Raw genomic sequence first — 230,686 nt, 5'->3', positions numbered from 1 at the left:
GCCCAGCCCAGTTGCTCGCACCAGCGGATGATCCGGGCCGAGGAGTCCAGCTGGCCGCGCTCCACCCCGTGCCGGGCCGAAGTCGGGTCGGCGTGGTGCAGGTTGTGCCAGGACTCGCCGCAGGACAGCACGGCAAGCCACCACACGTTGCCCGAGCGGTCACGCGACTTGAACGGGCGCTTGCCCACCGCGTGGCAGATCGAGTTGATCGACCAGGTCACGTGGTGCAGCAGGGCCACCCGGACGAGTGAGCCCCAGAAGAAGCCGGTGAACGCGCCCCACCAGGACATCGTCGCCAGGCCGCCGATCAGGGGCGGCAGCGCGAGCGAGAGCAGGGTCCAGTAGATGAACTGGCGCGAGATCGCACGGATCGCCGGGTCCTTGATCAGGTCGGGGGCGTACTTCTCCTGCGAGGTCCGCTCCTCATCGAACATCCAGCCGATGTGCGCCCACCACAGGCCCTTCATCAGCGCCGGAACCGTCTCGCCGTACCGCCATGGCGAATGCGGGTCACCCTCCGCGTCGGAGAACTTGTGGTGCTTGCGGTGGTCGGCGACCCATCGGACCACCGGGCCCTCGACCGCCATCGACCCCGCGATCGCGACCGCGATCCGCAGCGGGCGTTTCGCCTTGAAGGACCCGTGCGTGAAGTAGCGGTGGTAGCCGATCGTCACGCCGTGACAGCCCAGGTAGTAGAAGAAGACCAGCAGGCCGAGATCCAGCCAGCTCACTCCCCAGCCCCAGACCAGCGGTACCGCCGCGAGCAGCGCGAGGAACGGGACGATGATGAAGAGGAGGAGCGTGAGCTGTTCGAGTGACCCCTTCTTCTCTCCGCCCAGCGTGGCAGGAGGGATCGAGGGGTCGTCGTTCGCCCCCGGGGCATCGTCGATCACATCGGAGCTCGTGCTCATGGGCGTCCCCTGTGGGATTCGAGGGTGGGGAAGAGAGTGGCCGGGTACGGCTCCCAGGGTTCTCCCGTTGTCTGACGGGAATCCCTACGCTTCCGTAACCTACGGCATCGTAAGTATGGCAGCGCGCTGCCGAGCGGCAACAGCCCGAGACCCTGCGCGTCCACCTGGACACCTATCCTTGGAGTCGGTCGGACAGCGCGGTCCGTTCTGTTTATTCCCGGATGCCACGTCCCTAAGCGGCAGCCGCCGCGCGGTCGTCACCCGGGTTCCCTCCCAGACGAGCTTCAGACGAGCTTCCACACTCTTCAGCCGAGCTTCCACACTGCAAGGAGCCGCACCTGTGAGCAGTGCCGACGACCAGACCACGACGACCAGCAGCGAGCTGCGCGCCGACATCCGGCGCCTGGGTGACCTGCTGGGGGAGACCCTCGTCCGCCAGGAGGGCCCCGAGCTCCTGGAACTGGTCGAGAAGGTCCGCCGCCTGACCCGCGAGGACGGCGAGGCCGCCGCCGAGCTGCTGCGCGGCACCGAGCTGGAGACCGCGGTCAAGCTGGTCCGCGCGTTCTCGACCTACTTCCACCTGGCGAACGTCACCGAGCAGGTGCACCGCGGCCGCGAGCTGCGCGCCAAGCGGGCCGCCGAGGGCGGACTGCTCTCCCGGACCGCCGACCGGCTCAAGGACGCCGACCCGGAGCACCTGCGCCAGACGGTCAAGAACCTCAACGTCCGCCCCGTCTTCACCGCCCACCCGACGGAGGCGGCCCGCCGTTCGGTCCTCAACAAGCTGCGCCGTATCGCCGCCCTGCTCGAAACCCCCGTCATCGAGGCCGACCGCCGCCGCTACGACACCCGGCTGGCGGAGAACATCGACCTGGTGTGGCAGACCGACGAGCTGCGCGTGGTCCGCCCCGAGCCCACCGACGAGGCCCGCAACGCCATCTACTACCTGGACGAGCTGCACGCCGGCGCCGTCGGCGACGTACTGGAGGACCTCACCGCCGAACTGGAGCGCGTCGGCGTGAAGGTGCCCGACGAGACCCGGCCGCTGACCTTCGGCACCTGGATCGGCGGCGACCGCGACGGCAACCCGAACGTCACCCCCGACGTCACCTGGGACGTCCTGATCCTCCAGCACGAGCACGGCATCAACGACGCGCTGGAGATGATCGACGAACTGCGCGGCTTCCTGTCGAACTCGATCCGGTACACCGGCGCCACCGAGGAACTGCTGGTCTCCCTCCAGGCCGACCTGGAGCGACTGCCGGAGATCAGCCCGCGCTACAAGCGGCTGAACGCCGAGGAGCCCTACCGGCTCAAGGCCACCTGCATCCGCCAGAAGCTGGAGAACACCAAGCAGCGCCTCGCCAGGGGTATCCCGCACGAGGCCGGCCGCGACTACCTCGGCACCGCCGAGCTGCTGCGCGACCTCACCCTCATCCAGAGCTCGCTGCGCGAGCACCGGGGCGCGCTGTTCGCCGACGGCCGTATGAACCGCACCATCCGCACGCTGGCCGCCTTCGGTCTCCAGCTCGCCACCATGGACGTACGCGAACACGCGGACGCCCACCACCACGCCCTCGGCCAGCTCTTCGACCGGCTCGGCGAGGAGTCCTGGCGCTACGCCGACATGCCCCGTGAGTACCGCGCCAAGCTCCTCGCCAAGGAACTGCGCTCCCGGCGCCCGCTGGCCCCGACCCCGGCACCGGTCGACGCCGCCGGCGAGAAGACCATCGGCGTCTTCCAGACGGTGAAGCGGGCCCTGGAGGTCTTCGGGCCCGAGGTCATCGAGTCGTACATCATCTCGATGTGCCAGGGCGCCGACGACGTGTTCGCCGCCGCCGTCCTCGCCCGCGAGGCGGGTCTGCTCGACCTGCACGGTGGCTGGGCGAAGATCGGCATCGTGCCGCTCCTGGAGACCACCGACGAGCTGCGCGCGGCCGACGTGATCCTGGACGACATGCTCGCCGACCCCTCCTACCGGCGCCTGGTGGCGCTGCGCGGAGACGTCCAGGAGGTCATGCTCGGATACTCCGACTCGTCGAAGTTCGGCGGCATCACGACCTCCCAGTGGGAGATCCACCGCGCCCAGCGGCGGCTGCGCGACGTCGCCCACCGGTACGGCGTGCGTCTGCGCCTCTTCCACGGCCGCGGCGGCACCGTCGGCCGCGGCGGCGGCCCCTCCCACGACGCGATCCTCGCGCAGCCCTGGGGCACCCTGGAGGGCGAGATCAAGGTGACCGAGCAGGGCGAGGTCATCTCCGACAAGTACCTCGTGCCCTCGCTGGCCCGGGAGAACCTGGAACTGACGGTCGCCGCCACCCTCCAGGCCTCCGCCCTGCACACCGCTCCGCGCCAGTCCGACGAGGCACTGGCCCGCTGGGACGCGGCCATGGACGTCGTCTCCGAGGCCGCCCACTCCGCCTACCGGCGGCTCGTCGAGGACCCGGACCTGCCGACGTACTTCCTCGCCTCCACGCCGGTCGACCAGCTCGCCGACCTGCACCTGGGCTCGCGGCCCTCCCGCCGCCCCGGCTCGGGCGTCTCGCTCGACGGACTGCGGGCCATCCCGTGGGTCTTCGGGTGGACCCAGTCGCGGCAGATCGTGCCGGGCTGGTTCGGCGTCGGCTCCGGCCTGAAGGCCCTGCGCGAAGCCGGTCTGGACACCGTGCTCGACGAGATGCACGAGCAGTGGCACTTCTTCCGCAACTTCCTCTCCAACGTCGAGATGACGCTCGCGAAGACGGACCTGCGGATCGCCCGGCACTACGTCGACACCCTCGTCCCCGACGAGCTGAAGCACGTGTTCGCCACCATCGAGGCCGAGCACCGGCTCACCGTCAGCGAAGTGCTGCGCGTGACGGGCGGCGAGCGGCTCCTGGACACCAACCCCGTGCTCCAGCAGACCTTCTCGATCCGCGACGCCTACCTGGACCCGATCTCCTACCTCCAGGTCGCCCTGCTCAAGCGCCAGCGCGACGAGGCCGCGGCGGGCGCGGAACCCGACCCGCTGCTGTCGCGGGCCCTGCTGCTGACCGTCAACGGTGTGGCGGCCGGCCTGCGCAACACCGGCTGATCCCCGGACGACCGACGGCGGTACCCCCGGTCCGGGGGTACCGCCGTCGGCTTCACACGGCCAGGAACGTCGCCGTCAGCAGCGCGAGCCCGGCGCCCGCCATCACCCAGGCCGACCGGGTGAGCCGCAGACCGCCCGCGACCACCACCGAGGCCAGCAGCAGCGCGCCGCCGAACGGAACCCACGCGTAGAGCAGTCCGGCCGGGCCGCTGCGGACCACGTCATCGCTGCCGGGCTTCACCGTGACCGCGTACGTGCGCCCCTCGCGCACCGCGGCCGACTCCTCGATCGTGACGCGGGTCCGCGCCCGGGAACCCGCCGACACCGGCCGGTACGGACCGGTGCAGCGTTCCTCCGAGCAGGCCGTCACGGTCATCGTCCCCTGCTCCCGGCCCTTGCCCAGCATCACGTGCTGAGCCGCGCCCCAGGAGCCCCGGACACCCGCGATCAGGATCAGCGCGGTGACCGTCCCCATCGCCGCGAGCCGCCCGAACCGCAGCGCCGTGTGCGCGTTCTTGCGGGGGCGCTTGCGCGAGGCGGCGGACATGGCGGCGATCCTTGGCCATGGCCGTGCGTCCGGTCAACTCGGCCGGGGGACAAGTCGGCAGTTGTACGAGTACGTCGATCATCCCCGGCCGCCGCTCGGGAGCCGGCCGTCCCCGGCACCGCCGCTCAGGAGTTGTACGTGCCCTGCGCCCGCTCCAGCCCGTCGATGACGAGGCACTCCACCGCGTCCGAGGCCCGGTCCACGAAGTAGCCCAGCTCCTTGCGCTCGGCCGAAGCGAAGTCCTTGAGCACGAAGTCGGCGACCTGCATCCGGCCCGGGGGCCGCCCGATACCGAAGCGCACCCGGTGGTAGTCGGGGCCCATCGCCTTCGTCATGGACTTCAGCCCGTTGTGCCCGTTGTCGCCGCCGCCCAGCTTCAGCCGCAGCACGCCGTAGTCGATGTCCAGCTCGTCATGGATCGCGACGACGTGGGCGAGCGGCACCTTGTAGAAGTCGCGCAGCGCGTTCACGGGGCCGCCGGACAGGTTCATGTACGACATCGGCTTGGCCAGGATCACCCGGCGGTTCGCCGGTCCGGGCGGGCCGATACGGCCCTCGATCACCTGCGCCTGGGCCTTCCCCGCGCGCTTGAAGCTGCCGCCGATCCGCTCCGCCAGCAGGTCGGCGACCATGAAGCCCACGTTGTGCCGGTTCATGGCGTACTCGGGGCCGGGATTGCCGAGGCCCACGATCAGCCAGGGGGCGTTGGGGTCCGTCGTCACGTCGGTGTCTCCCATGGGTCCTTGATGCGCCTGCGTCCTTGACAACGCACCGACCGCCGCCCCGGAAGGGAGCGGCGGCCGGCGAATGAGATTCCGGGAGGAATCAGGCCTCGGTGGTCTCGGCCTCGGCGTCCGCCGGGGCCTCCTCCGCCTGGGCGGCGAGGACCTGGAGGACGACCGCGTCCTCGTCGATCGCCAGCGTGGTGCCCTTGGGGAGCGGGATGTCCTTGGCGAGGATGGCCGCGCCGGCCTCCAGGCCCTGGATGGAGACGGTGACCGACTCGGGGATGTGGGTGGCCTCGGCCTCGACCGTCAGCGTGCTCAGCACGTGCTCGAGCAGGTAGGCACCCGGGGCCAGCTCGCCCTCGGTGTGGACGTAGACCTCGACGTTGACCTTCTCGCCGCGCTTCACGAGGAGCAGGTCGACGTGCTCGAGGTTGCCCTTGATGGCGTCGCGCTGGACGGCCTTCGGGATCGCGAGCTCGGTCTTGCCCTCGATGTCCAGGGTGAGCAGGACGTTCGGGGTGCGCAGGGCGAGCTGCAGCTCGTGGCCCGGCAGCGCGATGTGGACGGGGTCGGTGCCGTGGCCGTAGACGACCGCGGGAACCTTGCTCTCGCGGCGGATGCGGCGGGCGGCGCCCTTGCCGAACTCGGTGCGGGTCTCGGCGGCGAGCTTGACCTCGGACATGTTCACTCCTCGTAGTAAGGGACCCGAAGGGCCTGGGGATGAGTCACCCGGCCGAACAACGGCCTGCTACGAAGAGCGCGTCGATAACGGACCGCCACACAGAAGTGTGGCCTCCCTCGCCGAGCAACTCGCGCAGTCTACTCGGCGGGAAGGCCACACCCAAAAGGATCTCTACTGCTCCTCGAACAGGCTCGTCACCGAGCCGTCCTCGAAGACCTCGCGCACCGCGTTGGCGATCGTCGGCGCGATGGAGAGCACCGTGATCTTGTCCAGTTCCAGCTCGCCCGGGGTCGGCAGGGTGTCCGTGAAGATGAACTCGCTCACCTTGGAGTTCTTCAGACGGTCGGCGGCCGGACCGGAGAGCACACCGTGCGTCGCCGTGACGATGACGTCCTCGGCGCCGTGCGCGAAGAGGGCGTCGGCGGCGGCGCAGATCGTGCCCCCCGTGTCGATCATGTCGTCGACGAGGACACAGACACGGCCCTTCACGTCACCGACGACCTCGTGGACGGTGACCTGGTTGGCGACGTCCTTGTCGCGGCGCTTGTGCACGATCGCCAGCGGGGCGTCCAGGCGGTCGCACCAGCGGTCGGCGACGCGCACCCGGCCCGCGTCCGGGGAGACGACGGTGAGCTTCGACCTGTCGACCTTGGCACCCACGTAGTCCGCCAGGATCGGCAGCGCGAAGAGGTGGTCGACCGGGCCGTCGAAGAAGCCCTGGATCTGGTCGGTGTGCAGGTCGACGGTGAGGATGCGGTCGGCGCCCGCCGTCTTCATCAGGTCCGCGATCAGACGTGCCGAGATCGGTTCACGTCCGCGGTGCTTCTTGTCCTGCCGGGCGTAACCGTAGAACGGCACGATGACCGTGATGCTCCGCGCGGACGCCCGCTTCAGGGCGTCGATCATGATCAACTGCTCCATGATCCACTTGTTGATGGGAGCCGTGTGGCTCTGCATCAGGAAGCAGTCGGCGCCGCGGGCGGACTCCTGGTAGCGGATGTAGATCTCGCCGTTGGCGAAGTCGAAGGCCTTCGTCGGGACTACCCCGACACCCAGCTTGTGGGCGACCTCCTCAGCAAGCTCGGGGTGGGCGCGGCCGGAGAAGAACATCATCTTCTTCTTGCCGGTCGTCTTGATCCCGGTCACAGCACTGTCTCCTCAGAGGTGTCTCAGCTGGATGGTGAGAGGACAACTCCACTGGGCGCGGAAGTCCGTCTCAGCTGGGGGTGCGGGTGCACGGTGCGGGTGTGCACTTATCACGGTACGCCGTGTCAGACGCACCTGTTTCCGGTCAGGCTTCGCCTTCCGGCTCACGGGAGGCCGCCTCGGCGGCCTTCGCGGCCGCGCTCCCGGGACGCTTGCGGGCCACCCAACCCTCGATATTCCGTTGCTGGCCACGGGCCACGGCGAGCGAACCGGGCGGTACGTCCTTGGTGATGACGGAGCCCGCCGCGGTGTACGCGCCGTCCCCCACCGTGACGGGAGCCACAAACATGTTGTCCGAACCGGTACGGCAGTGGGAGCCCACGGTGGTGTGGTGCTTGTCCTGCCCGTCGTAGTTCACGAAGACGCTGGCGGCACCGATGTTCGAGTGGTCGCCGATCGTGGCGTCGCCCACATAGGAGAGGTGCGGGACCTTGGTGCCCTCGCCGATCGTGGCGTTCTTCGTCTCGACGTACGTGCCGACCTTGGCCTTGAGGCCGAGGCGGGTGCCGGGGCGCAGGTACGCGAACGGGCCGACGGTGGCTTCGGGGCCGACCTCGGCGCTGTCCGCGACCGTGGTGTCGACCCGCGCTCCCGCTCCCACTCCGGTGTCCTTCAGGCGGCAGTTGGGCCCGACCTCGGCGCCCTCGGCGAGATGCGTGGCGCCCAGCAGCTGGGTGCCGGGGTGCACGATCGCGTCCTGCTCGAAGGTGACGGTGACGTCGACCCAGGTCGAGGCCGGGTCGATGACGGTGACGCCGGCGAGCATGGCCCGCTCCAGCAGCCGGTCGTTGAGGGTGCGGCGGGCCGCGGCCAGCTGGACGCGGTTGTTGATCCCGGCGATCTCCCGGTGGTCGGCGGCGACGGAGGCGCCGACCCGGTGCCCGGCCTCGCGCAGGATGCCCAGCACGTCGGTGAGGTACTCCTCGCCCTGGCTGTTGTCGGTGCGCACCTTGCCGAGCGCGTCCGCCAGCAGTTGCCCGTCGAAGGCGAACACCCCGGAGTTGATCTCCCGGATCGCCCGCTGCGACTCGGTGGCGTCCTTGTGCTCGACGATCGCGGTGACGGCACCGCTGGCCCCGTCCCGGACGATACGGCCGTATCCGGTGGCGTCGGGGACCTCGGCGGTGAGCACGGTGACGGCGTTGCCGTCGGTGTCGTGGGCCGCGGCGAGCCGGCGCAGGGTCTCGCCGCTGAGCAGCGGGGTGTCGCCGCAGACCACGACGACGGTTCCGTCGATGCCGCCGCCGAGCTCTTCGAGCGCCATGCGGACGGCGTGCCCGGTGCCGTTCTGCTCGGCCTGTACGGCGGTGCGGACCGAGGGGTCGGACTCGGCGAGGTGCGCGGTGACCTGCTCGCGGGCGTGGCCCACGACGACGACCAGGTTCTCCGGCTCCAACGCGCGGGCGGCCGCGAGGACATGGCCCACCAGGGAACGGCCGCACAGTTCGTGCAGGACCTTCGGTGTGGCCGACTTCATACGGGTGCCCTCACCCGCTGCGAGAACGACGACGGCTGCCGGGCGATTGGCGCTCACGGGAATGCCCTTCGGCTACGGATGACTGGGGTGTGGACAACCGCAGGATACCGGGGCGTATCAGGAGTGACATGAGAGCGGGCCCCGACGGAACTGTCAGGGCCCGAATCGGTCATGGCTCCCCCGCCAGGACTCGAACCCGGACAGATGGCACCAAAAGCCACAGTGCTGCCAATTACACCACGGGGGATCAAACCCGACTGAGCCGGACATTTAGTCAGGCCGCCGAGTGGGCACCCAACACTATGCCGTACCGGGCACCTTCGCCGCGACGGTACTGATGCGCACCGGCTTCCAAGGTCGAACAGTGAGCGATTCGGCAGTTCGAGGGATACCCACGGGTTTCGCGTCCGATCGGCGGCGGGGCGCGGCGCCGGAGAGGAGGCGAAACTCACCGGAAAAGGGGCGGGGAGCAAACGTAGGCTGGAGGCATGACCACGACGGGGGAAGAGCACACCGAGGCCGGGACAGGGCCGTGGTGGTGGGTCAGGTGGCGCGGCGCCGCGCTCGACGCGGGCCTCGCGGCGATGTCGGCGGCCGAGTGCGCGACAGAGGGAATTCCGTTCGCACACGACGCGGGCCTGCCGGCGGCGGTGGGCGCGGTGTTCGGTCTGCTCGCCGGGTCCGTGCTGCTGCTGCGGCGGAAGTGGCCGATCGCCGTCGTGCTGGTGTCGATCGCGATCACGCCCGCGCAGATGGGCTTCGCGATGGGACTCGTCGGGCTGTACACGCTCGCCGCGTCCGAGCTGCCGCGCCGGATCATCGCGGCGCTCGCCGGAATGTCCTTCGCCGGCATGCTGATCGTCACGTTCGTCCGGGCCCATCAGGGCATGGTGCGCGGGGACGTGACCATGGGGGACTGGTTCGTCCCCTTCGTCTCCATCACGACCGCCATCGGCATGACCGCCCCGCCCGTCCTGCTCGGACTGTACGTGGGGGCGCGGCGCCGGCTGATGGAGAGCCTGCGGGAGCGGGCCGACTCGCTGGAGCGGGAGTTGCAGCTGCTGGCCGAGCGGGCCGAGGAGCGGGCGCAGTGGGCGCGCAACGAGGAGCGGACGCGGATCGCGCGCGAGATGCACGACGTGGTCGCGCACCGGGTGTCCTTGATGGTGGTGCACGCGGCGGCCCTTCAGGCCGTGGCCCGCAAGGACCCCGAGAAGGCCGTACGCAACGCGGCGCTGGTCGGCGACATGGGACGGCAGGCGCTGACCGAGCTGCGCGAGATGCTGGGCGTGCTGCGCACGGGGGACGGGCTGGCCTCGCGGCCCCAGCCGGTGCCGCTGGCGGCGGTGGGCATGGCGGCGGCCGCGGCGGCGTCGCGCGCGGCCGACGATCCGGGTGACGGTCCCAGCCTCGCGGAACTGGACGAGCTGGTCGGGCAGTCGGCGGCGGCCGGGATGGTGGTCGCCCTTTCGGTCGAGGGCGATACGCGGCCGTACGCGCCGGAGATCGAACAGACCGCCTACCGGGTCGTCCAGGAGGCGCTGACCAACGTCCACAAGCACGCGGCCGGTGCGAAGACGTATGTGCGGCTCGCCCATCGGGTGTCCGAGATCGCCATGCAGGTCGAGAACGAGTGCCCGCCCGAGCCGGGGGCGGAGTCCGCGGTGCGGCTTCCCAGCGGGGGCAACGGGTTGCTGGGGATGAAGGAACGTGTTGCCGCGCTCGGGGGTGTGTTCGTCTCCGGTCCCACGGACGCGGGTGGTTTCCGGGTGTCGGCGGTGCTTCCTGCGGAGGGCTGAGCGGCTCCTTTCGTGACCCCGGGTTCTCTCGCCGACGCCATCCCCTGAGGGCTCCGCCCCCAGACCCCCGGCCGGCCTTGAGGGCCTTGTCCTCAAGCGCCGGACGGGCTGGGTATGTCAGCCCGTCCGGCGTTTGAGGACGAGGCCTTCGGGCGATGCGGGGGTCCAGGGGGCGGCAGCCCCTTGGCGGAGCCCCAGGCAGAGGATGGGACGGGTAGGGGCGGCGAAGGCGTCCGGCGTCAGCCGGCGGTCAGCCGAGCCGGCTCGATGCCGGAGACGAGGGTCGTCAGGGCCGTGTCGATGTCCGGCCCGAGATACCAGTCCCCGGTGTGATCGAGCGCGTAGACCCGCCCCTCACTGTCGATGGCGAGCAGCGCCCGCGAGTCGGACTCCTCCCCCAGCGGACACACCTCGGCATCCAGCGCCCGCCCGAGGTCACCAAGGGTGCGCGCCATGTGCAGCCCGTGCAACGGGTCGAGGTGGAGCGCGGTCGGCGCGAGCTGCCGACCGGGCCCGGACGGCACGACCCGCAGACCGCCGAACTCCGCCCACGCCTCCACCGCGGCCGGGAACACGGCGTGCCGGTGCCCGGCGGGCGACTCGTGCTCCCGCAGCGCGTCGGCCCAGTACTCGGCCTGCTTTATGTCCCAGCGTCCGGGCTGCCACCCCGCGGAGCGGAGCGCGGCGTCCACGGGGACGGAGAAGCGTGTGGTGGAGGTGCGGTCGGCGTGCATCTGCCCTTCGTTCGTCGAGCGACATGGGATCGGGGGACAAGGAAGTCGGGGGACGGGAGTCCGGCGGCGCGGCGAGGCGGGAGGACAGGGGAAGAGGGGCGCCGTCCTAGGTACGGGTACGGGTACGGGTACGGATGGGTTCAGGCGTCGGCTGACGCCGTCGGATCGACGACGCGGACACCGAAGTGCTCGCTGAGCGCCGTACAGGCACGACAGGGCGCCGCGAAACTCCCGTGCAGCGGGTCGCCGTCCTCGCGGATGCGACGCGCGGTGAGCTTGGCCTGCTTGAGGGCCCTGCGCGCCTCGCCGTTGGTCATCGGCTTGCGCGCGGCCCGCTTGCTGCGTGCCGCGTCCAGGCCGGTGATGTGCCGGGAGATCAGGATCGCCTCGGCGCAGCGGCCGGTGAAGCGGTCGCGCTGCGTGCTGGTGAGGGTGTCGAGGAAGTCCTGGACCAACGGGTGCAGGGCGGGCGGCTGGTCGCCGCGGGCCGCGGTGCCCGTGAGGGTCGCGCCACGCACCGAGAGGGCGGCGGCGACGGTCGGAAGTATGCCGTCCCGGCGGTGCAGGAGGGTGGGGGTGTGCGGTGCCTCGGAGCTGCTCCAGCCGACGCGCGGGTCCCCGGACGTGCCTGTATGCGTCGCGTTCATGATCGCTCTTCCCTCCCGTGCATCCCCCGATGCGGCTACAGACTGCCAAACGGCGTGGCGGGTGGGGAAGCTGGGGCGCGCGACACGCCCGGTCTTCGTCGCACCGTCACGGCGAGGTGACGACAGGTCACGGAACCAGAGGCCCGGTGACCGGTGTCCTTCAACCGCATAGGCTGTCGACATCCGCGATCCATACAGCTATTGAGAACGCCGCAGGGGGCAACAGCCATGACGACAGGTCGGCTCGGGCAGCAAGCCGCGCCGCCGAACGCGGCCTACGCCGGGCAGGTCGTGCACTTCCCGGATCCCGTCCGGGCCGCTCGACACCCCAGAGGTGTACGGGTCGACGCGCACGGCTACCCCGACTTCTCGGCGTACGCGCGTGCCGCCGCGGAGATCGCCGAACCCCCGGAGGGCTTCGGCGTCGACGAACTGCGCCTGACGGACTACGTGTCCGCGAACGCGGCGCTCGCCGCGACCGGACACGAACTGTGGGACACGATCCCGCCCGTGGCCACGCCGCACGGCTGGACGTGGCATCACGTGGCCGGTACCAGGCGGCTGGAGCTCGTCCCCGTCGAGGTGAAGGCGCTGCTGCGGCACCACGGTGGCATCGCGACCACGAACGTCGACCACAGCAAGCGCGGGACGCGGCCGTTGCAGGAGACGCGGCCCGCGCACTTCGGACTGCCGAAGTCCTCGGTGGCGGTGACGGAGCAGCAGGTGCTGGCGGTCGAGGAGGATCTCGGGTACCGGCTGCCGGGCGCCTACCGCTCCTTCCTGAAGGCGGCGGGCGGCTGCGCGCCGATGGGTGCCGTGCTCGACGCGGAACTCGGACTCCTGCTCGACCAGCCCTTCTTCACGGTGCGCGAAGAGGCCGCGGTCAACGACCTCGTCTACATCAACAAGTGCCTGCGCGACCATCTGACCAAGGACTACCTGTGCGTCGGGTTCGTGCAGGGCGGCCTGCTCGCCGTCAAGGTGAAGGGCGACGCGATCGGGTCGGTGTGGTTCTGCGCCTACGACGACGCCCGCGACCAGGACGCGTGGCCGCCGCCCGAGCGGGTGCAGCGGCTGCTGCTGTCCTGCGGCGCCGACTTCGACCAGTTCCTGTCCCGGCTCGCGGGCAATCCGCCGGAGCTGGAGACGGTGGCGAACCTGATGGTGGACGGCGGCTTCGCGCACGCCGTTCCCGTCTCTTCCGTGTCTTCGGTGGGGGAGTGAACGTCCGATGGTGACCTTCGCGCAGGCGCAGGAGCGCGCGGAAGAGTGGATCAACGGCGATGTGCCCGGCTACCAGCACCGTGAGGTGCGGGTCCGGGAGTTCGAACTCGGCTTCGTCGTCTGGGCGGAGGACCGGGCCGACGGTCCGCGCTCGGACGGCGGCGCGCAGCGGCTCGTCATCGCGCGGGACAGCGGCGAGGCGACACTGTGGCCCGGACTCCCGGTCGGTGAGGTGATCCGCCGCTACGAGGAGGAGTACGGGGCACCGGACGGGACCCCGGAACCCGCGCCGGCGCCTTCGGCCCGGGTCGACCTCAACCAGACGTCGTTCCTGCTGAGTCCCCCGGAGTGGCTGCAGGAGGCCGCGGACAAGCTGGGGATCCCGGACCGGCGTCCGGGGGCGTCCGGCGCTTCCGGCTCCGACGGGGCGGGATCGCGTCCGGCCGCGGCCGCCGCGGCATCGGGCCCGGGGCAGGGTCCGGCTTCCACGGGCGGTGGTCCGGTGGCTCCGGCGCCGGGTGAGCCGGAGGACGCGGTGCCGCACGGAGGGCCCTTCGGAGCCGGACCGCGCACCGCACCCGGTCTCCCCGGTACCTCTGGTGTCTCCGGTGTCTCCGGTGTCTCCGGCGGAGCCACGCCGTGGCCCGCCGCCGCGGCGGGTGACGAGCCCGACGCGGGTCCGCGGGACGCCGTGGGACCGCCGCGGGTGCCCGCGTCGGCGACACCGTGGGCGGGGACGGACACCAACGCCGACGCGGGTGAGGACCGTTCCGTACCGCTGCCGGCGACGGTGTTCGCACCGCCCCTGATCGATGTCGACGACACCGGCACACCGCTGCCCGGGGCGATCGCGGACGCCAAGACGGCCCTGATCTCCGGCGGCAGCCAGCTTCCGCGCACGGCGGTCGCCCCCGCGCTCGACGACCCCGCGCCGGCCCCGCCGCCGTACGGCTACCCCCAGGGTCCGCCGGTGCCCGGCACACCTCCTCCGGGTGCGCCGCCCGCCTACGGGTTCCCGCAGGGGCCCGGTGGTGCCCCAGGTACCCCGCCGCCTCCGCCGCCCGGTGCCTCCGCTCCCGGCGGTCCGCAGGGCACGCCTCCCGCGGGCGCGCCCGGGTACGGCTACCCGCAGGGGCCCGGCGGCGCGCCGAACTCCCCCCAGCCGCCCGCCCGTCCGGGTGCCCCCGTGGCGCCTCCCCGGCCGCTGCCCCCGAACGCCGGTGACATCGCCGACGCCGCGACCAGCAAGGCACAGCCGCCGCGCGGGGCGCCGCCTCCGCCGAGCGCCCCGGGCGCGCCGGGCGCACGGCCGGGCAGCGCGCCCGCGCCGTCCGGGCCCGGTGCCCCGGGCACCCCGGCGGGCGGGTACGTGCCCACCAACTCGTCTCCCAGCTGGGCCCGGACGGCCCTGGGGGCCCGGCGGCACCGGGAGTCCCGGGCCCGCCCGGAGCGCCTGCCGCGCCCGGCACTCCCGGTGCGCCCCAGCCCTCTGGTGCGCCCGGCACTCCGCAGCCTCCGGGCGGTACCCCTCCCGGCGGGGTCCACCATGTCGCGACGATGCTGGCGGGTCCGCCCGTCGGTGTCCCCGGCGCGCCCCAGCCCCCTGGTGTCCCGGGTGCTCCCGCGGCCCCGGGCAGTCAGCCCCCCGGCGTCCACCACGCCGCGACGATGCTGGCGGGCCCGCAGTCCGGCGGCCCCGGCGCACCGCCGCCCCCGCAGGCGCCCGGAGTGCCGCAGGGCGCACCGCAGCCGATGCCCGGTCAGCCCATGCAGGGTCAGCCCATGCCGGGCCGGCCGATGGGCGGCCCGGTCCCGGGCCAGCCGATGCCTCCTGGCCAACCCATGCCTCCCGGCCAGCAGCCCCCGGCGTACGGGTACCCGCCGACCGGTCAGCCGACCGTCGGCCCCGGTTACCAGGCCGTGCTGCGCTACCGCGCGCAGGACGGCTCGGAGCAGCAGCTGATCCGGCGTTCGGCTCCGGGCACCCCGCACCCGGAGTGGCAGATGCTGCACGAACTGCGGGCGATGAACGTGCCGCCGCAGCAAGTGCTGGAGCTGCACACAGAGTTGGAGTCCTGCGAGCTGCCTGGCGCGTACTGCGCGCGGATGATCCGGGAGACCTGGCCGCAGGCACGGATCACGAGCATCGCCCCGTACGGTACGGACCACGCGAGCCGTCAGCAGGGCATGCACGAACTGCTCGCGCACCAGGGCGAGTTGCATCAGGTGGCGGACGGCCCGGCGCGCCCCGCGCCGGTGCGGGCGCCGATCCCGCCGGTGCAGCCCGCGGCGCCGGTTCCGCCGGAGGCGATCGGGCACGAGCTGGCGGCGGCGTTCGGACCGGGCGTGTTCCGGTTCGACCAGGTCGCGGTCTCCCGTCAGGGCGTGCCGAACGTCGTGGCGCACACCCTGGTGGTGGCCGGACTCCCGGTCGACATGGGCCCGTTCTTCTGGGCGCAGGCTCAGCCCGGCCGTCCGGTGCCGACGCTCGCCGAGCTGGCGCAGGAGCGGGGGGTGCATCCGGCGCCGGACGCGGGTTCGTACCTGGTCATGGGCAGCGACTTCGGCAAGGCGATCTGTGTCCAGTACGGCACGGCGAACATCGTGGCCGTGCCGGTGGAGGCGGGTCCGGGCGGTGCCCCGGTGCCGCCCCAGTTCGTGAACACGGGTCTGCCCGAGTTCGCGCGCTGCCTGGCGCTGCTCGGCCGGATGTGGCGGCTGCGGTTCGGGCTCAACCAGGAGCAGGCGGGCCGCTGGACCGTCGACTTCCAGGCCCAGCTCGCCTCTCTCGACCCGGCTGCGCTCGGCTCGCCGGAGAGCTGGTGGTCGGTCCTGCTGGAACAGATGTGGGACGGCCTGCTGTGACCTCCCGCTGAGCGTCGCGGCTTCCGCGCGGAACGCCACGCATGGGTTGAACCCGGTGCACATGACCGGGTTCAACCCATTTTTTTACTTCCCTCGACCGGAACGGATGGGCGGAGTGTCGCGTTATGAACACTTACACCTCATCCATCAGGATATGCGCCACATGATGTCGACGAATCATGTCGCAGGGCGCACATTCGGAGAGGGGTTCAGGGATGAGCAGCGCATCGGTGTCGCCGCACGGCTTCCCGGCTGTACGGGGGCGCGGTTACCGTCCCGAGCAGGTCGACACGTACACCACCGCCCTCTCACGGGACCGCGACGCCGCCTGGGAGCGGGCCGCCCGGCTGACCGTCCTGGCCAAGGAGATGGACGGGGACGCGCGGCGGCTGCGCGAGGCCGTGACACGGCTCGCCCCGCAGACGTACGACACGCTCGGCGAACGCGCCCGCCGGCTCTTCGAACTCGGCGAGGAGGAGGCCACGGCCGTGCGTGAGGGCGCGCGCGGCGAGGCCCGGCACGCCGTCGACGAGGCCGAGGCGGCGGGGCGGCGGGTCCGCGACGCCGCCCAGGAGTACGCCGACGGGGTGCGCGCCGAGGCCGAGGAGCATGCCCGGCAGCGGCTGCTCGCCGCCCGCGCCGAGGCCGACGACGCACGGATCGCCGCCCGCCGGGAGATCAAGGAGAACCGCGGGGAGGCACTGGCCGCGCTGCGCGAGGTGCGCCGGCGCACGGAGGCGCTCCTCGTCGAGCACGAGAAGGAGCACGCCGGCCGCCGGGAGGAGGCCGAGCGCGTGGCCGCCGAGCGGGTGGCCGCGTTCGAGGCGCACCACGCACAGCGGGTGGCCCGTGCCGAGGCCGCCCTCGCCGAGGCCCGGAGCGCCTACGCCCAGGCCGAGGAGACGGCGCGGCACGGACAGGAGGACGCGGCGGCGCGGGCCGCCGAACTGATCGCCGAGGCGCGGGTGCGGGAGGAACGGATCGTCCGGGAGACCGAGCGGGTGCTGCGCGAGCACGGCGAGCGGTGGGACGACGTACGGGCGCACATGGACCACGTACGGTCGAGCCTCATGACCCTGACGGGCCGGGCCCCGGTGGAGTAACCACGACGGCCCCCCGCCCGTCGCCCCACGGTCCGCCGATGACCGACGGAACGGGAGGACCGAGCGGAGGACTGACGGGAGGACCGGCGGGAGAACCGTCGGAGGCCCCGGCTCAGCGCCCGCCGCGAGAACCCGTACGGCCCGGTGACCGCACCGCTCCCGCCAGGATCCAGCCCTCCACGGCCTCGTACTGCCGGCGCTGCTCCTCCGACTTCCGGCGGCCCGAGACCACGGTCCCCAGCCATCCGTACGCGAAGCCCAGGGGGATCGACACCAGCCCGGTCGTGGTGAACGGGAACCAGTTGAAGTCGGCCTCGGGGAACGCGGAGGTGGGCGAGCCGGAGACCAGGTTGGTGCCGGTCATCAGGACGAGGACCGTCAGCGAACCCCCGATGAGGGTGCACAGCAGGCCCGTTCGGGTGTAGCGGCGCCAGAACAGTCCGTAGACCAGCGCGGGTGCCAGCGCCGAGGCGCCCAGGCAGAACGAGAGCGTGATCAGCGGCTGCAGGCTGCGGTGCTGGACGAGGGTGGCCAGCAGGATCGCCGGCGCGCCGACCGCGAAGGCCGACAGCCGGGCGAGGAGCATCTCGCGGCGGGGGGACAGCTCGTCGTCGAGGCGCCGTCCCCGGAAGAGCCGGGCGTGCGCGAACACGTCGTGCGCCAGGGAGTTGGCGCAGGCCAGGATCATTCCGGCGACGGAGGCGAGCACGGTCAGGAAGATCGCCGTGGTGACGGTGGTGAACAGGAGCGTCTCGGCCGTCGAGACGTCCGGCCCGAACGCGGCGCGCGAGCCCAGCAGATACGCCGTGTTGCCCTGCGGATCGGCCTGCGCGATCACCCCGCGTCCGATCAGCGCCGTGGCCCCGAAGCCGACGACCGTGATGACCAGGACGAAGAGGGCCACGCACGGTACCGCCCAGGACAGCGAGCGGCGTACCTGACGGGCGCTGCCGGCGGTGTACATGCGCATGGTGACGTGCGGGAGGCAGGCGCCGCCGAGGACGACCGTCAGCTCCGAACTGATCATGTCGAGGCGGGGGCTGGGGCCGCCGGCGAACTGCAGACCGGAGTGGAGGAACGCGGTGCCGACACCGCTGTGGTCGGCGGCCGCCCGGGAGAGCGCCCCCGGGTCCCAGTCGAAGCGGTTCAGGATGAGGAGGGCGACCACGGTGCCCGAGCCGAGCAGCATCACGATCTTCAGGATCTGGATGAGGGCCGTGCCCTTCATGCCCCCGATCGCCGCGTAGCCGATCATCAGCGTGCCGAGTCCGACGATGCAGCCGGTCTTCAGCGAATCGCCGGAGAATCCGAGGATGAACGCCAGCAGGTCGCCGGTGCCCGCCAGTTGGACCAGCATCAGCGGCAGCAGGGCGACGATGGTCGCGGCGCACGCGGTGATACGTACGGCACGGCCCGGCATCCGCCGCGCGAGCGCGTCGCCCATGGTGAACCGGCCCGCGTTGCGCAGCGGTTCGGCCAGCAGGAACATCAGCAGCATCAGGGAGAGAGCCGTGCTCAGCGCGAGCACGACCCCGTCGTACCCGGTGAGCGCGATGACCCCGCCGGTGCCGAGCACGGTCGCCGCCGAGATGTAGTCCCCGGCGATGGCGAGGCCGTTGCGCATCGGCGACAGCGACCCGTACCCCGTGTAGAACTCGTCGAGGTCGTCACGGTCCGGCCCGGTCATCACGCACAGCAGCAGCGTGACCGTGGTGACCGCGGTGAACGCCACCAGCGACATGGCCTGCGCGGAACTGCTGAACCCGATCCCGCCCCTCTCGATCGCCCCGGTCATCGGGCCGCCTCCCGCTTCGCGTCCAGCTCGCTCTGCTTGCGGATCCGGTCCGCCACCGGGTCGACCCCCCGGCGCGCCGTGTACTCGTACACGCCGATCGCCAGGCAGGTCACGGGCACCTGCAGCAGCCCGAGCAGCAGCCCGGTCGGCAGTCCGCCGGACACCGTGCTCGTCATCAGGCCCGGCGCGAACGCCGACAGGAGGAGGAAGAGGGTGAAGTACCCGAGCGCCGTGAGCGTCGCCACCCGCCGCTGCCGGCGATAGGCGCCGCGCAGCAGCCGGATGTCGCTGTGCTGCCCCAGCGCGTGATGCCGCGGCCGCCGCCTCCTCGGAGGCTCGGGAGGCTGCGGCTGCCAGGGGTAGGTGGCGTACGCGGGGGAGTGCGGGACGGGTTCGTCCTGGAACTCCGGATAGTCCTGGAACTCCGGGTACGGGCGCGGGGACTGCTGCGGATACGGAGGCGGGGACTGCTGCGGATACGAGGGCGGATTCGGGGGCTGTCGGTGTGATCGGTGCGGCGTCTGGTGCTCGGGGGACGAGAACGCGTCTGGCATCCCGGTTCTCCTTGCGTGGCTCGGGTCCGGTGCGGACCGCAGGGAGCAGGGGGGTGGGCGAGGCACGCTACTCGCAGGTAGCCCTCGTGGGCGCGGGTTTCGCCGAACTGATCGGTCGGTATGCGCTTACTTCGCTGACCTGGAGTGTTGCCCAGGCATACCCCTGTGACGGAAGTGTGAAGAGGTAGGGGAGTGGTGTCTGAGGTGGGGGGTGTTCGCAACCGTGTGCCTCCCCCGCGTACCCCGCTGACAGACTCCATTCCCACCGGAACCCACACCCGGCGGGAGCGGCGACGTCCTCAGTCCGCGGGGTTGTCGAGGACCGGGAAGCGCCTCGGTGCCACGAACAGCAGCACCAGGAAGGCGAGCACGGCGGCGCACGCGGCGCCGAGGTACACGGCGTGGACCGCGTCGGCGACCGCGTGCCGCAACCGCTCGTCCGGCGCGCCCGAGGCCAGCGCCCGCGTCACCGCGTCCAGGTCCCCGGCCCCGCCGAGCCGCGCGGCCAGCACCCCGTTGGCGATCGCCCCGAACAGGGTCGCGCCGACGGTCTGGCCGGTCTGACGGCAGAAGAGGACGGACGCGGTGGTCGTGCCGCGTTCGGCCCAGCCGACGGTGGACTGGACCCCGATGATCAGAGGGAGCTGGAAGAGGCCGAGGGCGCCTCCCAGCAGCAGCATCAGCAGGGTCGGCTGCCAGGGCGCGCCCGGATAGGGGAGGAACGGGAAGGCCAGCAGGATCAGGGCCGCCGCGCCGATGCCGGCCATCGCGGTGTTGCGGAAACCGATCCGCCGGTACATGTGCTGGCTGAGCGCCGCGGACACCGGCCAGCTCAACGTCCATACGGACAGCACGAATCCGGCGGTGACCGGGGCCAGCCCGAGGACCGCCTGCGCGTACGTGGGCAGGAACACCGAGGGGGCGACCATGAGCAGCCCCAGCGCGCCCAGCGCCAGATTCACCGCGGCGATCGTGCGGCGCCGCCACACCCACCCGGGGATGATCGGCTCGGCCGCCCGGCGCTCGATCACCACGACGGCCCCGATCAGCGCGAATCCCGTACCGAACAGGGAGAGCGAGGGGACCGACAGCCAGTCCCAGGCCACCCCGCCCTGCACCAGCGCCGTCAGCAGGACGCCGCCGCAGGCGAAGACGGCGAGCGCGCCCGCCCAGTCGATGCGCGCACGCCCGGAGGACTCCCGGGCCGGCTCGTGCAGATGACGGACGACCAGCCACAGGGCGAGCGCGCCGATCGGCAGGTTGATGAGGAAGATCCAGCGCCAGTCCGCGTACGCGGCGAGCACACCGCCTAGCCCCGGGCCCGCGACCGCCGAAGTCGCCCACACCGTGGACAGCCTGGCCTGGATCTTCGGGCGCTCCTTGAGCGGGTAGAGGTCGGCGGCGAGCGTCTGCACCGTGCCCTGGAGCGCGCCGCCGCCCAGGCCCTGGACGACGCGGAAGACGATGAGCGCGGCCATGTTCCAGGCGGTGGCGCAGAGCAGGGAGCCGAGGAGGAAGACGACGGCTCCCGTGATCAGCACCGGCTTGCGGCCGAAGGTGTCCGACAGCTTGCCGTACACCGGCAGCGTGACCGTCACCGCGAGCAGATAGCCGGAGAACAGCCAGGAGAAGGCCGAGAAGCCGCCGAGGTCGCCGACGATCTGCGGTACGGCGGTCGACACGATGGTGGAGTCCAGCGCGGCGAGCGCCATGGAGAGCATGAGCGCCGCGACGACCGCGCCCCTGCGTCCGGGGGGAGCCCCCGGACGTACGGCCCCCGCGGCGCGTGTCTCGGTGTCCCCCTGGTCCACGGGATTCCTTTCCCCCTGCATCCATCCGCCTCGGGCCACCCTCTCACTTGACCCTCACGTCGCGGCAGGGTGGAAGCTGACGGCGCCCGGGGGTGGAGCCGACCCCGAGAAGGACTCCACCGGAGGGTGGACAGCCCCTAGGGGTACCTCCGTACTACGGCTCGGGGAGGGTTCGTACCGCCGGAGGAGGAGAAGAGGCGGTGCCCGTCCTTAACCTGGCTTTACGCCGCTGACGAGCGGCCGGGACGCGGTCGGGACGTACGGGGGTCGTACGGACCGCACTCCCGGGGGTGGGGTTTTCCCCAGCAAAAGACTGCGCTGGGCACCAGCGCGCCGCAGCACCCCCCGCCGCCAGACTTACCGACGTAGCCAAGAGCACCGCATCCGCCCAGGAACACCGCATCCGCGGACCGACCGGCTCATCCGCCGACCGATATAGGAGACTTACCGTGACATCGGCTGTAACCATTCCCAGGCACGGGGGCACTGGAGGGCGTACGGCCGTTGCCGCGCGAGCGCGGCAGGTCGTGAAGGCGTACGGGTCCGGAGAGACCCGTGTCGTCGCCCTGGACCACATCGACGTGGACATAGCGCGGGGGCGGTTCACCGCGATCATGGGCCCCTCGGGTTCCGGCAAGTCCACGCTGATGCACTGCCTCGCCGGGCTCGACACCGTGACGAGCGGACAGATCCACCTCGACGAGACCGAGATCACCGGCCTCAAGGACAAGAAGCTCACGCAGCTGCGCCGGGACCGGATCGGCTTCATCTTCCAGGCGTTCAACCTGCTGCCGACGCTGAACGCGCTGGAGAACATCACGCTCCCGATGGACATCGCGGGCCGCAAGCCGGACAAGGCCTGGCTGAGCCAGGTCGTCGAGACCGTCGGGCTCTCCGACCGCCTCAAGCACCGGCCGACGCAGCTCTCCGGCGGCCAGCAGCAGCGCGTCGCGGTGGCACGGGCGCTCGCCGCCCGGCCCGAGATCATCTTCGGCGACGAGCCGACCGGAAACCTCGACTCCCGGGCCGGCGCCGAGGTACTGGGCTTCCTGCGCCGCTCCGTCGACTCGCTCGGCCAGACCATCGTGATGGTCACGCACGACCCGGTGGCCGCGTCGTACGCGGACCGCGTCCTGTACCTCGCGGACGGCAGGATCGTCGACGAGATGCACCAGCCGACGGCCGACCAGGTGCTCGACCGCATGAAGGACTTCGACGCCCGGGGGCGTACGTCATGACCGTCCTGAAGACCTCGATGCGCAACTTCTTCGCGCACAAGGGGCGGATGGCCCTCTCCGCCGTCGCGGTCCTGCTGTCCGTCGCCTTCGTCTGCGGCACGCTGGTGTTCACCGACACCATGAACGCGACGTTCGACAAGCTGTTCGCCGCGACCTCGTCCGACGTGACGGTGTCGCCGAAGGCCGCCAAGACCGACGACACTCCGCAGAACGGCAGGCCGGAGTCGCTGCCCGCCTCCGTGCTGACCCGGGCCGAGAAGGCCGACGGCGTCAAGTACGCCGAAGGCGCGGTCAGTTCGATGAACGTGACCGTCGTCAACAGCGCCGACAAGAACATGGGCTCCAGCAACGGCGCCCCGACCATCGCGGGCAACTGGACGCGCAACGACCTGCGTTCGATGGAGATCACCACCGGTCACGCCCCGCGCGGGCCGACCGAGGCGATGGTCGACGCCGACACCGTCAAGAAGCACCACCTCAAGCTCGGCGACGAACTGCGCACCATCGCCGTCACCGGTGACTTCAAGGCCCGGATCGTCGGCATCGCCACCTTCAAGGTGACCAACCCCGGTGCCGCCATCGTCTACTTCGACACCGCCACCGCCCAGCGCGAACTGCTCGGCGCCACTGGCCGGTTCACCCAGATCAACGTCTCCGCCGCGAACGGTGTCACCGACGCGCAGCTCAAGCGCAACGTCACCACCACGCTCGGCGCCGACGCCACCGCGAAGACGTCCTACAAGGTGCAGACGCAGAAGGAGACCGCGGACGAGAACCGCTCCGGTGTCGGCTCCTTCATGAACGTCATCAAGTACGCCATGCTCGGCTTCGCCGGCATCGCCTTCCTGGTCGGCATCTTCCTGATCATCAACACCTTCTCGATGCTGGTCGCCCAGCGCACCCGCGAGATCGGCCTGATGCGGGCGATCGGCTCCTCCCGCAAGCAGGTCAACCGGTCCGTGCTCATCGAGGCGACCCTGCTCGGCGTCTTCGGCTCCGTCCTCGGCGTCGGCGCCGGCGTCGGCCTCGCGGTCGGCCTGATGAAACTCATGTCGGCGGCGGGCATGGACCTGTCGACCCGCGATCTGACCGTGAAGGCGACCACGCCGGCCATCGGGCTCCTCCTCGGTGTCGTCGTCACCGTCCTCGCCGCCTATCTGCCCGCCCGCCGGGCCGGCAAGGTCTCCCCGATGGCCGCGCTCCGCGACGCCGGGACCCCCGCGGACGGCAGGGCCGGTCTCGTCCGCGGCATCATCGGCCTGGTCCTCACCGGCGCAGGAGCCTTCGCGCTCTACACGGCGGCCGGCGCGGACAAGGCGAGCGACGGATCGCTGGTGCTGGGCGCCGGTGTCGTCCTGACCCTGATCGGGTTCGTCATCATCGGCCCGCTGCTCGCCGGCGGTGTGGTCCGGGTCATCAGCGCGGTGCTGCTGCGCTTCTTCGGCCCGGTCGGCCGGATGGCGGAGCGCAACGCCCTGCGCAACCCGCGCCGTACCGGCGCCACCGGCGCGGCCCTCATGATCGGCCTCGCGCTGGTCGCCTGCCTCTCCGTGGTCGGCTCCTCCATGGTCGCCTCCGCGACCGACGAACTCGACAAGACCGTCGGGACCGACTTCATCATTCAGGGCAACCAGCGGATCGTGCCGCAGGCGGCGAAGGCCATCGAGTCCACGCCCGGTCTGTCGCACGTCACGCACTACCGGGACATCGAGGCGAAACTCGTCGCCCCCGACGGTTCCTCCGACGGCGACGGCGTCACGGCCGCCGACCCCACCTACGCGCAGGACCTGCACCGCAAGACGACGGCCGGTGACCTGACCGCCGCCTACGGCAAGGACTCCATGTCCGTCGGTTCCGACTTCGCCACCGAGCACCACGTCAAGCTCGGGGACACCGTGACCGTCGCCTTCAAGGGCGGCAGCACCGCGAAGCTCAAGGTCGCCGCGATCACCGACGACGACGTGGCCATCGACCAGGGCGCGCGCTACCTCAGCACCGAGACCATGCGGAAGTACCTCCCGGCCGACCGGATCCCGCCGGACCAGATCATGTTCGCCACCGCCAAGGACGGCCAGGAGAAGACCGCCTACGCGGCCCTCAAGAAGTCGCTGGCCGGCTACCCGCAGTACGAGGTCCGTGACCAGACCGACTACAAGCAGGAACTGAAGGACCAGATCGGCCAGCTCCTGAACATGGTCTACGGCCTGCTCGCCCTCGCGATCGTCGTGGCGGTCCTCGGCGTGGTCAACACGCTGGCCCTGTCGGTGGTGGAGCGGACGCGCGAGATCGGCCTGATGCGGGCCATCGGTCTCTCCCGCCGCCAGCTGCGCCGCATGATCCGCCTGGAGTCGGTCGTCATCGCCCTCTTCGGAGCCCTGCTGGGCCTCGGCCTGGGCATGGCCTGGGGAGCGACGGCCCAGAAGCTGCTGGCCCTGGAGGGCCTGAAGGTCCTGGAGATCCCCTGGGGCACCATCATCGCGGTCTTCATCGGCTCGGCGTTCGTGGGCCTGTTCGCCGCCCTGATCCCGGCGTTCCGGGCAGGCCGGATGAACGTACTGAACGCGATCGCGACCGACTGACGACCGACCTCATGGCCGCCGCGCACGGGGGTCGCGGGGGAAGGGGCCCGGCCGGGGAGGTGATCACCTCCCCGGCCGGGCCCCTTTGCGCTGCCGGGTGCCCGGCGTGGGCGTTGTCCACAGGTCCGGCGTGAGGGAGCGCGCCGTCGTAGGCTGGAGATCCCCGGCCCGTAGCGACGTGTCGGGCGGTTCGCGTTGCCCACTCTCCGGATGGAAGCCCTTCATGAGCCTGCACGGTCTGCTCGACGCCGTCGTCAAGGACGCCGCTCTCGCGGAAGCGGTGAAGGCCGCGACCGGCGAGGTCCGCAGGCATGTCGACCTGGTGGGCCCGCCCGCCGCCCGCCCCTTCGCGGTGGCCGCGCTCGCCCGCGAGGCAGGCCGCACCGTACTGGCGGTCACGGCCACCGGACGGGAGGCCGAGGACCTGGCCGCGGCGCTGAGGTCGCTCCTGCCCGCCGACACGGTCGCGGAGTACCCCTCGTGGGAGACGCTTCCCCACGAGCGGCTCTCCCCCGCTCCGACACCGTCGGCCGCCGCCTCGCCGTCCTGCGGCGCCTCGCCCACCCGCGCCCCGACGACCCCGAGACAGGCCCGGTCTCCGTCGTCGTCGCCCCCATCCGTTCCGTGCTCCAGCCACAGGTCAAGGGCCTCGGCGACCTGGAGCCGGTGGCCCTGCGCACCGGCCAGAGCGCCGACCTCGGCGGCATCGTCGAAGCGCTCGCGGCAGCCGCGTACGCCCGGGTCGAACTGGTCGAGAAGCGTGGCGAGTTCGCGGTCCGCGGTGGCATCCTCGACGTCTTCCCGCCCACCGAGGAACACCCGCTCCGGGTGGAGTTCTGGGGCGACGACGTCGAGGAGATCCGCTACTTCAAGGTCGCCGACCAGCGCTCCCTGGAGGTCGCCGGGCACGGGCTGTGGGCACCCCCCTGCCGCGAGCTGCTGCTCACCGACGACGTACGGCAGCGGGCCGCCCGGCTGGCCGAGGCCCACCCCGAGCTGGGCGAGCTGCTCGGCAAGATCGCCGAGGGCATCGCCGTGGAGGGCATGGAGTCACTGGCTCCGGTCCTGGTCGACGACATGGAGCTGCTGCTCGACGTGCTGCCCAAGGGCTCCATGGCCGTCGTGTGCGACCCGGAGCGGGTACGGACCAGGGCCGCGGACCTGGTGGCGACCTCGCAGGAGTTCCTGCAGGCGTCCTGGGCGGCGACCGCCGGCGGTGGCGAGGCCCCCATCGACGTGGACGCGGCCTCCCTGTGGTCCATCGCGGACGTCCGGGACCGGGCGCGCGAGCTGGACATGATGTGGTGGTCGGTGTCGCCGTTCGCGGCCGACGAGTCGTTCACCGAGGGCTCCGGCGCGGGCGACGCGGACACCCTCAAACTCGGCATGCACGCCCCCGAGACCTACCGCGGCGACACCGCCCGCGCGCTCGCCGACACCAAGGGCTGGCTCGCCGAGGGCTGGCGCACGGTGTACGTCACCGAGGCGCACGGCCCCGCCGCCCGTACCGTCGAGGTGCTCGGCGGCGAGGGCATCGCGGCCCGCCTCGAAACCGACCTGGCGGGCATCGCGCCGTCCGTCGTGCACGTCTCCTGCGGCTCGATCGACTACGGCTTCGTGGACCCCACGCTCAAGCTCGCCGTCCTCACCGAGACCGATCTCTCCGGCCAGAAGGCGGCCGGCAAGGACGGCGCGCGCATGCCCGCCCGTCGCCGCAAGACCATCGACCCGCTGACCCTCGAAGCCGGCGACTACATCGTGCACGAGCAGCACGGTGTCGGCCGCTACATCGAGATGGTCCAGCGGACCGTGCAGGGCGCGACCCGTGAGTACCTGGTCGTGGAGTACGCGCCGGCCAAGCGCGGCCAGCCCGGCGACCGCCTCTACATCCCGACCGACCAGCTGGAGCAGATCACCAAGTACGTCGGCGGCGAGGCACCGACCATGCACCGCCTCGGCGGCGCCGACTGGACGAAGACCAAGGCCCGCGCCAAGAAGGCGGTCAAGGAGATCGCCGCGGACCTGATCAAGCTGTACAGCGCGCGCATGGCGGCCCCGGGACACGCCTTCGGCGCCGACACGCCCTGGCAGCGCGAGCTGGAGGACGCCTTCCCGTACGCGGAGACCCCCGACCAGCTCACGACCATCGCCGAGGTCAAGGAGGACATGGAGAAGACGGTCCCGATGGACCGCCTGGTCTGCGGCGACGTGGGATACGGCAAGACGGAGATCGCCGTCCGCGCGGCGTTCAAGGCGGTGCAGGACGGCAAACAGGTCGCGGTGCTCGTACCGACGACGCTTCTCGTGCAGCAGCACTTCGGCACGTTCGGCGAGCGCTACTCCCAGTTCCCCGTGAACGTCCGGGCGCTGTCGCGCTTCCAGACGGACACGGAGGCGAAGGCGGTCCTGGAGGGGCTGCGCGAGGGCTCGGTGGACGTCGTCATCGGCACCCACCGCCTGTTCTCCGCGGAGACGAGGTTCAAGGACCTGGGCCTGGTCATCGTCGACGAGGAGCAGCGCTTCGGCGTCGAGCACAAGGAGCAGCTGAAGAAGCTGCGCGCCAACGTCGACGTCCTGACGATGTCCGCGACCCCGATCCCGCGCACCCTGGAGATGGCGGTCACGGGCATCCGCGAGATGTCCACGATCACCACCCCGCCGGAGGAGCGGCACCCGGTGCTGACCTTCGTCGGCCCCTACGAGGAGAAGCAGATCGGCGCCGCCATCCGGCGCGAACTGCTCCGCGAGGGCCAGGTCTTCTACATCCACAACCGTGTCGAGTCCATCGACCGCGCGGCCGCCCGGCTGCGGGAGATCGTGCCCGAGGCGCGCATCGCGACGGCGCACGGTCAGATGTCGGAGCAGTCGCTGGAGCAGGTCGTCGTCGACTTCTGGGAGAACAGGTTCGATGTGCTCGTCTCGACGACGATCGTCGAGTCCGGCATCGACATCTCCAACGCCAACACGCTGATCGTGGAGCGCGGCGACAACTTCGGCCTCTCGCAGCTGCACCAGCTGCGCGGCCGGGTCGGGCGCGGCCGGGAGCGCGGCTACGCGTACTTCCTCTACCCGCCGGAGAAGCCCCTCACCGAGACGGCGCACGAGCGGCTCGCGACCATCGCCCAGCACACCGAGATGGGCGCGGGCATGTACGTGGCGATGAAGGACCTGGAGATCCGCGGCGCCGGAAACCTGCTCGGCGGCGAGCAGTCCGGCCACATCGCGGGCGTGGGCTTCGACCTGTACGTACGCATGGTCGGCGAGGCGGTCGCCGACTACCGCGCCCAGCTGGAGGGCGGTGTGGAGGAGGAGCCGCCGCTGGAGGTCAAGATCGAGCTGCCGGTCGACGCGCACGTGCCGCACGACTACGCGCCGGGCGAGCGGCTGCGTCTGCAGGCCTACCGTGCCATCGCCTCCGCCAACTCGGAGGAGGACGTGAAGTCCGTACGGGAGGAACTCGTCGACCGTTACGGCAAGTTGCCCGAGCCGGTGGAGAACCTGCTGCTGGTCGCCGGGCTGCGGATGCTCGCGCGGGCGTGCGGGGTCGGCGAGGTCGTGCTCCAGGGCAGCAACATCCGTTTCGCGCCGGCGGAGTTGCGGGAGTCGCAGGAGCTGCGCCTGAAGCGGCTGTACCCGGGCACGGTCATCAAGCCGGCCGCCCACCAGCTGCTGGTCCCGCGCCCGAAGACCGCGAAGGTGGGCGGGAAGCCGCTGGTCGGGCGGGAGTTGCTGGGGTGGACCGGCGAATTCCTGGCGACGATCCTGGGGTCGTAGAGGCGGGTCCCGGGTGGTGGAAAGAGGTGTCGGTGCCGCGTGGGGGGGCCGGTGGCGGCTTACCCCTGTCGTGGGGCCGGTGCCCCGGGGTCACGCTTAAAGCACGGGGCGGGGCGGGGCGACGCGGGGCAAAGAAGAAGCCGTCCGCGGGAGTTGCCCGTCGCGGACGGCCTCGGTGTCACGGTCGATCGATGGACGACGCGGCGCGTACGGGCGAGTCGCGCTTCCGCGCGTCCGAGGGGTAACGGCCCGGCGAGGGCCTAGCGCTGGTCGGGTCGGTCAGGACGGCCGGGGCGGTCACCCTCCAGACCCGTCGTGCCCTCGATCCGCTGCTGGGCGTCGTCCACCTGGCCGGTGTACTTGTTGCCCGTCTTCTCGTTGACGTCCCGTTCCGCGGTGTCGGACATGTCCTTGCCCTTGGACTTCGCGTGGTCCTTGAATCTGTCGAAGATGCCCATCCAGGAACTCCCTCCGGAGGTGGGTCACCTCCGACGATACGCCCGGCGTGCGCCTATTGCCCGTTGAAGGTTGGTATGACCATGGCATACCGGCCGCTACCGTGGGCACCAGGGGAGATGCGCCCGCACGGGGCGGATCCGGGGAGGCAAGGGGAGGGGCGTCGTGGTGCGTCTGAGGGGTGGAGCGGCCATGGCCGCGCCCGCGTGTGTTCACCGTGGGTGCCGGGGCCGGCGGCTGCGAGCAGGGCACGGGTGGCGCCGCGCAACCGAAGGGGACCGAGGCCGGGGACGCCGCGCACGGCGCGGAGTTCTCCGGGCTCACCCGGGGGGCGGTGCGTCATGCCTGCTGAGAGGCACATGAGGTACAGCGGCGGAGGACGGCGCGTCCTCCTGGCGTCCGCCGCGGTGGTGGCCGCCGGGATCGTGGTCGCCGGCTGCAAGGACATCGCTCCACCGCCCGCGGACGGCGGACCCTCCGGCTCCGCCGTCCCGACCGCCGGCAACAGCCGGGCCGTGAACCCGCTGGACAATCCGGACGGCACGAAGCCGGGGATGGCGGTGATCACTGCCACCGCGGACAAGGCGAAGGCACGGTCGCTGATCGGGAAAGTGGCGACGAAGGGGCGCGGGCCGAAGACGGGATACAAGAGGGACGAGTTCGGCTACGCCTGGATGGACTCGGCTCCAGGCGGCATCCCCTTCGCCCACAACGGCTGCGACTCGCGAAACGATCTCCTGAAACGCGATGGTGAGAAGGCCCGCTTCCGGGCCGGCTCCGACTGCATCGTCACCTCCATGACGCTGCACGACCCGTACACCGGGAAGACGATCGAGTGGGCCAAGTCCCGTGCGACGACGGTCCAGATCGACCACGTCATGCCGTTGTCCTACGACTGGCAGATGGGCGCCTCGCACTGGACGAAGGGCAAGCGGGAGGACATCGCCAATGACCCGCTCAACCTGATCCCGGTGGACGGACCGACCAACGGCGCGAAGAGCGACTCGGGGCCCGCGACCTGGCTGCCCCCGAACAAGCAGATCCGCTGCTCCTACGTGGTGCGCTTCGCCCAGGTGTCACTGAAGTACGACCTTCCGGTGACGGCCGCGGACAAGCGGATGATGCTGCAGCAGTGCGGCGGCTGAGCAGGACGGATGCGGCCGTCGGCACCAGCCGCCGACGCTCGATCGGTTCGACGGCCGCCCCTCGTCGGAACGGGAGCCCGGGTGTCAGCGCGTGACGGGGAGAAGTGACACGAACTGGTGGCCGTCCGCGCGGTGCTGGACGGGGAAGGTCACCTTGAGGGCCTGTTCCTGTTCCACGACGGACAGTTGGGTTATCAGGGTGAGGCCGAAGAGGCCCTTCTTCGTCGCGCCGACGGAGACATAGGGGCGGGGGAGGTTCATCAGGAGTTTGCCGGGCTTTCCGCCGTTGTTCCCGTCGAAGAACAACAGACGCTGATCGGTCAGGGCGATGTACAGCGGGCGCGGTCTGACCGTGGCGATCACCGTTCCGGCGCTGAGTACGCCGACCACCGCCGCGGTGAGCGCCTGCCTGCGCACGGACACCGTGCCGACCGCCGCCAGCGTGGCGAGTTCGACCTGTTCCCCCTGGAGCAGCAAGGGGCCGGTGGCCTCCAGCAGTTGACGCCGGCGGCGGGAGTTGAGGGACACGGGGGGCTCCTTGGCATTCGGAAGAGAAAGGCAACGGGAAAGGCTGCGCAAAGAGAGCGCAATGGCAGAGCAAAAGAACGCACGGCTGTGCCGACGGGCGAGTGAGCGAGTGCGTGGGGGCGCGCTGTCGAACGGGGATGCATTCGAGCGCGGCACGGCAGATTTGCCAGGCGGAGTATATAGCCGCTCTGGGAAATGCGCAGCCCTCGGATACCCCCTCAGATACCCCCGGAACCGGTGGGACAAGGGCAGTTACGCGTCGCGAACCCTTACCCGCCGAAGTCCCGTACGTGCCGCGGAATTACCGCTCCGGGTATCCACTTGCCCTGTTGTCGCAGGGCTCGCTTAAGATCCGCGCCATGTCACCCGATGCACCGCCCCTTCCACCCCCCGACTTCGAGCTGGCCTCGGCCTTTCCCGAGGCGGGCTGGTTGCGGCAGGCCGTCGCCGCGCGGGACTGGGCCGGGATCAGGCAGTACGTGGACGGGCTCCCGCGGGGAACCAACCGGTCGTTCCTCGTCGGCGTGGTCGCCGACATCCCCGGGGTGGAGCACCCGCTGCGCGAAATGGTCGCCGCCGCCCCCGGCGACGTACTGGCCCTGACGCTGCTCGGGACGCGTGAAGTGAGGCTGGGCTGGGAGGTCCGGACCAGCGCGCGGGCCAAGGACGTCAGCCGCGAGCAGTTCGCGGGGCTCCACGCGCACCTGCGGCAGGCCGAGCAACTGCTCATCCGGGCCACCGCCCTGGACCCGACCCACGACGCGGCCTGGGCCTCGCGGCTGACCACGGCCAGGGGGCTCCAGCTCGGGCAGAACGAGGCGCGGCGCCGCTACGACCGGCTGGCCGCCCATCATCCGCACCACTACAGCGGACAGGCCGGGCTGCTCCAGCAGTTGTGCCCCAAGTGGAGCGGAAGCTGGGAGGCGGCGCACGGCTTCGCCCGCGAATGCCTGCTGAACGCGCCCGAAGGGACGCTCAGCGGCGGTCTGGTGGCGGAGGTGCATCTGGAGCGCTGGCTCGACCTGCCCGCCGGGCAGGAGCGGACGGCGTATCTGCGCCGGCCCCACGTCCACTCCGAACTCGTGGAGGCCGCCGAACGGTCGGTGCTGCACCCGCACTACCGGCCGGTGTACGGCTGGGTCACCGTGCACGGCAACTTCGCGGCACTCTTCTCGCTGATCGGGGACCACGCCCGCGCCGCCGCGCACTTCCGCGCGCTGGGCAACCTGGCCTCCGAGTACCCCTGGAGCTACCTCGGCAAGCCCGCGGAAGCGTACGTCCGACACCGTTCTGCCGCGCTCGCGAAAGGCTGAGCAGATGAGCCAGGCCATCCATCCCACCGAGGTCGACGGCATACCGACCCTCTTCGCGTACGCCACCGGGCCGATGCGTGCCGGGCTGGTCTTCCGGGTCGGCGTCGCCGACGAGACGCTCGCCCGGTCCGGTGTCACCCACCTCCTGGAGCACCTCGCCCTGCACCGCCAGGGCCTGGCCGACTACCACTTCAACGGCGCGACCAAGGGCGCGTTCACCCACTTCCACGCGGAGGGCGCCGAGCACGAGATCGTCGCCTACCTGGAGGGTGTGTGCGCCTCCCTGACGGACCTGCCCATGGAGCGGCTGGAGACCGAGAAGGAGATCCTGCGCACCGAGGAGGCGCGCCGGGAGCCCGGTCAACTGCCGTTGTGGCGCTACGGAGCGCAGGGGTACGGGCTGGTCAGCTACCCGGAGTGGGGCGTACGGGATCTGCGGCCGGAAGACCTGCGGCACTGGGCGCAGACCTGGTTCACCCGGGACAACGCCGTGCTGTGGATCGCGGGGGAACGTCTGCCGGCCGGGCTCTCGCTCAAGCTGCCCGCCGGTCACCGCCGCCCGATGCCCGCCGTCACGTCGGCCCTGCCCACCGCCCCCGCCTACTTCTCCGACGGCAAGGGCGGTGTCCTGCTGGACAGCGTGGTCGGCGACAGCACCGCCGCCCGGCTGTACGCGGGCGTACTGGAAAGGGAGTTGTCCCGGGCCCTGCGGCAGGAGGGCGGCTACTCCTACACGGCCGCCACCGACTACACGCCACGACGGGACGGCTTCGCGGTCGTCACCGCCTTCGCGGACGCGCTGCCCGCGAAGCAGGACGCGGTGCTCGGCGGCTTCGTGGACGTCCTCGCGGCACTCCAGGCGGGCCGGATCGCGCAGGGCGACCTGGACGCCGTACGGGCCCGCGCGGACGCGACGCTGACCGCGCACGACGCGGCGCTACGGCGGCTGCCCGGCGCGGCGGAGGACCTCCTCGCCCACCGGGCGCCGCGCGGGTTCGACGAGCTGCGGTCCGAGTTGTGGGCGATCACCCCGCAGCACCTGTACGGGGTCGCGCTGGAGGCCGCCGGGACCGCCCTGTTGCAGGCGCCCGCGGGCCACAGCGCCGACTGGGCCGGGTACGCGCAGGCGCCGACCGGCTCGTCGTACGCCGTCACGGGGACCACGTTCGCCCCTCAGCGGAGAGGCGGTCCTTCGCTGATCGTCGGGAGCGAGGGCGTCAGCGTGACGGCGGGGGAGCAGACGGCCACCGTGCTCTACCGCGCGTGCGCGGCGGTACTGAACTGGCCCGACGGCGGGCGCAGACTCATCGGCCACGACGGTCTGTGCGTGGACGTGGAGCCGGGCCTCAACGGCATCGACGCGCACACGATGGCGACCATCGACGCCGCCGTGCACCCCAGCGCGGTGGTCCGGCTGCCGCCCCGGCAGCGGCAGCCGCGGCCGGAGGCGGGCGGGGGCGAGGGGACCGGTTCGTCGGCGAAGGCGGCGCCGGCACGGCGTACCGGCGGCCAGACCGCGCTGCTCGTCGTCTTCGGTCTCCTCGCGGGACTGTGGTCCCTGCCGGCGCTCGCCTACACCGTCTTCGGCTTCTCGGACCCGGAGACCGGCATCGGCGAATGGGCGGCGGTCGCCGTCTTCCTCTGGGGCGTCGGCGCACTGCTGGCCTGGCCCGCCGTACGGGTCCTGCGGGGCACCCGGCGCGGCTGAGACAAGGGGCCGATGGGCGGGCCGACGGCCGACCGGGCGGGCAGCGGGGCTCGACCGCCGCTGCCCGCCCGGTCGTCTAGCGCAGGTACGGGTTGCCCTGCACCGGGCCGCCCTGGCCCTGCGCCGGGCCCTGTACGGGTCCTCGCATCTGATCCGGCACCGGACCCCGGCCGGCCCCCCGGTACTTCGGCTGCCGTCTGTCGAACACCGCGAACAGCAGCATGCCCACGGCCATGCCGATGCTGACCAGCGCGACCACGCCGAGGATGGGATCCCCCGAGTCGCTCTGGTCGGTGGTCGCCCACGGCAGCGTCACCAGCTCGTACAGCAGGAACGCGGCGAACGCGCCCCAGTCCGAGCCCCGGCCGCGGCGGATCGCCACGTACAGGAACGGCACCCAGACCAGCAGACCCACCGACCCCACGGCCAGCACCGACCACGCGATCCGCTGGAGCCAGCCGGCCTCCAGGCGTTTGTCCATGCTCACCGTCAAGCCCCCCGAGACTCCCCGGAGCCGCCCCAAGACACTCCGGGGACACCCTCCGAGCCGTCATGTTCCCATTCGGGGGGTCATGCGCGCTGGTGTTCGGCCCGCAGAGACGTGACGATCCGCGCGGCGAGCTTCCCGGCCGTGGCCGCCCCGTTGTCGTGCCCGTCGGTGGACAGGACGCTGACGACGTCGGTTCCGGAGCGCACGGCGAGCAGGGTCGTGCCGTTCTGCCAGGCGCTGTCGGTCAGGGTGAGGGTGTACGCGGTGTCGCCCAGACCTGGGGTGGCCGCACCGGTGACCTTCACCTGGCTGTGGGTCTGCGTGTCGGTGAAGGTCGTGCAGGCGGTGGCGGTCTTCTCCAGGCCCTTCAGCACCTCGGCCGCGGTCGCGCCGCGGAAGGTGTCGATCTCCTGGGCGATGTCCTCGGACGTGTCCTTGCTGACGTAGTCGTTCTGCGCGAAGGACACCCCGGAGACGCCGGTGACGGCTATCCAGCTGGTGCCGCCGAGCAGGGAGCAGTCCGGCTTCGCCGCGGCGGACGCGGACGGCGCGGTGTACGTCGCCCCGGAGTCCCGTGCGCCGTCGGGGTCGACCGCGAAACCGGAGGCGAAGAAGGACGCGGGCGCCAGCGCCTTCTTGAGCCGGGCGCCCGTCAGCAGACCGGCGTCGGGGTCCTTGGCCGCCTTCGTCGGGGCGGCGGAGGGGTGGTCGGAGGTTCCGGAGGAACAGGCCGCCAGGGCCAGCGGGAGCACCGCGACGGCGAGCAGCGTTCTGGCGGGACGGTACGGGGACGGGTGATGCATAGGGATCTCTGAGTCCTCTGTGAAGTGGGGCGATGCAGCCGAGCGGACTGTAGGGGCGGGCCGGCCACGGGCAAGTCATGCATAGGTCAGGTACAGGTCATGCACAGGTATGCGTGTGCCAAAGATCCGCGGTGGGAGGGGGCGGCGGGCCCGGAGCGTCGTCGACTCGGCGCACTTTGCTGTGACTTGAGGGAATCTTGTGGCGATCGAGATCAGGGGTTTCCCAGTTGAGGGGGTGGCGTCGGTTAGGGTGCGATCCGCCCCGCGCGCCGGGGGCCGGACACCGTTCGCCGGTGTGCCGGGGATGGGCGCCGTCTCAGGGGCTTTCTTCGCTGTTCTCAACTGTTCGCAGATCGCGCGCGTTCACGCGTGGCGCGATCCGCGCGTGTCACGAATTGGGGTGGGGATGTCCAGCCATCGGATGTCCAAGAAGGGCCGTTACATCGCCTGGGCGACGGCGGGTGCCGCCGTGGTCGCGGGAGCCGGGATCGCGGCGCAGACGTCGATGGCGGCGACCACCTGGCCCGCCCAGAAGACCTTCACAGGCCGCGCGTTCGACACCTGCGCCGCGCCCTCCCTGACCGCGATGAAGGCCTGGCACACCGGCTTCTACGGAGCGGCCGCCGTGTACATCGGCGGCAAGAACCGCGGCTGCGGCCAGCCCAACCTCACCGCGTCCTGGGTGAAGTCGGTCAGCACGCTGGGCTGGAAGCTCATCCCGCTGTACGTCGGCGCGCAGCCCTCCTGCCAGACGGGCTCCAACCCGGAGAAGCTCACCTCCACCAACGCCGCCTCGCTCGGCGCCACCGACGGCGCGGACGCGGTGGCCAAGGCGTCCGCGCTGGGGATGAAGGCGGGCAGCCCGATCTACCTGGACATGGAGTCGTACGACATCACGAACAAGTCGTGCAACACCGCCACGCTGACGTACATACGGGCCTTCGACAAGACGCTCAACGCCAAGACGTACCGCGCGGGCTTCTACGGCTTCCGCAGCTCCAGCGCGAAGGCCATCGCCGACGCCACCGACCGTACGAACCTGCCGGGCAACCTCTGGTACGCCCTGTGGGACAAGCAGAACACCACGACGGCCGACTGGCCGTTCGCCGCCGACCGGTGGACCAACCACAGCCGCGCCCACCAGTACATGGTCAACAGCAAGGAAACGATCGGCGGTTACACCATCACGGTGGACCGGGACGCGTGGGACGCGCCGGTGGCCATCACCGGCTGAGGTCGCCGATGAGGACGAAGGAGCGGGGCATGAGGATCGCGCCGGTACGGGTACCACGGCCGATGGCCGTGCGGGCCGGGGCCGCGGCGGCTCCCGTCGTGAGTCCGGGACCGCCCTGCCCCGTTCCTTCCCTCGTGATCGCGCCGCGCCGGGGCAGCCGCGCGGACCGAGGCGTCTTCGGCGCCTTCGGTCCGGTCCTCGCGGCAGGGCTCGTGGAGCTCGCGCCGACGCACGGGGGCACGCACGGGGGCGCGTTCGCGGCCGACGTGCCGCTGACCCGGCTGCCCCCTTTGCCTCCGTTGTCCCCGTTGCCTCCGTTGTCACCGTTGCCCCCGTTGTTTACGGGCGCCGCCTCGGTACATGCCCGGAAGGTCTGGCCGCGCCGGCCGCGCCGGCCGCGCCGGCCGGTCCGTCCGTAGACACGCCACGACAGGCGACGGACGGCAGCGGGCGGCAGGCAGCGGCAGGCACGACAGAGAGCACGAGACAACCAGTGGTCAAGCGGGTCAGGCAGGTACCGCAGGCGCGGCGCGCGAAGGCGGTGCGCGGCGCGACACCCTGGTCATGGCTCACCAGGGCCGCCCGGTCCGCGCGGCTGTGGCTGCAGGAGCTGGGCGGGCGCACCATCGCCCTGCTCGCGGGCGCCATGGTCGTGGTGGCCGCCGTCGCCGTCACCGGGTACTTCCTCTCCCGTACCGAGACCGCGCGGCGGCTCCCCGACACCACGCCCCGGTCCTCCAAGGACGTCGACGCCTGTCTGCTCACCGGCAAGGGCGGGATCACGGCCGGGACCGCGGCGGCCCAGGTCTGGGAGGGCATGCAGGACGCGTCCCTCGAAACCCACGTGCGCGTCAGCCAAGTACCGGTGACCGGAGAGCAGTCCGCGGCCAACGCGCGGTCCTACCTCAGCGGCCTGCTCCAGCGTTCCTGCGACCTGGTGCTCGCGGCCGGCGGCCCCCAGACCGAGGCCGCCGAGCGAGCCGCACCCCTGCACCGCACGGTGGACTTCGTCCTCGTCGGCGACAGCGGGAGCGGCTCGGAGGACACCGGGAGCGCCCAGGACGCCGACAGCGGCAAGGGCTCCGGCAACATCACCTTCGCGCGCCCCGGCGACGGACTGCGCGCCGAGGTCGCGGACGCCGTCGAGCGACAGGTCGCTGCGCGCGGTTGACGGCGCGACGGGCCCGGGGCGGGTGGCGGGTACCGCACGCGTGCGCGGTGGTACCCGAACTCTCCGCGAATCGTTGGTCGAATGGCTGGCCGAGAGCCGGGTCACTGCCTAACATCGATCATCGCAAGACTTTGTGCACCGTCGCACAATCTCCTCGGGAGGTTTCCTTGCACCGCCGCCGTCGCACCGCGTTCGTCCTCTCCGCAGCGATCGTCGCCGCGGCCCCCCTGCTCACCGCGTGCGGCAGCGAGGCGCATCCAGGCGCCGCGGCCGTCGTCGGCGGCCAGCGGATCACCGTCGCCCAACTGGAGGGCCGGGTGAACGAGGTGCGGTCGGCCCAGCGGGCCGTCACCAAGGACGAGGCCCAGTACGAGCAGGCCATCGCCAAGAGCGGCAGCCTCACCCGCGACACCCTGCACAGCATGGTCCTCGACCACGTCCTCGACCGGGCGGCGAAGGACGCGCACGTCAGCGTCACCCGCAAGGACGTCCAGCAGCTGCGGGGGTCCCTGGAACAGCAGGCGGGCGGCGCGCACGGACTGGAGACGGTCTGGCTGCAGCAGTACGGCGTGGCGCCCTCGCGCCTCGACGAGAACCTCCGTACGGAGATCGAGGCCCAGAAGGTCGCGGCCTCGCTCGGGGCCGACATGAACACCGCCGAGGGCAAGGCCACGTTCTGGAAGGCCATGTCCCAGGCCTCCAAGGAACTGCGCATCGACCTGAACCCGCGCTACGGAGCCTGGGACGTCGAGAAGAGCGGCCGCGTCGACGCGAAGACGCCGTGGCTGCGGGAGGTCACGCCGGCGGAAACCCCGCAGTCGGCGTAAGGGCGGGAACCGGCAGTCGCTGCAAGACGGCCGAGAACGGCCGTCGGCGGCACCGGGGTCACGACGCGCGAGGGGCGGGCGCGGAGCGACAAGACGCGCGGAGAAGACGGTTCGGCACCCGGTCCCGCAGATCCTGTGGACAACTCCGGGGGTGTCGGCGGAGTGGGTTACGTTCGAGGGGTGAACGCAACCAGCTCCGACGCGGCCGCCCAGGCCGGCCCCGCCGCCTCCGGCCGTATCGTCCTGCTCACCACCAGCCACCGCGTCGCACCCGGACTGCTGTCCTGGCCCGCCTGGCAGGCGCTGCGCGGCGCCGACCAGGTGCTGTGCGCGGACGGCGCGCATCCCCAGCTGCCCTATCTGCGGGAGGCCGGCATCGCCGTGGACGAGACCTCGCCCGGCGCGCAGGAGCTGGTGGACGCCTGTGCCGGCGGCCGCACGGTGGTGGTCGTGGCCACCGGCGAGGGCGAGCCGCGCCTCACCGACGGACTGGCCCGGCTGGCCGGCTCCGGCCGCGTCCACATGCCGGAGCTGGAGCTGCTCCCCGCCTCGTACGACCTGCCGGGCGCCCGTCTCCTCGACCTCGTCCAGGTCATGGACCGCATCCGTGTCGAGTGCCCCTGGTCGTCCCGCCAGACCCACGAGGGCCTGGCGAAGTACGGGATCGAGGAGGCGTACGAACTGGTCGAGGCGATCGAGGAGGGGGACCGGGACGAGCTCAGGGAGGAGCTCGGCGACGTCCTGCTCCAGGTGGTCTTCCACTCCAGGATCGCCGAGGAGGGCCGCCCGCAGGACGGTGCCGAGCCCTTCTCGATCGACGACGTGGCGGCCGGCATTGTCACCAAGCTGATCCACCGCCACCCGCACGTCTTCGGTGACGAGACGGCCACGACCCCCGAAGAGGTCAAGGAGCACTGGCTGCGCACGAAGGCCGAGGAGAAGCGCCGGACGTCCGTCACGGAGGGGATACCACTGGGCCAGCCCGGCCTGGCACTCGCGGCCAAGCTCGCCTCACGGGCGCGCACGGCCGGACTCGAGGTCGAACTGCCGCGCGGCGAGGGCGTCGGGTACGAACTGCTGGCCGTGGCCGCGCGGGCCGAGGCCGAGGGCGTGGACCCGGAGGCGGCACTGCGCGCGGCGGCGCGGGCGTACCGGGACGCGATCCGCGCGCGGGAGGGTTCACCGGCGCTCGACGGCTGAGGCCGCGGCGGCGCGCGGCCCTGGGATCACGCGTCCGGTGCGCGAGCCGACGGGCTGTGCCAGTTCGGCCGGGGCCGGTCGAGCAGCCACTCCGCCGCGCCCAACGGCCGGCCGCGCGCCTCCGCGGTGGGCGGCAGGAGGTCGCGGAAGAGCCGGTCGGGCGGGGTGCCGAGCGCCGGAAGGGCCTCGCCGACCTCCTCGACGAGCTGGGGCGGACCGGTCAGATAGACGTCGTGCCGGGCCCAGCCGGCACGGTTGCCCAGCGCGGTCAGCAGCCGCTCGGTCGCCTGGGTCCTGGGGCGGCCGGGCGCCGGGGTGATGAAGGTGACGCCCAGCCGGGGCAGCCGGGCCTGCAGATGTTCCACGGCGGACCGGTCGTAGAGGTACGAGGTGTCACGGGCGACGACGAACAGCCGGGCCTCGTGCGTGGCGTCGAGCTGCTGCAGCAGTGCCTTGACCGGCGCCCACCCGGTGCCGGCCGCGATGAAGGTCAGCGGGCGTTCCACCGGAGTCCGCAGGACCAGCCCGCCGCCGGGCGAGCCGAGCCGCAGGACGTCGCCCTCCCGGGTCTGCCGCACGAGGGCGGTGGAGAGCACCCCGCTCTCCACCCGGCTGACGTGCAGATCGAGGGTGAGGTCCGCCCGGGGCGCGTTGCCGATGGAGTACGGCCGCCAGATGCCCGGCAGATGCGGGACGTTGACGCTGACGTACTGGCCGGGAAAGTACCGGAGCCGCTGGTGCGGCCGCAGGGTCAGGACGACGAGGTCGTCGCCGTGCCGCGCCCGGGACACGACCTCGGCGTCCCACCAGGGCGGTTCATCCGCGTGCTGCGACTCCCAGGCGCCCTGCAGCATGACGTTCGTGATCGCCCCGTAGGCCTCGCCCCAGGCCTTCTCCGCCTCCGCGTTCCACGCCGACCCCGCGACGAGGGCGAACGCCGCGACGAGACTCGCCCCCACGGCCGCGTAGTGCTCCGGCTCGGCCAGGTACTTCCGGTGATCACGCCCCAGTTCCCGTAAGTACCCAGGCAGCGCCGGGTCCTCCAGCCGCTCCAGTACATACGTGAGAGCCGCGAACAACCGGTCCCGCTGCCGCTCCATGTCCTCCGGGTGGTCCAGCGGGAAGAGCCCGCGCAGGTCCGGGTTGTGCCGGAAGAGATGCGAGTAGAAGTACTTGACCGCGAACTCGGCCCGTCTCTCGACGACCGCGAAGCTGGATCTGAGTATTTCGGGGTCCACGGCGTGAATGTAGAGAGTCGTCGAGCCGCGGAGTCAAACGGCAGGTGATTTACGGACAGTCCGGGGTGAAGTCCGCGCGGCGGCCGCGCCGAGGCCGGGGCCGGGCCCGCGCGCCCTGCGGACACCGGTGATCCGCCCGCCGGATACCGTCGGGGAGTGACCGACCAGCCCCCGCCGCTCAGCCCCGCCCCCGAACTCTTCACCTGGGAGTTCGCCACCGATCCCTACCCGGCGTACGCCTGGCTGCGGGAGCACGCGCCCGTGCACCGGACGCGACTGCCCAGCGGGGTGGAGGCCTGGCTGGTCACCCGGTACGCGGACGCGAAGCAGGCGCTCGCGGACGGACGGCTCAGCAAGAACCCGGCCCACCACGACGAACCCGCGCACGCGAAGGGCAAGACGGGCATCCCGGGCGAGCGCAAGGCCGAGCTGATGACCCATCTGCTCAACATCGACCCGCCCGACCACACCCGGCTGCGACGGCTCGTCAGCAAGGCGTTCACCCCGCGGCGGGTCGCCGAGTTCGCGCCGCGTGTGCGGGAGCTCACCGACCACCTCATCGACCAGTTCCAGGAGAGGGGCTCCGCCGACCTGATCCACGAGTTCGCGTTCCCGCTCCCCATCTACGCCATCTGCGACCTGCTCGGCGTGCCCCGCGAGGACCAGGACGACTTCCGGGACTGGGCGGGGATGATGATCCGGCACGGCGGCGGGCCGAGGGGCGGGGTCGGGCGGTCCGTCAAGAAGATGCGCGGGTATCTGGGCGAGCTCATCCACAAGAAGCGTGAGGCCCTTCCCGACGTGGCCGCGCCCGGCGAGGACCTCATCTCGGGTCTCATCCGCGCCTCCGACCACGGCGAGCACCTCACCGAGAACGAGGCCGCCGCCATGGCCTTCATCCTGCTCTTTGCCGGGTTCGAGACGACGGTGAACCTGATCGGCAACGGCATGTACGCGCTCCTCACCCACCCCGGGCAGCGGGAGCGGCTGCAGACCTCCCTCGCCGCCGGGGAGAGGGCGCTGCTGGAGACGGGCGTCGAGGAACTCCTGCGCTACGACGGCCCGGTGGAACTGGCCACGTGGCGGTTCGCGACCGAGTCGGTCCACATCGGCGGACAGGACATCGCGCCCGGCGACCCCGTGCTCGTCGTCCTCGCGGCCGCGGACCGTGACCCCGCCCGGTTCGCACAGCCCGACACGCTCGATCTCTCCCGCCGTGACAACCAGCACCTCGGCTACGGCCATGGCATCCACTACTGCCTCGGCGCGCCACTCGCCCGGCTGGAGGGACAGACCGCGCTGGCCACCCTCCTCACCCGGCTGCCGGACCTCCAACTAGCGGGCGATTCGGCTGATTTGCGATGGCGTGGCGGACTCATTATGCGCGGATTGCGGACGCTTCCGGTGGAGTTCACCCCCGGTCGGCAGTGATGCGGCAGTCGTACGGTGTCGGCGGTGCGGCCGTCGCGGGGTGCCGGAGCGGTGGCCGCAGAGTATGAAGGTCCGGCCGCGAAAAGGTGATGGTCCCTCAACTCTGTGATCTTCACGTGATCTGCGCTGCATCTACTTGTGACAAGTGATCGGGTGCGGCTACGTTCACCCAACAACGCGGCTCATCAGCCGCGTAGTCACCTGCTGTCACGTGAAAGGCTCTCGCATGCTCTCCGGGAACGGCCGCCATCGTCGCCCCCGTCAGGCTCCGGCCCTCATCGTCGCGGCAGGGGTGACCGGATCGGCGATCGCCATCCCGCTGCTCGGTGCCGCCAGCGCGAACGCGGCCGACGGCACCACATGGGACCGGGTCGCCGAATGCGAGAGCGGCGGTCAGTGGAGCGCCGACGACGGCAACGGGTACTACGGCGGACTGCAGTTGACCCAGGAGAACTGGCACAGGTACGGCGGCCGCATGTACGCGCCGAGCGCCGACGAGGCCAGCCGGTCCCAGCAGATAGCCGTCGCCGAGAAGGTCCTGGCCGACCAGGGCCTCGCCGCCTGGCCGACCTGCGGCCCGCTCTCCGGGCTCAGTGAGAACTCCGGCGAGGTCTCGGTCGACACGGGCGTGGCCGGAGATTCGTCCAGTTCATCTGGTTCATCCGATTCATCCACTTCGTCCGGCGGGTCCGGCTCCCTGTCGGACTCACTGGGGATCGGCGTCTCCCCGTCCGACTCCCGGTCCGATTCGTCCTCGGGCGAGACCGGGAACAGAGCGAAGTCGGACACCTCCTCGGACGAGGAGTCCGGCAGCGCCCGGGAGACGGACAGCGAGGGCGCGCGGACGGCGAAGGGTGGCGAATCGGGCAACTCGGGCCAGGACGGCGACGCTTCGGCGGCGCCCGAGGGTGCGACCACCGGCGCCGGGCGCCACCGCGGCGGCACCGCCGCCGAGAACTCCACCGACGACGCGGTGGACGGCCGCGGCGACGACTCCTCCGGCCGGCACGCCTCGCGCGACTCCGGCGCCTCCCGCGTCGTCGTCGACGGCTCGTACGTCGTCCGCACCGGAGACAGCCTCTCGGCGATCGCCGACGCCCTTGACCTCGAAGGCGGATGGGCCGGGCTCTACGCCGGGAACGAGAAGACGGTCGGCGTCGACCCGGACCTCATTCTCCCCGGTCAGAGCCTTGCAGTTGATGCCGAATCGGGCGAAAAGTAGCGGGAGTTCACGTCACGGTTCGCTGTGTAATGTCCGGTTTGGCGCAAGTGAGAGATGGATCTCAAAGGCCCTGATCGTCTTTGAAATTCGGTCGATCGACTGCTTACGGTCATCACCGCTCGCCACAGCGGGCCCCGACGGTCGCAACGCCGAATCCTGCCAGCGGCCGTACGGGAACAGTCGACGCGTCAAGCGCCGTAGGCAGGAGCGGGGGACCCAAGGTAAGCGCCGCGCCCGGTAGTTGACCGGGAGCGGCTTGGGGTGAAGACGTGCGCCGACGGCGCACGGCCGGGCACTCACCCGCCCGAACCCGACAGCTCACCTCGCAGGCGTCGGTGAGGGGATCACTCGATGCTGTTTTCCAGCAAGGGCAAGCACCGCCGTCCGTCCAAGGCCACTCGTGTCGCCACGCTCGCCGGTGTCACCGGCGTCGCCATCGCCGCTCCGCTGATGGCGACCGGCAGCGCCTCCGCCGCCACCGCCTCCGAGTGGGACTCCGTCGCCCAGTGCGAGTCCGGCGGCAACTGGTCGATCAACACCGGCAACGGCTACTACGGCGGCCTGCAGTTCTCGGCCTCCACCTGGGCCGCGTACGGCGGCACCGCCTACGCCTCCACCGCCGACAAGGCCTCCAAGTCCCAGCAGATCACCATCGGCGAGAAGGTCCTCGCCGCGCAGGGCAAGGGTGCCTGGCCGACCTGCGGCACGGGCCTGTCCGGCGCCGCCTACACCGGTGGTACGGCCACCCCCGCGAAGCCGTCCACCTCCAGCGGCACGCAGAGCACCGCCACCCGGTCCACGGACACCGCCGCCTCCCGTTCGTCCGAGCGCCCGGCGGCCAAGAAGACCGTCTCCACCCCGACCGGCAAGAAGGTCAAGAAGGGCGACGGCGAGTACAAGGTCGTCAAGGGTGACAGCCTCAGCTCGATCGCCGAGAAGAAGAAGGTCAAGGGCGGCTGGCAGCACCTGTTCAAGCTGAACAAGGACATCATCGACGACGCGGACTTCATCTACCCGGGTCAGCAGCTCCACCTCAGCTGAGACGACGGTCCTCTCGGATGACGGGCCGTTCGGCCGACGGTCCTCTCGGATGACGGGCCTCTCGTAGGAAGGGTCTCCACGCGGAGGCCCGATGAGGGTCCACCCCCGTCCCCACGGGCTCCCCGCTCCGGTGCGTCTTCCCCCGTACGCACCGGAGCGGGGCTTTTTGTTTCGAAGGGGAACAATATGTACCCTCAGTTCTGCTCAAGGCGTGGGCGAACGGCTGGCCGATCGTCCCGAGCCGGTTAGGCTCATCCCGCGGAGCCGAACGCGGCACCGTGCAGTGCGGGCCCCGCGGGCCCGCGTACCCGCGTCACATCCCAGAAGGAGATGCTCGTGCCGTCCATCGACGTCGTCGTAGCCCGGGAAATCCTGGACTCCCGAGGCAACCCCACGGTCGAGGTCGAGGTCGGCCTCGACGACGGCAGCACGGGTCGTGCCGCCGTCCCGTCCGGCGCCTCCACGGGTGCCTTCGAGGCCATCGAGCTCCGTGACGGTGACCCCAACCGCTACCACGGCAAGGGTGTCGAGAAGGCCGTCCTCGCCGTCATCGAGCAGATCGGCCCGGAGCTCGTCGGCTACGACGCCACCGAGCAGCGCCTGATCGACCAGGCCATGTTCGACCTGGACGCCACCGACAACAAGGGCTCGCTGGGCGCCAACGCCATCCTCGGCGTCTCGCTGGCCGTCGCGCACGCCGCCTCCGAGGCGTCCGACCTCCCGCTCTTCCGCTACCTGGGCGGCCCGAACGCGCACCTGCTGCCCGTTCCGATGATGAACATCCTGAACGGCGGCTCGCACGCCGACTCGAACGTGGACATCCAGGAGTTCATGATCGCCCCCATCGGCGCGGAGTCCTTCTCCGAGGCGCTGCGCTGGGGCGCCGAGGTCTACCACACCCTCAAGTCCGTCCTGAAGTCCAAGGGCCTGTCCACCGGCCTCGGCGACGAGGGCGGCTTCGCCCCGAACCTGGAGTCGAACCGCGCCGCGCTCGACCTCATCCTCGAGGCCATCAAGCAGGCCGGTTACGTCCCCGGTGAGCAGATCGCGCTCGCCCTCGACGTCGCCGCGTCCGAGTTCTACAAGGACGGCAAGTACGAGTTCGAGGGCAAGTCCCGCTCGGCCGCCGAGATGACGGAGTACTACGAGGAGCTCGTGGCGGCGTACCCGCTCGTCTCCATCGAGGACCCGCTGTACGAGGACGACTGGGCCGGCTGGAACGTCATCACCCAGAAGCTGGGCGACAAGGTCCAGATCGTCGGCGACGACCTCTTCGTCACCAACCCCGAGCGCCTCGCCCGCGGCATCGAGGAGGGCTCCGCGAACGCCCTGCTCGTCAAGGTGAACCAGATCGGCTCGCTGACCGAGACCCTGGACGCCGTCGAGATGGCCCAGCGCAACGGCTTCAAGTGCATGATGTCCCACCGCTCCGGCGAGACCGAGGACGTCACCATCGCCGACCTGGCCGTCGCGGTGAACTGCGGCCAGATCAAGACCGGCGCCCCGGCCCGCTCGGACCGTGTCGCCAAGTACAACCAGCTGCTGCGCATCGAGGAGATCCTCGACGACGCCGCGGTGTACGCGGGCCGCTCGGCCTTCCCGCGCTTCAAGGGCTGACCCCGGCAGGGTTAAGGCTTAGCCAGTCGCACGTACGTCCCCGTACCCGGTCCCGTACCGTGTGCGGGGACGTCCGCACGTGTGAAGGGGAGGCGGGGACATGGCCGTGAAGGACCGGGACCGGTTCTCCACCGCGACCCGGCTGCGGCTGCTCGGCGAGCAGACGGCGGCCCGGGTCTACCGCTCCCAGACCAAGCGTCAGGCCCGGCGCTCGCGGTTGACGGGCCGGGCCGCGCTGCTGGCGCTCGTCGTCTGCTCCCTGATCGTGGCCCTCGCGTACCCCATAAGGCAGTACGTGTCCCAGCGCGCCGAGATCGCCGATCTGCAGCGGCAGCAGGAGCGGGCCCGCGCCCGGGTCGAACAGCTCCGCGACCTGAAGGCGCGCTGGCAGGACGACGCGTACGCGGAGCAGCGGATCCGCGAACGGCTGCACTATGTGATGCCGGGTGAAACCGGATACGTCGTGATCGACCCGGACGCTGTGAAGCAGTCGCGGACGAACCGGGGGGCGGACGCCCGCCCCTGGTACGCCAACGTCTGGGACGGCGTCGACAAGTCCGACCGCTCCGACCGGTGAGCTGACACGGACCGGTGAAACGACAGAGAAAGTGACTTGAGCACAGGCATGGAAACGCCCCCGCCGCCCACCCCGCGGACCGAGCCGACCGACGCGGACGTCGAGGCCTTCAAGCAGCAGCTCGGCCGCCCGCCGCGCGGGCTGCGCGCGATCGCGCACCGCTGCCCCTGCGGTGCGCCGGACGTGGTGGAGACGGCGCCCCGGCTTCCCGACGGGACGCCGTTCCCGACGACGTACTACCTGACGTGTCCGCGCGCGGCCTCCGCGATCGGCACGCTTGAGGCCAACGGTGTCATGAAGGAGATGACGGACCGTCTCGCCACCGACCCCGAGCTGGCCGCCGCGTACCGGGCCGCCCACGAGGACTACATCGCGCGCCGCGACGCCATCGAGGTGCTCGCCGGGTTCCCGAGCGCGGGGGGCATGCCGGACCGGGTGAAGTGCCTGCACGTCCTGGTGGCGCACTCCCTGGCGGCGGGCCCCGGGGTGAACCCGCTGGGGGACGAGGCGATCGCGATGCTGCCGGAGTGGTGGCGCAAGGGGCCGTGTGTGGACCTTTCCGTGGCCGAGGGGGCCGGCACGGAGGGGTGAGGTTCGGTTCGGCCTGAAGGGCCTTGTCCTCAAACGCCGACGGGCTGGGTATGTCAGCCCGTCCGGCGTTTGAGGACGAGCCCTTCGGGCGATGCGGGGGTCCAGGGGCGGCAGCCCCTTGGCGGGGTCTGGGGCGGAGCCCCAGGTGCGGGATGGGTCGGGTAGGGGCGGCGGGGGCGAAATAGGCTTGGGACGGCTGCACGCCGGAATCGGAAACCACCACAGGAGACCACAGCTCATGACCAGGGTCGCCGCCATCGACTGCGGTACGAACTCCATCCGTCTCCTCGTCGCCGACGCGAACCCGGCGACAGGCGAACTCGTCGACCTGGACCGCCGTATGACGATCGTCCGGCTCGGCCAGGGAGTCGACCGCACCGGCCGCCTCGCCCCCGAAGCCCTGGACCGCACCTTCGCGGCCTGCCGCGAGTACGCGGCGGTCATCAAGGAGCACGGCGCGGAGCACCTCCGCTTCGTCGCGACCTCCGCCTCCCGCGACGCGGAGAACAGGGACGAGTTCGTACGCGGTGTCCTCGACATCCTGGGCGTCGAGCCCGAGGTGATCACCGGCGACCAGGAGGCCGAGTTCTCCTTCACCGGAGCGACCAGGGAACTCACGGGCCGGGACGACCTCGCCAAGCCGTACCTGGTCGTGGACATCGGCGGCGGCTCCACCGAGTTCGTCGTCGGCGACGACCACGTACAGGCCGCCCGCTCCGTGGACATCGGCTGTGTACGGATGACGGAGCGCCACCTGGTGCACGCCGGGGTGGTGAGCGATCCCCCGGAGCCCGCGGAGACCGACGCGATCCGCGCCGACATCGAAGCCGCGCTGGACCTCGCGGCCCGGACGGTCCCGCTGGGCGAGGCCCGCACCCTGGTCGGCCTCGCCGGTTCGGTCACCACGGTCGCGGCCATCGCGCTGGGCCTCCCCGCGTACGACTCGGCCGCCATCCACCACTCCCGCATCCCCCGGGAGAAGGTCCGTGAGATCACCGAGCGGCTCCTGCACTCCACCCACGCCGAACGGGCCGCGATCCCCTCCATGCACCCCGGGCGCGTCGACGTCATCGCCGCCGGCGCCCTCGTCCTGCTGGCCGTCATGGAGCGGGTCGGCGCGGAGGAGGTCGTCGTCAGCGAGCACGACATCCTCGACGGCATCGCGTGGTCCGTCGCCTGAGCCCCGGCCAGGGGCCCCGGAGCGCTTGCTACCCGCTGGTAGCCTCCACTGAGCAGGTCGGATAACGTATGAGCGCGTACAGGGGGCCATCCGGGCCCTCTCTGCGACACGCCGCCGGAAAACTTCGTGAAGTTCTTCACAAGGAATTCGGCCCTGATGGGCGAGGACTGAGCCACTCGGGTGCCGCGGGGGTGCTCGCCGGTCTCGGGGCGATGCTCACCGGAGCGTTCCGGGAGTGTTTCCGGGGGGTGAAGTCGAAGAGTGGTTCGATGTACTCGAACGCCCGGAGTGGCAGCTCACGGGCTCTTGACAACGGTCCGGCCCGAACACTGGTTCCCTTGCGCCGACATGACCTGGGTCACGTGAGCCGCGCAGTGTAGCAGAGGGGCCACCTAAGCTTGTGAAGGGGCGCACGAGCGACCCCCAAGGGGCGGGTGGATACTCGATGGCATGAGCACCACGGAGCGTCCCAGGATCCTCGTAGTAGGCGGTGGGTACGTAGGCCTGTACGCAGCTCGGCGCATTCTCAAGAAGATGCGCTACGGAGAGGCGACCGTCACGGTCGTCGACCCCCGGTCGTACATGACCTACCAGCCCTTCCTCCCCGAAGCCGCCGCCGGCAGCATCTCGCCGCGGCATGTCGTCGTCCCACTGCGACGCGTGCTGCCCAAGGCGGAGGTTCTGACCGGTCGGGTCACCACCATCGACCAGGACCGCAAGGTAGCCACGATCGCCCCCCTCGTGGGTGAGGCGTACGAGCTGCCTTTCGACTACCTCGTCATCGCGATGGGCGCGGTCTCCCGCACCTTCCCGATTCCCGGCCTTGCCGAACAGGGCATCGGCATGAAGGGCATCGAGGAGGCCATCGGCCTGCGCAACCACGTTCTCGAGCAGTTGGACAAGGCCGACTCGACCACGGACGAGGAGGTCCGCCGCAAGGCGCTGACCTTCGTCTTCGTCGGCGGTGGCTTCGCGGGTGCGGAGACCATCGGCGAGGTCGAGGACATGGCCCGCGACGCGTCGAAGTACTACGGCAACGTGTCCCGTGAGGACATGCGCTTCGTCCTCGTCGACGCCGCGGACAAGATCCTCCCCGAGGTCGGCCCCAAGCTCGGCCAGTACGGCAAGGAGCACCTGGAGTCGCGCGGGGTCGAGATCTACCTCTCCACCTCCATGGACTCCTGCGTCGACGGCCACGTCGTGCTGAAGAACGGCCTCGAGGTCGACTCCGACACGATCGTGTGGACGGCGGGCGTCAAGCCCAACCCGGTCCTCACCCGGTTCGGTCTGCCGCTCGGCCCGCGTGGCCACGTGGACACCGGGACGACGCTGCAGGTGCAGGGCACGGACTACATCTGGGCCGCGGGCGACAACGCCCAGGTGCCGGACCTCGCCGCCCGCAAGGCCGGCGTGGAGAACGCCTGGTGCCCGCCGAACGCGCAGCACGCGCTGCGGCAGGCCAAGCTGCTCGGCGACAACGTGATCTCCGGTATGCGGGGCTTCCCGCAGAAGGACTACAGCCACTCCAACAAGGGTGCTGTCGCGGGTCTCGGCCTCCACAAGGGCGTCGCGATGATCGTCATGGGCAAGACGAAGATCAAGCTCAAGGGTCGCCTGGCGTGGTACATGCACCGTGGCTACCACGGTCTCGCCATGCCGACGTGGAACCGGAAGATCCGTGTCTTCGCGGACTGGACGCTCGCGATGTTCCTGAAGCGTGAGGTCGTCTCGCTCGGGGCCATGGAGACTCCGCGTGAGGAGTTCTACGAGGCGGCGAAGCCGGCGCCGGCCGCTGCGGCGGCGGCTCCCGCGGCCGCCAAGACCGAGGAGCGGGCCAAGGCCTCCTGACCCTCCGTCGGTCACTGTTGCAGACTGTTCAGCCCGAAGGGGCCTCCCGCCATCCGTGGTGCGGGAGGCCCCTTCGGCGTGCGCCGTAGGGGCCGGGGGTTCTCGGGACCCCGGCCCGGTCCGGAGAGCCCTGACCTCGAGCGAGGGGCGGTGTCCGGCGCGTCACCGGGGGCTGCCGCCCCCGGACCCCCGCTTCGGCCTGGACGGCCTCGTCCTCAATCGCCGGACGGGCTGAAAGGCATGCCCCCGGCCGGAACCATGAGCCCATATCCCCAGCCGGGCCGGAACGATCCGGCGCGGGCCCGCATATTCAGCCCGTCCGGCGTTTGAGGACGAGCCCTTCGGGCGATGCGGGGGTCCAGGGGGCGCAGCCCCTTGGCGGGGTCTGGGACGGAGCCCCGGGGACGGGTGTGCCTGGGACGCCGGGGGCAAAGAGCGTGGCGGCTACAGCTATTTTGCTCAGCTGTAACGCGGAAGGGGGACTGCGCAGGAGGCCGGTTGGTGTTTACGTGGTGTTGGAGCGTTCGGGAGTGTCGTCTCGGAGGTGTACGCCATGCAGGACGCCGCGCCGCGGCTGAAGAGCCTTGTCGAGCAGTTGCTGGGGTCCCCGTTGCCGGTGCGTATTCGCGCCTGGGACGGTTCGGAGGCGGGCCCGCCCGGCGCCCCCGCTCTCGTGGTGCGCAACCGGCGCGCCCTGCGCCGGCTGCTGTGGAAACCGGGCGAGGTGGGGCTCGCCCGCGCCTGGGTCTCCGGTGACCTCGCCGTGGAGGGCGACCTCTACGCCGCCCTGGACCTGGTGTCGGGGCTGATCTGGGACCGGGGCGAGGACGCACGGAGCCTCGCGGAGTCCCTGCGCGACCCCGAGGTCCGTGCCGCCGTGCGGGGACTGGTGAGGATGGCCGGGTCCCCGCTGCCGCCCGCCCCGCCCCGCGAGGAGGTGCGCAGACGCCGTCACCTGCACACCAAACGCAGCGACCGGCGCGCGATCAGCCACCACTACGACGTGGGGAACGACTTCTACGAGATCGTCCTCGGCCCCTCCATGGTCTACTCGTGCGCCTACTGGGAGGACGACGGCACCCTGGAGGGCGCGCAGCGCGACAAGCTCGAACTCATCGCGCGCAAGCTCGCCCTGAGGCCGGGTCAGCGGCTCCTCGACGTCGGCTGCGGCTGGGGCTCGATGGCCATTCACGCCGCGCGCGAGCACGGGGTGAGTGTCGTCGGGGTGACGCTCTCGCAGGAGCAGGCCGCGTACGCCCGTAAGCGGGTCGCGGACGAGGGCCTGACCGACCGGGTGGAGATCCGGGTGCAGGACTACCGGGACGTCGCCGACGGACCGTACGACGCGATCTCCTCCATCGGTATGGCCGAACACGTGGGCGCCGAGCGTTACTTGGAGTACGCGGAGGTGCTGTACCGGCTTCTCGCGCCGGGCGGGCGGCTGCTCAACCACCAGATCGGGCGGCGGCCGCAGCGCGACGAATCGACCTACTCGGTCGACGAGTTCATCGACGCGTACGTCTTCCCGGACGGCGAACTGGCCCCGGTGGGTACGACCGTGACACAGCTGGAACGGGCCGGTTTCGAGGTCCGTGACGTCGAGTCGATCCGCGAGCACTACGCCCTCACGCTGCGCCACTGGGTCGCCAACCTGGAGGCGCAGTGGCCCCGGGCGGTGCAGCTCACCAGCCCCGGCCGGGCCCGTGTCTGGCGCCTCTACATGGCGGCCTCCGCGCTCGCTTTCGAGCGCAACCGCATCGGCGTCAACCAGGTGCTGGCGGTCAGGACACCGGAGCCCTCCGGCGCTTCCGGACTGCCGCTGCGGGCGAGAACCTGGCACCCCGTCGTCCCGTAGGCCCGCGGCGGGTTCCGTGGCCGGCTCCTCGGCACCGACGGCGGAAGGGCCCCGTTCCTGCCCGGAACGGGGCCCTTCCGCGTACCGCCGCCGTGGCTACTCGGACTTGATCGCCGTCAGCATGTTCAGGCGGGCCGCCCGGCGGGCCGGCCACAGCGAGGCCAGGACGCCGACCGTGCCCGCGAGCAGCAGGAAGAGGGCCATCCTGGCCCAGGGCAGGACCAGCTCGTACGTCGCCATCCTGCTGCCGACGAGCTCGCCGGCCGCCCAGCCGAAGAACACACCCAGACCGATGCCGAGCACACCGCCGAAGAGCGAGATGACCAGGGACTCCAGGCGGACCATCCGCTTGATTCCCTTGCGGTCGAGGCCGATCGCGCGGAGCATCCCGATCTCCTGCGAGCGCTCGAAGACCGACATGGCGAGGGTGTTGATGACCCCGAGGACGGCGACGATGACCGCCATCGCGAGCAGGCCGTAGAGCATGTTCAGGAGCAGGGTGAACATCTGCGCGATGCCGTTGGAGATGTCCTTCTTGTCCTGCACCTGGATGGCCGGGTTGTCGCCGAGGGCCTTCTCCAGCCTGGTCTTGGCGGCGTCCGACGTGCCGCTCGACGTCTTGAGCATGACCTGCATGTCGGAGGCGTCGCTCTGGTGCGGCGCGAGCGTGGTGTTGTCGAGGATGATGCCGCTGATCATCTGGTTGCCCTCGTACACACCGGATACCGTGAGCCGCTTCTTCGCGCCGTCCTCGTAGGCGACCGTGAAGCCGGAACCGGCCTTCCAGTGGTGGGACTCGGCGGTGTCCTTGTCGACGACTACGCGGCTGCCACCGACCTTGAAGGCACCCTCGTCGACCTTGAGGTCGGTGAGCCGGGCGATGGACGCGCCGTTGACGCCCGTCAGGTACTCGGTCCTGCCGTCGATCCGCGAGGGCGCGTTGCGCAGGGGGCTGGTGGCGGTGACCCCGTCGAGCCCGGACAGCGTCTTGGCGACGTCGGGGGAGAGGGAGTTGCCGTTCGCCATCGAGACGACGTAGTCCGCCTTGATCGCGGAGCTGGCCATCTTGTCGATCGACTTCTGCAGGCTGCCCGCCATCACCGTCATCCCGGTGATCAGCGTGAGGCCGATCATCAGGGCGGAGGCGGTCGCGGCGGTCCGGCGCGGGTTGCGGACCGAGTTCTGGCGGGCCAGCTTGCCGGACACCCCGAAGACCCGCAGGACCGGCGCGGCCGCCGCGATCAGCGGACGGGACAGCAGCGGGGTGAGGACGAAGACGCCGATGATGAGCAGGACCGCGCCCAGGCCCATGGGCGCCTGCCCGTCCGAGCCGTTCATGGTCGTCGCGTACAGGACCACGGCGACGCCCGCGCCGGCGAACAGGGCGCCGAGCGTGTTGCGTACGACGAGGGACTTGGTGGTCGCCTGCGCGTGCACGCTGCTCATCGCGGCGACCGGCGGGATCTTCGCGGCGCGGCGGCCGGGCAGCCAGGCGGCGAGCATCGTGATGAGAACGCCGACGAGCAGGGCCGTGGCGATCGTGCCGGGCGAGATCACCAGCGGGCCGTCCGGGACGGTGGCGCCGAGGGTGCCCATGAGCGAGCGCATCCCCGCGCCGATGCCGATACCCGCGACCAGGCCCGCCACCGCCGCGACCGCGCCGACGAAGAACGCCTCGACGAGGACGGACCGGGTGACCTGCCTGCGGGAGGCGCCGACGGCGCGCAGCAGCGCCAGTTCCTTGGTGCGCTGGGCGACCAGCATGGTGAAGGTGTTGGCGATGATGAACGTACCGACGAACAGCGCGATGCCGGCGAAGACCAGCAGGCCCGTCTTCATACCGCTCATCGCCGAGGCGATCTCGGTGGCCTGGTCGTCGGCGAGCTGCCTGCCCGTGGTGGTGGAGGCGACGTCCTTGGGGACGACCTGGCCGAGGGCGCTGCGCAGGGCGGTCTGGCTGGTGCCCGGCGCGGCCTTCACGTCGATCTCGTCGAACTCGCCGGCCCGGTGGAAGAGCCGCTGGGCGGTCGCGGTGTCGAAGAGGGCGAGGCTGCCGCCGGCCGCGACGTTGCCGTCGTCGGTGGTGAAGACGCCGGCGACGGTGGGGGTGAGGACCGGGCCGTCGACCGAGAGCCGTACGGTGTCGCCGACCTTGTAGCCCGCCCGTGCGGCGGTCCTGGAGTCGAGGGCGACCTCGTTCCCGCCCCGGGGCGCGTGGCCGCTCGTCAGCGGGTACCGGGGGTCCTTGGTGCCCCAGTAGTTCCCGCCCTGCGACTGGAAGCCGTTGCCGACGAGCTTGCCGTTCTTGCCGGCGACGGCGGTGAAGCCGTTCACGACGCCGATCGTGGAACCGGCGCCGGGGACCTTGGCCGCCTTGTCGAGCAGGGCCTGGGTGAGCTTCGGGTCCTTGCCGATCGTGTCGCCGGTGTCCTTGCGGCTCTCCGGCTGGATGGCCACGTCGACCTGGCCGAAGCCCTTGGCGGAGCTCTTCTGGTACGCGTCCGAGATGGTGTTGGTGAAGACGAGGGTCCCGGACACGAACGCCACGCCGAGCATCACGGCGAGCACGGTCATCAGGAGCCTGGCCTTGTGCGCGAGCACGTTGCGCAGGGCGGTACGGAACATGGGGTTTCTCAGTCCAGGAGGGTGAGGCTGTTCAGGACGGTGCGGGGGCCCGGGGGGCGAGTTGACGGCGGGTCAGGTGGTGCGGCCCTTGGCGTCGAACTGCTTCATGCGGTCCAGGACGGAGTCCGCGGTCGGTCCGTGCACCTCGTCGACGATGCGGCCGTCGGCGAGGAAGACCACGCGGTCGGCGTAGGCGGCGGCGACCGGGTCGTGGGTGACCATGACGACGGTCTGCCCCAGTTCCCGTACCGAGTTGCGCAGGAAGCCCAGCACCTCCGCGCCCGAACGCGAGTCGAGGTTTCCGGTCGGCTCGTCGCCGAAGATGATGTCGGGCCGGGAGGCCAGCGCGCGGGCGACGGCGACGCGCTGCTGCTGACCGCCGGAGAGCTGGGAGGGGCGGTGGCCCAGGCGGTCGGCGAGGCCGATCATGGCGATGACCTTGTCCAGCCACTCCCGGTCCGGCTTGCGGCCGGCGATGTCCATCGGGAGGGTGATGTTCTCCAGGGCCGTCAGCGTGGGCAGCAGGTTGAACGCCTGGAAGATGAAGCCGATCTTGTCCCGGCGCAACTTCGTGAGCTGCTTGTCCTTGAGGGAACCCAGCTCGGTCTCCCCGATGCGCACGGAGCCGGAGGAGAAGGAGTCGAGGCCCGCCACGCAGTGCATCAGCGTGGACTTGCCCGAGCCCGAGGGACCCATGATCGCGGTGAACTCGGCCTGGCGGAAGTCGACGGAGACCCGGTCGAGGGCGACCACCTGGGTCTCGCCCTGTCCGTAGACCTTCGACAGTTCCGTGGCGCGGGCGGCCACCGTGGTGGTCCGGTCGGCAAGGGGCGTGGTGGTCACGGGAGGGTGCTCCTGTCGGGACGACGGCGTTATTGGGGGACGTGTCCCATCGTCCCGGCCGTTCGGCGCCATGGAGTCAGCCGCTGTTCCGGTTCCTGGGGCAGCCTCCGGTCGGACCGCGAGCGCCGGAGTCATACCTGGGGATGAGGGTGTTCCCTGACCCCCGTCCGGGTACGGCCGCGTGAGGTGCGTCCGTTCGGACGGTGAAATTCCGTCATTCCGTATACGCGTCTCCGCACCGCCCGGAAGGCTATTGGCAAGTGCTGATGGCCCGTACCGGGGGCTGATGCACCCTCAGACGTCAATAAAATAAGACAACATCGGTTCGCCCGGCCGCTGTTCGAGGAGCGAGCCCCGATAGGCTCGGAATCTCGACGCGGAGCCCATGGCCTGCCCGGATGGTGGAATGCAGACACGGCGAGCTTAAACCTCGCTGCCCCTCGCGGGCGTACCGGTTCAAGTCCGGTTCCGGGCACCTCCGACCTCTCGCGTTCCCTCCCGACCCGTCCTCCCCGGGCGCATCCCGCCGGCGGAGTTCGCCGCGATCCGTTGACAGCCGGCGCGTGCCGCCGGAGACTCACGTGCGATAGGGGTGAACGAAGTTTCACCAGGCGAACGGACGTCACGTGAGCGGGTGTCGGGCGAACCGACGCCAGGTGAACCGACGCCAGGCGAACGGACGAACAGGCGCAGGGACCGCGAAGGGGCGTGCCGGATGCGTACCACCGTCGGGATCATCGGAGCCGGGCCGGCCGGACTGCTGCTGGCGCGGCTGCTGCGCAACGCGGGGATCGACTCCGTGGTACTGGAGAGCCGCGACCGGGCGTACGTGGAGCGGCGGCAGCGCGCCGGGATCCTGGAGCAGGGGACCGCCGACGTCCTGCGGGCCGCCGGGGCCGGGGAACGGATGGACCGGGAGGGGCTGCGGCACGACGGGATCGAGCTGCGCTTCGAGCGGGAGCGGCACCGGGTCGACTTCCCGGCCCGCACCGGAGGCAGCTCCGTGCTGGTGTACGCCCAGACGGAGGTCTGCAAGGACCTGATCGCGCTCCAGCTCAAGGAGGGGGGCCCGCTGCTCTTCGGGGCCGAGGCGCTGGCGGTCGAGGGGGCGCTGACCGACCGGCCGCGGATCCGCTTCCGGCACGAGGGCCATGAGGACGTGCTCGACTGCGACTACGTCGTCGGCTGCGACGGGTTCCGGGGCGTGGCCCGCAAGGCGGTGCCCGCCGGGCTCTCCCACGTGTTCGAACGGACGTACCCCTTCGGCTGGCTCGGGATACTCGCCGATGTGGCGCCCTCCCACGACGAACTGGTCTACGCCCGCCACGACCGCGGCTTCGCCCTGCTCAGCATGCGCTCACCGGCCGTCTCCCGGCTCTACCTCCAGGTACCGGAGGGCACCGAGGCGGGGGAGTGGGCGGACGAGGAGATCTGGGACGAGCTGGAGCGGCGCTTCGAGACCGGTGACGCCTGGCGGCTGGAGCGCGGGCCGGTCACCTCGAAGTCCGTCACCCCCATGCGCAGCTACGTCCACGAGCCCATGCGGTACGGGCGGCTCTTCCTCGCCGGGGACGCCGCCCACATCGTCCCGCCGACCGGAGCCAAGGGACTCAACCTCGCCGTCGGCGACGTCGTGACGTTCGCCCGCGCCCTGACGCACCTCGGTGACACCGGTTCGGCCGAGCGCCTGGACGCCTATTCCGAGACCTGTCTGCGCCGTGTCTGGCAGGCCGAGCGGTTCTCGTACGACATGACGACCCTGCTTCACCGCGCCCCCGGCGCGACCGCCTTCGACGACCGGATCCAGCTCGCCCGGCTGCGCCGGGTGGCCACCTCACGGGCTGCGGAGGCGGATCTGGCGGAGGGATACACCGGGTTTCCGCTGGAGTGAGAGGACCGGAGCCGAGGGGCCGGCCGGGGCGCCGCGACCGGGAGCTGTCACGGCTTGGTACCAGTGCTCGCAGGCCAGGGAACACACGCGTACCTTGGCAGCACGAGGGAAAGATCCTCCCCAAGCAGTAGGGTCGATCCTTTGCCTACCTATTACCCTTGAGGCCAAGGCCGCGCAGGGTGGCCATGGAGGAGTGAAATGAGGAGCAGCAACCCGGTCTTCTCGCGACGGGGGTTCAGCCGCGACAACGGCTACGCGGGATTCAACGCGGCGCCGCAGGCCGGGGGACCCGCTGTCGGCACGCAGGCCAACCCGTACGCCCAACAGGGCGGCAACCCCTACGCGCAGAACCCCTACGCACAGCAGGGCCAGCAGTACGGCGCCCCGCCGCAGGCCCCGGCCACCACCGGCCGGATGACGATGGACGACGTCGTCATGCGCTCCGCCATGACGCTCGGCACGGTCACCGTCGGCGCCATCCTGGCGTGGGCACTCCTGCCCGTCTCGTCCACCAGCTACGGCCTCGCCATCGGCTCCGCCCTCGTGGCGTTCGTCCTGGCGATGGTGCAGTCCTTCAAGCGCAAGGCCACGCCCGCGCTGATCCTCGGTTACGCCGCCTTCGAGGGCGTCTTCCTCGGGGTCATCAGCGAGATGTACAACGAGCGGTGGAGCGGCGCCCCCTTCCAGGCGGTCCTGGGCACCATGGCGGTGGCCGGCGCGACCCTGCTCGTCTACAAGGCGGGCTGGATCCGCGTGACCGCGCGGTACGCACGCATCGGTATGGCCATCGCCATCGCCTTCGTGGTCGTCATGGCGGTCAACCTGCTGCTCGTCGCCTTCGGTGTGGCGGGGGACGGCGGACTGCGCAGCATGGGTCCGCTGGGCGCGATCGTCGGCATCCTGGCGATCCTGATCGGCGCGTTCTTCCTGACCCTCGACTTCAAGCAGATCGAGGACGGCATCGCGTACGGCGCGCCGCGCGAGGAGGCCTGGCTGGCCGCGTTCGGCCTGACCATGACCCTCGTGTGGATCTACGTCGAGATGCTGCGGCTGGTCGCCATCTTCAGCAGCAACGACTAGCGACACGGACCGTATCGTCGGCGACGGCCGGCGGCAGGCGTCCGAAGGGCCCGCGAACCACCGGTTCGCGGGCCCTTCGCTGTGCGCGGATGCCTGTCGGGACGTCTGTGGGACACCTGGTGGTGCCGGTGGTGCGCGCTCAGAGCAGTTTGCGCGCGGCCCTCCTCAGGTCGTACTCGTGAATGATCGCCTTGGCGTGGCCGTACGCGAGGTCGTGCTCGGCGCGGAGCCAGCTGACCTTCTCCTCGAAGCGGAAGAGAGCGGGGCCTTCGTCGACGGCGCGCAGCCAGTCGGAGATCTCACGACCGGTGCAGTGGGGGATGCGGGCGAGCAGATTGCGGTGGGTCTCTTGCGAGAACACTTGGGACATCGGCGCCTCCGGACGCAAAGGGGATGTAAGCCGGTCCTTCACGCCACGGTGCCTGAGGGTTGGGTTGTTGGCAACAGTCCCGTCGCGGCGCGTAGTCTCGCGGCGTGCTTGATACGACGTCGCTGACCCGAGCCGTGGACCACTTCGCCGACCGGTTGCGGGCAGCCCCGCAGAGCCGGCTGCAGCGGGGGGCGGCTGCCGAGGCACTGGGTCTGGCCAGGGAGTTGGCACTGCGTGCCCAGCGTGTGGAGGACCCGTCGGGGGAGCCCCGGGAGATGCCCGAGGCGGGGATGTTCGCCGCCGCCGACCAAATCACGGTCGCGGCGCACGATTTGGCGCTCGTACTGAGGGACGAGGCGGAAGTCGCGGAGGCGGTGGCGCTGGTGGAGGAGGCCCAGAAGCGGGCCGGGGTCTGACCCGCCCGGGGCTGCCACGGGTCTGAAGGTGAGGGCGGCGGCTGTCGCGGCGCTGACCTGTACGGGCGGCTGCCGCGGGTCCGACCCCAGCGGGGAGAGAGTCCGACCTGTGCGGGCGGGACGTGGGTGTTGCGGTGGTGGGCGGCGCGTCGCCCGGTGCGCATGCGGTGCTGGTGCGCGGGCGCGCGCCCCTTTTTCCGGGGCGCTCGCCGCGAGACGGGGGCGCGCTACAGCGACGCTATGACGCGGTCCGCCAGGATGTAGACGTTCTCCTCGCCGCACGCGAACGTCAGGGCGTACGCGCCGGAGACGCCCGAGCCGCCCAGCAGGACCGGGGTCTCGCCCGCGCGCAGCGCCGCGGCCAGCCGCTCCGCGGTCTCGCGGTGGCCCGGGGTCATGCACAGCGTCGTCCCGTCCGCGAAGACGTAGACGTCGAGGGTGCCGAGCGGGCCGGGGCGGACGTCCGCCAGCTCGGTACGGGACTCGGCGAGCTCCTCCAGGCAGGCCACCGTGCGTTCGTGGTCGTTCGCGACGGGCGACTGGACCGGCACGAAGTCCGGGTGGGAGGGGTGACGGCGGCGGGCGGCGGCCAGTTCGGGGGAGTCCCCGACGGTGCCTCCCTGCACGAAGTCCTTGGGTGAGAACTCCTCGGCGTCCAGGTCGGGCTCGGTGACCGTCTCCAGGTACTCCAGCCCCGCGAAGTCCGAAGGGCGCGCCGTGAACAGTTCGCTGTCGGTCAGGCCGAGCAGCGAGGGCGCGTCCGAGGCGTCACGCGCCTCCTGGGCGGCCCAGAAGGCACGGGCCTCGGCGAGTTCCCGCTCCCGCTCCTCGGCGAGCGCCTCGGTCACCGCGGCGCGTATCTCGTCGGTGTCCGCGGCCGAGCGGGCTGCGGGCACGAGACCGCGCGCGGCGCCGGCGCGGTTCTCGGCGAGTTCGTTGCGCAGAGCTGCGACCTGCCCGCGCAGACCCAGCAGGGTGCGCAGAACGGCGACGCCCACGGCCGCGGTCGCGGCGGTGGTGAGCAGCAAAGCAATCGGCATGGCGCTCACTGACGTACTCCCGGTTCAAAGTCGACCCCCGACTTCCTACATCAGCTTGAAGGGCGGACCATCGAGCTGTCAGTGCGTAACGTCACGAATAGGACAAGGCTTTGGGCCTCGGGTTTGCCTGCGTAGCGGCGCTGACCTGCGTAAATCCCTCTCCAGGGGGAGATAGGTCACATCTTGGGGGGGATTGGATCACAAATCGGCCCGGAGTCCCGGTGGCAACCGGGATCCGGGCCGATTCGTCACGCTGGGTCCAGCCGCGGTCACCCGTAAGGAGGGTGCGCGATCCCGTCGTGGATGATCGTGGATCAGCTTGATCAGCTTGATCAGCTTGATCAGCTGAGGCGCTCTATGACCATCGCCATGCCCTGGCCGCCGCCGACGCACATCGTCTCCAGGCCGAACTGCTTGTCGTGGAACTGGAGGGAGTTGATGAGCGTGCCGGTGATGCGGGCGCCGGTCATGCCGAAGGGGTGGCCGACGGCGATGGCGCCACCGTTCACGTTCAGCTTGTCCAGCGGGATGTCCAGGTCGCGGTAGGAGGGGATCACCTGGGCGGCGAAGGCCTCGTTGATCTCGAACAGGTCGATGTCGTCGACGGTGAGGCCGGCGCGCTGGAGCGCCTGCTTGCTCGCCTCGACCGGGCCGAGGCCCATGATCTCGGGTGAGAGGCCGGTGACGCCGGTGGACACGATCCGGGCGAGCGGGGTGAGGCCGAGCTCGCGGGCCTTCGTGTCGGACATGATCACGAGGGCGGCGGCACCGTCGTTGAGGGGGCAGCAGTTTCCGGCGGTGACGAGTCCGTCCGGGCGGAAGACGGGCTTGAGGCCCTGCACGCCCTCCAGGGTGACGCCGGCGCGCGGGCCGTCGTCCTTGCTGACGACCGTGCCGTCGGGGGTCGTGATCGGGGTGATCTCGCGCTCCCAGAAGCCGTTCTTGATGGCTTCCTCGGCGAGGTTCTGCGAGCGGACGCCGAACTCGTCCATGTCCTGGCGGGTGACGCCCTTGATCCGGGCCAGGTTCTCGGCGGTCTGGCCCATCGCGATGTACGCGTCCGGGACGAGGCCGTCCTCGCGCGGGTCGTGCCAGGTCGAGCCCTCGGACTTGGCGACGGCGTCGGTGCGGGCCTCGGCCTCCGCGAAGAAGGGGTTGCGCGTGTCGGGCAGGGAGTCGGAGTTGCCCTTGGTGAAGCGGGAGACCAGCTCCACGCCCGCCGAGATGAAGACGTCGCCCTCGCCGGCCTTGATGGCGTGCAGGGCCATGCGGCTGGTCTGGAGGGACGAGGAGCAGTAACGGGTGATCGTGCAGCCCGGGAGGTGGTCCATGCCCATCTGTACGGCGACGATGCGGCCGAGGTTGTTGCCCTGCTCGCCGCCGGGGAGGCCGCAGCCGAGCATCAGGTCCTCGATGTCCCTGGGGTCCAGCTCGGGGACCTTGGCGAGGGCGGCCTGGATGATCGTGGCGGTCAGGTCGTCGGGGCGGACGTCCTTCAGGGAGCCCTTGAAGGCGCGGCCGATCGGGGAGCGGGCGGCTGAGACGATCACGGCTTCGGGCATCACGGCTCCATGGGCACGAGGGGTGGACGGGCGGGACTGCTTGGGAAGTTACCCGTCCGTACCGTCCAGGTCACCGCTCAGGTCGTGTGACTCCGGACGCACTTTTCTAAGCGCTTGCTTTTTTTGGCCTCCGTATCGCCCGAAGGGCTCGTCCTCAAACGCCGGACGGGCTGGAGGTGCGGGCCCGCGCCTCCAGGGGCGCGGGGAACTGCGCGACCAGCCCCCGCCGGCCCGCACCCGAAGAACCCTAGGGGGACGCTGTCGGCGTGGGCGCAGGGTCCGTGGCGGGGACGCGCCGGCGCCGGCGGCGTTTGAGGAGAGCCCAGGGCCCGCGCGGCCCCGTCGGCATGGCCGCCGTGACCTCCGTACCGGCCTCGGACGCCGCCTCCGCGGCCGCCCGTGCCACCGGCAGGAACCCCTCGCGGCGGGAGACGTCGGGCCGCTCCTCCTCGGCCGGCCACAGACCGAGCGCCGCGCACACCGTGGGCAGCACCGCCATCGCCGCCGTCGCGTACCCCTCGGCGGAGGGGTGGTAGTTGTCGGGACCGAAGAGCTCGCGCGGGTTCGCCTCGAACTCGGGGCCCAGCAGGTCACCCAGTGACACCGTCCGCCCGCCCTGCTCTACCGTCCCGATGGTCTGCGCGGCGGCGAGCTGTCGGGAGGCCCGCCGTGCCAGCCACCGCAGCGGCTGCTGGACCTGCTCGACCGTGCCCAGGTCGGGACAGGTGCCGACCACGACCTCGGCACCGGCGGTGCGCAGCCGGCGTACCGCCGCGGACAGGTGACGGACCGATCGCGTCGGCGGCATCCGGTGGGTGACGTCGTTCGCGCCGATCATGATCACGCAGATGTCGGGCACCCGCGCGGTGTCCGCGAGGGCGAGCGCCACCTGCCGGTCGAGGTCGTCGGACTGGGCGCCCGGGAGCGCGACATTGCAGAGTTCGACCGGGCGTTCGGCGACCGCCGCGAGCCCGGAGGCCAGCAGCGCGCCGGGTGTCTGGCGGGGCCGGTGCACCCCCTGCCCCGCCGCGGTGGAGTCACCGAGCATCGCGAGCCGCAGCGGCGGCCCGTCCTGCGTCGCGTACGCGTACCCGTACAGACCGTTCGCGCGGGGTGCCTGACCGTGTCCGTTGCCCACATGGCGCTTCGCCAGCTGCACCTCGGCCAGTACGACACCGATCGCGGCGGCGCCCACCAGACCGATCCCGCCGCCGCCGTACGCCGCGCCCGCCGCGATCCGCCGTGCCACCCTCGCCCTCGACAAACTCGTCATGCGTCGCCGCCACCTCCTCGTAGCCGTACAACCACTGCTTGCCCCGTGGAACGGGTCGGCCAATCTCAACGACACGTGAACGCCCACGTGGGGCCTTAGGCTGACGGGACCATCCCTTTAGAACGCAGCTCCGGAGACAACGGTGCAATTCCACGACTCGATGATCAGTCTCGTCGGCAACACCCCGCTGGTGAGGCTCAACAACGTGACCGCGGGCATCCAGGCGACCGTCCTGGCGAAGGTTGAGTACTTCAACCCGGGCGGGTCCGTCAAGGACCGCATCGCCCTGCGCATGATCGAGGCCGCGGAGGAGAGCGGCGCCCTCAAGCCCGGCGGCACCATCGTCGAGCCGACCAGCGGAAACACCGGGGTCGGCCTGGCGATCGTGGCCCAGCAGAAGGGCTACAAGTGCATCTTCGTCTGCCCGGACAAGGTCTCCACCGACAAGATCAACGTGCTGCGGGCGTACGGCGCGGAGGTCGTCGTCTGCCCGACGGCCGTCGACCCGGAGCACCCGGATTCGTACTACAACGTGTCCGACCGGCTCGTCCGTGAGACACCCGGCGCCTGGAAGCCGGACCAGTACTCCAACCCGCACAACCCCCTCTCGCACTATCACTCCACCGGCCCCGAGCTGTGGGAGCAGACGGAGGGGCGGATCACCCATTTCGTCACCGGCGTGGGCACCGGTGGGACGATCTCCGGGACCGGGCGGTACCTGAAGGACGCGAGCGACGGCAAGGTGCAGGTCGTCGGCGCCGACCCCGAGGGTTCCGTGTACTCCGGCGGGTCCGGGCGGCCGTACCTGGTCGAGGGCGTCGGTGAGGACTTCTGGCCGACGGCGTACGACCGGACGGTCGCGGACGAGATCGTCGCCGTGTCCGACAAGGACTCCTTCCAGATGACGCGGCGGCTCGCGAAGGAGGAAGGTCTCCTCGTGGGCGGGTCCTGCGGCATGGCCGTGGTGGCGGCGCTGCGCGTGGCCGAGCGGCTCGGACCCGACGACGTCGTGGTCGTCCTGCTGCCCGACAGCGGGCGCGGCTACCTCAGCAAGATCTTCAACGACGAGTGGATGGCGGACTACGGGTTCCTGGAGGACACGGGCCCGAGCGCGCGGGTCTGCGACGTCCTGAGCGACAAGGCGGGCGGCTCCATCCCCTCGCTCGTCCACATGCACCCGGACGAGACGGTCGGCGAGGCCATCGAGGTGCTGCGCGAGTACGGCGTCTCGCAGATGCCGATCGTCAAGCCCGGCGCCGGTCACCCGGACGTGATGGCCGCCGAGGTCGTCGGGTCCGTGGTCGAACGCGAACTGCTCGACGCGCTGTTCACCCAGCGGGCCTCGCTGCAGGACCCCTTGGAGAAGCACATGTCGGCGCCTCTGCCGCAGGTCGGCTCCGGGGAGCCGGTCGGTGACCTGATGTCCGTGCTCGGCACCGCCGACGCCGCCATCGTGCTGGTCGAGGGCAAGCCCACCGGCGTCGTCAGCCGCCAGGACCTGCTGTCCTTCCTCGCCAAGGGCGGCACCCGACAGTAGATATCCGCAGGTGGGTGGGCGGAAATCTCCGGAAGTTCCCCTCCTGGGCGGATCTTCCGGTCGCCCGGCGAGGAACTTCGCGGAAGTGGTACGAGCGTGTCACGTCCGCGCAGCACCCGCTTAACACACGTCCGGCACATTGGTGGATGTCGGCAGGGCGGGAGCGGCTCCCCGCCCCGGCCGGCACCAAAACGGCGCCAAGGACCTCCGGAGCGGCTCCCGGACCTCCATGGACGCCAAGGACGCGCAAGCCCGGCCCTGACCCGGCCCGCGTCCCTCGCGGGGACCGCCGTCGTCCCGCCCCCCGGCAACGGGGGTGCGGCGGTCCCCGCGCAACACGTCGGAAGGGCCCGGCACCCCCGAGGGTGCCGGGCCCTTCCGTTTCCTCTTCCTCGCCGTTCCCCGTGGCGCCGTGGCCCCGTTCCCCGTGACCGTCGTCCCGCGTCCGGTCAGTCCTCCCAGTCCGACTTCTCCCGGTGACGGCGGCCGAAGAGGCCCGGGGAGACACGCGCGGCCTGTACCGCGTTCACCCCCACGATGCCGACCCAGGCGACGAGCAGTCCGGGCAGGTGCGCGATCCCGCCGCCGATCGCGGACAGCGGGACCGCCAGGACCAGCGAGACGATGCCGAAGCCGAAGCGTTCCCCCCATGAATCGGTTCCCTGGGGTGAGCGCGCGCCCCGGGCCACCACCATCTGCTGCTCGGCGAGCTGTCGCCGCACCCTTCGGTCGACCGCCCCGTCGAGTCGCTGCTCGACCTTCTCCAGGAAGGAGTCGACGAGCGCGGATTCGTACTCGTCGCCCAACTCCCTGCGCGCGTGCAGAGTGGCGTCGAGTTCCTTCTTCAGTTCGGCGTCGCCGCCCGCTTCCCTACCGGTCATGGTGTCCACGGTAGGGAGCGGAAGCCCCTGAGACACTGGGGTTAGCCCCCCTCTTGAGGAGGGGCCCCACCCCCGTGGGCGAGAACCCCGGGGGCTCCGGCGATGCCGGTGGGAGGCGTTCAGGGCGGGAGGCCGACCAGACCCGTGTCGAGGCCCGGACGGTGTGGTCGGCCCGGTCGCCGGTCGGTACCGGCTCTTGATCGGTGAACCGGTTCGCGGTGAACCGGTTCCGGGTTCACGCGGCCGGAAGGTCCAGTGGGCGCAGCTCGTCCGCGTACGAGACGGAGATCCGGCGCATCAGGCCGTCCTCGGTGATGTCGTACTGGCCCAGCCGCCACAGCGGCGGCGAGTACGCGTGCAGCGAGACCGCGTCGTCGGTGGCGCCGGTGAGACGGTGGATGTGCTCGGGGCCGAAGCAGAAGGACTCGCCGGCGCCGACGGTGACGGACAGATGGCTGCCGCCTATGCGCGGGTTGGACTCGTTCAGCGCGCCCTGGACGACGGCGACGGCGCCGGAGGAGAGATCGTGGTCGTGCCAGCCGGTGTCGTTCTGCCGGGTCCAGCACAGCAGCCAGACGTCGACGTACTCGTCGCGGTACAGCGAGGCGTAGTGCCGCTCCTCGTCGGAGAACGCGACCTCTTCGCGCCAGCGGTCGGGGCGGGCGGCGAGATCGTCGACGAGGGCCTGGAGTTCGCGCTTGTCGAGCGTGCGGTCCGGCAGGGCCTGGTACGTCATGGGGTGGCTCCCTTCAGCAGTCGGTCGGGGTTGGCGGTGCGCAGGGCGTGGACGGCGGCGTCCGCGCCGAGGTCGGGGACGACGGGGGTCGCGTAGGGGCGGTCGCTGCCGCTGACGACCACGTCGATGCCGACGGCCCGGACGAGCGCGTCCACCGCACGGGTTCCGTAGGAGGAGGTCTCGTAGAAGACGTCGAAGTCGATCTCGCCGCGCCCTCCGCCGCGGGCCGCGAGCCGCTCACCGTGCAGTGGGGCCAGCCCGGCCAGGGCGGCGAAGCAGACGCGCAGCCGAGGGTGGCGGGCACGGCCGAAGGCGCGGAAGGCGAACCAGGACGCGTGCATCTGGTGGAGGTAGGGCACCAGCGCCGGCCACCAGGGCGGGGCGTGCGGGGTCGGTGGCGCCGCGCCCGGGTGCACGAACAGCGGTTTGTCCTCGTGGACCAGGACGTCGAGGAGCGGTGCGTGGCGCTCCCAGCCGGCCGCGTCCAGCAGTGCGGTGGCGGGGAGTTGGAGGCCCGCGCAGCCGCGACGGAGCTCCCGTTCGACCGCCTCGGGCTCCGGTGCGGACAGGCAGGGGGAGGCCCAGACACCGAAGGGCGCGGGCAGGGCGAGCGCGCCGTCGTGGAAGGCGGCGAGCAGGGGTGCGGCGTCCGCGGGCGGCAGGAACTCGATGCCGAGGGGGCTGGACAGCGAGACCAGGGCCAGACCGAGGCCGTCGGCGTGGGCGAGCGCGGTGCGGGCGGCGAGGTCGTGGTCGGCCGGGTCGACCTCGTACGGCGGCTCGCCCGTCAGATGCAGGGTCCAGCCGTCGAGGCGCGGTGGCGCGGTACGGGCGCGCAGCAGCTCGATGAACGCGGGCGGCCATAGGTGCTGGTGGACGTCGGTGGGCACGCGGCGGTCCTTGGAAGGAGTCCTCGGGGAGGGGCGGGGTGTCAGGAGGGGTCCGGGAGGGTGGGTCCGGATCAGGTTAACCGCTTCACTTATGCGCTTAACTTAAGCGGTTAACCAGGTGTCGTGTCAAGCATGCGCCCGTAGTCCGGACCCCTCCCGGTAGGCTTCCGGGCATGGCCAGGCCCAATAAGCGCACCACCCTCCGGGAGGTGGCCGAGGCCACGGGTCTCTCCACCGCCGCCGTCTCCTACGCCCTGCGGGGCAAGCACGTCTCGAAGGAGACCGAGGAGCGGGTGCGCAAGGCCGCGGCCGAGCTCGGTTACGAGGCGGATCCCATCGCCCGCGCGCTGGCCAGCGGCCGTACCAGCATGGTCGGCGTCCTCGCGGGGGACCTCCAGGACCTGTGGCAGCAGCAGTTGATGGCGGCCATCGGCCGGGAGCTGCTGGCCGGTGACCGTTACGCGCTGATCCTGGACGCCGGAGGCGATCCCGACCGTGAGCTGGTGCTCGCCAAGCAGTTGCGCGACCAGCGGGTGGACGCGCTCCTCGTGTCGCCGGTGAACCCCTCGGCCGAGGGGTGGGCGGCGATCGCCGACGCGCTGCCGGTGGTGGCCGTCGGGGACTCGCTCAGTGCGGCCCGTACGGCGGGGCAGGTCATCTTCGACAACCGGGCCGGTATCGACGCCGTGCTGGAGTATCTGCACGGTCTCGGCCACCGCCGGGTGACGGTACTGACCCCGACCCGGCCGAGCACGCCGGACCGGCCCGCCGACGTGTATGTGCGCGAGGCGGCCGAGCGGCTCGGGTTGCGGGCCGAACTGGTGCCGTGTCCGCAGGAGTTGGGGGAGGCGACGGTGGTGGCGCGCCGGCTGCTGGACGGGCCCCGCCCCGCGACGGCCGTGTTCTGCTTCTCCGACTCGCTCGCGTACGGGGTGTACGCGGCGGCGGCCGAGGCGTCGCTCGTGGTCGGGCGGGACGTGTCCGTGGTCGGGTTCGACGACCATCCCGTCTCGCGGGTGCTTGCTCCGCCGTTGACCACGGTGGACTGGGGGTTGTCCGAGATCGCCGCGGAGGCTGCGCGGTTGACTGTTGCGGCGATCGAGGGGAAGCGGGTGCGGAGGAAGAGGATTCTGTGTGCGCCTCGGATGAGTGAACGGGGTTCGGCTGTACGGGTGTAGTCCCACCGCCCCTTCCTCGCCCCCGCCGCCCCTACCCTCCCCCAAGCTCTCGGCTTCGCTCGAGCAGGGGGACCCCCACCATCCCGTACCTGGGGGCTCCGCCCCAGACTCCGCCAGGGGCGCTGCGCCCCCTGGACCCTCGCATCGCCCGAAGGGCTCGTCCTCAAACGCCGGACGGGCTGATGGTGCTTAAGCCTGGGCTGCGGATTTTCAGCCCGTCCGGCGATTGAGGACAAGGCCCTCAAGGCCGACCGGGGGTCTGGGGGCGGAGCCCCAGGAACGGACGGGTCTGGTAGGGGCGGCGGGGGCGAAAAAAGGGCCGGTCACGTCAGTTTCTTGGATTTCAGCCACGCGTCCGCGACCTCGTCCGGATCCTTCCTCTCCTTGTCCACCAGCCGGTTGAGCCGGGTCAGCTCCTCGGACGAGAGCACGTTGCCGAGGGACGCCAGGGCCTTGCGGACCTTGGCGTCGGCCTTGCGGGAGGCGATGAGCGGGACGATGTGCTGGGACGGGATCAGGTTCAGCGGGTCGGTGAGGACGACCCAGCCGTTCTCGATGACGTCCACGTCAGTGGTGAAGACGTTGGCGACGTCGACGTCGCCCTTCTTCAGGGCGCCCTTGACCAGCGGCCCGGAGGAGTCGAGGGACTTGAACTCCTTGAACTCCACGCCGTAGCGCTCCTTGAGGCCCACCGCCCCGACGACCCGCTTCTTCATCTCGGCCGCCGCGCCCAGGACCAGCTTCCCGTTGGCCTTGCGCAGGTCGGCGAGGCTCTTGAGGCCGTACTTGTCGGCGGTCTCCCGGGTGACCGCGAAGCTGTCGCGGTCCTCGGCCGCCGCGTACGGCAGGACTTCCAGACCGGCGGGCAGCACGGTCGTCAGCGTGTTCTGCATGGCGCCGGCCTCGGTGTCCGTGGCCTTCGCGTCCAGGTAGAGGAGCAGACTGCCCTGGTACTCGGGCAGGAGGTCGATGTCGCCGCCCTCCAGCGCGGGCACGACGATCTCGCGCGAGCCCAGGTTGGGGCGCACCTTCGTCCTGATGCCCGCGGCCGAGAGGACACCCGCGTACAGGTACCCGAGGATCTGGTTCTCGGTGAAGTTGGCGGTGCCGATGGTCAGACCGCCGGCGCTGGATCCGGAGCCGCCGCTGCCGCCGCCGGAGTTGTCGAGCGAGGTGATGCCGCCGCCGCAGGCGGCCAGGGCGGGGACGGAGGCCGCGGCGAACAGGCCCCCGAGCAGAGTCCTACGGTTCATGGTTCTTCGGCTCCTCAGTGGGCGGCGGCGGAACGGAGATGACGGAAGAGGTAGCGCTGGAGTCCGGCCAGCGCGAGGTCGAGCACGACGGCGACGACCGCCACCAGGACCGCGCCGCCGAGGACCTGGACGAGGTCGCGCTGCGCCAGGCCGTCGAAGACGTACCGGCCCAGGCCGCCGAAGCTGACGTACGCGGCGATCGTGGCGGTGGACACGACCTGGATGAGGGAGAGCCGCAGGCCCGTCATGATCAGGGGGAGGGCCAGCGGGATCTCCACCTGGAACAGGACCTGGTGAGCGCGCATGCCCTGGCCGCGGGCCGCGTCCTTGACCTCCGGGTCGACGGCGCTCATGCCCGCGTAGGTGTTGGTGACGATGGCCGGCACGGCGAGGACGACCAGGGCCACGTACACCGACCACAGCGACAGGCCGCTGATCAGGAAGACCAGGACGACCAGGCCCACGGTGGGCAGCGCGCGGCCGAAGGAGGACAGGTTGATGGCGAGGAACGCGCCCCTGCCGGTGTGACCGATCAGCAGGCCGAGGGGCAGCGCGATCGCGGCGGCGATGAGCGTGGCGAACAGCGAGTACTCCAGGTGCTCGGCGATCCGGTGCGCGATGCCGTCGTTGCCGGCCCACTGGTCGCCGCTGACCAGCCACTTGGCGAGGTTCTGGAAGAGTTCGTACATGTCAGGCTCGCCGCCTCGTCCAGGGGGTGAGTACGTACTGGATCGCGACCAGCAGGGCGTCCGCGACCAGGGCCAGCAGCAGGGTCAGCACGACGCCCACGATCACCGGCGTCGGGAAGTCGCGCTGGAATCCGTCCGTGAAGAGCTGGCCGAGTCCGCCGTCGCCGATGTACGTGGCGACGGAGACCAGGGAGATCGACATCACCGTCGCGATGCGGACCCCCGCCATGATCACCGGGAGGGCGAGCGGGAGTTCGACGGTGAGGAGGGTGCGCAGCGGGCGGGTGCCCATGGCCTTCGCGGCCTCCTTGGTCTTCACGGGGACCGAGTCGAGGCCCTCGACGGTGTTCCGCAACAGGACGACGAGGGAGTAGACCGTCAGGCCGATGACCGTGGTGGTGCGGGTCAGGCCGCTCACCGGGAGCAGGAGGACGAAGATCGCGATCGAGGGGATCGTGAAGAGGACGTTCGAGAGGCCGAGGAGCACTCCGCGCAGGGGGCGGACGCGGTGTGCGAGCACGGCCAGCGGGAGGGAGATCAGCAGGCCGAGGAGGACCGCCGAGAGCGCGGCCTGCAGATGCGAGAGGGTGAGGCTGGTCAGGTCGTCGGTGTGGTCGCCCAGCCAGGACCAGTCGATGGTCATATGGCGACGCTCGCGGTGCCGTGGGCCCTGGCGGCGTGCTCGTGGATGTCGTCCCGGGACGTGACACCGGTCAGCGCGCCCTGTGCGTCGACCCGCGCCACCAGACCGGCCGGCGAGGCGATCGACTCGTTCAGGGCGGCGAGCAGGGAGTCGCCGTCCCGCAGCGGCCGTACGGGGAAGGTGGTGTCCCCGGACGTGGAGCGCCAGCTCCGTGGCCGGCGGTCCTCGTCGAGGACGAGGGTCCAGGCGCCGCCCTCGGGGGCGGGGCCCTGCGGCACCTCGGCGAGGTTCTCCAGCGAGAGGAGCTTCAGGCCCCGCTCGGCGCCGAGGAAGTCGGCGACGAAGTCGTCCGCCGGGCGGCCGAGCAGTTCGGCGGGGCTCGCGCACTGCACCAGGTGGCCGCCGGTCCGGAAGATCGCGATCTGGTCGCCGAGCCGGACCGCCTCGTCGACGTCGTGCGTGACGAAGACGATGGTCTTGCTCAACTCCTTCTGCAATCGCAGCAGTTCGTCCTGGAGCTGGGTGCGCACCACCGGGTCGACCGCGCCGAAGGGTTCGTCCATGAGTAGGACGGGCGGGTCGGCGGCGAGGGCGCGGGCCACGCCGACGCGCTGCTGCTGGCCGCCGGAGAGCTGGTGCGGGTAGCGCTTGCCGGCGTCGGCGGCCAGACCGACCGTCTCCAGCAGTTCGGCCGCCCGGGCGCGGGCCTTCCTGCGGCCCCAGCCCAGCAGCAGCGGCACGGTGGCGATGTTGTCGAGCACCGTGCGGTGCGGGAAGAGGCCGGACTGCTGGATGACGTAGCCGATGGAGCGGCGCAGTTCGGCGGCGTCCCGCTCCAGGACGTCCTTGCCGCCGACGCGGATGGTGCCGGAGGTCGGATCGACCATCCGGTTGATCATCCTCAGGGTGGTGGTCTTACCGCAACCGGAAGATCCGACGAGGACCGTCACGCCGCCTTCCGGCATCTCCAGGGAGAGGTCGTGGACTGCGGTGGTGCCGTTGGGGAAGCGCTTGTGGACCGTGTCGAACTGGATCATGAGGTGTCCCTTGCCCGGTCTGCATATCGTCATGCAGAGTTCTCTGTACCTGAATAGGTTGTCAACGGTCCGGCGTTAATCGCTGGTTACTCATGGCCGCCAGGCAAGATTCAATGTCGGGATCGAGGGGAGTTCGGGCCTTATGTCGTCTCGGAATGTGGACACGTTCGACGCGGTGGACGCACCGGTCACGGCCGGGCTCGTGGTCCTGGACGGGTGCGGCACCGGTGTCGAGGACATCGTCCGGCTCGCCGACGGCACCTCGCGCCCGGTCCCCGGCACCGAGGCGATGAAGCGCGTCGAGGTGTCCTGGGACGCCGCCCGGCAGATCGCCGCGACCGGCCGGGTCTACGGCCGCTCCACCGGCGTCGGCGCCAACCGGAACGAGGACGTGCCGACCGAGGCGGCCGCCGAGCACGGTCTGCGGCTGCTGCGCAGCCACGCCGGGGCGATCGGCGAGGAGCTCCCCGCCCGGCAGGTACGGGCCATGCTCGCCGTCCGCGCCAACCAGCTGCTGGCCGGCGGAGCGGGTCTGCGGCCCACCGTCGTCACCGCCCTGTGCGAGGCGCTGGAGGCCGGGGCGTACCCCGTCGTGAACGAGTTCGGATCGGTCGGCACCGGGGACATCGCGGCGCTGGCCCAGCTCGGACTGGCGCTGGTGGGGGAGCACCGGTGGAGGGGAACGGGCGCTCCGGAGCCCCAGCCCCTCGACAACAACGACGCTCTCGCGCTGATCAGCAGCAACGCGCTCACCCTCGGACAGTCCGCCCTCGCCCTGCACGAGCTGCGCGGGCTGATCGCGGCCACCCAGGTCGTCGCCGCGCTGTCGCTGCTGGCCGTCGACGGTTCGCACGAGGCGTACGCCGCCCCCGTCCACGCCGCGCGGCCGCACCGGGGGTCGGGCGAAGTGGCCAGGCGGATGCGGGAGCTGATCGGCGCCGCCGACCGGCCCACCCCGCCGCTCGGGCGGATCCAGGACCCGTACGGCTTCCGGTGCGTTCCGCAGATCCACGGGCCCGCGCACGACGCCGCGGACTCGCTCGACGAGGTCCTCTCCGTCGAGATCAACGCGGCCGCCGAGAACCCCCTGATCTCCGCCGAGGACATGGCCGCCTACCACCACGGTGGCTTCTACCAGGCCCAACTCGCCCTCGCCCTGGACCACTTCAGGCTGGCGGTCACTCAGGTGGCCCGGCTGTCCACCTCCCGGCTCTCCACCCTCAACGAACCCGCCTACACCCGGCTGCGGCCCTTCCTCGCCGACCACGAGCCCGCGTCCTCCGGAGTGATGATCCTGGAATACGCCGCCGGGGCCGCCCTCGGTGACCTGCGGGCCTTCTCCGCGCCCGCCTCGCTCGGCCACGCTGTACTCTCCCGGGGCGTCGAGGAACAGGCGAGCTTCGCCTCGCTCGCCGCACGGCAGACACTGCGGGCGTGCGGTGCCTACCGTCTCGTCGTCGGCTGTGAACTGGTCGCCGCCGTACGGGCGCTGCGCCAGCGCGACCTGCGGCCCGACCCGGAGCTGCCGGTCGGACGGGCGCTGGAACTGGCCGAGTCGGTGCTCGGCCTCGACCAGGCCGACCGGCCGCTCACCGACGACGTGACGGCGGCGGCCGCGCTGCTCGACCGGTTCGCGGACATCTGGAGGGGGAGCGGATCATGAGCGTGGACAGGGAATCGAACGTGACGGACAGCCCGGCCGGGCGCCTTCAGGCGCTCTTCGAGGGGCACCGGCTGACACCGACCCAGCGGCGCATCGCGCACAGCATGGTGCGGCGCGCCGCCGACGTGCCGTTCCTGTCGAGCGTCGAACTCGCCGAACTCGCCGGCGTCAGCCAGCCGTCCGTGACCCGCTTCGCGGTCGCGCTCGGCTTCGACGGCTACCCGGCGCTGCGCCGGCACCTGCGCGAGGTCGCCCCCACCGAACAGGCGGCGGCCCCGGGCTCGTACAACGAGTACCAGCAGGCCGTCGAGGCGGAGATCGAGAACCTGAAGCACCTCGCCGCGGTGCTCGCCGACCCGCGCCCGGTGCAGCGTGCGGGCCGCCTGCTGGCCGCCTCCCGCCCGCTCCCGGTGCTCGGGCTGCGGGCCGCGGCCTCCCAGGCGTACGGCTTCGCGTACTTCGCCGCCAAGGTCCACCCCGACGTACGGCTGCTGCACGAGGGCGGCACCATGCTGCACGACCGCGTCGACGCCGCGGTGCGCGCCGGAGCGAGTGCCCTGCTCTGCTTCGCGCTGCCCCGCCACCCGCGCGAGGTCGTGGACGCCCTCGGTTATGCGAAGGAGGCGGGCCTGACGGTCGTCACGGTCGCGGACTCCGCCTTCGCGCCGGTGGCGAAGGTGTCGGACCTGCTGCTGCCGGCCGCGGTCGGCACCGGGCTCGCCTTCGACACGGCCTGCGCCCCCATGCTCCTCGGGCGGGTCCTGCTGGAGGCGATGTGCGACGACCTGCCGGACGCCCAGGCGCGGCTGGAGGAGTTCGACACCCGGGCCTCGGCCCGGGGACTGTTCGTGGAATAGGTCCCGCGGTCACGCTTCGGTGGAGCGGCCGCGCTTCTCAGACTCATCTCACCTTCGCTCGTTAGCCTGCCCGCCCGAAGACGCTGACGGCGGACGAAAGGGAGGCGGAAGGTGGCGCACGGAGGGCAGGGACTGGCCCGGGTGGCCGTCGTGGTGAGGGCCGGGGCCGCGCCGCTGTGGTGGTGCGGAGTGTTCGCGGCCGGTGTCGGAGTGCTGGTGCCGGGCCTGACCGGGCGGCGTATCGGCGTCCTGTCCGGCGCCGCGCTGTTCGTCCTGGCCGCCGCCGTGACGGCGTACACCCGCAGGAAGCGGTATGCCGCCCTGGTCCGCTCCGCGGCCCGGGCGGGCAAGCACGACGTGCTGCAGGACCGGGCCGTGACGATACGCAACTGGCGCCGCGGCCACCGCTGGTGGCTGCTGCTCGCCTTCGTGGCCGCGCTGGGCGGCTCCTTCGCCCTGCCCGCCGCGGGCGGCATGCTGCTGGCCGGCGCGGGCGTCGGCCTGTGGCTGAAGGCCGGCTGGCTCGGGCGCCGCGAACGCGCCGAGCAGGCGCTGATCTGGGTACGGGTCGACTGGCTCGGCCGGGGCTCCGGTGCCCCCGCGGGCAAGCCGGTCAAGGCCTGCCGGGCCACCGGTGTGGCGGCCGGCGACGCCGCGCCCGGAGGAGCGCGACGTCGCTGACCGGATACCGGCCCGGCCGTTACACCTCGAGGTCCGCCTCGATCCTCTTCAGCTGGTGCCTGGCCATCGCCAGGTTGGAACGCTTCGCGTCGAGCACCAGGTACAGGAAGAGCCCGTTGCCGCCGCGCCCCTTCATCAGCCGGATCAGGTGGTACTGGTCGGACAGCGTGATCAGGATGTCCTCGATCTCGCCCTTCAGCCCGAGGTGCTCCATGGTGCGCAGCTTGGCGCGGACGACGTCGGTGTTGCCGGCCGCCGCGACGGTGAGGTCGAAGCCCTTGCTGCCGCCGATCGTGCCCAGCGCCATGCCGCTGGTGTAGTCGACGAGAGCGGCTCCGGTCGCGCCCTCGATGGACGCCAGCGCCTCTTTCAGTGCGGTTTCGGTGTTGGTCATGGTGTGGTTCTCCCTCTCAGCTTTCCGATGTGCGTGGGGTGTTGGGTGTAGGAGTGGTCGATGTGCGGGATGCGCCGCGCGCCGGGCGGGCGCGGGTGGGCAGCGGGGCGGTCCGGGTGGGAGCCCTCGCCGGGGTGACCGGTTCACCGCGCGCCGTCGCGGCCTCCACGAGCTCGCCGATCCGGGTTCCGGAGCGCCGTCCCTCCAGATGCAGCCGGCCGACGTTGACCCGGTCCTGGGCCAGCAGCGTCAGTACGGCGGAGGCGCCCGCCGCGTACGTCGCCACATAGCCGTCGACGCCGCGCACCAGCAGCTCGCGGAAGTCGCCCTGCCCGGTGGCGTCCGCCATCCGCACGGCGACCCCCAGCGCGGCCGCGGTGAGCGCGGCCACGCCCTCGGGTTCCACTCCGGGCGTGTCGTGGGCGAGCACGAGACCGTCGACGCTGGCCGCCAGAGCACCGGTCAGCTGGGGCACGCGGGCCCTCAACCGGTGCAGTTCGTCGAGGACTTCGGGTTCCGCCGCCATCAGCAGTCTCCTCTCGGCACGCTGTCGCAGCGCGCGGATCACAGGGCCTCCCGTCGTTCCGGGGTCACAGCGCCTCCAGCGCGTCTCGCAGCCGGCGCAGCAGCGCGACGTCGGGGTCGGCGGAGGACTGGGTGAGCACAGTGGGCACCGGAGGCCGCTCCGGCGGGTTCGCCGCCGTCACGACTCCGGCGGCGGCCAGCCGGCGGACGTCGACCAGGGTGTGGAAGGCCGGCCGACCCAGGGCGAGCGAGATGTCCGAGGCCGTGCGCAGGCCGTCCACCCGGCCGAGCACGGACCACTGCCGGAGCGGGACCGACGGCTCGCAGGAGCGCCGGGAGCGCGCCAGCGGAGCGGTGTCCGTCGCGGGGTCGGGCCAGACCCGGTGCAGCAGGTGACGGCGGCGCACCGTCTCGCGCTCCAGCGCGGCCACCGGGACGGGGCGTACCGGACCGAGCCAGTGCGCGGCCCCGTACCGGAACCGGGCCGGGGTGCTGCTCGGCCCCAGCACGAAGTACGCCGCGTCGTACAGCGCCCCGAGGTGGCACAGTTCGAGCGCGCCCTCGGCGATCCGGCCGCGTTCCACCAGGAACCGGCCGACCCGGCGGCGTGCGCCGGCCTCCGCGACCGCCTCCCGCCAGGCCTCCGCCGCCACCACGCCGCGTGCGGTGAGCAGCACGTCGAGCGACGGGGTGGCGGGGCTCTCGGCGTGCACGACGTCTCCGTCGCAGAGGTAGAGCACACCGCGCTCGCGCACCAGTACGCCGGTGGCGCGCTCGGCGGCGAGCCGGCTGAGCATCGGCGAGACGGCGTTGACGGGACCCGCCCCCTTGTCGCGCACCGGAAGTTCGAGCGGGGGCGGTGTTCTGACCGTGGTCATCCGAGCACCAGCCGCCCTGCCATCTCGCCGAGCCTGATCCTGGCCAGAGCGAGATTGCCGTCCGTCCGGTCCAGCCACAGGTGCAGGAAGACGCTGCTGTCGAAGGTGGTCCTGACGAACCGCAGCAGGTGGTAGCTGTCGCGGTTGCTGATGATCAGGTCCTCGACCGGTGTCTCCTGCTCGGACCAGTCGGAACCGTCGGCCGGGGCGAACGCCTTGTGCTCGGCGGCGAGCCGGGCGAGCTCGGCGGCCTCGGCCGCGGTCGTCTCGTGGTCACCGCCCGGCGCGTCCCCGACCGTGCCCAGGGCCAGCCCGCTGGTCCAGTCGACCACCGCGGCTCCCCGGGCACCGGGCAGTCGCATGGCTTCCAGTAGGCACTCGTCGATTCCGGGCACCGTTTATCCCCTCCCGCCAAAGGGTTCGGCCGAGTGACGACGAAGTTACGCAACGTGTGCGTGGCGAGTGATGGAAATGGCATTTTCCTGTGGAACATGCCCGGCGGTGACTAAGGTAGGTCGACTGACCACATTTTCCGGTGGGTTGGGCGTCCGCTCGAAGACCTGCCGGGGGGCGCCGGCGGGCCCGCCGGGGCGCGCGGCCGACCTCCGCGCGCTGTCGTCCGGCCCTACAGTCCCGAGAGCGCGGACGGCTGCGCTCCACCCGACTCCGCGACAATCTCGGCGAGGGTCTGCGGCTCCCGTACGACCGCGAAACGCACCCCCGCCCTCCCGTGTCCGTCCGCGCCCCGGTGGCCGCCGGCCGGTGCGTAGCCGTGGATGCCGGGGCGGGCCAGGGAGTTGTACGCGTAGTGGTGCGCGAAGTAGTACGCGCCCGTGTCCAGCGCCGCCGCGTAGTCGCCCTGTTCGAGCAGCGGCAGCGCGAGTCCCTCGGCGAGCAGGTCACCCGCGAAACAGGCCGGGCCCGCGACGTCCTGCACCACGTCGGGCCCCGGCTTGGGCCGCCCCTTCGCGTCGTACGCGGCGATGCGCAGCGGCCAGGACGCGGGCGCGTAGACCGTACGGGCGGCGATCTGCACCCCGGCGTGCGTGACCGCGACGGGCCGTCCGCCGGCGGACTTCGCGTACTCGACCCGCGCGACCACGGTTCCGTGTTTGGCCAGCAGTGACCGCCCGAACTCGGTGACCAGTCCGTACCGTCCGTCGAAGAGCCCCGGCACCGCCTCGGCGAGCAGCCGCGCGTACTGCGCGTAGGTCGGGGCCGTGGCGTCGGAGCCGAAGTTGACCGGTAGTCCGCCGCCGATGTCGAGCGTGTCGATCTGCCGCCGGCCGACGTGCCGGTTGATCTCCTCCGCGAGCGCGTACGTCTCGGCGATCCCCCGGGCCATCAGCGAGAGCGGGATGCCCTGCGATCCGGTGTGCGCGTGCAGCCGGGTCAGCCAGGGGCGGTCGGCGTACGCCCGGACGATCCAGTCCCGGGCACCCTCGTCCCGCAGGGCGACGCCGAACTTCGAGGTCGCCGTCGCGGTCGAGAGCGCCTCGATGGAACCGCCGCCGACCTGCGGGTTCACCCGGATCCCGAGAGGTGAGGCGGGATCCGTGGACCCCACCAGGGCGTCGAGGCGCGTCAGCTCCTGCGGGTTGTCCGCGTTGACGGCGATGCCCAGCGTCAGCGCCTCGCGCAGTTCGGCGGTCGTCTTGGCCGGGGAGTCGAGCACGGTCCGGGACGGCGGTACTCCGGCCGCGCGGGCGAGGGCGACCTCGCCCGGGCTCGCCACCTCGGCGCCGATGCCGTGCTCGTGCAGCAGCCGCAGTACGGGCACGAGGGGGGTCGCCTTCACCGCGAAGGCGTGCAGGACGGGCGTGCCGGGCGCCGTCACGGCGTCGAAGGCCGCCCGCAGCGCCGCCGCCGAGGCCCTGATGCCGGGAACGTCGAGCAGCGCGATGATGGGGGACTCGGGCCCCAGCAGCCCCTGTTCCACGGCGGCCCGGACCGCTTCGTCGCGCCGCGCCACCCGATCGGAGTCCGACCCGTGCCCGCCTCCCCTCGCGTGAGACCTTCGATCACCCGGGGGCATCACCCTGTGCCCACCCGTCCCGCCGCTCGTCGGATCCCCCGACCTGTCCCTGTCTGAGCCCATACATCCCAGCCAAACACCCGCGGCGCGCCCGCGCTGGCCTACCGTTCTATTGACTAGCTCTATTCAAGGCGACAGGATGTGAATATCTGCTGCAACAGTTCGCTGCAGCGTCAGCCGGAACAGTTCCGCACAGGAGGCAGACCATGTCAGGACCCCGCCCCGTCCGAGCGCCGCGCGGTACGGAACTGAGTGCCCTGGGATGGCAGCAGGAAGCCGCGCTGCGGATGCTGCAGAACAACCTCGACCCCGAGGTCGCCGAGCACCCCGACAAGCTCGTCGTCTACGGCGGCACCGGCAAGGCCGCCCGCGACTGGCGCTCCTTCGACGCCATGGTGCGCACCCTGCGGACCCTGAAGCAGGACGAGACGATGCTCGTCCAGTCCGGCCGCCCCGTCGGCGTCATGCAGACCCACGAGTGGGCCCCGCGCGTCCTCATCGCCAACTCCAACCTGGTCGGCGACTGGGCCAACTGGGAGGAGTTCCGGCGCCTGGAGGCGCTCGGCCTCACCATGTACGGCCAGATGACGGCCGGCTCCTGGATCTACATCGGCACCCAGGGCATCCTCCAGGGCACCTACGAGACCTTCTCCGCCGTCGCCGCCAAGAAGTTCGGCGGCACGCTCGCCGGCACCATCACCCTGACCGCCGGTCTCGGGGGCATGGGCGGCGCCCAGCCCCTCGCCGTGACGATGAACGACGGCGTCGCGATCTGCATCGACGTCGACCCGCGCGCCATCGAGCGCCGCATCGAGCACCGCTACCTGGACGTGCGGGCCGACTCCCTGGAGCACGCCCTCCAGCTCGCCGTCGAGGCCCGCGACCAGCGCAGGCCGCTCTCGATCGGCCTCCTGGGCAACGCCGCCGACCTGCTGCCCCGCATGCTCGCCGAGGGCGCCCCCATCGACATCGTGACCGACCAGACCTCGGCCCACGACCCGCTCGCCTACCTCCCCGTCGGCGTGGACTTCGACGACATGGCCTCGTACGCGGCCAAGGACCCGGCGGGCTTCACCACCCGCGCCCGCGAGTCGATGGCCCGCCACGTCGAGGCCATGGTCGGCTTCATGGACGCCGGCGCCGAGGTCTTCGACTACGGCAACTCGATCCGCGGCGAGGCACAACTCGCGGGCTACGAGCGGGCGTTCGCCTTCCCCGGCTTCGTCCCCGCCTACATCCGCCCGCTCTTCTCCGAGGGCAAGGGCCCCTTCCGCTGGGCGGCCCTGTCCGGCGAGGCCTCCGACATCCACAAGACGGACAAGGCGATCCTCGACCTCTTCCCGGAGAACGAGTCCCTGCACCGCTGGATCAAGCTGGCCGGCGAGCGCGTCCACTTCCAGGGCCTGCCCGCCCGCATCTGCTGGCTCGGCTACGGCGAGCGCGACAAGGCGGGCGAGCGGTTCAACGACATGGTGGCCTCCGGTGAGCTCGCCGCGCCCCTCGCCATCGGCCGCGACCACCTCGACTGCGGTTCCGTCGCCTCCCCGTACCGCGAGACCGAGGCCATGCTCGACGGCTCCGACGCGATCGCCGACTGGCCGCTGCTCAACGCCATGGTGAACGTCGCCTCGGGCGCCTCCTGGGTCTCCATCCACCACGGCGGCGGCGTCGGCATGGGCCGCTCCATCCACGCCGGCCAGGTCACCGTCGCCGACGGCACCGCGCTGGCCGGTGAGAAGATCCGCCGCGTCCTGACCAACGACCCCGGCATGGGCGTCATCCGCCACGTGGACGCCGGCTACGACATCGCCGAGTCCGTTGCCGCCGAGCGCGGCGTGCGCGTCCCGATGCGGGAAGGCGAGTCCGCGTGACCCAGCACGACGGCGGCCCGGGGACCGTGCCCCCGGCCGCCCCGGCCGTACCGGGCGGCTCCCGGCCGGCCTCCTTCCACACCATGTGGCGGGACCTTCGGCCCATCGGGCGCCACGCGGACAGCGGCGGATACCGCCGGTTCGCCTGGACCGGGGCCGACGCCGACTGCCGGGCGTGGTTCCGCACGCAGGCCGAGTCCCGCGGGCTGCGCTACGAGCTGGACCGCAACGGGAACCAGTGGGCCTGGCTCGGCGACCCCGCCGAGGGCGACGCCGTGGTCACCGGATCCCATCTGGACTCCGTGCCCGACGGCGGTGCCTTCGACGGGCCGCTCGGCGTCGTGTCGTCCTTCGCCGCCCTCGACGAACTGCGCGGCAGGCAGGCCCGGTTCACCAGGCCGCTCGCCGTCGTCAACTTCGGGGACGAGGAGGGCGCCCGGTTCGGACTCGCGTGCGTCGGCTCCCGGCTGGCCGCCGGGCAGCTCACCGTCGAGCAGGCACACCGGCTCACGGACGCCGACGGCGTCACGCTCCCGCAGGCCATGGAGCGGGCCGGGTACGACCCCGACACCATCGGACCGGACCCTGAACGCCTCTCCCGTATCGGCGCCTTCGTCGAACTCCACGTCGAGCAGGGCCGGGCCCTCGACCTGTCCGGCGACCGGGTCGGCATCGCCAGCGCCATCTGGCCGCACGGCCGCTGGCGCTTCGACTTCCGGGGCGAGGCCAACCACGCCGGCACCACCCGGCTCGTGGACCGCCGCGACCCGATGCTCCCGTACGCCGAGACCGTGCTCGCCGCCCGGCGCGAGGCCCTGATCACGGGCGCCGTCGCCACCTTCGGCAAGATCTCCGTCGAGCCGAACGGCGTGAACGCCATCCCGTCGCTGGTGCGCGGCTGGCTGGACTCCCGCGCCGCCGACCAGCCGACCCTCGACACCGTCGTCACCGGCATCGAGAAGGCGGCCCGGGAGTACGCGCAGGCCCAGGGCGTCGAACTCGACGTCGTGCGCGAGTCGTTCACCCCCGTCGTCGAGTTCGAGCACGCCCTGCGCGACGAGCTCGCCCGCATCCTCACCACCACGGCGGACCTCACCGTCCCCGTGCTGGGGACGGGTGCCGGACACGACGCCGGAATCCTCTCCGGGACCGTCCCGACCGCCATGCTGTTCGTACGCAACCCCACGGGTGTCTCGCACTCCCCGGCCGAGTACGCCGCCGAGGACGACTGCGTGGCCGGGGTGACCGCACTCGCCGACGTACTCGAAGGGCTGGCCTGCAGGTGACGCAGACGTACTGGCTGGAACACGCCTGGCTCGACACCCACGTCGAGCCGGGCGTCGCCCTGACCGTGTCGGGCAGCGGCTCCGCCGCCGGCGCGGACGGCCGCATCACCGCCCTGCGCGCGGGCGTCCGCACCCCGCCCCCGGGCGCCGAGATCCTGCGCGGACTCACCCTCCCCGGACTCGCCGACGCCCACTCGCACGCCTTCCACCGAGCCCTGCGCGGCACCGTCCAGGTGGGCTCCGGCACCTTCTGGACCTGGCGCGAGACCATGTACTCCGTCGCGGACCGGCTGACCCCGGAGACCTACCACGCGCTCGCCCGCGCGGTGTACGCCGAGATGGCGCTCGCGGGCGTCACGGCCGTCGGCGAGTTCCACTACCTGCACCACGCCCCGGGCGGCACCCCCTACGCCGACCCGAACGCGATGGGCGAGGCACTGATCGAGGCCGCGCGGGAGGCCGGGATCAGGATCACGCTGCTCGACACGGCGTACGTCTCCTCGGGCTTCGGCCAGCCGCCCAACCGCCACCAGCTGCGCTTCTCCGACGGCAGCGCGGACGCCTGGGCGGAACGCTCCTCCCTCCTCAAGGACCGTGACCACGCACGGATCGGCGCGGCCGTCCACTCCGTACGGGCCGTGCCCGCCGGACAGCTGGCGACCGTGGCGCGCTGGGCCGAGGAACGCCGCGCCCCGCTCCACGTGCACCTGTCCGAGCAGACCGCGGAGAACGACGCCTGTCTGCGGCACCACGGCTGCACCCCCACCCGGCTGCTCGCCGACCACGGCGTGCTCGGCCCGCGCACCACGGGCGTCCACAACACGCACCTCACCGACGAGGACATCGCCCTGCTCGGCGGCTCCTCGACCGGCACCTGCATGTGCCCCACCACCGAACGCGACCTCGCCGACGGCATCGGCCCCGCCGCCGCCCTGCAGCGCGCGGGCTCGCCCCTCTCCCTCGGCTCCGACAGCCACGCCGTCATCGACCTCCTCGAAGAGGCCCGCGCGATGGAGCTGAACGAACGCCTGCGCACCCGCACCCGCGGCCACTGGACGGCCGCCGCCCTGCTGCGCGCCGCCTCCGCGGACGGTCACGCGGCCCTGGGCTGGGACGACGCGGGCACCCTTGAAGTCGGCGCGCGCGCCGACTTCACGACGATCGCGCTCGACTCGGTCAGAACGGCGGGCACGCTGCCGCGACTCGGCGCGGAGTCGGCCGTGTTCGCCGCGACGGCCGCCGACGTACGCCACACGGTCGTGGCGGGCCGGCCCGTCGTACGCGACGGCGCGCACACCCTCGTACCGGATGTGCCGAAGGCCCTCGCGGACGCCGTCGAAGCGCTGCGCGCCTGACACCCGTCCACAGGCTCACCACCGACAAGGACGCCATGAGCACCGTCATCACCAACATCGCCACGCTGGTCACCAACGATCCCTCCCTCGGTGACGGACCCCTCGGTCCGATCCATGACGCGGCCGTCGTCATCGACGGCGACCGCGTCGTGTGGACCGGTGAATCAAGGAAAGCACCCGCCACCGACAACCGGGTCGACGCCGGGGGCCGGGCCGTCGTCCCCGGCTTCGTGGACTCGCACTCGCACCTCGTCTTCGCCGGCGACCGCACCGAGGAGTTCAACGCCCGGATGTCCGGCCGCGGCTACACGGCGGGCGGCATCCGCACCACCGTCGCCGCGACCCGCGCCGCGAGCGACGAGGACCTGGAGCGGAACCTCACGCACTACCTCGGCGAGGCCCTGCGCCAGGGCACCACGACCTTCGAGACGAAGTCGGGCTACGGACTCACCGTCGAGGACGAGGCCCGTGCCCTGCGGATCGCGGCCCGCCACACCGACGAGGTCACCTACCTCGGCGCGCACATCGTCGCCCCCGAGCACGCCGACGACCCGGCCGCGTACGTGGCCCTGGTGACCGGCGAGATGCTCGACGCCTGTGCCCCGCACGCCCGTTGGATCGACGTCTTCTGCGAGAAGGGCGCCTTCGACGGCGACCAGGCCCGCGCCATCCTCACCGCGGGAATGGCGAAGGGCCTGCACCCGCGCGTCCACGCCAACCAGCTCACCTACGGCCCCGGCGTCCAGCTCGCCGTCGAACTCGACGCGGCGAGCGCCGACCACTGCACGCACCTGACCGACGCCGACGTGGCGGCGCTCGCGAGCGGAAACACCGTGGCGACGCTGCTGCCCGGCGCCGAGTTCTCCACCCGCGCCCAGTGGCCGGACGCCCGCCGCCTGCTGGACGCGGGCGTCACCGTCGCCCTCTCCACCGACTGCAACCCGGGCTCCTCCTTCACCTCGTCCGTCCCGTTCTGCATCGCGCTCGCGGTGCGGGACATGGGGATGACGCCGGACGAGGCGGTGTGGTCGGCCACGGCGGGCGGCGCCGCGGCCCTGCGGCGCGAGGACATCGGCCGCCTCACCGTCGGCGCCCGCGCGGACCTGACCCTCCTGGACGCGCCCAGCCACGTGCACCTCGCCTACCGGCCCGGCGTGCCACTGGTCACCGGCGTCTGGCGGGGCGGCGTACGCGAGGTCTGATCTCCCCGGGCCCGGTCCTGACCGTTCCGGGGCCCGGTCCGGTCAGGACGCCCCCGCCCGCCACCGCTGCTCCCCGCTCCCGTTCAGCGGGAGCAGCGCCAGGCCGTCGCCGCCGTCCGGGGTGAGCCCGGTCTCGATGGCGACGGCCGGGCGGATCACGCCGTCGTCGCCCACGGTGAACCGCAGGTTCTGGGCGTGCCGGCCCTCGGCCGAGGAGCACTCCCAGATGCCGACGCCGTTGTCGACGGAGCCACGGCTGTCCAGACAGAAGTCACTGTCGGCGTACGACTGGAGGACGCCGCGGGAGGCGTCGACGCGCCAGCGCTGCGTGGACGAGGAGTCGCAGGGGGCCGTGACGACATCCGTGCCCTTCTCCAGGTCGCCGTCGCGGATGTCCAGGCACAGGCCCGAGGCGGCGTTCACCACCTGGGCGTACGCGGCTCCCCGGCGGAGCGGCCGGGGTGGGCGTGGGGTACGGCTTCGGACGCGCGGACCTCGACGGGGACGCGGGCGCGGTCGGGGAGGCGGAGGCGGTGGTCGCCGAGGCCGACGGGCCGGACGGGGACGGGGAGGGGGACGGGGCCGCCGGGACCGTCGCCGTGACCGTCACCGACGGCGGGCTCGCGGGTGTGCCGACCGCGCCCGCCGGGTCCGGGGCCGGTGAGCCACCGGACGTCAGCAGGAGGAGCAGCAGCGGAGCCAGGGCGACCCCGAGGGCCGCCGACGCCAGCACCAGGCGGCGGGACGGCGGCCAGGGCGGCCCGGACGACGCCCGGCCACTGGGCGCCGGCTCGTGGGTGCCGGTCGTGGTGTACGCCGTGCCGGCCCAGGGCAGCAGGCCCTCGGCCAGGGTGGTGCGCGGGTGGTCGCGCAGGGCGGACAGTTCCTCGTACGCCGTCGTGCAGTGCGCGCAGTGCGCCATGTGGGCGTCCAGGTCGGAACTGAAGCGCGGGTTGCCGGGCCGCAGCGATTCCTCGATCAGCCGCCGGAAGTCCCCGCAGGAGGGGTCGTCGGAGGCGGCAAGCCGGGCCTTCAGACAGGCCTGGCCCAGCGTCTGGAGCGCCTGCTCCGTGCCGTACGTCACGTCCTCACGGGTGAGCCCGAGCAGCACCGCCGTCCGCTCCTCGGGCTCCCGCTCCACCAGCCCGTACCAGACCAGGCCCTGGGCGCGGGACGGGAGGGACTGGAACGCCGGGAGCATCCGCGGGACGGGGCCCTCGGGGCCGGCCGTGTTCAGGACCAGGAGCAGTCCGGCGTCGAGGCCGGCGGCCCGCTCGTCGGCGGCCCAGGACACGGCCACCCGCGCGGTCAGCAGGAGGAGTTGGTGCCGCCACGGGACGCCGGGGTCGCTGCCGCGGGCCGTCTCGCGGGCCGCGAGGGTGAAGGCCTGCGCCGCGAGCTGGCGTGCCACGGACTCGCTGGTGGTGCACAGGCGGGCGTAGGCGAGGACCGACGCGCGGTGGCGGCCGCGGAGTTCCTGCAGCGCCGGGTACGCGGTCGGGGTGGCGGCGCGCAGCAGTTCGGTCAGACGCGCGTCGGGCGTGCGCGCGTGGGCCCCGCCGCCCTCGGCCCCGGTCCCGTCGCCCTTGCCGGCCGGATCGCCCTGAGCCATCCCTCCGCCTCCTCGTCCCCCGTGCGGTCGCTCGCCCCGTCCTGACGTACTGGCCAGTTTGGGGGTGCCCACAGTGGCAGGGGTGACCCGCCGGGGAAAGAGTGAAGAGGGTGTTTCCCCGGGTAACTTCCGCCGGGGGAAAGGAACTGCGCGGAATGAACCGGATGAACCGGATGAACCGGAAAGAAGCAGAAAGAAGCAGAAAGAAGCGGTCCGGCGCCGTCAGGGCCGGACCGCTTTCCACCGGGACCACGCGGGGGAGTTCCGGGACCGCTTGTGGGGGTACCAGGAGTGCGTGGGGGAGTTCCGGGACCGTTTGTGGGGGTACCAGGAGTGCGTGGGGGAGTTCCGGGACCGTTTGTGGGGGTGAGGCTCCGTCACTCCTCGACCGTGAGGCCCCTGCGGAGCCGCACCAGCGTGCGCGACAGCAGCCGCGACACGTGCATCTGCGAGATGCCGAGTTCGTCGCCGATCTCGGACTGGGTCATGTTGGCGACGAAGCGCAGCGACAGGATCTGCCGGTCGCGCGGCGGGAGACCGGCGATCAGGGGCTTGAGGGACTCCACGTACTCGATGCCTTCGAGCCCGTGGTCCTCGTAGCCGATGCGGTCCGCGAGCGCGCCCTCGGAGTCGTCCTCCTCGGGCTGGGCGTCCAGCGAGCTGGCCGTGTAGGCGTTCGAGGCGGCCATGCCCTCGACGACCTCGTCGTTGGTGATGCCCAGGCGTTCGGCCAACTCGCCGACGGTGGGTGACCGGTCGAGGCGCTGGGCGAGTTCGTCGCCGGCCTTGGCCAGGTCGAGCCGGAGTTCCTGCAGCCGGCGCGGCACGCGCACGGACCAGGAGGTGTCGCGGAAGAAGCGCTTGATCTCGCCGATGATGGTCGGCATGGCGAAGGTGGGGAATTCCACGCCGCGGCTCAGCTCGAAGCGGTCGATCGCCTTGATCAGGCCGATCGTGCCGACCTGGATGATGTCCTCCATCGGCTCGCTGCGGGAGCGGAAGCGGGAGGCGGCGAACTTCACCAGCGCGAGGTTGAGTTCGACGAGCGTGTTGCGGACGTACGAGTAGTCGTGGGTGCCCTCTTCGAGGGACTCCAGGCGCTCGAAGAGCGTCTTGGACAGGGCTCGTGCGTCCACCGCCCCCACCTCGTCGTACGGGGGGATCTCCGGAAGTCCTTCCAGGCCCGCGAGGTCCGCGCCGTGGTCGGCGGGAGCGTGGTCCGGGTGCTCCGGAGAGGGTGCCGACGTCGCCCTCTGGGTCTGCGATGCGTCGAGCCGGGGTGACATGGTGTCCTCCATCGTTCTCGGCATATGGCCGCCGATGCCAATACGTGCACTGCGGTGTGCGGCGCCTCCGTAGCCGGCCGTGTCGAATAGCTGTCTCTACTAGCCCTACCCGCTTTCGCGTATCCCTCGCAAGTGCCTTTCATTGCTAAATGTCCGTTTTCGGGGGGTTGTTCGGGTGTCGGAGATCGTGGGGAAGGCGTAGTGTTCGAGTGTGTAACCAGGACTCACGACGCTCGGGAGAGAGACGGCATGGACCGCGGGACGGTCGGCAGCGCACAGTCGGGCCGGCTTCTTGTCGAGGTGCGGGAAGAGGGCTCTAGCGCCGTCGTGACTCCCGCGGGTGAGTTGGATCACCACACGGCCGAATTGTTGCGTGAGCCACTCGAGGCCTGCCTCGAAAAGGGATATTCCCGGCTCGTCGTGGACTGCTCACGGCTGGAGTTCTGCGACTCCACCGGGCTCAACGTGCTGCTCGGCGCCCGGCTCAAGGCCGAGGCCGCGGGCGGCGGGGTCCATCTGGCGGGGATGCTGCCGGTGGTGGCCCGGGTCTTCGAGATCACCGGGGCGGACGCCGTCTTCACCGTTCACGAGTCGCTCGATGCGGCGCTGGCCGACTAGCCGGGGCGTTCGGGCGCCGCTCTGCCGCGTCCAGGTCCCCCCGGACGGCCGCCGCGTCACGTCCGTCACACATTCCCGGTCGGGCAGGGGGGTGTTCCCGCGCGACAGTCGGGCAGGAGACATCCTGACCCTGTCGGCGAGAATCGGTGGGAACGTCGGAGAGAAACGCTGCAGATATCCGTCCCGAGCGTCCTGGACGCGGAAGTGCCCTGATGTCCTGAGTGCGGAAGCCCCTGGTGTGCGTACCACATGGTGAGTACTGAGTCTTGAATCGTGATACTGGTGAATCGGTGAGGTGAAGCGCTGATGAGCACCACCCGGCCTTACTCGCCGGGCGACCGCGGCCCGGAGTCGGGCGAAGGCGGCGCTTCCGGGGTGTCGGGAGACGGCGTGAGCGTGTCCGGGCGCCCGGTGGCCCCGACCGCCGACGGCGTGTCCGTGACGGTGTCCGCGGGCGACGTGGGCGTTCCGTCCGCCGTCCGGTCGGCCCGCAGACTGAGTTTCGAGGGTGAGAGCGGTGTCGTGCCGCTCGCCCGCGACTTCGCCCGTCAGGCGCTGCACGCGTGGGGCTGGCTGCCCGCCGAGGGCGCCGACCGGCGAGCCGCCGCCGAGGACGTCCTGCTGGTCGTCTCCGAGCTGGTCACCAACGCCTGTCTGCACGCCGAGGGTCCGGAGGAACTCCGGATCAGCTGCGACAACAAGGTGCTGCGCGTCGAGGTCTCCGACCGGGGCACCGGCCAGCCCGCACCGCGCACCCCGCACCGCGCCGGACGGCCCGGCGGCCACGGCATGTTCATCGTGCAGCGGCTGTGCCTGGACTGGGGAGTCGTCCGCACCCCGGGCGTCGCCGGCAAGACCGTATGGGCGGAACTCGGGGCACCCGCCTGACACCCACCAGGAATTACCCGCGGTCACAACGCTTCTTCGTACGTGCCGCACGCGCGCTGGATCTCCTCAGATCCGGCGCGCGCTTTGTCTTCCCTCCACAAGGCCCCGGGCGTACCTTGACGGCCGATCTGATGTTCCGTCAGAAATCTGTCAGGAGTGAGGGGCAGGCCGTGCCGAACCGGACGTACCAGAAACGAACCGCCGCGCTCGCGCTCGCCGCGGCCCTGGCCGGCTCGGCGGTGCTGACGGCCGCCCCCGCCGCCCAGGCCGCCGTGGTGGACGTCAACTACCAGTGCAAGACGCCGATCGGCGACAAGAGCGCCGTCTCGCCCATCGACATCAAGAGCGTCAGGAGCGGCAGCGCCTACAAGCTCACCATGTCCTGGCAGAAGGGCGTCTCCTCCAGCCCGGTCGAGCTGGGCAAGGGAGCGATGAGCCCGAGCGCGGTCATCAAGGTGGGCGGCGCGGACAGCGGCACGGTCGCGGTGAGCGGCCCGGCCAACGCGGCCGCGATCCCCGCCAACACCCCCATCAAGATCAGCGACCTGAGCGGGACGTACACCCCGTCCAAGAGCGGCAAGGTCACCTTCACGGCGGGCGTCCTGACCATCAAGGCGCTCGGCACGACCACCACCTGCACGCCCACCAACAACCCGGGGCCCTCGCTGACCCTCGACGTCACGGCCGCGGGCGGCGGGACCGGTTCGGGCGGATCGAGCGGGTCCGGCGGGTCGAGTGGGTCGGGCGGGTCGGGTTCCCAGACCGGCTCCGGCGGGCAGCTCCCGCAGACCGGTCCCGCCGACTCGGCGCTGGCCCTCGGCACGCTCGGCGGCACGGTGCTGCTCGCGGGCGCCGCGGGCGCGCTGTGGCTGACGCGCAGGCAGCAGGCGGCACGCCGCTGAGGCGTTGACCCGTACGACGACCAGGAGCCGCCGATGCCGTACGCCCGTGTTCTGTGCTGTGCCGTCGGCGTGCTGCTGTCGCTGGCCGCACCTCCGGCCGCCGCGGGGGAGGACGACTGGTCCGTCGTGCCGTCCGCGGGCACGGGCACCGGGCGGCCGTACGTCTACGCGGAGGGGACGCCCGGCACGGTCCTCCAGGACACCGTGTCCGTGCTCAACCCGGGCGCGAGGCCGCTGACGGTCCGGCTGCGCGGCGCGGACGCCGACAGCACCGCGCGCGGCGGCCTCACCGTCCGTACCACCGGGAGGCCTACGGACACGGGCGCCTGGATCGCCTTCGCCGAGGAGCGGGAGGGACACCGGGCGCCGGCCGGCGCGGTGTCCGTCCGGGTGCCCGCGCGCACCCGCGCCGACGTGCCGTTCAGCGTGAGCGTTCCGCCGGGCGCGACGCCCGGCGACCACCCGGGGGCGATCGTCGCGAGCTCCGGCGGCCGCTCCTCGGCGGTACGGGTACGGCTGCGGGTCGGCGGGCCGACGCTGTCGGCGCTCACGGTCGAGCACGTCACCCTCCACGGCGGACGCATCTCGTACGAGCTCGTCAACCGCGGCAACACCGTGCTCGCCCCGAAGCTCGCGGTACGCGCCGACGGTGTCCTCGGCAGGGTCCTCGACCGACCCCCGAGGGCCCTTCCGGTCGAGCTCCCGCCGGGCCGCCGCGTGACGCTCACCGAACCGTGGCACGACCCGCCGACGCTGGACGCGGTCGACGTGCGGCTCACGGTGACGGCGGCGGGAGGGGCGCGCGCCACCGCCTCCACACCGGTGCGGTTCGTGCCCTGGGGCGGGCTTGCGGGCGTCGGGTGCGGTCTCGCCGCGCTCACCGCGCTGCTCGTCGTACGGCGGCGCGGGCGCCGTACGACGGACGACGGGGCGTGCGCACCGGCGCGTACGGAAGCGGCGCGTACGGACGCAGCGCGTACAGAAGTGGCGCGTACAGAAGTGGCGCCTACGGACGCGGAGTGGACGGGAGCGGTGTCGTGAGCTTCGTCGGTGGCAGGGCGCGCGTGGCGGTGCGGACGGCGGCCGTGCGGGCGGTGACGGTCGCGCTGCTCCTGGTCCCCGTGGTCGGGACGGCCGCGGTGTCCGTCGCGTCCGTCGCGTCCGTCGCGTCCGCGGCGGGGGGACCGGCGGTGGAACTGTCCACCGCCGAGGCGGGGACGGGTGGTTCGGTCACCGTGACCGGCAGCGGATGGCGGCCGAGGACGCTGCTGATGATGCTGATCTGCGGGCAGTCCGTGCCGTCCCGTGGGGTGATCGGCGGCACCAACTCCTGTGCCAACGCGGGCGGCCGGGCCGTCACCACCGACGCGAAGGGGAACTTCGAGAAGAAACTGCCGGTCACCGAGCCGCCCAAGCCGTGCCCGTGCGTCGTGCACGTCGCCACGGTCACGGGCGGACGGGCGGCTGCCGACACCGTCTTCATGGTCGCCGGGCACCCCGTCGAACCACTGCCGAAGGAGTCGGGCGGCGGACGCCTGGCGGTGCTCACCGACACCCGGCTGGACGGCTCCGGCGGAGTGCTGACCTGGTTCGGCGCGCCGCCCGCCCGGGACCTCGTCTTCACCGTCGGCAACGTCGGCACCGCCTCCGTCAAGGACCCCGTCTTCCAGGTCGGCACCTCGCACGGGGTGTTCGCGCCACAGTGGGAGGAACAGCAGTGGCGCGGCACGGTCGCGCCCGGCAGGAAGGCGCGGATCACCCTCCCGGTGGAGCTCGCGGCCGGGGCGCACGGCGACTACACGGTCTCGTTGAGGTACGACGGGAAGGTCCTCGCCGAACAGCCGTGGGGCGTCGGCCGCCCCTGGGGCGTGACGCTCTTCTGGATCCTGCTGTGCGTGGTCGTCCCGGCGGCGGTGTTCCGGATCGGGATGGCCGTGGTGGACCGGGTGCGGCCGCGCCGGCTGGCGCGCCGTGCGGGCCGGCGCCGGGGCCCGCGGCTGGCCGGCATCACTCACCGGCTGCCGAGGCCGGGCGGTTCGACCGCCCCGCCGTCCGCACCCGCCGCGCCCGGGACGGCGAAGTCCGCCGCGGCGGGGAACCGCGTGCCGAAGACCGCCACGACCCCGGTCCTGCCGTGGTTCACGCCGGACAACGATCCCGGTGGCACCGCGAACGGTCAGCTCTCCGCACCGCAAGAGAACAGTCCGACGACGAAGGGGAACACGTGAGTACGCGATGGAGAGTTGCGTCGGCGGGAGGGCGGAGAGGCGCCCCCTCGGACGGGCGGAGAACAGTCCCTGGGGGCGGCCGGAGAGCGAGCGCGACCGGGTTCGCGCTGATGTTCGTCGGCGCGGGCCTTCTGGTGGGCGTCGCGGCGGGCCCCGCACAGGCCGCCGGGGTGTCCTACGCGACCCGGTGCGTGCCGCCCGCGGCCTCCGGCCTGGACCCCGTCGAGGGCACCACCGAGGTGCAGATCACCGCGCCCGCGACGGCGAGCGTGGGCGACGAGGTCGAGGTGGTCTGGAAGTTCACGCGGGCCGCGTCGAAGAACCCCGACCTCATCGACCTCCCGGCCGACTCGGTCCAGCCCAGCGGCACCCTCAAGGCGGCCGGTGCGCAGACCGCGGACCTCGCGATGCAGGGACCCCGTGAGAACCCGGCCATACCCAAGGGCGGGGCCATGGTGCTCTCCGACATGAAGGGCACCCTCAAGCTGACGGCGCCCGGCACGGTCACGCTGACCCCGGACGCGTACAGCATCAACGCCTTCTCGACGGACACGAAGTGCGCCCCGACCGAGACGGTGAAGCCGGCGGCGACGATCGAGGTGACAGGTTCCTCGACGTCACCGTCCCCGTCCCCGTCTCCGACTCCGACATCGACGACGACGCCCTCGACCACTCCCTCCGGCACGGCGTCGACGCAGCCCTCCGGATCGGCGTCGGCGAGCCCGAGCGACAGCGGGGGACAGACGGACTTCACCGGCAAGGAGGTCTCCGTCGCCTACGCGTGCAAGACGCCGATCGGGGACAAGAACGCCACCTCTCCCGTGCAGATCGACGCACGGAAGAACGGTGAGAGTTTCGACCTCACCGTCCGGTTCAAGAAGTCCGTGATGGACAGTCCCGCCGACATCCCGGCGAACTCGGTCAAGCCGTCGATGGAGGTGGTCCTGGGCGGTGCGGACAAGGGCACGGTCCATGTCGAAGGGCCGGCCAACGCCCAGCCGATCAAGTCCGGGGATCCGATCGAGGTCCCCGACCTCACGGGCACGTACAAGCCCGGCGCGAGCGGTGAGTCCACCCTGGCGCCCGGTGTGCTGACGGTGACGGCCCTCGGCACCACGACCACCTGCACCCCGGCGACGTCACAGGTCTCCCTGACCCTGGACACCACACGGCAGGAGGGCGGGGCGTCGGGCGGAGGAGGGTCCTCCTCCACGTCCGGTGGCACGTCGTCCGGGTCGTCGACATCCGGCGGCCTCGCGGAGACGGGCTCCGACAGCCACGGCGCGCTCAGGGCGCTGGGGCTGGTCGCCGGAACGGTGATCCTGCTGGGCGGAGCGGTCTTCACGTTCCTGCCCCGCCGCCACCCGCACTGAACCGTCCCCGCGCTCCGGCGCGGGAACGCCGGAGGGCCACCGCGCCGATGTGGTGCGGTGGCCCTCCGGGTGCCGGGCGTCGGCCCGGGGAAGCCCCCGGCGCGGGTGCGTCAGTTGACGTCGCCCATCAGTTCCTTGACCCGCTTGCGGTACATCCAGACCGCGACGCCGGCGATCACGGCGAGCGTGGCCTCCAGGGCGACGATGCCCGTCTTGTTGAGGTCGACCTCGGCGATGGAGAGGATGCCGGTCGTGGCGTCACCGGCGGTGACCGCCAGGAACCAGACACCCATCATCTGGGAGGCGTACTTCGCGGGAGCCATCTTCGTCGTGACCGACAGACCCACCGGAGAGAGCGTCAGCTCGCCGACGGTCTGCACGAAGTAGATCGCCACCAGCCACATCGCCGCCGCCTTGTGACCGCCCTCGGCGATCGTCAGCGGGGCCAGGAAGAGGAAGAACGACGCACCGACCAGGATCAGGCCGGAGGCGAACTTCGTGGCCGTGCTCGGCTCCTTGCCGCGCTTGTTCAGCGCCAGCCACGCCCAGGCGAAGACCGGGGCGAGCGCCATGATCATGACCGGGTTGACGGACTGGTACCAGGAGACCGGGAAGTTCCAGCCGAAGATCGTGTTCTTGGCGGACGACTCGGCGAAGATCGACATGGTCGAGCCGCCCTGGTCGTAGATCATCCAGAAGACGGCCGCGGCGACGAAGAACCAGATGTACGCGGACATCTTCGACTGGTCGGCGCGGTCCAGGTCCTTGTCCCGCTTGATACGGCCGATGACCAGGACGGGGATGATCAGACCGGCGAGCGTGATCGGGACCAGCAGCCAGTTCAGCGTGTAGTGACCCGAGAAGCCGACGATCGCGTAGAAGACGACGGCGACGGCCGCCCAGAACGCGGACTTGCGCAGCGTCGCGGCCTTCTCCTCGGCCGACAGAGGCGTGGGGACCTCCTGCGAGCGGGGGCTCAGGTGACGGCCGCCGAGCAGGTACTGGGCCAGACCCAGGGCCATGCCGAGCGCGGCGATCGCGAAGCCCAGGTGCCAGTTCACGTTCTCGCCGACGGTACCGATGACCAGCGGCGCGATGAAGGCGCCCAGGTTGATGCCGATGTAGAAGAGCGTGAAGCCACCGTCGCGGCGCGGGTCGTCCGGGCCCTTGTAGAGGTGGCCGACCATCGTCGAGATGTTGGCCTTGAGCAGACCGGAACCGATGGCCACGAGGCCGAGGCCCGCGAAGAAGGTGCCGGAGGTGGGCAGGGCGAGCGTGAGGTGGCCCAGCATGATGATCAGGCCCGCGACGGCGACCGTCTTGCGGGGGCCGAGGACACGGTCGGCGAACCAGCCGCCCGGCAGGGCGAGGAGGTACACCAGGGACAGGTACACGGAGTAGATCGCGGTCGCGGTGGCCGCGCTCATGTGCAGGCCGCCCGGTGCCACCAGGTACAGCGGGAGCAGAGCCTTCATGCCGTAGTAGGAGAAACGCTCCCACATCTCGGTCATGAAGAGGGTGGCCAGTCCGCGGGGGTGGCCGAAGAAGGTCTTCTCGGAACCGGGGGTGCCCGGTGTGACCGAGTCCTTCGTCAGGCTGGACGCCATGGTCGTTCCTTGCTGGTCGGGACGCGCTGCAGGAGCGGGGCGCGCCCGGTGGGGGGCGGCCGGCACCGGCGAGGTCCGACCCGTCCACCCCACGCCCACGGGGAGTCCGCTCCGGTTCGCGAAGCGGTGCACGGCGACCACCGGGATCCACGCCCGTCACGCGTCGATGCGCTCGGGCCCGGCCACAGGTCATTCCTTTCGAGGCTGGTGAAACACCAGCCCGCACACAAAAGAGACCCTCAGCGTCACGTAACGCGCCAAAGGTCTCAGTGCGGTGCTACAGGCGTCTGGTCACCATACGACATGTCAATGCCGCATATGGAAGGACTTGAGAGATGGATCACAGGTAATAATGGAATCACGGAAGGACATTCGAAGGCCTTACCCAAGATCGCGTCCCACAGCCGAAGGCGGCTCTCCGGCGGGTCGTAGGTAAGAATCCCGGTTGCCGATCACACCACAGGTGCTGTCCGAGGCGGACTACCATCACCCCATGACCCGTGTACTGCTCGCCGAGGACGACGCGTCCATCTCGGAGCCGCTGGCCCGTGCCCTGCGCCGGGAGGGTTACGAGGTCGAAGTGCGCGAGGACGGACCCACCGCGCTCGACGCCGGGATGCAGGGCGGCGTCGACCTGGTCGTCCTGGACCTGGGGCTGCCCGGAATGGACGGCCTGGAAGTGGCCCGCCGACTCCGTGCCGAAGGCCACACCGTCCCCATCCTCATCCTGACCGCGCGCGCCGACGAGGTGGACACCGTCGTCGGCCTCGACGCGGGCGCCGACGACTACGTGACCAAGCCGTTCCGTCTCGCCGAACTGCTCGCCCGCGTCCGGGCGCTCCTCCGGCGTGGCGCCGCCGAGCCGCAGCAGCCGCCCGCCACGCACGGGGTGCGGATCGACGTCGAGTCGCACCGGGCCTGGATGGGTGACGAGGAACTCCAGCTCACGGCCAAGGAGTTCGACCTGCTGAGGGTGCTGGTCCGGGACGCGGGGCGGGTCGTCACCCGGGACCAGCTCATGCGCGAGGTCTGGGACACCACGTGGTGGTCGTCCACCAAGACCCTCGACATGCACATCTCCTGGCTGCGCAAGAAGCTCGGTGACGATGCGGCGAACCCCCGGTACATCGCGACGGTACGGGGTGTCGGTTTCCGCTTCGAGAAGAGCTGACGCGCGCTCCCCGTCCCCTGGGGGCTCCGCCCCCAGACCCCCGGTCGGCCTGAAGGGCCTTGTCCTCAAACGCCGGACGGGCTGATGGTGTAAGCCGGGGCCCGCATCTCCAGCTCGTCCGGCGTTTGAGGACGAGCCCTTCGGGCGATGGCGGGGGTCCAGGGGGCGGCAGCCCCTGGCGGGGTCCGGGGCGGAGCCCCGGGACGGGTCGGGTAGGGGCGGCGGGGGCGAAGAGAGCCCGTCGGCCACCGCGACAGTGCACACTGATCCCCGTACAGCCACCCGCCCGGAGGGCCCCGTGCGTCGCCGCCTCATCCAGTCCACCCTCGCCGTCGTCCTCGTGGTGATCGCCGTCTTCGGCGTCTCCCTCGTGATCGTCGAGACCCGCACCATCAGCAACAGCGCCCAGGAACGCGTGGACTCCGAGGCCCTGCGCCTCACCAGCATCGTGGACAGCCGCATCCTCGGCGAGGAACACATCAACGCGGAGATCCTCAGGAACCAGGTCGCGGAGGACCGCTACGCCGTGATCCGGGTCCCCGGCCGGCCCCCCATCGAGGTCGGGATCCAGCCCAGCGGCGACGTCATCCACTCCACGGCCAAGGGCGAGGAGGGCGAGACCGTCGTCGTCCAGGAGCCCCGCTCGGCCGTGACCCGCGAGGTCGGCCGCACACTCCTGATCATCGCGGCGGTCGCCCTGCTCGCGATCATCGCCGCCGTCCTGCTCGCCGTACGCCAGGCCAACCGCCTGGCCTCCCCGCTCACCGACCTCGCGGAGACCGCCGAGCGGCTCGGCTCCGGCGACCCCCGCCCCCGCCACAAGCGCTACAGCGTCCCGGAGCTGGACCGTGTCGCGGACGTCCTGGACAGCAGCGCGGAACGCATCGCCCGCATGCTGACCGCCGAGCGCCGCCTGGCCGCCGACGCCTCCCACCAGCTCCGTACGCCCCTCACGGCCCTCTCCATGCGGCTGGAGGAAATCACCCTCACGGATGACCCGGACATCGTGAAGGAGGAGGCGACGATCGCGCTCACCCAGGTCGAGCGGCTCACGGACGTCGTGGAGCGCCTGCTGACCAACGCCCGCGACCCCCGTACGGGCTCCGCCGTCTCCTTCGACCTCGACGAGGTCATCAAGCAGCAGCTGGAGGAGTGGCGCCCCGCCTACCGCAGCGCGGGCCGCGCCATCGTCAGCTCGGGCAAGCGGCACCTGCGGGCGGTCGGCACGCCGGGCGCGGTCGCCCAGGTGCTGGCCGCGCTCATCGAGAACTCGCTCATGCACGGCGGCGGCACCGTCGCCCTGCGGACCCGGGTCACCGGCAACCAGGCCGTCGTCGAGGTCACGGACGAGGGCCCCGGGGTCCCCACCGACCTGGGCGCCCGCATCTTCGAGCGCACGATCAGCGGCCGCAACTCCACCGGTATCGGTCTCGCGGTCGCCCGCGACCTCGCGGAGGCCGACGGGGGCCGTCTGGAGATGCTGCAGGCGCAGCCGCCGGTGTTCGGCCTGTTCCTGTCGCGTACGCCGCTGAAGAGGCCGCCACTGGTGGACGAGGAGGAGCCGACGGTCCGGTAGCGGGGCCCCGGCGTGGCGGAAGGTTCGCAACCCGCCCTGGCTGGCCCGGGTCGCTAGTTGGCCCGGGCCCTGGCAGGCGCTCGCTCGGCGCCGGTCTGCGCCTCCGACGCGTCGAGGACGGCCCGCGTGCGCAGCTCCGCTCCGGGCTCCGTCCCGGTCGCGGGCTCCTCGGCCGGCAGCGTGCGGAACACCCACGTGCGGTACGACCAGAAGCGGAACAGGGTCGCGATGCCGATGCCGACGAACTTGAAGACGTTGCTCTGCAGCGGGCTGTCGCAGCCGAAGCCGTACGTCGCCACGTACAGCACACCGTTCTCGATGACCAGTCCCACCGCGCTGAACAGCACGAAGAGGGTCATCTCCCGGGTACGGCCGCCGCGGTCGCGGTCCCGGTAGGTGAAGTAGCGGAACCCGACGTAGTTGAAGACGATGGCGACGACCGTGGCGATGACGCTGGCCCGGACGACCTGCAGTCCGGTGGCGTGCCGGACCAGGTTGAAGGTCACCAGGTTGACGAGCAGGCCCGCGCCGCCGACCGCGCCGAATTTGGCGACTTCGCGCAGGAGCTGGTCGAAACGGCGGCGAACCGCGCCGCGAGGCCTCGTATGAAGCCCCGAAGAAGCACTGCCCATGGTGTCGCCAGCCCCCGTCGTTCGGTCATCGGTCGGTCGTCGTTCGGTTATTTCAACCCGGCCATGCTAACCAGCGGCTCCCTGTCGTGCCTGTGGGCAGACTCACGGGTGCGGAAAAAGCGGGTAACCGACGGGGCGGGCACGGGGCGGGCGCGGGGCGCACGGCAGGGCGAGGAGCGGGCCGCGGGGCGGGCGGGGGCGGGCGCGCGGAGAGCGGAATCCGGTCGCCTCGGTGTGGCCGATACTCTTGGAGCGTGACGTTCCCGGTAGTCGGCATGGTCGGCGGGGGTCAGCTCGCTCGTATGACACACGAGGCGGGCATCCCGCTCGGCATCAGGTTCAAGCTCCTCAGTGACACCCCTCAGGATTCCGCGGCGCAAGTGGTCGGCGATGTCGTCATCGGCGACTACCGCGACCTCGACACGCTGCGTGACTTCGCGCGGGGCTGCGATGTGATCACCTTCGATCACGAACATGTGCCCAGCGAGCATCTGCGTGCCCTGGAGGCGGACGGCATTCCCGTCCGTCCGGGCCCCGACGCGCTCGTGCACGCCCAGGACAAGGGTGTGATGCGCGCCAAGCTCGACGCGCTCGGCGTGCCCTGCCCACGGCACCGGATCGTGAGCGACGTCGCCGACGTCGCCGCCTTCGCGGCCGAGGGCCTCGCGCCCGGCGCCGAGGGCGACGGTTTTCCGGTGATCCTGAAGACCGTCCGCGGCGGCTACGACGGCAAGGGGGTCTGGTTCGTACGCTCCCTGGAGGAGGCGGCCGAGCCCTTCCGCGCCGGCGTCCCCGTGCTGGCCGAGGAGAAGGTCGACTTCGTACGGGAACTGGCGGCGAACGTCGTCCGCTCACCGCACGGCCAGGCGGTCGCGTACCCGGTCGTCGAGTCCCAGCAGGTCGGCGGCGTCTGCGACACGGTGATCGCGCCCGCGCCCGGGATCCCGGACGAGCTGGCCCTGAGGGCCGAGGAACTCGCCCTGCGCATCGCGAAGGAACTCGGCGTCGTGGGCCATCTGGCCGTCGAACTGTTCGAGATCCGCGAGCCCGACGGGACGCCCGGCATCCTCGTCAACGAACTGGCCATGCGCCCGCACAACTCGGGCCACTGGAGCCAGGACGGCGCGATCACCTCCCAGTTCGCCAACCACGTCCGCGCGGTCCTCGACCTCCCCCTCGGCGACCCGCGCCCGCGCGCCAGGTGGACGGTCATGGTCAACGTCCTCGGCGGCGACTACCCGGACATGTACTCCGCGTACCTGCACTGCATGGCCCGCGACCCCCAGCTGAAGATCCACATGTACGGCAAGGACGTGAAGCCCGGCCGCAAGGTCGGTCACGTCAACACCTACGGCGACGACCTGGACGACGTCCTCGATCGCGCCCGCCACGCAGCCGGTTACCTGAGAGGCACGATCACAGAATGAGCCCAGTTGTAGGCATCGTCATGGGGTCGGACTCCGACTGGCCCGTCATGGAGGCCGCCGCCCAGGCCCTCCACGAGTTCGAGATCCCCTACGAGGTCGACGTCGTCTCCGCGCACCGCATGCCGCACGAGATGATCGCGTACGGAGAGCAGGCCGCGGGGCGCGGGCTCAAGGCGATCATCGCGGGTGCCGGCGGCGCCGCCCATCTGCCCGGCATGCTCGCCTCGGTCACCCCGCTGCCCGTCATCGGCGTACCGGTCCCGCTGAAGTACCTCGACGGCATGGACTCGCTGCTGTCGATCGTGCAGATGCCGGCCGGCGTCCCCGTCGCGACCGTCTCCGTCGGCGGCGCCCGCAACGCGGGCCTGCTGGCGGTCCGGATGCTCGCCGCGCACGACGAGGAACTCCTCACCCGTATGCGGGACTTCCAGCAGGAGCTGAACGACCAGGCCACCGAGAAGGGCAAGCGGCTGCGGGCCAAGGTCGAGGGCATGGCCGGCGGCTTCGGCTTCGGGAAGTGACGCGGATGGCACCCCTCGACGAAGCCCGGGACCTCCTGCGGGAGTTCCCCGTGGTCGACGGTCACAACGACCTCCCCTGGGCACTGCGCGAGCAGGTCCGCTACGACCTCGGCGCCCGTGACATCGCCGCCGACCAGAGCGCCCATCTGCACACCGACCTGGCACGCCTGCGCGCCGGCGGCGTCGGCGCGCAGTACTGGTCGGTGTACGTCCGCTCGGACCTGCCCGACCCGCTCACCATGACACTCGAACAGATCGACTGCGTACGGCAGTTGATCGACCGTCACCCGGCCGACCTGCGCGCCGCGCTGACGGCGGCGGACATGACGGCGGCGCGGGCGGAGGGCCGGATCGCCTCGCTCATGGGCGCGGAGGGCGGTCACTCCATCGACAACTCCCTCGGCGCGCTGCGGGGGTTGTACGCGCTGGGCGTGCGCTACATGACGCTCACCCACAACGACAACACCGCGTGGGCGGACTCGGCCACGGACGCCCCGGCCGTCGGCGGTCTGTCGGCCTTCGGCCGCGAGGTCGTCCGGGAGATGAACCGCGAGGGCATGCTGGTCGACCTCTCGCACGTCGCGGCGACGACCATGCGGGACGCGCTGGACACCTCCGCCGCCCCGGTGATCTTCTCGCACTCCTCCTCGCGCGCGGTCTGCGACCACCCGCGCAACATCCCGGACGACGTCCTGGAGCGGCTGCCCGCCAACGGGGGAGTGGCGATGGTGACGTTCGTACCGAAGTTCGTCCTGCAGGCCGCGGTCGACTGGACGGCCGCGGCCGACGAGAACATGCGCGCGCACGGCCTCCACCACCTCGACACCACCCCCGAGGGAATGAAGGTCCACCGTGCCTTCGAGGAGACCAACCCGCGGCCCGTCGCCACGGTGTCGACGGTGGCGGACCATCTCGACCACATGCGCGAGGTCGCGGGCGTCGACCACCTCGGCATCGGCGGCGACTACGACGGCACGGCGTTCACGCCCGAGGGCCTCGACGACGTCTCCGGCTATCCGAACCTGATCGCGGAGCTGTTCGCCCGTGGCTGGTCCCGCGCCGACCTCGCCAAGCTGACCTGGCAGAACGCGGTACGGGTGCTGGGCGCGGCCGAGGACGTGGCCCGCGGCCTGCGGGCGACACGCGGCCCGTCGAACGCGACGCTCCGACAGCTGGACGGCTGACCGCTCCGGCCGCTTCCCGGTGGACGGGCCGTACCCCCGAACGCCCCGTCCACCAGGAAGCTCCCCCGGGCCCCGTGCGACGGTGACGGTACTGCGATCACCGTCCACGCAACGGAGCCACGTCATGGCAGACCTGCAGGAAGAACTGCACCCCACCCCCGAGGTGGCGGAGCTCGACCGGCCCGCTGCCTGGGCGGAGGCCGGGCCGGAGTCCGGGACGGCGGACCTGGACGTCCAGGAGTCCGCGCCGGCCGCGGCGCGGGACAACGCCCCGGACGCCGATCCCCTGGAGCGGGCGCGCAGCTTCCTCGCCGGTCATCCCGTCGCCGACGGCTACAGCGGACTGCCCTGGGCGCTGCGACACCTGCCCTGGTACGACCTGGAGGTGGGCGAGAGCGCCGTGGACACGGATGTGCCGCGGCTGCGCGAGGGGCATGTCGGCGCGCTGTTCTGGTCGCTGCACCTGCCCGAGGGACTGGCCGGGGACCGGGCCGTCGGCGCCACCCTGGAACAGCTGGATCTGGTGCGCACCGTGGTCCAGGCCCACCCCGAGGGGCTGCGGATGGCGCACACCGCCTCCGAGGTCAACGACGCCCGGCTCTGCCGCCGGGTGGCCGTGCTGCTGGGCCCGGCCGGTGCCGCCGCGCTCGGCGACTCGCTCGGCATCCTGCGGGCCCTGCGCACCCTCGGCCTGCGGGTCCTCACCCTCGCGGGCGCCTCCTGGGCGAGTCAGGCGGGCCTGACCAGGTTCGGGGAGGAGGTGCTGCGCGAGATGAACCGGCTGGGCGTGATCGCCGACCTCTCCGGGACCTCGGACGCCACCATCGCCCGTACCCTGGCGGCCTCCAAGGCCCCGGTCCTGTTCACCCGTTCGGCGGCCCGCGCGCTCCGTCCCCACCCGGCGAACCTCTCCGACGACGTCCTTGCCGGACTGGGCGCGGCCAAGGGGGTGTGCATGGTTCCGCTCACCGCCGAGCAGGCGGGCCCGACCGTCCGGGACGTCGCCGACCACCTCGACCATGTCCGGGCCGTCGCGGGCCCGGAGTGCGTCGGCGTCTCGGGGACGTACGACTCCGGGGCCGCGCATCCACAGGACCTCGCCGACGCGTCCTGCTACCCGAACCTGATCGCCGAACTCCTGGCCCGCGGCTGGTCCGAGGCCGATCTCGCCCTGCTGACCTGGGGGAACGTCCAGCGCATCGTGCGCAGTGCGGACTTCACGGCGCGGGCGGCCCAGCAGCGCCGCGAGCCGTCCACGGCCAGGATCGCCGAACTGGACGGCTGATCCGGCGGCCCGGACCGGGACTTGGGGCCGGACCCGGACCCGGGCCCGCCCCGGTCAGCAGGCGCAGAGGCAGAACGGGTGCCCCGCGGGGTCGGCGTAGACCCGCCAGCCCCGTGAGCGGTCCTCCGCGTCCAGCGGCCGCGCGCCGAGCGCGAGCACGCCCTTCTCGGCCGCGTCCAGGTCGTCGACGGTCAGGTCCAGATGGAACTGCTGCGAGCCCTCGGGCGCCGGCCACCGCGGCGCTACGTACCCGGGAGCGGCCTGGAACGCCAGCGACCGTCCGCCGGGCACCACCAGATCCACCCAGTTCGCGTCCTCTGCGTCTCCTGCGTCTCCCGCGTTTCCTTCCTCGGATTCCACGGTGCCGCCCAGCACCTCGGCGTAGAACTCGGCCAGCGCGCGCGGGTCGGGACAGTCCAGGACGACGACGCCGAGCTTGGCGAGAGCCATGACTCCTCCTACGAGAGAATGGGTTACCTGTATACCCCTGCATGAGGTAACAGCGTTACTGCATGCTCCCGCATTGGAGGTAACGTCGCAACCATGAACGACCGTGCACCCGCACCTGGAGGACTGGCCCTGATCCAGTCCCTGGTGAACACCCTCGACCTCGAATCGGGCGCGGACCGGCTGGACACCGCCGAGGGCCGGGCCGCGTTCGGCCTCGTGGCGGGCGGCACCGAGGCGGCACGCGAACTGCGTGAGTCGCTGCGCGCGGTGTGCCTGGCGCACGCGGACCATCCACCGCACCGGCCCGTCACGCCGCTCGGCGAACTGCTGGCCGGCGCGCCCCTGTACCTCACGGTCGACGGACGGGACGGCGGCGCGGGCTTCGCTCCGGCCGCCCCCGCCGTCCTTTCGGTATCGGCCGCCCTTTCGGCCCCCGCCACCCCGTCGCCCGCCGTGAACGGGTCCCTCACCTCCCGCGTCGCCGCCGCCATCGCGGAGTCACTCGTCGACGGCACCTGGGCCCGGCTGAAGGCCTGCGAGGCGTCGACCTGCCACTGGGCGTACTACGACCGCTCCCCGGCCGGCCGCGGCCGCTGGTGCTCGATGTCGGTCTGCGGGGCGCGTGCCAAGATGCGCCGCTACCGCGCGAAGTAGGTGACGGAGCCGTACGAAGTGGGCCAACCGGCCGCGCCGGTCCCAGGGACGGTGGAGAATGTGGTTCGACGCCGGTCCGGCCGACTGAGCCTCGGCCGGACCGGCGTCGCCCGGGTGCCGCCGCGCCGGGTCAGGTGACCAGCAGCCGGTTGAAGAACGAGCGGTAGTGGCGCAGTGCCAGGCGCAGGTTCTCCGTGTCCGCCTGCTCACCCCGGTTCCACTGTCCTTCCAGTTCCTGTTTGTGATCGGCGAAGGTGGCGGCGAGCCTCTGCATCACGTCCGCGACGAGGGCGTCGGCGGTGTGCACGGCGTCGCGCGGGTCGTCGACGAACTGGCTCTGCGCCTCCTGCCAGCGGGCGCGGAACGCCTCCTCGTCCTGCGGGCTGAGGAGTTGGGGGGTGTCGTCGGCGTCCTGGGCGTCCCGGGAGCCGCCGGTGTCGCGCCCGCTGCCCGCGCGCCCGGTGTCCTCCGCGCCCCTGGCACCTTCGCGCCCGGTGTCCGCGCGTCCCGTGCCCTCGCGTCCGGTGCCGTCGAATCCCGCGTCGTCCTCGCGCTCCGGGGCGTCGCTCGGCGTGGCCGTGCTCTCGCCGGGGAACATCGGCGCGTCGGGCGGCGGGCCCGAGGTGTCCTCGGTGGCGCGGTCGTGGGGCCGGGCGAGATCGTCGGTGGACAGGCCGCTCTCGGTGGCGGTGTCCGGCGTGTCATGGCCTCGTGTGTCCTGGCGGTGCATCGCTCACTCCGTTCCGTCCGGGCCGGTCAGGCCCGCGCGTGGCGGCGACGGCCGCCGTCGGAGAGCAGCTCGTCGAAGAGGGCGCGGTAGTGCACCATGGCCCCCCGCAGCTGCTCCGTCGTCGCCTGGTGCTGTGTGCTGAGCGCGTCCACGTCATGGGCGGCCCGGTAGTGCTCCAGGGTGCGGCCGTGCTCGACCGAGAGGTCCTTGAGCTGCTGCTCGAAGTCCTGGGTCGGATAGCCGCGTTCGTTCATCAGCGAGGTCACCAGGCGGTCCGCGTCGTGCACGGCGCCCTCCGGGTGATCCACGAAGTCTTCCTGTACGCCGGCCCAGTCGCGGGTGTAGCGGTCCTTGGTGCCGCTGTCCAGCGGCCTGATGTCCAGGGAGTCGTGCCGCTTCTCACGGTCCTTGAGGTCGCGCTCCGCGGCCGAGCGGTTGTCGGCGCTCTCCACCGTTCGCTCGTACTCCGGACCGAAGCGCTCCCGCAGCTTCCGGCGCCGCATGAGCTGTGAAGCCACCACCGCGATCAGGGCGATCACCACCACGACAGGAATGATGATGGCCAGAAGTGTTCCTGTTGACATGGGGCAGAGCCTCCTCGCCGGCGCCCGATGTGCGCCTCTGTCTGTCGGGTCCCCTCAACCCCAGGCTTGAAACGAGATGCGTGGAATGCTCTTGATGCGGCTATGGGTGTGTTTTGTCGGTGGCGTGCGGGTCCGGTACGGGCGGGGCGGGCGGGGCGCGCAGCGCGCCGAACACGGACCACGCGACCGAGACCATCGGTACGGCGACGACCGCGCCGATCACCCCGGCCAGGACGCCGCCGGCGATGACGGAGAGGGCCACCACCACGGGGTGCAGCCGGACCGCCCAGCTGAGTACCAGCGGGTGCAGCACATGGCCCTCGAGCTGGCCGACGACCACGATCAGGGCGAGCACCACGAGGGCGACCACCGGACCCCGTGAGGCGAGGGCGACGACCGTGGCCACGGCCAGCGCGACGGGCGAGCCCACCAGCGGGACGAACGCGGCGAAGAACTCCAGCAGCATCAGCGGCAGCGCCAGCGGCACGCCCAGCAGGAACAACGCGATGCCCACCACCACGGCGTTGGTGGCGGCCACGATGATGATGCCCCGGGTGTACCCGGCGAACGTCCGCCAGGCCGCCCGTCCCGCGCGGTCCCACGGGTCCCGCGCGCGCTCGGGCAGCAGCGCCTGGAACCAGTGCCAGAACCGCTCACCGGAGTGGATGAAGAACAGCGAGCAGAACAGCGCGAGCACGCCGCCGGCCAGCACCTCCAGCACCCGCCCGGCGCCGCTGAGCGCGCTGCTGAGCAGTGCGGAACGGTGCTGTGAGAGGTACGCGGTCGCCTTGTCCTGAAGGTTCGCCAGCGCCGCGTGGTCGACGTGGAAGGGAGATCCCTCCAGCCACCGTTCGATCCGTCCGGCGCCCCCGGCGAACTCCTCGCCCAGCCGCCCCGATTCCCCCGCGACCAGACCGCCGACCAGGGCCAGCAGCCCGAGCACGACCACCACGCTCCCGACCAGGCTCACCGCGGTCGCCAGACCCCGGGGCAGCCACCGTGCCAGCAGATTGGCCGCCGGACGCAGCACCGAGGTCACCACCAGCGCGAGGAACAGCGCGACGGCGACCAGTTGCAGCCGTCCCAGGATCTTGAAGCACGCGTACGCGGCCGCTCCCAGCACGAGCAGCCGCCAGGCGTACCCGGCGGTCACCCGCAGTCCGCTGGTCACGTCCGCGGTCACGCTGTCGCGGTCCCCGCCGCGCCGCGCCGCCGTCCCGGCCGTACGCGCCCGGGTCACCGCGCCCACGCCGCCGACGGGCCGGCTCCCCCGTACGACGTACCGCGCCCGCCGTCCGCCGCGACCGGAGCCGCGGCCCGCGTCCGGACCCGTGCCGGGCTCACCCGGCCGTCCGTGCGAACGGCGCGATCCGTCGGTCACCCGTGCGTCACCGCCCTCCGTCGTCGGGACCGGACAGGCGCGTCGCCGAAGAGGCGCCTGCGGTCAACGCCGTGGCATCACGTGACCGGGCCGCAACGGGACAGATCGCACACAAGGGGCGTCAGGGACAGCGTGTGGTCCTCCGAGGAGGGGCCGCAAGCCGGGACGGGCGGGCGGGTCAGGCGGTGGGCCGTCCCATCGCCCGGTACGTCCAGTAGGCCCGCCGCCACAGCTCCGGGTCGAGGGCGTTGCGCCCGTCGAGGAGCACGCGGGCGGTGGCCACCTCGCCCAGGGCCGCGGGGTCCAGCTCACGGAACTCGCGCCACTCGGTGAGGTGCAGGACGACATCGGCGCCGCGGACGGCCCCGGCGGCCGAGTCCGCGTACCCGAGCGTCGGGAAGAGCCGCTTGGCGTTCGCCATGCCCTTGGGGTCGTAGACGGTGACCTGGCCGCCCTGGAGGTGGATCTGCCCGGCGACGTTCAGCGCCGGCGAGTCCCGTACGTCGTCGGAGTCGGGCTTGAAGGTCGCACCGAGCACGGCGACCCGCTTGCCGAGGAACGAACCGCCGCCGAGCGCCTCGCGGGCCATCTCGACCATCTGGCCGCGCCGCCGCATGTTGATGGAGTCGATCTCGCGCAGGAAGGTCAGTGCCTGGTCGGCGCCCAGCTCACCGGCGCGTGCCATGAAGGCGCGGATGTCCTTGGGCAGACAGCCGCCCCCGAAGCCGATCCCGGCCCGCAGGAACTTCTTGCCGATGCGGTCGTCGTGTCCTATGGCCTCGGCCAGCATGGCGACATCGCCGCCGGCGGCCTCGCAGACCTCGGCCATGGCGTTGATGAAGGAGATCTTGGTCGCGAGGAAGGAGTTCGCGGAGGTCTTCACCAGCTCGGCGGTCGGGAAGTCGGTCACCACGAAGGGCGAGCCCTCGGCGACCGGCGTCGTGTACACCTCGCGCAGCAGTTTCTCGGACCGCTCGCCGCGCACGCCCACCACGATCCGGTCGGGGTGCAGCGTGTCCTGTACGGCGAAACCCTCGCGCAGGAACTCCGGGTTCCAGGCGAGCTCGGCGTCCTCGCCCGCGGGGGACAGTTCGGCGAGCGTCCGTGCCAGCCGTTCCGCGGACCCCACGGGCACGGTGGACTTGCCGACGACGAGGGCGGGTCCCTTCAGGTGCGGGGCGAGCGACTCGAAGGCCGCGTCGACGTACGACATGTCGCACGCGTACTCGCCGTGCTTCTGCGGGGTGTTCACACAGACGAAGTGGACGTCGCCGAACTCTCCGACCTCGGCCCAGTCCATGGTGAAGCGCAGTCGCCCGGTGGACCCCTCGATGCCCGCCACATGCTTGCGCAGCAGCTCCTCGAGGCCCGGCTCGTACATCGGGACCTCGCCCCGCTGGAGCATCTCGATCTTCTCGGGGACGACATCGAGCCCCAGCACCTCGAAACCGAGTTCGGCCATGGCCGCGGCGTGTGTGGCGCCGAGATAGCCGGTACCGATCACGGTGATCTTGAGGGCCATGCGTGCTCCTGGGGTATACGGCCGTGGGTGCGCTGCCCGAGCATAGTCGGGGCATGACGGGGCCCCTCGTCGGGCAGGTTTCCCGCTGTCGCCAAGCTCACGTATCCCTCCCGTGGGCGGGCCCCTAAAATTTGGGTTACTTAACGGTAATTAGCGTCTTTGGAGCGTGAGAGACCTTGGCCGGATCGGCTGATTTCGACCTGTACCGCCCGTCCGAGGAGCACGACATGCTCCGGGACGCGATCCGCTCGCTGTCCGAGGCGAAGATCGCGCCGTACGCGGCGGTGGTCGACGAGGAGGCCCGTTTCCCGCAGGAGGCCCTGGACGCCCTGGTCTCCTCCGACCTGCACGCCGTGCACGTGCCGGAGACGTACGGCGGTGCCGGCGCCGACGCGCTCGCCACCGTGATCGTGATCGAGGAGGTGGCGCGGGTGTGCGCCAGCTCCTCCCTCATCCCGGCCGTGAACAAGCTCGGCTCGCTCCCGGTGATCCTCTCCGGTTCCGAGGCCCTGAAGCAGAAGTACCTGGCGCCCCTGGCGGCGGGCGACGGCATGTTCTCGTACTGCCTCTCCGAGCCGGACGCGGGCTCGGACGCGGCGGGCATGAAGACGAAGGCGGTCCGCGACGGCGACTCCTACGTCCTCAACGGTGTGAAGCGCTGGATCACCAACGCGGGTGAGTCCGAGTACTACACGGTGATGGCCGTCACCGACCCCACGAAGCGCTCCAAGGGCATATCGGCCTTCGTGGTCGAGAAGTCGGACGAGGGCGTCTCCTTCGGCGCCCCGGAGAAGAAGCTCGGCATCAAGGGCAGCCCGACGCGCGAGGTCTACCTCGACAACGTTCGCATCCCCGCGGACCGCATGATCGGCGAGGAGGGCACCGGCTTCGCCACCGCGATGAAGACCCTGGACCACACCCGCATCACGATCGCGGCCCAGGCGCTCGGCATCGCCCAGGGCGCTCTCGACTACGCCAAGGGCTACGTCCGCGAGCGCAAGCAGTTCGGCAAGCCGATCGCCGACTTCCAGGGCATCCAGTTCATGCTCGCCGACATGGCCATGAAGATCGAGGCCGCCCGCCAGCTGACGTACGCGGCGGCGGCCAAGTCCGAGCGCGTCGCCGCCGGAGGCGGAGAAGGCGACCTGACCTTCCAGGGCGCGGCGGCCAAGTGCTTCGCCTCCGACGTCGCCATGGAGGTCACCACGGACGCCGTCCAACTGCTCGGCGGCTACGGCTACACCCGTGACTACCCGGTCGAGCGCATGATGCGCGACGCCAAGATCACCCAGATCTACGAAGGCACGAACCAAGTGCAGCGGATCGTGATGGCGAGGAACCTTCCCTAGCAGGGTCTTTACAGGTCAGCCGTGGGATCCGGACGCGGACGGCCGCGTAGTGATCGTCCACGCGCGCTGACCGCCGGCACGCGGAAGGGGCCGCAGCTCTTCACGGAGCTGCGGCCCCTTTCAGCGTGGGCGCTGTCCGCCGGCGCGGTCAGCGGGTCCCGCTCACCCCCAGGTGAACCCCGGCTGGATCTCCATGCACGCGTCCTCCTTGTCACCGCTCAGCACGGCGGCGGACTTGGGTGCCTTCGTCGGCTGCGCGGATGCCGGATAGGTCTTCCCGGTACGCCAGTCCGCGCCCACGATCATCGTGACTCCCGAGACGTCGGTCGACTTGCGCACCGAACTCACCGGCACCCCCATCGCCTTGGCCACCGCCTGGGCGTCACCCTCCAGATCGGCGCTGGGGTAGAGGACGGTGGTCTCGGCCTCGGGGGTCAGTTCCGTGTCCTTCACGGCCTGGGTGAACCCCTTGCCCCGCAGGGCCTGTTCGACCGCCAGGGCCCGCTGGGGCGTCGGGGCCTGGCCGTTCACTCCGGTGCCGTTGCGGACCTGTACGGCGATCTGGCCGTTCGGTGCCGCGGGGTCCTTCGAGGTCTGCTCGGCCTTCGGCTTCGTGCCGTGGCCGTTCAGCGGAGTGTCCTTACGGATCATGGAGATGAGCTGGTCGGCGTCACCGGGCAGGGGCACCAGCCGGTTGTGGTCCTGCGACCACTGCTCCGTGGGCAGCGTCGTCATCGTGATGCCCTTGGTGGGCACCCGCTTGAAGTCCTCGGACAGGTCGTACAGCTTCTTGACCGTTCCCAGGCCCTCGTCGACCGTCAGCGCCTTCGTCGCGGTCTCCGCCAGCCTGCGCATCTCGTCGGGGTTGCTCAGCGTCGCGTTCTCGCGCAGCTGGCGCACCATCGAGTTCATGTACATGTGCTGGGCGTGGGTACGGCCGAGGTCGGTGCCGTCCTCGAAGCCGTAACGGGTGCGCAGCCACTGCAAGGCCTGCTTTCCCTTGACCGGCGTGGTGCCCGCCTTCAGCTTCAGGCCCGATCCGTGCCCGTCCGAGGTGTGCGAGTAGACGTTCTTCCGTACGCAGACCGGGACCCCGCCGATGGCGTCCGCCATCGACACGACCCCGGAGAAGTCGACCATCATGAAGTGGTCGATGTGGATGTCGGTGAGCTTCTCCCAGGTGGCGACCGTGCAGCCGGGGCCGCCGCGGCCCAGCGATTCGTTGGCCATGGACAGGGAGAGCGGCTCGTACACCTTGTGGGTGTGCGGGTCGGTGCACTTGGGGATGGAGATCATGGTGTCGCGCGGGAGGCTGACCACGGACATGTTGCTGCGGTCGGCCGAGACGTGCACCAGCATCTGCACATCCGCGAGCGGCGGGCGGCCCACATCACCCTTGGACCCGCCGAGCTTGAGGTCCTCCGCGGTGTTCCGGCTGTCCGAGCCGATCATCAGGATGTTCAGCGGACTCTGGCCGGCGGCGTTCGCGGTCGCCTTGGGCGCGGCGTCGTCACCGAGGTTGAGCTTGTCCTTCTTGATGTTGCTGTTGAGGTGCTCGTAGTAGAGGTAACCCGCCCCGGCGGTCCCCAGTATCACCACCGTCAGCGTCATCGCCGACCAGCGCAGTATTCGCCGCTTCGGGCGCGGGGGTCTCGACTCCGCCTTGCGCCTGCGGCTGCCGCCCTGCGGCTCGCGGTCGCCGGACGGCGAGCGCGAGCCCTCTTTGTGCCGTCCGCCGTCCGTGCCCTGCGCCTCGCCCGCCCCACCGGGTTCGTCGCCGCGCCGAGTGTGCGGCAGAGCCCCTTCTCCGCGCACGCTGCTTCGTGTCATTCTCCTGCCCCTCCCCGCCCCCGGCATCCTCACCGCGGCTTCGTTTCGCGTCCCGGCACACGTCCTAGTACGGACCGGGGCAACCATGTCGCCTTCCCCCCTCGACCGTGTGCCTCGGAAAACCTGGGCACAGGCCGGGCGAAGTCTCGGCCACGGCACTTTTCGTGGCGTCGCCGTGCTCCTCCACTCAGTGAGACGCAGAATCGGCCCTCGAGGTCACCGGACGCGCCTGACCTCGTTGACTCCCGACCGTGGAACGCCGGTCCGGTGCCTTCGTCGGACCGGTGACCGGTGCGCCCCCACACCTGAAGTCCCCACCGAGGGCGGCGCGTTCGCGGGCACCCCCCGCGGTCCGCTCTCGCTCCTGCCCGGCTTCAGGGCCGGTGCCGCAACCCCCACGATGTCGGCCGGTTCGCGCGCGGCCCGGACATCGGCGGCGGAGCGGGGGCCCTTGAGCCCGGCCGCGTCCGCCGTCTTCTCCCGCTGCTTCGCCGCGAGGGCCGTCCTGGCGCGACCGTCGGGCAGGCCCGCGCTGTGGGTGCCGGCGCCCGCGACGTCGACGACGAGGTCCCGGGGGATGCTCGGCGCGGTCACGGTCGCGTTCGTCCGGTGGGCCGAGTGCCGAGTCGGACTTCCTCGTGCGGTGGGAGACATGCGGCAGGATGCCGGTGTCCGCGGGGCCGAAGCGGACGGCGTTCGCGCCGCCGGCCAGGACGCACGCCGGGGTGTCGCCGGTGTTCAGCGCCCACTGCTTCGACGCGTCGATGCTGTCCGCCCATCCACGGCCCTGCGTGTCCACGGTCGTCTTGTCCTCCGTCGGGGCCACGCGGTGTACCGGCCCCAAGCCCCTCGGCCGGTCATGCGCGCGGGCAACGCGCGACTCGTGGCCAAGCGCGCCGGATCGCTCACACTATCGGCCAAGTTGAACGTCGAACGACGGCGGTGAGTAATACCACTCCCGTACAACCGGTCAATTGGCCCATTTCCGGGGAATAAAGATCGCTCTTTGGTGCACGCTTTACCCGCGGGCGTCCGTCGGCGGCCAAGGCACCACGGAACGCCGGGCACCGGCTCCGCTGGTCAACGGCGCGTCGGCCAGGCGGGTTTGGGGCGCCGACCCGGTGGAGCGGAGTCAGAGCCCGTGCCGGCCGGGCGTCACAGGGCGGCCAGTGCGCGGCGCAGGTCCTCGGGAGCGCGGTAGTGGACGGCCCGCATCCCGAGTGCGGACGCCGCCTCCACGTTCTCCAGGGTGTCGTCCACGAACAGGCAGCGCTCGGCCGGAACTCCGGCGCGCTCGACGGCGATGTCGTAGATGCGCCGGTCGGGCTTGGCGATGCCCACCCGCGCGCTGCTGACCACGTGGTCGGCGAGATCCGTCAGACCCAGGGCCTCCAGGTCCTCCTCCAGCTGCACCGAGGTGTTGGTGACGAGGACCAGGGGCACGTGGGCGCGGGCCCCGCGCAGCAGCGACACCACCGCCGCGTCCGCCCGGAACGGCGTCCGGACGAGCGCCCGGCCCAGCTCCCGGGCCGCCGCCTCGGACACCAGCCCGGCCAGACCCCGCACGGCCGACCGTGCCCACTCGTCCGGCGTGATCCGCCCGACCACCAGCGGCAGCACCGTGTCCGGTGCGAAGGCCAGCTTCATGGTGGTGCCCTCGGCCAGTCCGGCGGCGCGCTCCAGCGCGTTCAGGCGGGACGGGTCGTAGACGCGGATCACGTTGTCGACGTCGCACAGCACCGCGTCGAAGGGGCGACCGCCCGAGGTGGGGGGGGAGGCGGGAGAGAGGGTCATGCCGTCACCCTGACATCCGGCCCCGGGAAGCCGTCGACCAGGGCCGTCGACCGGGCCGCCGCACCCCCCTCGCAGCCCTCGCGCCCGCCTCGGGACCGGGACGGGGGCCGGCGCGCGGCCTCGGTGCTCCAGCGCCCTGTACCCCTGACCTACGGCGCCGCTGACCTCCGGCGCTCCCGTACTCCGGCGCTCCCGTACTCCGGCGGTCCGGAGCCGCCGACAACTCCGGCTCCCGCCGGTGGCCTTCGTACTCCCGGGACCGCGATGCCCGGTGCCCGCCGACGCCCGCGGTCCTGCGTGGCTGACGCCCGCGGTCCTGCGTGGCTGACGCCTGCGGCCCTACTTGGCTGACGTCCGCGGCCCTACGCGTCCAGCCCGTCCGCCATCCGCTTCTCCCGCAGCTCCATGATCGCCCGGCGGCGGGCCAGCCGGTGGGTGCGGCGGATCTGGGCCTCCTGGTAGCGGCGCTCGTCCCGCTCGGTCTCCGGGAGGACGGGCGGAACGCGGCGCGGCTTGCCGTCGGCGTCGACCGCGGTGAAGACGAGATAGGCCGAGCCGACCTGCTGGGGTGGCGTGGACTCGTTCCACCGCTCGGCGAGCACCCGGACACCGACCTCTATCGACGTCCGGCCCGTCCAGTTGACCTGGGCCTTCACATGGACGAGGTCGCCCACGCGCACGGGCTCGAGGAAAGCCATCTCGTCCATGGAGGCGGTCACCGCGGGCCCACCGGAGTGCCGCCCGGCCACCGCACCCGCCGCGTCGTCCACGAGTTTCATGATCACGCCACCGTGCACCGTGCCCAGAAGGTTGGTGTCGTTGTGGGTCATGATGTGGCTGAGGGTGGTCCGGGACGCGGAGGTCGGCTTGCCCGGAATATCGGATTCCGGAGTGGGCGCCTGGTCTGTCATGCCCTCCACCCTATGCGGGGTGCGCGCATGGTCCGCTTTGCATCAGCTCTGCAACAGGCGTGACCCAGATCTCCCCCCTCTCTTGTTAGGCACCTGGTGCGGCCCTGCACACTGGTCCGCATGAACGATTGGCCCGACGGGTGGGACGACAGCCGCAACAACGGCGGCAACCGTTACGGTCGCGGCAGCGCGGGCGCACAGCCCGAGAGCGCCCGCGTCATGCGGCAGGTTCGGCGTGGTCCGGCGTCGCCCGGTCCGGGCCCCGGCGCCCCGCCCTACGGCGGAGTGCCCCAGCAGCCGACGTACGGGGACGGCTACGACAACGGATACGACTCCGGCTACAACACCGGCCAGGTCTACGGATCGCCGAACGGCCCCGGCGGCCCGCAGGGTCCCGGTGGCACCGGCACCCGGGATCCGCGCCCCGCGCCGAACTGGCGGCGCCGGATCAAGTGGACCGCGATCACGCTGGTCACGCTGCTGGTCGTGGTCTCCGTCAGCACCTACTTCTGGGCGGACTCCAAGCTGCACCGTGACGTCGATCTGTCGAAGGTCATCGACCGGCCCGACGCGGGCCAGGGCACGAACTACCTGATCGTCGGCTCCGACAGCCGCGCCGGTATGTCCGCCGAGGAGAAGAAGAAGCTGCACACCGGCTCCGCCGAGGGCAAGCGCACGGACTCCATGATGATCCTGCACACCGGCGACAACGGCTCCACGCTGGTCTCGCTGCCCCGCGACTCGAACGTCGAGATACCGACGTACAAGGGCTCCGACTCCGGCAAGACGTACCAGGGCACCGGCCGGCACGTGAAGCTGAACGCGGCGTACGCGGAGGACGGCCCCGAGCTCCTCGTGCGGACCGTCGAGTTCAACACCGGTCTGCGCATCGACCACTACGTGGAGATCGGCTTCGGCGGCTTCGCGAAGATCGTGGACGCGGTCGGCGGCGTCGACATGACCCTCGACAAGGGCTTCAAGGACAAGTACTCCGGCGCCGACTTCAAGGCGGGCAAGCAGACGCTGAACGGCGAGCAGGCCCTCGCCTTCGTCCGCACCCGGCACGCCTTCGCCGCCTCGGACCTGGAGCGCACCAAGAACCAGCAGAAGTTCCTGGCCGCCCTGGCCCACCAGGTCGCGACCCCGTCCACGGTCCTGAACCCCTTCACCCTCTACCCGACGATGGGCGCGGGCCTGGACTCGCTGACCGTCGACAAGGACATGAGCCTGTGGGACCTCGCGGACATGTTCTGGGCGATGAAGGGTGTCACCGGCGGTGACGGCAAGTCCATGAACATGCCGATCTCCGGCTCCACGGGCGGCAACCTCGTCTGGGACAAGGCCAAGGTCAAGGCGCTGGTCGACGAGCTGAAGAACGACGACAAGGTGACGGTCTCGGGCAACTGAGGACCGACGCCCCACACCCGTGACAGGGCCCCGCCGAGCACATCGGCGGGGCCCTGTCACGTACACGCGCCCTAGGGCGCGTTGCGAAAGTCCCGTCTGCCTCGCGACGCCTGGCACGCACTCTCGCCGCACCGGGCGAAAACCCGAGTACGTCCAGTACGCGGGCTTCCGCCCGGCCCACCGAGAGCACGCACCAGACGCCGCGAGGCCCGCCCTCCGGGCGGACGACGGGACTTTCGCAACACGCCCTAGCGGCACAGCACCTCGTCGCCGGTCACCACGGGAGACGACTCCCCCGGGGACGGAGCGTCCACCCCTACCCGTCTGACCTCCTTGAAGTCCGCTCCCGCGAGCACCTTCAGCACCGGCCCCTGTCGGACGACCGCGCGCAGCTCGCTGCCGGGCAGCGCCGCCGCCAGGGAGCGCGCGGAACGGTCCCAGCGCGGGTCGTACATGATGACGGTGTGCTTCAGGCCCGACTCCTGCGCGGTCGCGGGCTGCCCGGTCGTACGGAACCCGGTAGCGGCGAGCGCGCCGTCCACCCGCCTGCCGAGGCCCTCGGTGGAGGTCGCGTTCTCCACCTGGACATGGATCTGCTGCGGGGCCACCTCGACGCGCGCGACCGCGCTGCGCACCGCCGCCCGGTGCGGCGGGGTGAGCGGCTTGTCGTCGCGCAGCGACCCGAAGAGACGGGCGGCCTTCGGCTCGTCCCACTTCAGCGTCGAGCCGATGCCTTTGACGGCGAAGCCCATCCGCCCGATCGGCACGGTCGTGAACTCGGAGGAGGAAGGGGAGAAGTTGCGCATCGCCCGGCCGAGGTCCAGCAGCTCGTCGGTGCCGAAGCCCCTGTCCGCGCGGACCGAGCCGAGCACGGCCCGGGTGACGTCACGGAACCTCAGCGGGTTCAGCAGCACTCCGGAGGAGGTGGCGCGGCCGATCAGCGCCGCCAGGAACCGCTGCTGGCGCTGCATCCTGCCGAGGTCGGAGGCACCGTCGACATGCCGGGAGCGCACGTACTGCAGCGCCTGCCCGCCGTTCAGCTCGTGCGGGCCGGCCGTCAGGTCGAGTCCCGTGTAGGAGTCCTTCAGAGGCCGCGTGGTGCAGATGTCGACGCCCCCGAGCACGTCCACGGTCTTCATGAAGCTGGTGAAGTCGACCTCCAGGTAGTGGTCGATCTTCAGGTGGGTCATGTTCTCGACGGTGCGCACGGTCAGCTGCGGACCACCCTCCGCGTACGCCGCGTTGAGCTTGATCGGGTGCGGGGCGTGCTGCGCGCCGGTGGTCTGGTCGGTGTGCGCGGGCGTCTCGGCGTACGAGTCGCGCGGCAGGCTGACGACGCTGGCGCGCTCCTTGTCCGCCGCGATGTGCACGATCATGATCGTGTCGGTGCAGTGACAGGGGGCGCCGCCCAGGCGGTACTTGCGCCGCTCGCTCTCCGTGATCTTCTCGCGGCCGTCGGTGCCGACCAGCAGGACGTTCATGCCGTGGCCCGCCGCGGGACGGTTCTTCATGTCCTTGAACGGGTCGACCCGGGCGATGTCCTCGTCGAGGCTGGTGACCACCGCGTGCCCGATGCCCGCCGACGCGAGGACCACCACCGACAGCGTGGTGATGACCCGCATGGCCCAGCGCGGCCTCTTCCTCCGTACGGGGGGCCGCGCCGGAGGCCGCCGGGTACGGGACGGCTGTGGGCGGCCCTGGAGAGGAGGCCGCCGTGGACGGACGGGGTCGGGAGCGTGGGGCGGGGCGGCGGAGCGGGGCGACGTGGGCAAGGGGGACACCTCCGCGAGGCTGGGCGTGGGGATGCGTGAGCACGGTAGGCAGATACGATCTCCTGCCCGGCCCGTAGGCAGGGCGGCGCGCGCCCGTGTCCCCCATTCGCGGTAACGTGACGTCCGATGAGCGAGAAGTCTGGCGTGCAGCCCCCCGCCGTATCCGTGATCATGCCCGTCCTCAACGAGGAGAGGCACCTTCGCGGAGCCGTCCAAGCGATCCTGGCGCAGGAGTACGACGGCGAGATGGAGGTGGTGATCGCCATCGGTCCGTCCACGGACCGTACGGACGAGATCGCCGCCCGGCTCGTGGCCGAGGACCCCCGCGTGCACACCGTGCCGAACCCGACCGGCCGCACCCCCGCCGCGCTCAACGCGGCGATCAAGGCGTCCCGGCACCCCGTCGTCGTCCGCGTCGACGGGCACGGCATGCTCTCGCCGAACTACATCGCCACCGCCGTCCGCCTCCTGGAGGAGACCGGCGCGCAGAACGTCGGCGGCATCATGCACGCGGAGGGCGAGAACGACTGGGAGCACGCCGTCGCGGCCGCGATGACCTCGAAGATCGGCGTGGGCAACGCGGCCTTCCACACGGGCGGGGAGGCCGGACCGGCCGAGACCGTGTACCTCGGCGTCTTCCGGCGCGAGGCGCTGGAGCGGCAGGGCGGCTACAACGAGGAGTTCATCCGCGCCCAGGACTGGGAGCTGAACTTCCGGATCCGGGAGGCGGGCGGCCTCATCTGGTTCTCGCCCGAGCTGAAGGTGTCGTACCGGCCGCGGCCCTCCGTCAGGGCCCTCGCCAAGCAGTACAAGGACTACGGACGCTGGCGCCATGTCGTCGCCCGCTACCACGAGGGCTCCATCAACCTGCGCTACCTCGCCCCGCCGACCGCTGTGTGCGCGATCGCGGCGGGCGTCGTGGTGGGCGCGGCCCTGACGCCCTGGGGCTTCCTGATCCCCGGCGGCTACCTCGCGGCGATAGCCGCGGGTTCGCTGCCCGCGGGCAAGGGGCTGCGGGCGAAGGCCCGCCTGCAGATCCCCGTGGCCCTCGCCACCATGCACATGTCCTGGGGCTTCGGCTTCCTGACCAGCCCGCGAGCGCTGGCCAGAAGGGTGATCGCCTCACGGCGTCCCGCCGTACGGGAGTCCGCCACTTCATGAGGTCGCGGCTCGTCGGCCCGCGTGCGCGCCGACGAGCACTGCCCGATCCCGCCGCCTGAACGGGTCCGCCCCACCGCCTGACGCGGTCCGCACGCGCCTGACACGGGTCCGCCCCGCGCCCGAGAGGGCGCGGGGCGGACCCGTGTCAGGTCACCTACGAGGCACACTTCACCTTGTCCGCCGTGGACTTGTCGACCTCCGGCGCCTTCGTCGGGGCGGTGAGCGGTTCGCCCGCGCCCTTGAAGTCCTTGCCCAGGGTCAGCGTCATCGCGGGCAGCCCCTGGGAGTTGGTCACGCTCTTGCCGGGCTTCAGCGCGGATCCCGACAGCCCCATGATCGCGGCCAGCCTGCGTGCCTGAGCCGCCTGGTCGGGCGCGTACTCCAGCGTGGTCTTGCTCAGTACCGCGGGCGCGTTGCCCGCGTTCTCGGACTTCTGCACGCCCTCGGAGTTCTGCAGCCAGGCGAGGGTCAGCTGAGCGGAGCCGCCGGCGGCCCCACCGTTGAGGATCCGCACCCGGACCTCGGAGGCCGCGGACTTGGTGCCCTGGAGGCGGGCGGCCTGGGCGTCCTTCGCCGCCTTCTGCTTGTTCTTCACCTCGGTGAAGGACACGTCGTTCTTGATGGCGTCGAAGACCGCGGGAGCCTTCCCGTCGTTGAGGACGACCGTGGCCTTGATCTTCTCCGCCGGGTTGTCCAGAACCGGCACCGTCGTGAACGTCAGGTTCTTGGGGTTGAGCTTGCCCAGCTCCAGCCCCAGGTCCTTCAGCTTGCCGATGCTGTCCAACTTGTCGTCGACGGTCAGTGCCTTGGTGCCCGCCTCCGCCAGTTTCAGCATCTTCGTCGGGCTGGAGAGCGTGGCGTTGCCCTTGAGCTTGCGCATCAGCGCGCTCAGGAACTGCTGCTGCAGCGTGATCCGGCTCAGGTCGCCGCCGAAACCGACGGCATGGCGGGTGCGGACGAACGCCAGAGCCTGCTCGCCGGAGATGTTGTGCGTCCCCTTGGAGAGGTTCAGGTGCGAGTCCGGGTCCTTGATGTCCTTGGCCAGACAGACGTCGACACCACCGACTGCCTCGGTCAGCGTCTTGACCGCGTTGAAGTCCGCGACCATGAAGTCGTCCGGCTTGATCCCGGTCAGCTCGGTCACCGTACGCATGGTGCAGCTCGGCGTCCGGTCGTCCTGCCCGAGGCTCGTGTTGAAGCGGACGCCGTCCGTGCCCGGGATGACCTTGTCGGTACCGTCGGCCTGCTGCGTCGGACAGTCCGGGACGTCGACGATCAGGTCACGCGGGATGCTCAGCGCGGTGGCGTTGGACCGGTCCTTGGAGACGTGCAGCAGGATGTTGGTGTCGGCGTGCCCGACACTCCCCGCGTCGCCGTAGCCGTCGTTGCCCTTGCCGGTGCGCTTGTCGGTGCCGATCACCAGAATGTTGATCGCCCGGTCCTTGTTGAAGCCACCGGTGCTCGCCCCGTCGTCGGACACGGACGTGATGTTGTCGTTGAGGTGCTTGATGTAGAGGTACCCCGCGGCCGACACGGCGACCAACACGAAGGCCATCGACCCGCCGGTCCACAACAGGACCTTCTTCGCCTTCGACTTCCTGGGCTTCGTCCGCGTCCGGCGGCGGCCCGGCGGCGGCTCGGGCGGGGCTCCGCGGCGTCGGCGCGGCCCCGGGATGTCGGTGCCGGGTGGCGCGGGCGTGTCCCGCTCCGGCGCCGGACGCGCGCGTTGTCCCGGCCTGGCTCCCGCTCCCGTCGGCGCGGGGGTGCCGCGACGCGGTCTCGGGACTCCCGACTGCGGTGCGGAAGCATTCAGTCGCAGTTCGTATTCGCCGGTGTTCGGGTTGAGCACCCACTGGTCTGCGGGATCGATATTGTCCGCCCGCCCACGGCCTTGCGCGTCCACGGTTGTCTGAATCCTCCGTCGGGGCCACGCGGCGCCCTTCCCCCTCAAGGCGCTCGGGTCTCTCGGTCCAACAGTGCGCGACCGCCAGGACAGACCTCGTGGCCGGGTGCACCGGATCGCTCACACTATCTGCCCAGGTCAGTGTCGAGCGACGACGGTGACGAATTCCACTTGCCTACAACTGGGCAATCCGCCTTATTTCTCGGGGACTTCTTAGCTCAGCAGTTCCCGTCCTTGGCGCACGCTTTACCCGCAGGCGTCCTCGGCCGCCGTGTTTCCCCGGAAAGTCGGCGCGGGGGGAGGGGTGCCGGCGGGGGAGAGAGCCTGTTCGACCGGCCACTTCGCGTCGTCATCCGACTGCTCTTCGTAGTCGAATGCGAACTCGTACGCGACTTTGCCGCCCCTCTCGAACGAGTTCCTCGCGGGGTTCGGACGGCCCTTTGCCGCATTTCCGCTCTTCGCTCCAGAATCCTCCGGAACGTCCGCGGGGGCCCCCTTCGGAACACCCTTGGCGACCGCCACCGGTGTGTCCGAACGCAGCCGCGCGAAGAGCTGGGCCGCCTCGGGCTCGACGAGTTGGTCGCGATTGGCGTTGTAGGCGTACGACGCCCGGGGCACCGTCAGGAATTGCACCTGTTCCACGGGAATGTCGCGCATGCCGCGGACCAGCTGGTACAGCCCGCGCAGGCTCGCCAGGGCGGGGTCCGTGGTGAGCGAGGAGGTGGCCGCGTCGAGAACGGGATAGAGCTTCGCCGGATTCAGCAGGACGTCGTTGCTGCGCACCTTGTTGACGAGCGCGCCCAGGAACCGCTGTTGGCGGTCCATCCGGTCGGTGTCGCTGCCGTTGCCGATGGTCTTGCGGGCGCGCACGTAGCCGAGGGCCTGTTCGCCGTTGAGCGTCACCTCGCCCGCGGGCAGCCGCAGTTTGGCGTCCTTGTCGTCGATGGGCTGCTTCAGGCAGACCTGGACACCGTCCACCGCGTCGACCATGTCCTTGAAGCCGTGGAAGTCGACGACCATGTGGTGGTCGACGCGGATGTCCGTGAGCTTCTCGACGGTCCGGATCGTGCAGGCCGAACCGCCCACCTCGAAGGCCGAGTTGAACGCCGCGAACACCGGCCTGCTGCGGGTGCCGTCCGGACGGCGGCAGTCCGGCAGGTGCACCATGAGGTCGCGGGGCAGCGAGACGGCGGTTGCGCTGTGCCGGTTCGCGGCCAGGTGCAGCAGGATCGTGGTGTCGGAGCGCTCGGTCCCGGAGTCGCGGCCGTACTTCCGGTTCCCCTTCCCCGAGCGCGAGTCCGATCCGATCAGCAGGATGTTCTGCGCGCCCCGCACGAGCGCCGTGGGCCGCTCTTTCTCGTACCGGGCGAGCTCGGCGGCAGCGTCGTCGTCCGACGTGATGTTCCCGTTCAGCTTCTCGTACATCGCCCAGCCGGTCCCGCTCGCGGCCAGCAGGAAGACGCTGAGCCCCAAGGACGTGTTGCGCACCCACAACCGCCGACGCCGCCGGGCGAGCCCGGTACCGGTGGCCGACGCCCCCGCTCCCGGCCCTGCGCTGTGGGTCACGTCGGGGAACCCCCTCCTGGCGTACGGGCGTGTCGTGCCGCGGTGTTCCTACGACCATGGCCCGCCCGGCCCCCCGAGGCAGGCCGCTGATAGCCCGAACGGGCGACGCCCCCCACCCGGAACCAAGCCCTTGGCAGGCCTCCAGCAGCCCGTACAGGGCGTGCCCCGTAAGGGGCGCGGGGAACTGCGCGCCCGGCCACGGACGACCCGCACCCGAGAGCCCGCCCCAGCCCGTACCCCCATACCGCCCCGCGCTAGCGAACCGTCGCGGTCACCCGTTCACTCTCCACCCGCTTCGCCAGCCCTTCCTCACCCAACAGCTCGAGGTGCCGGCACAACACCACGGACGCACCGGTCGACAGCGGCGCGTACAGCCCCGCGCTCAGTCCCTCCCAGGTGTCGTACGCGAGCCCCGACAGAATCCGCGAGCCGGGCCCCGTCAGCCCGAGCGAGGGCGCGCCGGACCGGGCCCGCTCCACGACCTCGGCCCCCGTGTACTCCGCCCCGGCGACGATCAGCGCCGGCTCCTCCGGGTCCACCACCGCGTACGGCACGAACCGGTCCCCCTGACTCGGCACCTCCACCGCGTAGTCGGCGAAGCCCGCCGGCGCCTGCGGGAAGCGCCCGCCGAGCGGCCGCAGCGCGAGCGCGATCCGCTCCCCGGAGCAGGCGCGGGCCGCCTCCAGCGTGTCCGGCCCGCTGACCACGAAGCCGGCCGCGGCGGGGTCGCCGCCCACGTCCGCGACCACTCCCACCGACGAACACGCCAGCAGCCACACCGCCGTCTGCCAGTGCGCGGGCAGCAGCAGCGCCAGCCGGTCGCCGGGCTCGGCGGACAGCTCGCCCTGGAGCAGGTTGGCGGTCTTGGCCACCCAATTGGCGAAGGTGGCCACGGACAATTCGACACGTTCACCCGTGGCGTCGTCGTAGAAGGTCACCAGCGGGCGTGCGGGGTCCGCGGCGAGCGCGGATCGCAGCAGGTCGGCAGGGGTGCGATCGATGGCGTTCACGCGCAGAAGCGTACGCGGACCCCGCGCGCGGGACGGACCGGCCGTGCCACCGGTTCGGCCGAGCGCAGCAGACGGTCCGTCACATCCCCAATGGACAGATATGTATGCCTATGTCCACGATCAGGGGCATGCGTGGATTCCTTGCTTCCTCGGTCGGCGTCACCTGCGCGGCCGCTCTCGCCCTTCCGCTGGCCCTGTCCGCCCCGGCACAGGCCGGACCCCAGGCGGCGACGACCGAGCCCGCCGTCCCGGGCAGCACCCAATCCCTCCGGCTCGTCCCGCTCGGCGACGGCCGGGCCCTCGGATCGGCCGCGCCCGAACAGGGGGTCGTCAGACGGGCCGTACGGTCGTTCTCGCTCGTCGGCGTCATCTGGGACGACCCCGACACCGAACTGCGCGGCCGCGTCCAGGTCCGTACCCGCGCCTTCGGCACCCGCCACTGGACCGGCTGGCAGGACATCGAGACGCACAACCACGAACACGGCGCCGACCCCGACAGCGCCGAGAGCACCTCGGGCCGGGTGCGCGGCTCCACGGCGCCGCTGTGGGTCGGGGACTCCGACGGCGTCGAGGTGCGCGTCCAGGCGGAGGTGGACGAACGCTCGACCGCACCCGGAGAGTCACCCCTCCCCAGGGGCATGCACCTCGAACTCGTCGACCCCGACGAGGAGCCCTCGTCGCGGGGGGCGTCGACCGCGGGCGGCCGCTCCGCCGGGTCGAAGGCCGGGACGGACTCCGCGACCACCGCCCTGGACGCCGCCGCGGCCACCACGTCCGCCGCCCACGAAGCGACCGCCGCGAACGCCGCGCTCGCGCCGCTCGGCGCCACCGCGATCCCGGCACTCTCCAAGGCCCGTACCGAGCGCGAGTACCTCGCCGCCCACCCGGGCGAACCGCGCGCGAAGCCGTACATCGGCGCGCGCCCGCGCATCGTCACCCGGCGCGGCTGGGGCGCGAACGAGAGGCTGCGCGAGCGCGGTCTCGTGTACACCAAAAAGGTGAAGGCCGCCTTCGTGCACCACACGGCATCCGGCAACAACTACCGCTGCTCGCAGGCCTCTTCGGTCATCCGCAGTATCTACCGCTACCACGTCAAGAGCAGCGGCTGGCGTGACATCGGCTACAACTTCCTCGTCGACAAGTGCGGAAACATCTACGAAGGCCGGGCCGGGGGCGTGGCCAAGCCCGTCATGGGCGCCCACACCCTCGGCTTCAACAGCGACACCATGGGGATCGCCGTCCTCGGCACCTTCGCCGACACGAGGCCGGCCGCTGCCGCGCTGAGAGCCGTCGCGCGGCTCGCGGCATGGAAGCTCGGTCTCTACGGAGTCAATCCGCGCGGCAAGACATACCTGAAGTCCGCCGGTGGCAATCTCTACCGAAAGGGCAAGAACGTACGACTCAACGTGATCTCCGGCCATCGGGACGGGTTCGCCACGGAGTGCCCGGGACGGCTCCTGTACGGCAAACTCGGCTCGGCCCGGACGACCGCGGCCCGGTACCAGGGCCGCTGAGAGGGCTGGAGGCCATCGCGGAGCCCCACGTCCGACGGACCCGGCTGTCCGGCCGGGTGATCGGCCCCGGCCATCGAGGACACCCACCGCTGTCGAAGGCGCCATCGAACGGACTGCATACACTGACCGGCCGGAACACCCTTCGGCCGGTCCCGGCAGGAAGCAGAGACGACAGGTGACAGAAGCGATCCTCCTGGTCGGTGGCAGAGGCACCCGGCTGCGCCCGCTCACGGTGAACACCCCCAAGCCGATGGTTCCGGCGGCCGGGGTGCCCTTCCTCACGCACCAGCTGGCGCGGGCGAGAGCGGCGGGCGTCGAGCACATCGTCCTCGCGACCTCCTACCTGGCCGAGGTCTTCGAGCCGTACTTCGGTGACGGCTCGGCGCTGGGTCTCCACATCGAGTACGTCACCGAGGAGGAGCCCCTCGGCACGGGCGGCGCGATCCGCAACGTCGCCGCGCGCCTCCACTCGGGCCCGGACGAGCCGGTCCTGATCTTCAACGGTGACATCCTGACGGGGCTGGACATCCAGGCGCTGGTGGCGACGCACGAGTCGACGGGCGCGGACGTGTCCCTGCACCTGACCCGGGTCGAGGACCCCCGGGCGTACGGCCTGGTCCCGACGGACCCCTCGGGCCGGGTGACGGCCTTCCTGGAGAAGCCCCAGACGCCCGCGGAGATCGTCACCGACCAGATCAACGCGGGGGCGTACGTCTTCCGCCGCTCCGTCATCGACTCGATCCCCGCCGGCCGCCCGGTCTCGGTGGAACGGGAGACCTTCCCGGAGCTGCTGGCCACCGGGGCCCACCTGCAGGGCATGGTGGACTCGACCTACTGGCTGGATCTGGGCACCCCTCAGGCCTTCGTACGGGGCTCCGCGGACCTGGTCCTCGGCCGTGCCCCCTCGCCGGCCGTCCCCGGCCGCTGCGGCGACCGTCTGGTCCTGCCCACGGCCCGGGTCGCCCCGGACGCCAAGCTGACCGGCGGCACGGTCGTGGGTGAGGGCGCGCACGTCGGGGAGGGCGCGCGCGTCACGGGCAGCACCATCCTGTCCGGCGCCGTCGTCGAATCCGGCGCCGTCATCACCGACTCCCTCGTCGGAGCCCACGCCCGCATCGGCGAACGCACCGTCCTGTCCGGCACGGTCGTCGGCGACGGCGCGGTGATCGGCCCCGACAACGAACTCCGCGAGGGCGTACGCATCTGGTGCGAGGCGCACATCCCAGCGGGAGCACTCCGCTTCTCCTCGGACCAGTAACCATCCGGCGCGGGCCCGCATCTCCAGTGCGGGCCGGCACCCTCAGCCCGTCCGGCGTTTGAGGACGAGCCCTTCGGGCGATGCGGGGGGTCCAGGGGCGCAGCCCCCAGGAGTCCGGGGCGGAGCCCCGGGGACAGGACGGGTAGGGGCGGCGGGGGCGAGGAACATCCGGCCCCGCCACCCCACGCACCCCGGAATCACAACCGCCCGATATCCCCCCGCGGCATCCGCGAGCCTCCGCGGCCCCCCGCCCCGACAACAGAATCAACCGAGCCGCCCGATGCCGCTGCCCCGCGTACGGCTCCAACAACGCCAGCATCACCGCATCGTCCGCATCCCGGTCCCCCGCCAACGCGTACCCCACGATCCCCGGCAGGTGAAGATCCCCGACTGTCACCGCGTCCGCCGCCCCATGACTGCGCTGCACGGTCTCCGCCGAGGTCCACGGCCCGATCCCGGACACCAGCTCCAGCCGAGCCTGCGCCGCCTCCGCCTCCATGCCCATCGCTTCCTCCAGCCGTGCCGCCACCCGCACGGCCCGCAGGATCGTCGAGGCCCGCTTGTTGTCGACCCCGGCCCGATGCCACTCCCAGGAGGGGATCAGGGCCCAGGTCCGGGGCGCCGGCATGACGTACATCCGCTCCGGCGAGGGCCCCGGCGCCGGCTCCCCGAACTTCCGTACGAGCAACCGCCACGCCCGATAGGCCTCGTCCGTCGTGACCTTCTGCTCCAGAACGGACGGAATGAGCGACTCCAGTACCAGCCCGGTACGGGTCAGCCGCAACCCCGGCCGCCGGTGCCGCGCCGACGCGACCAGCCGGTGCCGAGGCTCGAAGGCGCCGGGATCGTCCGACGCGCCGAGCATGTCGGGCAGCTGTTCGAGCAGCCACCGGGCCCCCGGCCCCCACGCCTCGGCCCGCACCACCCCGGCCCGCACCGCGACCCGCAGCGTCCCGGCCCCCGCGGGCGTCCTGCTGGCCCGCCACACGGACCCGTCCGACGCCGCGCGGAAGGTCGGATCGCCCGGCCCCCGGCGCAGCGGGCCGAGCACGAGACCGAGATCGAGCGGACCGGGCGGTGTCCAGGTCCGTCCGAGTCCGGGCCCGGCCGACTGTCGCGGTATGCCGCCATGGCCCGCGGGCACGTCGACGTGTCCGCCGCGCACGGTCGTACGCGTCGGCCGGGGGGTGAATCGTCCAGCCACGGAAGAGGTCCTAGGGGTGCTCGGGTCGCCCTACGAGGGTAGGCGCTCCCGGCGCCGTGGACCCACGAGTCGCCCCATGTCCCCCGGCGCCGCGGTCCCGGGCATCGCACCGCCGTCCGGTCAGCGCACCTCGACGAACGCCCCGGCGTCCCGCTCGGGCCGCGCCCTGGGCGCCTCGGCCGCGTGCCCGACGGCGACGGCCCCCATCGGGTCCCAGTCGTCCGGCAGGGCCAGCACGTCCCGTACGACGTCGCGGCAGAACATCGTCGAGGACACCCACGCGGAGCCCAGCCGCTCCCCGGCGAGCGCGACGAGGAAGTTCTGCACACCCGCTCCCATGGCGACGACGAACATCTCACGCTCCGCGGCGTCACGGCGCGGGTCGCCGTAAGTGTGGGACCCGTCCGTCACCAGGCACGGCACCACCAGGTAGGGCGCGTTGCGCAGCACGTCGCCGCGCCGCACCCGCTTGGCGATCGACTCCTCGCTCTTCGCGTCCCCGCGCAGATCCTCGATCCACGCGTCCCGCATGGCGTCGAGCAGCCGTGTCCGCGACCGCGCGGACTCCAGCAGCACGAACCGCCAGGGCGTGGTGTGATGCGGCGCGGGCGCGGTCACCGCGGCGGCGACGGCGCGCCGTACGGCGCCCGGATCGACCGGCTCGTCGGTGAAGGCCCGTACGGTACGCCGCTGGGTCACCGCCTCCCGTACGGCCTCGGACGTGCCCAGCCGGAACATGTCGTCGCGGGCGCCCCGCACCATCGCGCGCGTGCCCGCGCCGTCGTCCTCGGCCACCACCTGGGGCAGCCCGCGCACGACGGCGACCGGCAGCCCGGAGGCCTTGCCCTTGACCAGGTCACCGGCGCCGGCGAGTTCGTCGGCGGTGGCGACGACGGTCGCGCTCAGCGGATTGCCGTGCGCGTCGGTGCCGCCGCGCAGATCGTCCAGGACCCGTACGCCCGCGGCGCCGATGGCGACGTCGGTGAGCCCGGTGCGCCAGGGGCGCCCGAAGGTGTCGGTGATCACGACGCCGACGTCCACCCCGAGGATGTCCCGCAGGCCGTCCCGGAGCGTCCGGGCGGACGCGTCGGGGTCCTCGGGCAGCAACAGGACGGTCCCGGCCGGCGTGTTGGAGGCGTCGACCCCGGCGGCGGCCATCACGAGCCCCTGCCGGTTCTCGACGATCCGGAGCGCCCCGCGGCGCGCCACGACCCGTACCGTCTCGGCGTCGATGGCCGCCTCCCGGTCGGAGGCCTCCACCAGGCGCCCCTCGGCCTTGGACACGATCTTCGAGGTGACGAGCAGGACATCCCCGTCGGCCAGCCCCGGCTCGGCCCCCGCGATGATCTTGGCGAGATCGTCGCCCCGCTGTACTTCGGGAAGGCCGGGCAGCGCCCAGACCCGGTAGCCCAGGGCGGCTTCCGGGCCCGTACCGCCCGTGCCACCCGTACGGCCCCTGTCGTCCGTCGGCCTCACGTCGCCCGTGGCTCCCTCGTCCTCGACCGGTCCGCCGCTCAAGCGCCCCGCACCTCCTCCGCCAGCGTCAGTGCCTCGCGGGCCATCCGCGCGGCGGCGTCGAGGTCGGACATCATCAGCGGTACGGCACGGCAGCGGATACCGGCGGTCTCCACGCGCTCCACGGTGGCCGCGTCCACGGTGTCGACGAGCCAGCCGTCCAGGAGCCCCGAGCCGTAGTGCTCGGCCACCGCCGCCGCGGTCGATTCCACGCCGACCGCCGCGAGCACCTTGTCGGCCATGCCCCGCACGGGCGCGTCGCCGACGATGGGGGACAGGCCCACCACGGGCACGCCCGCGTCGGCGATGGCCTCCCGGATGCCGGGCACGGCGAGGATGGTGCCGACGGACACGACCGGGTTGGACGGCGGGAAGAGGATCACGTCCGCCTCCGCGATGGCCTCCAGGACCCCGGGGGCGGGCTTGGCCTGCTCGGCGCCGACGGGCACGACGGCCTCGGCCGCCACGGAGGCGCGCAGCCGCACCCAGTACTCCTGGAAGTGGATCACCTTGCGCTCGCCGCTGTCCGGCAGCGTGACGGCGACATGGGTCTCGACGCGGTCGTCGGACATGGGGATCAGCCGGACACCCGGCTTCCACCGGTCGCACAGGGCCTCCGTGACCGCGCTGAGCGGATAGCCCGCGCTCAGCATCTGCGTCCGCACGATGTGCGTCGCGAAGTCGCGGTCGCCGAGCCCGAACCACTCGGGCCCGACCCCGTACGCCGCGAGCTCCTCCTTGAGGTGGAAGGTCTCGTCGGTCCGACCCCAGCCCTGCTCCTCGTTGATGCCGCCGCCGAGGGTGTACATCACGGTGTCGAGGTCCGGGCAGACCTTCAGCCCGAAGAGGTGGATGTCGTCGCCGGTGTTGCCGATGACGGTGATGTCCGCGTCCGGCGCGGCCTGCTGGAGACCACGAAGGAACCGGGCACCACCGATGCCGCCTGCCAGAACCACAATGCGCATGGTGCTCAGTCTCGCAGGCGGCTACGACAAGGTGTGAGTCGGTTACTGGACCTCGGCGACGGCGCACCGCGCCCCATGCATCGGCATCTCGGTGAGACCCGGGTAGTAGACGTGCAGACTCACGGCCGGTTCGAGGGAGTCGTTGACGACCTCGTGGGCGTACCCGGGCGCGAAGACCCGCTGCGCGCCCGCGCCCAACGCGCGCGTGCCGCGGTCGGTGCGCTCCGTCAACACGCCGTCCAGGACGGTGAGTACGCCGGAGGAGGCGCCGTGGTCGTGCAGCCCGCTGCCCTGTCCGGGCACCCAGGAGAGGAGCCACACCTCGTAGCCGGGCCCGGTGTGCAGCCGGTGGTACCAGCGCGAGGTCGCGTCGTACTGGACGAGGTGTTCCCACCGGGAGCGGTCGGCGGAGACGGCGCGGGCGAGGCCGACGAAGTCGGCCACGGTGGCGGGGTGCTCGCGCGGCGGCTGGAGCAGGTGCGGGACTTCGAGGATGTCGCCGGCGATCTGGAGGTCGCTGTCGCTGTTCATGGATGCGGTGGTTTCCTCGGCGGAGAGTGCGGGGGACCCCACTGTTCGGGCGAAGCCGAGAACGTGGGGAGGGCCGTTGCGTCCGGGTCGCGGACGGGGAGAGGTGCCCTGGTGCGGGCGTTCGCCCTTGAAGGGGGCGGGGATTCGCCTCAGTGGCGGCGAGGCAGCCGGAGCGCGGTGAGGCTCAACAGCTGGAACAGCGACAACAGCTGCGGCGAGCGAGGGCAGCACCCTGCGACCCGGCGGTGCGGGTCGAGGTGCGTGCCAAGTTCGCGAGCATGCCCACTAGCACACCGGTTCACACCCGGACTGTCAACTTCCTGTCCGGTATGTGGGAGATGTTTCACCTCATCCGGTTCATCTGTAAGGCGAAAGGTTTGCTCAGGAGCCGCCCCGGACACATGGCGCACAACCGGGCGCGCAAACCTCGGCGCGATCCTGTGATCCAAATGTGATCCGGTTCGCTTCGGGGTGCGCGTCGGAACGAGATCGAACTTCTGGACGTCCTTCCCTGTAGCGGGTCGGAGGTCCGGTCGGACCCTTGAGGCTGTCATGGTTTATGCCGATTTGAACACTTTCCGCATAGCCTTGGTTCCGCAGAGTGAATAAGGGGCCCAATAGCAGATCTCGGCTTGACTGGCCCGGATCGGCACACTTGTAATTTCACTCGTGTCGTTCAGCCGAAAACGGTAACGACAGCATCACGGGGACGCGAAAGACAGACGAGGGGCGCACATGACCGAGCTGGTGCAGCAACTGCTGGTCGACGACGCGGACGAGGAACTCGGCTGGCAGGAGCGCGCGCTGTGCGCCCAGACCGACCCCGAGTCCTTCTTCCCCGAGAAGGGCGGCTCCACCCGCGAGGCCAAGAAGGTCTGTCTCGCCTGTGAGGTCCGCTCCGAGTGCCTTGAATACGCGCTCGCCAACGACGAGCGGTTCGGCATCTGGGGCGGTCTGTCCGAGCGCGAGCGGCGCCGCCTGAAGAAGGCCGCCGTCTGACCGCGCACGACATCGCACGAAGCGGACCGCCGTCCGACCGAACGGCGCACACCTCTCCGTACCGACACGTAAGGAACGGCCCGTCGCAGGTGGGTTATCCACAGGCGGCGGGCCGCCGTGTTGCCCAGCCGTTAGTGTGGGCCCTCGTCCGAGACGTCCAGCTGTCCCCGCCGGACACAGGCGTCCACCGCAGTCCATCGAACCGGGGCCCGTACCTCGATGTCCGTGCACAGCCATACGGCAGCCCAACAAGACGCTGCCGCTCCTGAGTTCCCGCGCCACGTGGTGACCGCGGTGCTCGTCTCCCACGACGGCGCCCGCTGGCTGCCCGACGCGCTCGCCGGCCTGCTCGGCCAGGAGCGCCCCGTGCAGAACGCGGTGGCGGCCGACACCGGCAGCGCGGACGACTCCGCCCAGCTGCTCACCGACGCGCTCGGCGCCGACCGGGTGCTGCACCTTGCCCGCCGGACCGGCTTCGGCCAGGCCGTCGAGGAGGCCATCCGCGGGGCCGGTGTGCTCACCCCGGACGACCTGCCCTACCTGAAGCGCCCCAGCGGCTGGGACCCCGTCACCCGCAGCTGGCGCGACGACGCGTACGACATGCCGGATCTTCCGCACGGCGAACCCGAGCAGTGGCTCTGGCTGCTGCACGACGACTGCGCCCCCGAGCCCGACGCCCTCGCCCACATGCTCCGCGTCGTGGAGAACGAGCGGGAGCTCGGCAAGGAAGTCGCCGTCGTGGGCCCCAAGCTCCGCGGCTGGTACGACCGGCGCGCCCTCCTGGAGGTCGGCGTCACCATCGCCAACTCCGGCCGCCGCTGGACCGGTCTGGACCGACGCGAGCAGGACCAGGGCCAGCACGACCACGTCCACCCCGTGCTCGCCGTGTCCACCGCCGGCATGCTGATCCGCCGTGATGTCTTCGAGGAGCTCGGCGGCTTCGACCGGCGTCTGCCCCTGATGCGTGACGACATCGACCTGTGCTGGCGCGCCCAGTCCGCGGGACACCGCGTCCTGGTCGCCCCCGAGGCGGTCGTCCGGCACGCCGAGGCGGCCTCCCGCGAGCGCCGCACCGTCGACTGCGTGGGGCGCACCTCCGCCTCCCCGCACAAGGTCGACAAGGCGGGCGCCGTCTACACCCTCCTCGTCAACGCCCGGACGGCACAGCTCCCCTGGATCCTGATCCGGCTCGTCCTCGGCACCCTGCTGCGCACCCTCGCCTACCTCGTCGGCAAGGTCCCCGGACAGGCCGTCGACGAGATCCGCGGTCTGCTCGGAACCCTGCTGAGGCCCGAGCGGATCCTCGCGGGCCGCCGCAGGCGAGGCAGCCCCCAGGTCGACAAGGGCGAGTTGCGCGCGCTGTTCCCGCCCCCGGGCGCGACCGTGCGGGCCACCGTCGAGCAGGCCGCGGGCAGCCTCATGGGCAGCGACGACCCCGAGGCCACCTCCGGCGCCGGCCGGCACGGCGGCGCCGTCGAGTCCGGGCCCGGCGGCGACGACGCCGACTTCCTCGAGATCGAGCAGTTCGCCCGCCTCAAGCGCATCGCCCGCAACCCCGGCCCGATGCTCTTCCTGGTGCTGCTGTTCGTCTCCCTGCTCGCCTGCCGCGGCCTCCTCGGCGGCGGGGCGCTCGCGGGCGGCGCGCTGCTGCCCGCGCCCGCCGACGCCTCCGAGCTCTGGTCGCGCTACCTCGACGGCTGGCACCCGGTGGGAGCCGGCGGCACCGAGTCCGCGCCGCCCTACCTCGCGATCGTCGCGCTGCTGTCCTCGCTGCTCCTCGGCTCCACCGGACTCGCGGTCACCGTGCTCATGGTGGCCTCCGTGCCGCTGGCCGGCTTCGCCGCGTACTTCGCCTCCCGCCCGCTCGTCGAGTCGCGCCTGCTGCGTGCCTGGGCGTCCGTGGTGTACGCGTTCCTGCCCGCCGCCGCCGGCGCGCTCGCGGGCGGCCGCGTCGGCACCGCCTTCCTCGCGATCCTGCTGCCGCTCATCGCCCGCGCGGGCGTCGCGGCGAGCGGGCTCGCGCACGCCTCCGGCGCGCGCGGCAGCTGGCGCGCCACCTGGGCGTACGCCCTGCTGCTGACGTTCACCACGGCGTTCACACCGATCGTGTGGCCCATCGCGCTGGTCCTCGGGATCGCGCTCCTCGCCGTGCGCCGCAGGGAGCTCACCACGTACGGGCCGCGGTTCCTGGCCCAGCTCGGCACCCCGCTGCTGGTCCTCGCCCCCTGGTCGCTGACGCTGCTTCCGTTCGGTTTCTTCAAGGAGGCCGGCCTGCCCTACGGCGAGAGCGCGGCCTCCGCACTCGACCTGCTCGGCGCCAGCCCCGGCGGTCCCGGCACGGTCAGCGGACTGATGCTCATCGGCATCGTGCTCGCCGGGCTGGCCGCCCTGTTGCGCGGTGACCGGCAGCGCGCGGTCTGGACCGCCTGGGCCGTCGCCCTGGTGGCGCTCGTCTTCGCCGTGCTGTCCAACAAGTCGGCGTGGGCCGGCCCCGCCACCCTGGTCTACGGTCTCGCGGTGCTCACCGCCGCCGTGCTCGGCGCCGACGGGGCACGCACCCGCGTGGCCGAGCAGAGCTTCGGCTGGCGTCAGCCGGTCGCCGCGCTCATCGCGTTCGCCTCCGTCGCGGGCCCGCTGCTCGTGGCCGTCGGGTGGATCATCGGCGGCGCCGACGGTCCCGTGGAGCGCCGCGACCCGGTGCAGGTGCCGGCGTTCGTCGCCGAGGAGAGCGGCACCCGCGACCAGGCCCGCACCCTGGTGCTCGACAGCGACACCGGCGCCCGCGTCGGCTACACCCTCGTGCGCGGCTCCGGCGCGCGCATGGGCGACGGCGAACTCGCGGCCTCGGGCGGCGAGAACGAGAGGCTCGACAAGGTCGTCGCCAACCTCGTCGCGGGCTCCGGCGCCGACCAGGCCGACCAGCTCGGCGGATTCGCCGTGCGTTACGTCCTGGTCCGCAAGGGCGCGCCCCGCGAGGTGAGCCGCGTCCTGGACGCCACGCCGGGTCTGTCCCGGCTCAGCCAGCAGGACGGAAGCGCGCTGTGGCGTCTGGATCGCCAGGTCTCGCGCGCCTCGATCGCCCCCAGGTCCGGTGGTGAGCCGCTGGCCATCGCCGCCGGACCCGTAGAGCTGCACACCACCGTCCCCGCCGGCTCCGAGGGCCGCGTCCTGCGCCTCGCCGACACGGCGGACGCCGGCTGGACGGCGACCCTGGACGGAAAGCCGCTGACCCGCACCACGGTCGACGGCTGGGCACAGGGCTTCGAACTGCCCGCGAACGGCGGCAGGCTGGACGTCGCCTTCGACGCCCCGCTGAGCCACACCGGCTGGCTGTGGGCACAGGGCGCGCTCGCCGTCGTCCTCGTGGTCCTCGCCCTGCCCGGTCGGCGCCGCGACATCGACGACGACCTTCCCGAGGAGCCGGTCCTGCCCGCCCAGGACGTCACGGGCGAGGGCCGCCGCGCCCGCCGCCTGCGCGCCCAGGCCGAGGCGGAGGCGGAGGCCGAGGCGGAGGCCCGGACGGACCAGGACGCGGACTTCCATCAGCCCGCGGAGGAGGAGCCGGAGCACGGTCCCGCCGCGGTCCCGCACCAGCAGACGTACGCCGAATGGGACGCGCCCGACTACGCGGGCGCCGACTACGGCTCCTACGCCGGCGAGCAGTACCAGGGCGCGCAGCAGTACCCGGCGGGCACCTACGAACAGCCGTACCAAGCGGACCCGTACCAGGCGGACCCGTACCAGACCGGCCAGTACGACCCGTACGGGTACGGGAACACGACGTCGTACGACCAGACGTACCAGCAGGGCTACGAGACGGCGTACGACCCGCAGCAGCCCCCGATGCCCCCGCAGCCGCCGCACGGCACCGACAGTGAGCGCCCCGACGGGAGCCAGCAGTGAACCGCACCACCCTGTCCCTGATCGCCGGCGCGGCCGCGCTCGCCGCCGTCACCGGATTCGCCTCGCTCAACACGCCCGCCGCCTCCGGCGCCGGCACCACGGGCGCGGCCGTCCAGCGGCCCGTGGAGCGCAGCCGCCTGCTGTGTCCCCAGCCCAGCACGTCCGACCTCGCGGAGACGGCGTACACGTCGTTCACGCCCGTCACCCAGGGCACGAGCGACGGCGGCAAGGCCGGACTGCAGCCCGCGACCGAGGAGTCGCCGGATTCCCCGAGCGGCAAGAAGACCGGCAAGAAGGCCTCCAAGCCCGCCGTGGAGCCCAAGGCGCCCGGCAAGCCGGCCACCGGCGACAGCTCGGGCGCCGAGGGACCCGCGCTGGTCGGCACCGCCGAGGGCAGGTTCGCGCCCGGCTGGACCGTCCAGGAGACCACCGAGGTCGCCGCGGGCACCGGACGGGGCCTGCTCGGCACCGCCTGCACGGCTCCGGACACCGAGTTCTGGTTCCCGGGCGCCAGCACCGCGGACAGCCGCACCGACTACGTGCACCTGACCAACCCGGACGACTCGGCCGCCGTCGTCGACATCGAGCTGTACGGCAAGGACGGCACCCTCAAGTCCACGGTGGGCGACGGCATCACGGTCCAGCCGCACGCCGGCGAGCCGATCCTGCTGAGCACGCTCACCGGCGCGCCGCAGACCGACCTCACGGTCCATGTGACCGTCCGCAGCGGCCGTGTCGGCGCGGCGGTCCAGGCCCTGGACGACCGCACCGGCGGCGACTGGCTGGGCGCCTCCACCGACCCGGCGGGCAGCCTCGTCATGCCGGGCATCCCGAAGGACGCCACCTCCGTGCGGCTGGTCGCCTTCGCGCCCGGCGACCAGGACGCCGACCTGAAGGTGCGGCTCGCCTCGCCCTCGGGCCTGATCACCCCCGCCGGCAACGAGACGCTCCACATCAAGTCCGGCATGACCACCGCGGTCGACCTCGGCGACGTCACCCGCGGCGAGGCGGGCTCCCTGGTGCTCACCCCCACCGGCAGCACCCCGGTGCCGGTCGTCGCCGCCCTGCGGGTGGTGCGCGGCAAGGGAGACAAGCAGGAGTCGGCGTTCATCCCGGCCACGGCTCCGGTCGCCGCGCGCGCGACGGTCGCCGACAACAGCGCCAAGGGCACCACACTCGCCCTGTCCGCGCCCGGCGGAACCGCCCAGGTCAAGGTCACCGCGTCCGCGGGCAGCGAGGGCGGCACCCCGGCGACGAAGACGTACACGATCAAGGGCGGTACGACCCAGGACGTCGACGCCCCCGCGCCGAGCGGTCTGCGGGGGACGTACGCCCTGACCGTCGAGTCGGTCTCCGGAGGTCCCGTCTACGCCTCGCGGACGCTCGCCTCCACCCAGGAGGGCGTACCGGGCTTCACGATCCAGACGCTCCCGGACGACCACGGGACGGTGGCGGTCCCGGAGGCGGACCAGGACCTGTCGGTACTGCTCAAGAGCTGATCACGTACGAGTGATCCCGTACGGGTGATCCACCGGGTCCCGAGCGGACGCGGTGGATCCTCACTCCTCGCCGTACCGCGGGTCCACCGTCTCCGGAGTCAGACCCAGCAGTTCCGCGACCTGCTCCACGACGACCTCGTGGACCAGCGCGGCTCGCTCGTCGCGGCCCTTGGTGCGGATCTCGACCGGGCGGCGGTAGACGACCACGCGCGCGGGATGGCCCTCGTGCGCCGCGATCGTGCCGCCCAGCGGCACCGCCTCGTCGTTCCAGCTCTCGCTGGGGCCGTCCAGGCGCGGTACCTCCAGGACCATGAAGTCGATGTCGGCGAGCTGCGGCCAGCGCCGCTCCAGACGCTCCACGGAGTCCTGCACGAGGTCCGCGAAGACCTCGGCGCGGCTCGCGGCCAGCGGCACCTGGGGTGGTGCGACGGGGCCGCGCATGCCCCTTCCGTGGCGATCACGGCGGCGGGGCCCGGGTGCTGCGGCGCGGGGCGGTACAGGGGTGTCCATCACTGACGAAGCGTAGTCCCCGCGACGACCGCGCGCCCGGCCCCCACGCGGCCGCCCGCGGCCCCGCGGCGGGGCCCTGTGCGCGTTCCGGATGTCGCTGGATGACCATTCCGGCCAAGCTTGGGCTCGATTCCGTATCTCTCCAGGACCGCCAGACACATGGCAATTGACATGATTTGTGCCAAGTGGCGACCGGATTCAGGTCCGTTCGGCCTTCCGGTGGCGGAGGTCGTCCCAGGTCGGCGAGGGGGACCCGGAGGCCCCCGTGGGCGGTCTCACGGCATGACACGGTGGGGTGACCTGGGGGAGAGTCGTCGCGGCCCGCTCAAGAGTGCGGTACCGTCCAACGTCGTGAGCCCTGTACGTCGCTGTTCGCGAACCGCTTGCGGCCGTCCGGCCGTCGCGACGCTGACGTACGTCTACGCCGACTCGACCGCGGTCCTCGGCCCGCTCGCCACCTACGCCGAACCCCACTGCTACGACCTGTGCGCCGAGCACTCCGAGCGCCTCACCGCGCCCCGCGGCTGGGAGGTCGTCCGGCTCGCCGACGCCTCGGCCCCCTCCCGCCCCAGCGGTGACGACCTCGAGGCGCTCGCCAACGCGGTGCGTGAGGCGGCCCGTCCGCAGCAGCGCGCCGCCGAGGCCGGCGGCAGCGCGCGGTCGGCGGACCCGATGGAGGTCGCCCGCCGCGGCCACCTGCGGGTGCTGCGCTCACCGGACAACTGAGCGCGCTCTCCCTCGACTTCCCGCGTTCCGGGCTCACCGGACAACTGGGCGCTCCCGCCGTCCACTTCCCGCGCTCCGCGGCCCGACGCGTCCAGCGCCCGTCCCTCCCGCGCCCCGATGTCACAGGGTGGTGCACGCCCATTGACGGCTGGTTGTCGCGGACACGACCATTTCGGCACCCGTGAGACATCGCTTTCCGCATCGCGGAATCTCCCGTGCGGCCGAACCCGGGGAAGCGCCCGTGTACGTCCAGGAAGTGGAACCCGTCGCCGGCTCGCTCGGCCTGTCCGCCCTCGTCGCGGCCCTGCCCCTGCTCATCGTCCTCGTGCTGCTCGGCGGCGTCCGCATGAAGGCGCACCTGGCCGCCCTCCTCGGTCTCCTCGCCGCCGCCCTGGTCGCCCTGTTCGCGTACGGCATGCCGGTCGGCCAGACACTGTCCAGCGCCGCCCAGGGGGTCATTTTCGGCCTCTTCCCCATCCTGTGGATCGTCGTCAACGCCCTGTGGGTGTACCGGATGACGGTCCGCACCCGGCACTTCGACATCCTGCGACGCTCCTTCGGGCGCCTCTCCGACGACCCGCGCGTCCAGGCACTCGTCGTCGCCTTCTGCTTCGGCGCGCTCCTGGAGGCGCTCGCGGGCTTCGGCGCACCCGTCGCGATCTGCTCCGTGATGCTGGTCGCGCTCGGCTTCGACCCGGTGCGCGCGGCCGTGGTGGCACTCGTCGCCAACACGGCGCCGGTCGCCTTCGGCGCGATGGGCACACCGGTCGTCACCCTCGCCCAAGTCACCGGCCTGCCCCTGGACTCGGTCGCCTCCGTGGTGGGCCGTCAGACGCCCCTGCTGGCCCTCGTGGTCCCCCTGCTGCTGGTGGCGCTGGTCGACGGGCGGCGCGGGCTGCGGGAGGCCTGGGCGCCCGCCCTGGCGTGCGGAGTCGCCTTCGCCCTCGCCCAGTTCGCCGCCTCCAACTACGTCTCCGCCCAACTGGCCGACATCGCCGCGGCCTTGGCGGGTGCCGCGGCCCTGGTCGCCCTGCCGCGGGCTCGCCGGCCCGCCCCCGAGCCCGTACGCGTCGCGGTACTGACCGGCGTACGCAGTGAGGACCTGGACGAGGAGGACCCGCGCCCCGAAGTCGTGCGCGCCTACGCCCCGTACGCCCTCATCGTCATCGTCTTCTCGGTCGCCCAGATCCCGCCGGTCAAGGACTGGCTGGCGGGAGCCACAAGGGTGTTCGACTGGCCCTTCCTGAACGTCGTGAACCCGGACGGCAAACCGGTCGGCGGCAACGTCTTCACGCTCCCGGTCGTCGCGACCGGCGGCACCCTCGTGCTGCTCGCCGGGCTGTGCACGGCCGCCGTTCTCGGCGTGCACGCGCGCGTGGCGGTCGAGGAATGGGTCGCCACTGTCCGTGAGTTGAGGTTCGCGATCCTCACCGTCACGTCCGTGCTGGCCCTCGCCTACGTGATGAACCTGTCGGGGCAGGCCGCCACGATCGGCCAGTTCGTGGCGGCGGCGGGCGCGGGCCTCGCCTTCCTGTCGCCCGTCCTCGGCTGGTTCGGCGTGGCCGTCACCGGCTCCGACACCTCGGCGAACGCCCTGTTCGGCGCCCTCCAGGTGAGCGCGGCCCAGGAGTCGGGGCTCTCTCCCGAACTGCTCGCCGCCGCCAACAGTTCGGGAGGCGTCCTCGGCAAGATGATCTCGCCGCAGAACCTGACCATCGCGTGCGCGGCGGTCGGGCTCGCCGGCCGCGAGGGGGATCTGCTGCGCAAGGTGCTGCCGTGGAGCGCGGGGCTGCTGCTGATCATGTGCCTGATCGTGCTGGGGCAGAGCTCGCCCGTCCTCGGCTGGATGCTGCCCTGACGGGACCTGGTCCGTGCGTCGCCCCTGGGTGACGAGTGGGGCTTCCCAGGTGACGGATGCGCGTCCGATCAGCGGCCGCACAGCGGACTGTCAGCACGGACGGGTAGCTTGGGGTGACCGAAGTGGACTTCTGGAGGGTTGGCCGTGACTGCTGATCTGTCGCAGCTCGTGAAGGCGTACGACGTACGCGGGGTGGTCCCGGACCAGTGGGACGAGTCGCTGGCCGAGCTGTTCGGGGCCGCCTTCGTCCAGGTGACCGGAGCGGAAGCCATCGTGATCGGGCACGACATGCGGCCTTCGTCGCCCGGCCTGTCGCGGGCCTTCGCGCGCGGGGCGGCGGCACGCGGGGTCGACGTGACCGAGATCGGGCTCTGCTCGACGGACCAGCTGTACTACGCGTCGGGCGCGTTCGACCTGCCCGGCGCCATGTTCACGGCCTCGCACAACCCCGCGAAGTACAACGGCATCAAGATGTGCCGCGCGGGCGCGTCCCCCGTCGGCCAGGACACCGGCCTCTCCGAGATCCGCGAACTCGTCGAGTCCTGGCTCGACTCGGGCGCCCTGGTGTCGGACGCCACTCCGGGCACGATCACGCAGCGCGACACGCTGGAGGACTACGCGGGATACCTGCGCTCGCTCGTCGACCTGACCTCCATCCGCCCCCTGAAGGTCGTCGTCGACGCGGGCAACGGCATGGGCGGGCACACCGTCCCGACCGTCTTCGCCGGCCTGCCCCTGGACCTCGTCCCGATGTACTTCGAGCTGGACGGCACGTTCCCGAACCACGAGGCGAACCCGCTGGACCCGGCGAACATCGTGGACCTCCAGCGGCGCGTCCGTGACGAGGGCGCCGACATCGGCATCGCCTTCGACGGCGACGCGGACCGCTGCTTCGTCGTCGACGAGCACGGCGATCCGGTCTCCCCGTCCGCCGTCACCGCGCTGGTGGCCTCCCGCGAACTCGCCAAGCACGGCGGCGGTACGGTCATCCACAACCTGATCACCTCCTGGTCGGTCCCGGAGGTGGTCCGCGAGCAGGGCGGCACGCCGGTCCGCACCCGTGTCGGCCACTCCTTCATCAAGGCCGAGATGGCCCGCACCGGTGCGATCTTCGGCGGCGAGCACTCCGCGCACTACTACTTCCGCGACTTCTGGAACGCCGACACGGGCATGCTGGCCGCCCTCCACGTCCTCGCCGCGCTCGGCGGCCAGGACGGCCCGCTCTCCGAGCTCGTCGCCGCGTACGACCGCTACGCCGCCTCCGGTGAGATCAACTCCACCGTCGACGACCAGACGGCCCGCCTCACCGCGATCAGGGACACCTACCAGGGCCGCGACGGCGTCACCATCGACGAACTCGACGGGCTGACCGTGACCGCGGACGACTGGTGGTTCAACGTCCGCCCCTCCAACACCGAGCCCCTCCTCCGCCTCAACGCCGAGGCCAGGGACGAGGCCACCGTGGCGAAGGTCCGCGACGAGGTACTGGACCTCATCCGAGGCTGAACCCGGCCCGGACGGCGGCGGGGGGCCGGCCGCACAGCCCCCCGCGCCCTGAAACCCCGGACACGAACATTCCCGGCCCACCCCGGAACCATCCGGCGGAGGCGGGTGCCTTCGGGTGGTCCGGAACCATCCACCGCGGATCCGTCCCTCCAGACGGTGCGGAACCATCCAGCGCGGGCCCGCACCATCAGCCCGTCCGGCGTTTGAGGACGAGCCCTTCGGGCGATGCGGGGGTCCAGGGGGCGGAGCCCCCGCCGGGGCCGAGCAAAGACCGGCCGGGTCCAGTAGACCGGCCGGGTCCAGGGCGGAGCCCCAGGCGCAGGACGACGAAGCCCCCGGTCACCTAACTCCGGCACCCGGCCCCCCACAGCGGTACTCTGACCAGGCCGCATCCACCTGTTCGAAAGGACACCCCATGCCGCTCGAAGCCGGCCTCCTGGAGATCCTCGCCTGCCCGGCCTGCCACGCCCCGCTCAAGGAGCAGGAGAGCGAGCTGGTCTGCACGGGGCAGGACTGCGGCCTCGCCTACCCCGTCCGGGACGGCATCCCCGTACTGCTCGTCGACGAGGCCCGCCGCCCCGTGTGAGCGAGCCACCGGGCGCCGCCACCACCCGGGCGCCCACCCCGCACCACAGCGACACAGGCGACACACCGGCGATCGGGAGGCTGCCGACCCATGCTCGACGACTCGCTGCTCGACGACCCAGAGGCGCTCGCCCGCGCCGACCGTCGTGAGCTGCTCCGAGGCGCCGCCGAGGCCGGCGCCCGCGTGCGTACCGCGGTCCGGCACGCCACGGAGGCCGGGATCCCGGACCTGAAGCCGGACGGCCGCCCCCGCGCGGTCCTGATCGCCGGCCCCGGGCTGGCGGCCACCGGAGTGGCCGAACTGCTCGGCACGCTCGCCGGGGCCAGCTGCCCCGTCACCCGGCTCACCCCCACCGGCGTCGCCCCCGCGGGAGGCGCCCTGCGTTGGGAGCTGCCCGGCTGGGCCGGCCCGGTGGACCTCGTGCTGATCGCCACCCCGGACGGCGCCGAACCAGGACTCGAACTCCTGGTCGAGCAGGCGTACCGGCGCGGCAGCTCCGTCGTCGCCGTGGCCCCCACCGGTACCCCGATCGCGGAAGCCGTGGAGGGCACGCACGGCCTGTTCGTACCGATGGCGACCGCCCCGTACGAGCCGAACTCACCCCTCGCGGCCTCCGCCCCCGGCGTCCTGTGGGCGCTGCTCACCCCGCTCCTGGCCCTGCTGGACCGCACCGGCCTGGTCTCGGCCCCGCCCGAGGCGCTGCAGAAGGTCGCCGACCGCCTCGACCGCGTGGCCGAACGCTGCGGTCCGGCCATCGCGACCTACGGCAACCCCGCCAAGACGCTCGCCGCCGATCTGGCCGAAGCACTCCCGGTGATCTGGACGGAGGGCACCTCCGCGGGTCCCGCGGGCCGCCGTTTCACCGCCGCGCTGGCGGAACTGGCCGGCCGCCCCGCGCTCGCCGCGGAACTCCCCGAGGCGCTCGCCGCCCACAGCGTCCTGCTCTCGGGCGCGCTGGCCGCGGCCGCCGACCCCGACGACTTCTTCCGCGACCGTGTCGAGGAGCAGCAGGTCCTGCACGCGCGCGTGGTGCTCCTGCGCGACCGCCCGGCCGGCGGCCTCACCGCCGCGCCCGCCGCCCGCGAGCTGGCCCTCAGCCACGACACCGCCATCAGCGAGCTCGAACCCGAGGAGGGCGGCGACCTCGAAACGCTCGCGGAACTGATCGCCGTCACGGATTTCGCCGCCGTTTACCTGGCGCTCGCCTCGGGGGCCTGACCTTGAGCCACGCCCGCTGACGCCCACCGCGGCGCACGGGCGCCCACCTGGTGGGGAAACGACCGCAGAGCAGCGTACGTACGGAGAAGACAGCACACATGGACCGCCTCGACAACACCGTCCGCCCCTACGCCTGGGGCTCGACCACCGCCATACCGCGGCTGCTCGGCGTCGAGCCGACGGGTGAACCGCAGGCGGAGATGTGGATGGGCGCGCACCCCGGCGCCCCCTCGCTCACGGCGCGCGGTCCCCTCACCGAGGTCATAGCCGAGGACCCCGAGAAGGAGCTCGGCCCCGCGGCCGTCGCCAAGTTCGGCCCCCGGCTGCCGTTCCTGCTGAAGATCCTCGCCGCGGGCGCCCCTCTCTCCCTCCAGGTGCACCCGAACCTCGAACAGGCGAGGGAGGGATTCGAGGACGAGGAGCGCCGGGGCATCCCGATCGACGCCCCGCACCGCAACTACAAGGACGCCAACCACAAGCCCGAACTCATCTGCGCGCTCACCGAGTTCGACGGCCTGTGCGGCTTCCGCGCCCCGGACGAGGCGGCCGCGCTCCTCGCCGCCCTGGACGTCGACTCCCTCAAGCCGTACGTCGACCTGCTGCGCGCCCACCCGGAGGACGCCGCCCTGCGCGAGGTCCTGACCGCGGTGCTGAGCGCGGACCCCGGCGAGATGGCCCGCACGGTCACCGAGGCCGCGGCCGCCTGCGACCGCCTCGGCGGCGCCTACGCCCCGTACGCCGACATAGCCCACCACTACCCCGGCGACCCCGGCGTCATCGCCGCGATGCTCCTCAACCACGTCCGACTGCAGCCCGGCGAGGCCCTGTTCCTCGGCGCCGGCGTCCCGCACGCGTACCTGAACGGCCTGGGCGTCGAGATCATGGCCAACAGCGACAACGTCCTGCGCTGCGGCCTGACCCCCAAGCACGTCGACGTGCCCGAACTGCTGCGCATCGTCCGCTTCGAGGCGAGCGACCCCGGTGTCCTGCGCCCGGAGGAGTCGCCCGGCGGCGAGGAGGTCTACGCGACCCCCATCGACGAGTTCCGCCTCTCCCGCTACGTCGTCGCGGAGGGAGCGGCCCCGCACGACCTCACCCGCGAGACCCCGCAGATCCTGCTCTGCACGGCGGGTTCCGTCCACGCGGACGGCGGCGTTCTGGCCCCCGGCCAGTCGGTCTTCGTACCGGCCGGTGAAAAGGCCGAGGTGTCCGGCTCCGGCACGATCTTCCGTGCGACAGTGGTCGCCTGACGGGGTGACGGCGGCCACCCGGCCCGGTCGCCAGGGCGGCCAGCCGCGCCGCCGCCGGACCGGGCTGCAACAATGGCCCACCGCAAAGGGCGGGCAAAGCCAGGACCGGCGTACGAGGGTACGGACGGGGCCCGGGACGGCGTACGAAGGGACAGCAGGAGCAGATGAGCGCTTCAGGCGGCACCAGGGCGATCGTGGCGGCACTCGGCGCCAACCTCGCGATCGCGGTATCCAAGTTCGTCGCGTTCGCCTTCAGCGGTTCGTCCTCGATGCTCGCCGAGGGCGTCCACTCGATCGCCGACTCCGGCAACCAGGCCCTGCTCCTGATCGGCGGCAAGAAGGCCCAGCGCGAGGCGACGCCGCAGCACCCCTTCGGCTACGGCCGTGAGCGCTACATCTACGCCTTCCTCGTCTCGATCGTCCTGTTCTCGGTCGGCGGCATGTTCGCCGTCTACGAGGGCTACGAGAAGATCAAGCACCCGCACCAGATCGAGCACTGGTACTGGCCGGTGGGCGTCCTGGTGTTCGCCATCATCGCCGAGGGCTTCTCGTTCCGCACGGCCATCAAGGAGTCCAACGAGCTGCGCGGGAAGCTGTCCTGGTCGCAGTTCATCCGCCGCGCCAAGGCCCCCGAGCTCCCGGTCGTCCTCCTGGAGGACTTCGGCGCGCTCATCGGTCTGGTCCTCGCCCTCTGCGGCGTCGGCCTGGCACTCCTCACCGACGACGGCGTCTGGGACGGCATCGGCACGCTCTGCATCGGCATCCTGCTCATCCTGATCGCACTGGTCCTGGCGGCCGAGACCAAGTCCCTGCTGCTGGGAGAGGCGGCGGGCGTCGACGACGTGAAGAGGATCGAGACCGCGATCGTCGACGGCGCCACGGTCACCGGCATCATCCACATGCGCACGCTCCACCTCGGCCCGGAGGAACTCCTGGTCGCCGCCAAGATCGCCGTACGGCACGACGACACGGCAGGCGAGGTCGCCTCGGCGATCAATGCCGCCGAGGCACGCATCAGGGAGTCCGTCCCGATCGCGCGCGTCATCTACCTGGAGCCGGACATCTACAGCGAGGCGGAGGCGGCCAAGGGCCCGGACCCCGCCGCGACCCCCGGCGGCCCGGCACGTCCGGCCGCACACTGACCGCCGACCCCGGCGACGTGTGCGCCGCGAGCCCCTGTGCGGGCACCCGCGCGCACGGACACTAGGGGTTTCCTGGAAACGGCCGAGGCACACTATGGCCGGAGCCGGACTGGGGAGGCCCGGGGTGACCGGTGTAGCTTGGTGACTGAGCCAGACGTCGCTGCTGATGGCGGTCGGGCGGTCCCACCGCGGACCGGCCGAGGGAGAGAGGGCCTCCGACGGACTGAGCTGCGCGCACCGGGCACGCCTGTGCCCGTGGGCACCCTTGTGCCCGCCGTCGCGCAGAACAGCCGTACCCACCTCGCCACAATCCCGAGGAGCAGCTCCCCATGACGACTGTCGACAACCGACAGGACTTCAAGGTCGCCGATCTCTCCCTGGCCGACTTCGGCCGCAAGGAGATCACCCTCGCCGAGCACGAGATGCCCGGCCTGATGTCGATCCGCAAGGAGTACGCGGCCGCGCAGCCCCTCGCCGGCGCCCGCGTCACCGGCTCCCTGCACATGACGGTGCAGACCGCCGTCCTCATCGAGACCCTCGTCGCCCTCGGCGCCGAGGTCCGCTGGGCGTCCTGCAACATCTTCTCCACCCAGGACCACGCCGCCGCGGCCATCGCCGTCGGCCCGAACGGCACGCCCGACAACCCGCAGGGCGTCCCGGTCTTCGCCTGGAAGGGCGAGACCCTGGACGAGTACTGGTGGTGCACGGAGCAGGCCCTGACCTGGCCGAACACCCCCACCGGCGGCCCGAACATGATCCTGGACGACGGTGGTGACGCCACCCTCCTCGTCCACAAGGGCGTCGAGTACGAGAAGGACGGCAAGGTCCCCTCGGCCGACACCGCCGAGTCCGACGAGCACCGCGTCGTCCTCGAACTGCTGAACCGCACCATCACCGATGGCTCGCAGAAGTGGACCCAGCTCGCCTCGGAGATCCGCGGCGTGACCGAGGAGACCACGACCGGCGTGCACCGTCTGTACGAGATGCACCGCGACGGCACCCTCCTGTTCCCGGCGATCAACGTGAACGACGCCGTCACCAAGTCGAAGTTCGACAACAAGTACGGCTGCCGCCACTCCCTGATCGACGGCATCAACCGCGCCACCGACGTCCTGATCGGCGGCAAGACCGCCGTCGTCTGTGGCTACGGCGACGTGGGCAAGGGCTGCGCGGAGTCCCTGCGCGGCCAGGGTGCCCGCGTGATCATCACCGAGATCGACCCGATCTGCGCCCTGCAGGCGGCGATGGACGGCTACCAGGTCGCGACCCTCGACGAGGTCGTCGACAAGGCCGACATCTTCGTCACCACGACCGGTAACAAGGACATCATCATGGCCTCGGACATGGCCAAGATGAAGCACCAGGCGATCGTGGGCAACATCGGCCACTTCGACAACGAGATCGACATGGCCGGCCTCGCGCAGATCCCGGGCATCGTCAAGGACGAGGTCAAGCCGCAGGTCCACACCTGGAAGTTCCCCGACGGCAAGGTGCTCATCGTGCTGTCGGAGGGCCGCCTGCTGAACCTGGGCAACGCCACCGGCCACCCGTCGTTCGTGATGTCCAACTCCTTCGCGGACCAGACGCTGGCGCAGATCGAGCTGTTCACCAAGCCCGACGAGTACCCGACCGACGTCTACGTGCTGCCCAAGCACCTCGACGAGAAGGTCGCCCGCCTCCACCTCGACGCCCTCGGCGTCAAGCTCACGACGCTCCGCCCGGAGCAGGCCGCCTACATCGGCGTAGAGGTCGAGGGCCCGTACAAGTCGGACCACTACCGCTACTGAGCACCCCCGCCGGGCGGCCGCACCGACCGCGCGGCGTACGGATGTCAGCAGGCCCCCGCCCCCGTGGCGGGGGCCTGTCCCCGATGAGGACCTGAACGCCCATGCCACGCGGCCGCTATTCGCTCCACGATCCGCACGATCACACCCCCTTGGCCGAAGAACACTTCCACTGCGCGCCGGGACCCTCCGGCTGGCGCTACGTCTCCCAGCTGACGGCACCCTCCGGTGACCACGCCGGCTCCGTCGACCTGGCCCTCGACGAGCTGGGCCGGCCCATCCGGCTCGAACTGCACGCCGCGAGCTGGCAGGTCCGGGGCGCCGCGCTCGAAGGCGTCACCTGGGTACGCACCGATCCCACGGGCACCGAGGCCACCGAGGGCAATGTCCAAGCGCACGCCTTCACCGGCACGTCCCCCGCGTTCCTCGTCGCCACGGCCCGTCTCCTGCGCCTCACCCCCTCCGGGTCGGCCACCCGCGTACGCCTCGTCGCCTTCACCGACCCGGTTCTCGCCCCGCGCACCCTCGACCAGTCCTGGGCTCTGGTCTCGAGAGAAACACACGGCACTGACAACGGCCCCCTGACCGTGGACGCGTACCAGGTCACAGCCCTGGACACGGGAGAACAGCACGCCGTGCACCTCGCCGGAGACGTCGTCCTCGCGGCACCCGGCATCGAGCTGGAACACCTCGAAACACCACCGTCGACGTTCGCCTGAGCGCGGGCCGCCCCGTCAGGCGTCAGGCAGGCGGCGCGAATCCGGTCGCGGGCCGGTCGGTCCGCTCCTCCCGCGCCACCGAGGGCCGGACCGCCTGTGGCCCGGGCGACCGGTCGCCGTCCACGACCGGCGACGGCGACGCGTGGGGAACCCCGCCCGCGGGCGGGGCGGCGGGACCCGCGTGCCGATCCGGGAATCCCGGATGCCGCGGGACCGGGCCACTCATGCCCGACACCCCTGCGACGAACCCGCCCGGACCCCCCGTCACGCGGCGGCCGGCAGCCCGCCCGCGAAGGCCCGCCTGGCGTCCCGTGTCTGCCGTTCGTGCACCACGGCCGCCAGATACGCGGCCGCCGGGACACCCTGCGGCGCGGGAGCCCCCGTACGGGCGGCGAGATCGGAGGCAAGCCGCTCCGCCATCGCCGCCCCGACCTGCGGATCCAGCTGCCGCATCCGCGTCAGGTACTGGCGGACGGCCAGCCACAGCCCGTCCGGCACCGCCGACAGGTCGAGCCCGGAGAACCGTCCCGCCAACCAGGGCGGCGGGGGAGGCACGAACGCGCTCCGCCCGGCCGGAATCCGCTCCCGCACGACGAGAGTCCCCGCGAACACGTCACCGAGCCGCCGCCCCCGCTCCGACACGAGCGAGGCGATGCACGCGACGATCCCGAACGTCATCAGGATCTCGACCACACCGATGGCACCGCGCACCAGCGCGTGCCGGAACCGGATCGGCCCCCCGTCGTCCCGCACCACCCGCAGCCCGAACGCCAGCTTCCCCAGCGAACGGCCGTGACTGAGTGTCTCCACCGCGATGGGCCCACCGACCAGCAGCAGAACGAAGCTCGCGATCGACACCGCGATCTGCGCCGCCTCGTCCAGCGCCGCCGTCGCGGCGACCAGCCCGATGGTGACGATCAGATAGGCCGCCATCGCCACGACCAGGTCGAGCAGCACCGCGAGCGCACGGCTCGGCAGTTTCGCGGGGCGCAGCTCCAGCGCCACCGCCTCGCCCGTCACTAGCTCACTCACGCTCGTCCGTCCTTCCCCTGACCTGCCCCGAGAACCGCCAGTCTGCCAAGCTGAGGGCAACATCGCGCCGCGGTACGACAAGCTGACACGCGGTACGAGAGGACGAGGAGCAGCAGAACCGATGGACCTCGACGTCTTCGTGTCCGCGCACGGCGCGGAGTGGGACCGCCTGGACGCCCTGTTGCGCCGTCGGCGCCGGCTCACCGGAGCCGAGGCCGACGAACTCGTCGCCCTGTACCAGCGCACGGCCACCCATCTCTCCCTCATCCAGTCCAGCGCCCCGGACCCGCAGCTCACCGGGCGCCTCAGCCAACTGGTGGCACGCGCGCGCAGCGCCGTCACCGGCACCCGCCGAGCCTCCTGGCGCGATGTCACCCGCTTCCTCACCCAGCAGTTCCCCGCGGCGGTCTACCGCTCGCGCCACTGGTGGGTGCCCACGGCACTCGTCTCCACGGCCGTCGCGGTCCTCCTGGGGTGGTGGATCGGCGCGCACCCGGAGGTCCAGTCCTCGATCGCGGCTCCCGCCGACCTGCGCCGGCTCACGCGCCCCGGCGGCGAGTACGAGACCTACTACTCGAGTCACCCGGCGGCCTCCTTCGCCGCCCAGGTGTGGACGAACAACGCCGAGGCCGCCGCGATGTGCCTGGTCCTGGGCGTCTTCCTGGGGATACCCGTGCTCTGGATCCTCTTCCAGAACATGCTCAACCTGGGCGTCGGCATCGGCCTGATGTCGTCGGCCGGCCGTCTCGACACCTTCCTCGGCCTGATCCTCCCGCACGGCCTCCTGGAACTGACGGCCGTCTTCGTGGCCGCGGGCACGGGCCTGCGACTCGGCTGGACCCTGATAGACCCGGGCCCCCGCTCCCGCCGCACGGCACTCGCCGAAGAGGGCCGAGCCGCCCTCGGCATGGCGATCGGCCTGGCACTGGTCCTTTTCGTCTCGGGCGCCATCGAAGGCTTCGTCACCCCCTCCGGCCTCCCCACCTGGGCCCGCATCGGCATAGGGATCGCGGCCGAACTGGCCTTCCTCACGTACGTCTATGTCCTGGGCGGTCGTGCGGTACGGGCCGGTGACACCGGTGACGTCGAGGAGGCCGAGCGCAGCGCCACGCTGCCGACGGCCGCGTGATGTGCGACTACGGCCGTTGACCTGCTAGTCTCCTCTTCGCCCCACAGGAGCCATTGACATGGAGCCGGTGGGGAGGTAGATTCGAACAGTTGCCTAGAACTGGACACGTCCAGTCGGTGGCGGTTAGCATCTGCGAGCTTCTTGTGAACGCGATTCCGAGAAGCACTTTCCGATTAGTCAGGACCGAGCGGCCGGTAAGGCCGGTCAAAAGCTTCTGATAAAGTCGGACTTGCCGAAAGAGAGCCGCAAGGCGCGAATAGGCAAAGGTCCTTCCAACGGCCACTGGAAATGAATTCCGACCGGAAACGGAACGGAAAACGGATCTGGTAAAGTCGGAACCGCCGGAAAGGGAAACGCGAGAGCGGAAGCCTGGAAAGCACCGAGGAAATCGGATACGGAAACGGTCTGATAGAGTCGGAAACGCAAGACCGAAGGGAAGCGCCCGGAGGAAAGCCCGAGAGGGTGAGTACAAAGGAAGCGTCCGTTCCTTGAGAACTCAACAGCGTGCCAAAAATCAACGCCAGATATGTTGATACCCCGTCTCCGGCCGATCGGTCGGGGCGAGGTTCCTTTGAAAAAGTCCTGCCCCTTGGGGTAGGCTCACAGCGAGGACGCTGTGAACCGGGAGGATTATTCCTCTTCCTGGTTCCGCTCTCGTGGTGTCGTCCCGATTACGGGAAAACATTCACGGAGAGTTTGATCCTGGCTCAGGACGAACGCTGGCGGCGTGCTTAACACATGCAAGTCGAACGATGAAGCCCTTCGGGGTGGATTAGTGGCGAACGGGTGAGTAACACGTGGGCAATCTGCCCTTCACTCTGGGACAAGCCCTGGAAACGGGGTCTAATACCGGATAATACCTGCCTGGGCATCTGGGTGGGTTGAAAGCTCCGGCGGTGAAGGATGAGCCCGCGGCCTATCAGCTTGTTGGTGAGGTAGTGGCTCACCAAGGCGACGACGGGTAGCCGGCCTGAGAGGGCGACCGGCCACACTGGGACTGAGACACGGCCCAGACTCCTACGGGAGGCAGCAGTGGGGAATATTGCACAATGGGCGAAAGCCTGATGCAGCGACGCCGCGTGAGGGATGACGGCCTTCGGGTTGTAAACCTCTTTCAGCAGGGAAGAAGCGAAAGTGACGGTACCTGCAGAAGAAGCGCTTAAACTAACTACGTGCCAGCAGCCGCGGTAATACGTAGGGCGCAAGCGTTGTCCGGAATTATTGGGCGTAAAGAGCTCGTAGGCGGCTTGTCACGTCGGTGTGAAAGCCCGGGGCTTAACCCCGGGTCTGCATTCGATACGGGCTAGCTAGAGTGTGGTAGGGGAGATCGGAATTCCTGGTGTAGCGGTGAAATGCGCAGATATCAGGAGGAACACCGGTGGCGAAGGCGGATCTCTGGGCCATTACTGACGCTGAGGAGCGAAAGCGTGGGGAGCGAACAGGATTAGATACCCTGGTAGTCCACGCCGTAAACGGTGGGAACTAGGTGTTGGCGACATTCCACGTCGTCGGTGCCGCAGCTAACGCATTAAGTTCCCCGCCTGGGGAGTACGGCCGCAAGGCTAAAACTCAAAGGAATTGACGGGGGCCCGCACAAGCAGCGGAGCATGTGGCTTAATTCGACGCAACGCGAAGAACCTTACCAAGGCTTGACATACACCGGAAACGGCCAGAGATGGTCGCCCCCTTGTGGTCGGTGTACAGGTGGTGCATGGCTGTCGTCAGCTCGTGTCGTGAGATGTTGGGTTAAGTCCCGCAACGAGCGCAACCCTTGTTCTGTGTTGCCAGCATGCCCTTCGGGGTGATGGGGACTCACAGGAGACTGCCGGGGTCAACTCGGAGGAAGGTGGGGACGACGTCAAGTCATCATGCCCCTTATGTCTTGGGCTGCACACGTGCTACAATGGCAGGTACAATGAGCTGCGAAGCCGTGAGGCGGAGCGAATCTCAAAAAGCCTGTCTCAGTTCGGATTGGGGTCTGCAACTCGACCCCATGAAGTCGGAGTTGCTAGTAATCGCAGATCAGCATTGCTGCGGTGAATACGTTCCCGGGCCTTGTACACACCGCCCGTCACGTCACGAAAGTCGGTAACACCCGAAGCCGGTGGCCCAACCCCTTGTGGGAGGGAGCTGTCGAAGGTGGGACTGGCGATTGGGACGAAGTCGTAACAAGGTAGCCGTACCGGAAGGTGCGGCTGGATCACCTCCTTTCTAAGGAGCATCTAGGCTGCCAGGCTTGCCTGGTGGTCCAGGAGCCATTACGTCGGCAAACGTTCGACGATGGTTGCTCATGGGTGGAACGTTGATTATTCGGCCGGTTTCACGGGTCGGAGGCTTGCGAGTACTGCTCTGAGAGGAGCGTGGAAAGCATGATCTCCGGACGGGATCTGGTCGGGCACGCTGTTGGGTGTCTGAAGGTACGGCCGATCGTTGGCTGCCTTCAGTGCCGGCCCCAGTGAACTCCGGTGTGAACCGGGGGTGATGGGTGGTTGGTCGTTGTTTGAGAACTGCACAGTGGACGCGAGCATCTGTGGCCAAGTTTTTAAGGGCGCACGGTGGATGCCTTGGCACCAGGAACCGATGAAGGACGTGGGAGGCCACGATAGTCCCCGGGGAGTCGTCAACCAGGCTTTGATCCGGGGGTTTCCGAATGGGGAAACCCGGCAGTCGTCATGGGCTGTCACCCTTGCCTGAACACATAGGGCAAGTGGAGGGAACGCGGGGAAGTGAAACATCTCAGTACCCGCAGGAAGAGAAAACAACCGTGATTCCGGGAGTAGTGGCGAGCGAAACTGGATGAGGCCAAACCATATACGTGTGAGACCCGGCAGGGGTTGCGTATGTGGGGTTGTGGGATTTCTCTTTCACGGTCTGCCGGCCGTGAGACGAGTCAGAAACCGTTGATGTAGGCGAAGGACATGCGAAAGGTCCGGCGTAGAGGGTAAGACCCCCGTAGTCGAAACATCAACGGCTCGTTTGAGAAACACCCAAGTAGCACGGGGCCCGAGAAATCCCGTGTGAATCTGGCGGGACCACCCGCTAAGCCTAAATATTCCCTGGTGACCGATAGCGGATAGTACCGTGAGGGAATGGTGAAAAGTACCGCGGGAGCGGAGTGAAATAGTACCTGAAACCGTGTGCCTACAAGCCGTGGGAGCGTCGGATATGTGCTTGCACATATCTCGTGACTGCGTGCCTTTTGAAGAATGAGCCTGCGAGTTTGCGGTGTGTTGCGAGGTTAACCCGTGTGGGGAAGCCGTAGCGAAAGCGAGTCCGAATAGGGCGATTTAGTAGCGCGCTCAAGACCCGAAGCGGAGTGATCTAGCCATGGGCAGGTTGAAGCGGCTGTAAGAGGTCGTGGAGGACCGAACCCACCAGGGTTGAAAACCTGGGGGATGACCTGTGGTTAGGGGTGAAAGGCCAATCAAACTCCGTGATAGCTGGTTCTCCCCGAAATGCATTTAGGTGCAGCGTCGTGTGTTTCTTGCCGGAGGTAGAGCACTGGATAGGCGATGGGCCCTACCGGGTTACTGACCTTAGCCAAACTCCGAATGCCGGTAAGTGAGAGCGCGGCAGTGAGACTGTGGGGGATAAGCTCCATGGTCGAGAGGGAAACAGCCCAGAGCATCGACTAAGGCCCCTAAGCGTACGCTAAGTGGGAAAGGATGTGGAGTCGCACAGACAACCAGGAGGTTGGCTTAGAAGCAGCCACCCTTGAAAGAGTGCGTAATAGCTCACTGGTCTAGTGATTCCGCGCCGACAATGTAGCGGGGCTCAAGCGTACCGCCGAAGTCGTGTCATTGCAGCAATAGGGCCAACGCCCGCTGTGATGGGTAGGGGAGCGTCGTGTGCCGGGTGAAGCCGCGCCGGAAGGCAGTGGTGGACGGTTCACGAGTGAGAATGCAGGCATGAGTAGCGATACACACGTGAGAAACGTGTGCGCCGATTGACTAAGGGTTCCTGGGTCAAGCTGATCTGCCCAGGGTAAGTCGGGACCTAAGGCGAGGCCGACAGGCGTAGTCGATGGATAACCGGTTGATATTCCGGTACCCGCTGTGAAGCGTCAAACATTGAACCAGGCGATGCTAAGTCCGTGAAGCCGCCCCGGAGCCTTCGGGCAAAGGGGAGTGGTGGAGCCGACGGACCAGACCTGTAGTAGGTGAGTGATGGGGTGACGCAGGAAGGTAGTCCATCCCGGGCGGTGGTTGTCCCGGGGTAAGGGTGTAGGCCGTGTGATAGGTAAATCCGTCGCACATCAAGGCTGAGACCTGATGCCGAGCCGATTGTGGTGAAGTGGATGATCCTATGCTGTCGAGAAAAGCCTCTAGCGAGTTTCATGGCGGCCCGTACCCTAAACCGACTCAGGTGGTCAGGTAGAGAATACCGAGGCGTTCGGGTGAACTATGGTTAAGGAACTCGGCAAAATGCCCCCGTAACTTCGGGAGAAGGGGGGCCATCACTGGTGATCCGATTTACTCGGTGAGCTGGGGGTGGCCGCAGAGACCAGCGAGAAGCGACTGTTTACTAAAAACACAGGTCCGTGCGAAGCCGTAAGGCGATGTATACGGACTGACGCCTGCCCGGTGCTGGAACGTTAAGGGGACCGGTTAGTCACTCTTCGGGGTGGCGAAGCTGAGAACTTAAGCGCCAGTAAACGGCGGTGGTAACTATAACCATCCTAAGGTAGCGAAATTCCTTGTCGGGTAAGTTCCGACCTGCACGAATGGCGTAACGACTTCTCGACTGTCTCAACCATAGGCCCGGTGAAATTGCACTACGAGTAAAGATGCTCGTTTCGCGCAGCAGGACGGAAAGACCCCGGGACCTTTACTACAGTTTGATATTGGTGTTCGGTTCGGCTTGTGTAGGATAGCTGGGAGACTTTGAAGTCATGGCGCCAGCCATGGTGGAGTCGTCGTTGAAATACCAGTCTGGTCGTGCTGGATGTCTAACCTGGGTCCGTGATCCGGATCAGGGACAGTGTCTGATGGGTAGTTTAACTGGGGCGGTTGCCTCCTAAAGAGTAACGGAGGCGCCCAAAGGTTCCCTCAGCCTGGTTGGTAATCAGGTGTTGAGTGTAAGTGCACAAGGGAGCTTGACTGTGAGACCGACGGGTCGAGCAGGGACGAAAGTCGGGACTAGTGATCCGGCGGTGGCTTGTGGAAGCGCCGTCGCTCAACGGATAAAAGGTACCCCGGGGATAACAGGCTGATCTTCCCCAAGAGTCCATATCGACGGGATGGTTTGGCACCTCGATGTCGGCTCGTCGCATCCTGGGGCTGGAGTCGGTCCCAAGGGTTGGGCTGTTCGCCCATTAAAGCGGTACGCGAGCTGGGTTTAGAACGTCGTGAGACAGTTCGGTCCCTATCCGCTGTGCGCGTAGGAATATTGAGAAGGGCTGTCCCTAGTACGAGAGGACCGGGACGGACGAACCTCTGGTGTGCCAGTTGTCCTGCCAAGGGCATGGCTGGTTGGCTACGTTCGGGAGGGATAACCGCTGAAAGCATCTAAGCGGGAAGCCTGCTTCGAGATGAGTATTCCCACCCCCTTTGAGGGGTTAAGGCTCCCAGTAGACGACTGGGTTGATAGGCCGGATCTGGAAGGCGGGCAACCGCTGGAGGTGACCGGTACTAATAGGCCGAGGGCTTGTCCTCAGTTGCTCGCGTCCACTGTGTTGGTTCTGAAACCACGAACAACCGTCGTAGCTATGCCACGGCTCCGGTTGACAGTTTCATAGTGTTTCGGTGGTCATAGCGTGAGGGAAACGCCCGGTTACATTCCGAACCCGGAAGCTAAGCCTCACAGCGCCGATGGTACTGCAGGGGGGACCCTGTGGGAGAGTAGGACGCCGCCGAACAAATTTTGAAGGAGACCCCCGTACCGGGAAATCGGTACGGGGGTTTTCTGCGTTTGGAATCGTTTTGTTCGGGGGCCTCTTGGAAAAGAGGCCCCCTTTTTTTGTGCCGGCTTACAGGCGTCCTGCCGCCTTGAGGGCCAGATACGCGTCCGCGAGAGCGGGTGGCAGATCGTCCGGAGTCGCGTCCACGACCGTGACCCCATGACGCATCAACTGCTCGGCCGTGCGACGGCGTTCCGCCTGGGCGTGGGCCGCTGCCGCCGCCTCGTACACGGCGTCGGCGTTTCCGCGGGCCCCCGCCATGCGGGCGACGTGCGGATCGGCGACCGAAGCCACCAGAACCGTATGGCGCTGTGTGAGACGGGAGAGGACGGGGAGCAGACCTTCCTCGACCGGGGCCGCGTCCAGCGTCGTCAGCAGGACGATCAGGGAACGTCGCCGGGCCGTACGGAGCGCAGTGGCCGTCAGGCCGCGTGCGTCGGTCTCGACGAGCTCCGGCTCCAGGGTGGCCATCGCGGCCACCAGGGAGGGCAGGACGTCGCCCGCCGCGCGGCCCTGGACGAGGGCGCGTACCCGGCGGTCGTACGCGAGGAGGTCCACACGGTCGCCGGCCCGGAAAGCCAGTGCCGCGAGGAGCAGGGCCGCGTCCAGGGAAGCATCGAGGCGCGGGGCGTCACCCACCCGGCCCGCCGAGGTGCGGCCCGTGTCGAGGACCAGGAGGATGTGACGGTCGCGTTCGGGACGCCAGGTGCGGACGGCGACCGTGGAATGGCGGGCCGTGGCGCGCCAGTCGATGGACCGGGTGTCGTCGCCGGGAACGTACTCGCGCAGACTGTCGAACTCAGTGCCCTCTCCGCGGGTCAGGACGCTGGTGCGGCCGTCGAGTTCACGGAGCCGGGCCAGTTTGGACGGGAGATGCTTGCGGCTGGTGAACGGGGGCAGGACGCGCACCGTCCACGGGACCTTGTGGCTGCCCTGGCGGGAGAACAGACCGAGTGGACCGTACGAGCGAATCGTGACGCGGTCGGCGTGCCGGTCGCCGCGGCGGGTGGGGCGCAGCCGGGTCGTCAGCCGGCGGCGTTCGCCGGGCGGGACCGTCAGACGGTGACGGGAAGCGGCCACCTCGGTGCCCGCTTCCCAGCTGCTCGGGGGCCAGGCGTCGCGGAGGCGGGCGCGCAGCGGGCGGCCCGAGGGGTTGGTGACGCTCAGAGTGACGTCGGCGGTCTCGCCCAGGCGTACCGAGGTGTCGCCGGAGCGCGTCAGACCGAGCCGGCGTACCGGTGCGGCCAGGGCCGCGTCGCAGGCGCAGGCCAGCGCCAGAGGGGCGTTCACGGCGAGGATGCCCGTCCAGCTCGGTTCCCAGATGCCGATGGGGATGGTGCCGATGGCAGCCAGGAGAGCGGCGCGTCCGGTGAGTGCCATCAGCGGGGGACGGGGACGTGGGCGAGGATCGCGTTGATGACCGAGTCGGTGGTCACGCCCTCCATCTCGGCCTCGGGGCGCAGCTGGATGCGATGGCGGAGCGTGGGGAGGGCCAGGGCCTTCACATCGTCCGGGATGACGTAGTCGCGGCCGGTCAGCCACGCCCAGGCGCGGGCCGTCGCGAGGAGGGCCGTCGCGCCGCGCGGGGAGACACCGAGGGTGAGGGACGGCGATTCGCGGGTGGCGCGGCAGATGTCCACCACATAGCCGGTGATCTCGGGAGAGACCGCGGTCTTGGCGACGGCGGCGCGCGCGGCTTCCAGGTCGGCCGGGCCCGCCACGGGGCGTACGCCGGCGGCGCGCAGATCGCGTGGGTTGAATCCCTCGGCGTGCCGGGTGAGGACGTCGATCTCGTCCTCGCGGGAGGGGAGAGGGATCGTCAGTTTGAGCAGGAAGCGGTCGAGTTGGGCTTCCGGCAGGGGATACGTTCCCTCGTACTCGACCGGGTTCTGGGTGGCGGCGACGAGGAAGGGCTCCGGGAGCAGCCGGGGAGTGCCGTCGACCGTGACCTGGCGTTCCTCCATCGCCTCGAGGAGGGACGACTGCGTCTTGGGCGGGGTGCGGTTGATCTCGTCGGCCAGCAGCAGGTTGGTGAAGACCGGGCCGGGCTGGAAGGAGAACTCGGCGGTGCGGGCGTCGTAGACGAGCGAGCCGGTGATGTCGCTCGGCATCAGGTCGGGGGTGAACTGGACGCGCTTGGTGTCGAGTTCCAGAGCCGAGGCCAGGGCGCGGACGAGCAGCGTCTTGGCGACTCCGGGGACTCCCTCGAGGAGCACGTGTCCGCGGCAGAGGAGGGCGACGACGAGGCCGGTCACGGCGGGGTCCTGGCCGACCACGGCTTTGGCGATCTCGGCGCGCAGGGCTTCCAGGGAGGAGCGGGCGGCGCCCGGATCCCCGGTGTACCCGGCGTTGTCAGTGGTCGGGGCCATCATGAACGGCGTACCTCTCTTTCGAGGGCGTCTAGTTGGTCGACGAGGGAGACGAGGGCCGCGTCGTCGCGGGGCGGCGGCCCGAAGAGGAGGGAGTGCAGGGAGGACTGTCCGTCGCCGTGGAGCTGGGCGGACAGGGCGGGGAGCAGTGCCTCGGGCGCGTGAGCCTGGGTGGGGGACACACCGACGAGGGGGGGCGAGGCGGGTGCGGGTGGCGGAGCGCAGGGCAGCCGGCGGCGCGGTCGCGGGCGTTGGCCTTGCGGTAGAGGCGGGCGCGGCCCTCGACGGTTTCCGAGGCGCGGATCGCGACGGGCAGGCGTTCGGGGACGAGGGGCCCGAGTCGGCGTGCTCGCCAGAAGGCGGCCAGGCCCGCGGCGATGAAGAGCTGCAGTGTGCCCCAGAGCCAGCCCGAGGGCAGCAGGTCGAGGAAGGTCTTACCGCCCGCGTCGGTCGCCGAGGTGTCGGACAGGGAGGGGAGGTACCAGACCAGATGGGGGCGGGAACCGAGCAGTTGGAGGGCGAGCGAGGCGTTGCCCTGCTGGTCGAGACGGTTGTTGTAGAGGATGTCGGGGGCGCCGACGACGACGGTGTCGCCGTTTCCGGAGGTTGCCGGGATCCGCAGCAGGGTGGGCAGGCCGTCGCTGGGGTAGCAGGAGTCGGCGTCGAGGTCGGTGGTGGTGTAGCGGATGCCGCCGGTGTCGGCGCTGCCCGCGCGCCGGGCGGCCGGCAGGTCGCAGTCGGGTGAGAGCGTCGAGTCGAAGCTGATCGCGGGGTCGGCGGTGACGCCGGGGGCGAGGGTACTGAGGGAGGGAGCTTCGGGGGCGATCAGGATCGTGCGGCCGCCGGAGCTCGCGGTCGCCCTGTGCAGGCCGGTCTGCTGGCTGTCGGTGAGCAGGTCGGGGGCGGCGACGAGCAGGGTGGTGTCGGGGCCGGCCGCGGCGCGGGCCTCGTCCAGGGTGGTGACCACGCGGGTGGAGACGCCGCGGTCGCCCAGGAGTTCGGCGGTGGCGCGGCTGCCGTAGGGGTCGGCGGAGCGCGGGTCGAGGCGGCCGTGCTGGGCGCCGGAGCGGATCGCGGCGATCGCCACGGCGGCCGCCAGCAGGATCACGACCGCGAGGGTGACTCCCCGGGCGCGCGTCCACACCTGGCGGGCGGTGGGCGAGGCCGAGGTGGAGGGGAGGGTGGCCTCGGTCATGAGGCGGCTCCGTGGCCGGTGTGGTGGGCGCTGCCGGTGAGCACGGGTTTGCTGCGCTCCAGGTCGCGGTCGAGCTCGGTGAGGCGGCCGTACGCACTGGAGTCGGCGGGCCGGCCGCCGTACGTGACGTCGTCGAAGTCGCGGGCGGCGGCGCGCAGTCGGTCCGTGTGCCCGGGCAGGGTGCGGCCCGCCTCGGCGGCCGCCTCGTCCGCCGTACGGCCGGGGCGCGGGTCGAGGAGGGTGCGTTCCTCCAGGGAGCGGACGATGGCGCGCATGCGTTCCTGGACGGCCTGGTTCCAGTGGCCCTGGGCGGCGTGGGCCTCGGCCGCCGAGCGGTGTTCGGCGGCGCTGCGGGGGCGGTCGTCGAAGAGCGCGGCGGACGGGGCGGGTGTGCGCTGCGGGGTGCCCAGGCGCCACCAGAGGGCGGCGACGACGGCGAGTACGGCCACCACGATCACCAGCAGTCCGAGGGTGCCGCCGGGGGTCGCGGAGGACGCGGCTCCGAACAGCTTGTCGACCCAGTCCCAGAAGGCGTTCAGGGCGCGTTGGACCAGGCTGGGTTCGTTCTCGTGGTACATCCGCTTGGACAGCTCGCGCCTGGCCGCCTCCCGTGCGGGGTCGCGCGGGATCGTCACCGGTGGTTCGTCGCCGCCGTGCGGCAGCGCCAGGACGGCCGCGGCGCCGGTGTGCGGCAGCGCTCGCAGCGTAGTGAGAACTCCCCCCGCCGGACTCACTCCGTCAGCCTCCCGCGGTGGTGCCGGGGGCGTGGGACTCGTAGTCCTGGACGCCGGCGGCGCGGGCCAGGTCGAGGTCGAGGGCCTCGCGGCGGATGCGCTGGTCGATGTAGAGGAGCACGGTGACGCCGGCGGTGATCGGGAAGGTGAGCATGGACCCGATGACCGAGCCGATCCCGCTGATGACGAGGAACGTCCAGCCGAGGCTGCCGCTGCCGCTGTCGAGGAAGCCGCTGATGCCGTTGCCGCTGAGGGCGGCGGCGAGGACGGCGAACGGGATGACGACGATCGACGCGACGATGTTGGCGATGATCGTGGCGAGCAGCTGGATGCCGAAGATCCGCCACCAGGAGCCGCGGACGAGCTTGGCGGAGCGGCTCATCGACTTGAGGACGCCCTGCTTCTCCAGCATGAGTGCCGGAGAGGCGAGGGAGAAGCGGATCATCAGCCAGAGGGCGACTACGGCCGCGCCGAGTCCGCCCAGGACGGCGAGCGCCGCGCCGGCGCCGCTCGACCCGGCGAACGCGATGATCACACCCGGCAGGACACCGACGCCGATGATCGCGCAGGCGAGGAGCGGCAGCAGGAGGGTCAGACCGAACAGTTTCAGCAGCTGGGGGCGGGCGTCCCGCCAGGCCTCGGTGGCGGTGACGGGCTTGCCGAGCACCGCGCGGCTGGTGACGGAGGTGAGCAGCGCCGTCGCGACGATGGTGCCGAGCAGGGTGATGAGCAGGACGATGCCCGAGCTGAGCATGGCGGAGCCCAGGGCGTGGCTCAGCTCACCGACGGTGGCGCTCGGGTCGTTGAGGGCGTCGGTGTCGGCGTTGTCGTTCAGGAAGAAGCCCTGGAGCAGGATGACCGCGATCTGCGTGACCACGGCGACGGTCAGCGAGATGCCCAGCACCGTGCGCCAGTACGTGCGCATCGTGGAGACCGCGCCGTCGAGGATCTCGCCGACGCCGAGCGGGCGCAGCGGGATGACGCCGGGCTTGGCGGCGGGGGTGGGCCGCCCCAGTTGCCGCCCCAGCCGGTGGGACCTCCTGGTCCGCGGCCGGGTCCGCCCCAGGCTCCGTAGCCGCCGCTCTGCCCCGCCGGGCCGCCGGGGCCGGAGGCTTAAGCCGCCCCAGCCGGGTCCGGGCGGGGGCGGGGTCCGGCCGGGGCCCTGGGGGCTGGGGGCGGACCACTGGCCGGGCGGGGGCTGTTCCTTGGACCACTTCGAGGGCGGCTCCGGCTGGTCGGTGCCGCCCTGGTCCGAGGGCCGCTCCGGGGGCTGCGCGGTGCCGGAGCCGTTCGGCTCCTGCCCTTCGGAGGGGGCGGATCCGGGCGAGGCCCAGCCCGGAGTGTCGTTCATCGTCGCTCCTTCACGGTGCGCGTCCGCGGGCGCGGCGGCAGGTTGGCAGCCATCGTGTCACGGTGTGCCCGCCAGGGGACCGGCCGCCGTATGGGCTGCACATCTTCAATTGTCCGCCGGGTACGGGGCAGACTGGGCGGATGGCTGATCAGTACGCGCAATCCCGCGAGCACGACGGGCCAATGGAGATACCGGCGATCCGCTGGGACGAACCACCTGAAGGGCCCGTAGTGGTCCTTCTCGACCAGACGCGGCTGCCAGCCGAGGAAGTCGAGCTGGTGTGCACGGATGCCCCGGCGCTGGTGGAGGCGATCCGCACGCTGGCCGTGCGCGGTGCGCCGCTGCTCGGCATCGCGGGGGCGTACGGTGTCGCGCTCGCCGCGGTGCGCGGCTTCGACGTCGAGGACGCCGCCCGTGCGCTGGCCGGGGCCCGGCCGACGGCGGTGAACCTCGCGGTGGGTGTGCGCCGGGCGCAGGCGGCGTACCGAGGAGCGCTCTCCGGGGGCGGTGACCAGCGGGCCGCCGGGGCGGCGGCGCTGGCCGCGGCGCGGGCGTTGCACCGGGAGGACGCCCGGGCCAGTGCCCGGATGGCGGTGCACGGGCTGGCGCTGCTGGACGAGCTGCTGCCGGGCGGCGGCCACCGGATCCTGACCCACTGCAACTCCGGGGCGTTGGTGTCCGGAGGGGAGGGCACGGCGTTCGCGGTGGCCCTCGCGGCGCATCGGGCGGGGCAGTTGCGGCGGCTCTGGGTGGACGAAACGCGTCCGTTGCTGCAAGGTGCTCGCCTGACGGCTTACGAAGCGGCGCGCAACGGAATGGCGTACACCTTGCTCACGGACAACGCGGCGGGATCCCTGTTCGCGGCGGGTGAGGTGGACGCGGTGCTCATCGGGGCCGATCGGATAGCCGCCGACGGTTCGGTGGCGAACAAGGTGGGGAGCTATCCGCTCGCGGTGCTGGCCCGGTATCACCATGTGCCGTTCATCGTGGTGGCGCCGGTGACGACGGTGGATCCGGACACCCCGGACGGAGCCTCCATCGAGGTCGAGCAGCGCCCCGGTCATGAGGTGACCGAGCTCACCGCGCCGCAGGTGCCGGTGGTGGGAGTGGAAGCGGGAGGCGGGATACCGGTGGCACCCCTGGGAACCCAGGCGTACAACCCGGCATTCGATGTGACGCCGCCCGAGTTGGTGACGGCGATCGTGACCGAAGAGGGCGTTGTTTCGCCCGTGACGGCTGAGGCGCTTGCCGAGCTGTGTGACAGGTCACGCCAGGTAACGATTTAGTTAATGGGATGATGTCGTTTATGAAGGGACGAGTCCTTGTCGTCGATGACGACACCGCACTGGCCGAGATGCTCGGCATCGTGTTGCGTGGTGAAGGTTTTGAGCCGTCTTTCGTAGCCGACGGCGACAAGGCGCTGGCCGCTTTCCGTGAGACCAAGCCCGATCTGGTGCTTCTGGACCTGATGCTTCCCGGCCGGGACGGCATCGAGGTGTGCCGCCTGATCAGGGCGGAGTCCGGGGTACCGATCGTGATGCTCACGGCGAAGAGCGACACCGTCGATGTCGTGGTGGGCCTCGAGTCGGGTGCCGACGACTACATCGTGAAGCCGTTCAAGCCAAAGGAGCTGGTGGCAAGGATCAGGGCGCGGCTGCGTCGTTCCGAGGAGCCGGCGCCGGAGCAGCTGGCCATCGGCGACCTCGTGATCGACGTCGCCGGTCACTCTGTGAAGCGGGACGGGCAGTCGATCGCGCTGACGCCGCTGGAGTTCGACCTCCTGGTGGCGCTGGCGCGCAAGCCCTGGCAGGTGTTCACGCGTGAGGTGCTCCTGGAGCAGGTGTGGGGCTACCGGCACGCGGCGGACACCCGTCTGGTGAACGTCCATGTCCAGCGGCTGCGCTCCAAGGTCGAGAAGGACCCGGAGCGGCCGGAGATCGTGGTGACCGTCCGAGGAGTCGGTTACAAGGCGGGACCGAGCTGACGTGTCCAGGGACAGTGCCGCTTCGGCGCCCGGACAGCCGGGGAACCGCGCGGAGCGGCCTGTCGGCCGGACCATGACGGGCTCCGGCTGGGAGCGGCTCATGGCGGGCGGGCTGCTCCAGGGCGGAGTCAAGGGCAGCCCGATCCTCCGGCTGCTCGTGCGCTGGGTGCGCCGTCCGCTGCTGCCGGTGATGCGGCTGTGGCGGCGCAACATCCAGCTCAAGATCGTCGTCACGACGCTCCTGATGTCCCTGGGCGTCGTCCTGCTGCTCGGCTTCGTCGTGATCGGGCAGGTGCGCAACGGTCTGCTGGACGCCAAGGTGAAGGCGTCACAGAGCCAGGCGACCGGCGGTTTCTCGGTGGCCAAGCAGAAGGCGGACGCGACCGCCACGGCCAACGGCGACGCGGGGTCCGGCACGGACGACCGCCTCTCCAAGAACGTCAGCCAGTGGATGAGCGACCTCGTGGTGTCCCTGTCCAGTGGTGGCCAGGGTGCCTTCGACGTGGTGACGCTCAGTTCCACCGCGGCCGATTCCGGCGGCGCCGGGCTCGGCCCGCGCTCCTCGGGCGACGTCGATCCGACGCTGAGCGTGCCGGAGAACCTGCGGGCCCGCGTCGACAGCAGCACGCTGGCGGCCCAGAGCTACACCCGTGTCGTCTACAAGGACGGCACGCAGTCGCAGCCCGCGCTGGTCGTCGGCAAGCAGGTCAACGACCCGAACGGAGACCCGTACCAGCTGTACTACCTCTTCCCGCTGACGCAGGAGGAGAAGTCGCTGAGCCTCGTCAAGGGGACGCTCGCGACGGCCGGCCTGTTCGTCGTGGTGCTGCTGGGGGCCATCGCCTGGCTCGTGGTGCGCCAGGTCGTCACGCCGGTGCGGATGGCGGCCGGTATCGCCGAGCGGCTGTCCGCCGGCCACCTGCAGGAACGGATGAAGGTCACCGGCGAGGACGACATCGCCCGGCTCGGTGAGGCCTTCAACAAGATGGCGCAGAACCTCCAGCTGAAGATCCAGCAGCTGGAGGACCTGTCGCGGATGCAGCGCCGCTTCGTGTCGGACGTGTCGCACGAGCTGCGTACGCCGCTGACGACCGTCCGGATGGCGGCCGACGTCATCCACGACGCGCGGGTGGACTTCGATCCGATGACCGCCCGGTCGGCCGAGCTGCTCGCCGATCAGCTGGACCGTTTCGAGACGCTGCTCGCGGACCTGCTGGAGATCAGCCGGTTCGACGCGGGCGCGGCGGCGCTGGAGGCCGACGCGATCGACCTCAGGGAGGTCGTACGCAGGGTGGTCAGCGGCGCCGAGCCGCTCGCCGAGCGCAAGGGCTCCCCGATACGGATCGTCGGCGACGCGCAGCCCGTGATCGCCGAGGCGGACGCCCGGCGGGTGGAGCGGGTGCTGCGCAATCTCGTCGTCAACGCCGTGGAGCACGGCGACGGCAAGGAGGTCGTGGTCAAGCTGGCCGCGGCGGGCGGAGCGGTCGCGATCGCGGTGCGCGACTACGGCGTGGGCCTCAAGCCCGGCGAGGCGACCCGGGTCTTCAGCCGCTTCTGGCGCGCGGACCCGGCCCGCGCGCGCACCACCGGCGGTACCGGACTCGGGCTGTCGATCGCCCTCGAGGACGCCCGGCTGCACGGCGGCTGGCTCCAGGCGTGGGGTGAACCGGGCGGTGGTTCGCAGTTCCGGCTGACGCTGCCGCGGACGGCGGACGAGCCGCTGCGGGGGTCCCCGATACCCCTGGAGCCCAAGGACTCACGGCGCAACCGTGGACTCAGCGAAGCGGGACTGCCCTCCGGCGGTGGCGGCAAACTCGCCACGGTGCCGGCGCAGTCCACGGGGGGTCATGCGCCGCCCCCGATGCCGCCGCGCACGTCCATGGAGTCACGTATGGCCGGGGTGTCGCCCACGGCCGATCCGACGGCGCTGCCGGGCAACGGCGCCCGCGTGGTGCCGCGGCCCGCCGGGGCCGTGCGACGGCCGGACGGCACGCCCGCAGCGGGTGGGGAGCGGACCGCGGAAGACCGCGGCGAGCACGAGGAGCTCGGGCAGCACGAAGAGCTCGGACAAGGGGAGACATTCCGTGGGCGCTGACCGCGAGGGGAGCGGCCGGCTGCGTCCCGTACGCGTGGGGGTGTACCTCGGCTGCGGTGCGCTGCTGCTGACGGGGTGCGCCTCGATGCCGGACAGCGGGGACCTGCGGGGCGTCGAGTCCACGCCGAGGCAGGACTCGCAGGTCCGCGTCTTCGCGCTGCCGCCGCGTGAGGACGCCCGGCCGGCCGAGATCGTACAGGGGTTCCTGGAGGCCCTGACCAGTGACGACGCGCAGTACAAGACGGCGCTCAAATATCTGACGACGGCCGCCCGCAAGACCTGGGACCCCTTCAGCTCCACGACCGTCCTCACCGACGGGCCCGACGCCAGGTCGCAGCAGTCGGTGAAGGCCCAGGACAGCGACGGCAGTTATTCGTACGTGCTGGCCGGGACCAAGGTCGCCACGGTCAACGACCAGCACGCGTACATGCCGGACTCTGCCGCGTACCACGCGACGGTGCACCTCACCCGGCAGAAGGACACCAAGCAGTGGCGCATCGACGGGCTGCCGCAGGGCGTGGTGATGGGCAACTCCGACTTCCAGCGCAACTACGTGTCCGTCAACAAGTACTACTTCGCCTCGAACGCGACCTCCGGGTCGGCCGGACAGCTGGGGACCGTCGCCGATCCGGTCTATGTGCGCGAGAAGGTGGACCCGATGACGGAGATGGTCCGGGCGCTGCTGAAGGGGCCCACGAGCTGGCTCGATCCGGTGGTCACGTCGAGCTTCCCGTCCGGCACGGATCTGAAGAAGGGCGTCACCTCGCTGTCGCCCGACGACCGCAACAGGGTGACGGTCCCGCTGAACCACAAGGCCGACCGGGTCGGTGGGCCCCAGTGCGACAGGATGGCGGCCCAGCTCCTGCTCACCTTCCGGGACCTGACGCCCACGGGGGTCGACGAGGTGGAGCTGCAGCGGTCGAACGGTTCGCAGCTGTGCGTGCTCAGCGAGGACCACGCGGAGATCATCGCCTCGCACGGTACGGCCGAGCACCCCGGGTTCGAGTACTTCATCGACGGCAAGCAGCGCCTCGTACGGTTGTCCAGCACCAACGGCGGCAAGGAGGCCGAGCCGGTGCCCGGCCCGCTGGGCGACGGCGGCAGGAAGCTGCGGGCCGCGGCGGTGTCGCGGGACGAGGACAGCGCGGCCGGCGTGTCGGTCGACGGGAGTTCGCTGTACGTGGGCTCGCTGGTGTCGGGCGCCTCGCTCGGTGACGCGGTGCTGCACAGCCAGGGCAGGACGGCACAGGACCGGCTGACGACGCCCAGTTGGGACGGCCGGGGCGACCTGTGGGTGGCGGACCGGGATCCCGCGAATCCCCGGTTGTTGCTGCTGGAGAAGGGCGCGGGCGAACCGCTGCAGGTCTCGACGCCGGGACTCGACGGGCGGGTCAAGGCGGTACGGGTGGCCGCCGACGGGGTACGGGTCGCGCTGATCGTCGAGAAGGACGGCAAGAGCTCCCTGCAGATCGGGCGCATCGACCGGGACACCGACACCAAGACCGGTGAGCGGCCCAGCGTCTCTGTTCTCGAACTGCACTCGGTCGCACCGCAGCTGGAGGAGGTCACGGCCATGTCATGGGCCGGGGACAGCCGGCTCGTGGTCGTCGGGCGCGAGTCCGAGGGGGTGCTGCAGATGCGGTACGTCCAGGTCGACGGCTCCACTCCGGTGGGCGCGGCGCCCTCCGCGCTGACGGGCGTGAAGGAGATCGCCGCGTCCGAGGACGAGCGGCTGCCGCTGGTGGCGCACTCGGAGGAGGACGGGATCGTGCGGCTGTCGTCCGGGGAGCAGTGGCAGAAGGTCGTCAAGAACGGCACGGCGCCGGTTTACCCCGGGTAGGTCGGTTCCCTGCCGTCTCTGTCGTTCTCCGCCGTTCTCTGCCGTGTCCGTGTCGAGGTGGGGTCGTCCCGTGCTTTCGGGGCGGCCCTGTCCGCGTTCCGGGGGGCTACGGGGGTTCCGTGGGCTGGTCCGTCGGCTGTCCCGGTCGAGGGTCGGCCCCGAGGGTGACGGGTGTCCGGTTGTCCACAGGCGGTTGTCCACAGGGGTGGCCGGTCGGCCGTGGTGTTGGCACAGTGGTGGACATGCGGGCGTGGTGGCAGGACCTCACCGACCTGGTGCTGCCGGCCGAGTGCGGAGGCTGCGGGAGACCCCATACGGTGCTCTGCCCGGAGTGCCGTGCCGCCCTGAGCGGGGCCGCACCGCGCCGGGTGCGCCCGGATCCGGCGCCGCCCGGGCTGCCGGTCGTGCACGCGGCGGCCCCCTATGAGGACGAGGTGCGCGCGGCACTCCTCGCGCACAAGGAACGGGGGGCACTGACACTGGCGACACCACTGGGAACGGCCCTGGCGGGGGCTGTGAGGGCGGCTTCGGGACTCCCGCTCCTCCCGGACCCGTACGGGCTTCCGGCGGCCCCGGACGGGCCTCTCAGCGCGGGGGGCGGGTGGCTGGGGTCCGCCGGCGGGCCGGGACCCGTGCTGCTGGTTCCGGTGCCCTCCTCACGGCGGGCGGTGCGGGCGCGCGGTCACGATCCGGCGCGCCGGATCGCCCTCGCGGCCGCCGGGGAACTGCGGCGCACGGGAGCGCCGGTCCGGGTGCTGGCCGTGCTGCGGCAGCGACGCGCCGTGGCCGACCAGGCGGGACTCGACTCCCGGCAGCGGTTGCGCAATCTCGCGGGCGCGCTGGAGGTCGCCACGGGAGGCGATCGGCTGCTGGCGGGCGCCGGCCGGGTGGTGCTGGTGGACGACCTGATGACGACGGGAGCCTCCTTGGCGGAGGCGGCGCGCGCCGTACGGGTGGCGCTGGAGGGCGTCGATGCATACGGAAGGGAAGCCGGGGAAGCAACGGGGGAACGGATGCGGAGACGAGTGGGGAAACGGATGACTGAGGCAACGAGAGAGGTCGAGGACCGTCATCCGGCGGCCCGCGGGATGACGGACGCGAGCCGAGTCGGCGCCATGATCTGTGCGGCTGTGGTGGCGGCGACGCCGGATGGTTTCGAAATCAACCGGAACTGACTGAGAACTTCCATCGTTGCTGGTAATGACCAGGTCAATTCACCTGAACGGAGGTACGCCGCAGTAGAGGGTGACGACATCCGTCCGGGCGAGATATGTTCGGTTGTGAGGCCGTTGGCGCTGGCCACACCTCGTATATCCGAATGCCGTGCTGCGGGTTTCTGAATCACCCGCCCGCCATGGGGTGTAGATCTTGCCCATGGGGGAGGAGGAGGTGAAAGTCACCGAGTCCGAGGTTCCGGGGCTCACCGGGATCTGGTGCAAAAGGGAGATGCTCCGCCTGTGGAGCGGGGCTATCCGGGAACGGAGTTCTGCGTGGACATCGTCGTCAAGGGCCGCAAGACCGAGGTGCCCGAGCGGTTCCGCAAGCACGTGGCCGAGAAGCTGAAGCTGGAGAAGATCCAGAAGCTCGATGGCAAGGTGATCAGCCTCGACGTCGAGGTGTCCAAGGAGCCCAACCCCCGGCAGGCCGACCGTTGTGACCGAGTGGAGATCACGCTCCGCTCCCGCGGTCCGGTGATCCGGGCGGAGGCAGCGGCGAGCGACCCGTATGCAGCACTCGACCTGGCGGCGGACAAGCTCGAAGCCCGGCTGCGCAAGCAGCACGACAAGCGCTACACCCGCCGTGGCAACGGGCGGCTCTCGGCGGCCGAGGTCGCCGACCACGTCCCGGGTGCCGCGACACTGAACGGGAACGGGAGTGTTGTCCACGAGGACGAGCCCGACAGTGTGCCGACCAAGAAGATCGGCTCCCTCGAGGTCATGGGAGAAGGGCCCCTCGTCGTCCGGGAGAAGACCCACGTGGCCGCCCCGATGACGCTCGACCAGGCGCTCTACGAGATGGAGCTGGTCGGGCACGACTTCTATCTGTTCGTCGACTCCGAGACCAAGGAGCCGAGTGTCGTCTATCGGCGGCACGCGTACGACTACGGCGTCATCCACCTCAGTACGGACCCGATGGTCACCCAGGCCGGATCGGACGCGCCGGGCGGTGCGCTCGGCGGCTAGAACCGCCCAGACGACGACAGAGCCGGTGCCCCTGGTGCGCGCGTGCGCCCCCAGGGGCACCGGTGTGCGACCACTTCGCGACCCGCTCTGTCACCCCACTGTCGTCCGGGCATGAAATCATGGCCGCACCGGCCCCAACCGGGGGGCCGTTGCCTTGGGTTGGCGATGGCACAGGAACACAGGCCACGGCCTTCAGGGGGAGGAACGATGGCGGACAGCTTCGGACCGATGCGTGTCGAGGATGCCGACGGCGGGGGCGCCGGTACGAGCCCGGACGTGGGCACCTCACGCAAGGAGCCCATCCGTGTCCTCGTCGTGGACGATCACGCCCTCTTCCGCCGCGGTCTGGAGATCGTGCTCGCGGCCGAGGAGGACATCCAGGTCGTCGGCGAGGCGGGTGACGGGGCGGAGGCGGTCGACAAGGCGGCCGACCTGCTCCCGGACATCGTGCTGATGGACGTACGCATGCCGAAACGGGGCGGCATCGAGGCATGCACCTCCATCAAGGAGGTGGCCCCCAGCGCGAAGATCATCATGCTGACGATCAGCGACGAGGAGGCCGACCTCTACGACGCGATCAAGGCCGGCGCGACCGGATATCTCCTCAAGGAGATCTCCACGGACGAGGTGGCCACGGCCATTCGCGCGGTGGCGGACGGACAGTCGCAGATCAGCCCTTCGATGGCGTCGAAACTGCTCACCGAGTTCAAGTCGATGATCCAGCGGACCGACGAGCGCCGGCTGGTGCCCGCGCCGCGGCTCACCGATCGCGAGCTGGAAGTCCTCAAGCTCGTCGCGACCGGAATGAACAACCGGGATATCGCCAAGGAGTTGTTCATCTCCGAGAACACGGTGAAGAACCACGTGCGCAACATCTTGGAGAAGCTCCAGCTGCACTCCAGGATGGAAGCGGTGGTGTACGCGATGCGGGAGAAGATCCTCGAGATCCGCTGAGGGCCGTCGTCCGGATCGGGTGGCCGGTCCGGGCGCGTCACCCGAGGGCGTGCGCCAGCTCCCTCGTCAGCGGGTCGCGCAGCTCGGGCGCGTCCACCCGCTCCACGCGCACGCTCGTGCAGTCCACCCAGCTCGCGGCCTCCACCAGTGCCTGGGCCACCGCGGGGACGGCCTTGGCGCCGTCCAGGGTGACCTGCTTGGCGACCAGGGTGTTCCCCTCCCGGGCGGGATCCACCCGGCCGACCAGTCGGCCGCCGGCGAGGACCGGCATCGCGAAATAGCCGTGGATCCGCTTCGCCTTGGGCGTGTACGCCTCCAGGCGGTGGGTGAAGCCGAAGATGCGCTCCGTCCGCGCCCGCTCCCAGACGAGCGAGTCGAACGGGGACAGCAGCGTCGTACGGTGACGGCCGCGCGGCGCGGTCTCCAGGGCCGCCGGATCGGCCCACGCCGGCTTGCCCCAGCCCTCCACGGCCACCGGGACCAGCCCCGAGTCCGCGATCACCGCGTCGACCTGCTCGCCCCTGAGGCGGTGGTAGTCGGCGATGTCCGCGCGGGTGCCGACGCCCAGGGACTGGCCGGCGAGGCGGACCAGGCGGCGCAGGCACTCCGCGTCGTCCAGCTCGTCATGGAGCAGGGTGTCGGGGACGGCGCGCTCCGCGAGGTCGTACACCCGCTTCCAGCCGCGGCGCTCGGTGCACACCACCTCGCCGTACATCAGCGCGCGCTCCACGGCGACCTTCGTGCCCGACCAGTCCCACCACTCGCTGGTCTTCTTCGCGCCGCCCAAGTCCGTCGCCGTGAGCGGGCCTTCGGTGCGGAGCTGCTTGATGACCTGGTCGTAGGTGCCGTCCGGCAGGGCGTGGTTCCAGTGCGGGCGGGCGCGGTAGGCGCGGCGGCGGAAGGCGAAGTGGGGCCACTCCTCGATGGGGAGGATGCAGGCCGCGTGGGACCAGTACTCGAAGGCGTGAGGGGCGCCGCCGGCACCCGGTGTCCAGTACGCCTCGTCCACCGTCCTGCGGCCCACCGCGCCCAGCCGGGCGTACGGGACGAGTTCGTGGGAGCGGGCGAGGACGGAGATCGTGTCGAGCTGGACCGCGCCCAGGTGTCGCAGGACCCCGCGGACGCCCGACCTGCGGTCCGGGGCGCCCAGGAAACCCTGGGCTCGCAGGACGACGCGGCGGGCCTCGGCGGCGGAGAGGTCGGTGGCGGGACGCGGGAGACTCGTCATGCCCGCACGATAGGCGGTGGCACTGACAGTGGGGGCCGGGCCCGTGGTCCGGGGGCCGGGAAGCCACCGGCGACGCGCCCGGGCGGCGGCCGGGACGGGCGGACGGTCCGGTGCCGCGCCGGCTGTCCCGGTTTCGGGTGTCCCGGTTTCCGGTGTCCGGGTCTCAGATGTTCGGCGGCCCGGCGGGGGGCGGGAGGTAGGGCGCCGTCGAGGGCAGGCCCAGGTCCGAGGGGAGCAGGGAGCCGATCCAGCAGTCGCGGCGGACGCCCTTGTTGTTGATGGCGGAGCGGAGCGTGCCCTCCACGGTGAAGCCGGCCCGTTCGGCCACCGCGCGGGAGGCCTGGTTGCCGACCTCGGCGCGCCATTCGACGCGATCGACGGCGAGACTGGTGAATGCCCAGCGCGAGGCCGCGACGGTGGCTTCGGTGAGATAGCCGTTGCCGCGGTACTCCTTCGTGGCCCAGAAGCCGACCTCGCCGACACCCAGGGAGCGCATGGTGATGCCGAGCATGCCCACCAGTTCCCCGGAAGGGAGGAAGACGCCGAAGGTGAACATCGACCCGTCCGCCCAGCCGTCGGGCACCAGCTGGGCCGTGAACCCCGCCGCGTGCTCGTGGAGATAGGGCGACGGGATCGTGGTCCAGCGCTGGATGTCGGGATCCTGGACGGCGTCGAACACGGCGTCGGTGTCGTGCGAGCCCACGGTGCGCAGGAGCAGGCGGTCGGTGGTGAGCGTGACGGGGTCCATCGGGCCGATTCTGCTCGGGCTGCCGTAAGGGCGCCATTCCTTTGCCGTGGGTGATGCGTCGGTTACTTTTCGCAGCGTGGACGCGGCACCTTACGCAACCCCTGTCCGTTGTCCTAGTGGCTGTCGTGAGCAGACCTCCCGGCGCGGTGGGGTCCTCGCTTACGATGGCCGTTGCTCAAGCTGCTCTTGACACCGCCATTGAAACCGACCGTCCCAGGCCCGACCGGCAAGGAGACAAACCCCCGTGTCCGTCCTCTCGAAGATCATGCGTGCAGGCGAAGGCAAGATCCTGCGCAAGCTGCACCGCATCGCGGACCAGGTCAACTCCATCGAAGAGGACTTCGTCGACCTCTCCGACGCCGAGCTGCGGGCCCTCACCGATGAGTACAAGCAGCGGTACGCCGACGGCGAAAGCCTCGACGACCTGCTGCCCGAGGCGTTCGCCACGGTCCGTGAGGCCGCCAAGCGCGTCCTCGGCCAACGTCACTACGACGTGCAGATGATGGGTGGCGCCGCGCTCCACCTCGGCTACGTCGCGGAGATGAAGACCGGTGAGGGCAAGACCCTGGTCGGCACACTGCCCGCGTATCTGAACGCCCTCTCCGGAGATGGCGTCCACCTCATCACGGTCAACGACTACCTGGCCGAGCGCGACTCCGAAATGATGGGCCGCGTCCACAAGTTCCTGGGTCTGGACGTCGGCTGCATCCTGGCCAACATGACGCCGGCCCAGCGTCGCGAGCAGTACGCGTGCGACATCACCTACGGCACGAACAACGAGTTCGGCTTCGACTACCTGCGCGACAACATGGCGTGGGCCCAGGACGAACTCGTCCAGCGCGGTCACAACTTCGCGATCGTCGACGAGGTCGACTCCATCCTCGTCGACGAGGCCCGTACGCCGCTGATCATCTCCGGCCCGGCCGACCAGGCCACCAAGTGGTACGGCGACTTCGCCAAGCTGGTCACCCGCCTCAAGAAGGGCGAGGCCGGCAACCCGCTCAAGGGCATCGAGGAGACCGGCGACTACGAGGTCGACGAGAAGAAGCGCACCGTCGCCATCCACGAGCCCGGCGTGGCCAAGGTCGAGGACTGGCTGGGTATCGACAACCTGTACGAGTCGGTGAACACCCCGCTCGTCGGTTACCTGAACAACGCCATCAAGGCCAAGGAACTCTTCAAGAAGGACAAGGACTACGTCGTCATCGACGGCGAAGTCATGATCGTCGACGAGCACACCGGCCGTATCCTCGCCGGCCGCCGCTACAACGAGGGCATGCACCAGGCGATCGAGGCGAAGGAAGGGGTGGACATCAAGGACGAGAACCAGACCCTCGCCACGATCACCCTGCAGAACTTCTTCCGCCTCTACGGCAAGCTCTCCGGCATGACCGGTACGGCGATGACCGAGGCCGCCGAGTTCCACCAGATCTACAAGCTCGGCGTCGTCCCGATCCCGACCAACAAGCCCATGGTCCGCAAGGACCAGTCGGACCTGATCTACCGCACCGAGGTGGCCAAGTTCGACGCGGTGGTCGACGACATCGCGGAGAAGCACGAGAAGGGCCAGCCGATCCTCGTCGGCACGACGTCGGTCGAGAAGTCCGAGTACCTCTCGCAGCAGCTCTCCAAGCGCGGCATCCAGCACGAGGTGCTGAACGCCAAGCAGCACGACCGCGAGGCCACGATCGTCGCCCAGGCGGGCCGCCGGGGTGCCGTGACCGTCGCCACGAACATGGCCGGCCGAGGCACCGACATCAAGCTCGGCGGCAACCCCGAGGACCTCGCCGAGGCCGAGCTGCGTCAGCGCGGCCTCGACCCCGAGGAGCACATCGAAGAGTGGGCCGCCGCCCTCCCCGCCGCCCTGGAGAAGGCCGAGCAGGCCGTCAAGGCGGAGAACGAGGAGGTCAAGGACCTCGGCGGGCTCTACGTACTGGGCACCGAGCGCCACGAGTCGCGGCGCATCGACAACCAGCTGCGCGGTCGCTCCGGCCGTCAGGGCGACCCGGGCGAGTCCCGCTTCTACCTCTCCCTCGGTGACGACCTGATGCGCCTCTTCAAGGCCCAGATGGTCGAGCGCGTGATGTCGATGGCGAACGTGCCGGACGACGTGCCGATCGAGAACAAGATGGTCACGCGCGCGATCGCGTCCGCCCAGTCGCAGGTCGAGCAGCAGAACTTCGAGACCCGCAAGAACGTCCTGAAGTACGACGAGGTGCTCAACCGCCAGCGCGAGGTCATCTACGGCGAGCGCCGCCGCGTCCTGGAGGGCGAGGACCTGCAGGAGCAGATCCAGCACTTCATGGACGACACGATCGACGCGTACATCGGGGCCGAGACCGCCGAGGGCTTCGCCGAGGAGTGGGACCTGGACCGCCTGTGGGGCGCCTTCAGGCAGCTCTACCCGGTGAAGGCCACCGTCGACGAGCTGGAGGAGGCGGCCGGTGACCGCGCCGGTCTGACCGCCGAGTTCATCTCCGAGTCCATCAAGGACGACATCCACGAGCAGTACGCGGCGCGCGAGGAGCAGCTCGGCTCCGAGATCATGCGCGAGCTGGAGCGTCGGGTCGTGCTCTCGGTGCTGGACCGCAAGTGGCGTGAGCACCTCTACGAGATGGACTACCTCCAGGAGGGCATCGGTCTGCGCGCCATGGCGCAGAAGGACCCTCTGGTCGAGTACCAGCGCGAGGGCTTCGACATGTTCGGCGCCATGATGGACGGCATCAAGGAGGAGTCCGTCGGCTACCTGTTCAACCTGGAGGTCCAGGTCGAGCAGCAGGTCGAGGAGGTCCCGGTCGAGGATGCCGCGCCGTCGCTGGAGAAGGAGGACGTCGTCCCCGCGGGCGCGCGTCCCGAGATCCGCGCCAAGGGGCTCGACGCTCCGCAGCGTCCCGACCGGCTGCACTTCTCCGCGCCCACCGTGGACGGTGAGGGCGGCGTGGTCGAGGGTGACTTCACCAACGACGACGAGCCCGTGCGCTCCGAGGCGGACGGCCTCACGCGCGCGGAGCGCCGCAAGCAGCAGAAGAGCATCGGTCGCCGCCGCAAGAAGTGACGGCTGTGACGGCTGAGCCCTGGGGGGCCGAGTGGCCCCGGAGGGCCGACCGGTCCGGTGGGACCGCGCCGTGACGGGCTGATGGGTCGAAGGGCCGGGCACCTCGGGTGTCCGGCCCTTCGCGTCGTTCAGCCGTCGTCGGCGGAGCGGGGCATGCGGGGGCCGCCCAGCTCCACCGCCGTGCACCGCCAGCGGAGGTCGGGGCCCTGTTCCAGGCGGAAGGCCATGGCGCGGATCTGGTCACCGGCGCCGATGCGGGCGAAGGCCTCGATCGCCCCGGGGCGGGGGACGTAGTAGCCGATGTCGCGGACGACCGGCCGACTGCCACGGGTGCGCAGCCGGCCGCGTTCGGCGAGCCAGGCGAGCTCGTCGTAGGCGCGGCCCGCGGTGTGGCGCAGCATGCAGTGGACGGGGCGCTGACCGCTCAGCACGGCGAGCAGGCGGTCGGCGAAGACGTCGGTGGGCCGGGGCTGCGGAGCGGGGCCCTGCCGGGTTCCGTCCGGGCAGGGGGCCGGGACCGGGGTGGTACGCGGGGGTGACGGCGGCGGGCTGCCCGCGGGAGCCGTGCGGGGAGCGCCGCCGCCCGGGGCGCGGGGCGGGGCGCCTCCCGGTCGACGGGTGTCCTGGCGGCCGGGAGGGCGGGTGCCCGGGCGGCGCTGCGTCCTGGTCATCACCTTGTTCATGCGTCGTCCCCGCTCGCTGCGGCCCGGTCGGTACCGGGCGGTAACTTTCGTGTCGGAGATCTTGTACGAGGCGGGAGCGGGGGCCCGCAAGGATGTCCGGCACGCGTCGCGGCGGCTGGAGGATTCACCTATCAGGGTGACCGGTGGGTGCGGGGGCCTTGACGCGAAAGGGGCGTACCGGGTGAATCGCGGGCCGGGGGTGGACGTCGCGGGCGGTAGGGCCCGGGACCCGAAAGAGGACGCCCACCCGTATCCTGAAGGCCCTCCCGGGAGGCGCGGGACAGCCCTCCCAGGAGCTCCCCGACCACTCAGGAGCTCCCCGACTACGAAAGCGGCCAGCCATGCGCGTCTACGTCCCCCTGACCCTCTCCGGGCTCGCCGAGGCGCACAAGACGGGGGAACTGGGAACGGGACCGTTCGTGGCGTACGCGGTCACGCCCGCCCTGCGCGAGTGGTATCTCTCCGACGACATCGAGGAGCTCGAGTACGCGGCGCTGAACCGGGCCGCGCTGGCCTCCCTCCGGCTGCTCGCGGGGGAGCGGGACACCGCGCGGCGCCGGGTGGTCGTCGCCGTCGACGTCCCCGACCGCGCCGCGGCAGCCGATCCCGACCGGGGGCTCGATCCGGTGGCGCTCGGCGAGGTGCGGGTGTCCGGGGCGGTGCCGCTGGCCAAGGCGGCCGCGGTGCACGTCGACGCCGACGACGCCGAGGAGGACGTGTCGGCCGCCGTGCGGGCGCTCGGGGCGGCCGACCACGGGGACGACGACGCGCAGTTCGTCGTGGACGGGGCAGAGGACCACGAGCTGTTGTGGTTCGCGACGCAGGAGATCCCCAACCTGGTGGGACTCGGGGACTGAGGCGCCCCCGTCCCGTTGTCGGTGGAGCCGGGTACGTTCTTGGTATGGGGAAGCACGGAGCAGCAGCGCACATCGTGTGGGACTGGAACGGGACTCTGTTCCACGACAACGCCGCGATCATCGGCGCGACGAACGCGGCGTTCGCCGAACTGGGGCTGGAGCCGATCACGCTGGAGCGGTACCGGGCGTTGTACTGCGTCCCGGTGCCCAAGTTCTACGAGCGGCTGATGGGGAGGCTGCCGACGGACGCCGAGTGGGAGATCATGGACGAGACCTTCCACCGGTACTACACGCGGCACCGCACGGCCTGCGAGCTGACGGAGGGGGCGGCGACGCTGCTCGCCGGGTGGCGGTCGGCGGGGCACAGCCAGTCACTGCTGAGCATGTACGGCCACGACGAGCTGGTCCCGCTGGTCAGAGGGTTCGGTATCGAGCCGCACTTCGTACGGGTGGACGGGCGGACGGGACCGTCCGGCGGCAGCAAGGCGGAGCACATGGTGCGGCACATCGGCGCGCTCGCCGGGGTGGATCCGCGGCGGACGGTCGTGATCGGGGACGCCGCCGACGACGCGGTCGCCGCGCTGCACGTGGGGGCGCGGGCCGTGCTCTACACCGGCGGATCGCACGGCCGCGCCAGCCTCGAAGTGGCGGGTGTGCCCGTGGTGGACAGCCTGGCCGAAGCGGTCGAGGAGGCCGAGCGGCTGGCGGCCTGACCGCAGCGACGCCGGCGGCCGGTACGCCGGGAGGCCAGGCTCCGTCCGCCGGTCAGGTCACCGGCGCCTTCGCGCGCAGGACCGTGAGGAACTCGCGCATCCAGCTGGAGTGGTCCGGCCAGGCGCGTGCCGAGACGAGTGTGCCGTCGACCACCGTCTCCGTGTCCTGGAAGGTCGCGCCGGCGGTCTGCATGTCCGGTTCCAGTGCCGGATACGCGGTGACGCGGCGCCCGCGCAGGGCGTCGACGGAGGCGGTGAGCAGCGGCCCGTGGCAGATCTGGGCCACGGGCTTGTCCGTCTCGAAGAAGGACCTGAGGATCTTGCGGAGTTCGGGGTCGCCCCGCAGATACTCGGGGGCGCGGCCGCCCGGGATCACCAGGGCGACGTACTGGCCGGGGTCGACCTCGCTGAAGGCGAGATCGGCGGGCCAGGTGTAGCCGGGCTTCTCGGTGTACGTGTCGAAGCCGGGTTCGAAGTCGTGGACCACGAACTGGAGCTTCTTGCGGCTGGGGGCCGCGATGTGGACCTCGTAGCCCTCCTCGCGCAGGCGCTGGTAGGGGTACAGGACCTCCAGTGACTCCGCCGCGTCACCGGTGACGATCAGGATCTTCGCTGCCATGTCGCTCCGCTCTGTGAGCCGTGGGTGCGTCTTCGTCGGCCGTCCTGGGCAACGTGCCTCGGCGGGCGGGCCCTGCCAAGGGGGCGCGCAGGTGTTTCGGGAACGGAGTGGCGGCTCGCCGGGGCACCGCGGGGGTTGTACCGGCCGCGGGCCGCTCGCTGGTCGCGCAGTTCCCCGTGCCCCTCCAGGGGCCGCGCAAGCCGTCCCTGCGACCCGTGCGGGACCCACGCCGACAGCCCCCGTGGCCCGCACTGCACGTTACCGTCCCTTTCGTCCCTGTGCAGACTGTCAAAGTTCGACCCCCGGTTTTGTACACATACGGCTCATGACGAGTCCGGGGTGAGGAGCGATAGCCTGGTGGCGTGATCAGCGCGATATCTCGCGGGGGCGCCGTCGCCCCTGCCCCGCGCCCGGAGACCACGGACGACATCCGTGACCGGGCGTCAGTCGCTGACCTTCGCGGGCGGGACGGAGCGGCAAGCGCACTCCGTATGCCGATGACACCCCGTGGACGGACGTCGCCGAGAGCAGCGTCACAGTCCCCAGAGGTGCCGAACATGGCCGATATCCCCCCGCCCATCTCTCCATGCGGCATAGCGTCGGACCAGACCGGACACCCCGCGTCACGGCGTCACGTCGGAGAAGAGACCGTATTTCCTTCTACGTCACGCAATGGCGCGCGACAGGAGCCAGAGGACAATGCAGACCAAGCTGGACGAAGCAAAGGCCGAGCTGCTCGAACGGGCCGCCCGGGTAGCTGAGAACAGTCCGGTCGGGGGGCACCTACCGACCGTGAAGACGGGCGCGGGCACCCCGGACCGGGAGACCGTGCTCGCGTTCCTCCAGCGCTACTACCTGCACACCGCCCCGGAGGACCTGACCGACCGCGACCCGGTCGACGTCTTCGGAGCCGCCTTCTCGCACTACCGACTGGCCGAGAACCGCCCCCAGGGCACGGCCAGCGTCCGCGTGCACACGCCCACCGTCGAGGAGAACGGCTGGACCTGCAGCCACTCCGTCGTCGAGGTCGTGACCGACGACATGCCCTTCCTCGTCGACTCGGTCACCAACGAGCTGTCCCGGCAGGGGCGCGGCATCCACCTCGTCATCCACCCGCAGGTCGTCGTACGGCGGGACGTGACCGGCGAGCTCATCGAGGTGCTGCCCGGCCGGCCCGTTGCCGACGAGCTGTCGCACGACGCGCACATCGAGTCGTGGATCCACGTCGAGATCGACCGCGAGACCGACCGGGCCGACCTGAAGCAGATCACCGCCGATCTGCTGCGGGTCCTGTCCGACGTCCGTGAGTCCGTCGAGGACTGGGAGAAGATGCGCGACGCCTCGCTGCGCATCGCCGAGGAACTGCCCGCCGAGCCGACCGCCGGCGACCTGCGCGACCAGGAGGTCGAAGAGGCCCGTGAGCTGCTGCGCTGGCTCTCGAACGACCACTTCACCTTCCTCGGGTACCGGGAATACGAGCTGCGTGACGACGATGTGCTGGCGGCGGTGCCCGGGACCGGGCTCGGCATCCTGCGCTCCGACCCGCAGCACGGCGGCGACGACAGCCACCCCGTCAGCCCCTCCTTCGAGCGGCTGCCCGCCGACGCCCGCGCCAAGGCCCGTGAGCACAAGCTCCTGGTGCTCACCAAGGCGAACAGCCGCGCCACCGTGCATCGGCCGTCCTACCTCGACTACATCGGTGTGAAGAAGTTCGACGCCGACGGCAACGTCGTCGGTGAGCGGCGTTTCCTCGGCCTGTTCTCCTCGGCCGCCTACACCGAGTCCGTCCGGCGCGTTCCCGTCGTCCGCCGCAAGGTCGAGGAGGTCCTCAGGGGCGCGGGCTTCTCGCCCAACAGCCACGACGGCCGCGACCTGCTGCAGATCCTGGAGACGTACCCCCGCGACGAGCTCTTCCAGACGCCCCCGGACGAGCTGCGCGCCATCGTCACCTCCGTGCTGTACCTCCAGGAGCGGCGGAGGCTGCGGCTCTACCTGCGCCAGGACGAGTACGGACGCTACTACTCGGCGCTCGTCTACCTCCCGCGCGACCGCTACACCACCGGCGTACGCCTTCGGATCATCGACATCCTGAAGGAGGAACTCGGCGGCAGCAGTGTCGACTTCACCGCCTGGAACACCGAGTCGATCCTCTCCCGGCTGCACTTCGTGGTCCGGGTCCCGCAGGGCACCGAGCTGGCGCAGCTCAGCGACGCCGACAAGGACAGGCTCGAGGTGCGGCTCGTCGAGGCCGCCCGCTCCTGGGCCGACGGTTTCGCCGAGGCGCTGAACGCCGAGTGCGGTGAGGAGCGCGCGGCCGAGCTGCTGCGCCGCTACGGCGGTGCCTTCCCCGAGGGCTACAAGGCCGACCACACCCCGCGGGCCGCCGTCGCCGACCTGGTCCACCTGGAGAAGCTCACCGACGACGACACCAAGGACTTCGCGCTCAGCCTGTACGAGCCGGTGGGCGCCGGTCCCGGTGAGCGCCGCTTCAAGATCTACCGCACCGGCGAGCAGGTCTCCCTCTCCGCGGTCCTGCCGGCCCTCAACCGCCTCGGCGTCGAGGTCACCGACGAGCGTCCCTACGAGCTGCGCTGCTCGGACCGTACGACGGCGTGGATCTACGACTTCGGGCTGCGTCTGCCCAAGTTCCTGAACGGCAACGGCGACTACCTCGGCGACGACGGCCGCGAGCGCTTCCAGGAGGCCTTCGCCGCCACCTGGATCGGCGAGGCCGAGAACGACGGCTTCAACGCCCTCGTGCTGAGCGCCGGGCTGACCTGGCGGCAGGCGATGGTGCTGCGCGCGTACGCCAAGTACCTGCGCCAGGCCGGTTCGACCTTCAGCCAGGACTACATGGAGGACACCCTCCGCAACAACGTCCACACCACCCGGCTGCTCGTCTCGCTCTTCGAGGCGCGGATGGCGCCGGAGCGCCAGCACGCCGGTGTCGAGCTGACGGACGCCCTGATGGAGGAGCTGGACGCCGCCCTGGACCAGGTCGCCTCGCTCGACGAGGACCGGATCCTGCGTTCCTTCCTCACGGTCATCAAGGCGACGCTGCGCACCAACTTCTTCCAGAAGGCGGTGGGCGGCAGGCCGCACGAGTACGTCTCCATGAAGTTCGACCCGCAGGCCATCCCGGACCTGCCGGCGCCGCGCCCCGCGTACGAGATCTGGGTGTACTCGCCGAAGGTCGAGGGTGTGCACCTGCGGTTCGGCAAGGTCGCGCGCGGAGGACTGCGCTGGTCCGACCGGCGTGAGGACTTCCGGACGGAGATCCTCGGGCTCGTCAAGGCGCAGATGGTGAAGAACACCGTCATCGTGCCCGTCGGCGCCAAGGGCGGCTTCGTCGCCAAGCAGCTGCCCGACCCGTCCGTGGACCGCGACGCCTGGCTCGCGGAGGGCATCCGCAGCTACCGGACCTTCATCTCCGCGCTGCTCGACATCACCGACAACATGGTCGCCGGTGAGATCGTGCCCCCCGCGGACGTCGTCCGGCACGACGGCGACGACACCTATCTGGTGGTCGCCGCCGACAAGGGCACCGCCACCTTCTCGGACATCGCCAACGAGGTCGCCCAGAGCTACGACTTCTGGCTCGGGGACGCCTTCGCCTCCGGCGGTTCGGCCGGTTACGACCACAAGAAGATGGGCATCACCGCCCGCGGTGCCTGGGAGTCCGTCGAACGGCACTTCCGGGAGCTGGGTGTGAACACCCAGACCGAGGACTTCACCGTCGTCGGCGTCGGCGACATGTCCGGTGACGTGTTCGGCAACGGCATGCTGCTCAGCGAGCACATCAGGCTGGTCGCGGCCTTCGACCACCGGCACATCTTCCTCGACCCGACCCCGGTCGCGGAGAGCTCGTACGCCGAGCGCCGCCGCCTCTTCGAGCTGCCCCGCTCCTCGTGGGCCGACTACAACACCGAGCTGATCTCCGCCGGCGGCGGCGTCTTCCCGCGGACCGCCAAGGCGATCCCGGTCAACGCCCATGTCCGTGAGGCCCTCGGCATCGAGTCCGGGGTCGTGAAGATGACCCCGGCCGACCTGATGAAGGCGATCCTCCAGGCACCGGTCGACCTGCTGTGGAACGGCGGCATCGGCACCTACGTCAAGGCGTCCACCGAGTCGCACGCGGACGTCGGCGACAAGGCCAACGACGCGATCCGGGTCGACGGCGCGGACCTGCGCGTCAAGGTCGTCGGCGAGGGCGGCAACCTGGGCCTGACGCAGCTCGGCCGGATCGAGTTCGCGCAGCACGGCGGCAAGATGAACACGGACGCCATCGACAACAGCGCGGGCGTGGACACCTCCGACCACGAGGTGAACATCAAGATCCTGCTCAACGCCGTGGTGGCCAACGGGGATCTGACCGTCAAGCAGCGCAACAAGCTGCTCGCGCAGATGACCGACGAGGTCGGACACCTGGTGCTGCGCAACAACTACGCGCAGAACGTGGCGATCTCCAACGCGCTCGCCCAGTCCGGGAGCATGCTCCACGCCCAGCAGCGCTTCCTGCGCCACCTGGTCAGGGAGGGCCACCTCGACCGCGCGCTGGAGTTCCTGCCCAGCGACCGGCAGATCCGCGAGCGGCTCAACACCGGGCAGGGCCTGACCGGTCCGGAGACGGCCGTCCTCCTCGCCTACACGAAGATCACGGTCTCCGACGAGCTGCTCGCCACCTCGCTGCCCGACGACCCGTATCTGCAGAGCCTGCTGTTCGAGTACTTCCCGACGGCGCTGCGGGAGAAGTTCCGTGAGCAGATCGCGGGACACGCGCTGAGCCGCGAGATCGTGACGACCCTTCTGGTCAACGACACGGTCAACACGGGCGGTACGAGCTTCCTGCACCGCCTGCGGGAGGAGACCGGTGCCTCCCTCGACGAGATCGTCCGGGCGCAGACCGCGGCCCGCGCGATCTTCGGGTCGAGCGCGGTGTGGGACGCGGTGGAGGCGCTCGACAATGTCGTCGCCGCCGATGTCCAGACGCGGATCCGGCTGCACTCCCGCCGGCTCGTCGAGCGCGGTACGCGCTGGCTGCTCAACAACCGGCCGCAGCCGCTCCAGCTCGCCGAGAACATCTCGTTCTTCCGTGAGGGGGTCGCACAGGTCTGGGGCGAGCTGCCCAAGCTGCTGCGCGGCGCGGACCTGGAGTGGTACCAGCAGATCTTCGACGAGCTGTCCGGCGCGGGTGTGCCGGAGGAGCTGGCCACCCGGGTGGCCGGGTTCTCCTCGGCCTTCCCGACGCTGGACATCGTCGCGGTGGCCGATCGCATGGGCAGGAGCCCGATGGCCGTCGCCGAGGTCTACTACGACCTCGCCGACCGCCTGAGCATCACCAAGCTCATGGACCGCATCATCGAACTCCCGCGTGCCGACCGCTGGCAGTCCATGGCCCGCGCCTCGATCCGCGAGGACCTGTACGCGGCCCACGCCTCGCTGACCGCCGACGTCCTCGCCGTCGGCAACGGCACCTCGACGCCCGAGCAGCGCTTCAAGGCCTGGGAGGAGAAGAACGCGCCGATCCTGGGCCGCGCCCGCGCCACTCTGGAGGAGATCCAGGGCTCCGACTCGTTCGACCTCGCCAACCTGTCGGTGGCGATGCGCACGATGCGGACCCTGCTGCGGACGCACTCGTAGTCCGTACGTTCCCGACGTTCCTGGGGCGCCCCCGGCCGACAAGGCCGGGGGCGCCTCCGTCTTTCTTGCCGATCTCTCAAGGACCTCACGGAAAAACCGGACTTGGATTTTACCTATTGCTGATAAAAGGGACAATTGTGACCGTGAATCTCTTCGAGGGGTGGGCCCGTATCGGGCGCCGGGCCCCCGCGCCCGCCCAGCCCTCGCCCGCCGGTCCTCCGGGACCCTCCGCGTGGACCCGTCGCGTCGCTCTCGAAGTGGTCAAGTTCGCGGCCGTCGGCGGCAGCGGTGTCGCGGTCAACTTCCTGGTCTTCAATCTCCTGCTGCACGGCCTGAAGTGGGCCCCGATGGCCGCCACGGTCGTCGCCAGCTGTGTCGCCATGGGCACCAACTACCTCGGCTTCCGCTTCTTCGCCTACCGCGACCGGGCCTCGCGCACCCGGCGGCAGATCTTCCTCTTCTTCGTCTTCAGCGGAATCGGCGTCGTCATGGAGAGCGCGCTGTTCTACGTCGCGTACCACGGGCTGGGCATGAGCGGTCCGCTCGGCTCCAACCTGGCCAAGGCGCTGTCGATCGTGCTGGCCTCGGCCTTCCGCTTCCTGGTGTACCGGACGTGGGTGTTCGAGCGGACGAAACGCGACCACCAAGAGCTTGTCCAGGACCCGCAGCTGCCCGGGTGACACGCCAATGGAGCAGTCACCTGTGTAGTTTCATAGGAAATGTCTACCCTTGACAGGGTGAAAGTTGATCAGCGCTGCGCGCCCGACGCATCCGGGACCGGGCCCGCCGGAACCGGAGCCGTACCCGCCGTGTCCGTGGTCGTGATCGTCTACAACGACGAGAACAGGCTGCCCACGGCCGTGCGCTCCGTCCTCGACCAGACGCTGCGGAGCGTCGAGGTCGTCATCGTGGACGACCGGAGCACCGATGGCTCGTACCCGGCGGCGCAGCGGCTGGCCGCTGCGCACCCGGACCGGGTCCGCGCCTTCCGGCTGCCCGAGAACAGCGGCGGCTGCGGAGCCCCGCGCAACCACGGCATCCAGCAGGCCCGCGGCGACTACGTCCTCTTCCTCGACAGTGACGACGTCCTGGAGCGCAACGCGTGCCGCAACATGCTGGAGGCCGCCGAGAACACCGGAGCCGACCTCGTCTCCGGGCTGTGCGTACGGGTGCACGTCGACTCGCGCACGCGCAAGGAGGTCAAGTGGTACCCCTGGCTGTACGAGCGCACCCGCACCCTGGAGTCCGTCTCCGAACTGCCCGACCTGCTGGTCTTCGACACCCTGTCGACCAACAAGTGCTACCGCAGGCGGTTCCTGCTCGACGAGGGCCTGGAGTTCCCGGTCGGCATCCACTACGAGGACCTGCTCTTCTCCGCGCAGGCGTACGTCGCCGCGCGCCGGATCACCCTCATCCCCAACCGGGTCTACGACTGGCGGATCGTGGACCGGCCGGTGATGACGGCGGCGAGGTCCATCAGCAACCGGCGTGACGAGATCGCCAACTTCGCGCACCGCATGGAGATCCACCGCCGCGTGGACCGGCTGCTCGCGCAACACGGCCTGCTGGAGCTGAAGTTCGCCAAGGACGTCAAGTGGCTCAAGCACGATCTGGTCCTGCATCTGCGTGAGCTGCCGTTCCGGGACGCGGCCTACCGGCGGGAGTTCGCCGCGATCGCCCGCGCGTACCTGGAGTCGATCGACCGCGCCGCCTTCGACGAGACCGAGCCGATCCAGGCGATCTGCGCCTACCTCCTCCACGAGAGCGACTGGGACAACCTGCTGCCCGCCGTGGACACGCTCACCAACCGCGACAAGATCTCCTCGCCGCTCGTCGAGCGCGCCGGACGCGTGTACTGGTGCGCCCAGCACATCGAGGACGACGCCTTCGGCCGGCGCGTCCTGGACGTCACCGACCTCGGCTACCACACCAAGCCGGTCGAGAAGATGTTCCTGCGCAACGCGCTGACCCGGTACGAGGAGCACGCCGGCACCGTGCGGCTGGCCGGCCGCGTCACCAACCCGCTCGGCGTGATCCCGCCCGGCGCCCGGCTCTCCGCCGAGCTGGAGTTCTACGCCCGCCGCAAGGGTGTGCGCTTTCGGACCTTCCGCTTCCCCGTGGCCGAGGTGCGGCACGAGGGCGAGACCATCACCTGGGCGGCCTCGGCCGGTCTCGCCAGGGGGCTGCGGCCCATCGGCGTCGTGGACACCGTGTGGGACGTTCGCCTCCACCTCGACGTCGACGGCGCCCGGACCACGACCCGGCTCACCGCCGCCGAAGCCGGACCGCCGGCCGGCGGCCTGCCGGTCCGGCCCCGCCTCACCCGGCTGGTCGCCGACCGCATGGAGCCGGAGGTCTCCGCGCGAGGCCACCTCTCCTTCCGGCTCGTCCCGGGCAAGAAGGCCGAGGAACTGGTCCGGCGCGGGATGCGCGGCAAAGTCGCACGCCGCGCCAAGTCCGGCTACCGCAAGGCCAGGGCGCGGCGCAGGGACCTCGCCTCGGGACGCTCCAAACTCCGCCTCTACCACAAGGTGTTCAGCCGTCTCCCGCACCGGAAGGGCCTCGTCGTCTTCGAGAGCCATCTGGGGAGGCAGTACAGCGACAGCCCCAAGGCCATTTACGAGGAGATGCGCAGACAAGGGCTGGAGTTCGAGGCCGTGTGGGCGTACGCGGGCAGCCCCGAAGGCTTCCCGGCCGACGCCACACTGGTGCGCCGCTGGTCGCTTCCGTACCTCAAGGCGCTCGCACAGGCCGAGTTCTGGGTCGACAACCAGAGCTACCCGCTGAAGCTCACCAAACGGCCGGGGACCACGTATCTGCAGACCTGGCACGGATCCGCGCTCAAGCGCATGGGCTTCGACGAGCCGGGGTGGAAGGTGAGGTCCCGCGCCTCGCAGGCCGCGCAGCAGCGCACCCTCGACCGCTTCGACCGGTTCCTGATCCGCTCCGAACACGACGTGCGCACCCTCGCGCGGGCGTTCAGGCTCCCGGAGCGGACCCTGTTGCGGGTGGGCTATCCGCGCAACGACGCGCTGGTACGGGTCAGGAAGCGCGCGGAGGCATCCGGGGGCCGGCGCGAACCAGTCCTCCTGGCAGTCGAGTTGGGCATTCCGTCCGACAAAGAGGTGCTGCTCTACGCGCCCACCTTCCGACAGCGCGGGGGCAAGCGGAAGCGGTTCGAGCTGCCCTTCGACGTGGAGCGCTTCGCCGACACCTTCGGCGACCGGTACGTCCTTCTCGTCCGCTCGCACTACCTCAACCACGTCGTGCTCCCGCCGTCCGTGCGCGGCCGCGTCATCGACGTCACGGACCACCACGACGTGACCCCGCTGCTGGCCCTCGCCGACGGCCTGATCACCGACTACTCGTCCGTGATGTTCGACTACTCCCTCCTCGACCGCCCGATGTTCTTCTTCACGTACGACTACGAGGAGTACGTGCACGAGGACCGGGGTACCTACTTCGACCTGCTCGAACGGGCCCCGGGGCCGGTCGTCCGCACCGAGGACGAGCTCCACGCCGTCCTCGGGTCGCTGGAGGACCAGAGGGTGAAGTACGCGGCTTCGCGCGAGCGGTTCGTCGCCGACTTCAGCGAGTTCGACCGGGGGAACGCCGCGGAGAGCGTCGTCGACCAGTTCTTCGCCCACTGGAGGCGCACATGACCGCGGACCCCCGACGGGACATCTTCTTCGTCTCCAACAGCGTCGACGAGCTCGGCGGGGTGACCAGTTGGTCGCACCAGATGGCCCGCCTGTTCACCGAGCGCGGCCACCGTGTGAAGGTCATCGGCATCACCGATCCCGAGGTCCCCCAGGAACTCGGCGAACTCCCTTACCCCACCTTCACGTTGTACGACGTCCACCCGCCGCGGGTCGGCCCGGCCCGCGGCATCAGGGGACGGTTCGACCTGGCCGGGCGCAGGCTGCGTGCCGAACGGGCGGCGGGGATGCGCGAGCAGGCCGCCAAGCTGAGCGTGCTGTTCCGGGCCGCGCGCCCCGGGGCGGTGGTGATCGTCACGCAGGTGTGGGCGATGGAGTGGGTGAAACTTGCCGACACCACCGGCCGGACCGTGATCGGCATGAGCCACGAGTCCTTCGCCTACTCGCGGGTGACCTCGCGCTTCGGCCGGGTGCGGCGGCACTACCGTGGCGTGGACCGGATGCTGACGCTCACCCGTGAGGACGCCGACCTGTGGATCCGGCAGGGCCTCGACAACGCGTCCTTCATGCCGAACCCGATCCCGTTCATGCCCGAGGTGCCCTCGCCCCGCACCGCGAAGGTGGTCGTCAGCGTCGGCCGGCTGACCGACCAGAAGGGCATCGACATGCTCCTCGACACCTGGGCCGAGGTCGCGCCGCGCCACCCCGGCTGGCGCCTGCGGATCTACGGCTCGGGGGAGGACGAGGAGATCCTCAGGAAGCAGTGCACGTCCCTCGGCCTCGACGGTTCGGTGGAGTGGATGGGGGCGACCGCGGACGTGCCGGGCGCGCTGCGGGGCGGCTCCGTCTTCGTGCTGTCCTCGCGCGGCGAGGGCTTCCCGCTCGCCGTCATGGAGGCCATGGCGGCGGCCCTCCCGTGCGCCGCCTTCGACTGCGCGCCCGGCGTCCACGAGATCGTCCGCGACGGCGAGGACGGTCTCCTCGCCACCCGCGGCAACACCGGGGAACTCGCCCGCCGCCTCGACACGCTGATGTCCGACAAGCGGCTGCGCGACCGTATGGGCGAGGCGGCCCGCGTCAACATCCAGCGCTACTCGACGGACGAGATCGTGCGCAGGTGGGAGGAACTCTTCGTGTTCCTGGAGCGCTGAGGACCGGGCCTTTTGGGCCCGGTCCTCAGCGCTGCTTCCCCCTGCTTCCTACTTCCCCGTGAACTTCTCGTACTCCTTGAGGACCTCTTCGGTCGGTCCATCCATGCGCAGCTCACCGCGTTCCAGCCAGAGCACGCGGTCGCAGGTGTCGCGGATCGAGTTGTTGTTGTGACTGACCAGGAAGACGGAGCCCGCGCTCTTGCGCAGCTCGCGGATCCGCTGCTCGGAGCGCTTCTGGAAGGAGCGGTCGCCGGTGGCCAGGGCCTCGTCGATCATCAACACGTCGTGGTCCTTGGCGGCCGCGATGGAGAAGCGCAGCCGCGCCGCCATGCCCGAGGAGTACGTCCGCATCGGCAGGGTGATGAAGTCGCCCTTCTCGTTGATGCCCGAGAAGTCGACGATCTCCTGGTAGCGCTCCCTGATCTGCTCGCGGGACATGCCCATCGCGAGCCCGCCGAGGTAGACGTTCCGCTCGCCCGTCAGGTCGCTCATCAGGGCCGCGTTCACGCCGAGCAGGGAGGGCTGGCCGTCGGTGTAGATCCTGCCGTTCTCCACCGGGAGGAGGCCGGCGACCGCCTTCAGCAGGGTCGACTTGCCCGAGCCGTTGGTGCCGATCAGACCGATGGCCTCACCGCGGTAGGCGGTGAAGGAGACGTTCTTGACGGCGTGCACCTTGCGCACGCCCGAGGCCTGCTCGGTCCGCTCGCGGCGCATGATGCGGTTGAGCGCCGCGGTGGCGGAGCCGCGTCCGGCGCCGGTGCCGTTGACCCGGTAGACGATGTCGACCCCGTCGGCGACGACGGTGGGGACGAGGGCGTTCGCGGGACCGGCGTCGCGCGGGAGGCCGGATTCCTTGGTCAGGGTGTCAGCCACGTCCGTACGTCTCCTCGGCCTTCCAGAAGTAGATGAAGCCGCCGGCCCCGGCGACCACGGCCCAGCCGATCGCCACCGCCCACACGTGCGGCGGCAGTTGGGTGGCGTGGAAGCTGTCGATCAGCGAGTAGCGCATCAGGTCGATGTAGACGGCGGCCGGGTTGCTCTCCAGCGCGATCATCGCCCAGTGCGGCAGATGGTCCTTGCTGAGCACCTTGTCGATGCTCCACATGACGCCGGAGACGTACATCCAGGTACGCAGCACGAACGGCATGAGCTGCGCGATGTCCGGCGTCTTGGCGCCCATCCGCGCCATCACCATCGCGACGCCCGCGTTGAAGGTGAACTGGAGCACCAGGACGGGGACGGCGAGCAGCCACGACGCGCTCACCGGAACGCCGAAGCAGAGCAGGATGACGACCAGGGCGGCCATCGAGAACAGCAGCTGCTGGAGCTGTTGGAGGGCGAAGGAGACCGGCAGCGCGGCCCGCGGGAAGTGCAGGGCCCGCACCAGGCCGAGGTTCCCGGAGATGGCCCGGGTGCCCGCCATGATCGAGCTCTGGGTGAAGGTCCAGATGAAGACGCCGGTGACCAGGAACGGGATGTAGTCCGGCACACCGCGCTTGGTGCCGAGCAGCACACCGAAGATGAAGTAGTAGACCGCCGCGTTCAGGAGCGGGGTCATCACCTGCCACACCTGGCCGAGCTTCGCCTGGCTGTACTGGGCGGTGAGCTTGGCGGTGGCGAAGGCGGTGATGAAGTGGCGCCGCTCCCACAGCTGACGGACGTACTCGCGCAGGGCCGGACGCGCGCCGCTGACGCTGAGGCCGTACCGGGCGGCGAGCGCCGCGGGATCGTCGGCCGGGGGGGCCGGCGTCGGGGGCGGTGTGTGGAGGACCTGGCTCACATCCGCTGCTTTCGCTCAAGGGGGTGGGATGCGTGGTCCCGTCCTTGACGTTTCGCCCACTGTGTCTTTGCCAGTAGCTTACGTCGGGACGGGACCGTATCGTCGCAACGGGAGCCTAGAGCTTTGGAGCGTCGGAACGCAACCGTTTCGTCGCTACGGCCTATGCTGGTCGGTATGACGACGAACGCCGACACCACGAGTGCCGCCGCGGGCGCGGAGAGTGCTGCCGGGAAGGCCCCGCGTCGTAGGGCTCCCGCCGGTGCGGCCGTGCTGCGGGAGGACGTGACCGAGGCGATCCGGGCAGCCGTCTTCGAGGAACTCGCGGCCGTCGGCTTCGCCCGGATGTCCATCGAGGGCATCGCGCGTCGCGCGGGCGTCGGCAAGACGGCGGTGTACCGGCGCTGGCGCTCCAAGCTGCATCTGGTCCTCGACCTCGTCTCCGCCATAGCGGTGCAGGGGCTGCCCGCCCCGGACACGGGTTCCCTGGAGGGTGACCTGCGTCTGCTGTACGAGGTCACCTCGCGGGCGCTGCGGCACCCCGTCGCCGGCCAGATCATCCCGGACCTCCAGGCCGAGGCGGCGCGCAACCCCGACATCGCGCGGGCCCTCCAGGAGGCGCTGCGGGAGGGGCAGCAGGGAGTGGCGAGCGGGATCGTGGCGGCGGCGGCCGCGCGGGGCGAGCTGGACGAGGGGATCGACCTGGAACTCGCGCTCGACCTCATGTCGGGGCCGCTGTACTGGCGCTCGGTCGTGGTCCGCGGCCCCAAGCTGCCGAAGGGGTACCTGGCGAGCCTGGCCCGGTCGACTGCGGCGGCGCTGCGGGCGTTGTAGCGGGTCCGGCCACGGCGCGGTCCGGATCCGTGCGGCGCCGCTGACGCCGACGGGCGTGGTCCCCTGCCGCGCGAAGTGCACGGCGGAGGGGGCGGCTCGCATCAACGCCCCGTTCCCCGCCGCCCGTTGGCTGACCTGGAAGTGCAGTCCGGCGGCTAGGTCCCAGGGGTCCCCGCTGCCCAGCACGGCCTCCGTCTGCAGCCCGATGTCCTTGGGCTCCGCGGCCGCCCACCGCTGGAACCTCCGGAAGACGTCGGGGAGTTCGAGTCCGCCCCGGTCCAGCAGCGACTCCCCGACCAGCACGGCCATCTGGGTGTCGTCGGTCGCCTCGCCCGGCTCCCACCCTCCGCCTCCGCACATCTCCCCGCCGTGCCCCGGCTGCGGGAAGCGTGCCGAGAAGGCGCCCTCGGGGCCGAACTCGAAGGGCGCGCCCAGCGCGTCGCCCACGGCGGAGCCGAGCACGCAGCCGAGGACTCCGGAGTTCACGGGGTCCGGTCATCGGGGCAGCGTACGGGGTGTCCTGGGGGGTGGGTCAGTGTGGTGTGGGTCAGTGCGGTGTGGGGTGGTCGGGTGCGCAGCCGCGGAGGGTGTGGGCGATGACGTCGTCCAGGTTGGCGTCGAGGGTGCCGGGGGGCAGCGTGCTGCTGACGGCGAGGCTGGCGAAGCCGTGGAGGGTGCTGAACATGGGGATGGCGATGGCGTCCAGGGGGGCGTCGCGGACCTCGCCGGTGCGGCGGCCTTCGGCGATGAGGTCGGTGGCGAGTACGGACATGCCCTGGGAGGCCTGGACGAGGGCTTCGGATGCCGCGGGGTCGTGCTTGATGGAGAACATGAGGTCGAGGAGTTCGGCGTTGGCGGTGGCGAAGCCGACGTAGCTGCGGGCCAGGGCGCCGAGCCGGTCGGCGAAGGAGTCGCCCGCGGTCTCCTGTGAGGCGGCCAGGGTGGTGCTGAGGCGTTCGAAGCCGGTCAGGGCCAGCGCGTCCAGGAGGGCCTGTTTGTCCTTGAAGTGGCGGCTCGGCGCGGCGTGGCTGACGCCCAGGTCGCGGGCGAGCTCGCGCAGGGAGAGCGCGGCGGGCCCCTTCTCCCTGAGGGTGTCCTCCGCGCGGGCCAGCAGTGCGGCGCGCAGGTCTCCGTGGTGGTAGGGGCGAGGGCGGGTCTGCATGGGCGGCAGTCTATCCGGTATGTAACCGGCGACAACATTGTGGGCATCGCCATCATTGTTGTCGTTGACAGCATTGTTGGCGACGCCTACATTGAGGCCATGGCTACCAAGGACTCGGCTGTCGAGCAGAGCAAGAAGAAGTGGAGCGCGGGCGACATCGGTGACCAGACCGGCCGCACCGCCGTCGTCACCGGCGCCAACAGCGGGCTCGGCATCGCCACCGTCGACGCCCTCGCGCGGGCCGGTGCCCATGTCGTCCTCGCCGTACGGGACCCGCAGCGTGGCGAGGCCGCCGCCCGCACCGTCCACGGCAGCGTCGAGGTGCGCCGGCTGGACCTGGCGGACCTCGCCTCCGTCCGTGAGTTCGCCGCGTCCTGGCGGGGCGACCTCGACCTGTTGATCAACAACGCGGGCGTCATGAACATCCCCGAGGCCAGCACCAAGGACGGCTTCGAGATGCAGTTCGGGACGAACCACCTGGGGCACTTCGCCCTCACCAACCTGCTGCTGCCGCACGTCACCGACCGCGTGGTCACCGTGTCCTCGGGGGCCCACCGGATTCCCGGCAGCACCCACATCCACTTCGACAACCTGAACCTCACGGGCGAGTACGCGCCCATCACCGCCTACGGCCAGTCCAAGCTGGCCAACCTGCTGTTCACCCTGGAGCTGCAGAGCCGGCTCGCGGCGGCGGGATCGCCCGTACGCGCACTGGCCGCGCACCCCGGCTGGGCCGCCACCGGCCTCCAGGGCCACGACGCCAGCGTGGTGCGCCGCGCGCTGATGGCGGTGGGCAACCGGTTCATCGCCCAGGACAACAGGGCCGGCGCGCTGCCCACGCTGTACGCGGCCACGCAGGACCTGCCGGGCGCCGGTTATGTCGGACCGGACGGGTTCGGCGAGATGCGCGGCGGACCGACCCTCGTCGGCCGTTCGGCCGCGGCCAGCGACCCGGTCTCCGCCGTCCGTCTGTGGCGGGCCTCGGAGGAGCTGACCGGCGTCACCTTCCCCCGGCTGGGCGAGGCCGCACGAGCGGTCGTGGCGGGGGGCTGACGCCGGGTCGGCCCTTTCCGTGGGGCGGCCGGGGTCAGCCGCGTGCCGCCTCCGGGTACAGCCGCAGCCATCCCGCCCAGGCCGAAGTGATCATGTCCTGGACGTCGTACCTCGCCTTCCATCCCAGCTCCCCGCGGATGCGGTCGGCCGAGGCGACGACCCGCGCCGGGTCGCCCGGGCGGCGCGGCGCGGTCACCGGCGGGCGGTCGTAGCCGGTGGCCGCGTTGATCAGGTCGATCATCTCGCGGACCGAAACACCCTCGCCACGACCGATGTTGAGGGTCAGGTCCCGGCCGGGCGAGGCGTCCAGCGCGCGGGCCGCGGCCACATGGGCCTCCGCGAGGTCGACCACGTGGATGTAGTCACGGACGCACGTTCCGTCGGGTGTCGGGTAGTCGTCCCCGAAGACGCGCGGCGGCGCGTCCTGCGTGAGCTTCTCGAAGACCATGGGGACGAGGTTGAAGACCCCTACATCCGCGAGTTCGGGAGTGGCCGCGCCCGCCACGTTGAAGTAGCGCAGGGAGGCGGTGGACAGACCCGTCGCCCGGCCCGTCGCGCGGACCAGCCACTCGCCCGCCAGCTTCGTCTCGCCGTACGGGCTCATCGGCACGCACGGGGTCTCCTCCGTCACCAGCTCCCCGGCCGCGGCCGACGGCATCCCGTACACCGCGGCCGAGGAGGAGAACACGAAGGAGCGGACGGAGGCCGCCGTCACGGCCTCCAGCAGGACCCGCAGCCCCTCGACGTTCTCCCGGTAGTAGTGCAGCGGCAGGTCCACGGACTCGCCGACCTGCTTCTTCGCCGCCAGATGGACCACGCCGGTGACGGCGTGCTCCGTGAGCGTCCGGGCCAGGGGCCCCGCGTCCAGGGTCGATCCGACCACCAGCGGTACGCCCTCGGGCACCCGTTCCGCGATGCCCGTGGACAAGTCGTCGTAGACCACCGCCTGTTCGCCCGCATCCCGCATCGCGCGCACGACGTGCGCCCCGATGTAACCGGCGCCGCCGGTGATCAGCCAGGTCATGGACGGTCGTCCTCTCGTCGGTGGACCGATGATGGTGCCGGTGCCGGTGCCGCCGGTCGTGGTCCGGTGGGGTGGCCCTGGACCGGCGTGGACCGGTGACATGGCCGCCTCTCAGTGAAGCAGGCGGCCGAGGCGACGGCGTACCACTTCGGTCATTCCTCTCCATCCGGGCGCCAGCCGCAGCGCCAGTGCTCCCGCGTGGGTGCGGTACGGCTGCACCAGGAGCACGCCGTGCCGGGTGTCCGGGACCGCGCGCCGGCGCAGCAGACCCGGGCCGCCGACCGCGTGGGCGCTGACGTCCCGGTGCGTGCCGTCGCGGAAGTGGAGGCGCAGCCGCAGGTCCCAGGTGCCGTGGCCCAGCGCCGACAGGTCCACCGGCGTCTCGGCCGACCAGCTGCCCCGGTCCGGGTCCGGCGCGAGGGCCACCCTCAGACTCGGGCCCGTCCGCTTCTCCTCCCGGTGCGCGAACGTGACGTCCGCCGCGGCCGGGCCGGCCTGCGCGATCCGCCCGTAGAGGTCGTGCAGGCGCAGCCGCAGCAGGGCCGCACGCGCGCGGGGCCGCAGTTCGGCGTCGACGGCGGCCGGCAGCACGTGCGCGGGCCGCAGCAGGAGGTGGTCCAGCGTCACCTGGGGGAGGTCGTGCGACCAGACGGGTGTGCCGTCGGCGGCGCGCGCGTACGGCGGCCGCAGCCGTGCGGGGCGGGCGGCGAGTTCCTTGAGCCGGGGGGAGGTCGCGGGGACCGGGGGCGGCCAGGACGACCCGGGCGATCAGACGGCCGGGGGCGGTCGGGTCGACGGTGAGGTCGGCCGCGTCGAACGACGCCAGATGGGCGCGGGTGAGGTCCCACCACGCACGCCGGTACGCGGGGGTGCGCAGCTCCAGCTCGCGGGCGTACATGCGCAGTTCGTGGTCGAGGAACCTGGCGTGCGCGGCGCGCGCGAGGCGTTTCTCGCCGGCGCCGAGGAGGATCGCGTGGGCGGCGCGGCCGGCCTCGGTCCTGGCCCGCCAGTTGTCGATGTCGGCGCGGTCGAGCGAGATCGACAGCCGCTCGGCGGTGCGCCGTACGTGCCAGACGTACACGGTGTCGGGGATCAGCGCGACGCGCGGCCCGGCGGCCAGCACCCGCGCGGTGAACACGAAGTCCTCGTAGGGGTGGCGGCCTTCGGGGAAGCGGACGCGGTGCTCACGCAGGAAGTCGGTGCGGTACAGCTTGTTGACGCAGAGGGTGTCGTGGACCAGGCGCGGCCGCCGGGAAGGGTGGGGGAACACGGCCGGTTCGGCGTAGAGCGCGCGCTGCCACGGGGTCTCGCGCCCGGAGGGCAGTTCACGGCGCACGCACAGGCCGGCCGTGACCTCGGCCCGCCGCTCCAGGGCCGCGCCGAGCAGCGCGTCGACCGCGCCCGGCGGCAGCACGTCGTCGCTGTCCAGGAACATCAGGTACGGGGCGGTCGTCGCGTCGATGCCGTCGTTGCGGGGGCTGCCGCAGCCGCCGCTGTTCTCCCGGCGCCGGACGACCCGCAGGCGCGGCTCGCCGGCGGCGAGGCGGTCGAGCAGGTCGGCGCTCCCGTCGGTCGACCGGTCGTCGACCGCGAGCACCTCCCGGACGGCCGGGCCCTGCGCGAGTGCCGAGCGCACCGCGTCCGTCACATGGGGGGCGTCGTTGTACCCGATGACGACGACACAGACCTGCGCGGCTTGAGGCTTCATGAGTTCACTGGCCGAAATCGTAGGGGATGGCAGTAATTTTCCGTTGAGGGGGTGTTCAGTGTCCGGTCGGGGAGACGGCGGGGGCCGGGCGCGGGTCCTGGACGGGCGTGGCGGGCTCCGGCCGTTTCGTCGAGGGGAGGCCGGAACGCCACAGCCGGGTGAAGGACAGCGCCGCGGCCGTCGCCAGCAGCCCGTTGCGTACGAGCATCAGCAGACAGCCCGTCCAGGTGCTCCGGGTGACCTCCTCGTACAGGCCGGGGTAGACCACGGAGCTGACCGCGGTCGCCGCCACGATCAGTGCGGCCACCGGGCGCTGGGTGGTGTGACGCGAGGTCAGGCAGACGGCGGACAGGCCGAGCAGCCACACCATGTACTGGGGGCTGATCACCCGGCTGCTCACCGTGAACAGCAGCACGGCGGTGAGCGCCGCGTCGTTCGGGGTGGCGAGCGTCCAGCGGCGCGCGCGCACCCGCCACAGCAGCAGGAGCCCGAAGCAGACGAGCGTGAGGGCGAGCGAGGCCGTCGCGACCGTGGGGACGTGCGGGCCCACGAACTCCATCGCGCCGTACTGGTAGCGCACGCTGCCCCGCCAGCCCGCGTGGCGCGCGAAACCGAGGACCGTGCCGCCGAGCGACTCGATCTGCACGCCCCGGCCGCCCTGCTGGCGCAGGAAGTCGAAGGGGTCGCTGAAGGCAGCTGTCAGGACGGCGAGCAGGACGGCCGCCGAGAGAACCGCCGACGTCCAGGCCGCCCGGGTCGTACGGCCGCGCGGGGTGCCCAGCAGGGCCAGTGCGGGCCAGACCTTCACCAGGGCGCCGCACGCGGCGAACGCGCCGCACGCGCGCGGGGAGCGCTTCAGGGCCAGCAGGGAGATCACCGCGAACGCCGTGACCTGTACGTCGTAACGGGCGAGCGGCACGTGCAGCAGCAGCGGAAGGCCCAGCGTCCACAGCGTCGCGCCCCGCAGACTGCGGCCCGCCCGGGAACCCGCGCGCACGAGTGCGACCGCGATCACGGCGTCCGCGAGGAGCGTGAGGGTGACGAAGGCCTGCGGGTAGGTCAGGCCCGGCAGCAGAGCGGGCGAGAGCAGGACCGCGCCCGCACCCGGCGGGTACTGCCACAGCCGGTCGCCCGCCGGACAGGCGCCGTGCGACAGGACGCCGTACCAGCGGAAGTACAGATGGCTCACCTCGCGGGAGACCCCGCCGCCGCCGAGCACGGCGAGGTTGTCGTGCGCGAGCAGCCACAGCATCAGGGCGCGGGTGACGGCCCAGGCCGCGGCGAGGGAGAACAGGCGGTGTCGGGGGCTCAGGTAAACGCTCATCAATGCCGGATCGTAAGCTTCCTGAATGCCTCAGGGGCGGTGATACGCCGTCATGACCCTGCAAAGGTTGGCTAATAGTACTAAATAGGTCTCAGGGTGAGGGTGTTGATGAAGCGGTCCGGAGCCGGCCGTCCGGTGGTCGTCGCGGAGGTCGTGGCGGTCCTGCTGCCCGTGCTCGTCATGCTCGCGTTCGGGCTCTGGGGGCTCGACCGCGGCGGCATGTGGCGCGACGAGGCGGCCACCTTCCAGGTCGCGCGGCGCTCGGTTCCGCAGATCTGGCACCTGCTCCACCACGTGGACGCGGTGCACGGCCTGTACTACCTCTTCATGCACGCCGTCCTCGCCTCCGATCCCGGTGAGGTGGCGCTCCGGCTCCCCTCGGTCTGCGGCGCCGCGGCCGCCGCGGGCCTCGTCGCCGCCCTCGGCGTCCGCCTGTGCCGCCCGCGGGTCGGCCTGTGGGCGGGGCTGCTGTACGCGGTCACCCCCATGGCCGGGCACTTCGCGCAGGAGGGCCGGTCGTACGCGCTGGTCGCGGCGGGCGCGGCGGGGGCGACGCTGCTCCTGGTCAGGGGCGTGCGGTCGGCGGGGACGGGGGTCTGGTGGGCGTACGGCGCGACGGTCGCCGTGACCTGTCTGCTGCACGAGTTCGCGGTGCTCCTGCTGCTCGCGCACGCCACGACCCTGGCCGCGGCCCGGCTGCCGCGCCGGGTCTGGCGGCGCTGGGGGCGCGCGGCCGGAGGGGCGGTGCTGGTGCTGTCGCCGTTGGTCCTGGTCTCGCACGGGCAGTCCGGGCAGGTCGCGTGGCTGACGCGGCCGGACTGGGAGAGCGTGGACCGGCTGCTGCGGGCGTTCGCCGGGCCGACCCAACCGGTCTTCGTGCCCTACCTGTTCCTGGTCGCCCTGGGGGTGCTGCGGCAGGTGCCGCGCGGGGAGGTGACCCTCGCGGCGGTCGCCGCACCGCTGATGGTGCTGCCGCCCGCGGTGCTGATCACGGTCTCCCGCTTCTGGCCGCTGTACGACGAGCGGTACGTCCTCTACGCCTTGGCGGGGGCGCCGCTGCTGGCCGCCGCCGGGACGGACCGGCTGGCGCGGGCGGTGGCCCGGTCGTGGGAGCGGTGGAGGGGGACGAGGCCGCCGTGGACGGCGCGGACGAGGATGCGGCTGCCGGTGGCCGCCCTCGCCGGAGTCCTCGCGGTCGCGCTCGCGCTCACCGCCCAGTTCCCGCTGCTGTGCCAGGATCGCACCCCCAGCCGGCGCCCCGACAACCTCGCCGCCGTCTCCGCCGCCGTCGGGCGCGAACTGCGCCCCGGTGACCCGGTGTTGTTCCTGCCCTCACTCGCGCGGCGGTCCGCGCTGGCCTATCCGGAGGGTTTCCGCGGGGCCCGGGACATCGCGCTGCGGGCCTCCGCGACGGCCTCCGGGACGCTGTACGGCGAGGAGGAGGGCCCCGCCGAACTGCGCCGCCGGCTCGCCGGGCTCGACCATGTGTGGCTGGTCGCCGCGCCGTTCGCGCTGCGGTCGGGCTGGCACCCGCACACCCCGACCGAGCGGGTCAAACTCGCCGTGATCGGCGAGGAGTTCACCCTGCGCGAGCAACTCGCGCGCCGGGGTGTCACCCTGCGCCTGTATGTACGCCACCCGTCGGCGGACGACCCGGGAGTCGCCCTCCGGCCGGTCTGGCGCAGGTCCGGCGCCGGTCTAGTCCCGGCCTGACGCCGGGTCCGGCGCTTCCTTCCGGGCCGCGTCGTCCAGCGCGACCGTCAGCCGGTCCAGCCGGGACTGCAGCTCGACGATCTCGTCGAGTTCGAAGCCCGTCGCGGCGGCGATCCGGCGCGGCACCCGCAGGGCGCGCTCGCGCAGGGCGGTGCCCTCGTCGGTGAGGTGGACGTGCACGGAGCGCTCGTCGAGGGCGCTGCGCTCACGCCGTACCAGACCGGTCGCCTCCAGGCGCTTGAGGAGCGGCGACAGCGTCCCGGAGTCGAGCCGCAGATGTTCGCCGACCTTCTTCACGGGCAGCTCGCCGTGCTCCCACAGCACCAGCATCACGAGGTACTGCGGGTAGGTCAGCCCGAGGTCCTTGAGGATCACCCGGTAGACGCCGCCGAAGGCGCGCGACGCCGCGTTGAGGGAGAAGCAGATCTGCTGGTCGAGACGGAGGTAGTCCCCGTCGGGCGGGGCCTGGGGATGCGGGGTCGGCATGGCGGTCATACCCACAGGATAGCTCTCGTCCGTCACTAAGTTGTGTGCAATTTAATTGTGTGCTCTAATCGAGTCCGTGAGACGGCCGGACCGGCCGCTCCGACAGGACATTCATCTGAGAGGGATGGTCTTCATGGAAGCGCTCTACACCGCTGTCGCCACCGCCACCCACGGCCGTGACGGTCGTGCCGTCAGCTCCGACGGCAAGCTCGACCTCCAGCTGGCCGTGCCGGTGGAGATGGGCGGCAACGGGCAGGGCACCAACCCCGAGCAGCTGTTCGCCGCCGGTTACGCCGCCTGTTTCGCCAGCGCCCTCGGCCTCGTCGGCCGCGCGGCGAAGGTCGACGTCAGCGACGCCGCGGTGACCGGCGAGGTCGGCATCGGCAAGCAGGGCGAGGGCTTCGGCCTCGCCGTCACGCTGCGCGTCGAGCTCCCCGACTCCGTGGACCAGGCCACCGGCCGCAAGCTGGTCGAGCAGGCCCACCAGGTCTGCCCCTACTCCAACGCGACCCGCGGCAACATCCAGGTCGAGCTCGTCGTCGAGTAGTACCGCACCGTGCCGTCCCCGTGCCCCCCGCGCCCGCGAGGGGCACGGGGATCCGCGCGTCCGGCCCTCGCCGCCCCGCGGTGTGCCGGACCCACCCGCATGCCCCGCCCTACACCTCATCGGGTGACTCCGCTGTCCGTGCGCAGCGGCCCCGGCACCATGTCCAGGCCCCGCGCCCGTGGCCGTACGGCCTGTTCCAGCAGCAGCGGGAGCCCCACCACCGGCAGCACCCACACCAGCACGATCAGCCGGTCCCCGTAGATGGTGATGTCGGGATGCCCGGCCTGGTTGAGGACGCCGGTGAGCGCGCCCGCGAGCAGCAGGACGGCGAAGGCCGGACGCCGCCGCCCAACCCCCCACGCCCCGGCCGCCAGTGCCGCGAGGACGAACGGCTCCCACAGCTCCCGGCGCAGCCATTCCACCCAGAAGTCGGCTTCGAGATGCAGGAACTCCGGCCACGGGCGGGCGCGGTCCGGGACGGCGAAGTGCCCCGTGAGCAGGTCCTGGAGGCTCTCCGACTCGGCCGGGTAGCGCAGCGCCCGCGCCGCGACGAGCGTGACCACGACCGCCCCGGCCGCCACCGCCCCGATCGCCCTGAGCGGCGGCGTGAGCCCGCGCAACGGCCGGCGCAGACCTCCGTGCCGCACGCCGGTCACCGCGCACGCGCCCGCCAGGCACAGCCCGAGGAACAACGCCTGCGAGTGCTTCACCGTGAAGAGCGCCGCCAGCGAGCCCCCGACCAGCAGGCTCCCGGCCCGCGCACGGCCCTCCAGCGCCAGCGCGCAGCCCCACAGCGCGGCCAGCGTCAGATCCAGCAGCAGACCCTCGGTCATCGGGCGCATCGCGGTCGTCCCGCACGGCAGGACGTAGAAGAGCGCCTGCCCGGTCAGGGCCACGACGGTGGGGGCGCGCAGGGTGCGCAGTACGAGGAAGGCGAGCACGCCCCCGGCGACGGTGACGAGGACGCTCGACACCCACACGCCCCACTTCACCCCGAGGACCGTGACGAACGGGGCCAGCAGCGCCGGATACCCGGGCCGCGCCTCGAAGATCCGCATGAAGCGCGCCGACATGAACGGCACGGTGTGCCCCGAGGTCTGCCCGGCCCGCAGCCGCTTCGACACCCCCTCCCACTGCTCGCGCCGGCACTCCTCGAAGACCCGCCGGGTGGGGCTCGGCGCGTGGAAGCGCAGCACGTCGACGCTCTGGTCACGGCGGGCGAGGGAGGCCCTGCCGGTACAGACGTAGTCGATGGTGAGCGAGGCCGCCTCCTGCTTGCCCGCGCCGCCCAGACTCAGCGCGTACGAGAGGTAGTTCTTGCTGTCCGGGGTGTCCCGGCCGGTGATGTTCGCGAGTTGCAGGACGGCGAAGACGGCGGCCAGGACGATCACCCAGAACCGCGCGGGCCTGGAGCCCGGAAGCAGGTCCACCGGGGTGCTCACGACGAGGTGAGGACGTCGTGCTCCGCCTGTGCGGGCACCTGGACGGAGGGCGCCGGTCCCTCGACGTGCTCACCGAGCATCAGCGTCCGCACCACCCGCTCGGCGGCCCGCCCGTCGTCGAACGCGCAGAACCGCGCCCGGAATCCGGCACGCAGCCGCGCCGACTCCGCGTCCCGCCACGCCCCGGACGCGAACAGCCGCGCCAGCTCCTCGTAGGAGCGGGCCACATGACCCGGTGCGTCGGCCGTGATGTCGAAGTAGGCGCCCCGGCTCGCCGCGTACGCGCCCCAGTCGTCGGCGTGCACCACGATCGGCCGGTCCAGGTTGGCGTAGTCGAACAGAAGGGCCGAGTAGTCCGTGACCAGTACGTCGGAGGCGAGCATCAGCTCCTCGACGTGCGGCTCGTCCGTCGCGTCGACCACGACCCCGCGCCGGTGCAGCTCGGACAGACCCGCCCCGCGCGCCGGACCGTCCACGAGCGAGGGATGCAGACGGACGACGAGGGTGTGGCCCTCGCCGAGGTCGTCGGCGAACCGGGCGAGATCGACACGGTCGAGGTGGCCGCCCCTGACGTAGTCGCGGCGCGTCGGCGCGTACAGCACCACCCGGTGGCCGGCCGGGATGCCGAGACGCGCCCGGACCCGAAGTCCGTCCTCGGGCCGCGCCCGCACGAGAAGGTCGTTGCGGGGGCTGCCGGTGCGCAGCGAGGTGAAGTGGCAGGGGTAGGCGCGGTCCCAGACCAGCTCGGAGTGGCGGTTGGCGACCAGGCTGTAGTCCCAGCGGTCCGCGCGGCGCAGCATCTGCGGCACGTCGAAGCCGTGCCGGGCACCGGGCTTGCCCAGCAGGTCCGCGCCCATGTACTTCAGCGGTGTGCCCTGGTGGGTGTGGATGTGCACGCTGCCCTCGCGCTTGACCAGGGAGCCGGGCCAGTTGACGTTGTTGACGAAGTACGTGGCCCGCGCGGTCACCCGGCGGTAGTCGAGCGAGTCCGGCGTGACGTGCTCGACGCCGGGCGGCAGCAGCGCCACCTGATCCGCGCGCACCACCCACACCCCCCGGATGTGCGGGGCGAGTTCACGGGCCGCGCGGTAGACGGCACCCGGATCGCCGAGCACCCCGCGGTGCGAGAACGCCGAGTACACCGCCAGGCCGGGGTCCAGTGGCCGGAGTTCGTGCGCCGCGGACCAGCCGCGCTTGATCCGGGTGACCGCGGCCGAGCGCGCCTGCTGCCCGCGCCGGACCAGCTCCCCGCCGGCGCGGGCCGCCTGCCGCCGGGCCCGGTAACGCGCGTAACCGCCCAGCAGGACGCGGAGTTCGGGCGGCACGGGGCCGTTGCGGTGCTTGCGGAAGAGCGCGGCCGTCCGCGCGAAGAACTCGCCCTTGTCGGAGGCGGGCAGCCGGTCCGGCTTGGCGAGGATGTCGAGACAGTGCTCGCCCATCTTGCGGTGCAGATACGGGCGCCAGCGCGCCAGCTCCGGACGGGAGTCCACGAACGCGAAGACCCGCTCGTACTGGTCGTGGATGTCGAAGTGCTTGCGGCTGGTGGTGGACAGGATGTTGCCCTGGCGCCGCTGCCGGTAGTTCAGACAGATCCGGTCGAGCGTGGCGATCCGGTCGGCGCTGAGCATGACCGGGAAGGTCCAGGGCGTGTCCTCGTAGTAGCCGGGCGGGAAGGTGAAGCCCTCCCGCTCGACGAACTCGCGGCGGTAGACCTTGTTCCACACCACCATCAGCAGTTCGAGGATCTCCGGGTGCTCGGCGGCGCGGAAGGTGCCGTCCCCCGCCTCGGACAGCAGATGCGCGAGGACGTTGCGGCGGGTCCCGCCCCACCAGTAGGTGCGCGCGTAGTCGAACACGAGCACATCGGGGCCGGTGGGGCCGGTGGGGCCGTCGGGGGCAGCGGTCTCGTCGAGGCGGTCGGCGATGGCGCGCAGGGCGCCCGGTGTGAGCGTGTCGTCGCTGTCCAGGAAGAGGAGGAACTCGCCGCCGGCGTACGGCATTCCGGCGTTCCGGGCGCGTCCGAGCCCCACGTTGCGAGGCAGGTGCAGCACCCGCACGCGCGGGTCGCGGGCCGCGTACTCGTCGAGGATCGCGCCGCAGCCGTCCGGCGAGCAGTCGTCGACGGCGATCACCTCGAGATCCGTGTACGACTGGTCCAGGACCGAGTCGAGGCACTCGCGCAGAAAGCCCTGCACCCTGAAGACGGGGACGATGATGCTGAAGCGGGGCACGTCAGCTCCTTACGAGGGTGGACGCGGCGGGGGCCGGAAGCCGCTCGGCGAGCGGGATCACCGGGGGGATCGCCTCGGGCGGCTGGCCCAGCAGCACTCTGCGGACGACCCGTTCGGCGGCCTGCCCGTCGTCGAACGAGCAGAACCGCTCCCGGAATCCGGCCCGCAGGGCCCGCGAGGAGTCGTCCGCGTAGGAGCCGTCGCGGAACACCCGCGTGAGCTCCCCGGGGGTACGGGCCACCGGCCCCGGCGGCGCCTTGAGCAGGTCGAAGTAGACGCCCCGCGTCTCCTGGTACACCTCCCAGTCGTCCGCGTACACGACGATCGGACGGTCGAGGTTGGCGTAGTCGAACATGATCGACGAGTAGTCCGTGATCAGCGCGTCGGCGGCCAGGCAGACGTCCTCCGAGGAGCGGTGCCGGGTCACGTCGATGATCCGGCCGCTGCCCGCGCGGCCGCCCTCGTCGTAGAAGTAGTGGGCGCGCAGCAGCACGACGAAGGAGTCGCCGATCTCCTCGCAGAACGCCTCCAGGTCCAGCCGGGACTCGAAACCCGTGCTGTAGTCCCGGTGCGTCGGCGCGTAGAGCAGGGCCGTCCTGCCCTCGGGCACGCCCAGCTCCCCGCGCACCCGGGCCACGTCCTCGGCGGTCGCCGTGCAGTAGACGTCGTTGCGCGGATAGCCGTACTCCAGGGCCTCGTACGTGCCCGGGAACGCCCGCTCCCACATCTCCGTGGAGTGCCGGTTGGAGGAGAGGTTGTAGTCCCAGCGGTCCACCCGGGTCAGCAGCTTGGTGAAACTGCCGGTCGCCGCGGCCACCACCGGGTACGTCGACTGGTCGACGCCCATCTTCTTCAGCGGGGTGCCGTGCTGGGTCTGCAGATGCACACTGCCGGGGCGCTTGACGACGCCGTCCGCGAAATTGGCGTTGTTGATCAGGTACTTGGCGCGGGCCAGCACCTCCCAGGAGCGGGCGCTGCCGATCACCGCGTGGTCCACGCCCGCGGGCAGCCCGTCCACCGCGTCCGCCTCGACGAGGAACACCCCCCGGATGTGCGGGGCGAGTTCACGGGCCTTGGCGTGGATCGCGGCCGGGTTGCAGGCGTAGCCGCGCCCCCAGTAGGCGCAGTACACCGCGAGGTTCTCGTCGATCGGGCGGCGCAGCTGCGCGGCGTACCGCGTACGGGTGCGCAGCAGCCGGGGAGGCGGCGCCTTCCCCCAGACCCTCGGCAGCCGCCGGCTGGCACCGCGCAGCGCACGGAACGCGCTGTACGCCCCGGCCGCCAGCAGCCGGTGCTGCACCCCGACCCGGCCCGGCGGGGGCCGGAACCCGGCCGGGCGGTGCAGACGGTAGAGCCTGCCCGCACGGCGGAAGAAGGCCCGGCGCCGGCTCAGGGGAAGCCTCCTGGGATGGGCCGCCGACTTCAGCACCGCCGTGAAGAGGTCGCCGAACAGCGCCCTCGACCGCTCCTCGGACAGCCCCTGTCCTGCGGCCCGACCGAGCACCAGGCCGATCTGGTCGAGCAGGTGGAACTGGTGCTCGCCCGGCTCGTTCAGCCGGCTGCCCTGCCGGCGCAGCAGATGGCGTACGAGGACGGAGCGCAGCACCGCCATCCGCTCGGCGGCGAGATTCACCAGACCGCCCCAGCCCAGGTCCGTGAAGTGGCCCTGGGGGAAGGAGAGATGGCGCTCGCGCAGGAAGTCCCGCCGGTAGGCGGCGCTCCAGGCCGGCAGCAGCACACCGGTCAGCCGCGGTGCCCGGTCGGGCGCGAAGACCCCCTCGGGTGTCCTCGGGAGCGGGGGCGTGCTGGTCTCGACGTCCCACCAGTGGACCCGCTCGTGCGCGAAGTACAGGACGTCGGGCTCCTCGCGCAGCCCGCCGTCCAGGGTCCCCAGCGCGCCCGGCACCAGGACGTCGTCACCGTCCAGGAAGAGCAGATACGTGCCGGCCGCCGCCCCGATCCCGGTGTTGCGTGCCGCGCTCAGCCCGTCCGACGGCGGCGAGTGCACCGGGACGACCCGGGAGTCGCGCGCGGCGTACCCGGCGACCACATCGGCCGCCGGTGAGTCCGGCGCGTCGCAGACCGTGATCAGCTCGAAGTCGCCGAAGGACTGGCCGAGGACCGAGTCCAGTGCGAGGGCCAGCCGCCCGGCGACTCCATGGGTGGGGACGATGATGCTGAAGCGGGGCATTCTGCTCTTTCTCTCACAGGGAGCTGAGGTCTCGGGGAGCGCTGAGGCGGGTTGTCATCGCCCCGGCCGGCCGGCCGGACGCCAGGTGGCGGGCCGGGACGGCGTGGGCCGGGAGGGGCTGGAGGGCATGCCTGCTCCGGTTCAGAGGGTCTCGGTGACGGGGGCGGGAGAACCGGGCGCGGGCACCGTGGCGAGAGGCGGCACCGGCTGGGTCCGGGCGGCCGACGCGACCGGGTGGCGCTCGGCGAGCGGGAGGGCCCGCGGCAGCCCGCCGTTCTCGCCCAGTACGACATGGCGCACCACCCGCTCGGCGGCGAACCCGTCCTCGTACGGGCAGAAACGCTCGCGGAACGTGGCCCGCAGCCGCGCCGAACGGGAGCCGCTCCACCGTCCGCCCGCGAAGATGTCGATCAGCTCGTCCTCGCTCCGCGCGACCTCGCCCGGCGGGAAGGCACGCACGTCGAAGTAGGTCCCGCGGGAGGCCTCGTACGCCTCCCAGTCGTCCGCGTGGACCACGATCGGCCGGTCGAGGACCGCGTAGTCGAACATCAGGGACGAGTAGTCGGTGACCAGCGCGTCCGAGGCGAGACAGAGGGACTCGACGCTCGGGTGGTCGGAGACGTCGATGAGCCGGCTCCCGGGGACGGCGGTGAGGGGACCCGCGTACGCGTGGTGGGAGCGGGCCAGCACGACGAAGCGCGGGCCGAGCCGGCGCAGGACGCGCTCCAGGTCGAGGGTGAGGCGCTGGGTGAGCCGGTAGTCGCGGTGCGTCGGCGCGTACAGGACCGCGACCGTGCCCGCGGGGATGCCCAGGGACTCGCGCAGCCGCGCCACGTCCGCCGAAGTCGCCCGCTGGAAGACGTCGTTGCGCGGCAGACCGTACTCCAGCGTGGTGAAGGCGGCCGGGAAGACGCGCTCCCAGACCAGGGTGGAGTGGCGGTTGCCGGACAGGCAGTAGTCCCACTTGTCGGCGCTGCGCAGCAGTTCGGCGAAGTCCGTGCCGCGGGCGGCGGCCGGGCGGTCCTGCAGATCGAGACCCATGTGCTTGAGCGGGGTCCCGTGCTGGGTCTGGATCATGATCTGGCCGCGCCGCTTGACCAGCCTGCGGTCGAAGTTGACGTTGTTGACCAGGTACTTGGAGCGGGCCAACGCCGTCCAGTACCCGGCCGAGCCGGGCCGCAGCCCGTGCGTCGCCGACGGGATCGTGTGGTGGTGCTCGGGGTGCGCGATCCACGCGGTGCGGATGTGCGGCGCGAGATCACGGAACGCGGACTCCAGGGCGCCGGGGTTGCAGCCGTGACCGCGCCCCCAGTAGCTGGAGAAGACGGCGCGGTCGGCGCGCAGCGGGAGGCGGAGCTGCACACGGTAGTGGAACTGGAGCGCCGCGCCGCGGGCCCCGCGGAGCAGTTCCTTGGTGCGGCGCAGCGTCTTCTTGTGGACGCGTGACGCCAGCGACAGCAGCCGGTACGTGCGGTGGTTGCCGAGCCGGACCAGGGCGTGCCGGACACGGGTGCGCAGGCTGACCGGCGCGCCCGGCGCGCGGTGGCGGCGGTAGTGGGCGCGGGCCGCGCGCAGGAACTCGGCGCGGGTGCCGCGCGGCAGCCGGCCCCGCTTGGTGAACACCGTCGAGAGGTGGTCGACCATGCGGCGGAACAGGACCGGGCGCCAGTGCTCCAGCTCCGGGTGCGCGTCGAGGTGCGCGAAGACCCGGTCGTACTGGGCGAAGATGTCGAAGTGCTTGCGGCTGCTGGTGCCGAGGATGTTGCCCTGGCGGCGCTGGCGGTAGTGCACACAGACCCGGTCGAGGGTCGCGATCGTCTCGGCGGAGGTCAGCACCGGGTACGTCCACGGCGTGTCCTCGTAGTACCCGGGCGGGAAGGTGAAGCCCGCGCGTTCGACGAACTCCCGCCGGTACGCCTTGTTCCACACCACCATCAGGACCTTGAGCAGCCCCGGCCGGTCGTCGAGCCGGAAGGGCGCCGGGCCCTCCTCGGTGAGGTGCGCCGCGAACTGGTTGCGGACCGCCTCGCCCGACCAGTAGGTGCGCGCGTAGTCGTAGACCAGGACGTCCGGTTCGCCGGTCTCCTTCAACCGGTCGGCGATGGCGTGCAGCGCGTCCGGTGTGAGGGTGTCGTCGCCGTCCAGGAAGACCAGATAGTCGCCGGTGGCCTGGGCGAGCCCCGCGTTGCGGGCGTGTCCCAGGCCCACGTTCCGCGGCAGACGCACGGGACGGACACGGGCGTCACGCTCGGCGAACTCGTCGATGATCGCGCCACAGGCGTCGGGTGAACAGTCGTCGACGGCGATCAGTTCGAGGTCGGGGAAGGACTGCTCCAGCACGGATTCGAGGCATTCGTGCAGGTACGCCTGAACCTTGTACGCGGGGACGATGACACTGAACCTGGGCAACGGACATCCATGGGTCGGCGCGGGCATACTGCCCGGCAACGGCCGAAGGGGTGACTTGGTTACGCCAGATGTGGCATATGGGGGACCCCGGGTGAACGCCGAGGGGCGAACCGGTGTCCGGTCCGCCCCTCGACCCGCCTGCCGTACCGCTACTTGACGGCGCCCGCCATCACGCCGGACACGAACTGCCGCTGGAACGCGAAGAACACGGCCAGCGGGATCACCATCGAGATGAAGGCGCCCGGTGCCAGCACATCGATGTTGTTGCCGAACTGGCGTACCTGGGTCTGGAGGGCGACCGTGATCGGCTGGCTGCCCGAGTCGGAGAACACCAGCGCGACCAGCATGTCGTTCCACACCCACAGGAACTGGAAGATGCCCAGCGAGGCGATCGCGGGACCGCCGAGCGGCATCACGACCCGTACGAACAGGCGCAGTTCACCCGCGCCGTCCAGCCGGGCCGCCTCCAGCAGCTCCCGCGGGATCTCCGCGAAGAAGTTCCGCAGCAGGAACACCGCGAAGGGCAGACCGAAGCCCACGTGGAAGAGGATCACACCGAAGATCGTTCCGAAGATGCCGATCTTCCCGAAGAGTTCGGCGATCGGGATCAGCGCCACCTGCACGGGGACGACCAGCAGGCCGACCGTGCCGAGGAACCACCAGTCGCGGCCCGGGAACTCCATCCAGGCGAAGGCGTAGCCCGCGAGCGAGCCGATCACCACGACCAGGAGGGTCGCCGGAACCGTGATCAGCACCGTGTTCAGCAGCGAGTTGGTGATGTCGCTGTTCTCCAGGAGCTTCTGGTAGCTGTCCACGGTGAGCTGCGAGGGCTCGCTGAACACCTTCCACCAGCCGGACGCGCTCATGTCCGCCGGCCTGCGCAGCGAGGACAGCAGCAGCCCGATGGTCGGCACCAGCCAGAACAGGCCGACGAGCAGCAGGAAGACGCGTACGATCCCGCCGCTGACGCCGCTCGCGAGGCGGGAGCCGAGCGAGGTCCTGGCCTTCTCCCGGGCGGTGACGGGCGTGGCCTTGGTGACCGTGCCGGCGTGTGTGGTCATCGCCGTACCTCCCGCCGGAGCCGTCGGATGTTGAAGAGCATCACCGGGATCACGAGCAGCAGCAGGAACACCGCGATGGCGCTCGCTATGCCCGGCTGGTCCTCGGAGAAGCCCTTGCGGTACAGCTCCAGGGCCAGCACGTTGGCGTCGTCCTGGGAGGAGCCCGGCGCGATGATGAAGACCAGGTCGAAGACCTTGAGGACGTTGATCATCAGGGTGACGGCGACGACCGCGAGCACCGGCGCGAGCAGCGGCACCGTGACCCTTCTGAAGACCTGCCACTCGTTCGCGCCGTCGACCCGGGCGGCCTCCAGCAGTTCCCGCGGCAGACCCGCGAGCCCCGCCGCGATCAGCACCATCGCGAAACCGGCCCACATCCAGATGTACGAGCCGATGATCGCCGGGGTGACCAGGGACGGGCCGAGCCAGTCGAGGCCGTTGTACGGCTCCTTGAAGTTGCTCGCGGGGAGCCGGAGCAGGGCCCCGTCGGCCTGGGCCGGCAGCGTGAACGTGCCGTTGTCGCGCACCTTCGTGGAGGCGACCACCTTGCCGCCCTTGAGGGCCTCGACCTTCATGCCGGCGTAGCCCAGCTCACTCGGGTCGGCCTGCCCGAGCCTGCCGACGCCCTTGCCGCGGGTGAAGTCCTGCCAGGCCGTACCGGTGACCTTGCCCGGCTCGACGGCGGCCTGTACGGCCTTCTTCGCGCTGCCGGGCATCTGGTCGGGAGCGACACCGACGAGCGGCAGGGCGACGGACTGCCCCGCCCGCACCGCCTGGCCGGTGACGAACCCGCCCTTCTCCGGCCGGAGCGGCGACTGCCGTCCCGGGTGGGCCTTCGGGAACGCGGACGACTCCGCGAAGGTGTCGTGCACCCCGACCCAGACCGCGTTCGCCACCCCCTTGTCCGGGTCCTGGTCGTACACCAGCCGGAAGATGATCCCCGCGGCGAGCATCGAGATCGCCATCGGCATGAAGACGACCAGCTTGAACGCCGTGCCCCAGCGCACCCGTTCGGTGAGTACCGCGAAGACGAGACCGAGCGCGGTCGCGGTGGTGGGCGCGAACACGACCCAGATGACGTTGTTCTTGAGCGCGGCGCGAATCCCGTCGTCCGTGAACAGCGCCTTGTAGTTGTCGAATCCGGCGAATCCGTCACCGGACTGGTTGAGGAAGCTGCGGACCAGCGAGTACCCGATCGGGTAGACCACGAGCGCGCCGAGCAGCACGAGGCAGGGCAGCAGGAACAGCACTGCCACGGCCCTACGGGTACCGGTCACGCTCTTGCGCCGTGTTGCCGCGGGAGGGGTCGGGCCGACCCCTCCCGCCGTTGCCGACGTCATCGCCGGATCAGCCCTTGTACGCCGCGGCCGCGTCGGCCTCCAGTTTCGCCTGCGTCCCCGCCACGTTCTTGGGGTTCTTCAGGAAGTCCTGCAGGTCCTTCCACTCGCCCTTGCCGGGCGTACCGCCGAAGGACTGCGGGGCCTGGTCGGACATGTCGAAGCGGAAGTCGTCGCCGGCGGCGATCAGGGCCTTCGCCATCGACTGCTGCACGGCGTTCGGATACGCGGAGTTCGCCACGCTCTTGTTGGGGGAGAGATAGCCGCCGAGCTTCGCCTGGATGGTCGCCGCGTCCGGGGAGGCCAGGAAGGTGACCAGTGCCTGGGCCGCCTTGGAGTCCTTCAGGACGACGGCCGCGTCACCACCGCTGACCACGGGCGCCTTGGCACCCACCGCCGGGAACGGGAACACCTTCGCGTCCGTGCCGATCTTCGCCTTCGTCTCCGCGATGTTGACGCCCACGAAGTCGCCCTCGAAGACCATGCCCGCCTTCGGCTGGTCGCCGCCGGTGAACGTCTGCGTCACCGAGGCCGGGAACTCCGTCTGCAGCGCGCCGTCCGGGCCGCCCGCGATGTAGTTCTTGTTGCCCCACAGCTGGGCGAGCGTGGTCAGGGCGTCCTTCACGGACGGGTCCGTCCACTTGATCTTGTGCTGGGCGAGCTGGTCGTACTTCTCCGGACCGGCCTGGGAGAGATAGATGTTCTCGAACCAGTCGGTGAGGGTCCAGCCGTCCGCGCCTCCCACGGAGACAGGGGTCACCCCGGAGTCGTAGACGGTCTGGGCGGTGGAGAGGAAGTCCTTCCAGGTGGTGGGCTCCTTCGCCCCCGCGTTCTCGAAGACCTTCGTGTTGTACCAGACCAGCGACTTGTTGGCCGCCTTGTAGTACACGGCGTACTGCTTGCCGTCGACCTTGCCGAGGTCCTGCCAGCCCTGCGAGTAGTTCTTGGCGAGCTGGGCCTGGGCCTCGGCGCCGACCGGCTTGGCCCACTTCTTCTCGACGGCCTGCTTGATGGCGCCGACCTGGGGGAGCAGCGCGACGTCCGGCGGCGCGCCGCCGGCGATCTTCGAACCGAGGAAGTTGATGATCGGGTCCTGCGCGGGGACGAAGGTGACCTTCGCGCCGGTGCGCTTCTCGAACTCCGCCAGCACCTTCTTGAAGTTGGCCTGTTCGGGCCCCGTCCACACGGCGGCGACCTCCAGGCTCGCGCCGTCGAGCTTGGGCAGACTGACGCCCCCGCCGCTGCCCGCCGTGTCGCCGCTACTGGCGGGGCTCTTGCCGTCGTCGCTCTTCTTGTCGTCGCCACCGCCGCATGCGGTGAGGGTGAGTGCGCCGACGATGACGGCGGCTGCGGCGGCCTGTGCGGCCCTGTGCGTCGAGTGGGTGGGCGACCTGTCTGTACGAAGCGATCTGCGCATCACTGCCCCGTTCCTCGTTCCTCGTCGAACGTCCGGCGCTGTCCCGTGCGGTCTGGTCTACGCCCGGGGCCTTAAGGGCGGCAAGAGCGCCTGCGGTGTCAAGTGAGCGATCGTGATTGGGTCGTGACGTGGACTGCCGGCCTGGCCGGCCCGGGTGGGTGGTTCTTCGGGTGCGCGTGGGTGGGGGCTGGTCGCGCAGTTCCCCGCGCCCCTGGAGGGTGGCCGGCGGCCGTTGTGCCGTCCCGGCCCGTACCCGGGGGCTCCGCCCCCAGACCCCCGTTCGGCCTGAACGGCCTCGTCCTCGAACGCCGGACGGGCTGAAAGACATGCCCCTGGCCGAAGCCATCCGCTCGCACCCGAAACCTCCGGCTCGCACCCGAGACCTCCGGCTCGTGCCCGTATCTGCGGAGCGCGCGCCCGCACCTTCGGCTCGCACCCGCACCTCCAGGGTGAGCCCGAAACCCTCCGGCTCGCGCCCGCATCTCCAGCGCGGGCGCGCATTTTCAGCCCGTCCGGCGTTTGAGGACGAGCCCTTCGGGCGATGCGGGGGTCCAGGGGCGGCAGCCCCTTGGCGGGGTCCGGGGCGGAGCCCCCGGGGACGGGGCGAGGGCAACGGGGTCAGAGGAGGGACGGAACCTCGGCGGCCGCCACCGACCTCGCCGCCCGCTCCAACGCACTGGCCAACAACGCCAGATCCGTCGGCCCGTTGCCCAACTCCCGCACGGGCCGCCGCGCCGGCGGATCCCCCATACGCTGCCACTCGAGGGCCACGACCGTCGGCCGCAGCGTCGCCGTCCGCGGAATGCGCCCCGTGACCCGCCCGGCCTGGAAGGGCGTGACCCGGCCGTCCGGCGTGAACAACCGCCCACGCCCGGGGGCGGGTTCGTCGGCCCCGGGTGACACCGGGTCCAGGGCGACACGGAGCCCCGCGGAACGCCCCGGCTCACTGGCCGCCGCCCGCCCGTCGTCCGAGGCGGCCGCCACGAGATGGACACCGAGCCGGTCGCCCTCACGCGCCACGGCTTCCAAGGCGCGTACGACCGAACCGGCGGCCGGCCGGCCCGGCGACCCCAGCGCGGGGGAGAGCAGCGCGTCCAGGTCGTCGACCACGACAACGAGACGGGCGAGCGGCGGCCCGGGTTCGGCACGCGCGCGTGTGGCCGCCGGCCGCAGCCGCAGCGTCGAACTGGGCGGGGTGTCCAGATCGGCGGCACCCGAGGACGCGTCGGACGGCGTCCCGGGGGCCGGCCGGACCGCTCGCTGGCCGACGAACCGGCCCGACACCTCCCGGTGGGTGTGCCACTCCGCGAAGCCGAGCCGCCCGAGAAGCTCGGCCCGCCGCTTCAGCTCGGCGCTCAGCGACTGAGCGAACTCCCGCATCCGCACGGGGTCGTTGGCGGTGAGATGGGTCGTGACGTGAGGGAGGTCCGTACAGACCCGCAGCCCCTCGCCGCCCTGCGCCGCGCCGGGGCCGCCGGTGCTGTCCCGGCCGTCCACCAGCACGATGCCGAGCCGGTCGGGCCGCTCCGCGGCGGCCAGGGACGCGGCGATCGAACGGAGCAGCTCCGTACGCCCACTGCCCGGCGGGCCCTCGATCAGCAGATGGGGGCCCTCGGCGGGGAGGTCCACCGCCAGCGGCCCCCGCGGGCCGGCGCCCAGGACCGCCCGTCCGCGCCCGCCGAGCGACTCCGTGTCATCGGCCGCGTCCGCCCAACGCGCCATCAGTGAGGCGGGGGTGGCGCGGGCCAGTCCCAGTTCGTCCAGCAGACGGGCGACGTGGGGGAGCGGAGCGGACACGCGCGTGTGCCGGTCGCCGTGCGCGCCGTCCGTGCGCAGGGGCGCCAGGGCGCGGGCGAAGCGCTCGGCCCAGGCCCGGGACACCGCGTCCACGGTGGCGACCGTGCCGTGCCCGACGGGCCCGCCGGACGCGACCCGCATCAGCCGCAGCGCCGTGGCCACGTCCCCGCTGAGCAGCGCGACGGCCCCGCACTCGCGGAACGCCGGTGACGCCGAACAGGCCGCCTCGTACGTCTTCGTCACCGGGGACGCGGGGGACGCCGCGGCGGTCTCGGCGAGGCAGAGCACGTGGATGCCCGCGCGGGGCCCCTCGTGCGCCAGCCGCAGCACGGCCTCCCGCACGTCGGCCCCTCCGGGGTCCCCGTCGACGACGACCAGCGTGTACGGCCCGTCGAAGTCACGGTCCGGGTCGGTGCCCGCGGTCCCGCCCCTGTCCGCCGGGTCCTGGTCCCGCGCCCAGGACGGGCGCCGTCCGGCGGCCCGGGTGTCCAGCGGGATGTGGTCGGCCTCGTCGTACGGCCGGGGGCGGGCGCCGGGGCCGGTGGTGCCGGCGCCCCGGGAGTGCGTGGCGTGACCGCCGTCCGCTTCCGCCAGGTGGTCCTCGAGGCGGCGCAGCAGCTCGTCCGTGCGGGCGGTCGCCTGTTCGCGGTCGTAGGCGAGGAGCAGGCGGCAGTCCTGGCCGTGGGCCGGGCGCAGATGGGGGAGCCAGCCGAGCCAGGCCCATTCCGCGGTGCGCTCCTCGACCGGGCGGGAGCGGTCCGTGCTGAGCAGGACGATCTCCAGGGTGTCCGGCGAGTGCAGCGCCGCGAGCTGTGCCACCACCGAGCGGGCCAGCCCCGCGAGGCGCGCCCGCGGTCCCGCCAGGCCCAGCGCGCCGGCCTCCCGCAGACCGGCCGTGACCGGCACCGCGGGCAGCAGCCCCGAACCGTGGGGCGTCGCCCGGTCGGCCGTCCCCAGCCGTACCGTCAGGGCCTCCGGGTGCCCCGGGCCGCGCTCCCACAGCCGCGATCCCGGTCCGAGCGCGGTGAGCAGCAGCGTCGCGGGGTCGGGCCAGCTCTCCGGCATCTGTGCCGTGCCGCGGTCCGCCGTGGACTCGGCGGCGTGGTTCTCGCCGTGCTGCCCGTACTCACCGTGTTCCCCGTACTCGCCGTGCTCTCCGTACTCGTACGGGTCCTGTCCGGTGTCCGTGGGCTCGCCCCGGCTTCCGGTCAGGCGGCGCGCCCAGGCCCCGAGGCCGCCGCGCTTGCGCTCACCCGGCGGCAGCTCGGTGCCCCGCGGGGGAGTGCCCTTCCTGGCGCCTTGATCAGGGCCGGCCGGGGACCGGGCGAGGTCCCCGGCGGACGTGGTGCCGGGACCGGACCGCTCCGGCCACCTGCTCTCGATCCCGGGCGCCCCGCCCTGTTCCGGCACGACGGGGGGCACGGCGGAGGGTGCGGCCGGGGCGGCGGGCGAGGCGGAAGGGGCGGCGGGCGGTACGGCCCGGCCGTGCGTGCGTGTTCCGGTGGCGTCCTCGGTGGCTTCCCACCGCGTCGATCCGTAGGCGTGACGGGTGTCATCGCGGGGCGGCTCGGGGGCGTCCGGGGTACGGGCCCGGGGCACGGACGCGACGCGGGCGGACGCCGGATCCGGGCGGGCGCCCGTGCCGGCCGTGGTGGAGACCCGGACGTGTCCCTCCCCGTCGGGTGCCGTCCCCACGGAGCCCGGGCCGCCGGGCGGGGCCAGCCGCAGGGCGGACTCGCCCACGCGCAGCAGCGCGCCCGGCGGGAAGCCGACCGGGCGGGCGGTGACGCGGGTGCCGTCCAGCGTCGTACCGTTCGTCGACCCCAGGTCGGCCACCGTGACGCGGCCCTCGGGCGAGACCGTGACCGCGCAGTGCAGACGGGAGACGTCGGGGTCGTCCAGCGGGACGTCCGCCTCGACGGAACGGCCGATGTGGATCCGCCCGCCGTGCAGCAGGTGGACGCCGCCCGCGTCGGGGCCCGCGACGACGTGGAGCTGGGCCGCCTCCTCGTCGACGTCCGGACCGGGTTCCGTGGGGGCGCCCAGGGACAGCACCGCGCCGTCGGTCAGCGGCGGCTCGCCCAGCGTGCAGCGCTGCCCGTCGAGCCGCTCGGCGCCCGCGTACAGCACGACCGGACCACCGCCGGGCTCCCGGCTCCGCTCGGACGGGGCGGCGCTCCCGTCCCCGCCGACCGCCGAGGCCAGACCCGACGCCACCGCCGCCAGCGCCGTCCCGGCGGGGGCGGTGACCAGCACATCACAGGCCGTGGCACGCCCCCGCGGCTCCGAAGGCGGGCCCAGCGGGTCTACGACGGTCAGCCGGATCTGCATCGCCGTCAGGGGTCCCTTCCGCGCAGGCGCCCGCGACGAGGACGAGGCTGTGCTGCGGTCCCCCCACCGCAGATCCCCCCACCGCGCACGGACACGTCGGCCAGTACTGAAGGCATCCTCGCACCTGTCACTGACAACACGCCCGCCACCCGGGCAGAAGTGATCTTGATTGGTCGGCTCTGCCCGTAAAAGTGCCTGCCCAGTGCCCGACCGGTGCCCGCTTGGGATCGGTCGCGGCATCCGTCACACCCCCGTCGAAGGGGCCGAACGGCAACCAACCGTCGCGAGTGAGCGTCTTTCCATCGAACATGTACGGGAACGCCTGCGTAAGCGTTTATACGAACCACAGGCGCTCACGGGAAGCACACAAGGACGACAGCCCGGTGCCGGGCAGCTCGGCATTACAGTGGGCGGAACCGCCGCGGCAGAAGTGACGCAGATGCGACAACGGCGGACGGACCAGGCAAGCAAGCAACAGGGAGCGCATGACGTGCGGCCGGTAGGGAGCAAGTACCTCCTTGAGGAGCCGCTGGGACGCGGCGCCACAGGCACCGTCTGGCGAGCCCGCCAGCGGGAGACCGCGGGTGCCGAGGCGGCCGTCGCCGGCCAGCCCGGCGAGACCGTGGCGATCAAGGTCCTGAAGGAGGAGCTCGCCAACGACGCGGACGTCGTGATGCGCTTCCTGCGGGAGCGGTCCGTCCTGCTGCGGCTCACCCACCCGAACATCGTGCGGGTCCGCGACCTCGTCGTCGAGGGCGATCTGCTCGCGCTCGTCATGGATCTGGTCGAGGGACCCGACCTGCACCACTACCTGCGCGAGAACGGCCCGTTCTCGCCGGTCGCCGCCGCCCTCCTCACCGCTCAGATCGCCGACGCGCTCGCCGCCAGCCACGCCGACGGTGTCGTGCACCGGGACCTGAAGCCCGCGAACGTCCTGCTCAAGCAGGACGGCGGCCAGATGCACCCGCTGCTCACCGACTTCGGCATCGCCCGGCTCGCCGACTCCCCGGGCCTGACCCGGACCCACGAGTTCGTCGGTACGCCCGCGTATGTCGCGCCCGAGTCCGCGGAGGGACGTCCGCAGACGTCCGCCGTCGACATCTACGGGGCGGGCATCCTGTTGTACGAGCTGGTCACCGGACGCCCGCCGTTCTCCGGCGGCTCCGCCCTCGAAGTGCTGCACCAGCACCTGAGCGCCGAGCCGCGCCGGCCCTCCACCGTGCCCGATCCGCTGTGGACGGTCATAGAACGCTGTCTGCGCAAGAACCCGGACCAGCGGCCCAGCGCCGAGAACCTCGCGCGCGGGCTGCGCGCCGTCGCCGAGGGCGTCGGCGTGCACGCCACCTCCGCGCAGATCGCCGCGGCGGACGGGGTGGGCGCGCTGCTCGCCCCCGACCCGGCACCGGCGCCGGTCCCCGGTACGCCGGGCGCGGCCGACCCCACCCAGGTGCTGCCGCACGGCGCTCCGGGGGCGTACGACCCGAACGGCGCGACCAGTGTCCTTCCGCACACGGGCGCCGCCGATCCCACCGCGGTCCTGCCGCACCGGGGTGCCGCCGACCCGACCGCCGTCATGCCGCCGGTGCCGCAGAACCAGCCCGGCGGAGGGCCCGGCCGGCCGGAGGACCCGCATCCCTGGCAGAGCCAGTTGCGGGCGGCCCGCGACCGCAACGAGCAGACGCAGTTCCAGCAGTACGTCGACCCGGACCAGGACCCGCTGCGCCGGCGTCCGCAGCGGCAGGTCGCACGACCGCAGCAGCGGCCCGAGCAGCAGCAGGGCCAGCAGCCGCCGCCCGGATACGGGTATCCGCAGCAGGGACAGCAGCCCCAGCGGTACGCGCCTCAGCAGCCTCAGCAGTACGGGCAGCAGCAACAGCAGCAGTACGGGCAGCAACAGCAGCAACAGCAGCAACAGCAGTACGCGCAGCAACAACAGCAGCAACAGCAGTCCCGGCGGGCGCAGCGTCAGCAGCCGCAGCCCCAGCGGTACGCTCCCGCGCCGCAGCAGCCCGAGGCGCCCGCGCCGCGGCAGTCGCGTGAGCCGCGGCAGCGCAGTGCCAACCGGATGAGGATCCCGGGGCTGGGCTGCCTCAAGGGCTGCCTGTTCATGATCGTCATCCTGTTCGTCGGCGGATGGCTGGTCTGGGAGTTCAGCCCCCTGCAGGGCTGGATCGGCTCCACCAGGTCCTTCTGGGGCGAGCTGACGCACGGGTACCACACCGTCAGCGACTGGGTCGGGAATCTCGGCTCGGGCTCGTCCGGCAACTGACGCGCCGCGCCCGCGCACCTGACCGGCGGCCGGTCCGCGGCCGACTCTGGGGACTTGTCGACATCTGGCGGGTGATTTCCGCCTCCGGAGTGAAGGTTGGCTCCTCGGACGCGTACTTTTAGCGGCAACACGCGTCGGTAGGAGCAGTCTTGGCACGGAAGATCGGGAGCCGCTACACCGCCCACCAGATTCTGGGGCGGGGCAGCGCCGGTACGGTGTGGCTGGGCGAGGGACCCGAGGGGCCCGTCGCCATCAAGCTGCTGCGCGAGGACCTCGCGTCCGACCAGGAGCTCGTGGGCCGCTTCGTCCAGGAGCGCACGGCCCTGCTCGGTCTCGACCATCCCCATGTGGTCGCGGTGCGTGACCTCGTGGTGGACGGCAACGACCTCGCGCTCGTCATGGATCTCGTACGGGGTACGGACCTGCGCACCCGGCTGGACCGGGAACGGCGGCTGGCGCCGGAGGCCGCGGTCGCGATCGTGGCCGACGTCGCGGACGGCCTGGCGGCGGCGCACGCGGCCGGGGTGGTCCACCGGGACGTCAAGCCCGAGAACGTGCTCCTCGACATGCAGGGGCCGCTCGGGCCGGGTGGCGCGCACCCCGCGCTGCTGACCGACTTCGGTGTGGCCAAACTCATCGACTCGCCGCGGCGGACCCGGGCCACGAAGATCATCGGCACGCCGGACTATCTCGCGCCCGAGATCATCGAGGGACTGCCGCCGCGGGCCGCCGTCGACATCTACGCCCTGGCGACCGTCCTGTACGAGCTCCTGGCCGGGTTCACGCCCTTCGGGGGCGGACACCCGGGAGCGGTGCTGCGGCGGCACGTGACCGAGACGGTGGTGCCGCTGCCGGGGATCCCCGAGGAGCTGTGGCAGCTCCTCGTGCAGTGTCTGGCGAAGGCCCCGGCGTCGCGGCTGCGGGCGTCCGAGCTGGGAGCGCGGCTGCGGGAGCAGCTGCCGTTGCTGGCGGGGATGCCGCCGCTGGACGTGGACGAGCCGGACGGGGAACCGGCGGAGGAGACGTCCGAGGAGGCCGCGGAGCCGGCCGAGCCGACGTCGCGGGTACGACGAGGGGCCGTGCCGCTGGTGCCGGGCGCCGCGCCGGACTCGAACCGGGACACGCACACCTCGATGCGGGTGCCGGGGCCGGACGAGCTGGCCGGCGGGGCGCGGGGGACGGCACGCGTGCCGCGGGCCGCGGGGGCGCCCCGGCCCGGATCGGCGCGGCATCGGGCCTCAGCCCGGCGGCGCCGGATCACGCTGGGGGTGGCGGGAGTGGTGCTCGTCGCCGCGGTGGGGGTGGGGACGTGGCTGGCCACCTCGGGGGACGACGGAGGGCGCAGCCCTCCGACACGAAGAATTCGGCGGCCTCTCCCTGACGGGTCCCGTCCCGTCGTGTCCCGTCAGGGGCTTCGCCCCGGACCCGAAGGGCTCGTCCTCGATCGCCGGACGGGCTGGGGGTGCGGGCCCGCGCTGGAAGGTTCCCGCGCGGAGCGGGGCCCGGGACGGACCGGGGATGCTTACCGGGGTACGGCTTCTCAGCCCGTCCGGCGTTTGAGGACGAGGCCGTTCAGGCCGAAGCGGGGGTCCGGGGCGGCAGCCCCGGGACGGGGAGGCCCGGGGGTGCGGTCCCCGGGGGTGAGAGCCCCGCTTGCCGCAGCCGTTACGCTGGAGGCGTGGCAGTCGTCGATGTATCCGAAGAGCTCAAGTCCCTCTCCTCGACCATGGAGTCGATCGAGGCCGTCCTGGACCTCGACAAGCTGAGGGCAGACGTCGCCGTGCTCGAGGAGCAGGCGGCCGCGCCGTCCCTGTGGGACGACCCGGACGAGGCGCAGAAGATCACCAGCAAGCTGAGCCACCTCCAGGCGGAGGTCAGGAAGGCCGAGGCGCTGCGCGGGCGTATCGACGATCTGAGCGTGCTCTTCGAGATGGCCGAGGAGGAGGACGACCCGGACACCCGCGCCGAGGCCGAGTCCGAGCTCACCGCCGTCAAGAAGGCGCTGGACGAGATGGAGGTGCGGACGCTGCTGTCGGGGGAGTACGACTCCCGCGAGGCCGTCGTCACCATCCGCGCCGAGGCCGGCGGCGTCGACGCCTCCGACTTCACCGAGCGGCTGCAGCGCATGTACCTGCGCTGGGCCGAGCGGCACGGGTACAAGACCGAGCTCTACGAGACCTCGTACGCGGAAGAGGCGGGCATCAAGTCCACCACCTTCGCCGTGCACGTGCCGTACGCCTACGGAACGCTCTCCGTGGAGCAGGGCACCCACCGGCTCGTGCGGATCTCGCCCTTCGACAACCAGGGACGCCGGCAGACGTCGTTCGCCGGTGTCGAGATCCTGCCCGTCGTCGAGCAGACGGATCACATCGAGATCGACGAGTCCGAGCTCCGGGTGGACGTCTACCGTTCCTCGGGTCCCGGCGGCCAGGGCGTCAACACCACCGACTCCGCGGTGCGTCTGACCCACCTGCCGACCGGCATCGTCGTGTCGTGTCAGAACGAGCGGTCGCAGATCCAGAACAAGGCGAGCGCGATGAACGTCCTCCAGGCCAAGCTCCTCGAGCGGCGCCGCCAGGAGGAGCAGGCCAAGATGGACGCCCTCAAGGGCGACGGCGGCAACTCCTGGGGCAACCAGATGCGTTCGTACGTGCTGCACCCGTACCAGATGGTCAAGGACCTGCGGACGGACTTCGAAGTGGGCAACCCCGAGGCCGTGTTCAACGGTGAGATCGACGGGTTCCTCGAGGCCGGAATTCGCTGGCGCAAGCAGCAGGAGAAGTGACACGGGGCCCCAGGGCCTCTTTGTCGACATGGCAACTGCCGCTCTTTGAGCGGCAGTTGCCTTTTTGTGTGGCGGTTGTCTGGGTTTTACGTCACAGTCACATGTCTTCATGGCGGTCAAATGGAGCTGATCCGGACATCGCGGCCGCAACGACCTTGACGCTGCTTTGAAAACTGGGAAGGGTGACGCGTGGCATGCGTATCTCTGGGGCGCATGTGAACCGGGGGGTCGAGCAAAGCCACCCTGTGACGCCGTGGCCCCGGGCGCTGCTCCATTGACGATCAGCTACTGGGGGTAGCAAGCAGATGACCAAGAAGACGCGGATTCGCGCGGCGCGGATAGCCGCCTGCGCGGTGATCGCCGCCGGTGCCTCGCTGACCGCCGCGGGTGCCGCCTCGGCTCTCGACATCAACGTCGGTGTCACGCTGGACGGCCCGACCCCGACGGCGAGCGACACGGGCATCCCGACCGACCCCGGCACGCCTTCCGACCCGGGCACGCCCTCGGACCCGGGCACGCCCTCGGACCCCGGTACGCCCTCGGACCCGGGCACGCCTTCGGACCCGGGCACGCCCTCCACCGAGCCGACCGACGGGCCCACGGACCCCACCGAGGAGCCGACCGAGCCCACCGACCCGACCGACGAGGCCGGTACGGGCGGCAACGACAGCAACCCCGACGGCGGCTCCAAGCCCGTCGAGCAGGGCAAGGGCTCCTCCGGTCTGACCGACACCGGCTCGGACACCTCCGCCCAGGGCAAGAGTGGCGAGCTGGCCGAGACGGGTGCCGCCGAGACCACGTTCCTGATGGTCGGCGCCGCCACGATGATCGCCGGCGGTATCGGCTTCCGACTGCTGCCGCGCCTCATGGGCAGCCGCGGCAGCGCTGCCTGACCCAGGCCGGTGTGATACGCGACACCATTCTCGCGTGAAGAGGCGAAAAGGGCCCGGAGCGAGCTGCTCCGGGCCCTTCCCGTACGCCCTGGGTAGCTGTCCGTACGCCCTGGGTGCCCTCTCGCGGGTCCTACACCGTCTGGTGGGCCAGCAGGGCCACCGCCGCGATGAGCACGGCCAGCAGCGCTATCAGCGCCATCGGGTTCAGCCCGGCGAAGGGGCTCTCCTGCTGCAGCCGCTCCCGGTTCGCGCGGCAGACCGGGCAGCGACCCTCACTGACGGGCGCCGCGCAGTTCGCGCACACCAATCGGTCGTACGTCATGCGCTTGCCCTCCTTGCGCCGTCCTCCGCGAACATAACGCCGCGGGGAACGCAACCGTTCCCCTTCCACTGTGCCAGGTTCCGCGGAATTCGGCGCGGCTCGCCTTATCCTGCCCCGCCCGGACGCTTTCCAGCCCGTCAGATCCGTGACAAAACGTGCAAGCGTCGCGCAACCCCGGACGCCGACTGCGGACCCACACCCGGTTCGCGTATGGTCACGCACACCTACCCCCGGCGACCCGTGGTGCATCCGTGATCCGATTCGACAATGTCTCCAAGGTCTACCCCAAGCAGACCCACCCCGCTCTCAGGGACGTCTCCCTGGAGGTCGAGCGTGGTGAGTTCGTGTTCCTCGTGGGGTCCTCCGGCTCCGGAAAGTCCACCTTCCTGCGGCTGATCCTCCGCGAGGAGCGGTGCAGCCACGGTCAGGTGCACGTCCTGGGCAAGGACCTCGCGCGCATCTCCAACTGGAAGGTGCCGCAGATGCGGCGCCAGCTGGGGACCGTCTTCCAGGACTTCCGGCTGCTGCCGAACAAGACGGTCGCCGAGAACGTGGCCTTCGCCCAGGAGGTCATCGGCAAGTCCCGCGGCGAGATCCGCAAGTCCGTGCCCCAGGTGCTCGACCTCGTCGGGCTCGGCGGCAAGGAGGACCGCAGGCCCGGTGAGCTGTCCGGTGGTGAGCAGCAGCGCGTGGCCATCGCGAGAGCCTTCGTGAACCGGCCCAAGCTCCTCATCGCGGACGAGCCGACCGGCAACCTCGACCCGCAGACCTCCGTCGGCATCATGAAGCTGCTCGACCGCATCAACCGGACGGGCACGACTGTGGTGATGGCGACGCACGACCAGAACATCGTGGACCAGATGCGCAAGCGCGTCATCGAGCTGGAGAAGGGTCGTCTCGTCCGCGACCAGGCGCGCGGCGTCTACGGCTACCAGCACTGACGACGGTCCACGGAAAGGCTTACCAGACGCCATGCGCGCCCAGTTCGTTCTGTCGGAGATCGGTGTCGGTCTCCGTCGCAATCTGACGATGACCTTCGCGGTCGTCGTCTCGGTCGCCCTCTCCCTCGCCCTGTTCGGCGGTTCGCTCCTGATGAGCGACCAGGTGAGCACCATGAAGGGCTACTGGTACGACAAGGTCAACGTCTCGGTCTTCCTCTGCAACAAGAGCGACGCGGAGTCCGACCCCCACTGCGCCAAGGGGGCGGTGACCGCCGAGCAGAAGAAGCAGATCGAGAGCGACCTCGGCAAGATGACCGTCGTCCAGAAGGTGACGTACGAGTCCGCGGACGACGCCTACAAGCACTACAAGGAGCAGTTCGGCGACTCCCCGCTGGCCAGTTCCCTGACGCCGGACCAGATGCAGGAGTCGTACCGCATCAAGCTGAAGGACCCGGAGAAGTACCAGGTCATCGCGACCGCCTTCGACGGGCGTGACGGCGTGCAGTCCGTGCAGGACCAGAAGGGCATCCTGGACAACCTCTTCGGGCTGCTCAACGGCATGAACTGGGCCGCGCGCGCGGTGATGGCGATGATGCTCGTCGTCGCCCTGATGCTGATCGTCAACACGGTGCGCGTCTCGGCGTTCAGCCGGCGCAGGGAGACCGGGATCATGCGCCTGGTCGGCGCCTCCGGGTTCTACATCCAGGCGCCGTTCATCATGGAGGCCGCGGTCGCCGGACTCATCGGCGGCGGTGTCGCCTGCGGATTCCTGGTGATCGCGCGGTACTTCATCATCGATCACGGTCTGGCCCTGTCCGAGAAGCTGAACCTGATCAACTTCATCGGCTGGGACGCGGTGCTCACCAAGCTGCCGCTCATCCTCGCGACGAGCCTGCTGATGCCCGCGCTTGCCGCGTTCTTCGCGTTGCGCAAGTACCTGAAGGTGTGACGCATGCCAAGGGGGCCGTACTGCCAACCGGCGGTACGGCCCTTCGCGTTGTCCTAGACTCACCGCCATGTCAGGTCGTGACCTGTTCTGCCAGCCCCGCCGCGTCGGCCGCGGGGCTGCCCTGACATTGGTTTTTGCGAGCGTTCTCGTCGCCGGTGCGGCGACCGGGTCGTTCGGCGACCCCGACCGGAAATCCCCGCTCCCGCCGACGCGTTCGACGCCGGCCGCCCACCACAAGGACGTCGCCGCGGCGGCGGCCGAGGCGATGGCCGACGGCAAGTCCCCCATGGAGGCGGCCGAGCGAGCCGTCAGCCGCAGCGGCGACCGCTGGGGCGCGGTCTACTCCCAGGGCGACTACGAGGAGTTCGAGGAGGCCCTCGACGGCCAGTACACCGGCGTCGGGCTGTGGGCCCGGCGCGAGCGTGACGGCCGGATCGAGGTGACCCGGGTGCAGGGCGCATCACCCGCGGCGGCCGCCGGGATCCGTGTGGGCGACCGGCTGCGCAGCGTCGACGGCGAGGACGTCGACGGCAGGCCCGTCACCGAGGTGGTCTCCTTACTGCGCGGGGACGCGGACGACGCGGCGGCCGGTACGAAAGTCCGCCTCGGTCTGGAGCGCGGCAGGCGCGCGTGGAGCGAGACCCTGCGCCGGGCCAGGCTGTCCACGGACTCCGTGACCGTGCGCAAGCTCCCCGGCGGTGCCACCGTGATCAAGGTCGCCGCCTTCACCAAGGGCGCGGGCGACGCCGTGCGCACCGCCGTCGAGCAGGCCCCCCGGCAAACCGGGATCGTCCTCGACCTGCGGGGCAACTCCGGCGGACTGGTCACCGAGGCCGTCACGACGGCCTCCGCCTTCCTCGACGGCGGCCTCGTCGCCACGTACGACGTCAACGGCGAACAGCGCGCCCTGCACGCCGCGCCCGGCGGCGACACCACCAGACCCCTGGTCGCGCTCGTCGACGGTGGCACGATGAGCGCCGCCGAGCTGCTCACCGGCGCCCTTCAGGACCGTGGCCGCGCGGTCGTGGTGGGCACCAGGACCTTCGGCAAGGGCTCGGTCCAGATGCCGAGCACCCTCCCCGGCGGCTCCGTCGCCGAGCTGACCGTCGGGCACTACCGCACGCCTTCCGGCCACGGCGTCGACGGACGGGGCATCACCCCCGACCTGGAGGCCGACGCGGGCGCCCTCGAGCGCGCCGAGACCGTGCTCAGCGGTCTCGGTGACCCTTCGTAGTCGTCACCGGCCGGCGCCCCTGTAATCGGCTTTCCCCCGGACCCCCCTGTAGTGCGAAAATGGTCAGCACTATGAGCAAGGGAATGTACGTACCGAAGGAGTCCCAGCCCAAGCAGGGCGGAGGGGCCGCGAAGGCCAAGGACGGCAAGCGCAAGATCGTCGCGCAGAACAAGAAGGCACGGCACGACTACGCGATCATCGACACCTACGAGGCCGGCCTCGTGCTCACCGGCACCGAGGTGAAGTCGCTGCGTCAGGGTCGCGCCTCGCTGACCGACGGCTTCGTCCAGATCGACGGGAACGAGGCGTGGCTGCACAACGCCCACATTCCCGAGTACAGCCAGGGCACGTGGACCAACCACACGGTGCGCCGCAAGCGAAAGCTGCTCCTGCACCGCGAGGAGATCGACAAGCTGGCGTCGAAGTCGGAGGAGACGGGTCACACGATCGTGCCCCTCGCCCTGTACTTCAAGGACGGCCGGGCCAAGGCCGAGATCGCGCTCGCCCGCGGTAAGAAGGAGTACGACAAGCGGCAGACCCTGCGCGAGAAGCAGGACCGCCGGGAGTCCGACCGCGCGATCGCGTCGGCGAAGCGGAAGCAGCGGGGCGAGTAGCCACGAGGCGCCGGCCGCGAGGCGGTGGCCACGGGGAATACGGTGGCACCGACGTGCGTCGGTCACGTAGGATGGGATCTGCATCCCACAGCGGGTGCGCGACCCTCTTCGGAGGGGCTTGAAAAAACAACATGGGGATGATCGGTTTCGACAGCGGCTGTCGAAGCAGGGGAAGCGTGTCGAGGAAGCGACAATGATCTCGTTAACCATATGTCGCAACCAATAATCGCCAATTCCAAGAGCGATTCCCAGTCCTTCGCCCTCGCTGCCTAATAAGCAGTGAGTGAAGGACCCTTAATGGGTGTCAGCCCGGGGGTGTTCCCGACCCGGACCCTGGCATAATCTAGGGAACTAAACCATCGAGCCCGGTCACGGGGTTCGATGGGAAATCAAACAGTGACTGGGCCCGTCGGCGACTTGTTCGCGTGATCACCGGGGCCGAGAAAATCGCAGCGAACTGCACACGGAGAAGCCCTGATTCTGCACCGGTGGACGCGGGTTCGATTCCCGCCATCTCCACGATCAGGAGGTCCCTCGGACCTCCACATCCCATGTGGGCAAAGGCCCCGTCGCTTTCGGGCGACGGGGCCTTCGTCATGACCGACGGTCGGTTCCCGGTGCTGGTCCGGTGACTTCGATTTCGGTGTCTCGTGGGTGATGGGTTTCTTCCACCCGGACTGGACGTGGAGGTCCCACGGCGGCCGACATGGCCGCGGATCGGCCCTCCACTGCGGCGAGTTCGGGCGCGGGCCCCGCAAAGCGCGTTCCGCGGGATGAAGGAATCAGGTGTCCGAACTCATGAGTCCGCCCGGTGGGAAACCGGCAGAGGAACTCAACTGGTCCGCGACAGGCGGCCTGTTCGACGATGTCGTCGCCCTCATCCTCCGGCATGTCCGGGACGAGTCGGGATGACCGCCCATACCGCGCCGGGTGCGCGGGGGAGTTCCTGGCCGTCGAGGTGCGCGAGGCGCTCGTCGACGGTGCTCGTTGCCGCACTCCGGACCTGGCTTTCCGGGTGCTGTTCGGCACGTGTCCGGCTGCCGGGTGGGAGTGGGTTCGAGGTCAGGGCAGGGTGAGGATTCGGGGGCCGTCCTCGGTAATGGCGATGGTGTGTTCGATGTGGGCGGCTTGGCTGCCGTCGATCGTGCGCAGGGTCCAGCCGTCGGGGTCGGTGTGGTACGCGTTGTGTCCTCCGGCCATGAACATGGGTTCGATGGCGAGGGTGAGGCCGTGGCGCAGGGGGAAGCCGCGGCCGGGTCGTCCGTGGTTGGGGACGTGGGGGTCCTCGTGCATCTGGCGGCCGATGCCGTGGCCGCCGAAGTCGGCCGGCATGCCGCAGGCGGCCTTGCGGGCGACCGTGCTGATGGCGTGGGAGATGTCCCCGATGCGATGGCCGACGGTGGCGGCGGCGATGCCGGCGTCCAGGGCCTGCTGGGTGGCGGCGATGAGTTCGAGGTCGGCGGGGCGAGGGGTGCCGACGGTGAAGCTGATCGCGGCGTCGCCGGTCCAGCCGTCGAGTTCGGCTCCGCAGTCGATGCTGACCAGATCGCCGTCGCGCAGGCGGTGGTCGCCGGGGATGCCGTGCGCGACGGCGTCGTTGACGGACGCGCAGATCACGGCGGGGAAGGGAAGGGGGGCGAAGGAGGGCTGATAGCCGAGGAACGGAGAGCGTGCCCCGGCCTCGGTGAGAACGGTGCGGGCGGCTTCGTCGAGCTCGCGCAGGCGGACTCCCACGGCTGCCGCCGCACGGGCGGCCGCGAGCGCGTGGGCCACGACGCGTCCGGCCTCGCGCATCATCTCCAGTGCCGTGTCGGTCTTGATCTCCACCATGTGTCCTGCTCCCTGCCCTGCGATGGTACCCAATACTTATACCGGTATTAGTATCACGGGCATGGTGAGAGTTCCCTTGAGCCCGCGAGAGCGGCAACGTGGAGAGCGGTTCGGGTCGCTGCTCCGCGAGGCCCGCGGTGACCGCAGCATGGTCGACGTGGCGGCGGCAGCCGGCGTGTCCGCCGAGACCCTCCGCAAGATCGAGACCGGCAGGGCCCCGACCCCAGCCTTCTTCACCGTGGCAGCCCTGGCCCACGCCCTGCACCTGTCACTCGACGACCTGGCCGTCGCCTGCGCGGAAGCCGCGGAAGTCGCGGAGGACGCGGAAGGCGGCGGGCAGGCCCTCTCGGCGTGACCGTCGGGCGCGCGCCGTCCGGCGGAGAATCGGCGTGCGCCTACTCCGTCCCGCCCGCCTCTCCTCGGGGGGCACGGTTCCTCAAGGGGTCAGCGTGCGCGGTGCGGTGCTCGCGCGTTCCGTCAGCCGGGGTGCGAGGAGCGTGGCCTCGGGGACGTCGGTGCCGCCCAGTTTCCTCATCAGCAGTTCCACCGCCCGAGTGCCCACCTCGGTGGACGGGAGGGCGACGGAGGTGACGGGGACACGGACGTTCCCGGCGAGCTCGTCCGGGCAGATCGCGGTGACGGAGAGGTCGACGGGGACGCGCAGACCGAGCTGCTCGAAGGCGTCGATCAGTGGTTCCAGGACCGGTTCGTTGTGGACGACGACGCCGGTGAGCGCCGGCTGTTCGCGCAGGAGCCGCTCGGCGACCCGGCGCGCGGCGGCGGGCGAGGCCTCGCAGGGGTGGACGGAGGACACGAGTCCGTCGCGGTCGGCGGCGGTGGTGAAGCCCTCCACCACGCGCTGGGCGAACGCCGTCCCCCGCACGTACACCTCGGGGGGCGACCCGACCAGCGCCACGACCCGGTGCCCGAGCCCCGCCAGACGTTCGACGCAGAGCTCACCCGCCGCCTTGAAGTCCAGGTCGATGCAGGTGAGCCCGGCGGGCTGGGAAGGGAACCCGATGAGGACGGAGGGCCGGTCCAGGGCGCGCAGCAGCGGCAGCCTGGGGTCGTGCAGCTGGACGTCCATCACGATCAGGGCGTCCACCAGCGCGGTGTCCGCGACCCGCCGCAGCCCCTCCTCGCCCTCCTCCTGCGTCAGCAGCAGGACGTCGTGATCGTGCCGGCGTGCCGCCGTCACCACCGACACCGCGAACTGCATCACCACCGGCACGTGGATGCCCGCCCTCAGCGGCACCACCAGCGCCAGGACGTTGGACCGGTTGCTCGCGAGGGCGCGCGCCCCGGCGTGCGGACGGTAGCCCAGCCGACGGATGCTGGCCTCGACACGCTGCCGGGTCTCCTCGGAGATGGGGCGTTTGCCGCTGAGGGCGTAGGAGACGGTGCTGGGGGAGACCCCGGCGTGCCGCGCCACATCGGTGATCTTCACCATCACTCCGACTCCGACTCCGGCTGCTGCTGCGGGTCGGGTTCCAGGTCCAGGGACAGGAAGCCCGTCCCCGCCTTCGCCCGCACCTCGCGGCCGCCCGCCGCCAGTCCCCACGGCGCCGCCGGATCACTGGACGAGGCCCGCAGGGTGTTCCCCTCACGGACGACGGTGAACGTCACGCCGCCCACCGGCACCGTCACCCGGGCGCCGCGCTCCAGGCCGTACGCGCGCAGGGTGACCCCGTCGGCGTGGACGTAGTCGGGCCGGTCGTCCACGGCGCCCACCGGGATCACCGCGCCCGGCCGCACCAGCAGCGGCACGCTCAGGAAGCCGTGGTGTTCGCGCACCCAGCGCGGACCGGTCACCGTCCGCCCCGTGAGGAGGTGGGTCCAGGTGCCGTCCGGAACGTAGTAGGAGACGTCTCCCTCGTCGTTGAAGACGGGCGCGACCAGCAGGTCGGGGCCGAGCATGTACTGCCGCTCCAGATGCGCACACGCCGGGTCGTC

The 230,686-nt window shown here is 71.2% G+C and carries 172 protein-coding genes, 2 tRNA genes, 3 rRNA genes, 1 other RNA gene, 9 pseudogenes and 1 riboswitch (2 of these 188 cut by a window edge); of the genes and pseudogenes, 100 read left to right on the top strand and 87 right to left on the bottom strand.

What is annotated here, in order from left to right; translation table 11 throughout:
• On the bottom strand, positions 1-911 hold the 5' portion of the coding sequence (locus HEP85_RS17140; protein WP_168528520.1) for a fatty acid desaturase. It extends 100 nt beyond the left edge of the window; 911 of the gene's 1,011 nt are visible here — the first part of the coding sequence; it begins with the start codon at positions 909-911; its stop codon lies off the left edge, out of view.
• A 340-nt stretch (positions 912-1,251) separates the two neighbouring features.
• Between HEP85_RS17140 and ppc the strand changes: the two genes are divergently transcribed.
• Positions 1,252-3,984: a phosphoenolpyruvate carboxylase gene (gene ppc, locus HEP85_RS17135; protein WP_168528519.1), complete on the top strand. Its 2,733-nt coding sequence runs from the start codon at positions 1,252-1,254 to the stop codon at positions 3,982-3,984.
• 52 nt (positions 3,985-4,036) lie between these two features.
• Here ppc and HEP85_RS17130 read toward each other — a convergent pair whose 3' ends face one another.
• The 6 genes from HEP85_RS17130 to HEP85_RS17105 all read right to left on the bottom strand — a co-directional run bounded on the left by HEP85_RS17130 (position 4,037) and on the right by HEP85_RS17105 (position 8,871).
• Complete coding sequence (locus HEP85_RS17130; RefSeq protein WP_168528518.1) at positions 4,037-4,531, bottom strand: hypothetical protein; 495 nt, start codon at positions 4,529-4,531, stop codon at positions 4,037-4,039.
• Positions 4,532-4,656: 125 nt separating this feature from the next.
• Positions 4,657-5,268, bottom strand: a complete 612-nt coding sequence (gene pth, locus HEP85_RS17125) for an aminoacyl-tRNA hydrolase (RefSeq protein ID WP_168528517.1) — start codon at positions 5,266-5,268, stop codon at positions 4,657-4,659.
• Positions 5,269-5,356: 88 nt separating this feature from the next.
• Entirely contained in the window at positions 5,357-5,941 is a 585-nt protein-coding gene (locus HEP85_RS17120; RefSeq protein WP_168528516.1) for a 50S ribosomal protein L25/general stress protein Ctc, read from the bottom strand.
• Between the two features lie 171 nt (positions 5,942-6,112).
• Positions 6,113-7,087 carry a ribose-phosphate diphosphokinase gene (locus HEP85_RS17115; RefSeq protein WP_168528515.1) on the bottom strand — a complete coding sequence of 325 codons (975 nt, stop codon included), beginning with the start codon at positions 7,085-7,087 and terminating at the stop codon, positions 6,113-6,115.
• 145 nt (positions 7,088-7,232) lie between these two features.
• Positions 7,233-8,681 carry a bifunctional UDP-N-acetylglucosamine diphosphorylase/glucosamine-1-phosphate N-acetyltransferase GlmU gene (gene glmU / locus HEP85_RS17110; RefSeq protein WP_329288269.1) on the bottom strand — a complete coding sequence of 483 codons (1,449 nt, stop codon included), beginning with the start codon at positions 8,679-8,681 and terminating at the stop codon, positions 7,233-7,235.
• A gap of 115 nt (positions 8,682-8,796) precedes the next feature.
• Positions 8,797-8,871, bottom strand: a tRNA-Gln gene (locus tag HEP85_RS17105).
• Positions 8,872-9,112: 241 nt separating this feature from the next.
• Between HEP85_RS17105 and HEP85_RS17100 the strand changes: the two genes are divergently transcribed.
• Positions 9,113-10,423 (top strand): sensor histidine kinase, encoded by a 1,311-nt coding sequence (locus HEP85_RS17100; protein ID WP_168528514.1) that lies wholly within the window; start codon positions 9,113-9,115, stop codon positions 10,421-10,423.
• A gap of 239 nt (positions 10,424-10,662) precedes the next feature.
• On the opposite strand, the gene HEP85_RS17095 is transcribed toward HEP85_RS17100, so the two are convergent.
• Together HEP85_RS17095 and HEP85_RS17090 are read right to left on the bottom strand one after the other, a co-directional pair.
• Positions 10,663-11,157 (bottom strand): SUKH-3 domain-containing protein, encoded by a 495-nt coding sequence (locus tag HEP85_RS17095; RefSeq protein ID WP_329288264.1) that lies wholly within the window; start codon positions 11,155-11,157, stop codon positions 10,663-10,665.
• Between the two features lie 140 nt (positions 11,158-11,297).
• On the bottom strand, positions 11,298-11,804 hold the full coding sequence (locus tag HEP85_RS17090; protein ID WP_168528512.1) for a YwqJ-related putative deaminase: 507 nt from the start codon (positions 11,802-11,804) through the stop codon (positions 11,298-11,300).
• 228 nt (positions 11,805-12,032) lie between these two features.
• Between HEP85_RS17090 and HEP85_RS17085 the strand changes: the two genes are divergently transcribed.
• The 3 genes and pseudogenes from HEP85_RS17085 to HEP85_RS17075 all read left to right on the top strand — a co-directional run bounded on the left by HEP85_RS17085 (position 12,033) and on the right by HEP85_RS17075 (position 16,996).
• Positions 12,033-13,028 carry an SMI1/KNR4 family protein gene (locus HEP85_RS17085; protein WP_168528511.1) on the top strand — a complete coding sequence of 332 codons (996 nt, stop codon included), beginning with the start codon at positions 12,033-12,035 and terminating at the stop codon, positions 13,026-13,028.
• Between the two features lie 7 nt (positions 13,029-13,035).
• Positions 13,036-15,893: pseudogene (locus HEP85_RS17080) on the top strand (SUKH-4 family immunity protein).
• Positions 15,894-16,108: 215 nt separating this feature from the next.
• Positions 16,109-16,996, top strand: coding sequence for a cellulose-binding protein (locus HEP85_RS17075; protein ID WP_329288259.1), 888 nt, complete (start codon positions 16,109-16,111; stop codon positions 16,994-16,996).
• A gap of 112 nt (positions 16,997-17,108) precedes the next feature.
• Here the strand turns inward: HEP85_RS17075 and HEP85_RS17070 are convergent, their stop codons facing one another.
• From HEP85_RS17070 to HEP85_RS17060, 3 genes are all read right to left on the bottom strand, one after another.
• The gene (locus HEP85_RS17070) at positions 17,109-18,791 is read right to left on the bottom strand and encodes a cation acetate symporter (RefSeq protein ID WP_168528510.1); all 1,683 of its coding nucleotides are present in this window, start codon (positions 18,789-18,791) and stop codon (positions 17,109-17,111) included.
• Entirely contained in the window at positions 18,788-19,345 is a 558-nt protein-coding gene (locus tag HEP85_RS17065; protein WP_168528509.1) for a DUF485 domain-containing protein, read from the bottom strand. Before HEP85_RS17065 ends, HEP85_RS17070 begins: the two co-directional genes overlap by 4 nt.
• A 299-nt stretch (positions 19,346-19,644) precedes the next feature.
• Complete coding sequence (locus tag HEP85_RS17060; RefSeq protein ID WP_168528508.1) at positions 19,645-21,177, bottom strand: MFS transporter; 1,533 nt, start codon at positions 21,175-21,177, stop codon at positions 19,645-19,647.
• A gap of 428 nt (positions 21,178-21,605) precedes the next feature.
• On the opposite strand from HEP85_RS17060, the gene HEP85_RS17055 reads away from it, so the two are divergent.
• From HEP85_RS17055 to mfd, 3 genes and pseudogenes are all read left to right on the top strand, one after another.
• Positions 21,606-22,394, top strand: a complete 789-nt coding sequence (locus tag HEP85_RS17055; protein WP_168528507.1) for an ABC transporter ATP-binding protein — start codon at positions 21,606-21,608, stop codon at positions 22,392-22,394.
• Complete coding sequence (locus tag HEP85_RS17050; protein ID WP_168528506.1) at positions 22,391-24,973, top strand: ABC transporter permease; 2,583 nt, start codon at positions 22,391-22,393, stop codon at positions 24,971-24,973. Before HEP85_RS17055 ends, HEP85_RS17050 begins: the two co-directional genes overlap by 4 nt.
• Before the next feature lie 223 nt (positions 24,974-25,196).
• Positions 25,197-28,747, top strand: a pseudogene (gene mfd, locus HEP85_RS17045) (transcription-repair coupling factor).
• 260 nt (positions 28,748-29,007) lie between these two features.
• Here the strand turns inward: mfd and HEP85_RS17040 are convergent.
• Positions 29,008-29,205, bottom strand: a complete 198-nt coding sequence (locus tag HEP85_RS17040) for an antitoxin (RefSeq protein ID WP_168528504.1) — start codon at positions 29,203-29,205, stop codon at positions 29,008-29,010.
• A 357-nt stretch (positions 29,206-29,562) separates the two neighbouring features.
• Here HEP85_RS17040 and HEP85_RS17035 point away from each other — a divergent pair, with 357 nt between their 5' ends.
• Positions 29,563-30,348: an HNH endonuclease family protein gene (locus HEP85_RS17035; protein WP_168528502.1), complete on the top strand. Its 786-nt coding sequence runs from the start codon at positions 29,563-29,565 to the stop codon at positions 30,346-30,348.
• 84 nt (positions 30,349-30,432) lie between these two features.
• On the opposite strand, the gene HEP85_RS17030 is transcribed toward HEP85_RS17035, so the two are convergent.
• Positions 30,433-30,876, bottom strand: a complete 444-nt coding sequence (locus HEP85_RS17030) for a hypothetical protein (protein ID WP_168528501.1) — start codon at positions 30,874-30,876, stop codon at positions 30,433-30,435.
• 359 nt (positions 30,877-31,235) lie between these two features.
• Between HEP85_RS17030 and HEP85_RS17025 the strand changes: the two genes are divergently transcribed.
• The gene (locus HEP85_RS17025) at positions 31,236-32,189 is read left to right on the top strand and encodes a hypothetical protein (protein ID WP_168528500.1); all 954 of its coding nucleotides are present in this window, start codon (positions 31,236-31,238) and stop codon (positions 32,187-32,189) included.
• Positions 32,190-32,193: 4 nt separating this feature from the next.
• Positions 32,194-33,897, top strand: coding sequence for an insulinase family protein (locus HEP85_RS17020; RefSeq protein WP_365225312.1), 1,704 nt, complete (start codon positions 32,194-32,196; stop codon positions 33,895-33,897).
• 76 nt (positions 33,898-33,973) lie between these two features.
• On the opposite strand, the gene HEP85_RS17015 is transcribed toward HEP85_RS17020, so the two are convergent.
• Both HEP85_RS17015 and HEP85_RS17010 read right to left on the bottom strand, forming a co-directional pair.
• Positions 33,974-34,378, bottom strand: a complete 405-nt coding sequence (locus HEP85_RS17015; protein WP_248002488.1) for a hypothetical protein — start codon at positions 34,376-34,378, stop codon at positions 33,974-33,976.
• Between the two features lie 89 nt (positions 34,379-34,467).
• The gene (locus HEP85_RS17010) at positions 34,468-35,190 is read right to left on the bottom strand and encodes a hypothetical protein (RefSeq protein ID WP_168528499.1); all 723 of its coding nucleotides are present in this window, start codon (positions 35,188-35,190) and stop codon (positions 34,468-34,470) included.
• Between the two features lie 406 nt (positions 35,191-35,596).
• Here HEP85_RS17010 and HEP85_RS17005 point away from each other — a divergent pair, with 406 nt between their 5' ends.
• From HEP85_RS17005 to HEP85_RS16990, 4 genes are all read left to right on the top strand, one after another.
• Positions 35,597-36,424, top strand: a complete 828-nt coding sequence (locus tag HEP85_RS17005) for a glycoside hydrolase domain-containing protein (protein WP_168528498.1) — start codon at positions 35,597-35,599, stop codon at positions 36,422-36,424.
• Positions 36,425-36,917: 493 nt separating this feature from the next.
• Positions 36,918-37,595 (top strand): hypothetical protein, encoded by a 678-nt coding sequence (locus HEP85_RS17000; RefSeq protein ID WP_248001959.1) that lies wholly within the window; start codon positions 36,918-36,920, stop codon positions 37,593-37,595.
• Between the two features lie 167 nt (positions 37,596-37,762).
• Positions 37,763-38,422 (top strand): SurA N-terminal domain-containing protein, encoded by a 660-nt coding sequence (locus HEP85_RS16995; RefSeq protein ID WP_168528497.1) that lies wholly within the window; start codon positions 37,763-37,765, stop codon positions 38,420-38,422.
• Between the two features lie 180 nt (positions 38,423-38,602).
• The gene (locus tag HEP85_RS16990; RefSeq protein WP_329526589.1) at positions 38,603-39,622 is read left to right on the top strand and encodes a nucleoside triphosphate pyrophosphohydrolase; all 1,020 of its coding nucleotides are present in this window, start codon (positions 38,603-38,605) and stop codon (positions 39,620-39,622) included.
• Between the two features lie 26 nt (positions 39,623-39,648).
• Here HEP85_RS16990 and HEP85_RS16985 read toward each other — a convergent pair whose 3' ends face one another.
• Entirely contained in the window at positions 39,649-40,860 is a 1,212-nt protein-coding gene (locus HEP85_RS16985; protein ID WP_369657742.1) for a globin domain-containing protein, read from the bottom strand.
• Positions 40,861-41,016: 156 nt separating this feature from the next.
• Here HEP85_RS16985 and HEP85_RS16980 point away from each other — a divergent pair, with 156 nt between their 5' ends.
• The 9 genes from HEP85_RS16980 to HEP85_RS16940 all read left to right on the top strand — a co-directional run bounded on the left by HEP85_RS16980 (position 41,017) and on the right by HEP85_RS16940 (position 52,222).
• The gene (locus HEP85_RS16980) at positions 41,017-42,291 is read left to right on the top strand and encodes a cytochrome P450 (RefSeq protein WP_168528495.1); all 1,275 of its coding nucleotides are present in this window, start codon (positions 41,017-41,019) and stop codon (positions 42,289-42,291) included.
• A 226-nt stretch (positions 42,292-42,517) separates the two neighbouring features.
• On the top strand, positions 42,518-43,513 hold the full coding sequence (locus tag HEP85_RS16975) for a transglycosylase family protein (RefSeq protein WP_168528494.1): 996 nt from the start codon (positions 42,518-42,520) through the stop codon (positions 43,511-43,513).
• A gap of 183 nt (positions 43,514-43,696) precedes the next feature.
• Positions 43,697-43,860, top strand: a riboswitch (cyclic di-AMP (ydaO/yuaA leader).
• A gap of 4 nt (positions 43,861-43,864) precedes the next feature.
• Positions 43,865-44,554 carry a transglycosylase family protein gene (locus tag HEP85_RS16970; RefSeq protein WP_168528493.1) on the top strand — a complete coding sequence of 230 codons (690 nt, stop codon included), beginning with the start codon at positions 43,865-43,867 and terminating at the stop codon, positions 44,552-44,554.
• A gap of 330 nt (positions 44,555-44,884) precedes the next feature.
• Positions 44,885-46,171, top strand: coding sequence for a phosphopyruvate hydratase (gene eno / locus HEP85_RS16965; RefSeq protein WP_168528492.1), 1,287 nt, complete (start codon positions 44,885-44,887; stop codon positions 46,169-46,171).
• A 100-nt stretch (positions 46,172-46,271) separates the two neighbouring features.
• Positions 46,272-46,748: a septum formation initiator family protein gene (locus tag HEP85_RS16960; RefSeq protein WP_168528491.1), complete on the top strand. Its 477-nt coding sequence runs from the start codon at positions 46,272-46,274 to the stop codon at positions 46,746-46,748.
• Positions 46,749-46,796: 48 nt separating this feature from the next.
• Entirely contained in the window at positions 46,797-47,339 is a 543-nt protein-coding gene (locus HEP85_RS16955; RefSeq protein WP_168528490.1) for a DUF501 domain-containing protein, read from the top strand.
• 238 nt (positions 47,340-47,577) lie between these two features.
• On the top strand, positions 47,578-48,519 hold the full coding sequence (locus HEP85_RS16950; RefSeq protein ID WP_168528489.1) for a Ppx/GppA phosphatase family protein: 942 nt from the start codon (positions 47,578-47,580) through the stop codon (positions 48,517-48,519).
• A gap of 450 nt (positions 48,520-48,969) precedes the next feature.
• A complete protein-coding gene (locus HEP85_RS16945) occupies positions 48,970-50,367 on the top strand; it encodes an NAD(P)/FAD-dependent oxidoreductase (RefSeq protein WP_329288220.1) in 1,398 nt (465 codons plus the stop codon).
• A gap of 553 nt (positions 50,368-50,920) precedes the next feature.
• On the top strand, positions 50,921-52,222 hold the full coding sequence (locus tag HEP85_RS16940) for a cyclopropane-fatty-acyl-phospholipid synthase family protein (protein WP_168528488.1): 1,302 nt from the start codon (positions 50,921-50,923) through the stop codon (positions 52,220-52,222).
• 96 nt (positions 52,223-52,318) lie between these two features.
• On the opposite strand, the gene HEP85_RS16935 is transcribed toward HEP85_RS16940, so the two are convergent.
• Together HEP85_RS16935 and HEP85_RS16930 are read right to left on the bottom strand one after the other, a co-directional pair.
• The gene (locus HEP85_RS16935; RefSeq protein WP_168528487.1) at positions 52,319-54,847 is read right to left on the bottom strand and encodes an ABC transporter permease; all 2,529 of its coding nucleotides are present in this window, start codon (positions 54,845-54,847) and stop codon (positions 52,319-52,321) included.
• Between the two features lie 72 nt (positions 54,848-54,919).
• Complete coding sequence (locus tag HEP85_RS16930) at positions 54,920-55,690, bottom strand: ABC transporter ATP-binding protein (RefSeq protein ID WP_168528486.1); 771 nt, start codon at positions 55,688-55,690, stop codon at positions 54,920-54,922.
• 392 nt (positions 55,691-56,082) lie between these two features.
• Here HEP85_RS16930 and HEP85_RS16925 point away from each other — a divergent pair.
• The 3 genes from HEP85_RS16925 to HEP85_RS16915 all read left to right on the top strand — a co-directional run bounded on the left by HEP85_RS16925 (position 56,083) and on the right by HEP85_RS16915 (position 58,661).
• A tRNA-Leu gene (locus HEP85_RS16925) sits at positions 56,083-56,165 on the top strand.
• Positions 56,166-56,405: 240 nt separating this feature from the next.
• Complete coding sequence (locus tag HEP85_RS16920; protein ID WP_168528485.1) at positions 56,406-57,581, top strand: 4-hydroxybenzoate 3-monooxygenase; 1,176 nt, start codon at positions 56,406-56,408, stop codon at positions 57,579-57,581.
• 198 nt (positions 57,582-57,779) lie between these two features.
• Positions 57,780-58,661 (top strand): Bax inhibitor-1/YccA family protein, encoded by an 882-nt coding sequence (locus HEP85_RS16915; RefSeq protein WP_168528484.1) that lies wholly within the window; start codon positions 57,780-57,782, stop codon positions 58,659-58,661.
• Positions 58,662-58,800: 139 nt separating this feature from the next.
• Here HEP85_RS16915 and HEP85_RS16910 read toward each other — a convergent pair whose 3' ends face one another.
• Positions 58,801-59,031, bottom strand: a complete 231-nt coding sequence (locus HEP85_RS16910) for a DUF4287 domain-containing protein (RefSeq protein WP_168528483.1) — start codon at positions 59,029-59,031, stop codon at positions 58,801-58,803.
• A gap of 104 nt (positions 59,032-59,135) precedes the next feature.
• Between HEP85_RS16910 and HEP85_RS16905 the strand changes: the two genes are divergently transcribed.
• The gene (locus HEP85_RS16905; protein WP_168528482.1) at positions 59,136-59,447 is read left to right on the top strand and encodes a hypothetical protein; all 312 of its coding nucleotides are present in this window, start codon (positions 59,136-59,138) and stop codon (positions 59,445-59,447) included.
• A gap of 227 nt (positions 59,448-59,674) precedes the next feature.
• Here HEP85_RS16905 and HEP85_RS16900 read toward each other — a convergent pair whose 3' ends face one another.
• The 3 genes from HEP85_RS16900 to HEP85_RS16890 all read right to left on the bottom strand — a co-directional run bounded on the left by HEP85_RS16900 (position 59,675) and on the right by HEP85_RS16890 (position 63,322).
• Complete coding sequence (locus HEP85_RS16900; protein ID WP_168528481.1) at positions 59,675-60,487, bottom strand: hypothetical protein; 813 nt, start codon at positions 60,485-60,487, stop codon at positions 59,675-59,677.
• A gap of 341 nt (positions 60,488-60,828) precedes the next feature.
• Positions 60,829-62,049, bottom strand: coding sequence for an acetyl-CoA C-acetyltransferase (locus tag HEP85_RS16895; RefSeq protein WP_168528480.1), 1,221 nt, complete (start codon positions 62,047-62,049; stop codon positions 60,829-60,831).
• Between the two features lie 247 nt (positions 62,050-62,296).
• Positions 62,297-63,322, bottom strand: coding sequence for an SGNH/GDSL hydrolase family protein (locus HEP85_RS16890; RefSeq protein WP_365770687.1), 1,026 nt, complete (start codon positions 63,320-63,322; stop codon positions 62,297-62,299).
• Positions 63,323-63,464: 142 nt separating this feature from the next.
• On the opposite strand from HEP85_RS16890, the gene HEP85_RS16885 reads away from it, so the two are divergent.
• Positions 63,465-64,859, top strand: coding sequence for a cystathionine beta-synthase (locus tag HEP85_RS16885; RefSeq protein ID WP_168528479.1), 1,395 nt, complete (start codon positions 63,465-63,467; stop codon positions 64,857-64,859).
• 449 nt (positions 64,860-65,308) lie between these two features.
• Here HEP85_RS16885 and HEP85_RS16880 read toward each other — a convergent pair whose 3' ends face one another.
• The 3 genes from HEP85_RS16880 to HEP85_RS16870 all read right to left on the bottom strand — a co-directional run bounded on the left by HEP85_RS16880 (position 65,309) and on the right by HEP85_RS16870 (position 67,366).
• Positions 65,309-65,740, bottom strand: a complete 432-nt coding sequence (locus HEP85_RS16880) for a hypothetical protein (protein WP_168528478.1) — start codon at positions 65,738-65,740, stop codon at positions 65,309-65,311.
• 235 nt (positions 65,741-65,975) lie between these two features.
• Positions 65,976-66,476, bottom strand: coding sequence for a cysteine dioxygenase family protein (locus HEP85_RS16875; RefSeq protein ID WP_168528477.1), 501 nt, complete (start codon positions 66,474-66,476; stop codon positions 65,976-65,978).
• Positions 66,473-67,366: an amidohydrolase gene (locus HEP85_RS16870; protein WP_168528476.1), complete on the bottom strand. Its 894-nt coding sequence runs from the start codon at positions 67,364-67,366 to the stop codon at positions 66,473-66,475. Before HEP85_RS16870 ends, HEP85_RS16875 begins: the two co-directional genes overlap by 4 nt.
• Before the next feature lie 173 nt (positions 67,367-67,539).
• Between HEP85_RS16870 and HEP85_RS16865 the strand changes: the two genes are divergently transcribed.
• A complete protein-coding gene (locus HEP85_RS16865; RefSeq protein WP_168528475.1) occupies positions 67,540-68,544 on the top strand; it encodes a LacI family DNA-binding transcriptional regulator in 1,005 nt (334 codons plus the stop codon).
• A gap of 323 nt (positions 68,545-68,867) precedes the next feature.
• On the opposite strand, the gene HEP85_RS16860 is transcribed toward HEP85_RS16865, so the two are convergent.
• Genes HEP85_RS16860 through HEP85_RS16845 form a run of 4 tightly spaced genes read right to left on the bottom strand, consistent with a single transcriptional unit; the run spans position 68,868 to position 72,166 of the window.
• Entirely contained in the window at positions 68,868-69,797 is a 930-nt protein-coding gene (locus HEP85_RS16860; RefSeq protein ID WP_168528474.1) for an ABC transporter substrate-binding protein, read from the bottom strand.
• A gap of 14 nt (positions 69,798-69,811) precedes the next feature.
• On the bottom strand, positions 69,812-70,486 hold the full coding sequence (locus HEP85_RS16855; protein ID WP_168528473.1) for an ABC transporter permease: 675 nt from the start codon (positions 70,484-70,486) through the stop codon (positions 69,812-69,814).
• A 1-nt stretch (position 70,487) separates the two neighbouring features.
• Positions 70,488-71,129 carry an ABC transporter permease gene (locus HEP85_RS16850; protein WP_168528472.1) on the bottom strand — a complete coding sequence of 214 codons (642 nt, stop codon included), beginning with the start codon at positions 71,127-71,129 and terminating at the stop codon, positions 70,488-70,490.
• A complete protein-coding gene (locus tag HEP85_RS16845; RefSeq protein ID WP_168528471.1) occupies positions 71,126-72,166 on the bottom strand; it encodes an ABC transporter ATP-binding protein in 1,041 nt (346 codons plus the stop codon). Before HEP85_RS16845 ends, HEP85_RS16850 begins: the two co-directional genes overlap by 4 nt.
• Before the next feature lie 142 nt (positions 72,167-72,308).
• Between HEP85_RS16845 and HEP85_RS16840 the strand changes: the two genes are divergently transcribed.
• From HEP85_RS16840 to HEP85_RS16830, 3 genes are all read left to right on the top strand, one after another.
• Positions 72,309-73,829, top strand: coding sequence for an aromatic amino acid ammonia-lyase (locus HEP85_RS16840; RefSeq protein ID WP_168528470.1), 1,521 nt, complete (start codon positions 72,309-72,311; stop codon positions 73,827-73,829).
• Positions 73,826-74,686 carry a MurR/RpiR family transcriptional regulator gene (locus HEP85_RS16835; protein WP_168528469.1) on the top strand — a complete coding sequence of 287 codons (861 nt, stop codon included), beginning with the start codon at positions 73,826-73,828 and terminating at the stop codon, positions 74,684-74,686. Before HEP85_RS16840 ends, HEP85_RS16835 begins: the two co-directional genes overlap by 4 nt.
• Positions 74,687-74,797: 111 nt before the next feature.
• Positions 74,798-75,367 (top strand): hypothetical protein, encoded by a 570-nt coding sequence (locus tag HEP85_RS16830; protein WP_329288198.1) that lies wholly within the window; start codon positions 74,798-74,800, stop codon positions 75,365-75,367.
• Between the two features lie 19 nt (positions 75,368-75,386).
• Here HEP85_RS16830 and HEP85_RS16825 read toward each other — a convergent pair whose 3' ends face one another.
• From HEP85_RS16825 to HEP85_RS16805, 5 genes are all read right to left on the bottom strand, one after another.
• A complete protein-coding gene (locus HEP85_RS16825) occupies positions 75,387-75,761 on the bottom strand; it encodes a hypothetical protein (RefSeq protein ID WP_168528468.1) in 375 nt (124 codons plus the stop codon).
• A gap of 16 nt (positions 75,762-75,777) precedes the next feature.
• Positions 75,778-76,287: a roadblock/LC7 domain-containing protein gene (locus HEP85_RS16820; RefSeq protein ID WP_329288197.1), complete on the bottom strand. Its 510-nt coding sequence runs from the start codon at positions 76,285-76,287 to the stop codon at positions 75,778-75,780.
• Positions 76,288-76,351: 64 nt separating this feature from the next.
• The gene (locus HEP85_RS16815) at positions 76,352-77,164 is read right to left on the bottom strand and encodes a transcriptional regulator (RefSeq protein WP_329288196.1); all 813 of its coding nucleotides are present in this window, start codon (positions 77,162-77,164) and stop codon (positions 76,352-76,354) included.
• The gene (locus tag HEP85_RS16810; RefSeq protein WP_168528466.1) at positions 77,161-77,559 is read right to left on the bottom strand and encodes a hypothetical protein; all 399 of its coding nucleotides are present in this window, start codon (positions 77,557-77,559) and stop codon (positions 77,161-77,163) included. Before HEP85_RS16810 ends, HEP85_RS16815 begins: the two co-directional genes overlap by 4 nt.
• A 230-nt stretch (positions 77,560-77,789) precedes the next feature.
• Entirely contained in the window at positions 77,790-79,199 is a 1,410-nt protein-coding gene (locus HEP85_RS16805; protein ID WP_168533705.1) for a diaminopimelate decarboxylase, read from the bottom strand.
• 206 nt (positions 79,200-79,405) lie between these two features.
• Here HEP85_RS16805 and hutU point away from each other — a divergent pair, with 206 nt between their 5' ends.
• From hutU to hutI, 4 genes are all read left to right on the top strand, one after another.
• Positions 79,406-81,070: a urocanate hydratase gene (gene hutU / locus HEP85_RS16800; protein WP_168528465.1), complete on the top strand. Its 1,665-nt coding sequence runs from the start codon at positions 79,406-79,408 to the stop codon at positions 81,068-81,070.
• A gap of 83 nt (positions 81,071-81,153) precedes the next feature.
• The gene (locus tag HEP85_RS16795) at positions 81,154-82,356 is read left to right on the top strand and encodes an allantoate amidohydrolase (protein ID WP_168533702.1); all 1,203 of its coding nucleotides are present in this window, start codon (positions 81,154-81,156) and stop codon (positions 82,354-82,356) included.
• On the top strand, positions 82,347-83,711 hold the full coding sequence (locus tag HEP85_RS16790; protein WP_168533704.1) for a formimidoylglutamate deiminase: 1,365 nt from the start codon (positions 82,347-82,349) through the stop codon (positions 83,709-83,711). The genes HEP85_RS16795 and HEP85_RS16790 overlap by 10 nt, the downstream gene beginning before the upstream one ends.
• Positions 83,712-83,746: 35 nt before the next feature.
• Complete coding sequence (gene hutI / locus HEP85_RS16785; RefSeq protein ID WP_168528464.1) at positions 83,747-84,913, top strand: imidazolonepropionase; 1,167 nt, start codon at positions 83,747-83,749, stop codon at positions 84,911-84,913.
• 42 nt (positions 84,914-84,955) lie between these two features.
• Here hutI and HEP85_RS16780 read toward each other — a convergent pair.
• Positions 84,956-86,525, bottom strand: a pseudogene (locus HEP85_RS16780) (ricin-type beta-trefoil lectin domain protein).
• Between the two features lie 377 nt (positions 86,526-86,902).
• The gene (locus tag HEP85_RS16775; protein WP_168533698.1) at positions 86,903-87,811 is read right to left on the bottom strand and encodes an RNA polymerase sigma factor SigF; all 909 of its coding nucleotides are present in this window, start codon (positions 87,809-87,811) and stop codon (positions 86,903-86,905) included.
• A 249-nt stretch (positions 87,812-88,060) separates the two neighbouring features.
• Here HEP85_RS16775 and HEP85_RS16770 point away from each other — a divergent pair, with 249 nt between their 5' ends.
• The 6 genes from HEP85_RS16770 (at position 88,061) to HEP85_RS16745 (ending at position 93,820) form a co-directional block, all read left to right on the top strand.
• Positions 88,061-88,429, top strand: a complete 369-nt coding sequence (locus HEP85_RS16770; protein WP_168528463.1) for an STAS domain-containing protein — start codon at positions 88,061-88,063, stop codon at positions 88,427-88,429.
• Positions 88,430-88,735: 306 nt separating this feature from the next.
• Complete coding sequence (locus tag HEP85_RS16765) at positions 88,736-89,317, top strand: ATP-binding protein (RefSeq protein WP_168528462.1); 582 nt, start codon at positions 88,736-88,738, stop codon at positions 89,315-89,317.
• A gap of 170 nt (positions 89,318-89,487) precedes the next feature.
• The gene (locus tag HEP85_RS16760) at positions 89,488-90,219 is read left to right on the top strand and encodes an LPXTG cell wall anchor domain-containing protein (protein WP_248001958.1); all 732 of its coding nucleotides are present in this window, start codon (positions 89,488-89,490) and stop codon (positions 90,217-90,219) included.
• A 33-nt stretch (positions 90,220-90,252) separates the two neighbouring features.
• On the top strand, positions 90,253-91,260 hold the full coding sequence (locus tag HEP85_RS16755) for a hypothetical protein (protein WP_369657741.1): 1,008 nt from the start codon (positions 90,253-90,255) through the stop codon (positions 91,258-91,260).
• Between the two features lie 65 nt (positions 91,261-91,325).
• Positions 91,326-92,447 carry a hypothetical protein gene (locus HEP85_RS16750; RefSeq protein ID WP_369658123.1) on the top strand — a complete coding sequence of 374 codons (1,122 nt, stop codon included), beginning with the start codon at positions 91,326-91,328 and terminating at the stop codon, positions 92,445-92,447.
• Positions 92,448-92,557: 110 nt separating this feature from the next.
• Entirely contained in the window at positions 92,558-93,820 is a 1,263-nt protein-coding gene (locus HEP85_RS16745; RefSeq protein WP_168528460.1) for a hypothetical protein, read from the top strand.
• Positions 93,821-93,930: 110 nt separating this feature from the next.
• On the opposite strand, the gene HEP85_RS16740 is transcribed toward HEP85_RS16745, so the two are convergent.
• A complete protein-coding gene (locus tag HEP85_RS16740; RefSeq protein WP_168528459.1) occupies positions 93,931-95,427 on the bottom strand; it encodes an oligopeptide:H+ symporter in 1,497 nt (498 codons plus the stop codon).
• A gap of 493 nt (positions 95,428-95,920) precedes the next feature.
• On the opposite strand from HEP85_RS16740, the gene HEP85_RS16735 reads away from it, so the two are divergent.
• Both HEP85_RS16735 and HEP85_RS16730 read left to right on the top strand, forming a co-directional pair.
• Positions 95,921-96,598, top strand: coding sequence for a response regulator transcription factor (locus tag HEP85_RS16735; RefSeq protein WP_018566970.1), 678 nt, complete (start codon positions 95,921-95,923; stop codon positions 96,596-96,598).
• Positions 96,599-96,896: 298 nt separating this feature from the next.
• A complete protein-coding gene (locus HEP85_RS16730) occupies positions 96,897-98,174 on the top strand; it encodes an ATP-binding protein (RefSeq protein ID WP_168528458.1) in 1,278 nt (425 codons plus the stop codon).
• A gap of 53 nt (positions 98,175-98,227) precedes the next feature.
• Here the strand turns inward: HEP85_RS16730 and HEP85_RS16725 are convergent, their stop codons facing one another.
• On the bottom strand, positions 98,228-98,806 hold the full coding sequence (locus HEP85_RS16725; RefSeq protein WP_168528457.1) for a GtrA family protein: 579 nt from the start codon (positions 98,804-98,806) through the stop codon (positions 98,228-98,230).
• A gap of 254 nt (positions 98,807-99,060) precedes the next feature.
• Between HEP85_RS16725 and HEP85_RS16720 the strand changes: the two genes are divergently transcribed.
• From HEP85_RS16720 to HEP85_RS16705, 4 genes are all read left to right on the top strand, one after another.
• Positions 99,061-100,233 carry a 5-(carboxyamino)imidazole ribonucleotide synthase gene (locus HEP85_RS16720; RefSeq protein ID WP_211117997.1) on the top strand — a complete coding sequence of 391 codons (1,173 nt, stop codon included), beginning with the start codon at positions 99,061-99,063 and terminating at the stop codon, positions 100,231-100,233.
• Positions 100,230-100,754 (top strand): 5-(carboxyamino)imidazole ribonucleotide mutase, encoded by a 525-nt coding sequence (purE, locus tag HEP85_RS16715; RefSeq protein WP_329288187.1) that lies wholly within the window; start codon positions 100,230-100,232, stop codon positions 100,752-100,754. Before HEP85_RS16720 ends, purE begins: the two co-directional genes overlap by 4 nt.
• A gap of 5 nt (positions 100,755-100,759) precedes the next feature.
• Positions 100,760-101,938 (top strand): dipeptidase, encoded by a 1,179-nt coding sequence (locus HEP85_RS16710; RefSeq protein ID WP_168528456.1) that lies wholly within the window; start codon positions 100,760-100,762, stop codon positions 101,936-101,938.
• A 124-nt stretch (positions 101,939-102,062) separates the two neighbouring features.
• Complete coding sequence (locus HEP85_RS16705) at positions 102,063-103,223, top strand: dipeptidase (RefSeq protein WP_168528455.1); 1,161 nt, start codon at positions 102,063-102,065, stop codon at positions 103,221-103,223.
• Positions 103,224-103,277: 54 nt separating this feature from the next.
• On the opposite strand, the gene HEP85_RS16700 is transcribed toward HEP85_RS16705, so the two are convergent.
• The gene (locus tag HEP85_RS16700; protein ID WP_168528454.1) at positions 103,278-103,673 is read right to left on the bottom strand and encodes a VOC family protein; all 396 of its coding nucleotides are present in this window, start codon (positions 103,671-103,673) and stop codon (positions 103,278-103,280) included.
• 93 nt (positions 103,674-103,766) lie between these two features.
• Here HEP85_RS16700 and HEP85_RS16695 point away from each other — a divergent pair, with 93 nt between their 5' ends.
• A complete protein-coding gene (locus HEP85_RS16695) occupies positions 103,767-104,327 on the top strand; it encodes a CGNR zinc finger domain-containing protein (protein ID WP_168528453.1) in 561 nt (186 codons plus the stop codon).
• Positions 104,328-104,457: 130 nt separating this feature from the next.
• Here the strand turns inward: HEP85_RS16695 and HEP85_RS16690 are convergent, their stop codons facing one another.
• The 4 genes from HEP85_RS16690 to HEP85_RS16675 form a co-directional block, all read right to left on the bottom strand.
• Complete coding sequence (locus HEP85_RS16690) at positions 104,458-105,057, bottom strand: hypothetical protein (RefSeq protein ID WP_168528452.1); 600 nt, start codon at positions 105,055-105,057, stop codon at positions 104,458-104,460.
• Between the two features lie 26 nt (positions 105,058-105,083).
• The gene (locus tag HEP85_RS16685) at positions 105,084-105,641 is read right to left on the bottom strand and encodes a hypothetical protein (RefSeq protein ID WP_168528451.1); all 558 of its coding nucleotides are present in this window, start codon (positions 105,639-105,641) and stop codon (positions 105,084-105,086) included.
• A gap of 100 nt (positions 105,642-105,741) precedes the next feature.
• Positions 105,742-107,022 carry an AI-2E family transporter gene (locus tag HEP85_RS16680; RefSeq protein WP_356015692.1) on the bottom strand — a complete coding sequence of 427 codons (1,281 nt, stop codon included), beginning with the start codon at positions 107,020-107,022 and terminating at the stop codon, positions 105,742-105,744.
• A 178-nt stretch (positions 107,023-107,200) separates the two neighbouring features.
• Entirely contained in the window at positions 107,201-108,544 is a 1,344-nt protein-coding gene (locus HEP85_RS16675; protein WP_369657740.1) for a UDP-glucose/GDP-mannose dehydrogenase family protein, read from the bottom strand.
• Between the two features lie 176 nt (positions 108,545-108,720).
• Here HEP85_RS16675 and HEP85_RS16670 point away from each other — a divergent pair, with 176 nt between their 5' ends.
• On the top strand, positions 108,721-109,893 hold the full coding sequence (locus HEP85_RS16670) for an acyl-CoA dehydrogenase family protein (protein WP_168528449.1): 1,173 nt from the start codon (positions 108,721-108,723) through the stop codon (positions 109,891-109,893).
• Between the two features lie 162 nt (positions 109,894-110,055).
• Here HEP85_RS16670 and HEP85_RS16665 read toward each other — a convergent pair whose 3' ends face one another.
• From HEP85_RS16665 to HEP85_RS16650, 4 genes are all read right to left on the bottom strand, one after another.
• Entirely contained in the window at positions 110,056-111,723 is a 1,668-nt protein-coding gene (locus HEP85_RS16665) for an LCP family protein (RefSeq protein ID WP_168528448.1), read from the bottom strand.
• Between the two features lie 216 nt (positions 111,724-111,939).
• A complete protein-coding gene (locus HEP85_RS16660; RefSeq protein ID WP_168528447.1) occupies positions 111,940-112,317 on the bottom strand; it encodes a hypothetical protein in 378 nt (125 codons plus the stop codon).
• Between the two features lie 561 nt (positions 112,318-112,878).
• A complete protein-coding gene (locus tag HEP85_RS16655; RefSeq protein ID WP_168528446.1) occupies positions 112,879-113,517 on the bottom strand; it encodes an HAD family phosphatase in 639 nt (212 codons plus the stop codon).
• 362 nt (positions 113,518-113,879) lie between these two features.
• Positions 113,880-114,428 carry an acyl-CoA thioesterase gene (locus tag HEP85_RS16650; protein WP_168528445.1) on the bottom strand — a complete coding sequence of 183 codons (549 nt, stop codon included), beginning with the start codon at positions 114,426-114,428 and terminating at the stop codon, positions 113,880-113,882.
• Positions 114,429-114,548: 120 nt separating this feature from the next.
• Between HEP85_RS16650 and HEP85_RS16645 the strand changes: the two genes are divergently transcribed.
• On the top strand, positions 114,549-115,835 hold the full coding sequence (locus tag HEP85_RS16645; RefSeq protein WP_168528444.1) for an LCP family protein: 1,287 nt from the start codon (positions 114,549-114,551) through the stop codon (positions 115,833-115,835).
• A gap of 248 nt (positions 115,836-116,083) precedes the next feature.
• Here HEP85_RS16645 and HEP85_RS16640 read toward each other — a convergent pair whose 3' ends face one another.
• Positions 116,084-117,661, bottom strand: a complete 1,578-nt coding sequence (locus HEP85_RS16640; RefSeq protein ID WP_211118226.1) for an LCP family protein — start codon at positions 117,659-117,661, stop codon at positions 116,084-116,086.
• A 72-nt stretch (positions 117,662-117,733) separates the two neighbouring features.
• Between HEP85_RS16640 and HEP85_RS16635 the strand changes: the two genes are divergently transcribed.
• Entirely contained in the window at positions 117,734-118,768 is a 1,035-nt protein-coding gene (locus tag HEP85_RS16635) for a glycosyltransferase family 2 protein (RefSeq protein WP_168528442.1), read from the top strand.
• A gap of 154 nt (positions 118,769-118,922) precedes the next feature.
• On the opposite strand, the gene HEP85_RS16630 is transcribed toward HEP85_RS16635, so the two are convergent.
• From HEP85_RS16630 to HEP85_RS16620, 3 genes are all read right to left on the bottom strand, one after another.
• Entirely contained in the window at positions 118,923-120,671 is a 1,749-nt protein-coding gene (locus tag HEP85_RS16630) for an LCP family protein (RefSeq protein ID WP_168528441.1), read from the bottom strand.
• Between the two features lie 246 nt (positions 120,672-120,917).
• Positions 120,918-122,237 carry an LCP family protein gene (locus HEP85_RS16625; RefSeq protein WP_168528440.1) on the bottom strand — a complete coding sequence of 440 codons (1,320 nt, stop codon included), beginning with the start codon at positions 122,235-122,237 and terminating at the stop codon, positions 120,918-120,920.
• A gap of 254 nt (positions 122,238-122,491) precedes the next feature.
• Positions 122,492-123,247 (bottom strand): TIGR03089 family protein, encoded by a 756-nt coding sequence (locus HEP85_RS16620; protein ID WP_329288179.1) that lies wholly within the window; start codon positions 123,245-123,247, stop codon positions 122,492-122,494.
• A 128-nt stretch (positions 123,248-123,375) separates the two neighbouring features.
• Here HEP85_RS16620 and HEP85_RS16615 point away from each other — a divergent pair, with 128 nt between their 5' ends.
• Together HEP85_RS16615 and HEP85_RS16610 are read left to right on the top strand one after the other, a co-directional pair.
• Positions 123,376-124,761, top strand: coding sequence for a peptidoglycan recognition protein (locus HEP85_RS16615; RefSeq protein WP_248001957.1), 1,386 nt, complete (start codon positions 123,376-123,378; stop codon positions 124,759-124,761).
• Between the two features lie 175 nt (positions 124,762-124,936).
• Entirely contained in the window at positions 124,937-126,019 is a 1,083-nt protein-coding gene (locus HEP85_RS16610) for a sugar phosphate nucleotidyltransferase (RefSeq protein WP_168528438.1), read from the top strand.
• A 197-nt stretch (positions 126,020-126,216) separates the two neighbouring features.
• Here the strand turns inward: HEP85_RS16610 and HEP85_RS16605 are convergent.
• The 4 genes and pseudogenes from HEP85_RS16605 to HEP85_RS16590 form a co-directional block, all read right to left on the bottom strand.
• A pseudogene (locus HEP85_RS16605) lies at positions 126,217-127,223 on the bottom strand (DNA-3-methyladenine glycosylase).
• A 120-nt stretch (positions 127,224-127,343) separates the two neighbouring features.
• On the bottom strand, positions 127,344-128,636 hold the full coding sequence (locus HEP85_RS16600; protein WP_168533693.1) for a coenzyme F420-0:L-glutamate ligase: 1,293 nt from the start codon (positions 128,634-128,636) through the stop codon (positions 127,344-127,346).
• A 101-nt stretch (positions 128,637-128,737) separates the two neighbouring features.
• On the bottom strand, positions 128,738-129,703 hold the full coding sequence (gene cofD, locus HEP85_RS16595; RefSeq protein ID WP_168528436.1) for a 2-phospho-L-lactate transferase: 966 nt from the start codon (positions 129,701-129,703) through the stop codon (positions 128,738-128,740).
• A gap of 42 nt (positions 129,704-129,745) precedes the next feature.
• Positions 129,746-130,234, bottom strand: a complete 489-nt coding sequence (locus HEP85_RS16590) for a cysteine dioxygenase family protein (RefSeq protein WP_168528435.1) — start codon at positions 130,232-130,234, stop codon at positions 129,746-129,748.
• Positions 130,235-130,969: 735 nt separating this feature from the next.
• On the opposite strand from HEP85_RS16590, the gene HEP85_RS16585 reads away from it, so the two are divergent.
• The 3 genes from HEP85_RS16585 to HEP85_RS16575 all read left to right on the top strand — a co-directional run bounded on the left by HEP85_RS16585 (position 130,970) and on the right by HEP85_RS16575 (position 136,635).
• Positions 130,970-131,233: a WhiB family transcriptional regulator gene (locus tag HEP85_RS16585; RefSeq protein ID WP_003975777.1), complete on the top strand. Its 264-nt coding sequence runs from the start codon at positions 130,970-130,972 to the stop codon at positions 131,231-131,233.
• A 219-nt stretch (positions 131,234-131,452) separates the two neighbouring features.
• Entirely contained in the window at positions 131,453-135,136 is a 3,684-nt protein-coding gene (locus HEP85_RS16580; RefSeq protein ID WP_369657739.1) for a glycosyltransferase, read from the top strand.
• A complete protein-coding gene (locus HEP85_RS16575) occupies positions 135,133-136,635 on the top strand; it encodes a DUF5719 family protein (protein WP_168528434.1) in 1,503 nt (500 codons plus the stop codon). The genes HEP85_RS16580 and HEP85_RS16575 overlap by 4 nt, the downstream gene beginning before the upstream one ends.
• A gap of 60 nt (positions 136,636-136,695) precedes the next feature.
• Here the strand turns inward: HEP85_RS16575 and HEP85_RS16570 are convergent, their stop codons facing one another.
• Positions 136,696-137,145 carry a metallopeptidase family protein gene (locus tag HEP85_RS16570; protein WP_211118225.1) on the bottom strand — a complete coding sequence of 150 codons (450 nt, stop codon included), beginning with the start codon at positions 137,143-137,145 and terminating at the stop codon, positions 136,696-136,698.
• A gap of 351 nt (positions 137,146-137,496) precedes the next feature.
• Here HEP85_RS16570 and HEP85_RS16565 point away from each other — a divergent pair, with 351 nt between their 5' ends.
• The 9 genes from HEP85_RS16565 (at position 137,497) to HEP85_RS16525 (ending at position 147,934) form a co-directional block, all read left to right on the top strand.
• Positions 137,497-137,871 (top strand): DUF3499 domain-containing protein, encoded by a 375-nt coding sequence (locus tag HEP85_RS16565; RefSeq protein WP_211117995.1) that lies wholly within the window; start codon positions 137,497-137,499, stop codon positions 137,869-137,871.
• A gap of 241 nt (positions 137,872-138,112) precedes the next feature.
• The gene (locus HEP85_RS16560; RefSeq protein WP_168528432.1) at positions 138,113-139,729 is read left to right on the top strand and encodes an L-lactate permease; all 1,617 of its coding nucleotides are present in this window, start codon (positions 138,113-138,115) and stop codon (positions 139,727-139,729) included.
• A gap of 144 nt (positions 139,730-139,873) precedes the next feature.
• On the top strand, positions 139,874-141,235 hold the full coding sequence (locus HEP85_RS16555; RefSeq protein WP_168528431.1) for a phosphomannomutase/phosphoglucomutase: 1,362 nt from the start codon (positions 139,874-139,876) through the stop codon (positions 141,233-141,235).
• Positions 141,236-141,650: 415 nt separating this feature from the next.
• Positions 141,651-141,821: a Trm112 family protein gene (locus HEP85_RS16550; RefSeq protein WP_168528430.1), complete on the top strand. Its 171-nt coding sequence runs from the start codon at positions 141,651-141,653 to the stop codon at positions 141,819-141,821.
• Between the two features lie 90 nt (positions 141,822-141,911).
• Positions 141,912-143,039, top strand: a complete 1,128-nt coding sequence (locus HEP85_RS16545) for an SIS domain-containing protein (protein WP_329288171.1) — start codon at positions 141,912-141,914, stop codon at positions 143,037-143,039.
• Between the two features lie 98 nt (positions 143,040-143,137).
• Positions 143,138-144,289 carry a mannose-6-phosphate isomerase, class I gene (gene manA, locus HEP85_RS16540; RefSeq protein WP_168528429.1) on the top strand — a complete coding sequence of 384 codons (1,152 nt, stop codon included), beginning with the start codon at positions 143,138-143,140 and terminating at the stop codon, positions 144,287-144,289.
• A 164-nt stretch (positions 144,290-144,453) separates the two neighbouring features.
• Complete coding sequence (locus HEP85_RS16535; RefSeq protein WP_168528428.1) at positions 144,454-145,431, top strand: cation diffusion facilitator family transporter; 978 nt, start codon at positions 144,454-144,456, stop codon at positions 145,429-145,431.
• Between the two features lie 329 nt (positions 145,432-145,760).
• On the top strand, positions 145,761-147,218 hold the full coding sequence (gene ahcY / locus HEP85_RS16530) for an adenosylhomocysteinase (protein ID WP_168528427.1): 1,458 nt from the start codon (positions 145,761-145,763) through the stop codon (positions 147,216-147,218).
• Between the two features lie 101 nt (positions 147,219-147,319).
• Positions 147,320-147,934: a hypothetical protein gene (locus HEP85_RS16525; protein ID WP_168528426.1), complete on the top strand. Its 615-nt coding sequence runs from the start codon at positions 147,320-147,322 to the stop codon at positions 147,932-147,934.
• Positions 147,935-147,956: 22 nt separating this feature from the next.
• On the opposite strand, the pseudogene HEP85_RS16520 reads toward HEP85_RS16525, so the two are convergent.
• Positions 147,957-148,966: pseudogene (locus HEP85_RS16520) on the bottom strand (RDD family protein).
• 121 nt (positions 148,967-149,087) lie between these two features.
• On the opposite strand from HEP85_RS16520, the gene HEP85_RS16515 reads away from it, so the two are divergent.
• From HEP85_RS16515 to rrf, 4 genes are all read left to right on the top strand, one after another.
• Positions 149,088-150,095 (top strand): stage II sporulation protein M, encoded by a 1,008-nt coding sequence (locus HEP85_RS16515; protein WP_168528424.1) that lies wholly within the window; start codon positions 149,088-149,090, stop codon positions 150,093-150,095.
• 684 nt (positions 150,096-150,779) lie between these two features.
• A 16S ribosomal RNA gene (locus HEP85_RS16510) occupies positions 150,780-152,306 on the top strand.
• Positions 152,307-152,627: 321 nt separating this feature from the next.
• Positions 152,628-155,749, top strand: a 23S ribosomal RNA gene (locus tag HEP85_RS16505).
• Positions 155,750-155,835: 86 nt separating this feature from the next.
• Positions 155,836-155,952, top strand: a 5S ribosomal RNA gene (gene rrf / locus HEP85_RS16500).
• The 16S, 23S and 5S rRNA genes sit together here, the layout of an rRNA operon.
• A gap of 111 nt (positions 155,953-156,063) precedes the next feature.
• On the opposite strand, the gene HEP85_RS16495 is transcribed toward rrf, so the two are convergent.
• From HEP85_RS16495 to HEP85_RS16475, 5 genes and pseudogenes are all read right to left on the bottom strand, one after another.
• Entirely contained in the window at positions 156,064-157,374 is a 1,311-nt protein-coding gene (locus HEP85_RS16495) for a DUF58 domain-containing protein (RefSeq protein ID WP_168528423.1), read from the bottom strand.
• Complete coding sequence (locus HEP85_RS16490) at positions 157,374-158,363, bottom strand: MoxR family ATPase (RefSeq protein ID WP_211118224.1); 990 nt, start codon at positions 158,361-158,363, stop codon at positions 157,374-157,376. The genes HEP85_RS16495 and HEP85_RS16490 overlap by 1 nt, the downstream gene beginning before the upstream one ends.
• Positions 158,363-159,558 (bottom strand): annotated as a pseudogene (locus HEP85_RS16485) (DUF4350 domain-containing protein). The gene HEP85_RS16490 and the pseudogene HEP85_RS16485 overlap by 1 nt, the downstream one beginning before the upstream one ends.
• Complete coding sequence (locus tag HEP85_RS16480; protein ID WP_168528421.1) at positions 159,555-160,292, bottom strand: DUF4129 domain-containing protein; 738 nt, start codon at positions 160,290-160,292, stop codon at positions 159,555-159,557. The pseudogene HEP85_RS16485 and the gene HEP85_RS16480 overlap by 4 nt, the downstream one beginning before the upstream one ends.
• A gap of 4 nt (positions 160,293-160,296) precedes the next feature.
• Positions 160,297-161,643 (bottom strand): hypothetical protein, encoded by a 1,347-nt coding sequence (locus tag HEP85_RS16475; RefSeq protein ID WP_369657738.1) that lies wholly within the window; start codon positions 161,641-161,643, stop codon positions 160,297-160,299.
• A 140-nt stretch (positions 161,644-161,783) separates the two neighbouring features.
• Between HEP85_RS16475 and mtnA the strand changes: the two genes are divergently transcribed.
• The 7 genes from mtnA (at position 161,784) to HEP85_RS16440 (ending at position 170,699) form a co-directional block, all read left to right on the top strand.
• Positions 161,784-162,929 (top strand): S-methyl-5-thioribose-1-phosphate isomerase, encoded by a 1,146-nt coding sequence (gene mtnA / locus HEP85_RS16470; protein WP_168528420.1) that lies wholly within the window; start codon positions 161,784-161,786, stop codon positions 162,927-162,929.
• 8 nt (positions 162,930-162,937) lie between these two features.
• Entirely contained in the window at positions 162,938-163,627 is a 690-nt protein-coding gene (mtrA, locus tag HEP85_RS16465) for a two-component system response regulator MtrA (RefSeq protein WP_015659998.1), read from the top strand.
• 1 nt (position 163,628) lies between these two features.
• Positions 163,629-165,722: an MtrAB system histidine kinase MtrB gene (gene mtrB, locus HEP85_RS16460; RefSeq protein WP_211117990.1), complete on the top strand. Its 2,094-nt coding sequence runs from the start codon at positions 163,629-163,631 to the stop codon at positions 165,720-165,722.
• Entirely contained in the window at positions 165,712-167,562 is a 1,851-nt protein-coding gene (locus HEP85_RS16455) for an LpqB family beta-propeller domain-containing protein (protein WP_329526553.1), read from the top strand. Before mtrB ends, HEP85_RS16455 begins: the two co-directional genes overlap by 11 nt.
• A gap of 242 nt (positions 167,563-167,804) precedes the next feature.
• Positions 167,805-168,737: a ComF family protein gene (locus HEP85_RS16450; protein ID WP_168528419.1), complete on the top strand. Its 933-nt coding sequence runs from the start codon at positions 167,805-167,807 to the stop codon at positions 168,735-168,737.
• Between the two features lie 282 nt (positions 168,738-169,019).
• Entirely contained in the window at positions 169,020-169,745 is a 726-nt protein-coding gene (gene raiA, locus HEP85_RS16445; protein ID WP_153290253.1) for a ribosome-associated translation inhibitor RaiA, read from the top strand.
• 207 nt (positions 169,746-169,952) lie between these two features.
• Positions 169,953-170,699, top strand: coding sequence for a response regulator transcription factor (locus tag HEP85_RS16440; protein ID WP_168528418.1), 747 nt, complete (start codon positions 169,953-169,955; stop codon positions 170,697-170,699).
• 37 nt (positions 170,700-170,736) lie between these two features.
• On the opposite strand, the gene HEP85_RS16435 is transcribed toward HEP85_RS16440, so the two are convergent.
• Positions 170,737-171,927 (bottom strand): winged helix-turn-helix domain-containing protein, encoded by a 1,191-nt coding sequence (locus HEP85_RS16435; protein WP_168528417.1) that lies wholly within the window; start codon positions 171,925-171,927, stop codon positions 170,737-170,739.
• A gap of 163 nt (positions 171,928-172,090) precedes the next feature.
• Positions 172,091-172,675 (bottom strand): GNAT family N-acetyltransferase, encoded by a 585-nt coding sequence (locus HEP85_RS16430; RefSeq protein ID WP_168528416.1) that lies wholly within the window; start codon positions 172,673-172,675, stop codon positions 172,091-172,093.
• Between the two features lie 244 nt (positions 172,676-172,919).
• Here HEP85_RS16430 and secA point away from each other — a divergent pair, with 244 nt between their 5' ends.
• The gene (gene secA, locus HEP85_RS16425) at positions 172,920-175,730 is read left to right on the top strand and encodes a preprotein translocase subunit SecA (RefSeq protein ID WP_168528415.1); all 2,811 of its coding nucleotides are present in this window, start codon (positions 172,920-172,922) and stop codon (positions 175,728-175,730) included.
• Between the two features lie 128 nt (positions 175,731-175,858).
• Here the strand turns inward: secA and HEP85_RS16420 are convergent, their stop codons facing one another.
• A complete protein-coding gene (locus tag HEP85_RS16420; RefSeq protein ID WP_168528414.1) occupies positions 175,859-176,413 on the bottom strand; it encodes an Rv3235 family protein in 555 nt (184 codons plus the stop codon).
• A gap of 341 nt (positions 176,414-176,754) precedes the next feature.
• Here HEP85_RS16420 and HEP85_RS16415 point away from each other — a divergent pair, with 341 nt between their 5' ends.
• Positions 176,755-177,270 carry a hypothetical protein gene (locus HEP85_RS16415; protein ID WP_168528413.1) on the top strand — a complete coding sequence of 172 codons (516 nt, stop codon included), beginning with the start codon at positions 176,755-176,757 and terminating at the stop codon, positions 177,268-177,270.
• Positions 177,271-177,314: 44 nt separating this feature from the next.
• Complete coding sequence (locus HEP85_RS16410; RefSeq protein WP_168528412.1) at positions 177,315-177,983, top strand: HAD family hydrolase; 669 nt, start codon at positions 177,315-177,317, stop codon at positions 177,981-177,983.
• A 52-nt stretch (positions 177,984-178,035) separates the two neighbouring features.
• Here the strand turns inward: HEP85_RS16410 and HEP85_RS16405 are convergent, their stop codons facing one another.
• The gene (locus tag HEP85_RS16405; RefSeq protein WP_168528411.1) at positions 178,036-178,602 is read right to left on the bottom strand and encodes a DJ-1/PfpI family protein; all 567 of its coding nucleotides are present in this window, start codon (positions 178,600-178,602) and stop codon (positions 178,036-178,038) included.
• A gap of 699 nt (positions 178,603-179,301) precedes the next feature.
• On the opposite strand from HEP85_RS16405, the gene HEP85_RS16400 reads away from it, so the two are divergent.
• From HEP85_RS16400 to HEP85_RS16385, 4 genes are all read left to right on the top strand, one after another.
• Complete coding sequence (locus tag HEP85_RS16400) at positions 179,302-184,242, top strand: NAD-glutamate dehydrogenase (protein WP_329288149.1); 4,941 nt, start codon at positions 179,302-179,304, stop codon at positions 184,240-184,242.
• A gap of 143 nt (positions 184,243-184,385) precedes the next feature.
• Entirely contained in the window at positions 184,386-184,922 is a 537-nt protein-coding gene (locus HEP85_RS16395) for a GtrA family protein (protein ID WP_248001956.1), read from the top strand.
• Positions 184,923-185,051: 129 nt separating this feature from the next.
• Complete coding sequence (locus HEP85_RS16390; RefSeq protein ID WP_369658122.1) at positions 185,052-187,904, top strand: CDP-glycerol glycerophosphotransferase family protein; 2,853 nt, start codon at positions 185,052-185,054, stop codon at positions 187,902-187,904.
• Positions 187,901-189,052 (top strand): glycosyltransferase, encoded by a 1,152-nt coding sequence (locus tag HEP85_RS16385; protein ID WP_168528409.1) that lies wholly within the window; start codon positions 187,901-187,903, stop codon positions 189,050-189,052. The genes HEP85_RS16390 and HEP85_RS16385 overlap by 4 nt, the downstream gene beginning before the upstream one ends.
• 48 nt (positions 189,053-189,100) lie before the next feature.
• Here HEP85_RS16385 and HEP85_RS16380 read toward each other — a convergent pair whose 3' ends face one another.
• Together HEP85_RS16380 and HEP85_RS16375 are read right to left on the bottom strand one after the other, a co-directional pair.
• Positions 189,101-189,913: an ABC transporter ATP-binding protein gene (locus HEP85_RS16380; protein WP_168533686.1), complete on the bottom strand. Its 813-nt coding sequence runs from the start codon at positions 189,911-189,913 to the stop codon at positions 189,101-189,103.
• Between the two features lie 4 nt (positions 189,914-189,917).
• The gene (locus tag HEP85_RS16375; protein WP_168528408.1) at positions 189,918-190,832 is read right to left on the bottom strand and encodes an ABC transporter permease; all 915 of its coding nucleotides are present in this window, start codon (positions 190,830-190,832) and stop codon (positions 189,918-189,920) included.
• A 162-nt stretch (positions 190,833-190,994) separates the two neighbouring features.
• Between HEP85_RS16375 and HEP85_RS16370 the strand changes: the two genes are divergently transcribed.
• The gene (locus HEP85_RS16370) at positions 190,995-191,663 is read left to right on the top strand and encodes a TetR/AcrR family transcriptional regulator (protein WP_168528407.1); all 669 of its coding nucleotides are present in this window, start codon (positions 190,995-190,997) and stop codon (positions 191,661-191,663) included.
• 69 nt (positions 191,664-191,732) lie between these two features.
• Here the strand turns inward: HEP85_RS16370 and HEP85_RS16365 are convergent.
• Both HEP85_RS16365 and HEP85_RS16360 read right to left on the bottom strand, forming a co-directional pair.
• Positions 191,733-192,149, bottom strand: a pseudogene (locus HEP85_RS16365) (ADP-ribosylglycohydrolase family protein); the annotation flags it as partial.
• Positions 192,150-192,210: 61 nt separating this feature from the next.
• The gene (locus HEP85_RS16360; RefSeq protein WP_168528406.1) at positions 192,211-192,825 is read right to left on the bottom strand and encodes a TetR/AcrR family transcriptional regulator; all 615 of its coding nucleotides are present in this window, start codon (positions 192,823-192,825) and stop codon (positions 192,211-192,213) included.
• A gap of 99 nt (positions 192,826-192,924) precedes the next feature.
• Here HEP85_RS16360 and HEP85_RS16355 point away from each other — a divergent pair, with 99 nt between their 5' ends.
• Positions 192,925-193,878 (top strand): oxidoreductase, encoded by a 954-nt coding sequence (locus tag HEP85_RS16355; RefSeq protein ID WP_168528405.1) that lies wholly within the window; start codon positions 192,925-192,927, stop codon positions 193,876-193,878.
• A gap of 34 nt (positions 193,879-193,912) precedes the next feature.
• Here the strand turns inward: HEP85_RS16355 and galE are convergent, their stop codons facing one another.
• From galE to HEP85_RS16340, 3 genes and pseudogenes are all read right to left on the bottom strand, one after another.
• Entirely contained in the window at positions 193,913-194,902 is a 990-nt protein-coding gene (gene galE, locus HEP85_RS16350) for a UDP-glucose 4-epimerase GalE (protein ID WP_168528404.1), read from the bottom strand.
• Between the two features lie 111 nt (positions 194,903-195,013).
• A pseudogene (locus HEP85_RS16345) lies at positions 195,014-196,610 on the bottom strand (glycosyltransferase).
• Positions 196,611-196,665: 55 nt separating this feature from the next.
• Complete coding sequence (locus tag HEP85_RS16340) at positions 196,666-197,934, bottom strand: glycosyltransferase family 87 protein (RefSeq protein ID WP_168528403.1); 1,269 nt, start codon at positions 197,932-197,934, stop codon at positions 196,666-196,668.
• 108 nt (positions 197,935-198,042) lie between these two features.
• Between HEP85_RS16340 and HEP85_RS16335 the strand changes: the two genes are divergently transcribed.
• Positions 198,043-199,647 carry a glycosyltransferase family 39 protein gene (locus tag HEP85_RS16335; protein ID WP_248001955.1) on the top strand — a complete coding sequence of 535 codons (1,605 nt, stop codon included), beginning with the start codon at positions 198,043-198,045 and terminating at the stop codon, positions 199,645-199,647.
• Here HEP85_RS16335 and HEP85_RS16330 read toward each other — a convergent pair.
• Positions 199,633-200,142 carry a MarR family winged helix-turn-helix transcriptional regulator gene (locus HEP85_RS16330; RefSeq protein ID WP_168528402.1) on the bottom strand — a complete coding sequence of 170 codons (510 nt, stop codon included), beginning with the start codon at positions 200,140-200,142 and terminating at the stop codon, positions 199,633-199,635. The genes HEP85_RS16335 and HEP85_RS16330 overlap by 15 nt on opposite strands.
• Positions 200,143-200,266: 124 nt before the next feature.
• Here HEP85_RS16330 and HEP85_RS16325 point away from each other — a divergent pair, with 124 nt between their 5' ends.
• Positions 200,267-200,680, top strand: a complete 414-nt coding sequence (locus tag HEP85_RS16325) for an organic hydroperoxide resistance protein (RefSeq protein WP_168528401.1) — start codon at positions 200,267-200,269, stop codon at positions 200,678-200,680.
• A 116-nt stretch (positions 200,681-200,796) separates the two neighbouring features.
• Here the strand turns inward: HEP85_RS16325 and HEP85_RS16320 are convergent, their stop codons facing one another.
• The 8 genes from HEP85_RS16320 to HEP85_RS16285 form a co-directional block, all read right to left on the bottom strand.
• Complete coding sequence (locus tag HEP85_RS16320; protein WP_329288138.1) at positions 200,797-202,122, bottom strand: hypothetical protein; 1,326 nt, start codon at positions 202,120-202,122, stop codon at positions 200,797-200,799.
• Positions 202,119-204,353: a bifunctional glycosyltransferase/CDP-glycerol:glycerophosphate glycerophosphotransferase gene (locus tag HEP85_RS16315; RefSeq protein ID WP_168528400.1), complete on the bottom strand. Its 2,235-nt coding sequence runs from the start codon at positions 204,351-204,353 to the stop codon at positions 202,119-202,121. Before HEP85_RS16315 ends, HEP85_RS16320 begins: the two co-directional genes overlap by 4 nt.
• A gap of 1 nt (position 204,354) precedes the next feature.
• Positions 204,355-206,544 carry a CDP-glycerol glycerophosphotransferase family protein gene (locus tag HEP85_RS16310; protein WP_168528399.1) on the bottom strand — a complete coding sequence of 730 codons (2,190 nt, stop codon included), beginning with the start codon at positions 206,542-206,544 and terminating at the stop codon, positions 204,355-204,357.
• A gap of 141 nt (positions 206,545-206,685) precedes the next feature.
• Complete coding sequence (locus tag HEP85_RS16305) at positions 206,686-208,953, bottom strand: bifunctional glycosyltransferase family 2 protein/CDP-glycerol:glycerophosphate glycerophosphotransferase (protein ID WP_168528398.1); 2,268 nt, start codon at positions 208,951-208,953, stop codon at positions 206,686-206,688.
• Between the two features lie 149 nt (positions 208,954-209,102).
• A complete protein-coding gene (locus tag HEP85_RS16300; protein ID WP_168528397.1) occupies positions 209,103-210,014 on the bottom strand; it encodes a carbohydrate ABC transporter permease in 912 nt (303 codons plus the stop codon).
• Positions 210,011-211,291 carry a carbohydrate ABC transporter permease gene (locus HEP85_RS16295; RefSeq protein ID WP_248001953.1) on the bottom strand — a complete coding sequence of 427 codons (1,281 nt, stop codon included), beginning with the start codon at positions 211,289-211,291 and terminating at the stop codon, positions 210,011-210,013. The genes HEP85_RS16300 and HEP85_RS16295 overlap by 4 nt, the downstream gene beginning before the upstream one ends.
• 70 nt (positions 211,292-211,361) lie before the next feature.
• Positions 211,362-212,768: an ABC transporter substrate-binding protein gene (locus tag HEP85_RS16290; RefSeq protein ID WP_168528395.1), complete on the bottom strand. Its 1,407-nt coding sequence runs from the start codon at positions 212,766-212,768 to the stop codon at positions 211,362-211,364.
• Between the two features lie 618 nt (positions 212,769-213,386).
• Positions 213,387-216,896 (bottom strand): FHA domain-containing protein, encoded by a 3,510-nt coding sequence (locus HEP85_RS16285; protein ID WP_369657737.1) that lies wholly within the window; start codon positions 216,894-216,896, stop codon positions 213,387-213,389.
• Between the two features lie 490 nt (positions 216,897-217,386).
• Between HEP85_RS16285 and HEP85_RS16280 the strand changes: the two genes are divergently transcribed.
• From HEP85_RS16280 to HEP85_RS16265, 4 genes and pseudogenes are all read left to right on the top strand, one after another.
• Positions 217,387-219,165: a serine/threonine-protein kinase gene (locus HEP85_RS16280; protein WP_168528394.1), complete on the top strand. Its 1,779-nt coding sequence runs from the start codon at positions 217,387-217,389 to the stop codon at positions 219,163-219,165.
• A 149-nt stretch (positions 219,166-219,314) separates the two neighbouring features.
• Positions 219,315-220,546: pseudogene (locus HEP85_RS16275) on the top strand (serine/threonine-protein kinase).
• 297 nt (positions 220,547-220,843) lie between these two features.
• Complete coding sequence (prfB, locus tag HEP85_RS16270; protein ID WP_168528393.1) at positions 220,844-221,950, top strand: peptide chain release factor 2; 1,107 nt, start codon at positions 220,844-220,846, stop codon at positions 221,948-221,950.
• A 305-nt stretch (positions 221,951-222,255) separates the two neighbouring features.
• Positions 222,256-222,843, top strand: a complete 588-nt coding sequence (locus HEP85_RS16265) for a hypothetical protein (RefSeq protein WP_168528392.1) — start codon at positions 222,256-222,258, stop codon at positions 222,841-222,843.
• A 130-nt stretch (positions 222,844-222,973) separates the two neighbouring features.
• Here the strand turns inward: HEP85_RS16265 and HEP85_RS16260 are convergent, their stop codons facing one another.
• Complete coding sequence (locus HEP85_RS16260) at positions 222,974-223,165, bottom strand: hypothetical protein (RefSeq protein WP_095854342.1); 192 nt, start codon at positions 223,163-223,165, stop codon at positions 222,974-222,976.
• A gap of 251 nt (positions 223,166-223,416) precedes the next feature.
• Here HEP85_RS16260 and ftsE point away from each other — a divergent pair, with 251 nt between their 5' ends.
• The 6 genes from ftsE (at position 223,417) to HEP85_RS16230 (ending at position 227,815) form a co-directional block, all read left to right on the top strand.
• Positions 223,417-224,106: a cell division ATP-binding protein FtsE gene (ftsE, locus tag HEP85_RS16255; RefSeq protein WP_148008662.1), complete on the top strand. Its 690-nt coding sequence runs from the start codon at positions 223,417-223,419 to the stop codon at positions 224,104-224,106.
• Between the two features lie 31 nt (positions 224,107-224,137).
• Positions 224,138-225,055, top strand: coding sequence for a permease-like cell division protein FtsX (ftsX, locus tag HEP85_RS16250; protein WP_168528391.1), 918 nt, complete (start codon positions 224,138-224,140; stop codon positions 225,053-225,055).
• A 67-nt stretch (positions 225,056-225,122) separates the two neighbouring features.
• Positions 225,123-226,289: a S41 family peptidase gene (locus tag HEP85_RS16245; protein WP_329288120.1), complete on the top strand. Its 1,167-nt coding sequence runs from the start codon at positions 225,123-225,125 to the stop codon at positions 226,287-226,289.
• A gap of 71 nt (positions 226,290-226,360) precedes the next feature.
• Positions 226,361-226,903 (top strand): SsrA-binding protein SmpB, encoded by a 543-nt coding sequence (gene smpB, locus HEP85_RS16240; RefSeq protein WP_168528389.1) that lies wholly within the window; start codon positions 226,361-226,363, stop codon positions 226,901-226,903.
• A gap of 133 nt (positions 226,904-227,036) precedes the next feature.
• Positions 227,037-227,425: a transfer-messenger RNA gene (gene ssrA / locus HEP85_RS16235) on the top strand.
• 264 nt (positions 227,426-227,689) lie between these two features.
• Positions 227,690-227,815 carry a hypothetical protein gene (locus HEP85_RS16230; protein ID WP_282189846.1) on the top strand — a complete coding sequence of 42 codons (126 nt, stop codon included), beginning with the start codon at positions 227,690-227,692 and terminating at the stop codon, positions 227,813-227,815.
• A gap of 150 nt (positions 227,816-227,965) precedes the next feature.
• Here HEP85_RS16230 and map read toward each other — a convergent pair whose 3' ends face one another.
• Positions 227,966-228,733 carry a type I methionyl aminopeptidase gene (gene map / locus HEP85_RS16225; protein WP_168528388.1) on the bottom strand — a complete coding sequence of 256 codons (768 nt, stop codon included), beginning with the start codon at positions 228,731-228,733 and terminating at the stop codon, positions 227,966-227,968.
• A 61-nt stretch (positions 228,734-228,794) separates the two neighbouring features.
• Here map and HEP85_RS16220 point away from each other — a divergent pair, with 61 nt between their 5' ends.
• Positions 228,795-229,088, top strand: a complete 294-nt coding sequence (locus HEP85_RS16220) for a helix-turn-helix domain-containing protein (RefSeq protein ID WP_168528387.1) — start codon at positions 228,795-228,797, stop codon at positions 229,086-229,088.
• Positions 229,089-229,169: 81 nt separating this feature from the next.
• Here the strand turns inward: HEP85_RS16220 and HEP85_RS16215 are convergent, their stop codons facing one another.
• Together HEP85_RS16215 and yicI are read right to left on the bottom strand one after the other, a co-directional pair.
• On the bottom strand, positions 229,170-230,183 hold the full coding sequence (locus HEP85_RS16215) for a LacI family DNA-binding transcriptional regulator (protein WP_168528386.1): 1,014 nt from the start codon (positions 230,181-230,183) through the stop codon (positions 229,170-229,172).
• Positions 230,183-230,686 carry the 3' end of an alpha-xylosidase gene (yicI, locus tag HEP85_RS16210; protein WP_168528385.1) on the bottom strand. Its footprint extends 1,782 nt past the window's final position, so the window shows 504 of its 2,286 coding nt (coding positions 1,783-2,286); its start codon lies beyond the right edge, outside the window; it ends in the stop codon at positions 230,183-230,185. The genes HEP85_RS16215 and yicI overlap by 1 nt, the downstream gene beginning before the upstream one ends.

This window comes from Streptomyces sp. RPA4-2, from assembly GCF_012273515.2.
Classification (GTDB): domain Bacteria; phylum Actinomycetota; class Actinomycetes; order Streptomycetales; family Streptomycetaceae; genus Streptomyces; species Streptomyces kaempferi.
This window is presented reverse-complemented; position numbering and strand designations above follow the sequence as displayed.

What these genes read in the sequence shown, in the direction of transcription:
- HEP85_RS17130 (WP_168528518.1), bottom strand. Translation starts at nt 4,531, where the DNA reads ATGTCCGCCGCCTCGCGCAAGCGCCCCCGCAAGAACGCGCACACGGCG.
- pth (WP_168528517.1), bottom strand. Translation starts at nt 5,268, where the DNA reads ATGGGAGACACCGACGTGACGACGGACCCCAACGCCCCCTGGCTGATC.
- HEP85_RS17120 (WP_168528516.1), bottom strand. Translation starts at nt 5,941, where the DNA reads ATGTCCGAGGTCAAGCTCGCCGCCGAGACCCGCACCGAGTTCGGCAAG.
- HEP85_RS17100 (WP_168528514.1), top strand. Translation starts at nt 9,113, where the DNA reads ATGACCACGACGGGGGAAGAGCACACCGAGGCCGGGACAGGGCCGTGG.
- HEP85_RS17095 (WP_329288264.1), bottom strand. Translation starts at nt 11,157, where the DNA reads ATGCACGCCGACCGCACCTCCACCACACGCTTCTCCGTCCCCGTGGAC.
- HEP85_RS17090 (WP_168528512.1), bottom strand. Translation starts at nt 11,804, where the DNA reads ATGAACGCGACGCATACAGGCACGTCCGGGGACCCGCGCGTCGGCTGG.
- HEP85_RS17085 (WP_168528511.1), top strand. Translation starts at nt 12,033, where the DNA reads ATGACGACAGGTCGGCTCGGGCAGCAAGCCGCGCCGCCGAACGCGGCC.
- HEP85_RS17075 (WP_329288259.1), top strand. Translation starts at nt 16,109, where the DNA reads ATGAGCAGCGCATCGGTGTCGCCGCACGGCTTCCCGGCTGTACGGGGG.
- HEP85_RS17070 (WP_168528510.1), bottom strand. Translation starts at nt 18,791, where the DNA reads ATGACCGGGGCGATCGAGAGGGGCGGGATCGGGTTCAGCAGTTCCGCG.
- HEP85_RS17065 (WP_168528509.1), bottom strand. Translation starts at nt 19,345, where the DNA reads ATGCCAGACGCGTTCTCGTCCCCCGAGCACCAGACGCCGCACCGATCA.
- HEP85_RS17060 (WP_168528508.1), bottom strand. Translation starts at nt 21,177, where the DNA reads ATGCAGGGGGAAAGGAATCCCGTGGACCAGGGGGACACCGAGACACGC.
- HEP85_RS17050 (WP_168528506.1), top strand. Translation starts at nt 22,391, where the DNA reads ATGACCGTCCTGAAGACCTCGATGCGCAACTTCTTCGCGCACAAGGGG.
- HEP85_RS17040 (WP_168528504.1), bottom strand. Translation starts at nt 29,205, where the DNA reads ATGGGCATCTTCGACAGATTCAAGGACCACGCGAAGTCCAAGGGCAAG.
- HEP85_RS17035 (WP_168528502.1), top strand. Translation starts at nt 29,563, where the DNA reads ATGAGGTACAGCGGCGGAGGACGGCGCGTCCTCCTGGCGTCCGCCGCG.
- HEP85_RS17025 (WP_168528500.1), top strand. Translation starts at nt 31,236, where the DNA reads ATGTCACCCGATGCACCGCCCCTTCCACCCCCCGACTTCGAGCTGGCC.
- HEP85_RS17020 (WP_365225312.1), top strand. Translation starts at nt 32,194, where the DNA reads ATGAGCCAGGCCATCCATCCCACCGAGGTCGACGGCATACCGACCCTC.
- HEP85_RS17015 (WP_248002488.1), bottom strand. Translation starts at nt 34,378, where the DNA reads ATGGACAAACGCCTGGAGGCCGGCTGGCTCCAGCGGATCGCGTGGTCG.
- HEP85_RS17010 (WP_168528499.1), bottom strand. Translation starts at nt 35,190, where the DNA reads ATGCATCACCCGTCCCCGTACCGTCCCGCCAGAACGCTGCTCGCCGTC.
- HEP85_RS17005 (WP_168528498.1), top strand. Translation starts at nt 35,597, where the DNA reads ATGTCCAGCCATCGGATGTCCAAGAAGGGCCGTTACATCGCCTGGGCG.
- HEP85_RS16975 (WP_168528494.1), top strand. Translation starts at nt 42,518, where the DNA reads ATGCTCTCCGGGAACGGCCGCCATCGTCGCCCCCGTCAGGCTCCGGCC.
- HEP85_RS16970 (WP_168528493.1), top strand. Translation starts at nt 43,865, where the DNA reads ATGCTGTTTTCCAGCAAGGGCAAGCACCGCCGTCCGTCCAAGGCCACT.
- eno (WP_168528492.1), top strand. Translation starts at nt 44,885, where the DNA reads ATGCTCGTGCCGTCCATCGACGTCGTCGTAGCCCGGGAAATCCTGGAC.
- HEP85_RS16960 (WP_168528491.1), top strand. Translation starts at nt 46,272, where the DNA reads ATGGCCGTGAAGGACCGGGACCGGTTCTCCACCGCGACCCGGCTGCGG.
- HEP85_RS16955 (WP_168528490.1), top strand. Translation starts at nt 46,797, where the DNA reads ATGGAAACGCCCCCGCCGCCCACCCCGCGGACCGAGCCGACCGACGCG.
- HEP85_RS16950 (WP_168528489.1), top strand. Translation starts at nt 47,578, where the DNA reads ATGACCAGGGTCGCCGCCATCGACTGCGGTACGAACTCCATCCGTCTC.
- HEP85_RS16945 (WP_329288220.1), top strand. Translation starts at nt 48,970, where the DNA reads ATGAGCACCACGGAGCGTCCCAGGATCCTCGTAGTAGGCGGTGGGTAC.
- HEP85_RS16940 (WP_168528488.1), top strand. Translation starts at nt 50,921, where the DNA reads ATGCAGGACGCCGCGCCGCGGCTGAAGAGCCTTGTCGAGCAGTTGCTG.
- HEP85_RS16935 (WP_168528487.1), bottom strand. Translation starts at nt 54,847, where the DNA reads ATGTTCCGTACCGCCCTGCGCAACGTGCTCGCGCACAAGGCCAGGCTC.
- HEP85_RS16920 (WP_168528485.1), top strand. Translation starts at nt 56,406, where the DNA reads ATGCGTACCACCGTCGGGATCATCGGAGCCGGGCCGGCCGGACTGCTG.
- HEP85_RS16915 (WP_168528484.1), top strand. Translation starts at nt 57,780, where the DNA reads ATGAGGAGCAGCAACCCGGTCTTCTCGCGACGGGGGTTCAGCCGCGAC.
- HEP85_RS16910 (WP_168528483.1), bottom strand. Translation starts at nt 59,031, where the DNA reads ATGTCCCAAGTGTTCTCGCAAGAGACCCACCGCAATCTGCTCGCCCGC.
- HEP85_RS16900 (WP_168528481.1), bottom strand. Translation starts at nt 60,487, where the DNA reads ATGCCGATTGCTTTGCTGCTCACCACCGCCGCGACCGCGGCCGTGGGC.
- HEP85_RS16895 (WP_168528480.1), bottom strand. Translation starts at nt 62,049, where the DNA reads ATGCCCGAAGCCGTGATCGTCTCAGCCGCCCGCTCCCCGATCGGCCGC.
- HEP85_RS16890 (WP_365770687.1), bottom strand. Translation starts at nt 63,322, where the DNA reads ATGACGAGTTTGTCGAGGGCGAGGGTGGCACGGCGGATCGCGGCGGGC.
- HEP85_RS16880 (WP_168528478.1), bottom strand. Translation starts at nt 65,740, where the DNA reads ATGACCGGTAGGGAAGCGGGCGGCGACGCCGAACTGAAGAAGGAACTC.
- HEP85_RS16875 (WP_168528477.1), bottom strand. Translation starts at nt 66,476, where the DNA reads ATGACGTACCAGGCCCTGCCGGACCGCACGCTCGACAAGCGCGAACTC.
- HEP85_RS16865 (WP_168528475.1), top strand. Translation starts at nt 67,540, where the DNA reads ATGGCCAGGCCCAATAAGCGCACCACCCTCCGGGAGGTGGCCGAGGCC.
- HEP85_RS16860 (WP_168528474.1), bottom strand. Translation starts at nt 69,797, where the DNA reads ATGAACCGTAGGACTCTGCTCGGGGGCCTGTTCGCCGCGGCCTCCGTC.
- HEP85_RS16855 (WP_168528473.1), bottom strand. Translation starts at nt 70,486, where the DNA reads ATGTACGAACTCTTCCAGAACCTCGCCAAGTGGCTGGTCAGCGGCGAC.
- HEP85_RS16850 (WP_168528472.1), bottom strand. Translation starts at nt 71,129, where the DNA reads ATGACCATCGACTGGTCCTGGCTGGGCGACCACACCGACGACCTGACC.
- HEP85_RS16845 (WP_168528471.1), bottom strand. Translation starts at nt 72,166, where the DNA reads ATGATCCAGTTCGACACGGTCCACAAGCGCTTCCCCAACGGCACCACC.
- HEP85_RS16840 (WP_168528470.1), top strand. Translation starts at nt 72,309, where the DNA reads ATGTCGTCTCGGAATGTGGACACGTTCGACGCGGTGGACGCACCGGTC.
- HEP85_RS16835 (WP_168528469.1), top strand. Translation starts at nt 73,826, where the DNA reads ATGAGCGTGGACAGGGAATCGAACGTGACGGACAGCCCGGCCGGGCGC.
- HEP85_RS16825 (WP_168528468.1), bottom strand. Translation starts at nt 75,761, where the DNA reads ATGACCAACACCGAAACCGCACTGAAAGAGGCGCTGGCGTCCATCGAG.
- HEP85_RS16820 (WP_329288197.1), bottom strand. Translation starts at nt 76,287, where the DNA reads ATGGCGGCGGAACCCGAAGTCCTCGACGAACTGCACCGGTTGAGGGCC.
- HEP85_RS16815 (WP_329288196.1), bottom strand. Translation starts at nt 77,164, where the DNA reads ATGACCACGGTCAGAACACCGCCCCCGCTCGAACTTCCGGTGCGCGAC.
- HEP85_RS16805 (WP_168533705.1), bottom strand. Translation starts at nt 79,199, where the DNA reads ATGCCCCCGGGTGATCGAAGGTCTCACGCGAGGGGAGGCGGGCACGGG.
- hutU (WP_168528465.1), top strand. Translation starts at nt 79,406, where the DNA reads ATGTCAGGACCCCGCCCCGTCCGAGCGCCGCGCGGTACGGAACTGAGT.
- HEP85_RS16795 (WP_168533702.1), top strand. Translation starts at nt 81,154, where the DNA reads ATGTGGCGGGACCTTCGGCCCATCGGGCGCCACGCGGACAGCGGCGGA.
- hutI (WP_168528464.1), top strand. Translation starts at nt 83,747, where the DNA reads ATGAGCACCGTCATCACCAACATCGCCACGCTGGTCACCAACGATCCC.
- HEP85_RS16775 (WP_168533698.1), bottom strand. Translation starts at nt 87,811, where the DNA reads ATGTCACCCCGGCTCGACGCATCGCAGACCCAGAGGGCGACGTCGGCA.
- HEP85_RS16770 (WP_168528463.1), top strand. Translation starts at nt 88,061, where the DNA reads ATGGACCGCGGGACGGTCGGCAGCGCACAGTCGGGCCGGCTTCTTGTC.
- HEP85_RS16765 (WP_168528462.1), top strand. Translation starts at nt 88,736, where the DNA reads ATGAGCACCACCCGGCCTTACTCGCCGGGCGACCGCGGCCCGGAGTCG.
- HEP85_RS16755 (WP_369657741.1), top strand. Translation starts at nt 90,253, where the DNA reads ATGCCGTACGCCCGTGTTCTGTGCTGTGCCGTCGGCGTGCTGCTGTCG.
- HEP85_RS16745 (WP_168528460.1), top strand. Translation starts at nt 92,558, where the DNA reads ATGTTCGTCGGCGCGGGCCTTCTGGTGGGCGTCGCGGCGGGCCCCGCA.
- HEP85_RS16740 (WP_168528459.1), bottom strand. Translation starts at nt 95,427, where the DNA reads ATGGCGTCCAGCCTGACGAAGGACTCGGTCACACCGGGCACCCCCGGT.
- HEP85_RS16735 (WP_018566970.1), top strand. Translation starts at nt 95,921, where the DNA reads ATGACCCGTGTACTGCTCGCCGAGGACGACGCGTCCATCTCGGAGCCG.
- HEP85_RS16725 (WP_168528457.1), bottom strand. Translation starts at nt 98,806, where the DNA reads ATGGGCAGTGCTTCTTCGGGGCTTCATACGAGGCCTCGCGGCGCGGTT.
- purE (WP_329288187.1), top strand. Translation starts at nt 100,230, where the DNA reads ATGAGCCCAGTTGTAGGCATCGTCATGGGGTCGGACTCCGACTGGCCC.
- HEP85_RS16710 (WP_168528456.1), top strand. Translation starts at nt 100,760, where the DNA reads ATGGCACCCCTCGACGAAGCCCGGGACCTCCTGCGGGAGTTCCCCGTG.
- HEP85_RS16705 (WP_168528455.1), top strand. Translation starts at nt 102,063, where the DNA reads ATGGCAGACCTGCAGGAAGAACTGCACCCCACCCCCGAGGTGGCGGAG.
- HEP85_RS16700 (WP_168528454.1), bottom strand. Translation starts at nt 103,673, where the DNA reads ATGGCTCTCGCCAAGCTCGGCGTCGTCGTCCTGGACTGTCCCGACCCG.
- HEP85_RS16695 (WP_168528453.1), top strand. Translation starts at nt 103,767, where the DNA reads ATGAACGACCGTGCACCCGCACCTGGAGGACTGGCCCTGATCCAGTCC.
- HEP85_RS16690 (WP_168528452.1), bottom strand. Translation starts at nt 105,057, where the DNA reads ATGCACCGCCAGGACACACGAGGCCATGACACGCCGGACACCGCCACC.
- HEP85_RS16685 (WP_168528451.1), bottom strand. Translation starts at nt 105,641, where the DNA reads ATGTCAACAGGAACACTTCTGGCCATCATCATTCCTGTCGTGGTGGTG.
- HEP85_RS16675 (WP_369657740.1), bottom strand. Translation starts at nt 108,544, where the DNA reads ATGGCCCTCAAGATCACCGTGATCGGTACCGGCTATCTCGGCGCCACA.
- HEP85_RS16665 (WP_168528448.1), bottom strand. Translation starts at nt 111,723, where the DNA reads ATGACACGAAGCAGCGTGCGCGGAGAAGGGGCTCTGCCGCACACTCGG.
- HEP85_RS16655 (WP_168528446.1), bottom strand. Translation starts at nt 113,517, where the DNA reads ATGACCCTCTCTCCCGCCTCCCCCCCCACCTCGGGCGGTCGCCCCTTC.
- HEP85_RS16650 (WP_168528445.1), bottom strand. Translation starts at nt 114,428, where the DNA reads ATGACAGACCAGGCGCCCACTCCGGAATCCGATATTCCGGGCAAGCCG.
- HEP85_RS16645 (WP_168528444.1), top strand. Translation starts at nt 114,549, where the DNA reads ATGAACGATTGGCCCGACGGGTGGGACGACAGCCGCAACAACGGCGGC.
- HEP85_RS16635 (WP_168528442.1), top strand. Translation starts at nt 117,734, where the DNA reads ATGAGCGAGAAGTCTGGCGTGCAGCCCCCCGCCGTATCCGTGATCATG.
- HEP85_RS16615 (WP_248001957.1), top strand. Translation starts at nt 123,376, where the DNA reads ATGCGTGGATTCCTTGCTTCCTCGGTCGGCGTCACCTGCGCGGCCGCT.
- cofD (WP_168528436.1), bottom strand. Translation starts at nt 129,703, where the DNA reads ATGCGCATTGTGGTTCTGGCAGGCGGCATCGGTGGTGCCCGGTTCCTT.
- HEP85_RS16590 (WP_168528435.1), bottom strand. Translation starts at nt 130,234, where the DNA reads ATGAACAGCGACAGCGACCTCCAGATCGCCGGCGACATCCTCGAAGTC.
- HEP85_RS16585 (WP_003975777.1), top strand. Translation starts at nt 130,970, where the DNA reads ATGACCGAGCTGGTGCAGCAACTGCTGGTCGACGACGCGGACGAGGAA.
- HEP85_RS16580 (WP_369657739.1), top strand. Translation starts at nt 131,453, where the DNA reads ATGTCCGTGCACAGCCATACGGCAGCCCAACAAGACGCTGCCGCTCCT.
- HEP85_RS16570 (WP_211118225.1), bottom strand. Translation starts at nt 137,145, where the DNA reads ATGGACACCCCTGTACCGCCCCGCGCCGCAGCACCCGGGCCCCGCCGC.
- HEP85_RS16550 (WP_168528430.1), top strand. Translation starts at nt 141,651, where the DNA reads ATGCCGCTCGAAGCCGGCCTCCTGGAGATCCTCGCCTGCCCGGCCTGC.
- HEP85_RS16545 (WP_329288171.1), top strand. Translation starts at nt 141,912, where the DNA reads ATGCTCGACGACTCGCTGCTCGACGACCCAGAGGCGCTCGCCCGCGCC.
- manA (WP_168528429.1), top strand. Translation starts at nt 143,138, where the DNA reads ATGGACCGCCTCGACAACACCGTCCGCCCCTACGCCTGGGGCTCGACC.
- HEP85_RS16535 (WP_168528428.1), top strand. Translation starts at nt 144,454, where the DNA reads ATGAGCGCTTCAGGCGGCACCAGGGCGATCGTGGCGGCACTCGGCGCC.
- ahcY (WP_168528427.1), top strand. Translation starts at nt 145,761, where the DNA reads ATGACGACTGTCGACAACCGACAGGACTTCAAGGTCGCCGATCTCTCC.
- HEP85_RS16525 (WP_168528426.1), top strand. Translation starts at nt 147,320, where the DNA reads ATGCCACGCGGCCGCTATTCGCTCCACGATCCGCACGATCACACCCCC.
- HEP85_RS16515 (WP_168528424.1), top strand. Translation starts at nt 149,088, where the DNA reads ATGGACCTCGACGTCTTCGTGTCCGCGCACGGCGCGGAGTGGGACCGC.
- HEP85_RS16495 (WP_168528423.1), bottom strand. Translation starts at nt 157,374, where the DNA reads ATGGCACTCACCGGACGCGCCGCTCTCCTGGCTGCCATCGGCACCATC.
- HEP85_RS16490 (WP_211118224.1), bottom strand. Translation starts at nt 158,363, where the DNA reads ATGGCCCCGACCACTGACAACGCCGGGTACACCGGGGATCCGGGCGCC.
- HEP85_RS16475 (WP_369657738.1), bottom strand. Translation starts at nt 161,643, where the DNA reads ATGAACGACACTCCGGGCTGGGCCTCGCCCGGATCCGCCCCCTCCGAA.
- mtnA (WP_168528420.1), top strand. Translation starts at nt 161,784, where the DNA reads ATGGCTGATCAGTACGCGCAATCCCGCGAGCACGACGGGCCAATGGAG.
- mtrA (WP_015659998.1), top strand. Translation starts at nt 162,938, where the DNA reads ATGATGTCGTTTATGAAGGGACGAGTCCTTGTCGTCGATGACGACACC.
- HEP85_RS16450 (WP_168528419.1), top strand. Translation starts at nt 167,805, where the DNA reads ATGCGGGCGTGGTGGCAGGACCTCACCGACCTGGTGCTGCCGGCCGAG.
- HEP85_RS16440 (WP_168528418.1), top strand. Translation starts at nt 169,953, where the DNA reads ATGGCGGACAGCTTCGGACCGATGCGTGTCGAGGATGCCGACGGCGGG.
- HEP85_RS16435 (WP_168528417.1), bottom strand. Translation starts at nt 171,927, where the DNA reads ATGACGAGTCTCCCGCGTCCCGCCACCGACCTCTCCGCCGCCGAGGCC.
- HEP85_RS16430 (WP_168528416.1), bottom strand. Translation starts at nt 172,675, where the DNA reads ATGGACCCCGTCACGCTCACCACCGACCGCCTGCTCCTGCGCACCGTG.
- HEP85_RS16420 (WP_168528414.1), bottom strand. Translation starts at nt 176,413, where the DNA reads ATGAACAAGGTGATGACCAGGACGCAGCGCCGCCCGGGCACCCGCCCT.
- HEP85_RS16415 (WP_168528413.1), top strand. Translation starts at nt 176,755, where the DNA reads ATGCGCGTCTACGTCCCCCTGACCCTCTCCGGGCTCGCCGAGGCGCAC.
- HEP85_RS16410 (WP_168528412.1), top strand. Translation starts at nt 177,315, where the DNA reads ATGGGGAAGCACGGAGCAGCAGCGCACATCGTGTGGGACTGGAACGGG.
- HEP85_RS16405 (WP_168528411.1), bottom strand. Translation starts at nt 178,602, where the DNA reads ATGGCAGCGAAGATCCTGATCGTCACCGGTGACGCGGCGGAGTCACTG.
- HEP85_RS16400 (WP_329288149.1), top strand. Translation starts at nt 179,302, where the DNA reads ATGCAGACCAAGCTGGACGAAGCAAAGGCCGAGCTGCTCGAACGGGCC.
- HEP85_RS16385 (WP_168528409.1), top strand. Translation starts at nt 187,901, where the DNA reads ATGACCGCGGACCCCCGACGGGACATCTTCTTCGTCTCCAACAGCGTC.
- HEP85_RS16370 (WP_168528407.1), top strand. Translation starts at nt 190,995, where the DNA reads ATGCTGGTCGGTATGACGACGAACGCCGACACCACGAGTGCCGCCGCG.
- HEP85_RS16360 (WP_168528406.1), bottom strand. Translation starts at nt 192,825, where the DNA reads ATGCAGACCCGCCCTCGCCCCTACCACCACGGAGACCTGCGCGCCGCA.
- HEP85_RS16355 (WP_168528405.1), top strand. Translation starts at nt 192,925, where the DNA reads ATGGCTACCAAGGACTCGGCTGTCGAGCAGAGCAAGAAGAAGTGGAGC.
- galE (WP_168528404.1), bottom strand. Translation starts at nt 194,902, where the DNA reads ATGACCTGGCTGATCACCGGCGGCGCCGGTTACATCGGGGCGCACGTC.
- HEP85_RS16340 (WP_168528403.1), bottom strand. Translation starts at nt 197,934, where the DNA reads ATGAGCGTTTACCTGAGCCCCCGACACCGCCTGTTCTCCCTCGCCGCG.
- HEP85_RS16335 (WP_248001955.1), top strand. Translation starts at nt 198,043, where the DNA reads ATGAAGCGGTCCGGAGCCGGCCGTCCGGTGGTCGTCGCGGAGGTCGTG.
- HEP85_RS16330 (WP_168528402.1), bottom strand. Translation starts at nt 200,142, where the DNA reads ATGACCGCCATGCCGACCCCGCATCCCCAGGCCCCGCCCGACGGGGAC.
- HEP85_RS16325 (WP_168528401.1), top strand. Translation starts at nt 200,267, where the DNA reads ATGGAAGCGCTCTACACCGCTGTCGCCACCGCCACCCACGGCCGTGAC.
- HEP85_RS16310 (WP_168528399.1), bottom strand. Translation starts at nt 206,544, where the DNA reads ATGCCCCGCTTCAGCATCATCGTCCCCACCCATGGAGTCGCCGGGCGG.
- HEP85_RS16300 (WP_168528397.1), bottom strand. Translation starts at nt 210,014, where the DNA reads ATGACCACACACGCCGGCACGGTCACCAAGGCCACGCCCGTCACCGCC.
- HEP85_RS16290 (WP_168528395.1), bottom strand. Translation starts at nt 212,768, where the DNA reads ATGCGCAGATCGCTTCGTACAGACAGGTCGCCCACCCACTCGACGCAC.
- HEP85_RS16285 (WP_369657737.1), bottom strand. Translation starts at nt 216,896, where the DNA reads ATGCAGATCCGGCTGACCGTCGTAGACCCGCTGGGCCCGCCTTCGGAG.
- HEP85_RS16265 (WP_168528392.1), top strand. Translation starts at nt 222,256, where the DNA reads ATGACCAAGAAGACGCGGATTCGCGCGGCGCGGATAGCCGCCTGCGCG.
- HEP85_RS16260 (WP_095854342.1), bottom strand. Translation starts at nt 223,165, where the DNA reads ATGACGTACGACCGATTGGTGTGCGCGAACTGCGCGGCGCCCGTCAGT.
- ftsX (WP_168528391.1), top strand. Translation starts at nt 224,138, where the DNA reads ATGCGCGCCCAGTTCGTTCTGTCGGAGATCGGTGTCGGTCTCCGTCGC.
- HEP85_RS16245 (WP_329288120.1), top strand. Translation starts at nt 225,123, where the DNA reads ATGTCAGGTCGTGACCTGTTCTGCCAGCCCCGCCGCGTCGGCCGCGGG.
- smpB (WP_168528389.1), top strand. Translation starts at nt 226,361, where the DNA reads ATGAGCAAGGGAATGTACGTACCGAAGGAGTCCCAGCCCAAGCAGGGC.
- map (WP_168528388.1), bottom strand. Translation starts at nt 228,733, where the DNA reads ATGGTGGAGATCAAGACCGACACGGCACTGGAGATGATGCGCGAGGCC.
- HEP85_RS16220 (WP_168528387.1), top strand. Translation starts at nt 228,795, where the DNA reads ATGGTGAGAGTTCCCTTGAGCCCGCGAGAGCGGCAACGTGGAGAGCGG.
- HEP85_RS16215 (WP_168528386.1), bottom strand. Translation starts at nt 230,183, where the DNA reads ATGGTGAAGATCACCGATGTGGCGCGGCACGCCGGGGTCTCCCCCAGC.